The 227153-nt window shown below is 74.0% G+C and carries 199 protein-coding genes, 1 tRNA gene and 5 pseudogenes (2 of these 205 cut by a window edge); 102 read left to right on the top strand and 103 right to left on the bottom strand.

Translation table 11 applies throughout. The features are described 5' to 3' along the window. The 8 genes from J2S46_RS08085 to chvE form a co-directional block, all read right to left on the bottom strand. Positions 1 to 146, bottom strand: the start of a protein-coding gene (locus tag J2S46_RS08085) for a DUF2797 domain-containing protein (protein ID WP_191292039.1). The gene continues 781 nt to the left of window position 1, outside the view; only the first 146 of its 927 coding nucleotides appear in the window; the start codon lies at positions 144 to 146; its stop codon lies off the left edge, out of view. Between the two features lie 56 nt (positions 147 to 202). Then, positions 203 to 328 carry a hypothetical protein gene (locus tag J2S46_RS08080; RefSeq protein WP_268255716.1) on the bottom strand — a complete coding sequence of 42 codons (126 nt, stop codon included), beginning with the start codon at positions 326 to 328 and terminating at the stop codon, positions 203 to 205. Next, positions 328 to 510, bottom strand: a complete 183-nt coding sequence (locus J2S46_RS08075) for a hypothetical protein (protein WP_191292038.1) — start codon at positions 508 to 510, stop codon at positions 328 to 330. The genes J2S46_RS08080 and J2S46_RS08075 overlap by 1 nt, the downstream gene beginning before the upstream one ends. Continuing rightward, complete coding sequence (locus J2S46_RS08070; protein WP_191292037.1) at positions 507 to 1664, bottom strand: hypothetical protein; 1158 nt, start codon at positions 1662 to 1664, stop codon at positions 507 to 509. The genes J2S46_RS08075 and J2S46_RS08070 overlap by 4 nt, the downstream gene beginning before the upstream one ends. Positions 1665 to 1908: 244 nt before the next feature. Next, entirely contained in the window at positions 1909 to 4008 is a 2100-nt protein-coding gene (locus J2S46_RS08065; RefSeq protein ID WP_191292036.1) for a ricin-type beta-trefoil lectin domain protein, read from the bottom strand. Positions 4009 to 4164: 156 nt separating this feature from the next. Further along, entirely contained in the window at positions 4165 to 5409 is a 1245-nt protein-coding gene (mmsB, locus tag J2S46_RS08060; RefSeq protein WP_191292035.1) for a multiple monosaccharide ABC transporter permease, read from the bottom strand. 3 nt (positions 5410 to 5412) lie between these two features. Next, the gene (gene mmsA, locus J2S46_RS08055) at positions 5413 to 6960 is read right to left on the bottom strand and encodes a multiple monosaccharide ABC transporter ATP-binding protein (protein WP_191292034.1); all 1548 of its coding nucleotides are present in this window, start codon (positions 6958 to 6960) and stop codon (positions 5413 to 5415) included. Positions 6961 to 7067: 107 nt separating this feature from the next. After that, positions 7068 to 8180 carry a multiple monosaccharide ABC transporter substrate-binding protein gene (chvE, locus tag J2S46_RS08050; protein ID WP_229913023.1) on the bottom strand — a complete coding sequence of 371 codons (1113 nt, stop codon included), beginning with the start codon at positions 8178 to 8180 and terminating at the stop codon, positions 7068 to 7070. 426 nt (positions 8181 to 8606) lie between these two features. On the opposite strand from chvE, the gene J2S46_RS08045 reads away from it, so the two are divergent. From J2S46_RS08045 to J2S46_RS08015, 7 genes are all read left to right on the top strand, one after another. Further along, on the top strand, positions 8607 to 9590 hold the full coding sequence (locus J2S46_RS08045) for an aldo/keto reductase (protein WP_191292033.1): 984 nt from the start codon (positions 8607 to 8609) through the stop codon (positions 9588 to 9590). A gap of 193 nt (positions 9591 to 9783) precedes the next feature. After that, positions 9784 to 10356: a GNAT family N-acetyltransferase gene (locus J2S46_RS08040; protein WP_191292032.1), complete on the top strand. Its 573-nt coding sequence runs from the start codon at positions 9784 to 9786 to the stop codon at positions 10354 to 10356. Positions 10357 to 10574: 218 nt separating this feature from the next. Beyond that, positions 10575 to 11810, top strand: coding sequence for a cytochrome P450, cyclodipeptide synthase-associated (locus J2S46_RS08035; RefSeq protein ID WP_191292031.1), 1236 nt, complete (start codon positions 10575 to 10577; stop codon positions 11808 to 11810). Between the two features lie 123 nt (positions 11811 to 11933). Then, positions 11934 to 12329 (top strand): nuclear transport factor 2 family protein, encoded by a 396-nt coding sequence (locus tag J2S46_RS08030; RefSeq protein WP_191292030.1) that lies wholly within the window; start codon positions 11934 to 11936, stop codon positions 12327 to 12329. A 376-nt stretch (positions 12330 to 12705) separates the two neighbouring features. Next, positions 12706 to 14709, top strand: coding sequence for an ATP-binding protein (locus J2S46_RS08025; protein ID WP_191292029.1), 2004 nt, complete (start codon positions 12706 to 12708; stop codon positions 14707 to 14709). A 355-nt stretch (positions 14710 to 15064) separates the two neighbouring features. Further along, on the top strand, positions 15065 to 16951 hold the full coding sequence (locus tag J2S46_RS08020; protein ID WP_191292103.1) for an FAD/NAD(P)-binding protein: 1887 nt from the start codon (positions 15065 to 15067) through the stop codon (positions 16949 to 16951). A gap of 51 nt (positions 16952 to 17002) precedes the next feature. After that, positions 17003 to 18175: a putative PEP-binding protein gene (locus J2S46_RS08015; RefSeq protein WP_370882304.1), complete on the top strand. Its 1173-nt coding sequence runs from the start codon at positions 17003 to 17005 to the stop codon at positions 18173 to 18175. Between the two features lie 92 nt (positions 18176 to 18267). On the opposite strand, the gene J2S46_RS08010 is transcribed toward J2S46_RS08015, so the two are convergent. Beyond that, positions 18268 to 19842 carry a carboxyl transferase domain-containing protein gene (locus tag J2S46_RS08010; protein ID WP_191292027.1) on the bottom strand — a complete coding sequence of 525 codons (1575 nt, stop codon included), beginning with the start codon at positions 19840 to 19842 and terminating at the stop codon, positions 18268 to 18270. Positions 19843 to 20283: 441 nt separating this feature from the next. Here J2S46_RS08010 and J2S46_RS08005 point away from each other — a divergent pair, with 441 nt between their 5' ends. The 11 genes from J2S46_RS08005 to J2S46_RS07955 all read left to right on the top strand — a co-directional run bounded on the left by J2S46_RS08005 (position 20284) and on the right by J2S46_RS07955 (position 30844). Next, positions 20284 to 21750 carry an NAD(P)/FAD-dependent oxidoreductase gene (locus J2S46_RS08005; RefSeq protein ID WP_229913021.1) on the top strand — a complete coding sequence of 489 codons (1467 nt, stop codon included), beginning with the start codon at positions 20284 to 20286 and terminating at the stop codon, positions 21748 to 21750. A 215-nt stretch (positions 21751 to 21965) separates the two neighbouring features. Further along, positions 21966 to 22880, top strand: a complete 915-nt coding sequence (locus J2S46_RS08000) for an SDR family oxidoreductase (RefSeq protein WP_191292025.1) — start codon at positions 21966 to 21968, stop codon at positions 22878 to 22880. Between the two features lie 321 nt (positions 22881 to 23201). Continuing rightward, entirely contained in the window at positions 23202 to 23516 is a 315-nt protein-coding gene (locus tag J2S46_RS07995; protein WP_191292024.1) for a tetratricopeptide repeat protein, read from the top strand. A 189-nt stretch (positions 23517 to 23705) separates the two neighbouring features. Beyond that, positions 23706 to 24578 (top strand): class I SAM-dependent methyltransferase, encoded by an 873-nt coding sequence (locus J2S46_RS07990; protein ID WP_229913020.1) that lies wholly within the window; start codon positions 23706 to 23708, stop codon positions 24576 to 24578. Between the two features lie 449 nt (positions 24579 to 25027). Further along, on the top strand, positions 25028 to 25171 hold the full coding sequence (locus J2S46_RS07985; RefSeq protein ID WP_191292023.1) for a hypothetical protein: 144 nt from the start codon (positions 25028 to 25030) through the stop codon (positions 25169 to 25171). Positions 25172 to 25407: 236 nt separating this feature from the next. Further along, the gene (locus tag J2S46_RS07980; protein WP_191292022.1) at positions 25408 to 26430 is read left to right on the top strand and encodes an MBL fold metallo-hydrolase; all 1023 of its coding nucleotides are present in this window, start codon (positions 25408 to 25410) and stop codon (positions 26428 to 26430) included. A 186-nt stretch (positions 26431 to 26616) separates the two neighbouring features. Further along, positions 26617 to 28245 carry an ATP-binding protein gene (locus tag J2S46_RS07975; RefSeq protein WP_191292021.1) on the top strand — a complete coding sequence of 543 codons (1629 nt, stop codon included), beginning with the start codon at positions 26617 to 26619 and terminating at the stop codon, positions 28243 to 28245. Beyond that, entirely contained in the window at positions 28242 to 28670 is a 429-nt protein-coding gene (locus J2S46_RS07970) for a roadblock/LC7 domain-containing protein (protein WP_073927235.1), read from the top strand. The genes J2S46_RS07975 and J2S46_RS07970 overlap by 4 nt, the downstream gene beginning before the upstream one ends. Next, complete coding sequence (locus J2S46_RS07965) at positions 28667 to 29023, top strand: DUF742 domain-containing protein (protein ID WP_073927234.1); 357 nt, start codon at positions 28667 to 28669, stop codon at positions 29021 to 29023. The genes J2S46_RS07970 and J2S46_RS07965 overlap by 4 nt, the downstream gene beginning before the upstream one ends. After that, positions 29001 to 29612 (top strand): GTP-binding protein, encoded by a 612-nt coding sequence (locus tag J2S46_RS07960; RefSeq protein ID WP_191292020.1) that lies wholly within the window; start codon positions 29001 to 29003, stop codon positions 29610 to 29612. The genes J2S46_RS07965 and J2S46_RS07960 overlap by 23 nt, the downstream gene beginning before the upstream one ends. Then, positions 29609 to 30844 carry a cytochrome P450 gene (locus J2S46_RS07955; RefSeq protein WP_191292019.1) on the top strand — a complete coding sequence of 412 codons (1236 nt, stop codon included), beginning with the start codon at positions 29609 to 29611 and terminating at the stop codon, positions 30842 to 30844. Before J2S46_RS07960 ends, J2S46_RS07955 begins: the two co-directional genes overlap by 4 nt. Positions 30845 to 31015: 171 nt before the next feature. On the opposite strand, the gene J2S46_RS07950 is transcribed toward J2S46_RS07955, so the two are convergent. After that, positions 31016 to 31897 (bottom strand): IclR family transcriptional regulator, encoded by an 882-nt coding sequence (locus J2S46_RS07950; protein WP_191292018.1) that lies wholly within the window; start codon positions 31895 to 31897, stop codon positions 31016 to 31018. A 466-nt stretch (positions 31898 to 32363) separates the two neighbouring features. Here J2S46_RS07950 and J2S46_RS07945 point away from each other — a divergent pair, with 466 nt between their 5' ends. From J2S46_RS07945 to J2S46_RS07935, 3 genes are read left to right on the top strand one after another with little or no spacing between them, the layout of a single operon-like run. Then, positions 32364 to 33674: an extracellular solute-binding protein gene (locus J2S46_RS07945; protein ID WP_191292017.1), complete on the top strand. Its 1311-nt coding sequence runs from the start codon at positions 32364 to 32366 to the stop codon at positions 33672 to 33674. 15 nt (positions 33675 to 33689) lie between these two features. Then, positions 33690 to 34667, top strand: coding sequence for a carbohydrate ABC transporter permease (locus J2S46_RS07940; protein ID WP_191292016.1), 978 nt, complete (start codon positions 33690 to 33692; stop codon positions 34665 to 34667). Next, entirely contained in the window at positions 34664 to 35512 is an 849-nt protein-coding gene (locus J2S46_RS07935; RefSeq protein ID WP_229913019.1) for a carbohydrate ABC transporter permease, read from the top strand. Before J2S46_RS07940 ends, J2S46_RS07935 begins: the two co-directional genes overlap by 4 nt. 237 nt (positions 35513 to 35749) lie before the next feature. Here J2S46_RS07935 and J2S46_RS07930 read toward each other — a convergent pair. Next, positions 35750 to 36193, bottom strand: a pseudogene (locus J2S46_RS07930) (carbohydrate-binding protein); the annotation flags it as partial. On the opposite strand from J2S46_RS07930, the gene J2S46_RS40805 reads away from it, so the two are divergent. After that, a complete protein-coding gene (locus tag J2S46_RS40805) occupies positions 36155 to 36538 on the top strand; it encodes a beta-1,3-glucanase family protein (RefSeq protein WP_191292100.1) in 384 nt (127 codons plus the stop codon). The pseudogene J2S46_RS07930 and the gene J2S46_RS40805 sit on opposite strands and share 39 nt — an antisense overlap. A gap of 52 nt (positions 36539 to 36590) precedes the next feature. On the opposite strand, the gene J2S46_RS07925 is transcribed toward J2S46_RS40805, so the two are convergent. After that, positions 36591 to 37595 carry a formylglycine-generating enzyme family protein gene (locus tag J2S46_RS07925; protein WP_191292014.1) on the bottom strand — a complete coding sequence of 335 codons (1005 nt, stop codon included), beginning with the start codon at positions 37593 to 37595 and terminating at the stop codon, positions 36591 to 36593. A 149-nt stretch (positions 37596 to 37744) separates the two neighbouring features. After that, complete coding sequence (locus tag J2S46_RS07920) at positions 37745 to 39157, bottom strand: sulfatase family protein (protein WP_191292013.1); 1413 nt, start codon at positions 39155 to 39157, stop codon at positions 37745 to 37747. Between the two features lie 570 nt (positions 39158 to 39727). Between J2S46_RS07920 and J2S46_RS07915 the strand changes: the two genes are divergently transcribed. Continuing rightward, on the top strand, positions 39728 to 40462 hold the full coding sequence (locus J2S46_RS07915; protein ID WP_191292012.1) for an HAD family hydrolase: 735 nt from the start codon (positions 39728 to 39730) through the stop codon (positions 40460 to 40462). A gap of 401 nt (positions 40463 to 40863) precedes the next feature. Here J2S46_RS07915 and J2S46_RS07910 read toward each other — a convergent pair whose 3' ends face one another. Both J2S46_RS07910 and J2S46_RS07905 read right to left on the bottom strand, forming a co-directional pair. Continuing rightward, entirely contained in the window at positions 40864 to 41466 is a 603-nt protein-coding gene (locus J2S46_RS07910) for an SsgA family sporulation/cell division regulator (protein WP_191292011.1), read from the bottom strand. A 167-nt stretch (positions 41467 to 41633) separates the two neighbouring features. Beyond that, positions 41634 to 41894 carry a GlsB/YeaQ/YmgE family stress response membrane protein gene (locus tag J2S46_RS07905; protein ID WP_073927224.1) on the bottom strand — a complete coding sequence of 87 codons (261 nt, stop codon included), beginning with the start codon at positions 41892 to 41894 and terminating at the stop codon, positions 41634 to 41636. 303 nt (positions 41895 to 42197) lie between these two features. Between J2S46_RS07905 and J2S46_RS07900 the strand changes: the two genes are divergently transcribed. Both J2S46_RS07900 and J2S46_RS07895 read left to right on the top strand, forming a co-directional pair. Next, a complete protein-coding gene (locus J2S46_RS07900) occupies positions 42198 to 43766 on the top strand; it encodes an MFS transporter (protein ID WP_191292010.1) in 1569 nt (522 codons plus the stop codon). Between the two features lie 592 nt (positions 43767 to 44358). Then, entirely contained in the window at positions 44359 to 45441 is a 1083-nt protein-coding gene (locus tag J2S46_RS07895) for a carboxylate-amine ligase (RefSeq protein WP_191292009.1), read from the top strand. Positions 45442 to 45520: 79 nt separating this feature from the next. Here J2S46_RS07895 and adhP read toward each other — a convergent pair whose 3' ends face one another. From adhP to J2S46_RS07875, 4 genes are all read right to left on the bottom strand, one after another. Then, positions 45521 to 46534 carry an alcohol dehydrogenase AdhP gene (gene adhP / locus J2S46_RS07890; protein ID WP_191292008.1) on the bottom strand — a complete coding sequence of 338 codons (1014 nt, stop codon included), beginning with the start codon at positions 46532 to 46534 and terminating at the stop codon, positions 45521 to 45523. 251 nt (positions 46535 to 46785) lie between these two features. Beyond that, a complete protein-coding gene (locus J2S46_RS07885; RefSeq protein ID WP_191292007.1) occupies positions 46786 to 47019 on the bottom strand; it encodes a hypothetical protein in 234 nt (77 codons plus the stop codon). Between the two features lie 216 nt (positions 47020 to 47235). After that, a complete protein-coding gene (locus J2S46_RS07880; protein WP_191292006.1) occupies positions 47236 to 48180 on the bottom strand; it encodes a M56 family metallopeptidase in 945 nt (314 codons plus the stop codon). A gap of 5 nt (positions 48181 to 48185) precedes the next feature. Then, positions 48186 to 48590 (bottom strand): BlaI/MecI/CopY family transcriptional regulator, encoded by a 405-nt coding sequence (locus J2S46_RS07875; RefSeq protein WP_073927218.1) that lies wholly within the window; start codon positions 48588 to 48590, stop codon positions 48186 to 48188. Positions 48591 to 48853: 263 nt separating this feature from the next. Between J2S46_RS07875 and J2S46_RS07870 the strand changes: the two genes are divergently transcribed. Both J2S46_RS07870 and J2S46_RS07865 read left to right on the top strand, forming a co-directional pair. Continuing rightward, positions 48854 to 49429, top strand: a complete 576-nt coding sequence (locus J2S46_RS07870) for a TerD family protein (protein ID WP_191292005.1) — start codon at positions 48854 to 48856, stop codon at positions 49427 to 49429. Between the two features lie 115 nt (positions 49430 to 49544). Beyond that, positions 49545 to 50126: a TerD family protein gene (locus tag J2S46_RS07865; protein WP_073927216.1), complete on the top strand. Its 582-nt coding sequence runs from the start codon at positions 49545 to 49547 to the stop codon at positions 50124 to 50126. A gap of 472 nt (positions 50127 to 50598) precedes the next feature. On the opposite strand, the gene J2S46_RS07860 is transcribed toward J2S46_RS07865, so the two are convergent. Both J2S46_RS07860 and J2S46_RS07855 read right to left on the bottom strand, forming a co-directional pair. Continuing rightward, positions 50599 to 52164: an RNA polymerase sigma factor gene (locus J2S46_RS07860; protein WP_307349240.1), complete on the bottom strand. Its 1566-nt coding sequence runs from the start codon at positions 52162 to 52164 to the stop codon at positions 50599 to 50601. A gap of 219 nt (positions 52165 to 52383) precedes the next feature. Next, positions 52384 to 53130 (bottom strand): FadR/GntR family transcriptional regulator, encoded by a 747-nt coding sequence (locus J2S46_RS07855; protein WP_229912833.1) that lies wholly within the window; start codon positions 53128 to 53130, stop codon positions 52384 to 52386. A gap of 211 nt (positions 53131 to 53341) precedes the next feature. On the opposite strand from J2S46_RS07855, the gene J2S46_RS07850 reads away from it, so the two are divergent. From J2S46_RS07850 to J2S46_RS07830, 5 genes are read left to right on the top strand one after another with little or no spacing between them, the layout of a single operon-like run. Beyond that, a complete protein-coding gene (locus J2S46_RS07850; RefSeq protein ID WP_370882303.1) occupies positions 53342 to 54898 on the top strand; it encodes an amino acid permease in 1557 nt (518 codons plus the stop codon). Beyond that, positions 54895 to 56250 carry a glutamine synthetase family protein gene (locus J2S46_RS07845; RefSeq protein WP_191290737.1) on the top strand — a complete coding sequence of 452 codons (1356 nt, stop codon included), beginning with the start codon at positions 54895 to 54897 and terminating at the stop codon, positions 56248 to 56250. The genes J2S46_RS07850 and J2S46_RS07845 overlap by 4 nt, the downstream gene beginning before the upstream one ends. Next, complete coding sequence (locus J2S46_RS07840) at positions 56247 to 56957, top strand: gamma-glutamyl-gamma-aminobutyrate hydrolase family protein (RefSeq protein ID WP_229912834.1); 711 nt, start codon at positions 56247 to 56249, stop codon at positions 56955 to 56957. The genes J2S46_RS07845 and J2S46_RS07840 overlap by 4 nt, the downstream gene beginning before the upstream one ends. Positions 56958 to 56968: 11 nt before the next feature. Next, positions 56969 to 58345 (top strand): aldehyde dehydrogenase family protein, encoded by a 1377-nt coding sequence (locus tag J2S46_RS07835; RefSeq protein ID WP_191290738.1) that lies wholly within the window; start codon positions 56969 to 56971, stop codon positions 58343 to 58345. Positions 58346 to 58349: 4 nt separating this feature from the next. After that, a complete protein-coding gene (locus J2S46_RS07830) occupies positions 58350 to 59117 on the top strand; it encodes a 3-oxoacyl-ACP reductase (protein WP_073927078.1) in 768 nt (255 codons plus the stop codon). A gap of 53 nt (positions 59118 to 59170) precedes the next feature. On the opposite strand, the gene J2S46_RS07825 is transcribed toward J2S46_RS07830, so the two are convergent. Continuing rightward, positions 59171 to 59887, bottom strand: a complete 717-nt coding sequence (locus J2S46_RS07825) for a TetR/AcrR family transcriptional regulator (RefSeq protein ID WP_191290739.1) — start codon at positions 59885 to 59887, stop codon at positions 59171 to 59173. 183 nt (positions 59888 to 60070) lie between these two features. Here J2S46_RS07825 and J2S46_RS07820 point away from each other — a divergent pair, with 183 nt between their 5' ends. Together J2S46_RS07820 and J2S46_RS07815 are read left to right on the top strand one after the other, a co-directional pair. After that, positions 60071 to 61588: an APC family permease gene (locus J2S46_RS07820; protein WP_191290907.1), complete on the top strand. Its 1518-nt coding sequence runs from the start codon at positions 60071 to 60073 to the stop codon at positions 61586 to 61588. Positions 61589 to 61652: 64 nt separating this feature from the next. Further along, on the top strand, positions 61653 to 63296 hold the full coding sequence (locus J2S46_RS07815; protein ID WP_191290740.1) for an amidohydrolase: 1644 nt from the start codon (positions 61653 to 61655) through the stop codon (positions 63294 to 63296). Positions 63297 to 63398: 102 nt separating this feature from the next. Here J2S46_RS07815 and J2S46_RS07810 read toward each other — a convergent pair whose 3' ends face one another. Beyond that, complete coding sequence (locus J2S46_RS07810) at positions 63399 to 64160, bottom strand: SDR family NAD(P)-dependent oxidoreductase (RefSeq protein ID WP_191290741.1); 762 nt, start codon at positions 64158 to 64160, stop codon at positions 63399 to 63401. A 216-nt stretch (positions 64161 to 64376) separates the two neighbouring features. Beyond that, the gene (locus tag J2S46_RS07805) at positions 64377 to 64958 is read right to left on the bottom strand and encodes a TetR/AcrR family transcriptional regulator (protein ID WP_191290742.1); all 582 of its coding nucleotides are present in this window, start codon (positions 64956 to 64958) and stop codon (positions 64377 to 64379) included. A gap of 121 nt (positions 64959 to 65079) precedes the next feature. Here J2S46_RS07805 and J2S46_RS07800 point away from each other — a divergent pair, with 121 nt between their 5' ends. The 4 genes from J2S46_RS07800 (at position 65080) to J2S46_RS07785 (ending at position 69564) form a co-directional block, all read left to right on the top strand. Further along, positions 65080 to 66051 (top strand): Lrp/AsnC family transcriptional regulator, encoded by a 972-nt coding sequence (locus tag J2S46_RS07800; protein ID WP_191290743.1) that lies wholly within the window; start codon positions 65080 to 65082, stop codon positions 66049 to 66051. A 157-nt stretch (positions 66052 to 66208) separates the two neighbouring features. After that, positions 66209 to 67657 (top strand): APC family permease, encoded by a 1449-nt coding sequence (locus tag J2S46_RS07795; RefSeq protein WP_191290744.1) that lies wholly within the window; start codon positions 66209 to 66211, stop codon positions 67655 to 67657. Then, complete coding sequence (locus tag J2S46_RS07790; RefSeq protein WP_191290745.1) at positions 67654 to 69315, top strand: amidohydrolase; 1662 nt, start codon at positions 67654 to 67656, stop codon at positions 69313 to 69315. The genes J2S46_RS07795 and J2S46_RS07790 overlap by 4 nt, the downstream gene beginning before the upstream one ends. Positions 69316 to 69491: 176 nt before the next feature. Continuing rightward, positions 69492 to 69564, top strand: a tRNA-Glu gene (locus J2S46_RS07785). Between the two features lie 35 nt (positions 69565 to 69599). Here the strand turns inward: J2S46_RS07785 and J2S46_RS07780 are convergent. Then, positions 69600 to 70229 carry an alpha-ketoglutarate-dependent dioxygenase AlkB gene (locus J2S46_RS07780; protein ID WP_191290746.1) on the bottom strand — a complete coding sequence of 210 codons (630 nt, stop codon included), beginning with the start codon at positions 70227 to 70229 and terminating at the stop codon, positions 69600 to 69602. 131 nt (positions 70230 to 70360) lie between these two features. Between J2S46_RS07780 and J2S46_RS07775 the strand changes: the two genes are divergently transcribed. Together J2S46_RS07775 and J2S46_RS07770 are read left to right on the top strand one after the other, a co-directional pair. Then, a complete protein-coding gene (locus J2S46_RS07775) occupies positions 70361 to 70864 on the top strand; it encodes an SRPBCC family protein (RefSeq protein WP_191290747.1) in 504 nt (167 codons plus the stop codon). 82 nt (positions 70865 to 70946) lie between these two features. Further along, a complete protein-coding gene (locus J2S46_RS07770; protein ID WP_191290748.1) occupies positions 70947 to 71480 on the top strand; it encodes a GNAT family N-acetyltransferase in 534 nt (177 codons plus the stop codon). A gap of 75 nt (positions 71481 to 71555) precedes the next feature. Here the strand turns inward: J2S46_RS07770 and J2S46_RS07765 are convergent, their stop codons facing one another. The 3 genes from J2S46_RS07765 to J2S46_RS07755 form a co-directional block, all read right to left on the bottom strand. Then, a complete protein-coding gene (locus J2S46_RS07765) occupies positions 71556 to 72248 on the bottom strand; it encodes an ester cyclase (protein WP_191290749.1) in 693 nt (230 codons plus the stop codon). A gap of 147 nt (positions 72249 to 72395) precedes the next feature. Next, a complete protein-coding gene (locus tag J2S46_RS07760) occupies positions 72396 to 72836 on the bottom strand; it encodes a hypothetical protein (RefSeq protein WP_191290750.1) in 441 nt (146 codons plus the stop codon). 176 nt (positions 72837 to 73012) lie between these two features. Beyond that, positions 73013 to 73465, bottom strand: coding sequence for a hypothetical protein (locus J2S46_RS07755; protein ID WP_191290751.1), 453 nt, complete (start codon positions 73463 to 73465; stop codon positions 73013 to 73015). A gap of 261 nt (positions 73466 to 73726) precedes the next feature. Here J2S46_RS07755 and J2S46_RS07750 point away from each other — a divergent pair, with 261 nt between their 5' ends. Further along, positions 73727 to 75346, top strand: coding sequence for a glutamate synthase subunit beta (locus tag J2S46_RS07750; RefSeq protein ID WP_191290752.1), 1620 nt, complete (start codon positions 73727 to 73729; stop codon positions 75344 to 75346). Between the two features lie 89 nt (positions 75347 to 75435). On the opposite strand, the gene J2S46_RS07745 is transcribed toward J2S46_RS07750, so the two are convergent. Beyond that, positions 75436 to 76431: an NAD-dependent epimerase/dehydratase family protein gene (locus tag J2S46_RS07745; protein WP_191290753.1), complete on the bottom strand. Its 996-nt coding sequence runs from the start codon at positions 76429 to 76431 to the stop codon at positions 75436 to 75438. Positions 76432 to 76745: 314 nt separating this feature from the next. On the opposite strand from J2S46_RS07745, the gene J2S46_RS07740 reads away from it, so the two are divergent. From J2S46_RS07740 to J2S46_RS07715, 6 genes are all read left to right on the top strand, one after another. Then, a complete protein-coding gene (locus J2S46_RS07740; RefSeq protein ID WP_191290755.1) occupies positions 76746 to 77786 on the top strand; it encodes an AEC family transporter in 1041 nt (346 codons plus the stop codon). A gap of 533 nt (positions 77787 to 78319) precedes the next feature. Next, a complete protein-coding gene (locus tag J2S46_RS07735) occupies positions 78320 to 78703 on the top strand; it encodes a roadblock/LC7 domain-containing protein (protein ID WP_073927059.1) in 384 nt (127 codons plus the stop codon). 205 nt (positions 78704 to 78908) lie between these two features. After that, positions 78909 to 79958, top strand: coding sequence for a hypothetical protein (locus J2S46_RS07730; RefSeq protein ID WP_191290756.1), 1050 nt, complete (start codon positions 78909 to 78911; stop codon positions 79956 to 79958). An 82-nt stretch (positions 79959 to 80040) separates the two neighbouring features. Continuing rightward, a complete protein-coding gene (locus tag J2S46_RS07725; protein ID WP_307349227.1) occupies positions 80041 to 80427 on the top strand; it encodes a roadblock/LC7 domain-containing protein in 387 nt (128 codons plus the stop codon). 82 nt (positions 80428 to 80509) lie between these two features. Next, positions 80510 to 80884, top strand: coding sequence for a hypothetical protein (locus J2S46_RS07720; RefSeq protein ID WP_073927057.1), 375 nt, complete (start codon positions 80510 to 80512; stop codon positions 80882 to 80884). 635 nt (positions 80885 to 81519) lie between these two features. Then, positions 81520 to 82299, top strand: coding sequence for an anti-sigma factor antagonist (locus J2S46_RS07715; protein ID WP_191290757.1), 780 nt, complete (start codon positions 81520 to 81522; stop codon positions 82297 to 82299). Between the two features lie 90 nt (positions 82300 to 82389). Here the strand turns inward: J2S46_RS07715 and J2S46_RS07710 are convergent, their stop codons facing one another. Then, complete coding sequence (locus J2S46_RS07710; RefSeq protein ID WP_191290758.1) at positions 82390 to 83355, bottom strand: hypothetical protein; 966 nt, start codon at positions 83353 to 83355, stop codon at positions 82390 to 82392. Further along, positions 83352 to 84470, bottom strand: a complete 1119-nt coding sequence (locus tag J2S46_RS07705) for an SPFH domain-containing protein (protein ID WP_191290759.1) — start codon at positions 84468 to 84470, stop codon at positions 83352 to 83354. The genes J2S46_RS07710 and J2S46_RS07705 overlap by 4 nt, the downstream gene beginning before the upstream one ends. 205 nt (positions 84471 to 84675) lie before the next feature. On the opposite strand from J2S46_RS07705, the gene J2S46_RS07700 reads away from it, so the two are divergent. The 6 genes from J2S46_RS07700 (at position 84676) to J2S46_RS07675 (ending at position 90960) form a co-directional block, all read left to right on the top strand. Beyond that, positions 84676 to 85134: a hypothetical protein gene (locus J2S46_RS07700; protein WP_191290760.1), complete on the top strand. Its 459-nt coding sequence runs from the start codon at positions 84676 to 84678 to the stop codon at positions 85132 to 85134. Between the two features lie 64 nt (positions 85135 to 85198). Continuing rightward, a complete protein-coding gene (locus J2S46_RS07695) occupies positions 85199 to 85852 on the top strand; it encodes a class F sortase (RefSeq protein ID WP_191290761.1) in 654 nt (217 codons plus the stop codon). A gap of 254 nt (positions 85853 to 86106) precedes the next feature. Continuing rightward, positions 86107 to 86940 (top strand): hypothetical protein, encoded by an 834-nt coding sequence (locus tag J2S46_RS07690; protein ID WP_191290762.1) that lies wholly within the window; start codon positions 86107 to 86109, stop codon positions 86938 to 86940. After that, positions 86937 to 87734: a response regulator gene (locus J2S46_RS07685; protein ID WP_191290763.1), complete on the top strand. Its 798-nt coding sequence runs from the start codon at positions 86937 to 86939 to the stop codon at positions 87732 to 87734. The genes J2S46_RS07690 and J2S46_RS07685 overlap by 4 nt, the downstream gene beginning before the upstream one ends. Continuing rightward, a complete protein-coding gene (locus tag J2S46_RS07680; RefSeq protein WP_191290764.1) occupies positions 87731 to 89059 on the top strand; it encodes a sensor histidine kinase in 1329 nt (442 codons plus the stop codon). Before J2S46_RS07685 ends, J2S46_RS07680 begins: the two co-directional genes overlap by 4 nt. Before the next feature lie 182 nt (positions 89060 to 89241). After that, positions 89242 to 90960: a DUF8823 domain-containing protein gene (locus J2S46_RS07675; protein WP_191290765.1), complete on the top strand. Its 1719-nt coding sequence runs from the start codon at positions 89242 to 89244 to the stop codon at positions 90958 to 90960. Positions 90961 to 91011: 51 nt separating this feature from the next. On the opposite strand, the gene J2S46_RS07670 is transcribed toward J2S46_RS07675, so the two are convergent. From J2S46_RS07670 to J2S46_RS07630, 9 genes are all read right to left on the bottom strand, one after another. Beyond that, positions 91012 to 91935 carry a polysaccharide deacetylase family protein gene (locus tag J2S46_RS07670; protein ID WP_268255693.1) on the bottom strand — a complete coding sequence of 308 codons (924 nt, stop codon included), beginning with the start codon at positions 91933 to 91935 and terminating at the stop codon, positions 91012 to 91014. A 184-nt stretch (positions 91936 to 92119) separates the two neighbouring features. Beyond that, positions 92120 to 92509, bottom strand: coding sequence for a DUF6188 family protein (locus tag J2S46_RS07665; RefSeq protein ID WP_191290767.1), 390 nt, complete (start codon positions 92507 to 92509; stop codon positions 92120 to 92122). A gap of 260 nt (positions 92510 to 92769) precedes the next feature. Then, positions 92770 to 93642, bottom strand: a complete 873-nt coding sequence (locus J2S46_RS07660; RefSeq protein WP_229912836.1) for an SGNH/GDSL hydrolase family protein — start codon at positions 93640 to 93642, stop codon at positions 92770 to 92772. 98 nt (positions 93643 to 93740) lie between these two features. Beyond that, positions 93741 to 94982, bottom strand: a complete 1242-nt coding sequence (locus tag J2S46_RS07655) for a glycosyltransferase (RefSeq protein WP_191290769.1) — start codon at positions 94980 to 94982, stop codon at positions 93741 to 93743. Beyond that, the gene (locus J2S46_RS07650; protein WP_191290770.1) at positions 94979 to 96352 is read right to left on the bottom strand and encodes a glycosyltransferase family 4 protein; all 1374 of its coding nucleotides are present in this window, start codon (positions 96350 to 96352) and stop codon (positions 94979 to 94981) included. The genes J2S46_RS07655 and J2S46_RS07650 overlap by 4 nt, the downstream gene beginning before the upstream one ends. A 130-nt stretch (positions 96353 to 96482) precedes the next feature. Further along, positions 96483 to 96674 (bottom strand): YegP family protein, encoded by a 192-nt coding sequence (locus J2S46_RS07645; protein WP_073927045.1) that lies wholly within the window; start codon positions 96672 to 96674, stop codon positions 96483 to 96485. 126 nt (positions 96675 to 96800) lie between these two features. Further along, the gene (gene sph, locus J2S46_RS07640) at positions 96801 to 97787 is read right to left on the bottom strand and encodes a sphingomyelin phosphodiesterase (protein ID WP_191290771.1); all 987 of its coding nucleotides are present in this window, start codon (positions 97785 to 97787) and stop codon (positions 96801 to 96803) included. A 162-nt stretch (positions 97788 to 97949) separates the two neighbouring features. Beyond that, entirely contained in the window at positions 97950 to 100049 is a 2100-nt protein-coding gene (locus J2S46_RS07635; protein ID WP_307349215.1) for an MMPL family transporter, read from the bottom strand. 154 nt (positions 100050 to 100203) lie between these two features. Next, on the bottom strand, positions 100204 to 101136 hold the full coding sequence (locus J2S46_RS07630) for a deoxyribonuclease IV (RefSeq protein ID WP_191290772.1): 933 nt from the start codon (positions 101134 to 101136) through the stop codon (positions 100204 to 100206). 393 nt (positions 101137 to 101529) lie between these two features. On the opposite strand from J2S46_RS07630, the gene J2S46_RS07625 reads away from it, so the two are divergent. Together J2S46_RS07625 and J2S46_RS07620 are read left to right on the top strand one after the other, a co-directional pair. Then, positions 101530 to 102591, top strand: coding sequence for a right-handed parallel beta-helix repeat-containing protein (locus J2S46_RS07625; protein ID WP_191290773.1), 1062 nt, complete (start codon positions 101530 to 101532; stop codon positions 102589 to 102591). A gap of 61 nt (positions 102592 to 102652) precedes the next feature. Continuing rightward, on the top strand, positions 102653 to 103684 hold the full coding sequence (locus J2S46_RS07620; RefSeq protein ID WP_191290774.1) for a methyltransferase: 1032 nt from the start codon (positions 102653 to 102655) through the stop codon (positions 103682 to 103684). Positions 103685 to 103783: 99 nt separating this feature from the next. On the opposite strand, the gene J2S46_RS07615 is transcribed toward J2S46_RS07620, so the two are convergent. The 9 genes from J2S46_RS07615 to J2S46_RS07575 all read right to left on the bottom strand — a co-directional run bounded on the left by J2S46_RS07615 (position 103784) and on the right by J2S46_RS07575 (position 110815). Further along, positions 103784 to 104470: a class F sortase gene (locus J2S46_RS07615; RefSeq protein ID WP_191290775.1), complete on the bottom strand. Its 687-nt coding sequence runs from the start codon at positions 104468 to 104470 to the stop codon at positions 103784 to 103786. Positions 104471 to 104728: 258 nt separating this feature from the next. Continuing rightward, complete coding sequence (locus J2S46_RS07610; protein ID WP_191290776.1) at positions 104729 to 105091, bottom strand: hypothetical protein; 363 nt, start codon at positions 105089 to 105091, stop codon at positions 104729 to 104731. A 441-nt stretch (positions 105092 to 105532) separates the two neighbouring features. Further along, positions 105533 to 105874 (bottom strand): TcmI family type II polyketide cyclase, encoded by a 342-nt coding sequence (locus tag J2S46_RS07605; protein WP_268255694.1) that lies wholly within the window; start codon positions 105872 to 105874, stop codon positions 105533 to 105535. Continuing rightward, positions 105871 to 106326 carry an SRPBCC family protein gene (locus J2S46_RS07600; protein WP_073927037.1) on the bottom strand — a complete coding sequence of 152 codons (456 nt, stop codon included), beginning with the start codon at positions 106324 to 106326 and terminating at the stop codon, positions 105871 to 105873. Before J2S46_RS07600 ends, J2S46_RS07605 begins: the two co-directional genes overlap by 4 nt. A gap of 1 nt (position 106327) precedes the next feature. Further along, positions 106328 to 106591: an acyl carrier protein gene (locus tag J2S46_RS07595; RefSeq protein ID WP_073927036.1), complete on the bottom strand. Its 264-nt coding sequence runs from the start codon at positions 106589 to 106591 to the stop codon at positions 106328 to 106330. 82 nt (positions 106592 to 106673) lie between these two features. Continuing rightward, the gene (locus J2S46_RS07590) at positions 106674 to 107921 is read right to left on the bottom strand and encodes a ketosynthase chain-length factor (RefSeq protein ID WP_191290777.1); all 1248 of its coding nucleotides are present in this window, start codon (positions 107919 to 107921) and stop codon (positions 106674 to 106676) included. A 4-nt stretch (positions 107922 to 107925) separates the two neighbouring features. Then, positions 107926 to 109182 (bottom strand): beta-ketoacyl-[acyl-carrier-protein] synthase family protein, encoded by a 1257-nt coding sequence (locus tag J2S46_RS07585; RefSeq protein WP_073927034.1) that lies wholly within the window; start codon positions 109180 to 109182, stop codon positions 107926 to 107928. Further along, positions 109179 to 109604, bottom strand: coding sequence for a cupin domain-containing protein (locus J2S46_RS07580; protein ID WP_073927033.1), 426 nt, complete (start codon positions 109602 to 109604; stop codon positions 109179 to 109181). Before J2S46_RS07580 ends, J2S46_RS07585 begins: the two co-directional genes overlap by 4 nt. Before the next feature lie 47 nt (positions 109605 to 109651). Further along, positions 109652 to 110815, bottom strand: a complete 1164-nt coding sequence (locus J2S46_RS07575) for a SchA/CurD-like domain-containing protein (RefSeq protein ID WP_191290778.1) — start codon at positions 110813 to 110815, stop codon at positions 109652 to 109654. Between the two features lie 361 nt (positions 110816 to 111176). On the opposite strand from J2S46_RS07575, the gene J2S46_RS07570 reads away from it, so the two are divergent. The 4 genes from J2S46_RS07570 (at position 111177) to J2S46_RS07555 (ending at position 115228) form a co-directional block, all read left to right on the top strand. Further along, positions 111177 to 112805 carry an FAD-dependent oxidoreductase gene (locus J2S46_RS07570; RefSeq protein ID WP_191290779.1) on the top strand — a complete coding sequence of 543 codons (1629 nt, stop codon included), beginning with the start codon at positions 111177 to 111179 and terminating at the stop codon, positions 112803 to 112805. 239 nt (positions 112806 to 113044) lie between these two features. After that, positions 113045 to 114481, top strand: coding sequence for an NADP-dependent phosphogluconate dehydrogenase (gnd, locus tag J2S46_RS07565; RefSeq protein ID WP_191290908.1), 1437 nt, complete (start codon positions 113045 to 113047; stop codon positions 114479 to 114481). A gap of 99 nt (positions 114482 to 114580) precedes the next feature. Beyond that, complete coding sequence (locus tag J2S46_RS07560) at positions 114581 to 114940, top strand: hypothetical protein (RefSeq protein WP_191290780.1); 360 nt, start codon at positions 114581 to 114583, stop codon at positions 114938 to 114940. Positions 114941 to 115006: 66 nt separating this feature from the next. Continuing rightward, positions 115007 to 115228 (top strand): hypothetical protein, encoded by a 222-nt coding sequence (locus J2S46_RS07555; RefSeq protein WP_191290781.1) that lies wholly within the window; start codon positions 115007 to 115009, stop codon positions 115226 to 115228. Between the two features lie 116 nt (positions 115229 to 115344). Here J2S46_RS07555 and J2S46_RS07550 read toward each other — a convergent pair whose 3' ends face one another. Beyond that, positions 115345 to 116700, bottom strand: a complete 1356-nt coding sequence (locus J2S46_RS07550; RefSeq protein WP_191290782.1) for an NAD(P)/FAD-dependent oxidoreductase — start codon at positions 116698 to 116700, stop codon at positions 115345 to 115347. A 442-nt stretch (positions 116701 to 117142) separates the two neighbouring features. Between J2S46_RS07550 and J2S46_RS07545 the strand changes: the two genes are divergently transcribed. Both J2S46_RS07545 and J2S46_RS07540 read left to right on the top strand, forming a co-directional pair. Further along, positions 117143 to 117385, top strand: a complete 243-nt coding sequence (locus J2S46_RS07545) for a chaplin (protein WP_073927026.1) — start codon at positions 117143 to 117145, stop codon at positions 117383 to 117385. A gap of 214 nt (positions 117386 to 117599) precedes the next feature. Next, positions 117600 to 117851: a WhiB family transcriptional regulator gene (locus tag J2S46_RS07540; protein WP_191290783.1), complete on the top strand. Its 252-nt coding sequence runs from the start codon at positions 117600 to 117602 to the stop codon at positions 117849 to 117851. Positions 117852 to 117939: 88 nt separating this feature from the next. On the opposite strand, the gene J2S46_RS07535 is transcribed toward J2S46_RS07540, so the two are convergent. Continuing rightward, the gene (locus J2S46_RS07535; protein WP_191290784.1) at positions 117940 to 119592 is read right to left on the bottom strand and encodes an APC family permease; all 1653 of its coding nucleotides are present in this window, start codon (positions 119590 to 119592) and stop codon (positions 117940 to 117942) included. Between the two features lie 475 nt (positions 119593 to 120067). On the opposite strand from J2S46_RS07535, the gene J2S46_RS07530 reads away from it, so the two are divergent. From J2S46_RS07530 to J2S46_RS07505, 6 genes are all read left to right on the top strand, one after another. Continuing rightward, positions 120068 to 120370, top strand: coding sequence for an urease subunit gamma (locus J2S46_RS07530; RefSeq protein WP_073927023.1), 303 nt, complete (start codon positions 120068 to 120070; stop codon positions 120368 to 120370). Positions 120371 to 120477: 107 nt separating this feature from the next. Further along, a complete protein-coding gene (locus tag J2S46_RS07525) occupies positions 120478 to 120774 on the top strand; it encodes an urease subunit beta (protein ID WP_229912838.1) in 297 nt (98 codons plus the stop codon). After that, entirely contained in the window at positions 120767 to 122491 is a 1725-nt protein-coding gene (locus J2S46_RS07520; protein ID WP_191290786.1) for an urease subunit alpha, read from the top strand. The genes J2S46_RS07525 and J2S46_RS07520 overlap by 8 nt, the downstream gene beginning before the upstream one ends. 13 nt (positions 122492 to 122504) lie before the next feature. Beyond that, positions 122505 to 123170: an urease accessory protein UreF gene (locus tag J2S46_RS07515; protein WP_191290787.1), complete on the top strand. Its 666-nt coding sequence runs from the start codon at positions 122505 to 122507 to the stop codon at positions 123168 to 123170. Then, positions 123160 to 123894 (top strand): urease accessory protein UreG, encoded by a 735-nt coding sequence (ureG, locus tag J2S46_RS07510; RefSeq protein WP_191290788.1) that lies wholly within the window; start codon positions 123160 to 123162, stop codon positions 123892 to 123894. The genes J2S46_RS07515 and ureG overlap by 11 nt, the downstream gene beginning before the upstream one ends. After that, positions 123891 to 124652 carry an urease accessory protein UreD gene (locus J2S46_RS07505; protein ID WP_191290789.1) on the top strand — a complete coding sequence of 254 codons (762 nt, stop codon included), beginning with the start codon at positions 123891 to 123893 and terminating at the stop codon, positions 124650 to 124652. The genes ureG and J2S46_RS07505 overlap by 4 nt, the downstream gene beginning before the upstream one ends. 60 nt (positions 124653 to 124712) lie before the next feature. On the opposite strand, the gene J2S46_RS07500 is transcribed toward J2S46_RS07505, so the two are convergent. Continuing rightward, complete coding sequence (locus tag J2S46_RS07500) at positions 124713 to 125429, bottom strand: SRPBCC family protein (protein WP_191290790.1); 717 nt, start codon at positions 125427 to 125429, stop codon at positions 124713 to 124715. 206 nt (positions 125430 to 125635) lie between these two features. On the opposite strand from J2S46_RS07500, the gene J2S46_RS07495 reads away from it, so the two are divergent. Continuing rightward, positions 125636 to 127072, top strand: a complete 1437-nt coding sequence (locus tag J2S46_RS07495; RefSeq protein WP_191290791.1) for a DUF2254 domain-containing protein — start codon at positions 125636 to 125638, stop codon at positions 127070 to 127072. 107 nt (positions 127073 to 127179) lie between these two features. On the opposite strand, the gene J2S46_RS07490 is transcribed toward J2S46_RS07495, so the two are convergent. Then, the gene (locus J2S46_RS07490) at positions 127180 to 128787 is read right to left on the bottom strand and encodes an MFS transporter (protein ID WP_191290792.1); all 1608 of its coding nucleotides are present in this window, start codon (positions 128785 to 128787) and stop codon (positions 127180 to 127182) included. 85 nt (positions 128788 to 128872) lie between these two features. Here J2S46_RS07490 and J2S46_RS07485 point away from each other — a divergent pair, with 85 nt between their 5' ends. After that, positions 128873 to 129631, top strand: coding sequence for a TetR/AcrR family transcriptional regulator (locus J2S46_RS07485; protein ID WP_191290793.1), 759 nt, complete (start codon positions 128873 to 128875; stop codon positions 129629 to 129631). Positions 129632 to 129665: 34 nt separating this feature from the next. Here the strand turns inward: J2S46_RS07485 and J2S46_RS07480 are convergent, their stop codons facing one another. From J2S46_RS07480 to J2S46_RS07455, 6 genes are all read right to left on the bottom strand, one after another. Further along, positions 129666 to 130895 (bottom strand): serine hydrolase domain-containing protein, encoded by a 1230-nt coding sequence (locus J2S46_RS07480; RefSeq protein ID WP_191290794.1) that lies wholly within the window; start codon positions 130893 to 130895, stop codon positions 129666 to 129668. A 196-nt stretch (positions 130896 to 131091) separates the two neighbouring features. Continuing rightward, positions 131092 to 132921 (bottom strand): flavin monoamine oxidase family protein, encoded by a 1830-nt coding sequence (locus J2S46_RS07475; RefSeq protein WP_191290795.1) that lies wholly within the window; start codon positions 132919 to 132921, stop codon positions 131092 to 131094. Between the two features lie 345 nt (positions 132922 to 133266). Further along, positions 133267 to 133851 (bottom strand): TIGR03086 family metal-binding protein, encoded by a 585-nt coding sequence (locus tag J2S46_RS07470; RefSeq protein ID WP_191290796.1) that lies wholly within the window; start codon positions 133849 to 133851, stop codon positions 133267 to 133269. A 207-nt stretch (positions 133852 to 134058) separates the two neighbouring features. After that, positions 134059 to 134553, bottom strand: a complete 495-nt coding sequence (locus J2S46_RS07465) for a GNAT family N-acetyltransferase (protein ID WP_191290797.1) — start codon at positions 134551 to 134553, stop codon at positions 134059 to 134061. Between the two features lie 113 nt (positions 134554 to 134666). After that, on the bottom strand, positions 134667 to 135680 hold the full coding sequence (locus J2S46_RS07460; protein WP_191290909.1) for a cytochrome c oxidase assembly protein: 1014 nt from the start codon (positions 135678 to 135680) through the stop codon (positions 134667 to 134669). Positions 135681 to 135908: 228 nt separating this feature from the next. Continuing rightward, on the bottom strand, positions 135909 to 136316 hold the full coding sequence (locus tag J2S46_RS07455) for a DUF3224 domain-containing protein (RefSeq protein ID WP_191290798.1): 408 nt from the start codon (positions 136314 to 136316) through the stop codon (positions 135909 to 135911). A gap of 258 nt (positions 136317 to 136574) precedes the next feature. On the opposite strand from J2S46_RS07455, the gene J2S46_RS07450 reads away from it, so the two are divergent. Both J2S46_RS07450 and J2S46_RS07445 read left to right on the top strand, forming a co-directional pair. Then, positions 136575 to 136958: a hypothetical protein gene (locus J2S46_RS07450; protein WP_191290799.1), complete on the top strand. Its 384-nt coding sequence runs from the start codon at positions 136575 to 136577 to the stop codon at positions 136956 to 136958. A 683-nt stretch (positions 136959 to 137641) separates the two neighbouring features. Further along, the gene (locus J2S46_RS07445; RefSeq protein ID WP_191290800.1) at positions 137642 to 138202 is read left to right on the top strand and encodes a site-specific integrase; all 561 of its coding nucleotides are present in this window, start codon (positions 137642 to 137644) and stop codon (positions 138200 to 138202) included. 86 nt (positions 138203 to 138288) lie between these two features. Here J2S46_RS07445 and J2S46_RS07440 read toward each other — a convergent pair whose 3' ends face one another. Then, on the bottom strand, positions 138289 to 139293 hold the full coding sequence (locus J2S46_RS07440; RefSeq protein ID WP_191290801.1) for a 2-hydroxyacid dehydrogenase: 1005 nt from the start codon (positions 139291 to 139293) through the stop codon (positions 138289 to 138291). A gap of 488 nt (positions 139294 to 139781) precedes the next feature. Here J2S46_RS07440 and melC1 point away from each other — a divergent pair, with 488 nt between their 5' ends. After that, positions 139782 to 140174: an apotyrosinase chaperone MelC1 gene (melC1, locus tag J2S46_RS07435; RefSeq protein WP_191290802.1), complete on the top strand. Its 393-nt coding sequence runs from the start codon at positions 139782 to 139784 to the stop codon at positions 140172 to 140174. Between the two features lie 49 nt (positions 140175 to 140223). Then, entirely contained in the window at positions 140224 to 141051 is an 828-nt protein-coding gene (gene melC2, locus J2S46_RS07430) for a tyrosinase MelC2 (RefSeq protein WP_191290803.1), read from the top strand. Between the two features lie 95 nt (positions 141052 to 141146). Here the strand turns inward: melC2 and J2S46_RS07425 are convergent, their stop codons facing one another. From J2S46_RS07425 to J2S46_RS07400, 6 genes are all read right to left on the bottom strand, one after another. Continuing rightward, positions 141147 to 142172 (bottom strand): 6-phosphofructokinase, encoded by a 1026-nt coding sequence (locus J2S46_RS07425; protein ID WP_191290804.1) that lies wholly within the window; start codon positions 142170 to 142172, stop codon positions 141147 to 141149. A gap of 349 nt (positions 142173 to 142521) precedes the next feature. Next, complete coding sequence (locus J2S46_RS07420; RefSeq protein ID WP_073927006.1) at positions 142522 to 143250, bottom strand: type 1 glutamine amidotransferase; 729 nt, start codon at positions 143248 to 143250, stop codon at positions 142522 to 142524. 38 nt (positions 143251 to 143288) lie between these two features. Further along, a complete protein-coding gene (locus tag J2S46_RS07415) occupies positions 143289 to 144551 on the bottom strand; it encodes a MurT ligase domain-containing protein (RefSeq protein ID WP_191290805.1) in 1263 nt (420 codons plus the stop codon). 487 nt (positions 144552 to 145038) lie between these two features. Continuing rightward, a complete protein-coding gene (locus J2S46_RS07410) occupies positions 145039 to 146436 on the bottom strand; it encodes a GNAT family N-acetyltransferase (RefSeq protein WP_191290806.1) in 1398 nt (465 codons plus the stop codon). A 108-nt stretch (positions 146437 to 146544) separates the two neighbouring features. After that, entirely contained in the window at positions 146545 to 148023 is a 1479-nt protein-coding gene (locus J2S46_RS07405; protein ID WP_191290807.1) for a pyridoxal phosphate-dependent decarboxylase family protein, read from the bottom strand. A 164-nt stretch (positions 148024 to 148187) separates the two neighbouring features. Continuing rightward, a complete protein-coding gene (locus J2S46_RS07400) occupies positions 148188 to 149306 on the bottom strand; it encodes a hypothetical protein (RefSeq protein WP_191290808.1) in 1119 nt (372 codons plus the stop codon). 403 nt (positions 149307 to 149709) lie between these two features. Between J2S46_RS07400 and J2S46_RS07395 the strand changes: the two genes are divergently transcribed. The 4 genes from J2S46_RS07395 (at position 149710) to J2S46_RS07380 (ending at position 153676) form a co-directional block, all read left to right on the top strand. After that, positions 149710 to 149985, top strand: coding sequence for a hypothetical protein (locus J2S46_RS07395; RefSeq protein WP_073927001.1), 276 nt, complete (start codon positions 149710 to 149712; stop codon positions 149983 to 149985). A gap of 74 nt (positions 149986 to 150059) precedes the next feature. Next, positions 150060 to 151886, top strand: coding sequence for a glutamine--fructose-6-phosphate transaminase (isomerizing) (gene glmS / locus J2S46_RS07390; RefSeq protein WP_191290809.1), 1827 nt, complete (start codon positions 150060 to 150062; stop codon positions 151884 to 151886). A 189-nt stretch (positions 151887 to 152075) separates the two neighbouring features. Next, a complete protein-coding gene (locus J2S46_RS07385) occupies positions 152076 to 152732 on the top strand; it encodes an NADPH-dependent F420 reductase (RefSeq protein ID WP_191290810.1) in 657 nt (218 codons plus the stop codon). A gap of 197 nt (positions 152733 to 152929) precedes the next feature. Further along, on the top strand, positions 152930 to 153676 hold the full coding sequence (locus tag J2S46_RS07380; protein WP_191290811.1) for a PIG-L deacetylase family protein: 747 nt from the start codon (positions 152930 to 152932) through the stop codon (positions 153674 to 153676). 62 nt (positions 153677 to 153738) lie between these two features. Here J2S46_RS07380 and J2S46_RS07375 read toward each other — a convergent pair whose 3' ends face one another. The 4 genes from J2S46_RS07375 to J2S46_RS07360 all read right to left on the bottom strand — a co-directional run bounded on the left by J2S46_RS07375 (position 153739) and on the right by J2S46_RS07360 (position 156270). Further along, positions 153739 to 154362, bottom strand: coding sequence for a DedA family protein (locus J2S46_RS07375; protein ID WP_191290812.1), 624 nt, complete (start codon positions 154360 to 154362; stop codon positions 153739 to 153741). A gap of 48 nt (positions 154363 to 154410) precedes the next feature. Further along, positions 154411 to 154605, bottom strand: a complete 195-nt coding sequence (locus J2S46_RS07370; RefSeq protein WP_073926996.1) for a DUF1918 domain-containing protein — start codon at positions 154603 to 154605, stop codon at positions 154411 to 154413. Positions 154606 to 154716: 111 nt separating this feature from the next. Next, the gene (locus tag J2S46_RS07365) at positions 154717 to 155454 is read right to left on the bottom strand and encodes a TetR/AcrR family transcriptional regulator (protein ID WP_191290813.1); all 738 of its coding nucleotides are present in this window, start codon (positions 155452 to 155454) and stop codon (positions 154717 to 154719) included. Between the two features lie 204 nt (positions 155455 to 155658). Next, positions 155659 to 156270 carry a TetR/AcrR family transcriptional regulator gene (locus J2S46_RS07360; protein WP_191290814.1) on the bottom strand — a complete coding sequence of 204 codons (612 nt, stop codon included), beginning with the start codon at positions 156268 to 156270 and terminating at the stop codon, positions 155659 to 155661. 148 nt (positions 156271 to 156418) lie between these two features. On the opposite strand from J2S46_RS07360, the gene J2S46_RS07355 reads away from it, so the two are divergent. From J2S46_RS07355 to J2S46_RS07345, 3 genes are all read left to right on the top strand, one after another. Beyond that, positions 156419 to 157930 (top strand): APC family permease, encoded by a 1512-nt coding sequence (locus J2S46_RS07355; RefSeq protein ID WP_229912839.1) that lies wholly within the window; start codon positions 156419 to 156421, stop codon positions 157928 to 157930. A gap of 5 nt (positions 157931 to 157935) precedes the next feature. Then, complete coding sequence (locus J2S46_RS07350) at positions 157936 to 158805, top strand: carbon-nitrogen hydrolase family protein (RefSeq protein WP_191290815.1); 870 nt, start codon at positions 157936 to 157938, stop codon at positions 158803 to 158805. Positions 158806 to 158949: 144 nt separating this feature from the next. Continuing rightward, the gene (locus J2S46_RS07345) at positions 158950 to 159174 is read left to right on the top strand and encodes a hypothetical protein (RefSeq protein WP_073926994.1); all 225 of its coding nucleotides are present in this window, start codon (positions 158950 to 158952) and stop codon (positions 159172 to 159174) included. A gap of 203 nt (positions 159175 to 159377) precedes the next feature. On the opposite strand, the gene J2S46_RS07340 is transcribed toward J2S46_RS07345, so the two are convergent. The 8 genes from J2S46_RS07340 to J2S46_RS07305 all read right to left on the bottom strand — a co-directional run bounded on the left by J2S46_RS07340 (position 159378) and on the right by J2S46_RS07305 (position 170285). Further along, the gene (locus J2S46_RS07340; protein WP_191290816.1) at positions 159378 to 161732 is read right to left on the bottom strand and encodes a chitobiase/beta-hexosaminidase C-terminal domain-containing protein; all 2355 of its coding nucleotides are present in this window, start codon (positions 161730 to 161732) and stop codon (positions 159378 to 159380) included. Positions 161733 to 162851: 1119 nt separating this feature from the next. Beyond that, positions 162852 to 163364 carry an NUDIX domain-containing protein gene (locus J2S46_RS07335; RefSeq protein WP_191290817.1) on the bottom strand — a complete coding sequence of 171 codons (513 nt, stop codon included), beginning with the start codon at positions 163362 to 163364 and terminating at the stop codon, positions 162852 to 162854. A gap of 2 nt (positions 163365 to 163366) precedes the next feature. After that, a complete protein-coding gene (locus J2S46_RS07330) occupies positions 163367 to 163507 on the bottom strand; it encodes a hypothetical protein (protein ID WP_191290818.1) in 141 nt (46 codons plus the stop codon). Continuing rightward, positions 163504 to 164568: an NUDIX domain-containing protein gene (locus J2S46_RS07325; protein ID WP_191290819.1), complete on the bottom strand. Its 1065-nt coding sequence runs from the start codon at positions 164566 to 164568 to the stop codon at positions 163504 to 163506. Before J2S46_RS07325 ends, J2S46_RS07330 begins: the two co-directional genes overlap by 4 nt. Before the next feature lie 305 nt (positions 164569 to 164873). After that, positions 164874 to 166832, bottom strand: a complete 1959-nt coding sequence (locus J2S46_RS07320) for an ABC transporter ATP-binding protein (RefSeq protein WP_229912841.1) — start codon at positions 166830 to 166832, stop codon at positions 164874 to 164876. Between the two features lie 735 nt (positions 166833 to 167567). Further along, positions 167568 to 168494 carry a class A beta-lactamase gene (gene bla, locus J2S46_RS07315; protein WP_191290820.1) on the bottom strand — a complete coding sequence of 309 codons (927 nt, stop codon included), beginning with the start codon at positions 168492 to 168494 and terminating at the stop codon, positions 167568 to 167570. Between the two features lie 201 nt (positions 168495 to 168695). Beyond that, positions 168696 to 169436 carry a class I SAM-dependent methyltransferase gene (locus tag J2S46_RS07310; RefSeq protein ID WP_191290821.1) on the bottom strand — a complete coding sequence of 247 codons (741 nt, stop codon included), beginning with the start codon at positions 169434 to 169436 and terminating at the stop codon, positions 168696 to 168698. 360 nt (positions 169437 to 169796) lie between these two features. Next, on the bottom strand, positions 169797 to 170285 hold the full coding sequence (locus tag J2S46_RS07305; protein ID WP_191290822.1) for an RrF2 family transcriptional regulator: 489 nt from the start codon (positions 170283 to 170285) through the stop codon (positions 169797 to 169799). A gap of 107 nt (positions 170286 to 170392) precedes the next feature. On the opposite strand from J2S46_RS07305, the gene J2S46_RS07300 reads away from it, so the two are divergent. Next, a complete protein-coding gene (locus tag J2S46_RS07300) occupies positions 170393 to 171136 on the top strand; it encodes an SDR family oxidoreductase (RefSeq protein WP_191290823.1) in 744 nt (247 codons plus the stop codon). Positions 171137 to 171275: 139 nt separating this feature from the next. On the opposite strand, the gene J2S46_RS07295 is transcribed toward J2S46_RS07300, so the two are convergent. Next, positions 171276 to 172103 (bottom strand): EamA family transporter, encoded by an 828-nt coding sequence (locus J2S46_RS07295; RefSeq protein WP_307349159.1) that lies wholly within the window; start codon positions 172101 to 172103, stop codon positions 171276 to 171278. Between the two features lie 418 nt (positions 172104 to 172521). On the opposite strand from J2S46_RS07295, the gene J2S46_RS07290 reads away from it, so the two are divergent. Beyond that, on the top strand, positions 172522 to 172908 hold the full coding sequence (locus J2S46_RS07290) for a peptidoglycan-binding domain-containing protein (protein ID WP_191290824.1): 387 nt from the start codon (positions 172522 to 172524) through the stop codon (positions 172906 to 172908). A gap of 252 nt (positions 172909 to 173160) precedes the next feature. Beyond that, positions 173161 to 173931 (top strand): alpha/beta fold hydrolase, encoded by a 771-nt coding sequence (locus J2S46_RS07285; protein WP_307349156.1) that lies wholly within the window; start codon positions 173161 to 173163, stop codon positions 173929 to 173931. A gap of 55 nt (positions 173932 to 173986) precedes the next feature. Here the strand turns inward: J2S46_RS07285 and J2S46_RS07280 are convergent, their stop codons facing one another. After that, complete coding sequence (locus J2S46_RS07280; RefSeq protein WP_191290826.1) at positions 173987 to 174883, bottom strand: SCO6745 family protein; 897 nt, start codon at positions 174881 to 174883, stop codon at positions 173987 to 173989. A 236-nt stretch (positions 174884 to 175119) separates the two neighbouring features. On the opposite strand from J2S46_RS07280, the gene J2S46_RS07275 reads away from it, so the two are divergent. Further along, the gene (locus tag J2S46_RS07275) at positions 175120 to 175812 is read left to right on the top strand and encodes a GntR family transcriptional regulator (protein ID WP_191290827.1); all 693 of its coding nucleotides are present in this window, start codon (positions 175120 to 175122) and stop codon (positions 175810 to 175812) included. Positions 175813 to 175981: 169 nt separating this feature from the next. Here J2S46_RS07275 and J2S46_RS07270 read toward each other — a convergent pair whose 3' ends face one another. Then, the gene (locus J2S46_RS07270) at positions 175982 to 176359 is read right to left on the bottom strand and encodes a winged helix-turn-helix transcriptional regulator (RefSeq protein ID WP_191290828.1); all 378 of its coding nucleotides are present in this window, start codon (positions 176357 to 176359) and stop codon (positions 175982 to 175984) included. A 49-nt stretch (positions 176360 to 176408) separates the two neighbouring features. Here J2S46_RS07270 and J2S46_RS07265 point away from each other — a divergent pair, with 49 nt between their 5' ends. Beyond that, positions 176409 to 177149 carry an alpha/beta fold hydrolase gene (locus J2S46_RS07265; RefSeq protein WP_191290829.1) on the top strand — a complete coding sequence of 247 codons (741 nt, stop codon included), beginning with the start codon at positions 176409 to 176411 and terminating at the stop codon, positions 177147 to 177149. 130 nt (positions 177150 to 177279) lie between these two features. Then, entirely contained in the window at positions 177280 to 178635 is a 1356-nt protein-coding gene (locus J2S46_RS07260; protein WP_191290830.1) for a GH1 family beta-glucosidase, read from the top strand. A 118-nt stretch (positions 178636 to 178753) separates the two neighbouring features. On the opposite strand, the gene J2S46_RS07255 is transcribed toward J2S46_RS07260, so the two are convergent. The 4 genes and pseudogenes from J2S46_RS07255 to J2S46_RS07240 all read right to left on the bottom strand — a co-directional run. Continuing rightward, positions 178754 to 179155, bottom strand: coding sequence for a hypothetical protein (locus tag J2S46_RS07255; RefSeq protein ID WP_191290831.1), 402 nt, complete (start codon positions 179153 to 179155; stop codon positions 178754 to 178756). Between the two features lie 584 nt (positions 179156 to 179739). Next, a pseudogene (locus J2S46_RS07250) lies at positions 179740 to 180308 on the bottom strand (hypothetical protein); the annotation flags it as partial. Between the two features lie 9 nt (positions 180309 to 180317). Next, complete coding sequence (locus tag J2S46_RS07245; protein ID WP_307349143.1) at positions 180318 to 180491, bottom strand: hypothetical protein; 174 nt, start codon at positions 180489 to 180491, stop codon at positions 180318 to 180320. A gap of 477 nt (positions 180492 to 180968) precedes the next feature. Further along, positions 180969 to 181316: pseudogene (locus J2S46_RS07240) on the bottom strand (NAD(P)(+) transhydrogenase (Re/Si-specific) subunit beta); the annotation flags it as partial. Positions 181317 to 181826: 510 nt separating this feature from the next. On the opposite strand from J2S46_RS07240, the gene J2S46_RS07235 reads away from it, so the two are divergent. Further along, a complete protein-coding gene (locus J2S46_RS07235) occupies positions 181827 to 182822 on the top strand; it encodes an aldo/keto reductase (protein WP_191290832.1) in 996 nt (331 codons plus the stop codon). Between the two features lie 453 nt (positions 182823 to 183275). On the opposite strand, the gene J2S46_RS07230 is transcribed toward J2S46_RS07235, so the two are convergent. Continuing rightward, positions 183276 to 183731, bottom strand: a complete 456-nt coding sequence (locus J2S46_RS07230; protein ID WP_229912843.1) for a MarR family winged helix-turn-helix transcriptional regulator — start codon at positions 183729 to 183731, stop codon at positions 183276 to 183278. A 105-nt stretch (positions 183732 to 183836) separates the two neighbouring features. On the opposite strand from J2S46_RS07230, the gene J2S46_RS07225 reads away from it, so the two are divergent. From J2S46_RS07225 to J2S46_RS07215, 3 genes are all read left to right on the top strand, one after another. Beyond that, entirely contained in the window at positions 183837 to 184868 is a 1032-nt protein-coding gene (locus tag J2S46_RS07225) for an aldo/keto reductase (protein ID WP_191290833.1), read from the top strand. Next, positions 184865 to 185005 (top strand): hypothetical protein, encoded by a 141-nt coding sequence (locus J2S46_RS07220; protein ID WP_191290834.1) that lies wholly within the window; start codon positions 184865 to 184867, stop codon positions 185003 to 185005. The genes J2S46_RS07225 and J2S46_RS07220 overlap by 4 nt, the downstream gene beginning before the upstream one ends. Before the next feature lie 174 nt (positions 185006 to 185179). Continuing rightward, on the top strand, positions 185180 to 186301 hold the full coding sequence (locus tag J2S46_RS07215) for a Gfo/Idh/MocA family protein (RefSeq protein WP_191290835.1): 1122 nt from the start codon (positions 185180 to 185182) through the stop codon (positions 186299 to 186301). A 348-nt stretch (positions 186302 to 186649) separates the two neighbouring features. Here J2S46_RS07215 and J2S46_RS07210 read toward each other — a convergent pair whose 3' ends face one another. The 4 genes and pseudogenes from J2S46_RS07210 to J2S46_RS07195 all read right to left on the bottom strand — a co-directional run bounded on the left by J2S46_RS07210 (position 186650) and on the right by J2S46_RS07195 (position 192765). Next, positions 186650 to 188092 (bottom strand): non-reducing end alpha-L-arabinofuranosidase family hydrolase, encoded by a 1443-nt coding sequence (locus J2S46_RS07210; protein ID WP_191290836.1) that lies wholly within the window; start codon positions 188090 to 188092, stop codon positions 186650 to 186652. 294 nt (positions 188093 to 188386) lie between these two features. Further along, positions 188387 to 189799: pseudogene (locus J2S46_RS07205) on the bottom strand (glycoside hydrolase family 10 protein); the annotation flags it as partial. A gap of 949 nt (positions 189800 to 190748) precedes the next feature. After that, entirely contained in the window at positions 190749 to 191714 is a 966-nt protein-coding gene (locus J2S46_RS07200) for a hypothetical protein (protein ID WP_191290838.1), read from the bottom strand. 151 nt (positions 191715 to 191865) lie between these two features. After that, entirely contained in the window at positions 191866 to 192765 is a 900-nt protein-coding gene (locus J2S46_RS07195; protein WP_191290839.1) for a helix-turn-helix domain-containing protein, read from the bottom strand. Between the two features lie 138 nt (positions 192766 to 192903). Between J2S46_RS07195 and J2S46_RS07190 the strand changes: the two genes are divergently transcribed. After that, positions 192904 to 193431 (top strand): SRPBCC family protein, encoded by a 528-nt coding sequence (locus J2S46_RS07190; protein WP_191290840.1) that lies wholly within the window; start codon positions 192904 to 192906, stop codon positions 193429 to 193431. Between the two features lie 132 nt (positions 193432 to 193563). Here J2S46_RS07190 and J2S46_RS07185 read toward each other — a convergent pair. Together J2S46_RS07185 and J2S46_RS07175 are read right to left on the bottom strand one after the other, a co-directional pair. After that, a pseudogene (locus tag J2S46_RS07185) lies at positions 193564 to 193821 on the bottom strand (MBL fold metallo-hydrolase); the annotation flags it as partial. A 280-nt stretch (positions 193822 to 194101) separates the two neighbouring features. After that, a complete protein-coding gene (locus tag J2S46_RS07175; RefSeq protein ID WP_191290841.1) occupies positions 194102 to 195376 on the bottom strand; it encodes a PucR family transcriptional regulator in 1275 nt (424 codons plus the stop codon). Positions 195377 to 196001: 625 nt separating this feature from the next. On the opposite strand from J2S46_RS07175, the gene J2S46_RS07170 reads away from it, so the two are divergent. The 6 genes from J2S46_RS07170 to J2S46_RS07145 all read left to right on the top strand — a co-directional run bounded on the left by J2S46_RS07170 (position 196002) and on the right by J2S46_RS07145 (position 204154). Then, the gene (locus J2S46_RS07170; protein ID WP_191290842.1) at positions 196002 to 197351 is read left to right on the top strand and encodes a lipase family protein; all 1350 of its coding nucleotides are present in this window, start codon (positions 196002 to 196004) and stop codon (positions 197349 to 197351) included. Positions 197352 to 197620: 269 nt separating this feature from the next. Next, complete coding sequence (locus tag J2S46_RS07165) at positions 197621 to 198607, top strand: NAD-dependent epimerase/dehydratase family protein (RefSeq protein WP_191290843.1); 987 nt, start codon at positions 197621 to 197623, stop codon at positions 198605 to 198607. Positions 198608 to 199368: 761 nt separating this feature from the next. Then, on the top strand, positions 199369 to 200388 hold the full coding sequence (locus J2S46_RS07160; RefSeq protein ID WP_191290844.1) for an LLM class flavin-dependent oxidoreductase: 1020 nt from the start codon (positions 199369 to 199371) through the stop codon (positions 200386 to 200388). 581 nt (positions 200389 to 200969) lie between these two features. Then, a complete protein-coding gene (locus tag J2S46_RS07155) occupies positions 200970 to 201824 on the top strand; it encodes a glutathione S-transferase C-terminal domain-containing protein (RefSeq protein ID WP_191290845.1) in 855 nt (284 codons plus the stop codon). A gap of 196 nt (positions 201825 to 202020) precedes the next feature. Next, a complete protein-coding gene (locus tag J2S46_RS07150; RefSeq protein ID WP_191290846.1) occupies positions 202021 to 202206 on the top strand; it encodes a hypothetical protein in 186 nt (61 codons plus the stop codon). A gap of 334 nt (positions 202207 to 202540) precedes the next feature. Continuing rightward, positions 202541 to 204154, top strand: a complete 1614-nt coding sequence (locus J2S46_RS07145) for a serine/threonine protein kinase (RefSeq protein ID WP_191290847.1) — start codon at positions 202541 to 202543, stop codon at positions 204152 to 204154. A 133-nt stretch (positions 204155 to 204287) separates the two neighbouring features. Here the strand turns inward: J2S46_RS07145 and pntB are convergent, their stop codons facing one another. The 7 genes from pntB to J2S46_RS07110 all read right to left on the bottom strand — a co-directional run bounded on the left by pntB (position 204288) and on the right by J2S46_RS07110 (position 216273). Beyond that, positions 204288 to 205745, bottom strand: coding sequence for a Re/Si-specific NAD(P)(+) transhydrogenase subunit beta (gene pntB, locus J2S46_RS07140; RefSeq protein ID WP_191290848.1), 1458 nt, complete (start codon positions 205743 to 205745; stop codon positions 204288 to 204290). Between the two features lie 5 nt (positions 205746 to 205750). After that, a complete protein-coding gene (locus J2S46_RS07135; protein WP_191290849.1) occupies positions 205751 to 207319 on the bottom strand; it encodes a Re/Si-specific NAD(P)(+) transhydrogenase subunit alpha in 1569 nt (522 codons plus the stop codon). Between the two features lie 292 nt (positions 207320 to 207611). Continuing rightward, entirely contained in the window at positions 207612 to 208232 is a 621-nt protein-coding gene (locus J2S46_RS07130) for a YdeI/OmpD-associated family protein (RefSeq protein ID WP_191290850.1), read from the bottom strand. A gap of 136 nt (positions 208233 to 208368) precedes the next feature. Beyond that, positions 208369 to 210075, bottom strand: coding sequence for a methyltransferase (locus J2S46_RS07125; protein ID WP_191290851.1), 1707 nt, complete (start codon positions 210073 to 210075; stop codon positions 208369 to 208371). Positions 210076 to 210198: 123 nt separating this feature from the next. After that, the gene (locus J2S46_RS07120; protein WP_370882172.1) at positions 210199 to 211410 is read right to left on the bottom strand and encodes a 4-hydroxybenzoate 3-monooxygenase; all 1212 of its coding nucleotides are present in this window, start codon (positions 211408 to 211410) and stop codon (positions 210199 to 210201) included. Between the two features lie 382 nt (positions 211411 to 211792). Continuing rightward, positions 211793 to 215173 carry a beta-glucosidase gene (locus tag J2S46_RS07115; RefSeq protein WP_307349117.1) on the bottom strand — a complete coding sequence of 1127 codons (3381 nt, stop codon included), beginning with the start codon at positions 215171 to 215173 and terminating at the stop codon, positions 211793 to 211795. Between the two features lie 689 nt (positions 215174 to 215862). After that, positions 215863 to 216273, bottom strand: coding sequence for a Fur family transcriptional regulator (locus tag J2S46_RS07110; RefSeq protein WP_191290853.1), 411 nt, complete (start codon positions 216271 to 216273; stop codon positions 215863 to 215865). Positions 216274 to 216704: 431 nt separating this feature from the next. Between J2S46_RS07110 and katG the strand changes: the two genes are divergently transcribed. Then, positions 216705 to 218936 carry a catalase/peroxidase HPI gene (gene katG, locus J2S46_RS07105; RefSeq protein WP_191290854.1) on the top strand — a complete coding sequence of 744 codons (2232 nt, stop codon included), beginning with the start codon at positions 216705 to 216707 and terminating at the stop codon, positions 218934 to 218936. Between the two features lie 198 nt (positions 218937 to 219134). Here katG and J2S46_RS07100 read toward each other — a convergent pair whose 3' ends face one another. After that, entirely contained in the window at positions 219135 to 219923 is a 789-nt protein-coding gene (locus J2S46_RS07100; RefSeq protein ID WP_191290855.1) for an alpha/beta hydrolase, read from the bottom strand. Between the two features lie 136 nt (positions 219924 to 220059). Next, the gene (locus J2S46_RS07095) at positions 220060 to 220389 is read right to left on the bottom strand and encodes a DUF6401 family natural product biosynthesis protein (RefSeq protein WP_191290856.1); all 330 of its coding nucleotides are present in this window, start codon (positions 220387 to 220389) and stop codon (positions 220060 to 220062) included. 224 nt (positions 220390 to 220613) lie between these two features. Here J2S46_RS07095 and J2S46_RS07090 point away from each other — a divergent pair, with 224 nt between their 5' ends. The 3 genes from J2S46_RS07090 (at position 220614) to J2S46_RS07080 (ending at position 223239) form a co-directional block, all read left to right on the top strand. Further along, positions 220614 to 221540 carry an LLM class F420-dependent oxidoreductase gene (locus tag J2S46_RS07090; protein WP_191290857.1) on the top strand — a complete coding sequence of 309 codons (927 nt, stop codon included), beginning with the start codon at positions 220614 to 220616 and terminating at the stop codon, positions 221538 to 221540. 232 nt (positions 221541 to 221772) lie between these two features. Then, positions 221773 to 222627 (top strand): S-methyl-5'-thioadenosine phosphorylase, encoded by an 855-nt coding sequence (locus J2S46_RS07085; RefSeq protein ID WP_191290858.1) that lies wholly within the window; start codon positions 221773 to 221775, stop codon positions 222625 to 222627. Positions 222628 to 222678: 51 nt separating this feature from the next. Next, positions 222679 to 223239: a histidine phosphatase family protein gene (locus J2S46_RS07080; protein WP_191290859.1), complete on the top strand. Its 561-nt coding sequence runs from the start codon at positions 222679 to 222681 to the stop codon at positions 223237 to 223239. On the opposite strand, the gene J2S46_RS07075 is transcribed toward J2S46_RS07080, so the two are convergent. Next, entirely contained in the window at positions 223157 to 224209 is a 1053-nt protein-coding gene (locus tag J2S46_RS07075; protein ID WP_191290860.1) for a glycosyltransferase family 2 protein, read from the bottom strand. The genes J2S46_RS07080 and J2S46_RS07075 overlap by 83 nt on opposite strands. A 390-nt stretch (positions 224210 to 224599) precedes the next feature. Then, entirely contained in the window at positions 224600 to 225982 is a 1383-nt protein-coding gene (locus tag J2S46_RS07070; RefSeq protein ID WP_191290861.1) for an MFS transporter, read from the bottom strand. Positions 225983 to 226647: 665 nt separating this feature from the next. Between J2S46_RS07070 and J2S46_RS07065 the strand changes: the two genes are divergently transcribed. Then, positions 226648 to 227153 carry the 5' portion of a sigma-70 family RNA polymerase sigma factor gene (locus J2S46_RS07065; protein ID WP_229912844.1) on the top strand. Its footprint extends 505 nt past the window's final position, so the window shows 506 of its 1011 coding nt (coding positions 1-506); it begins with the start codon at positions 226648 to 226650; its stop codon lies off the right edge, out of view.

The raw sequence follows: 227153 nt of genomic DNA, 5'->3' as shown, positions 1-227153 counted from the left end.
AGCCAGCCCACGCGTGTGCCGCTCGCGACGGCCCGGGCGTGCTCCCGGCCGCCGCTCCGGGCGGTGAGCACCGGGCGGCCGTCCTGCCAGCGCAGGCCGGTGGCCGTCCAGCCGGGGGCGGGCGGTGGCGGGGTGGAAGTGGTCACGGTCGGTGAGCGTACGGCCTGCCACTGACACCGGCGGTCGTGGGGGCCCGGGGCGGTCACCCCCGGGCGGCGGCCGCCACGTGCTCGAGGACGCGGTCGGGGCCCGCCATGGCGCCGAACCAGGTGCTGGCGTCCTGCTCGTCCCCGGGCGTCGCGTCCCGCCAGCAGGCGACGACGTTCATCAGGACGTCCTCGCCCCGCTCCAGCGGGGGCAGCGCCCGGCGCAGGCCCCGCCCGCCAGGTACTCCACGCCCCACTTCACGGGCAACGGCCGGGCGTGGACCTCGTGGAAGTGGTCGGCCCAGCGGGACGGCGGACCGGCGCCGCCCGCCGCCGGACGGTCGCCGCCGTGAGCGGCGGTCACAGCCAGGCGATCAGGCGCGGGGTGAGGGGGTTCACCACTCCCTCGGGGGGCATGCCGATCGACCCCACCACGCTCGGCACGGCGCCCGGGGCGAGGTCGAGCCGGTAGAGGACGGTGTGCTCGTCCTCGCTGGCGAGGTAGGCCAGCGAACGGCCGTCGGGGGCGAGTGCGGCGCTGTCGACCCGGTGGAAGTGTGCGGGCGGCAGGAGCGCCGTCGCGGCTTCGAGCCTCCCGCGGTCGGCGCTGAAGGTGAGCAGGTAGAGGTCGTCGCCGCAGAACAGGGTGACGTCACTGGTCCACCCGATCGGGCTGCAGTACGGGGCATGCTCCGAACCCGGCAGGGCCGCGCGGCCGTTGGCGGCGCGGCCGATCAGCACCGGCTCGACGTACTCGGCCGCGTACGAGGAGGCCGGGTCGGTCCGGTGCCAGAGCGAAGGGCCCGTGCCGACCGCAACCGCCCCGTCGGGGGACACCGCGACCTGGTCGGTCTTGCTCTCCAACGGCCGCCGCAGCCAGGGCCGGTCGCCGGCCAGGACGAAGTCGACCCCCGGTGCCGCTCCGTGCGGGGTCGGGGCCGCTCCCGGCGTGCCCAGGTCACGGCTGGTCACCTGCCGGTCGCCGGTGGCGTACCAGAGGACCGAGGTGCCGGGCTGGAACGCCGGCGCGCTGTCGTTACCGGCGGCAGCCGGCTTCGGGCCGTCCACCGGGGTGCCGCCGGGCACGGTGAAGGCCGTCGCTCCGAGGCCGTCGCCGCCGGGGCGGGGAGCGGTGCCGGCGATCAGGGTGAAGTCCGCGTTGAACAGGGCCCGGTCGGCGGCCGCCGTGGTGCTGCGCGGCTGTCCGCACAGGGTGTCGACCGAGCCGCGCTCCGGCAGGGTGACCATCTGCCGGGCGATCCGGGCCCCGTCCGGCATGGACAGCGCCTCGACGGTGATCACGTGCACCTTGCCGTCGGCCGACACCGGGGAGGGCGCGCCGAACCGCTCGCACCAGGCGACGACCACCCGGTCCTTCCCGGCGATCGCCGGGCCCTGCGGGGTGGCGGGCGGCGGGGCCGCCGAGGGGGTTCCGGACACCGTGCTGCCGGCGCAGGCGGAGAGGGTCAGTGCGGCGGCGACCGCCAGGAGCAGGTGTCTGCGGGCACTGCGAAGCATGGAGATCCCCCGGTTCGTCGGTCGACGATCCGCCAATCTAGCAGCGAAGATCATCCGGCCCGGCCCGGCCCGGCCCGGCCCGGCCCGGCCCGGCCCGGCCCGGCCCGGCCCGGCCCGGCCCGGCGTCCGCGGGCGGCCGTTCCGCCCCGGCCCCGGGAGCCTCCCGGGCCTCCGGGAGTCACGGCCCCGGGCCCGGGGGTACGGCACCCCGGCGGCCCACCCCGCCGACGGTGCGGGTGTCGGGCTAGCGGAGCTCCCACCTCTGGCCGGGCGTCCCGTCGCAGCCCCGCAGGTCCAGCGGGGTGCCCTCGTCGGCGCCGCGGCCGGGGTCGTTCAGGCAGAGGCCGGAGAGGCCGTTGCGGATCGTGCCGTCCGGGCGGAGGGACCAGGTCCGTCCGGGGGCGCCGGTGCAGTCGTGGATGACCACCGGCGTGCCGTCCGTGCGGCCGTCGTCGAGCGCCGCCAGGCAGCGGTTGCCGTAGACCACCAGGTCGCCGCGCGGGCCGGCGGTGAAGGTCTGGTTCTGCCCGCCCGTGCAGCCGGCCGGTACGGCCCGGGTGTCGTCGGCGACGGCGTCGCCGGGCAGTTCGGCGCAGCGGGCGGAGCCGGCCCCGACCAGGGCGGTGCCGGCGGTGCCGGGGAGCGGCCGCAGCAGGACGGCGTCCAGGGCCGGGCCCGGGGCGGACGGGCTGTCGAAGCCGAGCGTGTTGGCCGCGCCCTTGGCGAGCGAGAGCAGCACGGAGACGGTCCCCGGCGTGCTCCAGGAGCCGGTGGGCGGGAACGCCACGACGGTCGGGGCCTGTCCGTTCACCCGCAGGGTCGCGGTGCGTGCCAGCGGGTCGCCGTTGACGTACGCGATCTCGGCGAGCGCGATGCCCGCGGTGGCCGCCCCGACGCCGGTCAGGGTGAGTGCCGCGCCGTCGCCGAGCGGCCCGGCCGCCGCCCCGCCGGAGCAGCTCGGACAGGCGGTGCCGGCGGCGGCGCCGGTGCCGGCCTCGGCCTGGTGGCTGCTGCCGGGCGTCTCGGTACCGGCGACGGTCAGCAGGACGGAGCCGCCGGCCGGGACGTTCGCCGTCCAGCCGGTGGCGGGAGTGCCCCGGTCGGCGGCGGCCCAGACCTCGCGGACGGCGGCGGCCCCGCCGGTGAGGCCCAGGTCGGTCCAGCGGACGGTGAGCGGCGCCGCCGCGGCCGTCCGGTTCAGCAGCAGGACGGCGCGCCGGCCGGTGCCGCTCAGCACCTTGGCGTAGACCTGCTGGCCGGCGGTGTCCTCGGCGACCTTGACGCCCTGCAGGCCGCGGGCGTCCTGGTCGATCGCGATCATCTCGGCGTTGGTGAGGGTGGCCCGGGTGGCTGCGGTCATCCGGGTCAGGTCGTTGCCGGCGAGCAGCGGCGCGCCGGCGATCGCCCACAGGCTCAGCTGGGTGCGGTTCTGGGCGTCGGTGAGGCCGTCCATGCCGGCGGTCAGCATGTCGGGGTCGTTGACGAAGCCGGTGTGCTGGGCGGCCGGGTGCAGGCTCCGGTCGAAGTTCGCCAGCGCGGCCCCGGGCGAGGGCCGTTCGCCCCAGTGGACGATGTCGTAGCCGGTGCGCCACATCGCGGCGGTGCCGGCGGCCCAGTTCCACGGCCGGCCGACGCCCCATTCGCAGACCGAGAGCAGCAGCGGGTGCCCGGTGGCGGCGGTGGCCTGGGCGAGGGCGGCGGCGATGCCGCGGTAGGTGCGCTCCGGGTCGAGGTGCTCGGCGTCGCCGCCGCACCAGTCGACCTTGAGGAAGTCGAAGCCCCAGCGCTGGAACCGCAGGGCGTCCTGGAGCTCGTGGCCCTCCATGCCGGTGCCGGGGGCGGCGGGACGGGTGGTGGGGTAGTAGTAGCCGCAGCCGTCGCGGCCGGCGTCGGTGTAGATGCCGGCCTTGAGCCCCTTGCCGTGGATGTAGTCGGCGACGGCGGCCATCCCGCCGGGCCAGCGGACGGGGTCGACGGTCATCTCGCCGTCGGCGTCGCGGGCGCCCTGCCACCAGCCGTCGTCCAGGTTGACGTACCGGTAGCCGGCCCCGGGCAGTCCGGCCGCGACGAAGGCGTCGACCTGCGCCTTGACGGTGGCGAGGTCGATGCTGCTGGCGAAGCTGTTCCAGCTGGCCCAGCCCATCGGGGGCGGCGCGGCGGCCCGGCCGGTGCCGGCGGTGCCGTCCTGCGGGGCGGGCGGCCGGACTTCGAGGGCGACGGGCCGCGGGGCGGGGCCGGCCGTCGGCGCGCCGAGTGCGACTGGGCCGGCGAGGGCGACGGGGCCGGCGAGGGCGAGGCCGAGCGCCAGGGCCCTGACGACGGTCCGGGTGAGCCAGGGGGTCATGCGCGGCACTCCTGGGTGGGGGAGGTGCGCCGTCCGGGGGCCCGGGCGGGCGTCGCGCGGACCGGCTCCGCCCGGCCCACGGCGGACCGGGACCGGACGGGGCACCGCCGGACCGCCGCGGCGGGCGGTCCGGCGGGTGGTGGGACCGACGGTGGGTCAGGACCCGGCCTTGCGCTTGTTGTAGACGTCGAAGCCGACCGCCGCCAGCAGCACCAGGCCCTTGATGACCTGCTGGTAGTCGGTGCCGACCCCGACCAGCGACATGCCGTTGTTGAGCACGCCGAGCACCAGGCCGCCGATCACGGCGCCCAGCACGGTGCCGACGCCGCCGCTGGCCGAGGCGCCGCCGATGAACGCGGCGGCGATCGCCTCCAACTCGAAGTTGATACCGGCCTGCGGGGTCCCGGCGTTGAGGCGCGCCGCGAAGACCATCCCGGCGAGGGCGGCCAGTACGCCCATGTTGACGAACGCGAGGAACACGACCCGCTTGCTCTTGACACCGGAGAGCTTCGCCGCCGGTTCGTTGCCGCCGATCGCGTAGGTGTGGCGGCCGAGGATGGAGTTGCGCATGAGGTAGCCGAAGCCGACCAGCAGTGCCCCCAGGATCAGCAGCACGACCGGGAACCCGTGGTAGCTCGCCAGCAGCAGGGTGAACACCAGCACCGCGGCGGCGATCGCCCCGAGCTTGGCCAGGAAGAAGCCGGTCGGGAGCAGCTCGATCCCGTACCCGGCGGCCTGCCGGCGGCCGCGGACCTCCTGGAGGACGGCCACCACCAGCACGCCGAGCCCCAGCAGCAGGGTCAGGTTGTGGTAGTTGGTGTGCGGGCCCACCTCCGGCAGGAACCCGCTGCTGATCTTCTGGAAGCCCTTGGGGAAGGGCGCCACCGACTGGCCCTGGAGCAGGATCTGGGTGCCGCCGCGGAACAGCAGCATGCCGGCCAGCGTCACGATGAAGGACGGGATGCCGACGTACGCGATCCAGAAGCCCTGCCAGGCCCCGGCGGCGGCGCCGATCAGCAGCGCGGCGACCAGCGCGAGCGGCCACGGCACGTCGTGCCGGACCATCATCACGGCCGCCGCCGCGCCGACGAAGGCGGCCAGCGAGCCGACCGAGAGGTCGATGTGCCCGGAGATGATGACGATCATCATGCCGATGGCGAGGATCAGGATGTAGCTGTTCTGCTGGATCAGGTTGGTGACGTTCAGCGGCATCAGCAGCGTGCCGTCGGTCCAGATCTGGAACAGCACGACGATCAGCGCCAGCGCCAGCAGCATGCCGTACTGCCGGATGTTGCCGTGCAGCGCGCGGGCCAGCAGGGCGCCGACGCCGCCGCCGCTCTTGCCGGGGGCGGGCTCGGGGGCCGCGCTCGGGGAGGGTTGCGTGGTCTCGGTCTGGGCCATGCCTTACACCTGCTCGTTCTCGGTCGCCGCGCTCACGGTCATGAGGCGCATGAGGGATTCCTGGGTCGCGTCCGCGCGGTCCAGCTCACCGGTGAGCCGGCCCTCGGCCATCGTGTAGATGCGGTCGCACATGCCGAGCAGCTCGGGCAGTTCGGAGGAGATGACCAGCACCGCCTTGCCCTGCGCGGCCAGCCCGGCGATCACCGTGTAGATCTCGGCCTTGGCGCCGACGTCGATGCCGCGGGTGGGTTCGTCGAGGATCAGCACCTCGGGCCCTGAGAAGATCCACTTGCTGAGGACGACCTTCTGCTGGTTGCCGCCGCTGAGCTTGCCGGTCTGCGCGAACACCGAGGGGGTCTTGATGTTCATGCTCCGCCGGAAGCCCTCGGCGATCCGGGTCTCCTCGTGCTCGTCGATCCAGCCGCGCCGCGCGACCTTGCCGAGCGCCCCGAGCGAGATGTTGCGACTGACGCTGTCCGCGAGGTTCAGGCCGAGCTGCTTGCGGTCCTCGGTGACGTACGCGAGGCCGTGGCCGATCGCCTCCGGGACGCTGCGGGTGCGGATCTCCCGGCCGTCCAGCAGCACCCGGCCGCCGGCCCACCGGCCGTACGAGCGGCCGAAGACGCTCATCGCCAGTTCGGTGCGGCCGGCGCCCATCAGGCCGGCGATGCCGACGATCTCGCCGTGCCGGACGTGCAGCGAGACCCCGTCCACGACCTTGCGCTGGTGGTCGATCGGGTGGTGGACGGTCCAGTCCTCGACGGCCAGCGCGACCTCGCCGATCTCCGGGGTGCGCTCGGGGTAGCGGTGTTCCAGGTCGCGGCCGACCATGCCGCGGATGATCCGGTCCTCGGAGATCCCCGCCGCCTTCACGTCGACGGTCTCGATGGTCCGGCCGTCGCGCAGGATGGTGACGGAGTCGGCGACCCGGGCGATCTCGTTGAGCTTGTGCGAGATGATGATGCAGGAGATGCCCTGGGCCTTCAGCTCCAGGATCAGGTCGAGCAGCTTGCGGCTGTCCTCGTCGTTCAGCGCGGCGGTCGGCTCGTCCAGGATCAGCAGCTTGACCTCCTTGGCCAGCGCCTTGGCGATCTCGACCAGTTGCTGCTTGCCCACGCCGATGTCGGCGACCCGGGTGTGCGGGTTCTCGTGCAGGCCCACCCGCTTGAGCAGCGCGGTGGCATGGGTGACGGTCCGGTGCCAGCTGATGATGCCCCGGCGGGCGTGCTCGTTGCCGAGGAAGATGTTCTCGGCGATCGACAGGTAGGGCACCAGGGCGAGTTCCTGATGGATGATCACGATGCCGCGCCGTTCGCTGGCCCGGATGTCCCGGAACTCGCAGGGCTCGCCCTCGAAGCGGATCTCGCCCTCGTAGGAGCCGTGCGGGTGGACCCCGCTGAGCACCTTCATCAGGGTGGACTTGCCGGCGCCGTTCTCGCCGCAGATCGCGTGGACCTCGCCGGGGGCGACGCTCAGGTTGACGTCGGAGAGGGCCTTGACCCCGGGGAAGGACTTGCTGATCGAACGCATCTCAAGGACGGGTCCGGCCATGGTGGTGCATCCGTTCGACGGGGGCGGTACGGGCCGGCGGCTCGGGTGAGCGGCCGCCGGCCCGTGAGCGCCCGGCTCGGCGCGGCCCGGGGGCCCGGGCCGCGGGACTACTTGAGCTGGTCGGCGGTGTACTGCCCGCCGTCCACCAGCACCTGCCGGTAGTTGTCCTTGTCGACACTGACCGGCTGGAGCAGGTAGGCGGGGACGACCTTGACGCCGTTGTCGTACTGCTTCTCGTCGTTCACCTCGGGCTTGCCGCCGGTGAGTACCGCGTCGCCCATCTGCACGGCGACCTTGGCGAGTTCGCGGGTGTCCTTGTAGACGGTCTGGGTCTGCTCACCCGCGATGATCGACTTCACCGAGGCCAGCTCGCCGTCCTGGCCGGTCACCACCGGCATCGCCTTTCCGGCGCCCCCGTAGCCGACGCCCTTGAGGGAGGAGAGGATGCCGATCGAGATGCCGTCGTAGGGGGAGAGCACGGCGTCGACGCCGGCCGAGGTGTACGACTTGCTCAGCAGGTTGTCCATCCGGGACTGCGCGAGGCCGCCGTCCCAGCGCAGGGTGGCGACCTGGTTGAAGTCGCTCTGCCCGCTCTGCACGACCAGCTTCTTGCTGTCGAGGTAGGGCTTGAGGACGCTCATCGCGCCGTTGAAGAAGAACTGCGCGTTGTTGTCGTCCGGCGAGCCGGCGAACAGCTCGACGTTGAACGGGCCCTTCCCGTCCTTGAGCCCGAGCTTGTCGGCGATGTAGGTGCCCTGCAGGACGCCGACCTTGTAGTTGTCGAAGGTCGCGTAGTAGTCGACGTTCTTGGTGCCGCGGATCAGGCGGTCGTAGGAGATCACCGGGATGTGCGCGTCGGCGGCCTTCTGCAGCACGTCGGTGAGGGAGGAGCCGTCGATCGCGGCGACCACCAGGAGCTTGGCCCCCTTGGTGATCATGTTCTCGATCTGCGAGACCTGGTTCTCCACCACGTTGTCGCCGTACTGCAGGTCGGTCTTGTAGCCCTTGGCCTGGAACTGCTTGACCATGTTGCTGCCGTCGTTGATCCAGCGCTCCGAGGACTTCGTCGGCATCGCTATGCCGACCAGGCCGCCCTTGGCGTCGCCGCCGCCGGCTCCGCTCGCGCCGTCGCCGTCGCCGACGCCGTTGGCGCTCTGGCCGCAGGCTGCCAGCGAGAGCGCGAGGCCGGCCCCGGCGAGGCCCGTCAGTACTTTCCGCACAATTCCTCCAGTGGTCTGCCATGTCGGCGCGGCCTCGGTGTGGGCCGGGGCGGGTGGAGCGGGGGCGGGCGGGCCCCGGGCCGGCGGGTTGGGGGTGCCGGCCGGGAGGGGAGCTCCCGGGGCCGTCCGGTGGTGGCCGGACGGGCCGGCGGGAGCCCGCCGTGGGTGTCGCCGCCATGCCGCTCCGGCCTGGCGTTACATGAGTGTTAACGCTCACAGAAACCTCGTCAAGTGGCCCGAGATCACCGTTGGGTCTCGCGGAGGAGAGGATTCGGAGGATGTCGCGCAGGGGCTTGACGGGCTGATTGTTAACGTTAACAATCGGGCGGGCACGGGTCGTGGCCGCCGTCCGCGCCCCGCCGGGTGCCACGGACACGCGGACCCCCGGAGACCGTCGCCGGCGGTCCGAAGTGAGAGGCTCTGGGCATGGAACAGCGCGTACTCGGCAGGACGGGCCGCAAGGCCTCCGTCGTCGGCCTCGGCACCTGGCAGCTCGGCGCGGACTGGGGTGACGTCCGTGAGGAGGACGCCCTCGCCGTCCTCGACGCGGCCGTGGAGTCCGGAGTCACCTTCTTCGACACCGCGGACGTGTACGGCGACGGCCGCAGCGAGCAGCTGATCGGCCGCTACCTGCGCGAACGCCCGGACGCGGGCGTGCTCGTCGCCACCAAGGCGGGCCGCCGCCTGGAACAGCGCCCCGAGCACTACACCCTGGACAACCTGCGGGCCTGGACCGACCGCTCCCGCGCCAACCTCGGTGTCGAGCGGCTCGACCTGGTCCAGCTGCACTGCCCGCCCACCGCCGTCTACTCCCGCGACCAGGTCTTCGACGCGCTCGACACCCTGGTGGCCGAGCAGCGCGTGGCCGCCTACGGCGTCAGCGTCGAGACCTGCGCGGAGGCGCTCACCGCGATCGCCCGCCCGGGCGTGGCCAGCGTCCAGATCATCCTCAACCCGTTCCGGCTGAAGCCGCTGGACGAAGTCCTGCCGGCCGCCGCGGCCGCCGGCGTCGGCATCATCGCCCGCGTCCCGCTCGCCTCCGGCCTGCTCTCCGGCCGCTACACCCGCGACACCGTCTTCCCGAAGGACGACCACCGCACCTACAACCGGGACGGCTCCGCCTTCGACCAGGGCGAGACCTTCTCCGGCGTCGACTTCGCCACCGGCGTCGAGGCGGCCGTCGAATTCGCGGCGCTGGCCCCCGAGGGCGCCACCCCGGCCCAGACCGCCCTGCGCTGGATCGTCCAGCAGCCGGGCGTCAGCACCGTCATCCCCGGTGCCCGCAACCCGGAGCAGGCGCGGGCCAACGCGGCCGCCGCGGCCCTGCCGCCGCTCCCCGGGGCGACCCTGGCCGCGGTCACCGAGCTGTACGACCGGCGGATCCGCGCGACGGTCCACGACCGCTGGTGACCACGGCGGACCAGGGCCGCCGCCGACCGCGGGGCCGGGCGGGCGGGCCGGACGGGCCTGACCGCCCGGCCCGCCCGGCGGTTCCGGCTGTGCCCCGGCCCCCTGGCAGTGCGCGGCCAAAAATCCCGACGGTGCCCGCAGGCCCGTGAGAGGATCCCCGGGCAGTGTGCACCGGGCCGACCGTGGAGAGACCATGTACTCGATATCCCTGGGGGACGACGGCGCCGAGCTGTCCCCGCTCGAACCGTGGCAGGCCGAGGAGTTCCTGGCCCACATCGACCGGGGGCGGGAGTTCATCGGGCAGCACAACGGGCTCCCCGACCTCGTCACCGACCTGGCGTCCAGCCGGGCATTCCTCCAGGCCTACGCGGACAGGACGGCGGCCGACGCCGGGCGGATCCACGGCATCCGGACCGGCGGCACGCTGGTCGGCGCCGTCATCTTCCGCCGGTGGGAGATCGAGCAGGGCACCGCCGAGGCCGGCTGCTGGCTGGAGCCGGCGGCCGTCGGCAAGGGGCTGGTGACCCGGGCCGTGCGGACCATCATCGACTGGGCCGTCGAGGAGCGGGGCATCCACCGGGTGGAGTGGTGGGTGTCCGCCGAGAACGAGCCCAGCATCGCCGTCGCCCGCCGGCTCGGGATGACCAGGGAGGGTGTGCTGCGCGAGAGTTACCTCTACCGGGGCAAGCGGCACGACCAGGAGATCTGGTCGCTGCTCGCACCCGACTGGCGGGCCGGGCGGCAGGCGGCCGCGGCCGGCCGCTGATCCCGCCGCCCGCGGCGGGCGGGGCACGGCACCGGGGCGGCGGGGCCGGCCGCGCCCCGGTCGCCGGTCGCCGGTCGCCGGGCATGCGCGAGCTCAGGAAGCCTTCCTCCGGGCCGAGTTGCCGGGCGGCGTCGGCGACCGGCCATAATGGATCATGCGGCGGGCGGGGCCGAGCGAGTTGTCCCGCCGTGCCCGCCCCCCGAGAGGTCTCCGCCCCCATGGCCGATCCCCGCTTCAGCGTCCTGTCCGCGGACTTCGCCGTCGACCCCTACCGGTACTTCGCTGGGCTGAGAGAGCGGTCGCGGGTGCACCACGAACCCGCGATCGACAGCTACTTCCTCTCCCGGCACCAGGACGTGAAGCGGGTGCTGACCGACCATGAGGGCTTCACCACCCGGCCGTTGCAGGTGCGTGCCGAGCCGGTGATGCGCGGGCCGGTCCTCGCCCGGATGACCGGGGCCGAGCACACCGCCAAGCGAGGGATCGTCGTCCGCGGGTTCACCGGGTCGGCCCTGGAGGGCCAGGTACGCGCCGTCCGCGCCAACGCCGCCGAGCTGGTCGCGCCCTTCCTGCCCCGGGGGCGGCTGGACCTCGTCAACGACTTCGGCAAGCCCTTCGCGGTCCGGGTGACGCTCGACGTGCTCGGCCTGGACAAGCGGGATCACCGGCAGGTGCGCGCCTGGCTCGGCGGCGTCGGCGAGTTCGTCACCAGCCTGGACCTCACACCCGAACGCCGCCGCCACTGCCTGGACTGCGCCGAGCAGTTGGAGGCCTACCTCGTCCCCGTCATCGAGCGGCGGCGCCGCCGGCCCGGCGCCGACCTGATATCGAAGCTGTGCACGGCGGAGTTCGACGGCATCGCCATGAGCGACCGCGAAGTCACCGCGCTGATCATCAACGTGCTGCTCGCGGCCGTCGAGCCCGCCGACAAGACCCTCGCCCTCCTCTTCAAGCACCTGATCGACCACCCCGGACAGCTGGCGCAGGTCCGCGAGGACCCGACCCTGCTGCCCGCCGCGATCGCCGAGACCCTGCGTTTCACGCCGCCCGTCCAGCTGATCCCCCGCCAGGTCGAGCAGGACGCCGAATTCGGGGGCGCGGTCGTCCCGGCCGGTGCCACCGTCTTCTGCATGATCGGCGCGGCGAACCGCGACCCCGAGGCGTTCACCGCCCCGGACGCCTTCGACATCCACAGGCCGGACCTCGGCACCGCCCGCTCCTTCACCGCCGCCGCTCAGCACCTGGCGTTCGGCGCCGGTCTGCACCAGTGCGTCGGCGCGGCCTTCGCCCGCGCCGAGACCGAGACCGTGGCCGCGTTGCTGCTCCCCCTGCTCGACCAGGTCCGCCACGTCCCGGGCGCCCGCTACCGGGAGGCCGGTCTCTACACCCGGGGCCCCGTCGCCCTGCCGCTCGACTTCACCCCCGTCCGGGCGGGCGCCGCCGGCCTCGGCTGAAGCCGGGCCCGGCCCTCCATCCGCAGGGCCGGCGTCCCGCCCGCCCTGCTCCAGGAGCCCGGGTCCGCGCCGCGCCCTCACCACCACCGCGTCCCTCACCACCACACCCTCAGGGAGAAGACCGTGACGACCCCGACCGACATCACCCGGGCCATCAACGACCTGCTGTTCACCCCGGAACTCGACCTCACCGAAGCCCTGGACCGGCACTTCGCCCCCGACTACCGCCAGCGCACCGACGGCGTGTGGAGCGATCGGGACTCCTTCGCGCAGCACATGACCCGGCTCCGCTCGCTGGTCCGCGGCGGGCACATCCAGGTCCACGACGAGCTCCGGGACGGTTCGCGCTACGCGGACCGTCACACCGTCACCGTCGAGCAGCACAACGGCCGCACCTCCCGCACCGAGGTGTACCTCTTCGCCGAACTCGCCCCGGACGGGCGCTTCCTGCGGGTCGAGGAGACCACCCTGCTGGTGGCAGGCCACGCCGACGACCGGGACCTGGCACACATCAGGTGACCGGGACGGGCCATCGGTCGACGCCGCCGCGCGCGGGCTCCCCCGGACCCGCGGGAGCCCGCCGGACCTCGTCCGGTCCGTCCGAATTCCGGAGCCCTGCGAACCGCCCCCCGGTACGGCCGTGCGACGTCCACGAACATCCCCGGCGGTGGTGCCACCGGCGCAGGCGCCCGGCGCCCTGGTTAGGATCGCTACCGCAAAGCCGGACAGGGACCCACCGCGGCGTATGCCCGACGCGGCTCCGGCCGGCCGGAGCAGGCGGCTCGGGGCGGCCGGGCCACCACGGGCCCGCAGTACCGGCGCCGTTCGCCGCCGGGCCCGGCCGGCCGGGCGGTGGGCACCGGTCGTAGCCGGGACATGGGGGAGGGGAACTGCTGTGGCGTCCGTGGGAGAGCGGCTGAGCACCGCGCGCGTCCAGGCCTTCATCGGCCGGGACGCCGAACTCGGGCGCTTCGCCCAGGCGTTGGCGGACGATCCGCAGGCGCCTTTCGCGTTCTACGTGTTCGGGCCGGGCGGGATCGGGAAGTCGACCCTGCTCCGGCGGCTGGCCGACCAGACCCGGGCGGCCGGGCGGCCGCTGCTCGAACTCGACGGCCGCTTCGTCAGCCGCGACCCGGCCGACTTCGAGCGAGCGGCCAGGCCCTTCCTGGACGTCCCCGGCACGGTCCTGTTCGTGGACTCGTTCGAACACTGCCAGTGGCTGGAGAGCTGGCTGTGGCAGCGCTTCCTGCCCCGGGCCGCGGAAGGCGCGCTGATCGTCCTGGGCGGCCGGCTCGCGCCGCAGCCGCAGTGGACCGCCGACCCGGCGTGGGCCGGCCTCCTGCACGTGACCGAACTGGAGCAGTTCTCCGAGGAGCAGGCCCGGAGCCTGCTCGCCGCGGCGCAGATCCGGCCCGAGATGCGGGACCTGGTGCTCCGCTTCGCCGGCGGCAACCCGCTGGCGCTGTCGCTCGCCGCCGCCGCCGGATCGAGCGACTGGAGCGGGACGGAGAGCTGGGCACCCTCGGCCGACGTGCTGCGGACCCTGCTGGCCGGGTTGATCGGGGAGGTGCCGTCACCGGCCCACCGCCGGGCCCTGGAGGTGGCCTCCCAGGCCTCTTCGACCTCGGAGGAACTGCTGGCCGCGGTGCTGCCCGAGGAGGACGCCCACCAGCTCTTCGACTGGCTGCGGGACCTGCCCTTCATGGAGTCCACCCACCGGGGGCTCCACCCGCACGACGCCGCCCGCGAGACGCTCGCCGCCGACCTGCGCTGGCGCGCCCCCAACATCTTCGTGACGATCCGCCGGCGGCTGGCGGAGGAGTACCTGCGGCTGCTGCGGGAGGCACCCGAGGAGCAGGTCTGGACGGTCACCGACGAACTCTTCTACCTGTTCCGGGAGGGCGAGATCGTCGCGCGGCTGCGCACCTGGTCCCGGGAGGACGAGGTGCACGACCGGCCGCTGCAGCCGGACGACCTCGACGTCGTGCTGCGGATGGCCGAGGAGACGGAGGGCCCGGCCTCCGCCGCCCTCGTCCGGTACTGGGTGGAGCGCCAGCCCCGGGCCTTCAGCGTCTACCGGCTGGTGAGCACGGGCCGGATCGTGGCGTTCACGGCCCGGCTCGCCCTGTCGGCCCCGCCCGACGCGGAGGACCTGGCCACCGACCCCGTGGTGGCCGCCGCCTGGGAGTACGCCGCGGCCACCGCGCCGGTCGGCCCCGGCGAGCACATCGGCATCAGCCGCTTCTCGGTCTACCCCGAGCGCTACCAAGTCCCCTCGCGGGTCATCGACCTGAGCAGCTCCCGGGCGCAGGCCGAGTCCGCCCGGGCCCGCGGCCGCGCCTACGGCTTCGCCGTCTGGCGGGACGCCGAGACCTGGGCGGCGCGGGTCAAGGGCAGTCTGGCCGACACCGGCGCGCGGCCCCGGGTCGGCGAGCACACCTACGGGCTGTTCGGCGTCGACTGGCGCAGGGTGCCCGTCGAGACCTGGCTGCGCCACTTCATAGCGGCCACCGAGGTCCCCACCTCCTCCTGCGGGCCGTCGGGCTTCTCCCGCACCGCCTTCGACCAGGCCGTGCGGGAGGCCCTGCCGCACTGGCGGGACCTGGAGGCCTTCGCCGTCTGCGCCCTGACCCGGGCGCGCCTGGTCGCCGACTCCGACCACCCCGCCGAGGATCTGCGGGCCCTGCTGCGCGAGGCCGTCGACGACCTCGCCCGGGACCCGCGGGGCGTCCGGGCCCGTGAGGCCCTGACGGCGAGCTACTTCTCCGGCGCGCCCACCCAGGAGGCCGCCGCCCGGCGTCTGGGCCTTCCGTACGGCACCTACCGGCGGCACCTGCGCCAGGGCCTGGACCTGCTCTGCGAGGCGCTCTGGCAGCGGGAGCTGTACGGGGCCCGGTAGCGGAGCGACCGTCCGGACCGCGGCAGGGGAGGGTGCCGCCGCGGGGCCGGTGCCCGGGATGCCGGCCGCTCGGGGCGCCGGCCGGCCGCGGAATGCGCCCCGGCCATGGTCATCCTGCCCAACCGGCCCTGATTCCGGCGGCATTGCCCCTAGCCTTGGGCACGGATGTTCCGTGTCCGTAGCGCCGATGACCAGTCCCCGGGGAGGACGGATCGCCTCAGTCCGGACGGCACGTCCGCAGGGGGTAGCACCTTGACGGCGCGCCGACCCCCGGGGTGGGGCGGAGCGGATCCGGTCCCCTTCGCCCGAACGGAGAGGCTTCACCATGAGTCGAACAGCCATGAGTCGAACAGGCATCAGTCGGACGGGCGCGAGCCCACGGGTGATCGTGGTGGGGGCGGGCCTGGCCGGCACCGCCACCGCGATCCGGCTGCTCCGCTTCGCGCGCGGCCCGCTGGAGGTCGTCCTGCTGGAGCGGCGCTCCGACTACCGGTCCGCCGGCGTCGCCTACCACCGGGACGGCAACCCCTGGGACCACGTCTTCAACATCCAGGCGGGCCGGATGTCGGCGTTCCGCGAGGACGTGCACGACTTCGTCCGCTGGGCCAACCGCGAGGCCGACCGGCGGGACTGGCCGGCGCCCTGGGCCGGGTTCGAGTTCGTCGAGCAGGGTCCGGCGCCCCGGCGGATCTTCCAGGACTACCTGGTCGACCGGCTGGCGGAGGCTCGGCGGGAGGCCTGTCCGGGCGTCGTCCTGGTCGAGGCGGACGGCGAGGCCGTCGACCTGGAAGTACGTTCCACCGGCGTCGATGTGACGATCCATCGGTTATTCGCCGAGGCCACCGACGAAGACCGGCGGGGCCCGGGGCCGACCGTGCTCTTCGCCGACCACGTGGTGCTCGCGACCGGCCTGGAACTGCGCGATCCGCCCTTCGCCGCCGAGGTGGCCGGGCACGAATCCTTCGTGCGGAACCCGTACTCCGCGGCCGGCGTCGGCAAGTTGGAGGGCCTGCCGCCCGAGGCGACCGTGGCGATCGTCGGGTCCGTGCTCAGCGCCTACGACTCGGCGGGCCTGCTGCTGCGCCGGGGGCACACCGGGCGGATCAGCCTGATCTCCAGGACCGGGACGATCTTCCGGACGTACCCCGGCGGTCACGAGCACGGGGTGGTGCGCCTGCCCTGCCCGGTGTCGCTGCTGGAGCCGTACCGCGGGCGCGAGGAGTTCCTGGCCCGGGTCCGGGGAGAGTGGGAGGCCGCCTGCGAAGTGGTTGTCCGGGACCACCCGGGGATCGATCCGGGGGTGGTTCCCGAGCGGGTGGCCAAGGCCTGGGAGCCTCATCTCCCCAAGGCCCTGGAGCAGATCCCCTCCCCGGACCTGCGGCGCCTGCTGGACGAGTTCGGCACCGCGATCGCCGCGCTGCGGGTCGGCGCGGTGGAGTACACGATGGCGGTCATCGAGCGCGCGCTGCAGTCGGCGGACGGGTCGGTGGAGGTGGTCGTCGGCACCGTGGAGCGGATCACGCCGACGGAGTCGGGGCGCCTCGTCGTCGAGGTCGCGGCCCCGGACGAGAAGCACGCCGTCGAGGCGGACCTGGTGGTGTCCAACTTCGGCCGGGAGTCGGACTACAGCAGGGTCGGCCGGCAGCTCTGGCAGAACCTCCTCCGGCGGGGGATCGCGGTGCCCCACGCCCGGACGGGGCGCGGTCTGGAGGTCGACGAGCGAGGCGTCCTGCTGGGGCACGACGGGCAGCGGGCCGGCGCGATCTCGGCGCTCGGCGTGCTGCGCGAGGGTGACGAGATCGTGCGCAACGGCCGGACCGGCGCATTCACCTTCAATCTCGCCGCCATCAAGAACCAGTCGATCGCCGTCGCCGCGAGTGCGATCGAGCAACTTGAACTGCGGGAGGACGCTTCCGACCGCACTCTGGCCCAATTCCGTGGGCATGTCAGCAATATGGAGGAAGCGGCCCGGGGCGGATTCGAGGAGGCTGTAGGCCTGGAGGTGAGAAGGTTGGCCGCACGTAATCGCAGCGAACGAGAACTGTTCGATTCCCGTTTGGACGAGCGCATCCGGTTCGTCGGCGAACTTGCCTCATTGTCAATGGATGCTCCCCTGCGTGACCGCCTGCTGAGGGTCCTGGTCAACCGGGCCGCCGTCGAACGGCTCACCGACGTCTCGGTGACCCCGCGGCAGTTGCGCCGACAGCTGGGGATAGCGAACGCCGAGGACCTGGAGGATTAGTTGAACGGGCGACGAGTTCAGGGATTCCTGCTGACCGGTGGTACGGAGAGTGTGTTGCGAGGTACTTGTAACCGCACGAGAAGTCCACTGGAGGGGTCCATCCTCGTCGCCCCTTCGCTGGAGGCGGGATTGTACGAAGCGATCGTGGCGGCGCGGGCCGTCGTCTGCGGTGCGGGCGGACTGACCGGCCACATGCAGTCCATCTGCCGGGGCAGGGGGATACCCGTGCTCCGCGTCGACCAGGCCGATCTCGACGACCTGGTCGGCGAGGTGACGCTGTACCTGGAGAGCCAGTCGATCGTGATCGGGGCCGAAAGCGCTGCCGGAGCCCCCGACCCGGGCGCCGGGAGCACGCTGCTGGACAAGCTCGGCGCGGCCTGCGCGGTCATCGCGGACCTCCAGGACATCGAGACCATCAACGCCTGCGGGCCCAACGCGCAGCAGGTCGACACCTTCTTCATCCGGGAGGAGTTCCTCTGCCTCGCCGCGGGCCTGCGTCCGCTCGACTCGCTGGACGGCGGCCACGCCGCCATCGAGCTCTACGGCCGGGCCGTCGCCGGGCGGCTGTGCACCTTCGTGGAAGCGCTGCTGCCCGGCCAGCGGCTGGTCCTCAGGCTGCTCGACCTCCGCTCCGACCACGCCGCCGGCGTCACCGAACTGGCCGCGGTCGCGGTCGAACCGAACCCCGAACTGGGCCTGCACGGCGCGCGCTGGCTGCTCGGGTCGGCCGCCTACCGGGAGGCGCTGCACGCCGTGCTGCGGTCCCTGCGGGAGCGGCTCGGCGAGGAGGCCGACCGGGTGCACCTCTCCGTCCCGTTCGTCAACGACGCGGAGGAGTTCGCCCAGCTCCGGGAACACCTGCGGCTGCCGCCCGAGGTGCCGCTGTCCGCGTTCGTCGAGACGCCCGCGGCCGTGCACGCCACCGCCGCGATCTGCGCCGCCGGAGCCAGTGAGCTGTTCGTCGGCACCAAGGACCTGGTGCAGTTCTACCTGGCCGCGGACCGGAGCAACCACCTGGTGGCCGAGTCCTACCAGACCCGGCACCCGGCCGTGATGGACGGGCTGCGCAGGGTGGTGGAGTCCGCGCAGGTCTCGGGCACCCCGGTGCGGGTGTTCTCGCTGGGGTCGGACCTCGACCACTACCTGGAGCGGCTGCCGACCCCGAACGGCTACATGATGTGCACCGCCGAACTCCAGCAGGTGCTCCTCCAGCCGCAGTTCTGACCCGTCCGGTCGGCGGAGGACCGCCGGCCGGAGTGGGGGCCGGTACGGCAACGCCGGGCGGGCCGCGCCGGTCGGTGGCGCGGCCCGCCCGGTCAGCGGAGGCTGTCGCCGAGCCGCCGGTGGCGCAGCCGGCGGCCGGCCGCCAGGTCCGCCGCGGGGACGGCGGCCAGCTCGGCGAGGGCGGCCCCGACCGCCTGGCCCACCCGGACGCAGAACGCCTCCGACTCCTCGGCCGCGTCCGGGAGTTCGGGAATCACCCGGTCGACCAGGCCGACCGCCGCCAGGTCGTGGGCGCCGATGCCCTGGGCGCGGGCCAGCTCGGCGGCGTGCTCGCCGTCCCGGTGCACGATCGCCGAGGCGCCCTCCGGCGGGAGCGGGGCCAGCCAGGCGTGCCGGGCCGCGATCACCCGGTCGGCGGGCAGCAGGGCGAGCGCCCCGCCGCCGGAGCCCTGGCCGAGCAGCACCGCGAGCACCGGGGTGCGCAGCGCGAGCAGCGTGGTCAGGCAGTGTGCGATCTCCACCGCCACGCCGTCGAGTTCGGCCTGCGCGGAGAGCTCCGCCCCGGCCGTGTCCACCACCGTCACCAGCGGCAGGCCGAGCTGCTCCGCCTGCTGGGCGGTCCGCCGTACGGCCCGCAGGTCGGCCGCGGTGAAGGGCAGTTCCTGCGGGCCGGTCCGGCGCTGCTGCCCGACCACCAGGGCCGGCCGGCCGCCGAACTCGGCGAGGGCCCGGACCAGCGCGCGCTCCGGGCCGTACGGCCCGGCCGGCGACTCCAGCACCACGGGCCGGACGGCCGCGTACCGCAGCAACTCCCGGGCGCCGGGCCGTCGCGGGTCCCGGCTGCGCCGCACGGCGTCCCAGGCGTCGGGCGCGGGGTCTTCGGGCGCTGGGCTGTCGGGCGCGCGGGCGCCCGTAGCGGTGGCGTCCGGTGCCGGCCCGGGGCGGACCCGGCCGGCCGGCCGGCCGCTCGGGCGTGGCCCGGCGGGCCGGTCGCAGAGCAGCGACAGCAACCGGCGCAGCACGTCCCGCAGTTCGCTCGGCGCGACCACGGCGTCCACCAGTCCGCGGCCGGCCAGGGTCTCCGCCGACTGCACGCCGTCCGGCAGCGGGACGCCGCGCAGTTCCTCGTACACGCGCGGCCCGAGGAACCCGAGCCGGGCGCCCGGCTCGGCCAGCACCAGGTGGCCCAGCGTGCCCCAGGAGGCGAAGACCCCGCCCATGGTCGGATTGCGCAGGTAGGTGAGGTACGGCAGGCCGGCGGCCTGGTGGGCCTGGACGGCGGCGGTGACCCGGAGCATGCAGAGGAAGGCGGCGGAACCCTCCTGCATCCGGGTGCCGCCCGAGACCGGCAGCGCGATCAGCGGCAGGCCCTCGGCGGTGGCACGCTCCACGGCCCGGGTGATCCGTTCGGCCGTGGTCACCCCGATCGAGCCGCCCAGGAAGCCGAACTCCGAGGCCACCAGGGCCACCGGCCGCCCGGCCAGCAGGACCCGGCCGGTGGTCACGGCCTCGTCCAGGCCGGTCCGCTCCCGCGCCCGGGCCAGCGAGGCCCGGTAGGCGGGGTCGGCCGCCGGATGGCCTGCCGGCTCGTCCCAGCAGTCGAAGCTGCCCGGGTCGGCCAGCAGGCCGACGAACTGACGGGCCGTCAGGCCGGGTCGGCCGGTCATCGGAGCCCTCCCGTCACGGCGCCGCGCCCGGTACCGCACCCGGTATCCCCCGCGGCGGGACGTACGGCGTCCGGTACGCCGTCCCGTGCGGCGGCCGCGGCAGCACGAACGGCGGTGCGTACGGCCGCCGGGGTCCGCGGTGCGCGTCCGGTCAGGCGTTCGGTCAGGCGTCCGGTCGGTCGGTCCAGCTCCCAGGAATCCACCCGATCACCCTACGCACCGGCCCGGGAACGGACGGGAGTGTCGGGCGGACTGTGAGCAGTCCCACCGCCCGGGCCGGCCCGCCCGTCGCCACGGGCGGGATCAGGCGGCACCCGACGGTCTGTCGTGCCGGCGGCCCGGGAGCTGGCAGCCTGACGGTTGCCCGGGCGTAGGGTCGTGATTAGCGTGCCTGGCATGTCCGGCGTCCCCCCGCCGGCCCGTCCGGAAAGCAGGCTCCCTGTGGGCACCTCCGCCACACCCGCCACCGCCGCCGAGTCCGCCGTCGCGAACGGGGCGGTCTCCTTCTGGTACGCCGAGACCGGACTGCCCGAACCCCGGCCACGGCTGGACGGCCCGGCCGAGGCGGACGTCTGCGTCGTCGGCGGCGGCTTCACCGGCCTGTGGACCGCCTACTACCTGAAGAAGGCCGACCCCTCCCTGCGGGTCACCGTGCTGGAGCGGCGGTTCTGCGGCTACGGCGCCTCCGGCCGCAACGGCGGCTGGCTGTACAGCGGCTTCGCCGGCCGCGGGGTCTTCGCCCGCCGGTACGGCCGGGAGGCGGCGACCGCCATGCAGCGGGCCATGAACGACGCGGTCGACGAGGTGATCCGGGTCGCCGCGGCCGAGGGGATCGAGGCCGACATCGTCAAGGGCGGCGTTCTGGAGGTGGCCCGGAACCCCGCCCAGCTGGCGCGGCTGAAGGCCTTCGTCGCGGAGGAGCACGCCTACGGCCAGCAGGAGCAGGTGCTGCTCGGGGCGGCCGAGTCCGCGGCCAGGATCGGGGTGGCGGGCACCCTGGGCGGCAGCTGGGGGCCGCACGGTGCGCGGATCCAGCCGGTGAAGCTGCTGCGCGGCCTGGCCCGGGTCTGCGAGGAGCTGGGGGTGACCGTCCACGAGGCCACACCCGTCTCCGAGATCCGGCCCGGCCGCGGCACGGCCCCGGCCCGCGCGCTCACCCCGTACGGCGCCGTGTCGGCCCGGTTCGTGCTGCGCGCGACCGAGGGCTTCACGGCCGGGCTGCGCGGGGAGCGGCGGACCTGGCTGCCGATGAACTCCTCGATGATCGTGACCGACCCGCTGCCGCCCGGGTTCTGGGCCGGCGTGGGCTGGGAGGGCCGCGAGACCCTCGGCGACATGGCGCACGCGTACATGTACGCGCAGCGCACCGCCGACGACCGGATCGCGCTCGGCGGACGCGGGGTGCCCTACCGTTTCGGCTCACGGGTCGACGACGACGGGGCCACCCAGCGGCGCACGGTCGAGCAGCTGCGGGACATCCTGCTGCGCTTCTTCCCCTCGGCCGGCGCGTACGTCGGCCCGCACGCCGGCGTGGCGCACGCGTGGTCCGGCGTGCTCGGCGTGCCGCGCGACTGGTGCTCGACCGTGGAGCTCGACCCGGCATCCGGCCTCGGCTGGGCCGGCGGCTACGTGGGCAGCGGCGTCACCACCACCAACCTGGCCGCCCGGACCTTGCGCGACCTGGTGCTGCGCGAGTACGCGGGCCCCGGCGCCGCGGCGGACACCGCCCTCACCGCGCTGCCCTGGGTCGGGCACGCGGTGCGCCGCTGGGAGCCCGAGCCGCTGCGCTGGCTCGGGGTGCACGGGATGTACGCGGCGTACCACGCCGCCGACCGGCAGGAGAGCGGCGGCCGGGCCGGCACCTCGCCGATCGCCCGGATCGCCGACGTGGTCTCCGGGCGGCACTGACCGCCCGGGCCTCCCGGCCGCCGAGGGCCGGTGCGCCGGGCGGCCCGGTAGCCCGGCCGCCCGGCCGCCAAGGGCCGTCGGGGTCGGGTGCCCCGATCGTCGGGCCTGACCGGGCCCGGCGAGCGAGAATCGGAGCGACACCGAGTCCCCCGCGCGGTGGTGGCTCCCGGACGCTTCCGGGCGGCCCCCGCCCGCCCGGAAGCGAAGGACCAGACATGGCAGAGGCACTCGCCGGCAAGGTCGCCCTGGTGGCGGGCGCGACCCGGGGCGCCGGGCGGGCGATCGCCGTCCAGCTCGGCGCCGCCGGCGCGACCGTCTACGTCACCGGCCGCAGCACCGCGGGCCGGCCCTCGGAGTACCACCGGCCGGAGACCGTGGAGGAGACCGCCGCCCTGGTCACGGCCGCGGGCGGGCAGGGCGTCGCGGTGGTCACCGACCACCTGGTGCCGGCCCAGGTCGAGGCCCTGGTCCGGCGGATCGAGGCGGAGCAGGGCCGGCTGGACGTCCTGGTGAACGACATCTGGGGCGGCGAACTGCTCTTCGAGTGGGACAGCACGGTGTGGGAGCACGACCTCGACAACGGCCTGCGGCTACTGCGGCTCGCCGTCGAGACGCACGCCATCACCAGCCACTACGCGCTGCCGCTGCTGCTGCGCAACCCTGGTGGACTGGTGGTCGAGATGACCGACGGCACCGCCGAGTACAACCGGACCAGGTACCGGGTGTCCTTCTTCTACGACATCGCCAAGTCCGCCGTGCTGCGGATGGCGTTCGCGCTCGGCCATGAACTCGGCCCGCGCGGTGCGACCGCCGTCGCGCTCACGCCCGGCTGGCTGCGCTCGGAGATGATGCTCGACCACTTCGGCGTCACCGAGGACAACTGGCGCGACGCACTGGAGAAGGTCCCGCACTTCTGCATCTCCGAGACCCCCGCGTACGTCGGCCGGGCGGTGGTTGCGCTGGCCGCCGATCCGCAGCGGGCCCGCTGGAACGGCGGGTCGCTCTCCAGCGGGCAGCTCGCCCGCGAGTACGGCTTCACCGATCTGGACGGCAGCCGGCCGGACGCCTGGCGCTACATGGTCGAGGTCCAGGACCCGGACCGGCCGGCCGACGCCACCGGCTACCGCTGACCGGCTCCGCCGGTGGCCCGGCGGCGCGGACGGAGGTCATGGTCCGCGCCGCCCGGGTGCCCGCTGCCCGTCGGCGGGCGGCGGCGAAGGTCCGGGTTCGTGCTGTTTCGCGGGAGTGCGTCCGCTCCGCGCCCGAGGTGTGGTTTCGTGGGCCCATGAGGGACGGGACGACGGTTCCGGCCGTCGGGGACAGGCTCCGGATGGAGCGCCCGCTGGGAGCCGGCGGGCAGGGGGTGGCGTGGCTGGCCCACGACGAACGCCTCCAGCGCCGTGTGGTGGGGCGGATCGGCGTTCCTGAGGCGTCGTCGGCCGGTGCCGGCGATGTCCGGGTGGCGCGGGGCCGCGGCGGCGGGTTGGACCCACCACCAGCTGGCCGAACTCGCGGCCGAAGGCGGGGACACCCACCAGGAGAAGGAGCACTACGCGGCCGCCGCGCGGATCGGGTCGGATGCCGGCGACCACGTCCTGGCGGGCTGGAGCCTGTTCAACACGGCCCGGTGCGAGGAGCGCGCCCACGATCTCCGGCAGGCCCGCGAGCGCTATGCGCAGGCGAAGGAGACCGGTCTCCGGATCGCCGACCGATGGATGGTCGAACAGTCCGAGGAGGGGCTCCGGCGGCTCGCAACTCCCGGCTGAGCGACCGGCTCGGCATCGTCGCCCACGGCCGGTCGTCGTTCCTGCCCGGGCCGTCCGGTTTCGTCAATCCGGGCACGACGGCGCCGGGTTTCGCACGTTTCCGGTTGGCTGAATCGAAATCTGACGGTGCTTCCGAAAAATTCTTTTCTGTGGTATTATGTCGCAAATACCCTAGTAGTCTCTCGCGCCATGGTGAACAATGAACAGCCGAGCCGGACGGCTCTCATGTCGGCCGCCGCGCGTGCGGCCCATCTCCTCGTCGACGATGCCCCTCCGATCTTCGCCGACACGCTGGCGCGGCGCCTGCTGGGCGATCAGGCCGATGAACTCCTCGGCTACCACCAGGCCTACGGTGACCACCCCGTCCTGTCCGGGGCGCGGGCGGCGGCCGTCACCCGCAGCCGTTACACCGAGGACCGGCTGGCGGAGCTGGCCGGGCAGGGCGTCGACCAGTACGTGATCCTCGGCGCGGGGCTGGACTCCTTCGCCTTCCGGTCGGAGCCGGCCGGGCGCGTCCGGGTGTTCGAGGTCGACCGGCCGGCGACGCAGCACTGGAAGCAGGCCGTGCTGGCCCGGGCCGGGGTGGCGGTGCCGCCGTCGACGGGCTTCGTCGCGGTGGACTTCGAGCAGCTGTCCGCCCGGACCTTGGCGGACGGGCTCGCGCGGGCGGGCTTCGACCCGGGCCGGCCCGCGCTGGTCAGCTGGCTGGGGGTCACCATGTACCTGAGCCGGGAGGCGATCGGGCGGACCCTGGCCGCCGTCGGCGGCCTCGCGCCCGGCACCGAACTCGTCGTGGAGCACCTCCTCCCGGCCGGGCAGCGGGACGAGGCGGGCCAGGCGTACGCGGAGGTGGTGATGGCGGCTGCGGCCGAGCAGGGCGAGCCCTGGCGGACCTTCCTCACCGCCGGGGAGATGGCCGGTCTGCTGCGCGAGTCCGGGCTCCGGCCGGCCGGGAGCGTCGGGCAGCGGGAGGCCCTCCCGGCCGCGGAATGGGAGCGGACGGACTCGCTCCGGCCGTTCGAACTGTCCGTGCTGACCCGCGCGAGCGTACCCGCGCGCTGAGCGGCCGGCCGCCGGCGCCCCGGCCGACCGTGGGGTGCCGGCGGCGGGTGCCGGGCGGCTCGGGCACCCGTGCTGACCTGGTACTGTTCTTCCTGTCGAGAGAGTGATCTCCCGTCAGGCGTCGGTGGTGCTGGTGGAGCACGTCCTACTTTCAGTAGGAAGAGTCCGTTCGAATCGGGCCCGGCGCTCCATTCTTTTCCGGCGGCCTTCCGCCGGTCCCCTCCCGGCCTCCGGGCCGGCCTGCGGTTCGCTGCCTCCCCGCCGCCGTTCCGGCGATGCGCCGGATGCCGTCCGCCCGGCAGCCCGATCCCGGCAGACGTGGCCCCCGGTGGATCAGCAGCAGGGCCGGATCCCGTCTTCGGCCTGGCCGGCCGGCCTCCCGGCGGGGCAGCACCTCGGCCCGGCGGCCCGCCTCGTACGCCTCGATGCTGCGGAGCGGCACGTCGTGGGTGGCGTCGTCCAAGGCGTACGCCCCGCCCGCGAAGTGGGCCGCCCGCGCGGCCGCGGCCGTCGCGACCGTGCGGGTGCAGGCCTCGGAGTCGGCGAGCACGGCGATGGGGGCGGTGGAGGTCATGCCCCCGTCATGGCGGTGACCTCCGACAACGCGGCCCGGACGCCGGCCGGGGTGGCCGGTCGCCCGTGACGCCCTGTCCGCCCCGGGCGGCCGGTGCTGTCACGGCACGGTGTCCGGTCGGTGGACAGGGCGCGGCGGCGGCTGTCCGCGCTTCGGGTGGTTTCCGCCCTTTTGGGGTGGTCGGGCGGCCGCGGGACTGTGGTGATCGTGTGGGTTCGGAGGCGCGGCCGACCCAACATCGGCATAATCGCGGCCATGACGATCGCGCGTGCGAACATGAGCACGATTGCTGAAGACCTGTACGTATGGCTTCCGCCGAAGCGGGGCTGGGGCCTGGCCAACTGCGGCCTGCTGACCTCCCCGCGCACCGCGGCCTGGATCGACACCCCCTACGACCCCACCCTGGCGGGGGAGTTCCTGGCCGAGAGCCGCAAGCGGCTGGCCGCCGGGGTGTCGGTGGACCGCGTGATCGTCACCCACGCCAACGGGGACCACCTCTGGGGTGCGGGCGTGCTGCCGGACGCCGAGGTGATCGCCACCAGGGAAGCCCTGGAGCACATCCACTACGAGCCCACCCCGCAGCAGCAGCACGCGCTGGTCAAGGGCGCCGATCCGGCCTCGCCGCTGGGCTGGTACCTCGGTGAGCACTTCGGGCAGTTCGACTGGTCGAGCACCGAGCCGGTGCACCCCACCCTGATGTTCCAGGGCGAGCTCGAACTGCGGGTCGGGGACCACCCGGTGCATGTGATCGGCCTGCCGCCGGCGCACACCGACGGTGACCTGATCGTGCACCTGCCCCGGCAGAAGGCGGTCTTCTCCGGCGACATCATCTTCGCCTCGACCGAGGAGTTCCCCGGCGACCACCCGGTGCACTGGGCCGGACCGCTGCAGAACGTGATCGATGCCTGCGGCCGGGTGCTGGACACCGGGGCCGAGATCGTCATACCCGGCCACGGTCCGGTGCTCGACCGGGCCGGGGTCCAGCGGCACATCGCCCACCTCGCGCACGTCCAGGAGCGCGCGCACGCCCTGCACGCGGCCGGCATCCCCGCGCTGGACGCCGCCCGGCGGGTGATCGCCGAGGGGCGTCACCCCGAACTCGGGCTGCCCGAGCGCCTGGTGGTCACCATCGGCTCCGAGTACCGGCACCTGGACGGCTCCGAGCAGCCGGCCATCCTCGACGTGATGAGTCAGGTCGCCACTGTGGCAAAGGAGTTGGAGCCGGTCAGGATCCCCGGCCGGCGGACCGCCGACGGCCGGCCGGTGTTTCCCGCCTGACCCCGGTGCCGCCCGCCCGGCCCCGGCCCGGGCCGCCTGACCCAGGTACCGTCCGCCCGGCCCGGACGACCGCTCCGGGCGGACGGTACCGGCGGCAGCACCCGCCGTACCGGCCGGCCCCACGCGTCCCCACCGTGGCGGTCCGGCCGGATCCCGCCGGATCCCCCCATTCGACCGAGGACTTCGATGACCCAGATCGCGCTGCTCGCCCTGGCGGCCCTCAGTGCCGCCGCCCTGGTGGCAACCGGCGTGCTGGCCCGCGCCCGCCGGCGCGTCACGGCCCGGGCCCGGGCCGCGGAGGAGCGGCTGGCCCGCACCGAGGACCGCGCCCGGGAGGCCGAGGCACGGCTCGCCCGTAGCGAGGAGCAGGCCCGGACCGCCGAGTCCAGGCTCGCCCAGAGCGAGTCGCGCGGTCGGACCGCCGAGGACCGGCTGGCGAGGAGCGAGGAGCGGCTGCGGACCGCCGAGGACGGCACCCGCGCGCTGCTCGCCGAGATCGTCCACCTGGCCGAGGAACGGCTGCCGGCCACCGCGCTCGCCCTGGCCCACCCCATCGCGCCCGTCCCCGGCCCGAAGGCCCCCGGTGTCTGCGGGGAGCAGGCCGAACGCGCCCTGCAGGCCGTCCTGGACGCCTGCGCCGCCGCCGTCACCGGCGAGCGCGACCGGGTGGACGGCGCGGCCCGGGCCACCATGCGCGGAGCCACCTCCAAGATCCAGACGCTGCTGTACCAGATCCAGAGCCTGGTCCAGCAGTTGCAGCACGACAACGACGATCCCCGGCTGCTCGAAGTGGACTTCCGCAACGAGGTCGCGCTGCGCCGGATCCAGACCGTGGCCGTCCTCTGCGAGGCCTGGCCCGGACTGGCCCGGACGGACTCCCCGCTGGCCGAGGTGGTGCTGGGCGCGCTGTCCCGGGTGCCCGGCTACGCCCGGATCAAGGTCGCCAACCACCTGCGGGAGGAGCGGCTGGCCGTGGTCGCCCGGGCCGCCGAGCCGCTCGCCGTCGCGATCGCCGAGCTGCTCGCCAACGCCACCGCCTACTCCCACCCGGAGACCGAGGTGCCGGTGACCGTCCAGCAGGGCGGGCGCGGGGCGCTGGTGGTCATCGACGACAGCGGCATCGGCATGGAGGACGACCAGCTGGGGCGGGCCAAGCGGCTGCTCTCCGGCCCGTCCGAGGTGCCGCTCACCGAGCTGGGGAACCCGCCGAAGGCCGGCTTCGCGGTGGTCGGCAAGCTCGCCCGCCAGTACGGCTTCACCTGCCACATCGAGCCGTCCCCGTACGGCGGGATGCGGACCATCGTGCGGATCCCCGGCGCGCTGCTGACCGTGGTGGACGCCGGGCAGCCGCTCTCCGTGCTGACGCCGCTGCCGGTGGCGGCACCGCTGCCGGCCGTGAACCGCCCGCCGCTGGCGGGGCCGGTCCCGGAACCGGCTCCGGAGCCGGGTACCGCACCCGCCACCGGCCCCGACCTCGAACACCCGCCGGCCGTACCGGCCGTACCGGCCGTACCCGCACCCGCACCCGCACCCGCGCCCGCGCCCGCGCCCGTCGGGACGGGCGCCCTGCCCCCCGTACCGCTCGGCGACGGCAGCGAACTGCCCAGCCGTCGCCGGCGGGCGCCGCTGCCGCAAGCCACCGCCGCGGACCGGGCCACCCCCGAACGGGCCGCCGAACCGGCCCCCGAACGCACCCCCGAGCAGGCCGCCGCGCGCTGGCAGGCCCTGCAGGACGGCACCGGCTCCGGGCGGGCCGCCGTCGCCTCGTCCGAACCCAGCCCCACGTCCGAGACCCCCCAAGGAGCCGACCAGTGAGCACGTCCCGACCTCCCGTCACCGACGAGATCTCCTGGGTGCTGACCCCGCTGCTGGAGCTGCCCGGGGTGCTGCACGCCGTCATCGCCACCGGGGACGGCCTGGTGGAGGGCGCCTCGAAGGACCTCAGCCGGGCCTCCGCCGAGCGGGTCGCCGCGATGACGGCCACCGTGCACGCCGCCGCCCGCGCGTTCACCACCGCGTTCACCGACGTGGAGCAGCCGAAGCTGGCCCAGACCGTGGTGGAGTCCGACCTCGGGTTCGCCGTGGTCGTCCCGGCCGGGCAGAACACCTCGCTGGCGGTCTTCGCCGCGCCGGACGCCCAACTCGGCAACGTCGCCTACCAGATGCAGGTCCAGGTCGCGGCCCTCTCCCGGGCGATGGCCAGCCCGGCCCGGCAACAGGATGCCGTCGCGCGAACATGACCGCCGTCCCCCCGCGCCGCCGCATGGTGCCCGCCTACCTGGCCACCGGCGGCCGTAGCCGGCCCAGCCGCGCCGCCTTCGACCGGCTGACCCTCCTGCACTCCGCGAGCCCTGATCCGCCGCAGGGCCTGGAGGCCGAACACCGGCGCCTGTGGGAGCTGTTGCGCCCCGGCGCGCTGACCCTGGTGGAGGCGGCGGCGCACCTGCGCCTGCCGGTCAGCGCCACCAACTTCCTCGCGGCCGATCTGGTCGACGCGGGCGGCCTGCAGGCCCGCAGCCCGATCCCGCGCGCCCAGCAGATCGACCGCACCCTCGTCGAGAGGCTCCTCGATGGACTCCGCAGCCTCCGCTAGCCGGATCGGCTACCTGCCCGACCGGGACCAGATCCTGATGAAGATGCTGGTCGCCGGCCCGTTCGGGGTCGGCAAGACCACCCTCATCCGGACCTTGTCCGAGATCCCCACCCTGCACACCGAGGAGGTGATGACCGAGACCGGCGCCCCGGTGGACGACGTCGCCGGCCTGCCGGACAAGACCACCACCACCGTCGCGGTCGACTTCGGACGCCTCACCCTGCCCGGCGAGGTGGTGCTGTACCTCTTCGGCACCCCCGGCCAGCGCCGGTTCTTCCCGCTCTGGCAGGACATCGCGCGCGGCGCCCTCGGCGCGCTCGTGCTGGCCGACACCCGCCGGCTGGCCGAGTCCTTCGAGATCATGGACATGGTGGAGGAGCAGGGACTGCCCTACGCGGTCGCCGTCAACTGCTTCCCCGACGCCCCCGCGCACTCCGCCGAGGTGCTGCGCGGGCACCTCGACCTGCACCCCGACACCCCGCTGGTGCTCTGCGACGCCCGCGACCGCGCCACCAGTGTCGAGGCGCTGATCGCCTTGGCCGAACACGTCCTGCACAGCCTGCCCAGCCTGCCCCAGGAGCAGCGGTGACCCAGCCCGGCCCCCGACCCACCGCCCTCTACGGCCCGGCCTTCGCCGCGGACCCGCACGGCCACTACGACCGGCTGCGCGCCCACGGCGCCACCGCGCCGGTCGAGATCGCGCCCGGCGTGGAGGCGCTGCTGGTCACCGACTACCAGGCCGCGCTGGACGTGCTGCGCGACAGCGACACCTTCTCCAAGGACCCGCGCGCCTGGCAGCGCGAGCAGCCCCCGCAGTCGCCGGTCCTGCCGGTGCTCGGCTGGCGGCCGACCGCGCTGTTCAGCGACGGTGAGGTGCACGCGCGCTACCGCCAGGTGATCACGGACGGCCTGGCCCTGATCGAGCCGCACGTGCTGCAGGCCCGGGTGGCCCAGGTCGCGCACGAGCTCGTCCGGCGCTTCGACGGCTCCGGCACGGCCGATCTGATCGCGCAGTACGCCCGCCAGTTGCCGCTGTTCGTGTTCAACACCTGGTTCGGTGTGCCCGAGGAGCACAGCAACCGGCTGGTGGCCGGCATGTCCGGGATGATGGAGTCCACCGAGAAGGCGGCCGCGGCCTACGCCGACTTCGTCGAGGTGGTCGCCGGGATGGTCGCCGACCGGCGGGTCCGCGGCCGGCAGGACCTCACCTCCTGGTTCCTCAACCACCCCGCGGGGCTGGAGAACGACGAGGTGGTCCGGCAGATCACCCTGACCATGAGCGCCGGGCACGAGCCCACCACCAACCTCATCGGCAACGCCCTGCTGCGGATCCTCACCGACGACCGCTACGCCGGTTCGCTGTTCGGCGGCGCGATGACCGCCCACCAGGCGATCGACGAAGTGCTCTGGCACGAGCCGCCGTTGGCCAACCTCTCGGCGCACTACCCGCGGTACGACCTGACCTTCCACGGCCGCCGGATCACCGCCGGCCAGCTCCTGCTGGTCTCCTACGCGGCGGCCAACTCCCAGGCGGCGCCGACCCCGGAGAGCACGCACGTCCGCAGCGGCGAGAGCGCGCACCTGGCCTGGGCGGCCGGCCCGCACGCCTGCCCGGCCCGGGAGCCGGCGCTGCTGATCGCGATCACCGCGATCGAGCAGCTCACCAGCCGGCTGGGGGACTTGGAACTCTCCGTCCCGCAGTCCGAACTGCTGTGGCGGCCCGGCCCGTTCCACCGCGCCCTGGTCCACCTCCCGGTCCGCTTCACACCGGTGGCGGGGGAGTCGGACCGGTCCGCGCGACAGGTGGCCGCGCAGCACTGACGGCCGGGGCGGGCCGGCGCCGTGGCGGCGCTCCTCGCCGGCCGGCGGACGGGTCAGGAACAGGCCGCCCGCCACCCGCAGCCTTCCCGGCCGCTCCGGGCCGGGGCCGGGGTAGGGACGGGGGACGGGGGACGGGGGAGTGGGGCGGACGGTGCCGCGGCCCGCGTCCGCTCACGCCCTGGCAGGGCGCCCGGTGCTCTCCGTGGGCTGGCGGTCCGAGCCCAGTTCGCGGGAGATCCGCAGCCCGACCTGGGCGACCACCGGGCCGAGGTTGCGCACCCGGGCGGCGGTCATCCGGGAGATCAGGCCGGAGACCGACAGGGCCGCCGTGACCTCGCCGGTGTGGTCGAAGATCGGCGCCGCCACGCAGCGGACCTCCGGTTCGTTCTCCCGGTCGTCTATCGAGTAGCCGCGGGCGCGGATCCGGCCCAGGTCGGCGCGCAGCCGTTCGGCGTCCGAGATGGTCCACGCGGTGACCGGCCGCAGCCCGGCGTCGACCACCGCCTCGACCTCGGTGTCGGGCAGCCACGCCAGGATCGCCTTGCCGGTGGCCGTGCAGTAGGCGGGGGCCCGGCTGCCGACCCGGGAGGCCATCCGGACGTTGGTCTCGTCCTCGACCTTGTCGACGTACACGATGCCGGGGCTCTCCCAGACCGTCAGGTGGACGGTCTCGCCGGCCTCCCGCTGCAGCCGGCGCAGGTGTTCGGCGGCGACGCTGCGCAGGTCGAGGGTGGAGAGGTAGGCCTGGCCGAGCCGCAGCGCGCCGTGGCCGAGCCGGAACCAGCCGGTCTCCCGGTCGCGGTCGAGCAGGTGCTCGTCGAGCAGCGGGCCGGTGAGCCGCAGCACGGTGCTCTTGTTGAGGCCGAGCTCCTCCGCGAGCTGGCCGAGCGGTACGCCGCGCCCGCCGTTGGCGTGGTCCCGGACGTGGCCGAGGACGGCGAGCGCGCGGCGCAGCGACGAGGACTGGTTCCGGTCGCCCGGCACCGCCGGCGCCGCCTTGCGCCCGGCCGGTGCCGCCGGGGCCGGTCCGTCGTCGGTGGCTTTCTCCGTCATCGCTGCGTTCCTCTCTGGTGCGCGCGCCACGGGCGCGGGCCGCGTCGGCCGCCGGCGGGCGGGCCGTCCGCCGGGTGGTGCCTGTCCTGCGGCGCGCTGTCGCGACGCCCGTGCTGTCGCGCGCGGGCCGCCGGCGGGGGAGCCGGGCGCTGACCTGCGCCGAGTCGTCCGGGCGTGCCGGGGACGCGCCCCGCGTCCGGTTCAGACGGTACCGCCCCGAGCCCCGGATGCCGATTCTTCGGCATGGTGTTGTGCAATGCAAAACTTCGGCAAGGGTCTCTTGTTGGCCGCGCGAGCCCCCGCTTAACGTCACGGCATCGAGCGGAACCCCGGCACGGTATGCCGGGCGGCCCCGCCCCAACCCCCCCTTCTCTTCACCATCGGCCCCGGTCAGGGCCTGCTCCGGCGCGTCCGCCCCCACGGACCGGCGCCGGAGCAGTCGCTGTCGGGCGGGAGGTCTCCACCCATGCGACTCATCAGATGGACCGCCACGGCCGCCGCACTGACGGTGGGCTGCCTCGCGCTGTCGGCCTGTTCGCCCGGCACCGCCCTGCCCGCCGACGGCAAGGCCGCCGATGACAGGACCGGCACCCTGCAGGTCTGGCTGTACAACGAGGCCGGCAACGCGCCCAAGGAGGCGGTGGTCGCCAAGGCGGTCACCGAGTTCCAGGCGGCCCATCAGGGCGTCACCGTCAACGTGAGTTACATCGACACCGACGCGGCGGCCCGCGCGGCGAAGATGAAGGGCGCCTTCAACGACCCGTCCAGCGCCCCCGACCTGGTCGAGTTCGGCAACACCGACCTCCCCGGCTACGTGGCGGCCGGCGGCCTGGCCGAGATCGGCGCGGAGCTGGACGGCTGGTCCTCGAAGGGCGACCTCGACCCGGCCATCGCCAAGACCGCCGTCCTGGACGGCAAGACCTACGGCCTGCCCTGGTGGGTCGGCGTCCGGGCGCTGTACTACCGCACCGACCTGTTCACCGAGGCCGGGCTGGCCGCCCCCACCTCGTACGACGAACTGGTCGCCGCGACCAAGGCGGTGCACGCCCAGCACCCCGACACCTTCGGCATCGCCGTCGGCGGCAAGTACACCTTCGGCGCCCTGCCGTTCGTCTGGGACGCGGGCGGCGACATCGCCACCAAGAACGGCGACACGTACAAGGCGGCCATCGACTCCGCCGAGTCGCAGGCCGGCGTCAAGCGCTACACCGACCTGTTCGGCGCCGACGGCTGCCCGGCCCAGCAGTGCGCGGACCTCACCGGCGGCAAGACCGTCGACCTGTTCGCGGCCGGCAAGGCCGCGATGGCGATCCTGCCCAACTCCAGCCGCAGCAAGGTCGACGCGGGCCCGGCCAAGGGCAAGTACGCGGTCGTCCCGCTGCCCGGCAGCAAGGCCGGCTCGGTCGCCCCCGCCTTCGCCGGCGGCAACAACCTCGGCGTGATGAAGGCGGCCAAGCACCGCACCCTGGCCGTCGAGTTCGCCGAGCTGCTCGCCGGCCCCGCGAACCAGCAGGCCATGTACGACGCGATGGGCAACCTGCCGACCCTCAAGTCGGTCAACACCGCGGTCGCCGCCAAGGACGCGTTCCTCAAGCCGTTCACCGACACCATCGCGGCCGGCACCCGGTTCGTCCCGATGGACCAGGGCTGGGCGCAGATCGACGCGCAGGCGGTCGTCCCGACCCTGCTCCAGCAGGTCGTCACCGGAAAGGCCGACGTGGCCAAGGCGTCCGGCGACGCGGCGCAGCAGATCAACACCGCCTTCACGGCGCACTGAGAGCAGGTCCCGCCCGTGTCCGCACCCACCACGACCGCCCCGGCGGCGTCCGCTCCCCCCGCGGGGCGCCGCCGGGGCGCCGGCCCGGCCGCGCCCCCGCGCGGCCGGCGCCGCACCCCGCTGCTGCTGCTCCTGCCGGCCGCCGTCATCCTGATCCCGCTGGTCGCGTACCCGATCTACCAGCTGGGCCTGCTCTCGGTGCTCGACTTCGGCCAGGCGCAGGCGTCGGGCGGCGTGCCCACCCGCTTCGTCGGCTTCGACAACTACCGCGGCATCCTGACGGACCAGCAGTTCTGGACGGTGCTGGCGCAGACCGTCGGCTTCGCGGCCTTCTGCGTGGTCGCGACGCTGGTGGTGGGCGCGGCCCTCGCCGTCCTGCTGACCAGGATCGGCCGGACCGCCCGGCTCGTGCTCACCACCGCCTCGATGGCGGCCTGGGCGGCACCGGCCATGACCGGCTCCACGGTGTGGAGCTTCCTGTTCGACACCAACCTCGGCCTGGTCAACGACCTCCTGGTGAAGCTGGGCCTGTCGGGCTTCCACGAGTACAACTGGTTCTACGACAAGTGGACGGCGTTCCTGATCGTCGGCGCGGTGGTCGTCTGGCACTCCTACCCGTTCGTGATGGTCACGCTGTACGCGGGCATCAACGCGATCCCGGCCGAGATCCTGGAGGCCGCCTCGCTGGACGGTGCCAACACCTGGACGACGTTCCGCCGGGTCACCGCCCCGATGCTGCGCCCGATCCTGACCATCGTGGTGATCCAGTCGGTGATCTGGGACTTCAAGGTCTTCACCCAGATCTACGTGATGACCACGGGCGGCGGCATCGCCGGGCAGAACCTGGTGCTCAACGTGTACGCGTACCAGAAGGCCTTCGCCTCCTCGCAGTACGGGCTCGGCGCGGCCATCGGCGTGATCATGCTGTTGATCCTGGTCATCCCGACGGCCCTCTACATCCGCACCCTGCGACGTACGGGGAACGAACTGTGAACACCCGCAGCCGTTGGCGCCTGGCCGCCAACTCCACCGCCTACCTGGTGGCCGTGGTCGCCGCATTCCCGATCTTCTGGATGGTGCTCTCCGCGTTCAAGCCCAAGGGCGAGGTGCAGTCGCTGCACCCCAGGCCCTGGACGACGCACCCCACGCTGGAGAGCTTCCGGCAGGTCCTCGGAGTGGACGGCTTCGGCCGGTACTTCCTCAACAGCGTGGTGATCGCGCTGGCGGTGGTGGTGCTGTCCGGCGTGGTGGTCTTCCTGGCGGCGGTGGCGGTGACCCGGTTCAGGTTCCGGTTCCGGACCACCGTGATGGTGATGTTCCTGATCGCCCAGATGATCCCGGTCGAGGCGCTGACCATCCCGCTGTTCTTCATGTTCCGCGACGCCGGCCGGTTCGCTCCCGGCATCGGGCTGAACACGCTGGCCTCGCTGATCCTGGTGCAGCTGGCCTTCTCGCTGCCGTTCGGGATCTGGATGATGCGGGGCTTCGTCGCGGCCGTTCCGGTCTCCATCGAGGAGGCCGCCCAGATCGACGGCGCGAGCCGCACCCGCATCCTGTGGCGGATCCTGCTGCCACTGGTCGCGCCGGGCCTCGCCGCGACCAGCGTGTTCTCGTTCATCGCGGCCTGGAACGACTTCGTCTTCGCGAAGACCTTCATCATCAGCGCCACCCAGAACCAGACCCTCCCCTCGGCCCTGCTGGTCTTCTTCAAGCCGGACGAGAACGACTGGGGCGGGATCATGGCCGCGTCCACCCTGATGACCCTGCCGGTGCTGGTCTTCTTCGTGGCCGTCCAGCGCAAGCTGGTCTCCGGGCTGGCGGGCGCGGTCAAGGACTGACCCCCATGGACTGACCGCCGACGAGGGCGTGCGGTCAAGGACCGATCGGTGTGGGCCGGTCGGGAAGCGACGGCGGGTGACCGAGGTGCCGTGGGGCGGCCCGGACACCCGCCGTCGGCATGCCGGAACGGCGCGGCCCCGGCGAAGTGGCGGGCGAAGGGGCGAAGGGGCAGGTGGTGCGGGGAGCGGCGCCCGCGGTGGGACGGCCGCCGCTCCCCGCGTTCCGGCTGCGGACGGTCAGTGGCCGAAGGCGAACCAGTTGAGATTGACGAAGTCGGCCGGCCGACCGCTGGTGAACGTCAGGTGGACGTCGTGGGTGCCGGTGACGGCGGCGATGTTGGCGGGCACGGACCGCCGGCTCTGCGAGCCGCCGGTGTCGGCGACGGCGAACGAGCCGACCGGCGCGTTGGTCCGGCTGTCGAGGCGGACCTCGACCAGGCCGCTGACACCGCCGGCGGCGTCGAGGTAGAACCGCACCTGCTCGGGGCTGGTGCCGCGGTCCCACGCCATGCCTTGGGTGTGGAAGCCGCTCTGGCAGGTGCCGGGGCTGCACACCTTCCGGCCGCCGATTCCGCACTTCTCGTCGCAGGGGCCGCCGGGGCCGGTGCCGCAGGGCATCGTGGCCCACTCGTTGTTGATGCCCTGGACGTTCTCCATGATGTCGATCTCGCCGCCGCCCGGTGGCGGCACGCCCCCGCCGGGCGGCCCCGGTACCCTCCCCGTCGTGTTCCGGAACAACACCCGCGGCATCCGGCCCGACAGTCAGGTCTACGTGCTCGTCCTCGGGACGGCCACTGCGCCGCCTTCAACCGGGGCGTCGCGCTCGACACCACCAGGTGGTACGCCCCGGGCGCGTACTACCCGGCCCCCACCGCCAAGAACGACTACGCCGGGTTCTTCCACTGCGTCGGCCTGGGCCACCGGGCCTGCGGGTTCGCCTACGACGACGTCAACGACCAGAGCTCGGTGCGGATCCTGCCCGACGCCGACCCGCCGAGCCGGCTCACCATCGGGATCGGCCGGTGACCGGGCCCGCCGGGGCAGTGCGCCCGGCGCTGCCCCGGCGGGCCGTTGGGCCTCAGCCTCGGGCGGCCGAGGCCACCCGGAAGCCGGTGTTCCCGGTGGAGCTGTCGGGCGTGTTGGAGCTGCGGGCGGCCACCCGGTAGCGGTTGCAGTAGGAGTCGTGGCACATGTGCGAGCCGCCGCGCATCACCCGTGCGCTGCCGCTCGGCGGGCCCGCCGGGTCGGTCCGCGGCCCGGTGCGGTGGAAGTCCGCGCTGAAGTAGTCGGCGCACCACTCCCACACGTTGCCGACCGTGTTGAACAGGCCGAAGCCGTTCGGGCGGTAGGAGCGGACGGGGGCGGTGCCGCGGTGCCGTCCGGTGTTCGAGGTCGGGAAGACACCCTGCCAGATGTTGAGCATCTCCCGCCCGCCCGGGGCCAGTTCGTCGCCCCAGGGGTAGCGCCGCTGCTCCAGGCCGCCGCGCGCGGCGTACTCCCATTCGGCCTCGGTGGGCAGCCGGGTGCCGGACCACGCGCAGTAGGCCCGGGCGTCGTTCCAGGAGACGTGCACCACCGGGTGGTTCTGCCGGGCGGCGAAGCCGGACCCGGGCCCTTCGGGGTGCCGCCAGTCCGCGCCCTCCACCGCGTGCCACCAGGGGGTGCCGACGACCGTGCGGGAGGCGGCCCGCAGCTCCTCGGACAGGAAGCCGCCGAAGACGAAGGAGAAGCCGAAGCGTTCGGCGTCGGTGGTGTGGCCGGTCTCCTTGACGAAGGAGGCGAACTCGGCGTTGGTGACGGTCGTCGGGGCGATCCGGAAGGCGCCGACCCCCACCTCGCGGACCGGTCCCTCGCCGTCGGCGGGGAAGCCCGCGGGGTCGTCGGTGCCCATCAGGAACCGCCCGCCGGGCAGGTCGAGCAGGCCGCGGGCGGCCCGCAGCGCGGCGGGGGACGGCGCCGCGGCCGGGGCCGGCGGCCGGGCGGCCGGGAGTGCGAGGGTGAGCAGCGCCGGGCCGGCCGATCGCCCGCCGCAGGAGGCGTTCTGGCCGAAGGAGGGGTTCTGCGGGGCGCAGCAGGCGAGCATCGGTACGTCCAGGGGTCGTCGGGGTGGCGGGGACGGCCGGCGGGCGGGCCGGAGCGTGGTGCTCCGGCCCGCCCGCCCGGGGCCCGGTGGGGGACGGACCCGGTGGCACGGACCCGCCGGCACGGATCCGGCGGGTCAGGCCGAGCGGGTCAGGCCGAGCGCTCGGCGGCCAGCGCGGCGGCCAGCGCCGGGATGCCGAGCTGCTGCTCCTGCTGCGGGGTGGCCTGGTAGAGCTTGTTGGTCAGCTGGTGCGGGTCGTTGACGAGATCGTAGTACTCGCGGAACAGCACCGATCCGGTGCCGGCGGGCTTGCCGGCCGCGTCGGTGTGGATCTGGTAGTACTCGGTGTACTGCTCGGTGTCGCTGACGTACGAGGACCAGGTGTGCGGGCCGCCCGCCGCGGTGCCGTGCTTCCACCATTCGACGAGCAGGTGGTCGCGGCTGTACCCGGTCAGCAGCGAGTGACCGTCCTGCGGGGTGTCGGGCGTGATGCCGGCCGCGTCCAGGATGGTCGGGGCGATGTCGATGTTGGCCACGATCCGGTTGTCGACGGTGCCGGAGCCGAGCCCGCCGGCCGGCCAGGAGACGTAGAACGGCACCTCGATCGAGGGCCGGTAGGGCACCGACTTCTTCAGCCACCCGTGGTCGGCCCAGGTGTACCCGTTGTCGCCGAGGTAGAAGACCAGGGTGTTCTCCAACTGGCCGAGCGCGGCCAGCTTGTCGTGGAAGGCCTGCACGGCGTCGTCGACCGAGAGCAGGGTGCGGAGCTGGCGGCGGCGCAGCGCCTGCGCGTCGGCCAGGGTGCCGGTGGCGTTCTGGATGAAGTCCGGCTTGTCGCTGCGGTCCGGCTCGGTGACGCCGGGCCGGCCGTTCCACGCGGGGACGGGCGTGTCGGCGTACTTCGCCTCGGGTGTGTTCGGTTCGTGCGAGGCCTTCGGCGCGACGAACGCGAACCACGGCCGGGGGTCGGCGGCGGCCTTGTCGAGGAAGGCGAGGGTGCGGTTCTTGATGACCGTGGTGCTGTAGCCGGGGATGGCCCGCACCGTGCCGTTGTCGTTCCAGGTGCCGTCGTTGTAGACGACCGGGCTCTCCAGCAGCCACTCCTCGAAGTGCGGCGGGTTGTCGGCGGCGTGCCACGCGTTCAGGTACTTGCCGAACAGGCCGGTGCGGTAGCCGGCCTGCTTGAGGTAGCGCTGCACGGTGGTGTGCTGGTCGAGGTTGTACGGCGAGGAGTTGTCGAGCACGCCGTGGTTGTGCGCCTGGCGGCCGGAGAAGATCGACGAGCGGGACGGTGCGCAGAGCGGGGTCGCGACGTGGCCGGCGGTGAACCGTACGCCCTGGTCGGCGAGCCAGGCGACGGTCTTGGGGGTGGCCCACTCGGTCTGCTTGGGCTGGTCGTCGGTGAGGATGACCAGGATGTTGGGGCGCGCGGCGGAGGCGGCGGGTGCGGCCGCCGCCGGGGCCGCGGCGGCCAGGGCGCCCAGGGAGGGTGCGGCGGCGACGGCGGCTGCTCCGGCGAGGAATCCCCGCCGTCCGACGAGGTTCCGGTCGTTCCGGCTCATCAGGCTGTCCCTTTCGTGGACGGGTGGGCGGCCCCGTGCTCCCGAACGGGCACGGCCCGGCCCGCCCGGTGGCTGGGTGCCCCTGGGCCGGTCGGTCGTGCCGGTGCGTGACGGTGCGGCCGCCGGTGGGTGGGCGGGTACGGGTGGCCGGGTGCCGCCCGGCCGGCGCGGTGGCCGGGGGGAGCGATCTCCGGCGGCCTCGGGAGCGACCGTAGGGTCCGCCGGAAGTCGCCCGCAATGCGGTCGGAGCCTTCAACATGTTCATTTCACATGGCTGTTGCGTGGCGTCATGCCAAGGCCGCCGACGTACCGTCAGCGGACGCGGCACGCCGCCCGCCGGGGCATCCCCGGCGGACCGGACCCGCCGCCAGGACCGGCCCGCCCCGGCCCGCCACGGCCCGCCGCCCGGTCGGCCCCGCGCTGTCGGACTGCGTCGGCCCGGACTGCGCCGGGCCGGTGAAGAGGCCCGGTCGCGACCGGCGCCGGGCCACCCCCGGCCGGATAGGGTCGGTGCGTCCGGCGTCCGCCAGCGGGGGCGGTGCGCGGGACGGACCTGGACGGAGCCCTGCCATGCCCCTGCCCGTCGCGGCGCTCTCCTTCGACGGGGACGACACCCTGTGGGACTTCGGATCCGGCTTCGCCCCGGCGATCGCGCACGCCGCCCGACTGCTGTCGGAAGCCTGCGGCGGACGCGCCGTCACCGTCGGCCGGCTGCAGGAGATCCGCGAGGAGGTGGCGCGGCGGATGCCCGGGGCCGGCTTCGGCGAGATCCGCCGGGCGGCCCTCGCGGAGTCCGCCAGGCGCCTCGGGTGCGAGCGCCCCGGTCCGCTCGCCGAGGAGGTGTACCGGGCCTTCCTCGCCGTCCGGGCCGAACGCACCCTGCTCTACCCGGAGACCGGACAGGTGCTGCGCCGGCTGGCCGCCTCGCTGCCGCTCGCGCTCACCACCAACGGCATCACCGACCTCGGTCCGCTCGGCCTGGACACCGTCTTCACCGTGGTCACCAGGGCCGCCGAGTGCGGCGTCCACAAACCCGATCCCGGCATCTACCGGCTCACCGCCGAACGGCTGGGCGTCCCGCCCGCCGCGGTCCTGCACATCGGCGACCACCCGGTGGAGGACGTGGCGGCCGCCCGGGCGGCGGGCATGGCGGCCGTGCTGCTGGACCGGACCGGCCGCACCCCCGGCGCGCTCCGTTCGCTGGAGGGGCTGCCCGCTCTGCTCGCCGATCCCGGCCGGGAGCTTCCGGCCGGTCCGGCGCGGCCGACGGGCCCGGCGAGCCCGGCGGACCTGACGGCCGGGTGACCCAGGGCCGGCAGCATGACCACCTGGCCGGTGAACCTCGGCAGATCCCGCTCCCTCAGCCTCGGCACACGTTCGAGCCGGCGCCAGGACGCGTCGAGGCGCCGGCCGGCGGTGCGGGGGTGCTCGGGCACGACTGCGTCCGGTCCGTCCCCGGCGACGAGGTCCACGACGTCCCCGGCGAACCCGGAGCGCTCACGACCGGGCAGCTCTCCGGGGGCCTGGCCGCACCTGCGGACCTCCTCGCAGTCCTCCCGGGCCGGGCCGTGGGCCGCCACCCGGTCCGGCTGTCCGATCTCCTCCGCGCGGACCGGACAGCGGGGCGCTTGCCGGCCGTCCCACACGCGCACGTGACGCGGGACGACGCGCGTCGTGGCGGGGGACGACGATGGCGCAACGGAATGCTAGGCCCGGTTCGCGTGGCGCAGCAGCGCCTCGACGGTCTCGGGCCAGTCGATCCCGTGGTGCTCCTCGCCGGCCGGCAGCGACTCCTCGGCCTCGGCGAGGAAGGCGGCCAGCCCGGCGGTGTCGGTGTGGACGAGGGCGACGCCGCCGTCCCCGTAGAACTCCAGCCGCGTCAGGCCGGCGCCCGCCGGTCGCAGCCGCAGGTCGCCCAGGCCGGCGGGCTCGTGCACGCCCTCATTCAGCAGCTCCCGGGCGACGGTCCAGACGATGCCGTCCTCGGCCCGGCCGCCGTCCTCGACCTCCAGGCCGTCCGCCAGCAGGGCCGGCGCCGGAAAGCTCAGCGAGACCTCGTACGGCGCCCCGGGGTCGTAGCGGAGCACCATCCGCAGGGTCCGGGGGACGGGGCCGGCCAGGTGTGCGGGGAGCGACCGCTCGACCCGGGTGCCCCGCCGGGGGTGGTCGGGGCCGGTGCCGGCGCCGCCGGTCGCGGGGGTGGCCGCAGGGGGTGCCGGCGTCGCGCCCGGAGCGGTGGAGCGGCCGGTGAACGCGGTGCCGGCCGGGTCGGTGGGCGGTTCGGCGGGCGGGTTCGTGTGGGCGTTCATATGCGCGGCAGCCTCCGGCGGAGTCGTCAGGTGTCCATCGCCTGCCCCTCTTCGCGCCCGGCACTCCTTCGCCGACGGAGAATCTGCCGCCAGGTCAGAATCTCCGCCGGGACGGCCACCGGCCCCGCGGCCCGTGCTGGGCGGCGGGGCCGGCGACAGGAGTCCGGTCAGCTTCGGCGACGGCCCCAGGCCGGGCTGACCACGGTGATCAGCGCGGCGGCCACGCCGATCTGGAGCAGGTGCCGGATCCAGTCGATCCCGCCGGTGTCGCGGACCCCGAGGCCACTGGCGAGGGCGTTGCCGGCCACGGCGCCGACCACTCCGAGCAGGATCGTCAGCCAGATCGGAATCGGTTGCCGGCCCGGCAGCAGCAGCCTCGCGAGCAGGCCGATGATCAGACCGGCGATGATCGCCCACAGAAATGACATGAGGTCTCCTCGTCTCGGTGCTCCCCGGAGCGTCCAGGGCCACGGCACCCGTCTGCCCCGGCCGGGCCGCCTCATGTGTCCTCGGTCCGCCGCCCGCTCCGGGCGGCCCGCGGGAGGGGGTGGGGCCCGGTGCACCCGGCTGGACGAGCCGGGTTCGGCCGTTCGGCCGACACTGGACGGGCGGCGCACGCGCGTTCGGGCTGCGCCGCCTCCTGCGCCGGACGGAGGAACGATGGCGAACCGGGACCGCCGGGCAACCGGCCACACCCGCCACGAGCGCCGGGCGGCAGCGTGCCGGCCGACATGAGCGCCGGGCGTCCCCGCGAGGCCGGTCAGGCCGGTCGAGCAGGTCGGGCCGGGGGACGGGACCACCGCTGGCAGGCGCTGGCGGTCTGCCTGGTCGCGGGGTTCATGACGCTGCTCGACGTCAGCATCGTCAACGTCGCGCTGCCCTCCGTCCGGGCCGGGCTCGGCCTGTCCGAGAGCGGCCTGCAGTGGGTCCTCTCGGGCTACGCGCTGACCTTCGGCCTGGCCCTCGTCCCGGCGGGACGGCTCGGCGACGCACGCAGCCGGCGAGCCGTCTTCATCAGCGGACTGGCCCTCTTCACCCTCACCAGCGCGCTGGCCGGCGCCGCCCAGAACGAGGGCTGGCTGATCGCGGCCAGACTCGTCCAGGGCGTCGCGGGCGGCATCCTCGTCCCCCAGGTCTCCGGCTTCATCCAGGAGCTCTTCCAGGGCACCGAGCGGGGCCGGGCCTTCGGCCTGCTCGGCGCCACCATCGGCGTCTCGACCGCGGTGGGCCCGCTGCTCGGCGGGCTGCTGATCGAGATCTTCGGTACGGCGGACGGCTGGCGCTGGGTGTTCTACGTCAACCTGCCGATCGGGCTGGTCGCGCTGCCCCTGGCCTACCGGCTGCTCCCGCCGCCCTCGGCCCGCGCGGCCCGGGCCGGGCGGGCCACGGGCCGCGACTTCGACCCGGTGGGCGTCCTGCTGCTGGGAGCGGGGACGGTCCTGCTCCTGCTGCCACTGGTCGAGCAGGGGCAGTGGCCGGGCCCGGCCAAGTGGCTGCTGCTGCCGGTGGCCCTCCTGCTGCTGGCCGGGTTCGCCGGCTGGGAGCGCCGGTACGGGCGCCGGCACGAGCCGCTGGTCAGCATGAACCTGTTCCGGGCGCGGTCCTACGCCCTGGGCACCATGCTGTCGCTGGTGTACTTCGCCGGCTTCACGGCGATCTTCTTCATCTTCACGCTGTACCTGCAGAACGGTCTGGGCTACAGCGCGCTGGCGGCGGGACTGTCCATCACGCCCTTCGCCCTCGGCTCCGGTGCCGGGGCCGCCGTCGGAGGCCGGGTGGTGCACCGCTTCGGCCGGCCGCTGGTGACCGTCGGTCTCCTCCTGGTCGCGGTCGGGCTGGCGGTGTCCGGCGGGGTGGTGCACCTGTGGTCGGGCCCGCACGTCGGCTGGCTGACCGCGCCGCCGCTGCTGCTGGCCGGGATCGGCAGCGGGCTGGTGATCTCGCCCAACCAGGTGCTCACCCTCGCCGAGGTGCCGGTGGCCCGGGCGGGCAGTGCGGGCGGCGTGCTGCAGACCGCCCAGCGGATCGGGTCCGCGGCGGGCATCGCCGCCGTCGGCGCGGTCTTCTTCACCAGGCTGGACGGCCACCCGCAGGACTGGGCCGGCGCCTTCCAGCTGGGGCTGGTCGTCGCCATCGGTTTCGTGCTGCTGGCCCTGGCCACCGCGCTCGCGGACGTCCTGGCGGGCGGCACAGGCCGGCCCGCTCCGGACCGCCCGCCCGGGCCGGGGCCGCGGCTGCCCGGGCCGCCGGCGCCCCAGCACGGGCCGCCGGGCCCGCAGACCCCGGCCCCGAAACCGTGAAGCCCGAAACCGTGAAGCCCTGAAACCGTGAAGTCCTGAAACCGTGAGGCTCCGAACCGGGAGGGCCCACAACCGTACGGGCCCGCAATCGTGCGGCCGAGGCAGGTGCCGGCGACCCGCCGGCCCCGCGCGGGCGGTCATGCTTCGGCGGTATCCGGGTAGGCGCGGCTTCGGCGGGTTTCCGGCCGGGACGCCGGCCCGGTCGGACGCCCGCTGCCGCGGAGGGGACGCCGGCCGGGGCGACGACCGCCCCCGGAGCACCGCCACCGCGCACGATCACCGACCCGAGCCACCTGCGGAGGAGCCCCTGATGACCCGCCCGCCCGACCCCGTACCCCCCAACCCCACGCCCGCCCCCGGCCCCGGCGGTCCGGGCCCCGGGCCGCTCCCCGGCCCGTTGCCGGCGCCCGGCGGTCCCGATCCGGTGCCCCCGGCGCCGCCCGCGCCGGGCCCGGACCCCTGGCCGGACGGACCCGCTCCCGACCCCGGGCCCGGTCCCTTCCCGGCGCCCGGCCCGGGCCCCGCGCCGGCACCCGTGACCTGAGCGCGGGTGCGGCGGATTGACCCGGGCCCGGCGGGGTAGCCGCGCGCCATGCTGACCTTCGGAATCGAGGAAGAGTACCTGCTCATCGACGAGGTGAGCGGAGTGCCGGTGCCCCGGGCGGCGGAGGTGCTGGCCGCCGCGGACCTGCTGCCGGACCTGCGCCCGGAGGAGGCCCAGCACGAGCTGCTGCAGGTGCAGGTCGAGGTGGCCACCCCCGTCTGCGAGGATCTCGCCGAGGCGGCGGACCATCTGGTGCGCCTGCGCGACGCGGTCGGCACCGCGGCGCAGAAGTCGGGCTGCCGGATCGGTCCGGTCGGTGCGGCCCCCTTCCAGGGGCTCACCCCGGTGCCGGTCACCGACCACGCCCGCTACCTGACCGCGCGGGCCGACGCCCCGCAGCTGGTGGACGACCTCATGCTGAACGGCATGCACGTGCACGTGGGCGTCCCCGGCCGGGAGAGCGGGGTCGCCGTCCTCAACCGGATCCGGCCCTGGCTCCCCGTCCTGGTCGCGATGGCCGCGAACTCCCCCTTCTGGCAGGGCAAGGAGACCGGCTTCGCGAGCTGGCGGACGATCCACTTCGACCGCTGGCCGGCCAGCGGCCAGCCGCCGGCGTTCCGCGACGCGGCGGACTACGAACGGCGGGTGCGGGCCTTGCAGGACACCGGACTGATCCGGGACCGCGGCGCCCTGTACTGGCACGCGCGGCTCTCCGAGCGGTACCCCACCATCGAGGTCCGGGCCGCCGACGTGCAGCTGCTGCCGCAGGACGCCGAACTCTTCGCCGCCCTGGTCCGGGCCCTGGTGGCGTCGGCCTTGGCGGAGGAGCGCGCCGGCGTGCCGCCGCTGCGCCCGGAGGAGGAGATGCTGCGGGCCGCCACCTGGCAGGCCGCCCACAACGGGCTCGACAGCCGGCTGACCTCGCCCGGTCTCGCGTTCGCCCGCCCGGCGGCCGCCGTCGTCGAGGAGCTCATGGAGTACGCGGCGCCCGGGCTCGCCGAGACGGGCGACGCCGCACGGACCGAGGCCCTGCTGGGCGACTTCCTGGCGGCGGGGACGGGAGCCCAGCGTCAGCGCCGGGCCTGGCGCGAGGGCGGACGGGCCGGGCTGCTGGACCTCATCGTCCGGTAGCCCGGCACGCCGCCGTCCGGCCCTGGCACCCGCCGGTCGCCCGGGCCGCCATGTCCGTCCGCCCCCTCGGCCGCGCCGGTCAGCGCAGGTCGAAGACCAGACGGGCGGTCACCCGGCCCGAGAGGATGTCCTCGAAGCAGCTGTTGACCTCGTCGAGGCGGCGCGACTCGCGGATCACCTTGGTCCGGCCCAGCGCGTGCAGCCGGAACACCTCCGCCAGGTCCTCGCGGGTGCCGACGATGGAGCCGATCACGCTGGTGCCGTTCAGCACCGTGTCGAAGACCGGCAGTTCGAGCCTTCCCTCGGCGGGCAGCGCGACCAGCACCAGCGTGCCGCCCCGCCGGAGCGCCCCGTACGCCGCCTGGAAGGAGGCGTTGTTCACCGCCAGGGCGACGGCCGCGTGCGCGCCGCCGAGCTTCTGGACCTCGGCGGCGACGTCCGCCGTCCGGGCGTCGATCACATGGTCGGCGCCGAGGTCGCGGGCCAGCTGCAGCTTGTCGTCGGTGATGTCGACCGCGATGGTCTCGGCGCCGCTGATCCGGGCGTACTGCAGCGCCAGGTGACCGAGGCCGCCGATGCCCGAGACCAGCACCCGGGTGCCCGGGCGGGCCCCGGAGACCTTCACCGCCTTGTACGTGGTGACGCCCGCGCAGGACAGCGGCGCCGCGTCCAGCGGGTCCAGCCCCTCAGGCACCGGGACGACGTAGTCGCCGTGCGCCAGCGCGTACTCGGCGTACGCGCCGTCCACCGAGTAGCCGCTGTTGTGCTGCTGGAGGCAGAGCGTCTCCCAGCCGGAGACGCACTGGTCGCAGCGGCCGCAGGCGTCCGCGAGCCAGGCGATGGCGACCCGCTCGCCGATCGCCACGTGTCGGACCTGCTCCCCGGCGGCCTCGACGATGCCGACCCCCTCGTGGCCCGGCACGAAGGGCGGTGCGGGCTTCACCGGCCAGTCCCCGTGGGCGGCGTGGATGTCGGTGTGGCACAGCCCGGAGGCCTCGATCCGCACCAGGACCTGGTGCGGGGCCGGCTTCGGCACCGGACGGTTCTCGATCTCCAGCGGGGCGGTGAAGTCCTTGACGACGGCGGCCTTCATGAATGCGACTCCGTTCGGCGGCTGGACGTTCGGGCGTGGGGTTCGTGCGGGGGCTTCGCGCGCGGTGTTCGTGCGCGGCCGTTCGAGCCGGTGCGCCTCCGGGCGCGGCTCCCCTGCAGCCTCACCCTGGCGGCGTAACGGCGCAGGGCGGGCGGGCCGAACGGGTGAGCGCGCGACGGGGCGGCGGGTCGGGCTCGCCGCCCGGCCGCCGCCCGGCCCGCTGCCCGCGCGGGGTCCGCCGCCGGCCGGCCTCAGACCGCCGGGTCGGCGGCGTCGACCTCGGTGGTCCCCAGCCGGGCGTGCACCGCCGGCCGGCGCGCCCGCAGCCGCAGGGCGAGGAGGACTCCGGTCAGGAAGACCACCGGGACGATCGCGATCAGCGGCCGGTCGACCTCCGGCCCGGCGCCGGTGAAGAGGTCCAGCTTCCAGCAGACCAGTGCCGTCGCGCCGCAGAGCAGCACGGTCGAGGCCAGTGGGGCCACCACCGTCCGCAGCCGGCCGGCCGGGAGCGCGCCGACCAGGCCTTCGAGACCGGCCTGCGCGCGATGCTCGCCGGCTACCGGGCGATGCTCCCCCCGGCGGGGCCGGGCGCCGTGGTCTGAGCCGGCCGGCAGCCGGCCGTCGGGCCACCGTCACCCGGGGCCGGCCGGCCGGGAACCCCCGGCCGGGGGCGAACCGCCCGTCCCGGCGCCGGACACGCCCTAGAGCGGCGTCGCGGCCTTCAGCACCAGCAGCAGCGCGACCGCCGCGTTCACCGCGGACAGCGCCGAGGCCGCCGTTCCCGCCGCCGCGACCATCGCCGCCAGACCGGCCGGGCTGTGCGCGGGCGGCCAGCCGTCGGCCGCCGGGACGGGCCCCAGCAGGGCGGCGACCCGGCGCGGGACGGGGCCGGGCGCCGCGAAGGCGGCCAGGCCCGGCGGGGTCGGGTCGCCGCCTGCCCGGTGGAGGAGCAGGGCGGCGTTGGCCACCGCGCGGGCGGTCAGCCGCCGGTCGCCGACCGCCTCGGCGGCCTCCTCGTCGGCCCAGCGTTCGGCGCCGAAGGCGACGGCGGCCTGCAACGGCCGCAGGAACGGGTTGACCCGGCTGGCGAGCCGGGTGGCCAGCAGGATCCGGTGGTGGCGGTAAGTCAGATGGGCCCGCTCGTGCGCCAGCAGGGCCTGGTACTCGTCCGGCGCCAGACCGGTGGCCATCGCACTGGAGGCCACCACCCGCCCCGGGCGCCCGGGCAGCGCGTAGGCGTACGGCGTGCGGTCCGGCAGGACGGCGACGTCCCGCTCGTGCGGGACGGCGGCCAGCGCGTGCCGTAGCCGGCGCCGGACCCGCAGGTGGCGTCCCAGGGTGGCGCCGCAGGCCACCGTGACGGCGCAGAGCAGTGCGATGCTGCCGAAGCCGACCGCCTCGTGGAACGGCACCGCGTCCCGGACCTGCGGGGCGGACCAGCTGTCCGGCAGCGGGTTGCCGGGGATCTGGGCGGTGCCGATCACGCCGAGCAGGCCCAGGCAGAGCGTGCTGCACACGCCCATCACCACGCTGAGCGCGGTCAGCAGCCGGGCGGTCGTGCGGGGGTGCAGGTGCAGTTCGGCCAGCCTGGCGATCGGCAGCGCGGTCAGCGGCAGGACGAGCGGGAGGAAGACGAAGACGCCCACGGGCGTCAGCTTCCGTCGTCGACGGCGCTGTCCAGCAGGGCCCGCAGCAGGTTCTCGTCGTCGGGGAGCAGGGTGCTCACGAAGCTGGCCAGGACGGCGTCCCGGTCGGCCTCGTTGTCGAGCACCCGGCGCATCCGCAGGGCGGCCAGCCCGGCGGTGTCGGAGGCGGCCCGCCAGACGTACGAGCGGCCCGAACGGCTCCGGGAGACGGCCTTCTTGGCGTGCAGTCGGGACAGGATGGTCATCACCGTGGTGTAGGCCAGCCCGTCGCCGAGGTGCTGCTGCACCCAGACCGCGGTCGCCGGGCCGGGCGCCGCCTGGAGCGCGGCCAGGACCTGCGCCTCCAGCTCGCCCTGCCCGCGCCTGCGCACCCGCGGGTGCTCGGCGGGCGCTTGCTGTTCGGTGCCCATGCCGGGCTCTCCCTCCGGTCTCGCCGCCCGGTCCTGCTCGGGCGCGCTGTCCATCCTACTGACCGGTCCGGCCTGGATCTTTGCCGGGCCTTTGCCCGGCTTTTGCCGGAGTCGCGGGCTCCGCCGTCACCGCCGGCACCGGTGCGCACCGATGACGGCCGGACAGATTCTCCTGTTCTCTACAGTGTTGTAGATTTATGATCCCCGAACCACAGAGAGCCGGGCGTTCCGGGCCCGGCACGGGGAATCCCCAGGAGGGCATCATGGGAGTCTCGCTGGCCAAGGGTGGCAACGTCTCGCTGACCAAGGAGGCCCCGGGGCTGACCGCGGTCATCGTGGGCCTCGGCTGGGACGTCCGCTCCACCACCGGGGCCGACTTCGACCTCGACGCCAGCGCCCTGCTGTGCAACGACGCCGGACGGGTGGTCTCCGACCAGCACTTCGTCTTCTTCAACAACCTGCGCAGCCCCGAGGGTTCGGTCGAGCACAGCGGCGACAACCTCACCGGCGGCGGGGACGGCGACGACGAGCAGATCAAGGTCGACCTGGCCAACGTCCCCGCCAACGTCACCAAGGTGGTCTTCCCGGTGTCGATCTACGACGCCGACGCCCGGCTGCAGAACTTCGGCCAGGTCCGCAACGCCTTCATCCGGATCGTCAACCAGGCCAACGGCAGCGAGGTGGCGCGCTACGACCTCAGCGAGGACGCCTCGTCCGAGACCGCGATGGTCTTCGGGGAGCTCTACCGCTACGGCGCCGAGTGGAAGTTCCGGGCGATCGGCCAGGGTTACGCCTCCGGTCTGCGGGGCATCGCCTCCGACTACGGGGTCAACGTCTGACCGGTACCGCGGGCAGCGGCCAGGGCCCGCCGCCGGCGGCCCGGCGCACCGGCGGTCCGAGCCGGTGCACAAGCGCATCGTCCGACCGTCGGCCGACACAAGGAGAGCAGGACTCATGAGCGTCAACCTCGGCAAGGGACAGCGGATCAGCCTGGAGAAGGCCGGCGGAGGGGCGCTCAGCGTGGTGCGGATGGGCCTCGGCTGGAAGGCCTCGCCGCGCAAGGGCTTCCTGGCCAAGCTGCTCCCGAGGGAGATCGACCTGGACGCCTCGGCCGTGCTGTTCGCGGGCAGCAAGCCGGTCGAGGTGGTCTACTTCCAGAAGCTGACCAGCTCGGACGGCTCGGTGCGGCACAGCGGCGACAACCTGACCGGCGGCGCCGGCCAGGGCGCCGACGACGAGTCCATCGTGGTGGACCTGCAGAAGGTGCCGGCGCAGGTCGAGCAGATCGTCTTCACCGTCAACTCGTTCACCGGGCAGACCTTCCAGGAGGTGCAGAACGCCTTCTGCCGCCTGGTGGACGAGAGCAACGGCACCGAGCTCGCCCGCTACACCCTGACCGGCGGCGGCCCGTACACCGCCCAGATCATGGCCAAGGTCCACCGGGCGGGCACCGGCTGGCAGCTGACCGCGATCGGGGAACCGGCCGCCGGCCGCACCTTCAAGGAGCTGCTGCCCGAGATCGCCAAGCACCTCTGACGGCGGGCGGCGGGCCGGCTCCGGTGACGGGCGGCCGAACTCGGCACGGCCGACGGGCGGCTGACGCCCGGCCGGCCGGGGCCGGCCGGTGCCGGAGCACCGCCGCGACCTGGTAGTGTTCTCGGTGTCGGAAGAGAGATCTTCCAGGCAGGCGTCGGAGGTGCTGGTGGAGCACGCCCTACTTTCAGTAGGGAGAGTCCGTTCAAATCGGGCCCGGCGCTCCAATCTTTTCCGGGCCCGGTCCGGACCGCCCCAGGGTGGTCCGGACCGGGCCCGTCGCATGCCCCCCGCCGCGCCTCCTCGGGGCCCCGCCCGGTCCGGCCGCCCGCGGACGGACCTCGCACGGGTCGGCCACTCGCGAGGGTAGGCCTCACGCCGGCTGGACCTCCACGGCTGGACCCCGTGGACGGGCCGCACGCGGACGGGCCCGGCCGGGTGATCCGGCCGGGGCCCGTACGTCCGGGAGGCCCGGTCAGTCCAGGTAGTCGCGCAGCACCTGGGAGCGCGACGGGTGGCGCAGCTTGGACATGGTCTTGGACTCGATCTGGCGGATCCGCTCACGGGTGACCCCGTAGACCTTGCCGATCTCGTCCAGCGTCTTCGGCTGGCCGTCGGTGAGGCCGAAGCGCATCGAGACCACGCCGGCCTCGCGCTCGGCCAGCGTCTCCAGGACGGCCCGCAGCTGCTCCTGGAGCAGCGTGAAGCTGACCGCGTCGGCGGGCTTGACGGCCTCGGTGTCCTCGATCAGGTCACCGAACTCGCTGTCGCCCTCGTCGCCCAGCGGGGTGTGCAGCGAGATCGGCTCGCGCCCGTACCGCTGCACCTCGATCACCCGCTCCGGGGTGAGGTCGAGCTCCTTGCCCAGCTCCTCCGGGGTGGGTTCGCGGCCGAGCGACTGGAGCATCTGGCGCTGCAGGCGGGCCAGCTTGTTGATGACCTCGACCATGTGCACCGGGATGCGGATGGTGCGGGACTGGTCGGCCATCGCGCGGGTGATCGCCTGGCGGATCCACCACGTCGCGTACGTGGAGAACTTGAAGCCCTTGGTGTAGTCGAACTTCTCGACCGCGCGGACCAGACCGAGGTTGCCCTCCTGGATCAGGTCCAGGAACAGCATGCCGCGACCGGTATAGCGCTTGGCCACCGAGACCACCAGGCGGAGGTTGGCCTCCAGCAGGTGGTCCTTGGCGCGGCGGCCGTCCTCGGCGATCAGCTCCAGCTCGCGCCGGAACACCGGGGTGAGGTCCTCGCCGGAGGCGAGCTTCTCCATCGCGAACAGGCCGGCCTCGATCCGCTTGGCCAGCGACACCTCCTGCTCGGCGTTGAGCAGCGAGACCTTGCCGATCTGCTTCAGGTAGTCCTTCACCGCGTCGGCGCTGGCGCCGGGGGTGGTGACCTGCACCTTGGGGGCGTCGTCCTCGTCGTCGTCCGACAGGACGAAGCTGCCGATGCCGGGCGTCTCCGGCTCCTGGCCCGCCTCGCCGGCGGTGGCCTCGTCGAAGAGGTCGTCCTCGGCGGCGGGCTCGGCGGCGGAGGCGTCCTCCGGGCCGGCCTTCGCCGCGGTCTTCTTGGCGGCGGCCGTGGTGGTCTTCTTCGCGGCCGTCTTCTTCACCGCGGCGGCCTTCTTCGCCGGGGCCGCCTTCTTGGCCGCGGCCGCCTTTTTCACCGGTGCGGCGGCCTCCGCGGGCGCCCCGGAGGCCTCGTCGGAGGCCTCCACGGGGGCCGCTGTGATCTTCTTGACAGGGGTAGCGCGCGTGGCTACGGTTTTCTTGACAGAGCGCCGGCTCGGGTCTCCAGCAGCTGGTTTGGCCTCCTGCGCAGGTCGGACCGCCAGGACTACCCCGTCCTCGTCGAGCACCTGGTTCAGGCTCCGGAGGACGACCTTCCACTGGGTGGTCGGAATGTTGTCGGCCTCGAAAGCCTGGCGCACCTCATCGCCGGTGATGTGTCCTGTGGTCCTGCCGCGCTCGATGAGTGCCATCAAGGACGCGGATTCAGCGATCCGATGCGGAAGCGTGCGGGACGGGCTGGGCGACACGAGTGGCCTCTCGGTGCAGTGGGCATGAAACGGCTCCGCCGCGCACGGAGTGTGTGACGGATCAGGGATCCTCCACGCGGCAAGCACCGTTCGACTAATCGTTCCCGGAGTCCGAGGCGTTACGCATCGATGGAGTGACTCGGGTCACTCCGCTGCCGTAGTGGTCGCCGCCGCCGGCCCGGTACGCCCGGCCCGGGCGGTGCCGCCCGGCGCACCCGGTCAGCCCAGGAACCCGCGCAGCAGGGCCGCCGTGGCCTCCAGGTGCTCCTCGGTGGAGCGCCGGGCGCCCTCGGCGTCGCCGGCCAGGATGGTGTCCACCATCGTGCGGTGCTGCTCCGAGGCGTGGTCGATGTTGCGCTCCAGCATCGGTATCGCGTTGAGCAGGTCGTTCAGGCGCATCCGGCTCTCGGCGATGCCGGCCGCCAGCGAGTGCGAGCCGGTGAGCTCGGCGATCGCCAGGTGGAAGCGGGAGTCCAGCTGGCGGTACTCCTCCGGCGCCGCGTTCTCCAGGTCGCCGAGGCGTTCCCGCAGGTAGGCGCGCTGCTCCTCGGTGAGCGGCCGTCTCGCGGCCTGCTCGGCGGCGCCGGTCTCCAGCACCATCCGGTAGGTGAGCGCGTCCTCCAGCTCGGCGCCCATGTCCTGGACGGCCCGGCGCAGGTCGCCGAGGTCGGGCGGCGGCAGCCGGTAGGTGACGAAGGTGCCGCCGTAGCGGCCGCGCCGCGACTCGACGCAGCCGGCGAGCTGCAGGGAGCGGATCGCCTCGCGCAGGGTCTCCCGGCTGACGTTCAGCCGGGCGGCGAGTTCACGCTCCGGCGGGAGGCGGTCACCGTACGCGAGGACGCCCAGCTTGATCGCCTCCAGGAGTCGCTCGACCGTCTCCTCGAAGGTGTTGCCGGTCCGGACGGGGCGGAAGATCGCGCCGCCCCGCCAGTCCATCCGCGCGTCGCGCGCGCCCGCCAGGTCCACTCCGGAATCCTACCGAGGGAGCGGCGGGGAACGAGGTCGGCAGGTCCCCTTGACGGGGTGGAGCCCCAGGGTGAAGCATGCGCATACGCCAATGGTCCGGTTTCAGTCCATTGGCCACCACAGTGCTGTGGCGCACGTTTCGGATCCCCCACCGAACCCCCAAGAAGGGGTGCGCATGTCTCCCGAACCCTCCCCCCTCGACCACCCTGGCATGCCGGTGTTTCCGGCGGACGCCGCCGGGATCACCACCGGCACCGCACCCGCGCTCTCCCCGGACGAGCAGCGGCTGCGCGAACTCGGCTACACCCAGGAACTGGCCCGCTCGATGTCGGGCTTCTCCAACTTCGCGGTCTCCTTCTCGATCGTCTCGATCCTCTCCGGCTGCCTCACCCTCTACGGCTTCGGCCTCAACACCGGCGGCCCGGCGATGATCACCTGGGGCTGGCCGGTGGTCGGCCTGATGACCCTCTGCGTAGCCCTCGCCATGGCCGAGATCTGCTCCTCGTACCCCACCGCCGGGGGCCTCTACTACTGGGCGGCCAAACTCGCCCCCTCGCGCGGACCGGCCTGGGCCTGGTTCACCGGCTGGTTCAACTTCCTCGGCCAGGTCGCGGTCACCGCCGGGGTCGACTACGGCGCGGCCACCTTCGCCAACGCCCTGCTGGAGATGCAGTTCGGCTTCGCGGCCACCCCGGGGCACACCGTCACGGTCTTCGCGGTGATCCTGCTCGTCCACGGCCTGCTCAACACCCGCGGCGTCCGGCTGGTCGCCCTGTTCAACAACGTCAGCGTCTGGTGGCACCTGGCCGGCGTCACGATCATCGTCGGCGCCCTCGTCCTGGTGCCCTCCCACCACGCCTCCGCGTCCTTCGTCCTCACCAGGTTCGTCAACAACACCGGATTCCACAGCTCCTTCTACGTCGCCATGCTCGGCCTGCTGCTCGCCCAGTACACCCTCACCGGCTACGACGCCTCCGCGCACATGACCGAGGAGACCCAGGACGCCGCCCGCTCCGGCCCGCGCGGCATCGTCAACTCCGTCCTCGTCTCGCTGGTCGCCGGCTGGATCCTGCTGCTCGGCCTCACCTTCGCCATCCAGGACTACGACGGCGCGCTCACCAGCTCCACCGGCGTACCGCCCGCCCAGATCTTCATCGACGCCATCGGCGACACCGGCGCCAAGCTGCTGCTGCTCATCGTGATCGGCGCCCAGTTCTTCTGCGGCATGGCCTCCGTCACCGCCAACTCCCGCATGATCTACGCCTTCTCGCGGGACGGCGCACTGCCCGGCTCCCGGCTCTGGCACCGGATCAACCCCCGCACCCAGACACCCACGAGCGCGGTCTGGCTCGCCGCCGGCGGCGCCTTCCTGCTCGGCCTGCCGGCCCTGTGGAACAGCACCGCCTACGCCGCCGTCACCTCCGTCTCGGTGATCGGCCTCTACATCGCCTACGTCATCCCGGTGTTCCTGCGGCTGCGGCAGGGCGAGGCCTTCGCCCGCGGCCCCTGGCACCTCGGCCGGTGGAGCCGGCCGGTCGGCCTGGTGGCCGTCGGCTGGACGGCACTGATCGCGGTGCTGTTCATGCTCCCCACCGTGAGCCCGGTCACCGCCGTCAGCTTCAACTACACGCCCGTCGCGGTGGCGGTCGTCCTCGGCTTCGCCGGCCTCTGGTGGCTGGTCTCGGCCAGGCACTGGTTCACCGGCCCCAAGGTGCACGGCACACCCGAGGAACTCGCCGCCGCCGAAGCCGAACTGGAGATCCGATGAGTCCCCGCCTGACCCTGGAGCAGCTGCGCGCCGGCGTCGCCCGGGGGGCGATCGACACCGTCGTCCTCGCCATGACCGACATGCAGGGCCGCCTGCAGGGAAAGCGGATCGCCGCCGAGTTCTTCCTCTCCGACGTCGTCGCCGACTCCGCCGAGGGCTGCGGCTACCTGCTCGCCGTCGACATCGACATGAACACCGTGGACGGCTACGAGATCTCCTCCTGGGAGAGCGGCTACGGCGACCTCGTCCTCACCCCCGACCTCGCCACCCTGCGCACCGTCCCCTGGCATCCCGCCACCGTGATGGTCCAGTGCGACGTCGCCCACCACGACGGGCGGCCGGTCACCGTCTCGCCCCGGCAGATCCTGCGCCGGCAGCTGGAGCGCCTCGCCGGCCACGGCTGGCACGCCTACGCCGGCACCGAGCTGGAGTTCATCGTCTTCAAGGACACCTACGAGCAGGCCTGGGAGAAGGACTACCACCGGCTCACCCCCGTCAACCAGTACAACGTCGACTACTCCATCCTCGGCACCTCCCGGGTGGAGCCGCTGCTGCGCCGGCTGCGCAACGAGATGGCCGGCGCCGGGCTCACCGTGGAGTCGGCCAAGGGCGAGTGCAACCTGGGCCAGCACGAGATCGCCTTCAAGTACGGCGAGGCGCTGCGGACCTGCGACGACCACGCGGTCTACAAGACCGGCGCCAAGGAGATCGCCGCCCAGGAGGGCGTCAGTCTCACCTTCATGGCCAAGTACGACCAGCGCGAAGGCAACTCCTGCCACATCCACCTCAGCCTGCGCGACGACCAGGGCCGGCCGGTGATGGCGGGGGACGGCCCGCACGGCTTCTCCCCGGTGATGGAGCACTTCCTGGCCGGGCAGCTCGCCTGCCTGTCGGACTTCGCCCTCCTGCTCGCCCCCACCGTCAACTCCTACAAGCGGTACGTGCCGGGCAGCTTCGCCCCGACCGCGATCGCCTGGGGACGCGACAACCGGACCTGCGCGCTGCGGGTGGTCGGCCACGGCGCCTCGCTGCGCTTCGAGAACCGGGTGCCCGGCGGGGACGTCAACCCCTACCTGGCGGTGGCCGCGCTGATCGCCGCCGGCCTGCACGGGATCGAGCAGCAGCTGCCGCTGGAGCCCGAGTTCAGCGGCAACGCGTACGGCTCCGACGCGCCCAGGGTGCCCGCCACGCTGCGCGACGCCGTCGACGCCTTCGAGCAGAGCGAAGCGGCCGCGCTGGCCTTCGGCAAGGACGTCGTACGGCACTACAGCCACGCCGGCCGGGTCGAACTCGCCGCCTACGAAGCGGCGGTGACCGACTGGGAGCGCCGGCGCGGATTCGAGCGGCTGTGACGGGCGGGCCGCTGGTGGGGATCACCAGCTACCTCGACGAGGCCGCCTGGGGCGTCTGGGAGCAGAGCGCGGCCCTGCTGCCGCAGAGCTACGTCGACGCCGTGGTCCGGGCCGGAGCCACACCCGTCCTGCTGCCCCCGCAGGGCGGCGTCCCCGACCGGCTGCTGGACCGGCTGGACGGTCTGCTGCTCTCCGGCGGGCCCGACATCGACCCCGCCAGGTACGGCGAGGCGCCGCACCCGCGCACGGACGATCCCCACCCGCTGCGCGACGGCTGGGAGTTCGGCCTGCTGGCCGGCGCCCTGGAGCGGGACCTGCCGGTGCTCGGCATCTGCCGGGGCATGCAACTGCTGAACGTCGCCCTCGGCGGCAGCCTGGTGCAGCACCTGCCCGACCGGGCCGGAGGACAGGAGCACCGGCTCGCCCCCGCCACCTTCAGCACCCAGGCCGTGATGGTCCGCCCCGCCACCCGGCTCGCCGGGATCCTCGGCCGCACCGCCAAGGTGGCCTGCTACCACCACCAGGCGGTCGACCGCCTCGGCAGCGGGCTGCTGCCCTCGGCCTGGAGCGCCGACGAGACCGTCGAGGCCGTCGAACTGCCCGACCACCGCTTCGCCCTCGGCGTCCAGTGGCACCCCGAGACCGACCCCTCCGACCCGCGCCTCTTCGAGGCGTTCGTCACCGCTGCCACGGCCACCACCCCCTAGGAGACAGCACCGTGAGTTCGGACCAGGACCTCTTCGAGGTGGTCAACCCCGCCACCGAGGAGGTGATCCAGACGGTGGCCATGGCGGGCCTCGCCGAGACCGACGCCGCCGTCGCCCGGGCCAAGGCCGCCTTCGCGAGCTGGCGCAAGGTCGCGCCGGCCGACCGCGCCCGGCTGCTGCGGGCCTTCGCCGCCGCCGTCGACGCCGACCGTGAGCACCTCGCCGCACTCGAGGTGGCGGGCGCCGGCCACACGGTGGGCAACGCCCGGTGGGAGGCCGGCAACGCCCGCGACGTCATCGAGTACTACGCCGCCGCCCCGGAACGCCTGTTCGGGCGCCAGATCCCGGTGGCCGGCGGCCTGGACGTGACCTTCCAGGAACCGCTCGGCGTGGTCGGCGTCATCGTGCCCTGGAACTTCCCGATGCCGATCGCCGCCTGGGGCCTGGCGCCGGCCCTCGCGGCCGGCAACACCGTCGTCCTCAAGCCCGCCGAACTCACCCCGCTGACCGCCCTGCGACTGGCCGAACTGGCCCTGCGGGCAGGCATTCCCGAGGGCGTCCTGCAGGTGCTGCCGGGGCGCGGCGCGGTGGTCGGCCGGCGCTTCGTCACCCACCCCGACGTGGCCAAGGTCGTCTTCACCGGCTCCACCGCCGTCGGCAGGGCCGTCGCGGCCGGCTGCGCCGAGCAGGTCAAGCCGGTCACCCTCGAACTCGGCGGCAAGAGCGCCAACATCGTCTTCGCCGACGCCGACCTCGCCAAGGCCGCCGCCACCGCGCCGTACGCCGTCTTCGACAACGCCGGCCAGGACTGCTGCGCGCGCTCCCGGATCCTCGTCGAGGCCGGCGTGTTCGAGGAGTTCATGGCCCTGCTGGAGCCGGCCGTCCGGGGGGTGCGGGTGGGTGACCCCCGCGACGAGAAGACCGAGATGGGGCCGCTCATCTCGGCCGCGCACCGGGCCCGGGTGGCCTCGTACGTCACCGCGGACACCCCGGTCGCCTTCACCGGCAGCGCCCCGGACGGGCCCGGCTTCTGGTTCCCGCCCACCGTGCTCTCGCCGCTCCGGCAGGACTCCCCGGCCTTCACCGAGGAGATCTTCGGCCCGGTGGTCGCCGTCGTCCCGTTCCGCGACGAGGCGGACGCGGTGCGGATCGCCAACAGCACCGACTACGGCCTGTCCGGCTCGATCTGGACCCGGGACGTGGGCCGGGCGCTGCGGGTGGCCCGCGGGGTGGAGGCGGGCAACCTGTCCGTCAATTCGCACTCCTCGGTGCGGTACTCGACCCCCTTCGGCGGGTTCAAGCAGTCCGGCCTGGGCCGGGAACTGGGCCCCGACGCCCTGCACGCCTTCACCGAAACCAAGAACGTCTTCATCTCCACGGAGGAGTAACGCCATGACCGAGCGACTCGACGGCCGGGTGGCCGTCATCACCGGCGCGGGCAGCGGGATCGGCCTCGCGACCGCCCGGCGGTTCGCCGCCGAAGGGGCCAAGGTGGTCTGCGTGGACATCGACGCGGCGGCCGGCAAGGCCGCCGCCGAGGAGGTCGGCGGCCTGTTCGTGCAGGCCGACGTGACCGACGAGGACGCGGTCCGCGAGATGTACGAGCGGGCCGTCGCCGAGTACGGCCGCCTCGACATCGCCTTCAACAACGCCGGCATCTCGCCGCCCGACGACGACTCCATCCTCACCACCGGCCTGGAGGCCTGGAAGCGGGTCCAGGACGTCAACCTGACCAGCGTCTACCTCTGCTGCAAGTACGCCATCCCGCACATGCAGCGCCAGGGCAAGGGCTCGATCATCAACACCGCCTCCTTCGTCGCGGTGATGGGCGCGGCCACCTCGCAGATCTCCTACAGCGCCTCCAAGGGCGGGGTGCTGGCGATGTCCCGCGAGCTGGGGGTGCAGTTCGCCCGGGAGGGGATCCGGGTCAACGCGCTCTGCCCGGGGCCGGTGAACACCCCGCTGCTGCAGGAGCTGTTCGCCAAGGACCCGGAGCGCGCCGCCCGCCGGCTCGTCCACATCCCGCTCGGCCGGTTCGCCGAGCCCGACGAGATCGCCGCCGCGGTGGCCTTCCTGGCCAGCGACGACTCCTCCTTCATGACCGCCAACACCTTCCTGGTGGACGGCGGCATCTCCGGTGCGTACGTGACCCCGCAGTAGACCCGGACGCCTCGGCGCCCGGACCTGACGGACGGGTCCGGGCGCGCCAACCCTCACGGCGCGGCGCCGCCCGGCCGCTCCAGGCGCGCCGCGGCCGCCTCCAGCAGCAGCTCCAGCGCCGCCGGGTACCCGGAGGTGCGCATCTCGGCCACCAGCAGCGGCGCGGTGGCGGCGATGTGCGGGTGGCTGTCCGCGGGCAGCCGGGCGTACGTCCGGTGCCACACGTCCTCGTCGGCCCGCCGGGCGGCGGACGGGAGGGCCCTCGCCGCCGCGTCGAGGGCCGCGAAGGCCAGGGCCTGGTCGACGAAGGCGTGGTAGATCCGTACCGCCTCGGCGTCGGGGAAGCCGCCGCGTCGCAGCACGCCGAGGATCACCTCGACGGCCCGGATCTCGTGCGCCCGCCCGGTGGTGCGGTAGGCCGCCAGCATGGCCGTCTGCGGATGCCGCTGGTAGGCGTGGTGGATCCGCCGTCCGATCTCCCGCAGGTCGGCCTGCCAGTCCCCGCTCGCCTGCCAGCCGTGCTGGGCACGGGAGATCAGTTCGTCGGCGATGGCGAGCAGCAGGTCGTCGGTGTTGCGGAAGTAGCGGTAGATCGAGCTGGGATCGGACCCGAGGGCGGCGCCCAGCCGGCGGACGGTCAGGGCCTCGGAGCCGTGCTGCCCGATCAGCCTCAGCGCCGTCGCGACGATCGCCTCGGCGGAGAGCACGGTGCCCTGTTTGGTGGGGCGCCTGCGCCGTCGCTCCGGCTCCGGAACCACGCGTTCTCCCATGGGCCCTCCTTCCACCCCCGCGGTCCGGCCGACCGGCCCGCGGGCTGTCGCCCGTTCCGCCCCGCTAATGGTGCCGACACCTTATGACAACGCCATTGACGTGTGAAGTGCGCAGGACGTTTCATTCCTGTCCACGGAGCCGACGGGGCTTCGGCCGATCAAGGTGGTGGTCCGTTGGCATCCATGGCGAACGACGGGGCGAGAGCCCCGCAGGACGACGGAGGGTCCGCGCGGCCCGGTCTGCGCAAGTCACTCGGGGTCGTGGACGGCGTGGTGATCGCCGCCTCCAGCATCGCGGCCACCTCCAGCGTCGGGATCGGCCTCGGCCTGACCGCCGGTGTCGTCGGCCTGCACCTGCCCGCCGTCACCCTGCTCGCCTTCCTGCCGGTGCTCGGCATCGCGAGCGGCTACGCCCGGCTGAACCGGGTGGAGCCGAACGCCGGCAACGCCTACACCTGGGTCGGCGGCATCTTCAACCCCTGGCTCGGGTTCCTCACCGGCTGGGTGAACCTGGTCGGCGGCATCGTCTTCATGGCCTACACCACCACGGTCACCGGCTCGGCGCTGCTCCAACTCCTCGGCGAGGCGGGCCTGCACGGCCTGGCCGGGCTCACCCTGGACCCGGACTCCACCGCCCAGACCACCACGGTCGGCCTGCTGGTCCTGCTGGCCGCCACCCTGGTCGCCGTCCGGGGCGTGGGCCTGGCCGCCCGGCTGCAGAAGTACCTGCTCGTCTTCGAGTACCTGGTGCTGCTCGGCTTCTGCGGGTACGGGCTGTTCGCCGGCGACCAGCCCTTCTCAACGGCCTGGTACAACCCGTTCGCCATCCCCTCGCTCTCCGCGCTCGCCCAGGGCATGGTGCTGATGGTGTTCTGCTACTGGGGGTTCGAGACGGTCTTCAGCGTGGGGGAGGAGGTCCGCGATCCGCGGGACGCCTCCCGGGCCGGCACCCTGGCGCTGGTCTGCGTGCTGGCGGTGTTCCTGCTGGCCGGTACCGCCTTCCAACGCGTACTGCCGATGGACGAGTTGGTGGACAACGGGGCCCAGGGGCTGACCTGGTTCGGGCACCGGCTCGCCCAGCAGCCGCTCGCCGCACTGCCGTTGATCGCCCTGACCTTCTCGGCCGTGGCCTCGCTGCAGGCCGCCGTCATCCCCGCCGCGCGCGGCAACTTCGCGATGGGCCGCGACCGCACGCTCGGCCCGGTGTGGACCCGACTGCACCCGCGGTACGGGACCCCGGCGGCCGGCACCCTGCTGATCGCCGGCATCGCCGCCGCCGTCGCGCTGCTGTGCCTGGTCATCCCCACCGTGACGGACCTGATCGGCGCCGCGGTCAACTCGATCGGCATCGTCGTCGCCTTCTACTACGCCCTCACCGGCACCGCGGCCGCCGTGCGCTTCCGCCACCTGCTGCGCGAGGCCCCGGCGCAGGCCCTGCGGGCGGTGGTGGCGCCCCTGGTCAGCGCGGTCGTCCTGATCGTGCTCGGCGGCTACCTCGCCTGGACGTTCTGGTCCTCCGCCGACCACTTCGAACTCAGCGCCGACAACGGGTGGTTCCAGCTCCTCGGGCCGGTGCTGATGATCGGCACCGGGCTCCCGGCCGCCGCCTGGGCGCGCTGGGTCCGCAAGTCGCCCTACTTCACCACCGGCCGCGGCACGGACGCCGATGTCGCCGACCTGACCCCCGCCCCCGCGGCGTGATCCCGCGGTACGGGCCGGCCGAGCGCCGGCCCGTACCTCCCCACCGAGAGACGGACCGACACCCATGAGCACTGCCGACCACGCCGACCTGGTCCTCACCGGCGGCCCCGTCCACACCGGCGACCCGGCCCGCACCCGGGCCACCGGCCTGGCCGTGTCCGGCGAGCGGATCACCGCCGTCGGACACGACGAGGTGAAGGAGTTGATCGGCCCCAGGACCGAGGTCGTCGACCTGCGGGGGAGGATGCTGATCCCCGGATTCCAGGACGCGCATGTCCACGCCGTCCACGGCGGGGTCGAGCTGGGTCAGTGCGACCTCACCGGCACCACCGGCCGGGCGGAGTACCGGAGCCGGATCGCCGAGTACGCCCGGGCCCACCCCGAGCGGGCGTGGATCACCGGCGGAGGCTGGTCCCTGGAGAGCTTCGCGGGGGGCCTGCCGACCCGCCGGGAACTGGACGAGGTGGTCGCCGACCGGCCCGTCCACCTGCTCAACCGGGACCACCACGGCTCCTGGGTCAACACCCGCGCCCTGGAGCTGGCCGGGATCACCCGCGACACTCCCGACCCCGCCGACGGCCGGATCGAGCGCGAACCGGACGGCACCCCCAGCGGCGTGCTCCAGGAGGGCGCCACCGCCCTGGTCGCCCGGTTCGTCCCGCCGACCGACGCCGCCGAGCGGCTGGCGGGCCTGCTGCGGGCCCAGCGTCTGCTGCACTCGCTCGGCGTCACCGGCTGGCAGGACGCCCTGCTGGGCGTGTTCAACGGTCAGCCGGACCCGTCGGACGCCTACCTCGCGGCCGCCCGCGACGGCAGCCTGACCGCCCGGGTGGCCGGCGCGCTCTGGTGGGACCGCGCCCGCGGCGCCGAGCAGATTCCCGAACTGGTGCAGCGCCGGTCGGAGTTGGAGCAAGGGCGGTTCCGGGCCCGGTCGGTGAAGATCATGCAGGACGGGATCACCGAGAACTTCACCGCCGCGATGACCGGCCCCTACCTGGACGGCTGCGGCTGCGCGACCGCCAACAGCGGCCTGAGCTTCGTCGACCCGGCCGCCCTGTGCGAGCACGTCGCCGCCCTGGACGCGCTCGACTTCCAGGTGCACTTCCACGCGCTGGGCGACCGCGCCGTCCGCGAGGCCCTCGACGCCGTCGAGGCCGCCCGCCGGGCCAACGGTCACCGCGGCACCCGCCACCACCTGGCCCACCTCCAGGTCGTCCACCCCGCCGACGTCCCACGCTTCGCCCGGCTCGGCGCGATCGCCAACATCCAACCGCTCTGGGCGGCCCACGAACCGCAGATGGACGAGCTGACCATTCCCTTCCTGGGTCCTGAGCGCGCCGCCCGGCAGTACCCGTTCGGGGACCTGCTGCGCTCGGGCGCGACCCTGGCGGCCGGCAGCGACTGGCCGGTCAGCAGCCCCGACCCGCTCGCCGGGATCCATGTCGCCGTCAACCGCACCCTGCCGGGGAGCGACCACGAGCGGGTGTTCCTGCCCGAGCAGCGGATCGACCTCGCGACCGCCCTCGCCGCCTACACCGCCGGGTCCGCCCATGTGAACGGCCTGGACGACGCCGGCAGCCTGCGGCCGGGCAATCTCGCCGACCTGGTCGTGCTGGACCGGGACGTCTTCCTGGCGCCGCAGGCCGTCGCCGAGGCGCGGGTCGAACGCACCTATGTCGGCGGGCGGCTGGTGCACGAGGCCTCCTGAGGCCGATCACGGCCCGGACGGGCGGACGGGCGAACGGGCGGCGGGCCGGGCGGGCGGCGGGCCCCCGTTGCGCGGCCCGCCGTCCGGGCCCCGCCGCCCGGGTCAGGCCGAGGCGCCGCCGTCGATCACCAGGTCGGCACCGACCACCGAGGCGGCGTCCGCCGAGGCCAGGTACAGCACGGCGGCGGCGACCTCGCCGGTGGCGGCGACCCGGCCGAGCGGCGACTCGTCCCGCATCCGGGCGGCCCGGCCGGCCGGCGTCTCGCCGGGCAGCAGCGACATCGTGGTGTCGGAGGCGCCGGGGCTGACCGCGTTGATCCGGATGCCGTCCCGGACGTGGTCCAGGGCAGCGCCGCGGGTGAGGGCGCTGACGGCCGCCTTGGAGGCGAGGTAGCCGCCCAGGCCCGGTCGCCGCTGGTGCGCACCGACGTTGGACGAGATGTTGACGATCGACCCGCCGCCGTGGGCCCGCATGTGGGAGATCTCGGCCTGCATCGACAGCAGGACGCCGGTCACGTTGATGTCGAGCAGCGTCTGCCAGTCCGTCTCGGGCAGGTCGGCGATCGGCTGCCCGCCGCGGAAGACTCCGGCGTTGTTGACGGCCACCTCCAGGCCGCCGAACAGCTCCACGGTCTGCCGGACCAGGGCCCGGACCTCGGCGGAGCGGCTGACGTCGGCGGTGAAAGCCGCCGCCGTGCCGCCCTCCTTCTCGATCAGGGCGACGGTCCCGGCCAGCGGGTCGGCGCTCCGGCCGGCGACCGCCACCCGGGCGCCCTCGGCGGCGAAGGCCAGGGCGATGGCCCGGCCGAGTCCGGAACCGGCGCCGGTGACCAGGACGGTGCGGTCGGCGAATCGAGTGCTCATGGCAGGAACTCCTCTTGTTCGGTGGGCTCCGCGGCGCGCGGTGGGCTTCATCGGCCCTTAATAGTGGATTGATCGTTCCAGTATGTGACCGTGCGAAGGCAGGGTTCCGCCCGCCGGCGGCCGGGGTGCGGCGGGGCCGGTGCGGGCGAGGTCCGGAGGGGGCGGGTGGAGCCGGGAGGGGCCGGTGGGGCCGGGGGCGGCGCGGACCGGCCGGTCTCAGTCCAGCAGGGTCAGCGCCTGCTCGGCCGCGTCGTGCACCCGGAGCGGGTCCGAGGCGGCCTTGCCGACCACCCGGATCCCCTGCAGCAGGACGACCAGCATCCGGGCCAGCGCCCGGGGCTCGCGCCCGGGCGGCAGCTCCCCCCGGGCCGCCGCCCGGACCAGTGCCGAGTGCAGCAGGGTCTCCAGGTGGTCCCAGCTGGCCTCGACCCGCCGGGCCGCGTCCCGGTCGTGGGCGGCCAGTTCGGCCGCCGTGTTGGTGACGAAGCAGCCGGCGGTCCGCTGGTCCGAGGCGGCCTCGGCGGCGAACCGGCGGACCAGTGCCCGGACGGCCGGCAGGACCGGGCCGGGCTGGGAGAGCTCGTCGAGCAGCTTGGGGTCGCTGAGCTCCGCGTACCGGTCGAGCGCCTTCAGGTACAGCTCGTGCTTGCTGCCGAAGGTGGCGTAGAGGCTGGCGCGGCCGATCCCGAGGTGCTCCACCAGGTCGCTCATCGAGGTCGCCTCGTAGCCGCGCCGCCAGAACAGCTCCAGGGCTGCCTGCAGTGCCGCGTCCGGATCGAATTCCTTGGTTCTGGCCACGAGAAGGACCCTAGTCGTATCTGGAACGTATGGTCAAGAAAGGCCTGGGGGGCGTGAGTCGGGGCTCGGTACGATCGCCCTGTTCCCGCCCGGCCGGGCGGGGCGGGCCAGGGGAGTGCCGATGAAGCTGGACGCGTTCGACGCCGCGCTCGTCCGTGAACTGCAGCAGGACGGCCGGGTCAGCTACCAGCGGCTGGCGGAGTCGCTGGGCGTCTCCCGGGAGGCGGCCCGGGCCCGGGTGCACCGGCTGCTGGAGTCGGGCACCGTGCGGGTGGTCGGGATCGTCCGGCCCTGGGTGGTGGGCATCGGCGCGGTCGCCCACGTCTCGCTGGACGTCGAGGGGCCGGGCCGCCCGGCCGCCGAGGTGGCCGCGGCCCGGCCGGCCAGCAGCTTCGTGTCCTGCACGGCGGGTGCGCGGGCCGTGGTGGCCGAACTGCGGGTGGCGGACGAAGCCGCGCTGGAGCGGGAGTTCGCGGTGCTGCGGTCGGCGCCCGGGGTGCGGGGGATCGAGGTCTTCCGCTGCACCCGGCTGGTGCGGGACGCCTACTCGCCCGCCACCCATCCGGCGGCCGCCCCCGAGCCCGCCGCCGATGTTCCCCAGGCTCCCGCCCCTTCGTTCCCCGCCGCCCCGGCCGTCGAGCGGCCGCCCGCCGTGGACGAGGTGGACCGCACCCTGCTGGGCCTGCTGCAGGCCGACGGCCGGGCCTCGTTCGCGGCGCTCGCGGAGCGGGTCGGGCTCTCCCAGCCCGCCACCAGGGCCAGGGTGCTGCGGCTGCTGCAGTCCGGTGCCGTCCATGTGACCGGACTGGTCGACTCCCGGGCCGTGGGCGTCCGGGAGGCGGTCGGGGTGGGCCTGACCGTGCGGGGCGGCGCCGCGGCGGCCGCCGCCGCGGCCGCCCGGCTGCCCGGGATCAACTACGTGGCGGCGGGCTACGGCCGCTTCGACGTGGTCTGCGGAGTGGACGCGACCGACCGTCCGGCGCTGCTCGCCACGCTGGACTCGCTGCGCGCCTCGGCGGGCGTGGTCCGGCTGGAGTCCTGGTACCACCTGGAGATCGTCAAGGAGTCCTACGCCTACGATCTGCCGGTCTGAGTGGCAATTCATTCGCCTGAAGGGGCTTCGGCCTACGAAAGGGAGAAATCAGCCTCGCCTGATGGTGAAACGTTAACCAGTAGGCCTTGACGCGATCTTTTTGCCACGCGTTGAATGACGGGCACCCCCACCGTCTTCTACCGAGTCCGGGTGCCTGATGAACGAATCCCCCAAGCCGGATCTCACCGCGCTGCCGCGCTCCCTGGGCGTCTTCGGCGGCGTCCTGCTGACCCTCTCCTGCGTGACACCAGCCTCCTCGCTCTTCATCGTCGTGCCGCCGCTGCTGCAGAGCCAGGGCAGCGGCGCCGTGCTCACCCTGCTGATCGCCGCGGCGCTCTCCCTCGGCGTCGGCTTCTGCTACGCCGAACTCGGCACGCTCGTCCCCAGCGCCGGCGGCGAGTACTCGATCGTCGGGCAGCTGCTCGGACGGCTCGCCGGCTGGCTGGTCTTCGTGATCTCGGTGGTGTCGCTGCTGGTGATCCCGCCGATCATCGCCCTCGGCGCGGCCGGCTACCTCTCCTCCGTCGTCTCCCTGGACCCGGCCGTGGCCGGCGCGCTGGTGATGGCCCTGGCCGTCGCCGTCGGCGTGCTCGACATCAAGTCCAACGCCCTGATCACCGGCATCTTCCTCGGCATCGAGGTGCTCGCCGCGGCCCTGGTCAGCGTGCTCGGCTTCCTGCACGTCCGCCAGCCGGTCTCCACCCTGCTGCACGCCGTGGTGCCCGACGGCCAGGGCGGCACCAGCCCTTTCACCACCGGCCTGCTGATCTCCGGCCTCGCCGTCGCGCTGTTCACCTACAACGGGTTCGGCACGGCCGTGTACCTCTCCGAGGACCTCCGCGACCCGCGCCGCACCGTCGCCCGCACCGTGCTGTGGTCGCTGCTGGCCGGCGTGGTGCTGATCACCGTCCCGGTGGCGGCGATCTGCCTGGGCGTCGACTCGGCCGACCAGCTCGCCGCCGGCGACCTCGTCGCGGTGGTGGACTCCTGGGCAGGCAGCACCGTCGGCACCTTCGTCTCCCTCTGCATCGCCGCGGCCATCCTCAACGCCGTCATCGTGATGGTGCTGCAGAACGGCCGGGTGCTCTACGCCTCCGCCCGCGACCGCACCTGGCCCGACCCGGTCAACCGGGTGCTCGGCAGCCTGCACCCGCGCTGGGGCTCGCCCTGGGCCGCCACCCTCGCCATCGGGGTGCCCGGCATCGTGCTCGCGCTCGCCGTCCCGATCGACGCCCTGCTCGGCTTCACCGGCGTCGTGGTCGCGGTGATCTACCTGCTGCTCGGCTGCGCGGCGCTCACCGCCCGGCGGGCCCGCCACCGCGCCACCCCGGCCTGGCGGATGCCGCTCTGGCCGGTCGTCCCGCTGGTCACCATCGGCGCCCTGGCGTACTCGCTCACCCGGCAGAGCCCGCGCGACCTGCTGATCACCGGCGCGGTGCTGCTGGTCGGCATCGCCTACTGGTTCGGCTACCTGCGCCCGCGCAGCGCCACCCACTGGGTGCTGACCCTGCCCGCCGACCTGGCCGGCCGCCCGGCCGCCGACCCCGCCGCCGCGGCGAACCCCGCCGCCGGTGCCGCCCCCGCGAGCCTTCCGGAGAACGTGTGAACCGCCCCGCCGACCTCGTCCTGCACAACGCCCACATCCACACCGTGGACGACGCCCGGCCGCGCGCCGAGGCGATCGCCGTCCGGGACGGCCGGATCGCCTGGGTGGGCGACGGCGACGGCTGGCGCGAGCTGGCCGGCCCCGGCACCGAGGTGGTGGACGCCCGCGGCCGGCTGGTGCTGCCCGGCTTCGTGGACAGCCACAACCACGTCCGGCTCGGGTCCGACGCCGACTGCGTCCAGCTCGCCGGCGCCGCGAGCCTCGCCGAGATCGGCGCCCGGATCGCCGAGCGGCTGCGCAGCCACCCCGACGCCGAGTGGATCGAGGGCGAGGCCTTCGACTACTCGGCGATCCCCGGCGGCCGGATGCCGACCGCCGCCGACCTGGACCCGTACACCGGCGGCCGGCCCGCCTTCGTGCTCAGCTACGACGTGCACACCGCCTGGCTGAACAGCGCCGCCCTGCGGCGGCTGGGCATCACCCGGGACACCACCGAACTGCCCTACGGCACCGTCCGCAAGGACCCGGCCACCGGCGAGCCCACCGGGTTCCTGACCGACTTCGCGGTGAAGGGCCTCTCCCGCGCGGGCCACCGGGCGCTGCGCGCCGCGGGTGTGCCCTGGGCCGCCCCGGACCGCCAGTACGGGCGGCTGCTCAGCAGCCTGGACATGGCCGCCCGGTACGGGATCACCACCGTGGTGGAGCCGCAGAACTCGCTGGACGACCTGGCCCTGTTCGAACGCGCGGCGGCCGAGGGCAGGCTCCGCTCGCGCCTGGTCGCCGCGCTCTTCCACCCGCGGGGGACCACCGCCGCCGAACTCGCGGAGTTCGCCGAGTTGAGCCGCCGGTACACCTCCGACCGGCTGCGGGTCGGCCCGCTGAAGCTCTACATCGACGACGTGGTGGAGCCGCACACCGCCGCCCTGCTGGAGCCCTACGCCGGGCACCACAGCCACCGCGGCGAGACCTTCTACCCGCCGGAGGAGTTCGCCGAGGTGCTGGCCGGCCTGGACGCGGCCGGCTTCCAGGCCTTCGTGCACGCCACCGGGGACCGCGGCATCCGCACCGTCCTGGACGCCGTGGAGCACGCCCGCCGGGTCAACGGCCCGCGCGACGCCCGGCACCAGGTGGTGCACGTGGAGTGCCTGGACCCGGCGGACGTCCCGCGCTTCGCCGAACTCGGCGTGGTGGCCTGCATGCAGCCCCGGCACTGCTCGCCCGACATCGCCGGCCCCGGCCGGGACTGGGCCCGGGCCGTCGGCGAGCAGCGCTGGACCAAGGCCTGGCCGATGCGCAGCCTCCAGCGGGCGGGCGCCGTGCTGGCCCTCTCCAGCGACTGGAACGTGGCCGAGATGGACCCGCTGGTCGGCCTGTACACCGCCGTCACCCGACGCGGCCTGGCCGGCGGCGACGCCTGGATGCCGCAGGAGACGCTGGACCTCGCCACCGCCGTCCGCGGCTACACGCTGGGCAGCGCGTACGCCAACTTCCTGGACGACGAGCTCGGTTCGCTCGCCCCCGGCAAGCTGGCCGACCTGGTGCTGCTCTCCGACGACCTGTTCGCGCTGGATCCGAAGGCGATCCTGGACGCCCGGGTGGAGCTGTCCGTGGTGGGTGGCGAGGTCGTCCACCGGGCGGACCGAAGCCCGGCTGGCTGAAGCCCGCCGGACTGTAGCCCGCCGGGCCGACCCCGGCCCGGTCTCCCCGCCGCTTCCCGGGCGGGGAGACCGGGCCCGGGGTCCGGGCCGTCGGGCGGTGGATGACCGGCAGGATGATCGGAGCACCCCGATGAGCTGCTAGTATTCATGTCGCCGAGAGATTGATCTTCGGCCACGCGTCGGTGGTGCTGGTGGAGCACGTCCTACTTTCAGTAGGAAGAGTCCGTTCGAATCGGGCCCGGCGCTCCAATCTTTTCCGGCCCGGTGCCCGCTCCCGGAGCCCGTCAGTTCACCCCGCTCGGGCGGAACTGGACGCTGATCCGCGGCCCCACCGGCCGGCTCGTCTTGGGGACGGCATGCTCCCAGGTGCGCTGGCAGGACCCGCCCATGACCAGCAGGTCACCGTGCCCCAGCAGGTGCCGCACGCCGGCACCCCCGCCCGACCGGGGTCGCAGCAGCAGTGCGCGCGGCTCGCCGACCGACACGATCGCGACCATGGTGTCCTCCCGGTCGCCGCGTCCGATCCGGTCCCCGTGCCAGGCCACGCTGTCCCGGCCGTCCCGGTAGTAGCAGAGCCCGGCGCTGACGAACGGCTCCCCGAGCTCGCCGGCGTAGTGCGCGCTCAGCGCCGACCGGGCCTGCGCCAGTACCGGGTGCGGCAGCTCGCGCCCCTCCCGGTAGTAGGCCAGCAGGCGCGGCACGCGGACCACCCGCTCGTACATCTGCCGTTGCTCCGCCTGCCAGGGCACGTCCACGACGAGCTGTTCGAACAGCTCGTCGGCGCCGGTCAGCCAGCCCGGCAGCACGTCGACCCAGGCCCCGGCGCCGAGCTCGGTGCGGCGGACGGCCGTCAGCGGGCGGAGCCCGATCTCGTCCGTCCCGTCGAGAAGGCTGCCCTGCAGCTGGATGGTCATGGATCCACCCTACGCCCGAAATCGAACATATGCACGAACGGCAATCACGGGCCGCTCGCGATGTCCGACCGGTCCGGTAGCTTGCCCCCACCGGCCGCCGTTCGGCGGCGGCGAGGAGCGGAGGCACGGCGATGACCTCGGACGACCTGGTCACCGGCGCCACGACCCGGGTGGCGATGACCATGGACCTGTCGCCGGAGCGGGTCTGGGACCTGATCGGCGACGTCACCCGGATCGGCGAGTGGAGCCCGGAGTGCGTCCGGGCGGACTGGACCTCGCGGGCGGGCGCGGTGCCGCGCGCGGGGGACCGGTTCCGGGCCCGGAACGAGTACCCGGACGGCTTCGTCGCGACGGTCGAGTGCGTGGTGACGGCGGCGGACCGCCCGTCCGTGTTCGCCTGGGTGGTGCTCGACGACCAGCGGGACGTGGACCGGCCCGGGTCGCTCTGGCGCTACGACCTGCGGGCAGCGGGGGAGGGGACGCTGGTCACGCAGACCTTCACGCACGGGCCGGGGCTGACCGGCCTGCGGGAGGGGGCCGGCGACGGCCCGGCGGTGATCGCCGGGCGGCTCGCCCAGCTCCGCCGGAACATGACGGTCACCCTGCGCGCGATGGCCGGGGCCGCCGGGCGCTGACGCCCGCACCGGCGGTCCGCGCCGCGGGGCGGCGTGCACCCGCAGCCGACCGGGTCGGGTGCGGGGGGCACAATGGCGTCGCATGAGGGAGATCGATCCGCCGCCCGCCGGGGAGGCCCGGGTACCTACCGGGGAGGCCCGGCTGCGGCGGGCCACCGCCGAGGACGCCCCCGCGCTGGTCCGCCTGCGCGCGCTGATGCTGGAGGCCATGGACATCCCGGTCGGGCCGGAGCAGGCACCGTGGCGGGCCGACGCCCACGCCTGGTTCGTCGAACGCCTCGGCCGGCCCGAGGAGTTCGCGGCCTTCCTGGTGGAGGACCTCGAACTGGGCGTCGTCAGCTGTGCGGTGGGCAGCTGCGACCGGCACGCCCCCGGGCCGGCCAACCCCAGCGGCCTGCACGGGCACGTCTTCAACGTCAGCACCGACCCGAGCCGGCGGGGGCGCGGCCACGCGCGGGCCTGCCTGGAAGCCCTGCTGGCCTGGTTCACCGAGGACACCGGAGTGAGGGTGGTCAACCTGAACGCCACCGCCGACGGCGCGGGGCTGTACCGCTCGCTGGGCTTCGCGGCCCCGCGCTTCCCCGCCCTCCAGCTGAGGATCGGCACCGGCGGCTGAACGGCACCGCCGGTGCCGCGCCCCCGAGCCTCCGCGCCCGGGCGGCGTCCGCCGTCCGCCCTTCTCCGGCGTTTCTCAGGAGGGCATCATGCCCATCTGACGCATCATCGCCACGGCGTCCCAGCTCCACCAGCCTTCCTTCACCATGCCGTCCTCGAACCGGAAGATCGTCATCCCGGCGCACTCGATGGTCTTGTTGGTGGGAGCCATGCCCATGTACTCGCCGACGTGCGTGCCGCGCCACATCCAGCGGCTGGCCACCTGGTCGCCGTCGGCGATCTGGCTCTGGATGTCGAAGGTGAAGTCGAAGGCCGTGCGGTAGCCCTCGATCATCCGCTTGACGGCGGCCGGGCCGACCGTGTCGCCGTCCGTCGTCGGGTCGTGGTCGCAGTAGTCCGGCGCGAGGAGTTCGTCGAGGACGGTCATGTCACCCGTCGACGGGTCCATCAGCAGACGGCGGGCCGCCTCCTTGTGGAACTGATCGTCGCGGACCAGGTCGAGGTTGGTGAAGGTGGGCGGCTCCTGGCAGAGCGCCACCATCTCGCGGAAGATCCGGTCCGTCTCCGGCAGACCGGAGTTGCGCATCGCCGCCTCGTACGAGGGGAATTCGATGATCTCCACGACGTGCTGGGCGTCGTCCCGGTCCTTCCCCACCATGCTGTGGGTGGCGGTGCGCCTGCCCTGGGTCTGCTCGATCCAGGTGTCCATCAGCCGGTTCAGTTCGTCCGGCTGCTCCGTACGGCACTCGACGATCTGTACAAAGGTCATCGCGGGCCTCCCGATCTCACCCCCTGGCTGCCTCCGTCCGCCGACCGCGCTGTATTCCACTGTCCTCCTCCGGCCCGCCGGGCACCACACGGCGCCCGCTCCCCCGGCCGGGGAGGTCCTGGCCGGGGAACGGGCGCCGCGGGCGGGTCAGCCCGGGAGGCCGCCGGTGGGCCCGGACGGCAGCCGGCCCCGGTTCGCGGTGCCGATCCAGCGGGTCAGGGCGTCCAGCACGGGCTGCTCCAGTTTGGCCAGGTGGCGCAGCGCGTCGACGTCGCCGACGGCGAGCGGGACCAGCGCGTCGTCCAGGGCGTAGGTCAGCTGCGCCCAGCGGTCGGCGTTGGCGATCACCTGGAGGGTGTCCTGGGCGCTGCTGAGGTGGACGGTGTCCTCGGCGCCCGCGAGCGGGCGCCGGCCCGCCGTCGGGCCGGATCCCGCCAGGCCGAACCCGGCTCGGCCGGTGCCGGCCCCGCCGGCGGGCCGGGTCGGGTCGGGCGGACCGTCCGGTGGACGGGCGTCGTAGGGGAGCATGGGCGACCAGGCCTGGCGTCGTCCGGGCCGGCCTTGGTGCTCTCCGGGGCTGCTGCTCACGCCCGCCTCAACGCGACACCCGGGGCCGGGGCTACGCCTCCGGCGTGAGGTTCACCCGCTTGCGCGGTCGCCGGTCGCCGGTCGCCGGTCGGCCGTCGGCCGTCAGCCCCCTGCCGTGGGCCCTCTGTCTTGAGCCGGCCGCCGGGCCCGCAGGCAGGGCGGCCCGGGCGGGCCGGTCAGTGCGGGGTGGTGCAGGTGGTCGACTGCAACGCGGGCTGCAGGGCCGGGCCGCCGGTCGCGCAGACGACGATCGGGCCGAGGGCACTGACCTGCGGGGTGCTGACCCGCACGGACCCGTACTGCAGCCGGGTCGAGGAGGCCACCGTCTCCCACGGGCTGCCCCAGGCCCGCTGGATCTTGACGTCGACCCGGACCAGGGTCAGCTGCCCCGGGTGCTCGGCGGTGACCTGGGCGCTGCCGAGGACGCCGCGCTCGCTCCGCTCCTGCCAGGCGCAGGGCCGGTTCACCTGGGCCGGACACGCGGCGCCGGGCGGGATCGAGGCGGCGGTTGAGGCCGAGGTGCTCGCCGTCGTGATGGTCGACGGGGTCGGGGCGGCCCACGACGGGCCGGCCATGGCCAGGGTCAGTCCTGCCGAAACGACCGTCAGGGCTGCGATCCGAGCGCGCATTTCATCAACTCCCTTGTAAATGAAGGCACTGGATGTGCTTCGGCGAGTATTGCACACCGTGTACATGTCATGACTGTGTGCTGCGTCACACGTGAAGTGATGAACCGACTACCGTATGTATCCACTGATGCCGGCCGTGCCGGGAGGGGGCGTCGGGTACGGCGGGGCCGGATGTCGCCGGAGGGTTCCAGGCTCGGATAAACCGGGCATACCGGGCGTACGGTGGCGATGTCCGGCGCGACCCCTGCGAGGAGGTCTGCGATGCCCGACCCGAAGGGCTTTCTCACCACCGGGCGCCAGACCCGCAGGCGACGCCCGGTCTCCGAGCGGGCCCAGGACTGGGGTGAGGTCTACGAGGGGCACCCGCTGCTGCCCGTCGTCTCCCTGCAGGCCGGACGCTGCATGGACTGCGGGCTCCCGTTCTGCCACAACGCCTGCCCGCTCGGGAACCTGATACCCGAATGGAACGACCTGGTCTTCCACCAGGACTGGGAGGCTGCCGCCGAACGGCTGCACGCCACCAACAACTTCCCCGAGTTCACCGGCCGGCTCTGCCCCGCGCCCTGCGAGAGCTCCTGCGTGCTGGCCATCAACGCCGACCCGGTCACCATCAAGGAGGTGGAGGTCGCGATCGCCGACCGGGCCTGGTCCCGGGGGGAGGTCCGACCGGAGCCCGTGCCGAGGGCGAGCGGTCGCAGCGTCGCGGTGGTCGGCTCGGGCCCGGCCGGCCTTGCCGGTGCCCAGCAACTCACCCGGGCCGGGCACGCGGTGACCGTCTACGAGCGGGCCGACCGGGTCGGAGGCCTGCTCCGCTACGGGATCCCCGACTTCCGGATGGCCAAGCGCTACCTCGACCGCCGGATCGCCCAGATGCGGGCCGAGGGCACCCGCTTCGTCACCGGCACGGCCGTGGGCGCCGCCGTCGACGCCGCCGAACTGCGGGCCCGGCACGACGCCCTGCTGCTCGCCGTCGGTGCCACCGCCTGGCGCGAACTGGCCCTGCCTGGGCGCCGGCTGGAGGGCATCCACCAGGCGATGGAGTACCTGCCGATCGCCAACCGGGTCTGCGTGGGGGACCTGGACGCCCCGACCGTCAGTGCCGAGGGCAAGGACGTGGTCATCGTCGGGGGCGGCGACACCGCGGCCGACTGCCTGGGCACGGCGCTGCGCCAGCACGCCCGGCGGGTGACCCAGCTGGACATCCACCCGCAGCCGCCGGACACCCGTGCCGCGGACCAGCCCTGGCCGATCCATCCGAAGGTCCACCGGCTGACCGCCTCGCACGAGGAGGCCGGCCACCTCTACGGCGAGCAGTACGGCTTCCGTGCGGAGCGGCCGCGCACGGACGGCGCCGGCGCCGGGTGCGCGGGCGGCGAGCGGGACGGGGATCGAGCTCCCGGTCCGGCCACGGCCGTGCCCGGCGCGGCGGGCGGCGCCGGCGGGCCGGCGGGCCCGGACATCCGGACGTACGCGGCCCGCACGGTCCGATTCGACGGTGATGCGGACGGCCGGGTCCGCGGGGTCACCTTCCTGGCCTCCCCCGGGCCGTCCGACGGCCCGCAGGGGGCGATGGTCGAACAGGCCGTCCAGGCCCAACTGGTGCTGCTGGCACTGGGGTTCACCGGCCCCGAGCAGGACAGTCCGCTGATCGGCCAGCTCGGCCTGGACCTCGCCCCCCAGGGCACCTTCGCCCGTGACGCGGACTTCGCCACCGGCCGGGACGGCGTCTTCGTCGCCGGCGACGCGGGCCGCGGCCAGTCGCTGATCGTCTGGGCGATCGCCGAGGGCCGCTCGGCCGCCGCGGCCGTCGACCGCTACCTCGCCGGCTCCACCGCGCTGCCCGCCCCGATCCGCGCCACCCACCGGCCGCTCGTCCTCTGACGGTCGTCCTCCGGCCGCCGGTCCCCGGTGTTCCCGGCCGCCGGCCGCTCGTCCGCTGCCCGTCGGGGCCGTCCGGGCCGTCCGGCGGGTCAGCCCGCCTGGGTGGCCAGTGCGCCGCGGTACCAGGCGAGGGTGGCGTCGAGCGCCGCCGTGAGGGGCGTGGGCCGGACGCCGAACTCCCGCTCGAAGGCCGAGGAGTCCAGGATCTGCGGCTCGGTGTGCTGGTAGAACATCTCGGCGTACTCGGCCATGAAGGTCTCGTCGAAGGGGCCGAACGGCCGGGGCTCGTCCAGCACGAAGGTCTGCAGCGGGCGCCCGACCCGCTCCGCGATCATGCGGTGGATCTGCCGGGTGGTGACGGCCGGCGCGGTCGGCAGGTGCCAGATCCGGCCGTCCGCCCCGGGGTGGTCGGCCAGGGTGGCCAGCCCGGCGGCGACGTCGCCGATGTACGTGTAGCTGTGCGGCAGGTCGATGTCGCCCAGACCGAGCACCTCCCCGCCGGTCAGCGCGGCGGGGAAGACCGCCCCGCCCAGGCTGGAGTTGATCACCGCGGGGCCGAGGAAGTCGGCCGACCGCCCGAGCGTCACCCGGGCCCGGCCCGAGCGGTGGGCGTCGAGGTAGGCCTCGTCGAGCCGGGCCCGCATCCGCCCCTTGCGGCTGGTCGCCCGCCAGGGGGTGGACTCGGTCATCACCTCGCCGCCGGTCTCGCCGTACGGGTAGAGCGTGTCCAGCACGACCAGTCGCGCGCCGGTGTCCGCGACCGCGCCGAGCACGGCCTGCTGGACCCGCGGCAGCACCTCGGCCTGCAGGTGGTAGTCGACGTTGACGCAGTGGTGGACGACGGCGGCGCCCTCGACGGCCCGCCGGACCTCCTCGGGCCGGGTCGCGTCGGCGGCGTACCGCTCGACCGCGGCGGGGCCGGCTCCGTCCGGGCGGGGCCGGGTGGCCGCCGTGACGGCGGGCCCACTGCCCGAGCGGTTCACCAGCCGGACGCGGTGGCCCCGGCCGGCCAGTTCGGCCGCGAGGGCGCTGCCGGCCGGACCGGAACCGAGGACGACGTGCGGCCGGCGCGTGGTGGAGGACATGGCGTTCCCGCTTTCTGCTACGTGCTCTTGCAACTGTTAGAGACTATAACTCTCGCTGGAATGGGACGCAACGGGGCTCGTCCCGCCGCCGAGTCCGGGGGGCGGGCGCCCGTCGTGGCCCGGGCTCCGGGTTATCGACCGGCCGAGGGTGAAACAGGATGGACCGGAATGCGGACGTCTGCGATGCTGCGGCGGTGAACCGCCCGGTCGGCAGGGTGGCGGACGCGGCGGTGCGGGTGTGGCGGACGGCGGGTGCGGGCCGCCGGGTGCCGGACGCCCCGTGCCCGGCCGGCTCCCCGACCGTCTGAGGACCGATGCCCTCCCTGTACCCGCTGCTCTCCGCGTTCGTCCCGATCTGGGTGCTCACCGCCGTCGGCTACCTGCTGGCCCGGACCGGACTGCTGGGGGAGCACGCCGAGGACGTCCTCGGCCGGTTCGTCTTCCATGTGGCCATGCCCGCCGCGTTGTTCGGCATGCTGGCGCGGACCCCGCTCGGCTCCTTCGCCAACGCCTCGATGCTCGCCTTCGCGGCCGGCACGGTGCTGGCGTCGCTGCTCGGCGTCGCGGTCAGCCGCTGGGTCTTCGGCCGCCGGCCGGCCGACCAGGCGATCAGCGCGATGGCCTCCGGCTACGTCAACTCCGCCAACCTGGGCATCCCGGTGGCGGTCCAGGTGCTCGGCGACGCGACCTTCATCGCGCCGGTGCTGCTCTTCCAGGTCCTGCTGGTCACGCCGGTCATCCTGACCACCCTGGAGGCGGGCAGCGCCGGAGCGGAGCGGGCCGGGTCGCTGCGGGCCGGATCGGAGTGCGCGGACGGGGCGGACGGTGACGCCGCCGCCGGGGGGCGCGGGTCGGGGGCCCGCCCGAAATCCGACCGGGCCCGCCGGATGCTGCTGCTGCCCTTGCGCAACCCGGTGATCCTGGCCTCGGGGCTCGGCGGCGCGGTCTCGGCCGTGGGCTGGCACCTGCCGCAGACCCTGGCCCACTCCTGCGAACTGCTCGGCGGCGCGGGCGTGCCGACCGCCCTGGTGGTGCTCGGCATGTCGCTGCACGGCCGCCCGGCCGCCGTCGGGGCCGGCCTGCCGGCCGAGGTCGGGGCGTCCGTGTTGATCAAGACGCTGGTGCAGCCGCTGGCGGCCTTCGCGGTGGGCAGCCTCGTCCTGCGGCTGCCCCCGCACCAGCTGCTCGCGGTGGTGGTCTGTTCCGCGCTGCCGACCGCGCAGAACGTGTTCATCTACGCCCGGCAGTACCAGTTGAGCACCGTGCTGGCCCGCAACTCGGTGCTGTACTCCACCCTGCTGTCGATGGTCACCCTGTCGGGAGCCGCCTGGGTGCTGGGCTCGGCCCCGCACTGACGCCCGCGCGAACCGGGGGCCCTTCGTCGGCGAGCGGGCGGGCGGGCGGGCAGGCGCCGGCGTCCGTGCTCGTGCCGGTGTCCGTACCTGTACCGGTGCCCGTGTCCGTGGTGACACCGGAGTCGTTGTCCGTCCCGGGCGGGAGCAGGCGCACGCGTCGAGCGCCCGCCCGGCGCCCGGCCGACGGTCGAACCCACGTCCGGGCGAAGGTCTTTCCTATCCCATCCGACCGATGCGGACTCGCCAAAACCTCCACGCGGGTGGCGGAATCGGCCAAGGTCCCCACCTGGGACGGAAGGTGACGGTACGTCTACCGAGGGTAGGCCTACCTGCCGGTTCCGGATCCTGGTGGGGCTGACGGCTCACGCCAGAGTGGCCGAAAAGATTCGTCCCACAATCGAATATGCCAATGGAATGTTCGTCATACGGAAACCCTGAGTAGCCTTCCGTGTCGGAACAGCGACTCGACATGGCGGTCCAGGTTGCGCCTGCTCAGCGGCGACCTGCTGCCGAAACCCTCAGAAGGAGCCCGTGTGCCGGGTATCGACGAATGCCTGTCCCAGGCGATGGAGATAGCGGGAGCGCGCGGCGCGAGCCTGATCGACTGGAGCAGCGGACTTGCCCTCGGCGCCGCGGGGGACAGTCCCAACGGGGACCACGAGGCGGTGGCGGCGGAGGCAACTGACCTGCTGCGTGCGGCTGCTGACAGTCCGACATTCGCCGACGAGAACGACGTCAGGATCCCCCTTCAGGACATCATCGTCACGGGTGGCCGAAGCTATCACCTGTTCTGCTTCGTGAGCACCGTCTTCGACAGCAGGCTCGCCCTGCACCTCTGGCTGGACCGCGCCGACGGCAACCTGGCCGGCGCGCGGTACCGCCTGCAGGCGCTCGCCGAGGAGCTGGTCCTGGCATGACCCCCGCCGACCGACCGGCCGGACGCGAGGCCGCAGGCCCGCCCCCCGCCGCTCCGGGCGCCGCCCGCCGGGCCGAATCCGACACCTTTCGGCCACCGCCCCCGGCCCGGGCCGCCCACCCCACGACCGCCCGCCCCGTCGCCGCCCGTCGCGGTTGCGTCCGACGCGCCGCCCTCCGCCACCCCCACACCCGCCGGCGGCCGGCGTGAGCAGGCCACCGGTCCGCTACTGGCAGCCGCCGGGTGAGACGGTCGAGCGGCTGGCCGAGAGCCGTGCCACCGGAGCGCTGCACGGCGAGGCCGGCACCGTCCACCTCTCGGACGGCTGGGTCGTCCACGTCGAGAGCGACCGGACCCCGGGCCTGGCCGGCCTCCTGACGGCCTCCGGGAGGGTCCCGGCCGAGGTCTGGCAGGAGACCGTCCGCACCTCGGGCCCCGACTGCCGGGTCGGCCGGGCGCTGCTGGAGCAGGGCCGGCTCACCCGCGGCGAGCTGGAGATCTGCCACCTGGGGGCGCTGTACGACGCGGCGTTCTTCGTGCTCTGCGCGCGCTCCACGATGACCTGGTTCGAGCCCGGCGCGCGGCACTGGCTCGGGCCGGTGCGCCGGGTGAGCGCCCGCACGCTGCGCCGCGAGAGCGTGCGGCGGCGGGACGTGCTGGAGCGGATCTGGCCCTGGCCGCAGCTGGACAGCTCGCCGGTGGTGCCGGTGCCGGCCGGTCATCGCGGCAGCGGCCGGCACACCCGGGTGCCGGCCCCCAACCGGCGCCAGCGCGAGCTGCTGGCGCACGCCGACGGCCGGCGCACCCCGGGGGACCTCGCCCGGCTGCTGGGCCGCTCCGCCTTCAGCACCACCGTGGACGTCCGGCGGCTCGCCGCGGCCGGCCTGGTGGCGACCCCGTTCGGGGCCGCCCCGGCGCCCGGCCTGGTGGCCAGCCTGGTGACCGGGCCGGGCGCCGGGCCGGGCGCCGGGTCGGGCGCGGAGGGCCCCGGCTCGGCCCGACCCGCCCCGGCGGACCCGAGGCCGGCCTCCGCGCTGGACGCCGACACGGTGGAGCTGACCCTGGCCGGACTGGAACGCCGGGTCCCGGGGGCCGCCCTGGCGGCCGTTCCGGGCGGCCTGGCCGCCGCCCACCGCCGGACCGAGCCCCGGCCGTCCCGCCGACCCACGCACGCAGCGGCCCAGCCGCTGTCCGTCAACGACCCGGACATCGCCCTGCTGCACCGGGTCCGAACCGCCCTGGAGGCCCGACTGTGACCCCCGCTCCGCCCGTCACCCGCCACCCGTGTCCATGAGGCGAGCGCTCAAGCAGCGCGCCGGAAGGAGACAACTGATCGCCTTGGAGACGGACCTGTTGGCCGAACTCCGTGCACTGAGACACCGGGTGCCGCATCTGGCGGGCGGCCTGGTGGCCAGCGTGGACGGTCTGCTGATCGCCCACGACACGCACGGGACCGAGCCGACCGGTCTGGCCGCCCTCACCGCGGCGGCGCTCGGCCTGGCCCAGCGCCTGGCCGACACCACGGGGCAGGGCGACTTCCGGGAGTCGCTGGTCCGCGGCGAGCACGGCTACGTGGCCACGTACGCAGCGGGTTCCGCCTGCGTGCTCACCGTGCTGGCCCACCCGGACGTCAACGTGGGGCGCCTGCACCTGGAGGCGCGCCGCTCCGCCGAGCGCGTCGGCGTCCTCCTGGAGGACTCCCTCGGCCCGAAGGAGGTGGGGTGACGACCCGTCCGAACATCCCCTCCCCGAACTTCCCCCGTACCGCAAGACGCACGAGCACTGACATCACGAATCGGAGAACGACATGACTGACGTAGACGGCACCCTCAAGGCGGCCATGACCACGATCGAGGGGGCCATCGGGGCCGCACTGGTCGACTACAACAGCGGCATGGCCCTCGGCATCCTGGACGGCGCGGGCGGGCTCGACCTCAACGTGGCCGCGGCCGGCAACACCGACGTGGTGCGGGCCAAGATGCGCACGATGGACATGCTGGGCCTCAAGGACGGCATCGAGGACATCCTCATCACGCTGTCCACCCAGTACCACCTGATCCGGCCGCTCGGCGGGCGGACCGGCAAGGGCCTCTTCCTCTACCTGGCGCTGGACCGCGGCCGCGCCAACCTGGCGATGGCCCGCCACCAGCTCACCAAGATCGAGGCCGACCTGGAGGTCTGACCGGGAACGTGCGGGCGGCCGCGCCGCCCCGGTGGGGGCGGGCGGCGGCACGGCGGTGGGTGGTCCTGGCGCGCGGCCGGAGCCACGGTGCGGGCGCCTGCCCGACCGCCTGCCCGACCGCCGGACCGACCGCGACTGCCCGGACGTGCGCGACGAGCCGTCCGGGAGGGGCGGCCGCGCACGTACCGGCCTCGCCCGCACCCGTGAAAGGGAGCGGGCGCCGGAGCCACCGGGGCGGGCCTTCACGGCCCGCCCTCCGCCGTTCCACCCGCCCGCTGTCCGCCTACTGCCCGCCCTGCTGTCCCGCCCCGCGTCCCGGGGTGCGGCCCGCCCGGGCGCCCCCCGCCGCGCCCCGGCTGCTCCGGCCCGGCGCGGCCAAACCGGCCGGGGGCCGGGTTCGCTCGTTCGTGTGGAGCACGTGGTGGTGCCGCCCGGATCCGGCGATCGGTCGGGCACGATGTGTCGCGTCCGCCCGATCCGGCTCACCTCTCACGGGAGGGTCCCGACATGCCCGTCACCAGCGCGCCCGTCGTGGCCGACGGTACCGGCGCCGCCCGGCCCGGCTGCCCCGGGTGCCCGGCGCCGGCGAGCCGCCGCCCGCCGCGGGTGGCCGGCGAGGCCGGCGAGGCCGGCCCATGCAGCTGACAATCGGTCGGGACGACCCCGACCTCGGCCGGGTCGAGGAGGAGATCGGCGGCCTGCTGGCCACTCTGCCGCTCGCCCCCGACGCCCGTCACCAGGTGATCACGGCCGTTCTGGAGGCGGTGTCCAACGCCGTCCGGCACGGCCGGCGGTCCGGCGGGCTCGGATCGGTGCTGCTGGAGGCCGGGGTGGCGGACGGGCACGTGGTGGTGACGGTCACGGACGACGGCCCCGGCTTCGATCCCGGCGCCTGCCCGGACCCGCGTACGCCCGAGCGCCTGCTGATGCCCGGTGGCAGGGGCGTTTTCCTGATGCACCACCTGATGGACGGCGTCGACTTCGCCTTCCCGCCCGCCGGCGGCACCCGGGTCACGCTGCGCAAGTCCATCCTCGCCGCCCACGGAAGCGGTGGCGGGCCCTCGGAAGGAGAACCACCCATGGCTGTCTCGACCCGTACCTCCGGTGATGTCACGATCATCGACTTCAAGGGCAAAATCACCATCGGCGTGGGCGACGTGGCTCTGCGGAGCGCTGTCCACGAGGCGCTCGACAGCGGTGCCACCAAGATCCTGCTCAACCTCGCCGACGTGACCACGATCGACTCCTCGGGAGTCGGCGAGCTGGTCGGCAGCTACACCTCGACGAACAACCGGGGCGCGAAGATCGCGCTGCTCGACCTGCCCCCCAAGGTCCGGGACATTCTCCACATCACCCAGCTCATCTCGGTGTTCAACGTCTACGACACCGAGGACGAGGCCCTCGCGGGTCTCTGACCCGCTCCGGCCGGCCGTCCCCGTCGTCCGCGTGGGCCGTGGGCCGTAGACCGGTGGGGTGCGGACGACGGCCCGCGGGCCCACGGCCCGTCAGGTCAGCAGGCGCAGCTGTTCGGCCGCCACTCCCACCCGGACGGTCTGACCCCAGCTCAGCTGGATCGCGTCCGACTCCACGCCGTCGCCGAAGGCGACCAGCCGGTCGGACTCGACGGTCAGCGAGAGGTGTTCGGCGCCGGTCAGCAGCCCCTGCCCGAGCCGGGTGCCGGTGGTCGGCGACGGCCAGGCCTCCCGGACGAACCAGGCGAGGGCCGGTGCGGTGGGGCCCGGGAGCGGAAGGCTGCTGTGCCGTTCCAGCCAGGCGGACCGGCACCAGCCGGTGGCGCCGGTGCCGGTGCCGATCAGCACCCCGGAGGACGCCTGGGTCTCGGCGTCCGGCGCTGCGCGGCCCCCGTCGGCCTCCGCCCCGGCACCCGCGCCGAGGGCCGGGCCCGGCTCGGCGCCGGGCGGCGCCGAGATCCGGTAACGGGCCGTCTGGTGGGTGCTCCGGCCGAGGTAGATCTCGTTCAGGGCGAGCAGCCGCTGGGTGTCGTCGGCGACGGCCTCGACCATGGTGCGCCCCTCCAGCCGGGTGTCCGCCCCCGGTCCGACGGCGGCCCGCAGCAGCCGGGCGGCGTCCGCGGCCCGGTGGCGCACCAGTACCCCGGGGTTGCGGCCGGGGTCGGTGTCGATGCCGATGACGGGCTGGCCGCCGAGGTACTTCGCGGCGTTGGCCACCAGGCCGTCCTGCCCGACCACGACCACGATGTCGTCCGGCGCGAACAGGAAGCGGTCCAGGTCGGCCCGCTCCACCCGGGTGCGGCGCCAGTCGAGCGGGACGGCGGCGGCGACCTCGGCCAGCGCGGCGAGCGTGCGCCGGTGCGGCCGCTCGGTGTCGTCCAGCGAGCGGCCGCGCGTGGAGAGGAAGAACGCGGCCTGCCCGGCCGAGCCGTGCCGGGCGAGCAACTCCTCGTACTCGGAGCGGCGGTGCACGATCACCACGCGCGGGGCGAGCGTCACCGGGCACCGCCCGCGCCACCGCTGCCACCGGTACCGCCCGTGCCACCGGTACCGCCCGCGCCGCCGCCCGCCCCCGCGCCGTCACCGGCCGGCAGGCCGAGCCGGGCCAGCAGGCCGGTCAGTACGTCGGGAGTCAGGGTGAGGCTGCCGATGCTCGGCAGGTGCTCGGCGAGCCGCATCAGCGCCAAGGCGTGCAGGACGTCCGGGCCGGCCTGCTGGTGGGCCGCCAGCCAGGCCTGTTCGGCGGCGGCCTTCGCCTCGCCGAGGGCACGCTGGGCATCCGCCTGCGCCCCGGCCAGGACCCTGGCGGCCCGGGCCTCCGCCTCGGCGAGCCTGGTCCGGCGGGCGGCCTCCGCCTCGGCCCGGACGCCGTCGGCCGCGGCGGCCTGCTCGGCCTCGCGGTGCGCGTTGGCACCCTGCTGCTCGACCAGCTCCTTCTCCCGGCGGGCCAGTTCGATCCGGCTGGCCAGCTCGTTCTCGGAGATGGCCCGCTCCCGCTCGACGGCCACCGCGCGCCGCTCGTAGGTGGCCCGGTCGGCCTCCTGCTGGACCAGCTCGCGGGCGGGGGTGCGCAGGGCCCGCTCCATCTCGGCCTCGGGCCGCAGCGCGATGACCCGCACCGCGATCACGGCGAGTCCGGTCTCGGTCAGCCGGGTCTCGTCGGCGAGGCCCTCGGTGACGCGCCGTCGGACGGCGCTCACGCCGTCCGCCAGCGCCTCGGCCAGCGGGGTGCGGGCGATCAGGTCGAGCGCGTGCTGCTGGGCGGTCTCGGTGAGCAGGTTGCCGAGCTGGTCCAGCGGCGCGCTGCGCCAGGTGCCGGTGCCGGCGTCGATGCCGAAGTCGATCCGGGTGGCCGCCAGCGCCGGGTCGGTGATCCGGTAGGTGACGGTGGCCTGCACGGTGAGGTCCTGGTAGTCGGCGGTGCGGGCGTGGAAGAGCATGCCCAGCTCGCGGTCGTCGACCGGGACTTCGGAGAGTGCGGCGGTGAGCGGCCGGAACCAGAAGGCGAGGCCGGTGCCGTCGTGGGCGAGGGTGCCGCTGCGCAGGTGGCGGATGTGCGAGGTCGGTGCCGCGCGGAGGTGGCGCAGCCCGAACCGCCTGGTGATGTCGGCCATCGGAGGCCCCCCTTTCTCGTCCCTCTGACGATAATGGTCGGCGCCGCTTATCGTCAAGACGACGAAAATGGATGGACCGGCTGTTACACGTCCGCCCGGCGGCTGTTACACATCCGGCGGAGGTCCGTGCGGAGCGCTTCCTAGCGTGAGCGGTGTCAGCCCCCGGCCAGCAGGGCCGGGAGCGGCCAAACCTGGAGGTTTTTCCATGTCAGGACACCTGACCGGCCGTCCCGCCGGCCTGTCCCGCCGCGCGGTCCGGCTTGCGCTGGTCTGCGCCGGAGCGGCAGTCGCCCTGGCCGGCCCCGCCACCGCGGCCTTCGCCGACGGCACCCCCACGCCGTCGGTGTCCGCCCCCGCGCCCGCGCCCGCCCCCGCCCCCGCCGGCTCGGGCTCGGGCGCGGCCGCCTCGGCCGCCGCCTCGGCGTCCCCCCGGGTGGCTGGCGGCACGGTTCCCTCCGCGGCCCCCACCGCCGCCCCGGCCACCGGGGACCGCGGCGCCGGGGCGCCGCAGGTCACCACCGTCCCCAAGGGCGGTGCCCAGACCGGCGAGGCCGAGACCGGCCGCTCGACCGTCACCGTGGTGGGCGGCTCCGGCCTGGCCGTCGCGGGCGTGGCGGGCATCGGCTTCGCCGTCGCCCGCCGTCGTGCCGGCGCACAGGGCTGACCGCAGCCGTCGTGGCCGGCGCCCCTCGTGGGCGCCGGCCGCGGCGGCCGGCAGCCTGTCCCTGGTGCTCGCGGCGCTGGTCCTCGTCCCGGCGCCGCGGCACGATCCGGTGCGGATCGAGTTCGCCGGCGGGGCCCCCGAGGCACCCGCGACCGCAGGACCGGCGCCGGGCACAGCCCCACCGTCGGGCGCGCCCGTCCCGTCGGGCACACCCGGGGAAGACCCCGGGCCCGCCGCCCCGGCCACCGCGGCGCCGTCCCTGCCCGCCCGCCTGCTGATCCCCCGGATCGGGGTGGACGCCCCGGTGGAGAGCGGCGGCCTCAACCCCGACGGCACCGTCGAGGTGCCGCCGGCCGACCGGCCGGGCCAGGTCGACTGGTACCGCGAGGGGCCGGTCCCCGGCCAGACCGGACCGGCCGTCATCCTCGGCCACTACGACACCCGCAAGGGGCCGGCGGTCTTCCACCGCCTCCCGCAGCTGCGGCCGGGCGACCGGATCGACGTCCGCGGCGGGAACGGCGGCACCGTCACCTTCAAGGTGCGCGAACTGCGGCAGTTTCCCAAGAGCGGGTTCCCGACCGCGACGGTCTACGGCGACACCGCCGGCCCGCAGCTGCGGCTGATCACCTGCGGCGGCCGGGTCGGGGACGACGGCCACTACTCCGACAACATCATCGTGCTGGCGGACTACGTCGGTACGACCGCGCCCGCGGGATGACCGGCCCCGGCCGGACGGACCGTCCCGCCCCGGCCCGGTCGGCCCCCCGGGGGCAGGCCGTCCGGCGACCGCCCTCGAAAGGCGCTGCTCAGGGGTGCTGCCGAAACCGGGCCGTCGGGCTTTCGCGCCCGCCAGGGTGCAACCGGCGCATGTCGTCGCGCGTAATGCAGATGGACATCCGACCGGCGCCCCGACCGCCGCCCCCGACCCGAAAGGCACCCCACGTGAGGACTGTGAGGACATGGCTCGGCCGCGTGGCACCGGGGGCGGGCGTACTCCTCGTGGCCCTGGCCGTCGCGGCCTCGGCCGGCTGCAGCTCGGCCGGGCAGCTCCACGACGCGGGGAAGACCCGTCCGGTCACCGTCCGGCCGAGCCCCCAGCAGCTCTGGCCGGCCGCCGACGTCTCGCCGCTGCCCTCCGCGTCCCCCGCCGGCCAGCCGTCCCCCGCGCCGGTACCCGGCGTCGTCGCGGACGGCGAGAGCATCCGCACCGTGGACGTCCCCGTGCTGCTGGACAAGGACCCGTCCGTCCAGTCCGAGGAGCGGACCGCGCTGACGGGCTGCGCGGGCTGCGCCGTCCGGCCGGCCCAGTACCGGGACCTCACCGGCGACGGCCGCGAGGAACTCCTCACCGCCGTGGTCACCGGCGGGCAGCGGGCCTACCTGCACGTCTACACCCTGCGCGAGCGGCAGGTGCTGCCGGTGCTCGCCCTCCAGGTGCTGACCGGGTTCAGTGCGGACACCGTGGGCCCGGACCTCCTGGTGCACGAGCCGACCAACGAGGTCACCGAGACCAACAGCACGTACCGCTGGAACGGCGTCCGGCTGGCCTTCGACAACCGGCAGATCCGGGCGACCGGCCCGGCCGCCGACGTCCCTGGCTGCCTGCCCACCGGACCGGCCCCCGAACTCAGGGACGTCGGGCCCAGCGCGCAGCCCACCGTCGCGCCCGCCCCGGGCGGCGGTTCCGGCCGCGGGGACTCCGGCCCCGCCGCCGCCCGGCCGTCGGTCGCCGCCGGTGCCCGGCCCACCGCCTCGCCCAGCCCCGTCCCGCAGGCCCCGTCGGCCTCCCCGGTGCGGCGCTCATGACCGGCGGCCCGCTCACGACCGCCCCCGGCGCGCCCGCCGCGCCGCGGATCCTGCTGGTGGAGGACGACGAGGTGATCCGCGAGGCGACCAAGATGGCGCTGGAGCGCTACGGGTTCCCCGTCGACACGGCCGGCGACGGCCTGGAGGGCCTGGAGCGCTTCCGCGCCCAGCCGCCGGACCTGCTGCTGCTCGACGTGATGCTGCCGCTGCTCGACGGTGTCGGCCTCTGCCGGCGGATCCGCGAGGAGAGCCTGCTGCCGATCCTGATGATGTCGGCCCGCACCGAGCCGATCGACGTCATCTCCGGCTTGGAGGCGGGCGCCGACGACTACGTCGTGAAGCCCTTCGAGACGGCCGTCCTGGTCGCCCGGATCCGCACGGTGCTGCGCCGCACCGGCCTGGGCTCCCAGCCGCTGGCGCCGCCCGGCCCGGCCCCGGTCCACCGTCCCGACCCCGGTGCCGGCCCGCCGCCCGGGCCGGCGACGCCCGCCGGGCCGGCCCGTTCCCTGCGGGAGATCGACGGCCTGGAGGTCGACACCGACGCGATGGAGGTACGGGTGGGCGGGCGCCAGGTGCCGCTCACCCCGACCGAACTGCGGCTGCTGCTGGAGTTCACCGCCGCCCCCGGCGTGGTGCTGGAGCGCCAGACCCTGCTGGAGCGCGTCTGGGACTACTCCTGGGGCGCCGACACCCGCGTGGTGGACGTCCACGTCCAGCGTCTGCGGGCCAAGATCGGGGCCGAGCGGATCGAGACCATCCGCGGCTTCGGCTACAAGCTGCGGCGCCTGCGGTGAACCTCCGCCGGCAGATCGCCGTCACGGTCGCCGTGGTGTCCTTCCTGGTCGCGCTCACCCTCGGGCTGCTGGTTCACCAGGCCTCCGTCCGGCAGCACACCGACCAGGCCCGGAGGTCCGCCGAGGCGGCCCTGGACTCGTTGCTCACCGCCTACTCCGGGACGGGAGTGGTGGTGGGGCAGACCGCCGCCGTCGAGGAGGCCGCGGCCGGGGCCCCGCCGCCCGTCACCGGCCTCCCCACCGCCACCGGCCTCCCCGAGGAGCTGCGCCGGCTGGCCGTGCAGGGCCACGAGGGCTCGATGTTCGGGCCGGGTCCGCACGGCACCGCGATGTGGGCCGCCGCCGGCAGCGGCGGGAAGGTGTTCTCCGTCCGCGTCGACTACCGGGAGGACGAACGGGCCGTCGCCGAACTGGACCGGACGATCCTGCTCTCCGCCGCCCTCGCGGTCGCCGTCACCGTGCTCGCCGGCGTGTTCGCCGCCGACCGGATCAGCAGCCGGCTGCGCACCGCGGCCCGGACCGCCCGGACCATCGCCCGGGGCGACCTGGCCGCCCGGATCGGCCCGTTGGGCGGCCCCCGCGACGAGGTCGCCGACCTGGCCGCCGCCGTCGACTCGATGTCGTCGGTGCTCCGCGGCCGGCTGGCCGGCGAGCAGCGGTTCACCGCCGACGTGGCGCACGAGCTGCGCACCCCGCTGACCGGACTGCTGACGGCCGCCGAACTGCTGCCGCCGGGCCGCCCCACCGAACTGGTCCGGGACCGGGTCCGCTTCCTGTGCGGCCTGACGGAGGATCTGCTGGAGGTCTCGCGACTGGACGCCCGGGCGGAACCGGCCGACCTGTCCGTCCTGCCGCTGGGGCCGCTGCTCACCGGCATCACCTCGGCCGGCCCCGCGGTTCTGCTGCGGATCGACGGCGACGCCCCGGTCACCACCGACCCCCGCCGGCTCGACCGGATCGTCTCCAACCTGCTGGCCAACGCCCACCGGCACGGCCTCCCGCCGGTCGAGGTCCGGGTGGCGGGGACGACCGTCCGCATCCGCGACCACGGCCCGGGCTACCCCGACGACGTGCTGCGGGACGGCCCGCAGCGCTTCCGTACGGGGGCGCGCGAGCGCGGCAACGGCCACGGCCTGGGTCTCACCATCGCGCAGGGGCACGCCGAGGCGATCGGCGTGCAGCTGCTGCTCGGCAACCACCCGGAGGGCGGGGCGGTGGCCGAACTGCGCCTGCCGGCCGGGGAGCCCCCGGACGCGGCGGTTCCGGGCGAGGCGGTTCGGGCCGGGGAGCGGGCGGCCTTGGAGCGCCCGGGGGAGGGCACGTGACGGAGGAACAGCCGGCGCGCGTCCCGCCGCGGGCGCACCGCTGACGGCACGCGCCCACGGTCCGCCTCCCGCGCATCCGGGGGCATCCGGCGCCCGGCCCGCCGCCGGGCGGTGCGCCCCGGCGGCGCGGGGCCCGCGGTCTGCTATCTCTGGTGGTCCCGGCACGCACGGAGAGGACCCAGATGAGCGTCACGGGCCCCGCCGGTCCCGCCGTCCTCGGGCGTTGCCGGCCCGCCCCGGTCGCGGCGGCGTGGCGCCACCCGGTGGTCGCGGCCACCGCGCTCGCCCTCCTGCTGCACGGGATCTGGGCGCTCTTCCTGGCCAACGACGCCGGCGACCTGGCGGCCCAGTACGCCTGGACGGACTTCACCCGGCAGCATCCCGCCGCGGCGTACAACCTCTCCTGGTACGGCGGGATGCACACCGCCTCGTACAGCATGGTCTCGCCGTACCTGATGGGCTGGCTGGGCGTCCGTACCGCGGGTGTGCTCGCCGGCACGGTGTCGGCGGCGATCACCGCCCGGCTGCTGATCCGCCCGCAGGTGGCCCGGCCGCTGCTCCCGGCGCTCTGGACGGCGGTGGCGCTCTGGTGCAACGTCGCTTCGGGCCGGGTCACCTTCGCGATCGGCGTGGCCTTCGGGCTGGCGGCCCTCGCCCTGCTCCTCCCGGCCCAGGACCTCGCGGCTCCGGCGGCGCCCGGCGCCGGGCCGGTCGCCCGCCGTCCGGCGGTCCGGGCCGCGGCCGTCCTCGCGCTCGCGACGGCCGCGACCATGGGAAGCCCGCTGGCAGGCCTGTTCCTCGGGGTGGTCGCCGCCGCGCTGCTGCTCACCGGCCGCCGCCGGGACGCCTGCCTGCTCGCCGCCGGGCCGGCCGCGGTGCTGGTGGCGAGCGCGCTGCTCTTCCCCTTCGAGGGGGAGCAGCCCTTCGACTGGTACGTCGCGGTGGTGCTGGTCGCCTCGGCGGCGGCGGTGCGGCTGTGCGCACCGCCGCAGTGGCGGACCGTCCGCGCGGGCGCGCTGGTGTACGCGGCCGGCGTGGCCCTCACCTGGGTGGTTCCCTCGCCGGTCGGCAGCAACGTGGAGCGGCTGACGCTGCTCTTCGCCGGGACGGCCCTGCTGGCCGCCGCCCTGGGGAGCCCGGCGGCGCTCGGCGCCGGGCCCGGCCCCACCGGTGCGCCCCGCCGGGCCCTCGCCGCGGGCGCGGCCTTCCTCGCGGTCGCGGGCTGGCAGCTCGGCAAGCCCGCCGGGGACCTCGCCACCTCCGTACCGGTGTCCGCGACGGCCCGGGACACCGCACCGCTGATCGCCGAGCTGCGCCGGATCGGCGCCGACCGGGGCCGGGTGGAGGTGGTCCCGCTCCGCACCCATCTGGAGGCCTCGGGCTTCGCCCCGTACGTCAACCTCGCCCGGGGCTGGAACCGGCAGGCGGACGTCGCCCGCAACCCGCTGTTCTACACCGGCACCCTGAGCGCGGACGCCTACCACGACTGGCTCCGGCACTGGGGCGTCGGCTACGTGGTGCTGCCGGTGGACCCGCCGGACGACGCGGCGGTCGACGAGGCCCGGATCGTGGCGGCCGGGCACCCGTGGCTCAGCCCGGTCTGGCAGGACGACCGGTGGCGGCTGTTCCGGGTGGCCGGCAGCGCGCCGCTGGCCGATCCGCCCGGGACGGTGCGGGAGGCCGGGCCCGCCGCCCTGACGGTGGACGTCGCGGGCGCCGGCCCGGTGCTGCTGCGCGTCCCCTGGTCGCCCTGGCTGGGCGTGGTGGGCCCGGACGGCGGCGGCCGCGGCTGCCTGGCCCGGGCCGGCGAGTGGACGGTGCTGCACGCACCGGGCCCGGGCACCTACCGGGTGGCCGGCCGGTACGGGCTGCCGCGCGGCAACCGCTGCCCGGCCGCCTGAACCCGGCCGGCCGAAGGCCGCCCGCCCCGCCGGTGGCCGGCCCGGTAGGCACTAGAGGTAGTCCTCCAGCCGGCCCAGCGCGTAGCCCTGGGCGGTCACCGTGTTGAGCACCTGGCGCAGCATGTCGGGCATGGTGCCCTTCCAGAGCGAGGGGCCGCGGAAGTGGGTCAGGATGATGTCGCCCGGGTGCAGCCGCTGGTCGGCGTACCGCCACTCCATGTGGTCCGCGAACGCCTCCTCGTTCCACAGCGCGGCGGCCTCGATGCCGCAGGAGGCGGCGGCCTTCAGGGTGTCCTCGTTGTACTCGCCGTACGGCGGCCGGAAGAGCCTGGGGCGGGTGCCGATCTCGCGCTCGGTCTCGTCCTGCTGCCCGCAGATCTCCTGACGCTGCTGCTCGTACGTCAGTTTCCGCAGGTCGCGGTGGTTGATCGTGTGGTTCTGGATGCTGTCGCCCTGCTCCGCCAGGCCACGGAAGTAGCCGTAGTCCGGGCGGGCCAGGTATCCGCTGACGAAGGCGGTGAAGGGGACGTCGAGTTCACGGGTCATCCGGGCGAACTCCGGGTCCTTCTCGGCGCCGTCGTCCACGGTCAGGAAGACGACCTTCTCGTCCGTCGGGACCCGGGCCACCACCGGCGGCAGCCCCGGGCGGAGGGTCACGCCCTGGACGGCCCGCAGTTCGGGGGCGGTGGCGGGCGGTTCCGGCGCGGGGATCGGCGGGGCGTCGAGCCCCCAGGCGCGGACGGTCGCCAGGGCTTGCCGGGCGGTGGCCTCGCGCAGGGCCGCCGCGTCGGCGCTGTTCCGTTCCTGGCTGCGCGCGGCACCGGGCAGGACGGCCGGTGCGGCGGGCGGCAGGGCGACCCGGTCGGCGGTGCCGCCGGGCGACTGCGGCCCGGCGGGGGAGCGTGGGGCGGCCGCCCGCGGGGGCGTGATCTGGCCGGTGCACCCGGCTATCACGGTCGACAGGCAGAGCAGCACGGCCGTGCGGGAGGAGGATCTGACACTCGGACGGGGCCGATAATATGAAGAATGCCGCATGCGTCCACTGATCCCCCACGCCGCGGTACGGCCAATCCCGCCGTCACCCGACCGGCCGTCCGCCGAACAGGGCACCCCGCTCGGGCACTCCGCCCCCGGCCCCGTCGTCAGGCCGTCGGGGTCGTCAGGCCGTCGGACCGGCCGTCGCCCACACCACCTCGCCGCCCTCCAGCGCGGTGCAGACAGCGCCGTGCGGCGTGAACACGCTCCAGGGAGCCCGGCGGGCATCCGGCGGGACGGACAGCGTGTGGCCCGAGTCGAAGGCCAGTTCCAGGCCCCCGGCCATGGTCACCAGCGCCGCGCCGACGCTGTGCCCGACCAGCTCCAGCAGCGCCTCGGAGGGCTCGAAGGTGAGATCCGGGTAGAAGTGCTCCACCTCGGAGGGCCCGGCGAGGCGGAACTCGTTCTCCACCCGCACGGTGACCGGCCCGTCGAGCGTGATGTCCAGCTGGAACCCGCCCTTGACCGATTCCACCCGGTGGCCGGCCAGGACGTTCGCGATCAAGTTCTGCATGACCCCAGTGTGGACCAGCCGCGCCCCTACGCCCCGCCCGGCGGGCGCAGACCGGCCAACCCGGAAACCCCGCGGCCGGCGGCCCGGGCCGGCCCCCGGCCGCAGCCCGACCGCAGCCCGCCCGCCGTCCGCCGCCCGCCGTCCGCCGCCCGCCGCGCGCCGTCCGCCCTTGCCGGACCCGTCCCGGACCCGTCCCGGACCCGTCCCGGACCCGTCCCGGACCCGTCCCGGACCTCCGCGCCGGGTCCAGGGCCCGTCCGTCACGGCAGTCCCGCCAGGGCCGCCGAGGCCGCCCCGGCCATCTGCTCGTCCAGCCTCGCGGTCGCGCCCCGCAGCCGCCCCCGCGCCTCGGTCACGGCCAGCCCGACCAGTCCGGGGAGCAGGTCGGTGCTGCGCTCGGCGACCCAGCTGGTGCCCCGGGTGGCCATCCACCAGAAGTCCGCCGCCCGGCCCGGCCCCGCCCCGGCGGGAGCGGCTGCGGGGGGCGGGCCCAGCCGGTGGCCCGCCTCGGCGAGCCGGGCGTGGAAGCCATGCGCGATCAGCTGGTGGCCGGCCGCGCTCGGATGCAGGCGGTCCACGCTCAGCAGGTCCCGTTCGGCCGTCCACGGCAGCTCGGCGAGGTGCAGGTGGACGGCCCGGTGACGCGCCGACAACGCGTGCACCACGGTGTTCACCGCCCGCATCCGCCGGGCCAGCGGGCGGGCCAGCGGGCCCGGCAGCCGGAGCAGGGCCCCCGGATCGGGCAGGCAGGCGGTCAGCAGCCGGCTGCCCTCCCCGGCCAGCGCGCCCAGCGCGGTGTCCAGCTCCCGGGCGGTGTGCCGGATGTCGAAACCCGTCCGCAGGGTGTCGTTCCCGCCGACCAGGACGGCGGCAAGCTGCGGGCGCAGCGCCAGCGCGGCGGGCAGCTGCGCCCCCGTCAGGTCGTGGCTGAGCGCGCCGCTACGGGCCAGGTTGTGGAACTCGACACCGTCCGGGGCCTCGGCGAGCGAACCCGCCAGCAGGGCGGCCCAGCCGCGCCAGCCGCCCGGGACCGGGTCCCCCACACCCTCGGTGAGGGAGTCCCCGAGGGCGGCGAACCGCAGCGGCGCGGTCCGCGGCACCGCGGCCGGGCGCCGGTCGTGCGGCACCGCCACCAGGCCCGGCCTCCCCGGCTCCGGCCTCCCCGGATCCGACCGCCCCGGCTCCGACCGCCGTGGCTCCGGCTCCCGGACGGCGACCCTCCGTCCGGGGTTCATCGCGGCCCCCCGGCCGCCCCGACCCCCGTTGCGGCGCCCGGCCCGCCGGCCGTCGTTCCGGCGCCCGGATCACCCGCCGCCCGGACTGCTCCGGCCTCGCCGACCTCGCCGGTCCCGTGCGCCGCGAGGAAGCCGGCGACGGCGGCCGGCCAGCCGTACTCCTCGGCCCGGGCCCGGGCGACGGCCCGCCGCTCGTGCTCCGGCCGGTCGAGCACCTCCCGGACGGCGTCGGCGAAGGCCGCGCCGCTGTCGTCGGCGACGGCGCCCGCCGGGCCGACGATCGAGGGCAGCGCCGAGTGCCGGCTGACCGCGACCGGCGTCCCGCAGGCGAGCGCCTCCAGCGCGGCCAGCCCGAAGGTCTCCACCGGGCCCGGGGCTAGCACCACGTCGGCACAGGCCAGCAGTTCGGCGACCGCGTCCCGACTGCTCAGATGCCCGAGGAAGCGGACCGGCAGCCGCTGCTTGCGGGCCCGCGCGGCCAGTTTCGGCAACAGCGGTCCGGTGCCGGCCACCGTCAGCACGGCGGGCGTGCCGCGCCGCCGCAGCTCCGCGAGCGCGTCCAGGGCGCGCTCCGGCCGCTTCTCCGCCGACAGCCGGGAGCAGAGCACCAGCAGCACCTGCCCGCGACCGGCGTACCGGGCCCTGGACTGCTCCCGCGACAGGGTGAAGCGGTCCGGGTGGAGCCGGGCCAGGTCCACCCCCAGGGGTGCCCGCACCACCCGGGCGGCGCCGATCCGGCGAAACTCGCCGGCCGCCCAGTCCGTGGTGCAGATCACCGTGTCGTAGCCTCGCACCGTACGGGAGTTGAGCCGGTCGGCGAGGGTCCGCGCGACCGGCGCCGGGAGGCCCCACGTCCCCAGCAGGCCGGTCGCGCTCTCGTGCGAGACCATCGCCGAGCGGACCCCGGCGCGCCGCGCCCAGGCGCCGGTCCAGCGCAGCGTGGTGCGGTCCGACACCTCCAGCCGGTCCGGCGCCAGCGAGGTCAAGGCCCGGCCGACGGCCCGCCGGTCGGTCAGCACCCGGTAGCCGCCGCTGCCCGGGAGCACCGGCCCGGGCAGCGTGATCACCAGGCCCTGCTCGGTGTGCTCCTCCCGCCGCCGTGGGCCGGGCACGATCAGCACCGGCTCGTGGCCGGCGGCCAGGTAGCCGGCGCCGAGGTGGCGCAGCGCGGTGCGCAGGCCCCCGGAGACCGGCGTGACGAAGTTGGCCAGCCGGACGATCCGCAGCGGGGTGTTCATGCCGGCTGCCCCTGGACGATCACCGGCGCCGGGGCGGTCGCGCCCTCGCCCGCCGCCGCGGGCAGGTCGGGCAGGTCGGGCAGGTCGGGCAGGTCGGCCGGTGCGGCCGGGAGCGGGCCGGCCGGGGCCGGCACCTCCGCGGCGGGGGCCGGCACGGCCCCGGCGCCGACGGCGAGGCCCGTGCCCGTCCCGTTGACCGTGCCCGCACCCACAGCCGTGCCCGTGCCCGCACCGCGGTGCTCGGCGAGCACCTCCTCGTAGTGCTGGAGCAGCAGGTCCCCGACCGACTCCCAGCTGCGCGCCGTCACATCGGCCCGTCCGGCCCGCCCGTACGCGGCCCGCAGCTCCGGGTCGGCGGCCAGTGCGGCGACCGCCGCCGTCACCGCCCGGCCGTCCCGTGGCGGGACGAGCAGCCCGGTGCGGTGGTGCCCGACCAGGTCCAGCGGACCGCCGGCCGCCGGGCCGACCACCGGGAGGCCGCTGGCCATCGCCTCCTGGATGGTCTGGCAGAAGGTCTCCAGCGGGCCGGTGTGCACGAACAGGTCGAGGCTGGCGAAGCAACGGGCCAGCTCGGCGCCGGTCTTGCGGCCCAGGAACACCGCGCCCGGCATCGCGGCGCGCAGCCCCGGGGCGGACGGGCCGTCGCCGATCACCACCACCCGGACGCCGGGCAGCGCGGACGCCCCGGCGAGCAGGTCGACCCGCTTCTCGGGCGCGAGCCGCCCGACGTACCCGACCAGCACCTCCCCGCCGGGGGCCAGCGCCCGGTGCAGGGCCTCGTCCCGGTGCCGGGGGTGGAAGCGCACCGAGTCGACGCCGCGCGGCCAGAGCCGCACCCGGGGCACGCCGTGCGCGGTGAGGTCCTGGGCGGCGGGGGTGGACGGCGCCAGGGTGCGGGCGGCGGCCCGGTGCACCGTCCTGATCCGGTGCCAGGCGGCCGCCTCGCCGAGCCCCCGGCCGGCCCGGTAGGCGTGCGCGTACCCGGCGAGGTCGGTCTGGTAGACGGCGACGGCCGGCACGCCGAGCGAGCGGGCCGCCTCCATGCCGCGTGCCCCGAGGACGAAGGGGCCGGCCAGGTGGACGAGGTCGGGCCGGTGCCCGGAGATCGCGGCGGCGAGTTGCCGGCTGGGCAGCGCGATCCGTACCTGCGGGTAGCCGGGCAGCGGTAGGGAGGGGATCCGGACGACGGGGATGGGGGTGGCGTCCGGGCCGAAGGAGTGCGGCGGGCAGTGCGCGCCGCGGGCCGGAGCGGGAGTGATGACCAGGGGTTGGTGGCCGCGCCGGACGAGGTGCTCGGCCGTCCGCAGCACGCTGTGGGCAACGCCGTTGACCTCGGGCGGGAAGGATTCGGTGACGATGGCGACACGCATGCCATCGTTCTCTCCGCGCCCGGCGTGCGGGCGGCCAAAGGGATATGTCGAACAGACGAACGCATGTCGGCGAACGTGAGACACCCGGGCCGGCCACCGCGTACGGTGGCCGGCCCGGGCGTGCGCGGGGTCAGGCCGGGGTGGCGGCGCCTTCCTTGAGCTCCGCGTACGGCGCGAGCTTCCGGATCGACTCGATGCTCTTGATGCAGTCGTCCCGCGTCTCGTACGCCTCACCCGTCACGACGACCGACCCGTTGCTCGCCTTGAGCCGGAACCGGTGCATGCCGCTCTCGTCGGTGTAGACCTCGAACTTTCCTGCCATGGGAGTGTTCACCTCTCGTCGGTAGCCCCCCAGCGCAACCTAGGCCGGGCACCGGCGCGCCGCATCCCGGGTTCGGTCGGACGGGTGCCCGGGCGCCGGGCGCCGCCGGCGAGGGCGTCCCGTCGGTCAGCCGGCGCTGAGCGGGTAGTGGTCGGAGAGGTCGGTGTAGGTGTAGCTGGTGCCCCAGCTGCTGACCGTCCAGGGCGAGCTGTGGGTGTGCAGGACTTCGTTGTGCCAGAGGGCGGGCCGGGCGTGGTCGGCGCGGTAGAGGACGTAGTCGAGGTCCTCCTTCGGCTCGCCGGGGTAGCGGTAGGCGGCGATCGAGTTGTCGACGGTGTCGAAGGAGTTGGCCCAGCCGGTCCGGCTGTCGGCGGGCGCCACGCCGGCGTTGCCGAGCAGCGAGGCGTACTCGCTGCCGTGGGAGTCGATGTTGAGGTCGCCGGCGATCAGCACCGGCTCGGCCGCCGGGATGTTCTTCCCGTCGATGAAGGAGCGCATCGCGCGCAGCTGGGCGGCCCGGACGGCGGCCGGCTGGCCGCTGGAGCAGCCGGTGTCGGTGGACTGCAGGTGGGTGCCGATCACGTGGGTGCGCAGGCCGTCGACGTCGAGCACGGCGTAGACGAAGCCCTTGTTCGACCACCAGTCCGACCCGCACGCGTCCTTGAAGACGTACTGTTCCTTGCGCAGGATCGGCCACTTGCTGAGCAGGGTGACCCCGCCGTCCTCGGGTGTGGCGGAGCTGTAGCTGCCGCCGGTGGCGTCCCAGCCGGCGGTCGAGCGGCCGACCACGGGGGTGTGGTACGGGTAGGCCGCCGAGGCCTGGGCGGTCAGCGCGTCGGAGGCGGCGTTGTCGAAGGCCTCCTGGAGCACCACCACGTCGTGGCCCTGGAAGAAGTCGGCCGAGGCGATGGCCTTGGCCCGGTGGTCCTGGCCCCAGTTCGGGTAGAGGTTCTTGCTCATCAGGAAGACGTTGTAGGTCAGCACGTTGAGCGCCGGTACCGGCGCGGGCGCCGCCGCCTGCGCCGGGGCGGCGGTCAGCGGGGCGATCAGGGCGGCGGCGACCGCACAGGCGGCGGCGAGGCGCGGGGTACGACGGAGGGTGGGGAACGGCATCAGTGCTCCGCGAAGAAGTGTCCTGAACCCGTCAATCGGCGGGCTGTCGGGCAGTCTTCGCCCCGAGGGTCACGCCCGGCAAGACATCGGACGATCACCGCGTGAACTCGTCCGAAACTTGTCTGGCCAACCTGTCCCGAGGAGGCGGGCGGCGGCCCGCGCTCAGACGACCTTCGAACGCTGATGGTCCGTCAGTTCCCGGCGCGGCCGGGCGAGCGGGCTCGGCCACCACATGTGCCGGTCGATGTCCATGGTGAGCGCGGTGACCAGCACCGACCGCACCACGAGGGTGTCCAGCAGCACGCCGAGCGCCACCGCGAAGCCGATCTCGGCGAAGCCCACCACCGGCAGGGTGCCCAGCACGGCGAAGGTGCTGGCCAGGATCAGGCCCGCCGAGGTGATCACGCCACCGGTGGCGGCCAGCCCGGCGACCGCCCCCGCCCGGGTGCCGCGATGGACGGCCTCCTCCCGCACCCGGGTCATCAGGAAGATGTTGTAGTCGATGCCGAGCGCGACCAGGAACACGAACACGAACAGCGGGAACGCGTTGTCCTGCCCCTCGAAGTGGAAGACGTGCGTGAAGAAGAACGCACTGATCCCCATCGCCGCCGCGTAGCTCAGCACCACCGTGGCGATCAGCACCAGGGGCGCGGTCACCGCCCGGAGCAGCAGGGCGAGGATCACCAGCACCACGCCGAGCACCAGCGGGATGATCGTCCGGTTGTCGGCCGAGGCGGCCCGTCCGGCGTCCAGGATCACGGCGGTGCTGCCGCCGACCTTGGCGTCGGCCCCCGGCACCGCGTGGACGGAGTCCCGGACCCGGTCCACGGTGTCCTTGGCGGCCTGGCTGTCCGGCGGGTCGGTCAGGGTGGCCTGGAACACCGCCACGTCCCCGTGCGTCACCGGCGGAGTGGTCGAGGCGACGCCGGGGGTGGCCGCGGCCGCCGCCTGGACGGTACCGGCCTCCCCGGCCGAGCTGATCACGGTGAGCGGGGCGCCGGTGCCGCCGGGGAAGTGCTCGACCAGCACCTCCTGGCCCACCACCGAGTCGGGTGTGCCGGTGAACGTCCCGGCGGTGCTCAGGCCGTTGGCGTTCAGCGACACCAGACCGACGCAGCAGGCCGCCAGCGCCAGCGCGGTGCCCACCCAGACCTTCCGCGGCCGCTGCCCGATCCAGCCGCCGACGTGCGCCCAGTTGCCGGTCCTGGTCGGCTCCGCCGTCCCGTACGCCGGGCGCACCGGCCAGAACACCCAGCGGCCGCAGATCACCAGCAGCGCGGGCAGCAGCGTCAGCATCGCCAGCAGCGCGACGGCCACGCCGATCGCGCAGACCGGGCCGAGCCCCCGGGTGGAGTTCATCTCGGCGACCAGCAGGCACAGCATCGAGGCGATCACGGTGGCCGAGCTGGCCAGGATCGCCGGACCGGCCCGGTGCAGGGCGAACGCCATCGCCTCGTGCCGGTCCTCGTGACGCCGCAGCTCCTCCCGGTAACGGGCGGTGATCAGCAGCGCGTAGTCGGTGCCCGCGCCGAGGACCAGGACGATCAGGATGCCCGCGCTCTGCGCGTTGACGGTCAGCCCGGCGTGCTCGGCGAGCAGGTAGATCAGGGCCTGCGAGGCGATCAGCGACACGCCCGCCGAGAGCAGCGGCAGCAGCCACAGGACCGGACTGCGGTAGGTCAGCAGCAGCAGGATGATCACCACGGACACGGTCGCGTACAGCAGGGTGCCGTCGATCCCGGCGAACGCCTCCGCCTGGTCGGCCCCGATGCCGGCCGGGCCGGTGACGTGGGTGGCCATCCCGTTCGCGCCGGCGGCCGCGGTGGCCCGCATGCTGTCGACGGCCGGTTTGAGGTCGTTCCAGCCGTTGGTGCCGATGTCGACCGGCACCACGGTCTGCATCGCCTGACCGTCCTTGGACAGCTGGGGCCCGGTCACCGGGCCGAGCACGTGCGGCGCGGTGGCGAAGGCCTGGGCGTCCTGGGCGGCCTTGGCCTGGTCGGCCGCGGTGATGCCGCTCGGCCGCTCGTAGACCACCACGGCCTGGGCGGTGTCCACCGGCTGGAAGGCCCGCTGCTCCACCAGGACCTGGGTCGACTCGGCGTTGCCCGGCAGCCAGCTGGACGCCTCGTTGTCCTCGGCGCCCATCAGCTTCCCGGCCAGCGGACCGGCGGCGGCCACCAGGACGATCCACAACACCAGGACGACCCATTTGCTGCGTCGTCCACAGGGCAGCGCGGCCAGTCGGCGGGTCGGACTCATCGGTGCCCCCTCGCGGGTGCGGCTGTCTCGGGCGGAAAATCCCCCGTACCACCCTGCCACCGCACGTCCGGGGCGGCAGCTCGGGGCGACCCGGCCCGGATCACCTCCGCGCCGCCCGCCGGCCCACCGGGAGCGGGACGGCAGCGGCCCGCGGTCAGCCGGCGGCGGCCGCCGCCCGCAGCTCCTTCAGCCGGGCGATGTCCGCCGCGTGCCCGGTGCCGTCGCCGCCGTGCTTGCGGTCCGGCGTCTCGATAACCAGCGGCACGCCCAGCGTCGCGGGGTGCTCGAACAGGGCCCGGAACGGCGCCGCGCCGATCCGGCCGGCCCCGATGTTGGCGTGCCGGTCCTTGCGGGCGCCGACCTCGTCCTCGGAGTCGTTGGCGTGGATCAGCCGCAGCCGGCCCGGCCCGGCCGCGGCGACCAGCGCGTCCAGCGTCGCGCCGACCCCGCCCTCGGCGGCCAGGTCGTGCCCGGCCGCGAAGGCGTGGCAGGTGTCGAGGCAGACGCCCACCCGCGGGTGCCCCTCCAGGGCCTCCAGGTACTCCGCGAGGTCCTCCATACGCGAGCAGAGCGAGCGGCCCTGCCCGGCGGTCGGCTCCAGCAGCAGCCAGGGCGCGTCCTCGCCGAGCCCGTCCAGCTCGTCGAGCAGCGGCAGCAGGTCCGCGCGGACCTGCGCCATCGCCTCGGCCCGCCGCGAGCCGCCGTCCGGTGCGGTGCCGACCGCCGAGCCGGTGTGCAGGACGACGCCGAGCGCCCCGATCGCGTGCCCGCGCAGCAGCGAGTGCCGCAGCGAGTCGGCCGAGTGCTCCCGGGTCGCGGCGGTGTCCGAGCCGAAGTTGATCAGGTAGGGCGCGTGCACGTACGCGGCGACGCCCTCCTCGGCGCAGGCCGTCCGGAAGGCCTCGTCCTGCGCCGGGTTGCCCGGGGGAGTGGCCCACCCGCGGGGGTTCGCCACGAACACCTGGACGGCCTCGGCGCCCACCCGCCGGGCGAACGCCAGTCCCGTCCCGGCCAGGCCCTTCGCGGCGACCGGTACGTGTGCCCCGATCGGGTTGCGGGCGGCGGGCGACAGTGGTGCGGCGTTCATGCCGAGAGCCTGTCACGCGCCCCGGCGCCGCCGGTCACCGGCCCCGGCCCCGGGCGGGCCCCGGGTCGTCGGCCCCGGCCCCGGTCCGTCGGCCTCCCCGCGCCCGCCCGCCCCGGAGGCGTCCGGCGGGCGGCGCGCCGGGCCGGACCGAACCCCTGCCGCTCACCCGCGCCCGATGCGCCTGACGCCCCGTTACGACAACCGGCCGACGCCCCGTCAGTCCGGCGGACGCACCCGGTGGCGGGCCCGCCGCATCGCCCATAGCGTCGAACCGGCGGACACGCATGCCGCCCGCGCGCCCCGGCGGAGCAGCGCCCGAGGACGTCGGTCCGACCGGCTGTCACCCACCGCACCGCGCCTCAGAGACCGTGCAAGGAAAGCAGGTTCCGAATCATGCCCACGCGACGGGTCCCCCAGCTCGCGGCGGCCACCGCCACCGCCACGGCCCTGATCACCCTGGGCGCCGCACCCCCGGCGCACGCCTCCGCCCTCCACCTCGTCCAGCCCGGCGAGTCGATCCAGCAGGCGGTGGACGCGGCCGCCCCCGGCGACACCGTCCAGCTGCTGCCCGGCACCTACCGGGGGAGCGTGCGGGTCACCACCTCCGGCCTCACCCTGCGCGGGGCCGGCCCGAACACCGTGATCACGCCGGACCCGGCCGACACCAGCGCCTGCGCCACCGCCGGCCACGGCATCTGCGTCGCCGGCGCCGAGGGCGCGCGGCTGACCGGCGTCCGGGTCGAACTGCTCACCGTCTCCGGCTTCCGCAAGAACGGCCTCAACGCCAGCGAGACCGACGGGATGACCGTCCGGGGCGTCCGCGCGCTGGGCAACGGCCAGCAGGGCATCAGCCAGGAGAAGTCCGTCCGGGGCAGCTTCACCGGCAACGAGGCGGCCGACAACGGCCAGTCCGGCATCTTCCTCGCCAACACCGTGGACAACGAGGGCGGCGCCATCGACACCGAGGGCGCGGTGATCAGCCGGAACATGCTGAGCGGCAACCGGATCGGCGTCACCATCCGCCGCGCCCGCAACCTCAGCATCGACCGCAACATCGTCCACGGGAACTGCGGCGGGGTCTTCGTCGTCGGCGACGAGGGCGTCCCGCGGGCCGGCGCGCTGACGGTCAGCCGCAACACCGTCACCGAGAACAACAAGTACTGCCCGCCGAACCCCCGGCTGGACGCGATCCAGGGCACCGGCATCCTCCTCACCGGCGCCGAGGACACCCTGGTGACCGGCAACACCGTCCGGGACAACGTCGGCGCCTCGTCGATGTCCGGCGGCATCGTGCTCTTCCACAGCGTCGTCGGCGTCCCCAACGCGCGGATCACCGTCAGCGACAACCACGTGGACGGCAACAGCCCCGCCGACCTCGCCGACCGCGACACCGGCACGGCCAACGTCTTCACCCGCAACCACTGCGCGGTCTCCGAACCGGCCGGCCACTGCTGACCCGCCCCCCGGCCCCCGCCCTGCGCCGCTGCTCCCCTCCGACCATCAGAAGGACGGCCCCATGACCACCGCACCCACCACCGACCCGCAGGCCGCCATGCGCCTGCGCGAACTCGTCTTCGGCGCCGCCTGCGCCGCCGCCGTCCGGGCGGCCGCCCGCCTGGGCGTCGCCGACGCGCTGGGCGAGCAGCCGACCACCGTGGACGACCTCGCCTCGGCCCTGGGCACCGAGCCCAAGCCGCTGCGCCGGCTGCTGCGCGCGCTCTCCTGCTACGGCATCTTCGCCGAGACGGACGGGGACCGCTTCGTCCACACCGAGATGTCCCGCCTGCTGCGCGAGGACGCGCCGAACAGCCTGCGTTACATCTCGCTGTGGTGCACCGAGCCGTGGACCTGGGAGGCCTGGCCGCGGCTGGACGAGGCGGTCCGCTCGGGCAGGAACGTCTTCCCCGAGGTGTTCGGCAAGGAGTTCTTCGACTACCTGCACAGCGACGGGCGCGAGTCGGCCAAGGTCTTCGACAAGGCCATGACCACCTCCAGCCGCCAGTCCGCCGCCGACTTCGCCGAGTACCTGGATCTCACCGGCGTCAACTCGGTCGTCGACATCGGCGGCGGCCAGGGCCACGTGCTGGCCAGCCTGCTGGAGAAGCACCCCGGCCTGCACGGCACCCTGCTGGACCTGCCCAAGGTGGTCGCCAACGCCGACCCCCGGCTGCGCGACGGCGGCGCGCTGGCGTCCCGGGCCCGGTTGGTGCCCGGGGACTGCCGGGAGGACATCCCGGTCAAGGCCGACCTCTACATCATCAAGAACATCCTGGAGTGGGACGACGAGAGCACCCGCCGCACGCTGGCGAACGTGGTCGCGGCGGCCGCCCCCGGCGCCCGGGTCGTGGTGGTAGAGAACCTGGTCGACGACAGCCCGTCGATGCGGTTCACCACGGCGATGGACCTGCTGCTGCTGCTCAACGTCGGCGGCGCCAAGCACTCCAAGCAGAGCATGGTCACCCTGATGACCGCGGCCGGCCTGGCGGTGGGCGAGGTCCACCCGGTCAACCCGTACCTGCACGCCTTCGAGAGCACCGTCCGGGCCTGATCCCCGGGACGTACGGAGAGCCGGCACCCCGTGGGTGCCGGCTCTCCGTACGTCCGCCGGCCGTCGCGCCGGCCCGATCAGGTGCGGTCGCGGGCCCGGTCAGGCCTTGTGCGAGGACTCCAGGTGCGCGAAGACCACCACGTTGTCCAGGTAGTCCTTGCGCTTCTTGTCGTAGGTGCCGCCGCAGGTGATCAGGCGCAGCTCGGCGTTGCCGGTGTTGCCGTAGACCTTGGCGTCGGGGAAGGCGTCCTTGGGGAAGGTCTGGACGGAGTCGACCGAGAACACCGCCACGGTGCCGTCCGCGCGGGTCACCTCGACCTTGTTGCCGGGGAGCAGCATCCGCAGCAGCAGGAAGACCGCGGGGCCGGTCCTGGTGTCCACGTGGCCCGCCACGACCGCGCTGCCGCGCTCGCCGGGGGTGGGGCCGCCGCCGTACCAGCCGACCAGGTTCTTGTTGTCCGGGGCCGGCGCGTTGAGCATGCCGGAGGCGTCCAGGGTCAGCTCGGTGAACGGCGCGTTCACGGCGATCTGAGGGATCTTCAGCTTGGTGGGCGCCGAGCGGGCCATCGCGGGGGAGGGCTTGGGCTCCTCCACCGGCGCGGCGGGCTGCGCGGGCGCCGGCGGCGCGGCCACGGCGGTGACCGCGGGGGGTGCGGGCGGCGCCGGGGCCTGGACGGGCGACGCGTCCACCGAGTTGTAGATGAGCAGCGCGCCGATGGCGGCGGCCGCCATGCCCACGCGCAGCAGGGTGGGGACGCCGCTCTTTCCCGCGGCCTGATCACTCATCGCAGGGACCTCGCATTCCGAGCATGTCGAGCAGGTGGAGCCGTTGGAGGGTCCGAGGCCTCCGGCGGGTCCGGAGCCCGCCGAGTCCTCGGGGGCCGGGGCGGGCCGGGGCTGCCCGGTCCGGCCCTTACGGCCGGGTGGGGGCCGGCAGGTCGTTCCCGGTGCCCGCGCCGGCCGGACCGGCGGCCCTCGTACGCCCTGCCGTGGCCGACGCTGGGCGCGGCCACGGCAGGGAGACGTACGGGTCGGTGCTACGCGTCAGATCGCCGCACCGGTGGGCTTGCGGCGGCGCAGCGCGTACGCGCCGATGCCGAGCCCGCCGAGCAGCAGGACCGCACCGGAGGCCACGCCGTTGCCGGAGACGGCCATGCCGCCGCCGCCGGTGTGCACGCCGCCGTGCGGGGCCTTCTCCTCGGAGGAAGCCTCGGGCTTGCCCGTGGCCTGCTTCTCCTCCCAGGTCTTCTGGCCCTCCGGGCTCGCCGCCTTGGCCTGCTTCTCCTCCCAGGTCAGCGTCGTGCCCGCGTCGGGAGAGTCGGCGGCGAAGGCGGCGGCGACGGGGCCGCCGAGGGTGAGGGTGGCGGCGATGGCCGCTCCGGTCAGCAGGGTGCGTGCAGAACGCATGGGGATGGTCCTTCCGGCGCGAGGTGCGACCGCCGACGGGTCGTCGGGCGAGGGAATCGCACGGGGCGTCGTTTTCACGGTCAGTCAGATCCGGTCCGACTGCCAGCGCTGAATGTCACGACACGGTCACGGCCTGGGCCCTTCGGGTGGACTATCGCGATTCTTCACCCGGCTGCCACGCCATACGGTCTGAATAAGCGTCAGCTCTTCGGCCTAACGCCACGGCCCGCCCGGTGGACGGTCGCCGGCCGCCCCGCATCGCGGCGTCCGCCCGTCCGCCCGTCCGCCCGTTCCGACGGCCGTGACCGCCGGTCCGGGAGCGGGCATGCCGAGGGCGCCGGCCGGGTCTCGGGGTGAGACCGGCCGGCGCCCTCGGCGGTTCGGACGGGCGGTTCGGACGTGCGGGGCGGGTGCGGGCGACGCGCCGCGGGCCCGCCGGGCTCAGTTCGCGGAGCCGCGCTCCCAGCGGTAGAACTCCCGGGCCATGGCGTCCTGGGGCCCGCGCCAGGTCTGCGGGTCGTACGCCTGGACGTAGGGCAGCAGCTTCTCGCTGACGTCCTGGAAGGCCGGGTGCTTGGTGTACTGGGCGACCGCCGGGCCGGGCGGCCGGTCCGCCTCCACCAGGTGGATGTACACGTCGCCGAACTGGAACAGGCTGCGGCCGGTCACCCCGATCAGACCGGGCAGTTCACCGGCGTCGGAGCGGGCGAAGACGTCGGCGATGCCGTCGGCGCCGTCGGGCTTCATCCGGGCCACGATCAGGGTGCGGTAGGTCTGGTTCACAGGTCGGCCGCCTGCTTCTCGACCTTCTCGCGGATCAGCTGCATCTGGATGCGCGAGTTGCGGTTGATGTGGTTGGTCATCCCGTTGTCGTCGACCGGCGCGGTCGGCTTCATCGCGAAGTCCTGGATCCAGCGCATCCGGGTGCCGCCCGGGTCCTCGGCGTACTCCCAGCGGATGTCCATGAACTCGAACGGCCCGGGCTCGACCCGGCGGGCCTTCACCGCGAGCGAGGGCCGGTCGGTGGTGCGCTCGGAGACCCAGCTCCAGATCTGGCCGTTCTCGTCGGGGTGCATGGTGAGGCGGAACGTCGTGCTCTCGCCCTCCCGGTTCAGCACCTCGACCGAGGCGTACTCGCTGAACAGCTGCGGCCAGTTCTCCAGGTCGTTGGTGATCTCCCAGACCAGGTCGACGGGGGCGGCGATGACGATCTCGTTGTCCGTGTGTCCGGGCATCTCAGGCACCAGCCTTCGCGGCGAGGGAGGAGTTGACGACGTCGATGAACTCGGCGGGTGTGCGGGACATCTCGGCCCCCGCGGTGATCCGGGTGGCGTGGCGGTTCTCCAGCTCACCTACGATGCCGAGCAGGCCGAGGGAGTCGATGCCGAACTCCTCGAAGGTCGCTTCGGGGCGGCTCTCCATCTCCTGCGGGTCGACGGTGATGCCGGCCCGGTTCTTGATCAGTGAGGCGAGTTCGGTGTGGGTGAGGGCATTGCTCATGAGTCGGTTCTCCTGCTCACAATCGGTGTAGGGCAGTTGGTGCCGGGCCGGCGCCGCCGGACCACGGGCGGGGCCGGCCGGGTCAGCGCAGTTCGCCGCTGCCGCGGCGGAGCACCAGGGCGGCGTTGGAGCCCATCAGCCCGCGGCTCAGCACGAGCGCGGTGCGCAGCTCGGCGGGGCGGGCGTGGCCGGTCACCAGGGCGAGGTCGTGGCAGACGTCGGTGACGTTGGGGGTGGGCGGCAGGATGCCGTCCTCCATGGCGAGCACGGCGGCCGCCACGTCCAGCGGCGGCGCGCCGCAGTAGGCGCGGCCGATGCCGGCCTTGGGGGCCGTCACCGGCACCCGCTCGGCGTAGGTGCCGAGCGCGTCGGCCAGGGCGAGGGCCTCGGCGCGGTCGGCCGCCGGTACGCCCATGGCGTCGGCGAAGACCACGTCGATCTCCTCGGGCGAGCAGCGCGCCTCGTCCAGGGCGGTGCGGATCGCCCGCACCAGCCCCTCGCGGGACTCCTCCCACCGGGAGGCGCCGGTGAAGGTGGCGCCGTGGCCGGCCAGCACGGCCCGGACCTTGGCCCCGCGGCGCAGGGCCGCGGACTCGTCCTCCACCATCAGCATCGCCCCGCCCTCGGCGGGGACGAAGCCGCCGGCCCGGGCCGAGAACGGCAGATAGGCCCGCTCCGGGTCCTCGCCGAGGCTCAGCTCGGGGTAGCCGAGCTGGCAGACCATCGAGTAGGGCGCGAGCGGTGCCTCGGCGGCGCCGACCACCACCGCGTCCGTGCCGCGCCGCACGGCGCGCGCCGCGTGCGCGAGCGCGTCCAGCCCGCCGGCCTCGTCGCTGGCGACGACGCCGCAGGGCCCGCGGAACCCGCCGCGGATCGAGATCTGGCCGGTGCTGGCGGCGTAGAACCAGGCGATCGACTGGTAGGGGCCGACGAACCGCGGCCCCTCGCCCCAGAGCTGCTGCAGTTCGCGCTGGCCGAACTCGCCGCCGCCGGAGCCGGCCGCGGTGACCACGCCCACGCCGAACGGCGCGTTCTCGTCGGGGGTGAACCCGGCGTCGGCCACCGCGAGGTCGGCCGCGGCCATCGCGTAGTGGGTGAAGCGGTCGGTCTGGACGAGGAAGCGACCGTCGATCGCGATGTTCGCGTCGAAGTCGCGGACCTCGCCGGCGACCCGGAGCGGAAGGTGCCCGCAGCCCTCGCGGGAGATCCGGTCCAGGACGCTGACGCCCTGCCGGGTGGCCTTCCAGAAGGCGTCCGCGCCGACGCCGTTGGGGGCCACCACGCCGAGGCCGGTGACCACCGCCCGGCGCCCCTGCTGACGTGCCGTCATGTTCTCACCCCGTCCTGCTCAGCACTACGGCGGACTGGAACCCGCCGAACCCGCTGCCGACCGAGAGGATGTTGCGCAGCGGCAGTTCGCGCGCGGTGCGCGGAACGTAGTCGAGGTCGCACTCCGGGTCCGGCGTCTCGTAGTTGGCGGTCGGCGGCACCACGCCGTGGGCCAGCGCGAGGGTGCAGGCGACGACCTCGATCGCGCCGATCGCGCCCAGCGAGTGGCCGACCATCGACTTGATCGAACTCATCGGCGTGCGGTAGGCGTGCTCGCCGAGCGAGCGCTTCACCGCAGCCGTCTCGTGCCGGTCGTTCTGCTTGGTGCCCGAGCCGTGCGCGTTGACGTAGTCGACGTCGGTGCGCTCGACCCTCGCGTGGGCGAGTGCCTCGTCGATCGCGTGCGACATCTCCAGGCCCTCCTGGGTGAGCCCGGTCATGTGGTACGCGTTGCCGAAGGTCGCGAAGCCGCCGAGCTCGCCGTAGATCCGGGCGCCGCGCCGGCGGGCGTGCTCCAGCTCCTCCAGCACCAGGACGGCGCCGCCCTCGCCGAGCACGAAGCCGTCCCGGTGCGCGTCGAAGGGGCGGGAGGCGTGCGCCGGGTCGTCGTTGCGCTCCGAGGTGGCCTTGATGGCGTCGAAGCAGGCGACGGTGATCGGCGAGATGGGCGAGTCCGAGGCGCCGGCGATGCAGATGTCGGCGCGCCCGTCCTCGACCGCGTGGAAGGCGTAGCCGATCGCGTCCAGGCCGGAGGTGCACCCGGTGGAGACCGTCTGCACGGGCCCCATGGCGCCGGTCTGCTCGGCCACCGCGGAGGCCAGGGTGCTCGGCGCGAAGGCCCGGTGGAGGTGCCGTTCGGCCTTCCGGTGGTCCACGTCCCAGCGAGCGCCGGAGGCGCTCACCAGGGCGTAGTCGTGCTCCAGCCGGGTGGTGCCGCCGACCGCGGTGCCGAGCGAGACGCCGACCCGCCACGGGTCCTCGGCCTGCAGGTCGAGGCCCGAGTCGCGGACCGCCTCGGCGGTCGCGACCAGTGCGAACTGCACGTACCGGTCGGCGCGTTCGACCTGCTCCGGCCCCAGGCCGTGCTCGGCGGGGTCGAAGTCGCACTCGGCGGCGATCCGGGAGCGGAAGCCCTCCGGGTTGAAGAGGGTGATGCCCCTGGTGGCCGTGCGCCCGGAGGTGAGGAGGTCCCAGAAGGCCGGTACGCCGACGCCACCGGGGGCGACCACGCCGATACCGGTGATCGCCACCCGCCGTGTCATGAGGCCACCTTGGCGGGTTCCGGCGGGCCGGCCTCCAGGGTTTCCTCGGTGTCGACGTGGCCGAGCTCGGGACGCGGGGCCAGTGGGCCGCAGTGGAAGACCATCCGGGCCTCGGTGTCACCGACGTTGCGGAACCGGTGGCGCATGTTGATCGGGATCATCAGCCCCTGGTCGGGCTTGAGCGGGTGCGTCACGCCGTCCAGGTCGACCTCCAGGTCACCGGAAACAACGTATACGAACTCCTCGGAGTACGGGTGGTAGTGCTCGCCGATCCGGTCCCCCGGCTGGATGATCGCCAGGCCCATGAACCCGCTGGTGGCACCCGAGACGGTCGGGGTGAGCATGGCGCGGATGTCCCCGCCCCGCCGGCGGTTGGGCGCGGCATCGTCGACGTGCACGATACGTGGGTAATGCGTGGTCATGGCTGTTCCTCCAAGTGGGTTCTACGGTGGGGCCCCGGAAAGGGGGGTCAGACGTCCTGCGAGCGGCGGTCGGTCACCAGGCCCATGTCGCAGGCGGCGAGGAACCGGGCCACACCCGCGGCGCTCCGCAGGTCGCCCTCCGTGCCGAGGTCGAGCAGGCTGCCGAGTACGGTCGCCTCACGCTCGCCGCCGACCCCGAGCGCCGCGGCCGGCTGCGCCCCGGCGTCGGCCCGCAGGTCCACCACGCGGACAACGATGTCCTCGCGCTGGAACACCGTGCTGCCGATCACCGGGTTGCCCGGGTCGACCGCCGCGAGGCCGTCCTGCTCCGCGAGCAGCTTGGCGACGGCCGGGCCGTTGCCCTTCTTGACCGGGTACACGACCGCCTGGCGCTCCACCTCGCCGCGGACCGGCGCGGCCGGCGCGGTGTGGTGCACGGCCGGCAGCGCGGCGCGGGCGAAGAAGGCGCGGGCGGCCTCCGGGTTGCCCAGCTCGCGGTCCTCCTCCAGGTAGGGGTTGATCGCCTCCTCGACGGCGCGGATCTCCGGCTGCATCGCCACGTGGCGCAGCGCCGCACCCAGGTCGCCGACCACCTCGACGGCCCGCACCACCCGGTTGCCGTGCATGAACAGCGAGGTGCGGCGGAGCCGGGTGGTGTCGTCCACGACGGCCTGCGGGGAGGTGTAGCCGGACAGGATCTGCGCCACCTTCTGCTCGCTGCCGGGCTTCACCGTGAAGGTCAGCGCGTGCCGGGTCACGCCGTCCGGGCCGGGGGTGACCTGCGGCATGCCGGGGCCGCCGGCCGCGCGCGGCGAGCCCTCCCGCACCTCCTGCGGCTTACGGGTGCCGGTGGCCCCCTTCGCCGAGGTCTCGCGCAGGATGTTGTAGCGCAGCGAGCGGAACCGGTCGCTGACGCAGCCGTGCATCGGCTTCACCATCTCGCGGTGCGCCGGGCTGTCCACCCAGGCCAGGAACGAGTCGGGGTCGTTCCACTCGCTGGTGATCAGCCACTGGCGCGGGTCGTCGATCGACTGGCAGAGCTGGTCGCTGACGTGCCCGGGCACCGAGGCGACCTTGTGGCGGAGCTTCTCGTACACGTCCAGGAAGCGCTGCTGGGCGCCGTCCTGGATCTCCAGCATCAGCACCACCCGGAGGCGGGATTCGTCGAGCTCGGCGTGCTGCTGCACCTGCGGTTCGGACAGAGTCGTCATGATCCACTTTCTGCGTCGGGCCGCGGCTGCGGCGGGCGGCCGAGCGGCTCGGCCGAGGGAGGGGAGGGGGCGACGGGCCGGGGAGGTCCGGGAGGGGCGGCCCGGACCGGTGGGAGGGACGGTCTCCCCCTCGGCGGCCCCCTTCGGCGGGGCTGCCGAGGAGACCGGGGTCCAGGCCTGATCTCGATCGTGGGGCGCGGCCACGGGCGGCGCGAGATATGCGGTCCATCCGAGCGACGAGCGCGGACAACCAGTCGTCGGCGGGGGACGGTAGAGCGGGGCACCCGCGTCCGGGGCCCTGCCGACGGCCGTCGGCGAACTCTCGCCGACCGCTGAACTCCCGTACAGGCTGGAGCAATTGATGAATCCAAAGGTGGACGACCGGGTGCCGGTCCTGATCGTGGGCGGGTCACTGGTGGGGCTGTCGGCCTCGCTCTTCCTGGGCCGACTGGGTGTCAGACACCTCCTGGTCGAGAAGCACTCGGGCACCTCGCATCACCCGCGTGGACGCGGCAACAACGTCCGGACGATGGAACTGCTGCGGGTCGCCGGCGCGGAGGCGGGCATCCGCGAGGCGGCCTCCGTGCTGGCCGAGAACCACGGCATCCTGCAGGCCGACACCCTCACCGGCACCGAGCAGGAGTGGCTCTTCCGGGAGATCGACCCCGGCGGCGCCCTCGCCAGGTTCAGCCCGTCCTCCTGGTGCCTGTGCAGCCAGAACGACCTGGAGCCCGTCCTGCTGCGCCAGGCCCGCGAGCTCGGCGGCGACCTGCGCTTCAGCACCGAGCTGATCTCCTTCGAGCAGGACGAAGACGGGGTGAGCGCGCTGCTGCGCAGCCGGGAGACCGGCGAGGAGCGGACCGTCCGGGCCGAGTACCTGATCGCCGCCGACGGGCCGCGCAGCCCGGTGCGCGAGCGGCTCGGGATCGGCCAGTCCGGCAAGGGCGAGCTGTTCCACAACGTCAGCATCACCTTCCGGGCGAAGCGGCTCGCCGAGGCCGTGGGCGACCGGCACTTCATCGCCTGCTACCTGACCAACCCTCAGGGTCCCGGCGCGCTGCTGCCGGTGGACAACCACGAGCAGTGGGTCTTCCACGCGCCCTGGCACCCCGAGCACGGGGAGCCGATGGAGGCGTTCACCGACGAGCGCTGCGTCGCGCACATCCGGACCGCGACCGGCGTCCCCGGCCTGGACGTCGAGATCACCGGGAAGGCCCCCTGGCACGCGGCCGAACGGGTCGCCGACCGGTACTCCGCCGGACGGGTGTTCCTCGCCGGCGACTCCGCCCACGAGATGTCCCCGACCGGTGCCTTCGGCTCCAACACCGGCATCCAGGACGCGCACAACCTGGCCTGGAAGCTGGCCGCCGTGCTCGGCGGCTGGGCCGGGCCCGGCCTGCTGGACACCTACACCACCGAGCGCCGCCCGGTCGCCCGGGTCACCGCCGAGCGGGCCTCCGCCCGTTCGGCCGAGCACAGCCACCCCGGCTACGACGCGGTGCCCGGAACCGGCCGGCAGGCCGGCGTGCTGGCGGTCGCGCTCGGCTACCGCTACCCCGAGGGCGCGGTGGCCGGCGGGGACCCCGACCAGCCGGTGGTGCCGGAGGGCTTCCGTCCGACCGGCGAGCCGGGCAGCCGGGCACCGCACCTGTGGCTGCTGCGGGCCGGCGTCCGGCTCTCCTCGCTGGACCTCTACGAGCAGGCGATGGTGCTGCTCACCGGCGCGTCGGGCGGATCCTGGCACGCGGCCGCCCGGCGGGCCGCCGACCGGCTGGCGGTGCCGCTGGACACCTACCGGATCGGCACCGGCGCCGAGGACGACCTGGCCCCCGAGCCCGGCACCGACTGGGCCGAGCTGCACGGGGTCGGCCCGGACGGCGCCGTGCTGGTCCGCCCCGACGGGTTCGTGGCCTGGCGTTCGGCCTCGGTGCCGGCCGACCAGGAGGCCGCCGTCGGCGAGGCCCTGCGGACGGTCCTCGGGCTGGGCTGACCGTCCGGGGGCCCGGCGGGTGCCGCCCCGCACCCGCCGGGCCCCGGTGCGCCGTCCGCCGACTTTCCGTCCATTCGTCCCTCCGTCCGTCCGCCGGTACGTCCGTCCGCCCGTACGTCCGGGTGCGCGGCGGCCGCTTCCCGGGCAGAGTCGGACCGGGCAGGCCGTTCCCGTACGTCCGGTCCCGGCCGGCCGATCTCCCGCCCCTTCCAGGACCGCTTGGAGTACCCGTCATGGCAGTGCAGTCCCAGGCTCAGGTCGGCGTCACCGGACTGGCCGTCATGGGCCGCAACCTGGCCCGGAACTTCGCCCGGCACGGCTACCGCGTCGCCGTGCACAACCGCACCGCGGCCCGGACCACCGCGCTGCTCGAGGAGTTCGGCCACGAGGGTGAATTCCGGCCGGCCCGGACTGCGGAGGAGTTCGTCGCCTCGCTGGAGCGCCCCCGCCGGATCGTGATCATGGTCAAGGCCGGCGGCCCGACCGACGCCGTCATCGACGAACTGGTGCCCCTGCTGGACGCTGGCGACGTGGTGGTGGACGGCGGCAACGCGCACTTCCTGGACACCCGCCGGCGCGAGCAGGCCCTGCGCGCCCACGGGCTGCACTTCGTCGGCAGCGGCATCTCCGGCGGCGAGCAGGGCGCCCTCGAAGGCCCCAGCATCATGCCGGGCGGCACCACGGAGTCCTACCGGGTGCTCGGACCGCTGCTGGAGGACATCGCCGCCAAGGTGGACGGCGCGCCCTGCTGCACCCACATCGGCCCCGACGGGGCCGGCCACTTCGTCAAGATGGTGCACAACGGCATCGAGTACGCCGACATGCAGTTGATCGCCGAGGCCTACGACCTGCTGCGGCACGGCGCCGGCCGCCAGCCCGGCGAGATCGCCGAGATCTTCCGGGGCTGGAACGACGGCCGGCTGGAGTCCTACCTGATCGGCATCACCGCCGAGGTCCTCGCCCACACCGACGCCGCGACCGGCAAGCCCTTCGTCGACGTCGTCCTCGACCAGGCCGAGCAGAAGGGCACCGGCCGCTGGACGGTGCAGACCGCCCTCGAACTCGGCATCCCGGTGAGCGGCATCGCCGAGGCGGTCTTCGCCCGGTCGCTGTCCGGCAGCGCGGAGCTGCGCGCCGCGGCCCACGGACTGCCCGGGCCGACCGAGACCTGGCTGGACAGCGCGGCCTCCGACCGCTTCGCCGAGGACGTCGAACAGGCCCTGTACGCCTCGAAGATGGTCGCCTACGCGCAGGGCTTCAACCAGATCCAGGCCGGCAGCGCCGAGTACGCCTGGGACATCGACCTCGGCGCGACCGCCGCCATCTGGCGCGGCGGCTGCATCATCCGGGCCCGCTTCCTGGACCGGATCACCGCCGCGTACCGCGCAGACGGCCGGTTGCCCACCCTGCTGACCGACGAGCACTTCCGCGAGGCGCTGGCCGGGGCCCAGTCCAGCTGGCGCCGGGTCGTCACCACCGCGGCCCAACTGGGCGTACCCGCACCCGGCTTCGCCACCGCGCTGGCCTACTACGACAGCCTGCGCGCGGAGCGGCTGCCGGCCTCCCTGGTGCAGGGTCAGCGCGACTACTTCGGGGCGCACACCTACCGGCGGACCGACCGGGTCGGGACCTTCCACACCCTCTGGGGCGGGGACCGCGGCGAGGAGGAGCGCTGAGCCGCCCGCCGGGCTTTCCCTCCCGTGCGGGTTTACCTCCGGGCCGAGCGGCAAGGCGACGGGCACCGACAGTTCCGAACACCCGGAAGGCTGGTGCCCATGAACCCCCGAGAAGGCCGCACGCAAGGCGCCCGACCCCTCGCGGACCCGCCGCACGACACGGACTCGCACCTCGCCGTCGGCACACCCGTGCCGGACGACCCGGAACTGCTGCTCGGCGACGTCGAGGCCGCCCGGAGCGCGCTCGGCCTGCCCGACGCGCCGGACCCGGCGGCCCGCCACGAGAGCCACGACCGCAACGGGAACGCGGACGAGCAGGAGGAGCAGGACGACCAGGACGAGCAGGCGGGCCGGTGGAGCCGGGGCGCCGGCCCGGCCCGGGTGCCGTACCTGCTGGTGGCCGGTCTCGTGGCCGGTGGCCTGGCGGCGGTGCTGGTGCTGCGCCGCCGGCGCGGCTGACCGCGGAGCCCCCGCCCGGCCCCGCGGGCCGGTACCGCTCGACCCCACCTCGGCGAGGAGCCCGGCATGACGACCGAACCAGTGGACCCGGAGCAGGTCAGGGAGTACGACCTGCTCCGCGAGATCGACCCGGAGGTGCCCACGGCCGACGCGGCCGAGCAGGCGCGCGAGCTCCTGCCGCACGGCGACGACGACCCGGCCCGCTCCCTGGCGCCGGACGTTCCCGAGGCCGACGCGGCCGAGCAGGCACGACTGGTGGAGACCCCGGAGGAGGACGATCCGCGGTAGGCCTGCCGAGGCCCGCCCGTCCCGGGGCCCGTCGTCCCCGGCCTTTCCGGCCGAACCCCCGTCGGCCCGCACACCCCAGGTGTGCGGGCCGACGGCGCGTCCGGGCGGAGGCCGGGTCAGGCCGGGGGCTGTCCGGACCGGTCGGCCTCCGGCAGGGCCGGCCGCGCGCCGATGCGCTCGAAGTCCTGCAGGGTCGCCGGACGGCCCTCCTGGAACCCCGTCCGGACGAAGTCGTCCCCGGTGGTCGCGTTCAGCGCCCAGTTGGTCAGCACCCGGGCGCGGGCGGTGACGGTGGGCAGGGCCATCACGTGGTACCCGCGGGCCACCAGCTGGGCGGGTACACCAGAGAGCTCCACCCCGAGCGGCTTGGAGACGGCGTCGGTGCCGCCCAGATCGACGACCAGCCCCAGATCGCGGTGGCGGTAGGGCCGCAGCGGGGTACCGCGCAGGGTGGCGACCAGGTTCCGGGCCACCGCCTTGCCCTGGCGCTGCGAGTGCTGGGCGGTCGGCGGGGTGATGGCGTCGCCGCCGACCGCCAGGTCCGGCACCGCGGCGGCGTCGCCGACCGCGAAGACGCCGGGGGAGCCGGGTACGGCCAGCTCGGCCGTGGTCCGCAGCCGGCCGCGCACCGTCGGCCCGTCCAGGGTCCCCACCAGCGGGCTGGCCGCCACCCCGGCCGTCCAGACCAGGGTCCGGGTCGGCAGTACCCGGCCGTCCGTCAGCGTCACCGACTCCGGGGTCACCGCCCGGACCGAGGTGTTCAGGGAGAACCGGACACCGCGCCGGCGCAGCGTCTCCATCGCCTTGGCACCGAGCCGGTCGCCGAGCTCCGGCAGCAGCTTCGGGGCCACGTCGACCAGGTGCCACTCCAGCAGCGCGGGATCGAGCCGGGGGAACCGGGCGGTGGCCGCCGCGGTGAGCCGTTGCAGGCAGGCGGCGGTCTCCACGCCCGCGTAGCCGCCGCCGACCACCACGAAGCGCATCCGGGCGGCGCGCTCCGCCTCGTCCGTGGCGACGGCCGCCAGGTCGAGCTGGGAGATCACGTGGTCGCGCAGGTAGGCCGCCTGGGCGAGGGTCTTCATGCCGAGCGCGTGCTCGGCCAGGCCCGGGATGTCGAAGGTCCGGGTGGTGCTGCCGGCGGCGAGCACCAGGAAGTCGTACGGCAGTCGGGTGACGGCGCCGGCCGAGGTCCGGACCTCGACGCTCCGGGCCGCGGTGTCCACACCGGTCGCACCGCCCGGCACGATCCTGGTGCGGCGCAGCCTGCGGCGCAGCGACACCGCCACCGACTGGGGGGTCAGCACTCCGGCCGCCACGTGCGGCAGGAGCGGCAGGTAGAGCTGGTAGTCCGTCGGGGTGACGAGGGTCAGCTCCGCCTCGGCGGGCCGCAGGGCCCGTTCCAGTCGGTGCAGGCACTCCACTCCGGCGAATCCGCCACCGACGACGAGGATCTTGGGACGGGTCACGGGCATCCTTTCGGTGCGTCGGGCCCGCCGCGCGGGCGGGCGCCTTGCGGTTGGGCGACCGCGGCGATGCTCCCCCGGCGGGCCGCGTCGCGCCCGCCGGGGCCGGGGGCGGCCGGCGCCGCCGGAGCGAGGCGTACGGGCGTGCGGCGCGGTCGCACGAGCGGTCGCCTGCCCGCGCCGTCCGCGCCGAAACCGGGGCGCCCGCCCACTGCCCTCCCTCGCTGATGCTGCTGCCTCCGCCCGGCCGGCACCCAGCCCCCGGCGGGCGCGACGTCCGGGATCGGCCGTCCGGCCCTTGTGTTCACTGCATCGGGTGAACCGGGGCCCCGCAGAGCAGTCCAGAGCCTCCGGGCAGCCGAAGAACTGGTGTCGGCGGGCCGCGGCGTCGCGGCCCAGGACGCTTCGATCCGTATCCACCCAGCATCAGCACCACTATCAGGAGAAGCTCATGACCGCTCTTCGCAAGACTCTCGCCCTGACCGTCGCCGCGGGCGCCCTCGTGCTCGCGGGAGCCGGCGTGGCCGGTGCCAGCGCCGGTGCGCAGGGCGTCGCCGCCGGCTCGCCCGGCGTGCTGTCCGGCAACCTCATCCAGGTGCCGGTGCACGTGCCGGTCAACCTGTGCGGCAACAGCATCGGCGTCGTCAGCATCCTCAACCCGGCGTTCGGCAACGGCTGCGTCAACGCGGGCTGACCTGCCCCCGGCGACACCCGGCCGGCCCCGCTGTCCCGAGCGGGGCCGGCCCCGCGGACGTCCGGCCGGCCCGCAAACTCCGGGCCCGGACAGGCATGGTCCGGCCGGGGGCGGCAAGGCGGGAGGGGAGGGCCGGGAACGCGACGCCCCGCGGGGCCCCGTCCCACGTGGCCCGCCGGCCCGAAGGCATCCACCTCCGGAAGGGAGCATTCCGATGAACTGGCGAGACCGTGCGCGGTGCCGCGACCTGGACCCCGAGCTGTTCTTCCCGCTGGGCAACACCGGCCCGGCGCTGCGGCAGGCCGAGGAGGCCAAGGCGGTCTGCCACACCTGCCCGGTCCGGGAGCGCTGTCTGGCCTGGGCCATGGAGACCGGCCAGGAGGCCGGTGTCTGGGGCGGCACCAGCGAGGACGACCGCCGCGCCCTGAAGCGGCGCGCGGCCCGGCGCCGTTCCTCCGCCACCTGAACCCGCGCGCACCCGGCCGCCCGGCCCGGGAAACGGCGCGGGCCCGCCGGAGTGATCCGGCAGGCCCGACCGCTGGCATGAGGGCGTGTCAGTGGCCGCCCGCGTCCACCACCTCGATGTCCTCGACGTTCCGCTCGATCTCCTCGGCCGGCAGCGCCACCCGGATCGCCCAGAAGTAGACGGCGAGGGCGAAGGCGCTGACAACGGCCATGTCCCACCACATCGGCAGGTTGCCGCGGCCGTCGCCGAAGCCGCCCTGCCAGGAGATCAGGCCCAGACCGACCAGGTAGACCGGCAGCCACTGCGCGGCCCGCCAGTCCAGGCGCGGCGCGTTGGGCAGGCCCTTGCGGATCGCGTACGCGGCGTAGCTGCCGAGCAGCGCGTAGCCGAGCACGATCGCGATGCCGAGCCGCGACAGGGTGTGCCAGCCGGCCCAGTAGATGATCAGGCTGGCGACCACGAAGGCGAGCGGGGAGATCACGCCGCCGGCGGGCAGCCGGTAGGAGCGCTCACGCGCGGGCAGCCGGCGGCGCAGGGCGCCGAAGGCCAGCGGGGCGCCGGCGTACATCAGCACGCTGGCGGAGGTGATGAAGCCGACCAGCTCCTGCCAGCTGGGGAAGGGCAGGAAGCAGACCACGCCGGTGACGAACGACAGGATCAGGCCGAACCACGGCACGCCGCGGCGGTCGAGGCGCTCGAAGGCCTGCGGCGCGTAGCCGTTCTTGCTCAGGCCGTAGGAGATCCGCGAGGTGGAGGTGGTGTAGATCAGGCCGGTGCCGCCGGGGGAGACGATGGCGTCGAAGTAGAGCACCCAGGCGAGCCAGCCGAGGCCGACCAGCGTGGCGAGCCCGGCGAACGGTCCCTCGATGCCGGGGAAGTCCAGCTTGTCCCAGCCGGCGGCGAAGGAGCTGACCGGCAGCGACCCGATGAAGACGACCTGCAGCAGGACGTAGATCAGGGTGCCGATGGCCACCGAGCCGAGCACGGCCCGCGGGATGTCGCGCTTGGGGTTGCGGCTCTCGCCGGAGATCTGGATGGCCTGCTCGAAGCCGAGCAGCGCGAAGATGATGCCGCTGGAGCTGATCGCGCCGAGCACGCCCTTCATGCCGAACGGGGCGAAGCCGTGCGAGGTGAAGTTGCTGCCGTGGAAGTTGGTGACGGCGAGCACGAAGATCGTCAGCAGCGGGACGAAGATCTTCAGCCAGGTGGCGACGCTGTTGGTGTGGGCCAGCACCCGCACACCGAGGAAGTTGACCGCGACGAAGACGCCCATCAGCAGCACCGCGACTATGAAACCGCTGGTGGTGAGGGTGCCGTTGTCGTTCAGGAAGCTCTTGGCGAATTCCCAGTGGCCGGCGTAGCCGATCATGGCCTCGACCTCGATGGGCGCCACGGTGGCCGCCTGCAGCCAGGAGAACCAGCCGAAGGACATGCCCGCCAGGCCGCCGAAGGCGTAGTGCGGGTAGCGCGCGGTCCCGCCGGCGACCGGGAAGAGCCCGCCGAGCTCGGCGTGCACCAGGGCGAGGAGCACGATCGCGACCGCCCCGATGCCCCAGGAGATGAGCGCCGCCGGGCCGGCGACCACCACCGCGTTCTTGGCGCCGAACAGCCAGCCGGAGCCGATGATCGAGCCGACCGACGCCCAGAGGAGGCCGATCAGGCCCACCTCGCGGCGGAGGGAGGACCCGGTGGGGGTGGGTGTGCCGGTACTCGGCGGGGAGAGCTGATCGAGGGATGCCATGCGCCGTCTCTCTGTTGGGTGGGAAGTCGGAGAGTGGCCACACCCTAGGTGTATTCATAGGACTATGCACAGATTTCATTACTGAATATTTACCTTTCACGAGGGACATTTCCGCAGGTAGGTGGCTGCGGGCGAGAGGGATCATTACGTGACTCGTGAGTAGTTCCACGATTTGAGCGGGAATTGAGCTTTCATTTGGCGGCATGGCATTGTGGATGTCCGGTCGGGTTATAGAAATTGCGCCGCCCGCATACCGATGCCAGACGTGTACGGCCAGCCCCCTGACCCGGGGGCCGTTCGTCCGCTACGGTGTCCGACACAGATCAACCTCCCGCGTGCGGGCCGGAGGGCGGTCGCGCCGGGCACCGCTGCCCGCGCATCCCCACCCACCCTCCGCATCCCGCCCGCGCGCCCGAGGCCGCCGCGGCACAGCGCTGTGTCCGCGCCCTCTGAACTCCCCCCGAGGTGCGCGCAGATGAGACTCACCCCGCACGAGCAGGAGCGCCTGCTCATCCATGTCGCCGCCGATGTGGCCCGCTCGCGGCGCGCCCGCGGCCTGCGGCTCAACCACCCCGAGGCGGTCGCGCTGATCACCTCGCACGTGCTGGAGGGCGCCCGGGACGGCCGGACCGTCGCCGAGCTGATGGAGTCCGGCCGGCAGGTGCTGGCGCGCGCCGACGTGATGGACGGCATCCCGGAGATGATCCCGGACGTCCAGGTCGAGGCGACCTTCCCCGACGGCACCAAGCTGGTCACCGTCCACGGGCCGATCCGGTGACCGCCGGCTCCGCCCCAGCCCCAGCCCCCGGCTCGGGCCCAGCCCCCGGCTCCGCCCCCGTCCCCGGCTCGGGCCCGGTCCCCGGCTCGGGCCCGGTCCCCGGTGAAGTGCTGTACGGCGAGGGCGAGATCGGCCTCAATGCCGGCCTGCCCGTGACCCGGCTGATCGCGGTGAACACCGCCGACCGGCCCGTCCAGGTCGGCTCGCACTACCACTTCGCCGAGGCCAACCCCGGGCTGGAGTTCGACCGGCCGGCCGCGCACGGCCGGCGGCTGAACATCCCGGCCGGCACCGCCGTCCGCTTCGAGCCGGGCATCCCGGTGGAGATCCAACTCGTCCCGATCGGCGGCCGGCGCGAGGTCGCCGGGCTGCGCGGTGAGACCGGAGGGCCGCTCGATGCCTGAACCGTACGCGCTGCACGTCGGCCGCGCCCGCTACGCCGACCTCTACGGGCCCACCACCGGGGACCGGATCCGGCTCGGCGACACCAACCTGCTGATCGAGGTCGAGGAGGACCGCGGCGCCGGGGGCGACGAGGCCGTCTTCGGCGGCGGCAAGGTGATCCGCGAGTCGATGGGCCAGGCCCGCACCAGCCGGGCGGAAGGCGCCCCCGACACCGTCATCACCGGCGCGGTGGTGCTCGACCACTGGGGAGTCGTCAAGGCCGACATCGGCATCCGGGACGGCCGGATCACCGCCCTCGGCAAGGCCGGCAACCCGGAGACCATGGACGGCGTCCACCCGGCGCTGGTGATCGGCCCGGAGACCGAGGTGATCTCCGGCAACGGCCGGATCCTGACGGCCGGCGCGATCGACGCCCACGTCCACTTCATCTGCCCCCAACTCGCCGACGAGGCGCTCTCCTCGGGCATCACCACGCTGATCGGCGGCGGCACCGGTCCGGCCGAGGGCACCAAGGCCACCACCATCACCCCCGGCGGCTGGCACCTGGCGCGGATGTTCGCCTCGATGGACGACCTGCCGCTCAACATAGGGCTGCTGGGCAAGGGCAACACCGTCAACACCGTCTCGATGCACGACCAGCTGCGGGCCGGCGCCCTCGGGTTCAAGATCCACGAGGACTGGGGCGCCACCCCGGCCGCGATCGACGCGTGCCTGCGGGTCTGCGAGCAGAGCGGCGCCCAACTCGCCATCCACACAGACACCTTGAACGAGGCAGGGTTCGTCGCCGACACCCTCGCCGCGATCGCCGGCCGGGGCATCCACGCGTACCACACCGAAGGTGCCGGCGGCGGCCACGCACCCGACATCATCACCGTGGTCTCCGAGCTCAACGTCCTGCCCAGCTCGACCAACCCGACCCGGCCGCACACCGTCAACACCGTCGACGAGCACCTCGACATGCTGATGGTCTGCCACCACCTCAATCCGCACGTCCCCGAGGACCTGGCCTTCGCCGAGTCCCGGATCCGCCCCTCCACCATCGCCGCCGAGGACGTGCTGCACGACCTCGGCGCGATCTCCATCATCAGCTCCGACTCGCAGGCGATGGGCCGGATCGGCGAGGTGGTGATGCGCACCTGGCAGACCGCGCACGTGATGAAGGCCCGACGCGGCGCCCTGCCCGGCGACGGGCGGGCCGACAACCTGCGGGCCCGGCGCTACGTCGCCAAGTACACCATCAACCCGGCGGTGGCCCAGGGGCTGGACCACCTGATCGGCTCGGTGGAGCCCGGCAAGCTCGCCGACCTGGTGCTCTGGACGCCCGCCTTCTTCGGGGTCAAGCCCGACCTGGTGGTCAAGGGCGGACAGATCGCCTGGGCCCAGACGGGCGACGCCAACGCCTCCATCCCCACGCCCCAACCGGTGCTGCCCCGGCCGATGTTCGGCGCCAAGGGCCGGGCCCCCGCGCTCAACTCCGTCAACTTCACCGCCCAGGCCGCCCTCGACGACGGCCTCCCCGAACGCCTCGGCCTCGGCAAGGAGTTCACCGCGATCCGGAACACCCGCGGGGTCACCAAGGACCACATGGTCAACAACACCGCCCGCCCGGACGTCAGAGTCGACCCCGACACCTTCACGGTCACCGTGGACGGCGAGGTCATCACCCCCGCACCGGCCACCGAACTACCGCTCGCCCAGCGGTACTTCCTGTTCTGAAAGGCTGCCTCCGATGAGCCTCGCAGCGCTGCTGCTGCTGTCGGACGGCCGCTTCCCGGCCGGCGGCCACGCGCACTCCGGCGGAGCCGAGGCGGCCGTCAAGTCCGGCCGGGTCCACGACAGCACCAGCATGGCGGCCTTCCTCACCGGCCGCCTGCACACCAGCGGCCTCACCGCGGCCGGCCTGGCCGCGGCGGCCGCCACCGGGCAGGGCCACGCCGAACTCGACGAGGCCGCCGACGCGCGCACCCCGGCACCCGCCCTGCGGGCCACCAGCCGGCGCCTGGGCCGCCAACTCCTGCGGGCGGCCCGGGCGGCCTGGCCGCACCCCGACCTCGACCGGCTGGCCGCCGCACACCCGCGCGGTGCCCACCAGCCCGTCGTCCTCGGCGTCGCCGCCCGCGCCGCCGGCCTCACCCCCGGCGGGGCGGCGGCCGTCGCCGCCTACGAGAGCGTCAACGGCCCCGCCACCGCCTGCGTCCGGCTGCTCGGGCTCGACCCGTACGAGGTCGCCGCCGCCCTCGCCCGGCTCGGCCCGCAGCTCGACGCCGTCGCCGCGGCGGCCGTCGAGGCCGCGGGCCACCACGACGTCGACCGGCTGCCCGCCGCCTCCGCCCCCCTGCTCGACCTCTACGCCGAGCAGCACCACTCCTGGAAGGTCCGGCTCTTTGCATCGTGACCACGTCGACCACGTCGACGCCCCCACCCGGCACACCTTCACCGAGCCGAACGGCCCCGGCGTCGTGCACGCGCCCCGCGGCCCCGCCGCCGCCCCGCGCCCCGCCACCCGGCGGGCGCTGCGGATCGGCCTGGGCGGCCCGGTCGGCTCCGGCAAGACCGCCACCGTCGCGGCACTCTGCCGGGCCCTGCGCGAGGAGTTCTCGCTGGCCGTCGTCACCAACGACATCTACACCACCGAGGACGCCGAGTTCCTGCTCCGCAACGCCGTCCTGCCGCCCGAGCGGATCAGCGCCGTCGAGACCGGCTGCTGCCCGCACACCGCCATCCGGGACGACATCTCCGCCAACCTGGAGGCCGTCGAGGAACTGGAGGAGGCCCTCGGCCCGCTCGACCTGGTGCTGGTCGAGTCCGGCGGCGACAACCTCACCGCCACCTTCAGCCGGGGCCTGGTCGACCACCAGATCTTCGTCATCGACGTCTCCGGCGGCGACAAGATCCCCCGCAAGGGCGGCCCCGGCGTCATCAGTTCCGACCTGCTGGTGATCAACAAGACCGACCTCGCGCCGCTGGTCGGCGCCGACCTCGGGGTGATGGCCCGGGACGCCGAGGCCCAGCGCGGCGAGCTGCCCACCGTCTTCTGCGCCCTGACCGCCCCGGACGGAGTCGCGCCCGTCGCCCGGTGGGTCCGGGCCCGGCTGGCCGACTGGGCCGCCGCCAGGTGACCGCCACCGCCCCGCCCGCCGCCGGCGCCCTCACCGCGCGGGCCCGGATCACCGCCGGGCCGGACGGGCGCGGCGGCACCGACCTGCCCGTGCTGGCCGGGGCCGGCCCGCTCGCCCCGCGCCGTACGCGGGGCAGCGGCCCGGCCGCGCACGTGGTGCTGGTCGGCTCGATGGCCGCCCCGCTCGGCGGCGACCGGCTCGGCGTGACGGTCGACGTCCGGGCCGGCGCCGCCATGCGGGTCACCAGCGCCGCGGCCACCATCAGCCTGCCGGGGCCAGGACCCGCCCACTACGACGTCGACCTCACGGTGGGGGAGGGGGCCCGGCTGGAGTGGCTGCCCGAACAGGTCGTCGCCGCCGCCGGCAGCCACCTCGTCCTGCACACCCGGATCACCCTGGCGCCGGGCGCCGGGCTGCGCTACCGCGAGGAGCAGGTCCTCGGCCGCCACCACGACCGGGCCCGCGGCCGGCCGCCCGGACGCCTCACCTCCCGGCTGACCGTCCGGCGGGCCGGCCGGCTGCTGCTCGACCAGCAGACCGACCTCGGCCCCGGCGCTCCCGGCTGGGACGGCCCCGCCGTCCTCGCCGGGCACCGGACGGCCGGGCAACTGCTGCTGGTCGGGCCCGGGAGCGCCCCCGACCCCGCTCCCGCCCCGGCGGAGGGCAGCGCCTGGCTGGCCCTGCCGGGGGCGGACGCGAGCCTGCTCACCGCCGTCGCCCCGGACGCGCTGACGCTGCGCCGGGCCCTGGGCGGGTAGGCGAGCGGGAGCCGGCGGCCCCCGCTGCGAGGCGGGGCGTAGGTGGGGGACCGGCGGGGACTATCCCGCGTACAGGCCGTCCAACCAGGCCTGCCAGGCCTGCCCGGTGCCCGCCCGGTCGGCGTCCTCGCCGAACAGGTGCAGGGTCACGCCGACCGGGGCGCCGAAGGCGTTGCGGCCGAAGAAGCGGTAGAGCCCGTCCTGGGCCCGCAGCCCCAGGAACTGCGGGGTGCGGTAGTCCACCTCGGCGTCCAGCACGCCGATCTCCGGCAGGTCCAGGCTCAGCCGGTCGCCCACCCGGACCTCCTGGTCGAGGTGCAGCTCGTCCAGCAGCAGCTCGAACCCGTCCGCGCCGGCCGAGGCCGCGGGCCCCTGGACGTCGAGGACCACCGCCGGGCGCCCGGCGAAGTGACGCAGGTACTGCCCCAGGGTGTGCAGATGGAGGTCGGTGTGCTTCTCGCAGCTCTCGTACCGGGTGTCGTAGTCCTCCGCGAAGACACCGCCGTGGGTGTACCGCAGCCGGGCGCCGCCCTCGCCGCGCGGCTCGATCAGGTACTCCAGGGCGTCGAACCGGCCGCCCTCGCCCTCGGTGCGGACCGCGAAGCGGCCCGGCGGCTCCCAGGCCGTCACCCCGGGGGCATGCGGCCCCGGGGTGGCACCGGCCTCGTCCGCCACGGGGAACAGCCGGCCGCCGGTGCCGGTCGTGACCGCCTCGAAGACCTGCTCCGGCGTCGCCGGCAGCAGGACCTCGCGCCGGATCTCGAATTCCCTGGCCATGCCCACTCCTCGCTCCCCGCGCGCGGGCCCCTGCGGCCCGGCGGGTGGTGACCGGCGGCTGCCTGCCGCCGGTCACCATTGTCCCGGGGGCGGGGACGGCCGGCGCCCGGCGCCCGCGGTGACCGGGGGCGCCGGTGGCCGGCGCCGTCAGGGGGCGTCCGCGTGCCGCGCCGGGCGAACCGCGTCCGGGCTCCTACCCTGGGCCGATGAGCGACCGCCGGCCCAGCGACCGTGACCCGAGCGACGGTGACCCGAGCGGTCGTGGCCCGGGCGGTCGTGGCCCGGGCGGTCCCGCTCCGGCCGGCAGCCGGCAGGGCGGGCACCGGCCCGGCCGGCTCAGGCTGCGCCGGGCCGGGCCGCGCTACCGGCCGCTGTCACCGCTGCGCGACCACCTGCGCGAGTCCTTCTGGTTCGCCCCGCTGCTCACCTGTGTCGGCGCCGTCCTGCTGGCCGGGCTGACCGCCTGGGCGGACGAGGCGGTCGTCGCCGCCACGATCGCCGAGACCGGCTCGGCGAGCGAGCTGATGCGCTTCGACACCGCCGCCAAGAGCGTGGTCTCCAGCGTCAGTTCGGCGATGCTCACGTTCATCGGCGTGGTCTTCTCGATCTCGTTGGTCGCGCTCCAGATGGCGGCCAGCCAGTTCAGTCCGCGGGTGCTGCGGCTCTACGTCCGCAGCCGGCTGACCAAGGCGACCTTCTCGGTCTGCCTGGCCACCTTCCTGTACGCGCTGCTGGTGCAGCTGAGCTACGACGACGAGACCGATCCGGGCAAGGTCACCTCGGTACCGGTGTTCTCCGGGCTGATGGCGACTCTGCTGGTCGTCCTCAGTCTGGCGTTGTTCGTGCTGTACGTGCAGTCGATGATGCGGCTGCTGCGGGTGCCGCACGTGATCGACCGGGTGGCGACCGAGTCGGTGGCCGTCATCGGACAGTACCGGCTGGTGCCGCCGGACGGGGACCCGCCGGCCGAGCCCGCGAACGCGCTGACGCTGCTCCACGAGGGCCGCTCGGGCGCGCTGCGCGACCTCAACATCCGCCGGCTGGTCCGCCTGGCGCGCAGGCGTGACCTGGTGTTCCACATGGTGCCGAGGATCGGGGACTTCATCACCCCGGGCACCCCGATCGTCCGGGTCTCCGGCGGCTCCCCGCCGCGCCCCTGGCGGATCGCCTCGGCGCTGAACGTCGGCGTCGAACGGACGATGCACCAGGACCTCACCTTCGGGCTCCGGCAACTGGTGGACATCGCGATCCGGGCGCTGTCGCCGGCCGTCAACGACCCGACCACCGCCGTGCAGGCCGTCGACCGGATCCACCAACTGCTCGGCATGCTCGTCCAGGAGAGCTTCGGCGACCTCCAGTTCCGGGACCGCCACGGGGTGGTGCGGCTGGTCGTGCCGGTGCCCGACTGGGAGTGCGTGGTGGACCTCGCGTTCACCGAGATCCGGATCTGCGGGGCCGGACATCCCCAGGTGACGCGCCGGCTGACGGCAGCACTGGACGACCTGCTGCGGATCACCCCGGCCGGTCGGCGATCGCAACTGCTCTCCCAGCGAAGCCTGTTGGAGCGGGCGGTGATCGAGCACGTGGTCGATCCGGAGAACCGGGCCTTCGCCCTGGCCCCGGACCGGCAGGGCATCGGCTGACCGCTCCGATGGCCTGACCGCTCCGATGCCCTGACCGTGCCGAAGCCTGTCGGTCCGGGGCCCGGCCGGCCGGGCCATCCGTCGGCCGGGCCCCGGACCCGACCGGGTCAGCCCCGGGCGCCGGCCGGGGTCCGGTCCGCCCCGGCGACCGCGGGCTGCCCCAGGTCCGGCTGCCCCAGGTCCGGCTGGTCGTCCGCCGAGTGGGCGGCCGGGGCGGTCCGGGCGAACCCGAGCAGGGCGGTGACGGCCCCGACCAGGGTGATCGCGGCGCAGATCCAGGTACCGCCGTGCATCGCGGTGGTGAAGGCCTGGTCGGCCGCGGAGAGCAGCCGGCCGGCCGCCTCGGCGGGCAGGTGCGCGGCGACGATGTGGGCGGAGGTCAGGTCCTCCGCGGCCGGTGCCGGCGCGCCCGGCAGGGCGGACTCCAGGTGGTCCCGGTAGGAGGCCGAGACGACCGTGCCGACCACCGCGATACCCAGCACACCGCCGAGTTCGCGCACCACGCTGTTGATCGAGCCGGCCGTCGGCGCCTTCTCCCGGGGCAGCGAGTTGACCGTCGCCGCACTGGCCGGCGCCATGATCAGGCCCATGCCGGCGCCCACCACGGCCATCGCGGCGGCGATCACGAGGTACGGCGTGCCGGTGCTCACCAGGGACACCCCGGCGAGGCCGAGCGACATCAGGGCGAGACCGCCGGCGATGGTGTGCCGGGTGCCCAGCCGGGCGGCGGTCCTGGCGCTGGTCGCCGCGGTGGCCGCCATCGCCAGGGCGAACGGCACCGCGCCGAGCCCGGCCTTCAAGGGGCTGTAGCCGTGCACCAGTTGCAGGTACTGGGTGAAGACGAAGAGCAGGCCGAACAGGGCGAAGAAGGTGACCGCGAGCAGCACCCCGGCGAGGCTGAAGGCCCGGATCGCGAAGACCCTGATGTCGACCATCGGTTCGGCGGTACGCAGCTCCCAGCCGGCGAAGGCGGCCAGCAGCAGGACGGCGGCCGCGGCCTCGGCCAGCGACGTGGCGGAGAGCCAGCCGCGCTCGGGCCCCTGGACGATCACGTCGACCAGTGCGGCCAGCCCGCTCGCCGACAGCAGCAGGCCGGGGATGTCCAGTCGGCCTCCCGGCCGGCCGGGCATCGGGGGGAGCAGGAGCAGTACGGCGCCGAGCGCGATCGCGACCAGCGGCACGTTGATCCAGAAGACGCTGCTCCAGGAGAAGTGCTCCAGCAGCAGGCCGCCCGCGATCGGGCCGATCACGATGCCGAGCCCGGCCGTCGCGGACCAGAGGGCGATCGCCTTGGGGCGCTCCCGGGGGCCGAAGAGCGTCACGATGGTGGACAGCGTGGCCGGCATGACGAAGGCCGCCCCCAGGCCCATCACCGCCCGGAGTCCGATCAGTTGGCCGGCCGAGCCGGCCGTCGCGGCGACCGCGGATCCGAGGGCGAAGACCGTCAGCCCACCGGTCAGGGCCAGGCGCTGGCCCATCCGCGCGCCGAGGCTGCCGGCGGTGATCAGCATCGCCGCGAAGACCAGTGTGTAGGCGTTGTTGATCCACTGGAGGTCCGCGGTGGAGGCCGGGAGCCCGGTGGCGAGCGCGGGCAGTGCGGTGTTGAGCACCGTGTTGTCGATGGTGACCACCACGAGTGACGTGCAGAGCGCCGCCAGGGCGGCCCAGCGTCGTGGGTGGCCCTGGTCCGGGTCGGTGGTGCTGGCAGAGCCCATGCTTTCCTCACCCCTGTAACCTTACGTGCGTAAGCTTGCGGAGGGAAAGCTACTCCAATCGCCTAACAGGTGTAAAGTTGCCGCCATGCCCAAGCAGCCCTCGGATCCCGCCGCCGCCCCCGACCAGGGCGAACAGGCGCCGACGCGGCACCGCAACCGGCGCGGCGAGGGGCCCCGGCTCCGCGAGGAGATCGTCCGGGCGGCGACCGCGATCATCGTCCGCACCGGCTCCGACCAGGCCGTCACCCTGCGCTCGGTGGCCCGCGAGGTCGGCATCGCGGCTCCGTCGATCTACGCCCACTTCGCCGACCGGGACGCCATCGTCGACGCCGTCGTGGTCGAGTCGCTCACCCAGCTGCGCGAGAGCGTCCTCGGCGCCTCCGACGGGTACCAGGACCCGGTCGAGGCACTGCTCGCGGGCTGCGCCGCCTATGTCGAGTTCGGTACCCGCGAACCCGCCCGCTACCGCCTGCTGTTCGGCTCCCCGCGGGCCGAGCAGAAGGAGTCCCCCTGCGGCCCGGAGGGCTTCGCAGGCATCGGCGGTGCCGGCGGTGCCGGCGGTGCCGGCGGTGCCGGCGCGGACGACTCGGACGACTCGGACGGCGCGAGCCCCGGCGCCTCGCACGGGCTGCTCGCGTTCCAGACCCTGGTCGACAGCCTGGAGGCCTGCGCCCGCGCCGGGCGTTCGGCCGGCGACGACCCCTTCGGCGACGCCGTCGCGCTCTGGACGGCCCTGCACGGTCAGGTCACCTTGCGGGCCGGCCTGCCGAACTTCCCCTGGCCGCCCACCGACACGGTGGAGCAGCTGGTGCGCCGGCTCGGGCGGATCACGCCCGAGGCCTGAGCCGGCGGCGGGCCGGCCGCCGGCTCAGGCCCGGTCAGCCGTTCGGCGTGGCGCCGCCGGTGGGGGCCGACGGGCAGAGCGCGTTCACCAGCAGGCCGAGCACGGCGCGCTGCTGCTCCGCTCCCTTGCTGCGGTCGAACGGGTTGTAGGACAGGGCGATCTGCCGACCGCCGTCCCGGGTGCCGACCAGCGCGGACTGGTAGCCCTCGATGCTCCCGGTGTGTCCGAACAGGGGCCCGCAGGGGGAGTCCATCCGCTGCAGGCCCAGGCCGTAGCCGACGCCCGGGCGGACCTCCGTCGTCCGCTGCATCTCGGCCAGTTCGGCGGGGCGCAGCAGGCGGCCGCCGAGCAGCGCGGCGAGGAAGCGGTCCAGGTCGGCGGCGGTGGAGATGCCGGAGCCGGCGGCCGAGGCGCCCGAGGGGTTCCGCAGCGTGACGTCCACCGGGCCGCCGGACAGGCTGAAGTAGCCGTGCGCGTGCGGCGCCGGGACGAAGGGCGAGGTGCGGGGGAAGGACGTCCCGGTCAGGCCCAGCGGGAGGACGATGCGCCGCCGCACCTCCTCCTCCCAGCTGTGGCCGGTGACCCGCTCGACGGCCATCCCGGCCAGGAGGTAGTTGGTGTTGGAGTAGCTCCAGCCGGTGCCCGGCGGGAACAGCGCCGGGTGCGCCGTCGCGACGTCGACCAGCTCCCGGGGCCGGTAGGTGGTCCAGCGGCCGGTGTCGACCCAGCGCAGGATGTCCGCCTCGTCCTTCATCTCGAACCGCGGGTCCTCGGTGTAGTCGGGTATCCCGCTGGTGTGGTCGAGGAGTTGGCGGAGCGTGATGCCGGTGCCGCCGGGGACGGCGCCCGGCAGCAGGTGCTCCACGGTGTCGTCCAGCCGCAGGCGGCCCTCGCCGACCAGTTGGAGGACGACGGTCGCGACGAAGGTCTTGGTGATGCTGCCGATCCGGAAGTGACCGTCCGCGCGCACCGGGGCGTGGGTCGCCAGGTCCGCGGTGCCGGCCGTGCCGCGCCAGACCGTCCGGCCGCCGTCGTGGACCTCGGCCAGGGCGGCGGTGGAGCCGCCGGCCGCCACGATGTCCGCCAGTGCCTGCCGCAGGGCCGCCTCGTCGGCGCGTGCCGCGGCCGGCCCGGGAGCGACCCCGGCCGCGGTCGCGGCGCCCGCCGTCGGCGCGGTGGCGGCCAGCAGCGCTCCCGCCAGCATGCCGGTGGCCAGTCGGAGCCCCGTCCGGCCTGCCGACGCGAGGAACTGATGAACGGTCATGAGCGGGCCTCCCGTTGGTCCCGGGCGCCCTGCCCGGTACCGGAGACTCTTCCAGCGCGGCCGACCGGGCACCTCCCGCCCGCGATGGGTCCCGCCTCCCTCCCGGGAGGGAGGCGGGCGCGCGGGACCGGGGGCGCCGGGCCGCCGCCCCGGCGGGAGCGGTGGCCCGGCACCCCGGACGTCCGGCTGCCGCGGGTCAGCGCGGGTGGACCTCCAGGAAGGTGCGGACGGCGGACTCCAGCGCACCCTCGATCCAGGCCGGCTTCAGGCTGGTGTGCTCACCCGCGAAGTGCACCCGGCCCTCCACCGTGCGGCTGGCGGGGTGCAGTTCGTGCAGTTGGCCGGGCGTGAAGATGACGGCCTCGCCGAGCGCGTAGCGGGCCCGCGCCCAGGACTGGGTCGCGCCGACCCCGGTGAACTCGCTCCGGACGACCGGACCGAACATCCGCTCCATGTCGTCGAGCGCGAAGGCGTACCGCTCGCCCGGGGTGAGCGAGTCCCAGCGCATCGCGTCGTCCGACCAGCTGTAGGAGGCCAGCACCACGCCGCCGGCCGACCCCTCGGGGGAGTGCGAGGGGAAGTAGGTGAACCGGCTCGCGCTGTCCGAGACGCAGCCGCCGCCGGTGAAGCCGTTCGGCCCCTGCTCCCAGAACCGGGTCTTGAACTCCAACAGCACCTTGGTCGCCGAGTCGTAGTGCAGCTCATTCACGGCGCGGCGCTTCGGGTACGACATCAGCGGCTCGACCGAGCAGAAGCGCAGCGCGCTGAACGGGATGGTGACGATCGCGTAGTCGCCCTCGAAGGACTCCGTGGGGGCGATCGGAGCGCCGTCGAAGGACTCCTCGTCGCCGCTCTCGGCGGTGGTGTCGATCCGGACGCCGGTGTCGGTCTGGACGAGCCGGGTCATCCGCCGGCCCATCCGGATGTCGTTGCGCAGTGGCGCGGCCATCGCCTCGGTCAGCTGGTCGGTGCCGCCCTCCAGCTCCCAGTAGCGGTTGGTGGGCTTGATCGCCGCGTGGTCGATGAGGGTCGGGATGAGCGAGTAGTGCAGCCGGGAGGTGAGGTTCTCCAAGGTGCCGGCCGCCTGGATCTGCGCCAGGTCCCAGCCCGCCTCCTCCACCAGGTAGCGGTGGGTGGAGTGGTCGTCGTACTTCTGGAAGATCCTGGCCCAGGCCTCGATCTGCTCGTTGATGTCGGCCTCGGGGGACACCGTGACCGGCTTCAGTGCCTCGGTGACGGCGTCCGACATCGTGCGGCCGCCCGAGTTCACGCCGAAGGTCTTGTGCAGCTTGTCCGGCGCGTCGGCGTAGGCGTTCCGGCTGGTGGTCATCCCGTTCACCCGGATCAGGCGCTTGCCGTCCAGCTTGGGCGCCTTGAAGGTGAAGTCGTCGGGGCGGTTCGACCAGGTCTCCCCGGTGAAGGACCGGTACACCACCGGCGGCACCGAGCCGGTGGGCTCGGCGCCGGGTGCGACGTCGGCGTTGTAGAACAGCCGGCGCTTGAGTCCGAGCTTGTCGGCCAGGGCGCGGACCAGCGGGTGGAAGTCCGGCAGCCGCATGGCGCCGGCCTCCGCGTACAGCGCCTTGTCCTGGAAGCCGCGGAAGGTCTTGACCCGGCCGCCGACCCGGCTGGCGTTGGCCTCGATGATCACCACCTCGTGCCCGGCCTGCTTGAGCAGGCTCGCGGCGGCCAGCCCGGCGACGCCGGCACCGACGATCAGGACCTTCTTCTGCCGGGCGCGCGCCGGGAGCCGGCCGTCGATCAGGATCCGCAGGTACTCCAGCGTGAGGTCCTCGCCGTTCTCCCCGACCAGCAGCATCTTGCGGGCGAGGTCGTGGCTCAGGTCCGGGTCGATGCCGCGGCCCTTGGGCGCCGTGCGGGGTGCGCCGACGGCCGGGCTGCCGGTGAGGGCGACGCCGCCGGCCACGGCGGCGGCCGCCGCGGCGGACCCGAGGAAGGTACGACGGAAGAGCCCTGGGGAGCCGGTCCGTGCGGAATCGGTCGAATTGTCACGCGGGTTGGGCATCAATGCTCCTGAAACAGAATTCGCATACGTCGGACCCAACGCCAACTGGAGCGAGTTGATCAGGGGCACGCGCCGACCTGCGGGTTCACCCGGCCGAGTGAGCGGCGGGGGCCGCCGTGGACGGACTGGTGAACGGTCGTACCCGCGCAGGGGTGAACAGCCGGGGCACGCAGAGGTGCGCAGCGGCGACCGGAGTCGGGCGGCCCTCGGGACGCCGCGGAACCGATGCGGTCAGGACGCGACCGGCCGCCGCCTGGGGGCCGGCTGTTGGTGAAGGGGCGGTGCCGGTCGGGCCGAACGGCGGGACCGCCCGGGCCCGTCGCCACCGCGCGGGCGCTGCTCGGGTCAGCCTTTCCAGTCGGCCCGGCGGCCGAGGTGGTTGAGCAGCGCGTCGGCCGCGTCCGCGCCGGCGGCCGGTTCGAGCGCCGAGGCGAAGGCGTAGCCGCGGAGCGGCTCGACCACGTCGTCGGCGACCGGTCGCAGGGCCTTCGCCAGCGCCGGCGTCAACGGGGAGCGCAGGCCGCTCGCGACGGCGATGTCCCAGGCGTGCACCGCGGCGTCGAGTGCGGCCGCCTCCACCGCGCGGGCCGCCGTCAGGGTGTACGGCGGGAGCGGGACGGGCACCTCGGCATCGGCGGGGTCGACGGCGCCGAAGGCTTCGGCCGAGGCGGTCAGGGCCGTCTCCAGCAGCTCGGCCGGGCTCCCCGGGATGGTGCCCGACGGCTCGAACGGGTCGTAGTCAGGCCCGGGCCCGCCGGTGAGCCTGGCGGCGTACGCCAGCTGGTCGGCGGCGGCGTGCTGCAGGACCTGCGCGACCGTCCACCGCCCGGCGGGCGTCGGCCGCTGCCAACCGTCGGCGGGGACTTGCGCGACGGCGCTGCGCAGAGCCTGATGGGCCTCGTCGAGGACGGGCCAGCGGAATGCACTCATGGTCGGGAGCGTAGTGCCGGGGCCCCTGCGGGGCAGTGCTTTCCCGCAAGCCAGTGCTTTTCCGCGGGGCAGTGCTTTCCCGCGGGGCAGTGGTTTCCGCGGCGCCGGCCCCGGGACGGACCTGCCGGGCCCGCCCCCACCGACGTCCGGGCCACCGTGCGGGCGCGCACTCCCGGGCCACCGTCCGGGTGCGGACGCCCCGCCGGCTCAGCCGAGTGCGGGCAGGGCGATCCAGTCCGACCAGGAGATGTCCCGGCCGATGTACCGGGGATTCTTCAGCGGCCAGCGTTCGGAGATCCAGGCCGGGACCAGCGCGTCCAGGGCCGCCTCGACCTCGCCGCCCGCCAGCCCGTCCACCACCCACCAGCAGATCTCGGCGTCGGCGCCGGGCTTCTCCGGCGGGTCGATGTAGACGCAGCCCAGCAGCGCGGATTCGGCGGTGTCGAACAGCGCGTAGTTGAAGGACTGATGGGCCTCGATCTCCCGCTCGTGCCGGGCGAGGTCCGCGCGGTCCGCCTCGAAGGACATGGTGGCCGACGGCCACCCCCAGGCCTCCCCGTACAGCGCCCAGAGCCGCTCGCGGGAGCCCATGACGGCGGGGTGGTCGAGGTCGACGTCCGATTCCCTGATCGGACGCAGGTGGTATCCGGGGAGGACCTCGGTGTGGACGGGATGGACGAAATCTTCGGGCAGCCAGCTCATCCCCCGGACGCTACACACCCGTGGCCGCCGCACCCAGCGATTTTTCGGGTGGAGGGGGACGCGCGAGAGCCCCCGCCACGGGGCGGGGGCTCTCGGACGGTCCGGTGCCGCGGTTATTCGGTGACCGGTGCCGGGGTCACCGGCCCGGCCGGGGTGGCCGCCGGGGCGCTGCCCGCCGCGGGCGCGCGACCGCGCCGGTCCAGCGAGGCGAGGTAGTCGTTGTAGGCGTTCAGCTCGGCGTCGCCGTTGCGCTCCTCGGCCCGGTCGCGCCGGCGGGCCTGGCGCTCCTCGGACTTCATCCACTGGAAGACCAGCGCGATCAGCACGATCGCGGTCGGGATCTCGCCGAACGCCCAGGTGATCCCGCCGGCGAGCTTCTGGTCCTCCAGCAGGTCGGTGCCGGGCGGGGCGCCCGCCGCGGTGAAGGTGGTCACCAACGGGTGGCCGGCCATCATCACCGCCACGCCGAAGAAGGCGTGGAAGGGCATCCCCATGAACAGCTCGATGATCCGCAGCACGTGACCCGGCCGGTGCGGCCCCGGGTCCACGCCCATGATCGGCCAGAAGAAGAGCAGGCCGGCCGCCAGGAAGTGCACCATCATGCCGATGTGCCCGAGGCGGTACTGCATCAGGAAGTCGAACAGCGGGGTGAAGTAGAGGCCGTAGAGGCTGGCGATGAACAGCGGGATGGTGAAGGCCGGGTGCGAGATCACCTTGACGTACCGGCTGTGCAGCAGCGCCACCAGCAGCTCGCGCGGCCCGCGCGGTCGGCCCTTGCCGGCCGGGCGCAGGGCGCGCAGGGCGAGCGTGATCGGGGCACCGAGCAGCAGCAGGATCGGGACCAGCATGGAGAGCACCATGTGCTGGATCATGTGGGCGCTGAACAGCACCATGCCGTAGTCGTTCAGGCCGGTGCAGGTCACCAGCACCACCCCGCCGACGCCGGCCAGCCAGCCGACGCTCCGGCCGACCGGCCAGCGGTCGCCGCGCCGGAGCAGCCGGACCACACCCGCGGCGTACAGGGCGACGCCGGTCAGCGCGGCGACCAGGAACACCCAGTCGGGGGACCAGGTGAGCGCCGAGTGGAGCGAGAAGGGATCCAGCACCCCCGTGCCCCCGTGGTGCATCCCTGCCATTCCGTCGTCGCCCATCGGCGGGTCCTGCTTTCCTTCGACGCGGCCCGCACGGGTCCGGTTCGTCCGTTTTGCTTCGGCATACAGCCTAGGCGTGGCTTACACCCGGTCCGCACCCGCCCCCGGTGCGGCGTGCCGGGCGATGGACGGACCGGGCGGGCGGCCCCGATGGACGGCCGGTGGACGACCGGGCCGCACGCCCTGCGGACCGCCCGCGCCGGCTCAGCCGATCTCGTAGTCGAACCAGATCCGGTGGGTGCCGTCGGCCTCCACCGTCAGCCCGCCGCCACCGGTGATCCCGGCCAGCTCGCCGGTGCCGCTGGAGGGGACGAGGACGAAGAACTCGTTGCTGCGGTCGGTGCCGCCGGTGGTGGCCGAGTGGGCGAAGTTGAAGGCGCCGTGCCGGCCGTTCAGCGAGCCCTCGAAGGACTCCATGGCCAGATAGGTGCCGACCCCGGTCGCCTGGTCGAAGGCGGCGGTGAACAGCGTCGCCGAACGGCCGGCTACCTCGCCCTCGAACTGCTTCTCCATCGTCGCGACCCCCACCGGCACGCCGGTCGGGACGGCGGGGGAGGGCACCAGCTCGGTCGGCACGAAGCTCTTCACGGTGAACGTTCCTGAGGCTCTCATGGCGCAGATCGTACGGTCGGGGTCCGACAGCCGGGGCCGTCACCGGGCGCCGGGCCTGCCGCCGCGCCTGCCGCCGGGCGGGTCCGCCGTCCCCGGCGGTCCGGGTCCCGGTGCGGCCGTCCGGATGCGGGCCCCGGCGGTGGGGTGCGAGGCTCGGTCGGGGCGGCCGGTGCCGGCGGCCCCATCCACGCCGGGGACCGGCTCCGAACCAGACGGTGGCCGGTCCGCGGCCGACCGGCCGGAGCCAGGGAGGCCCCAATGAACCGTCCGCTGCTGCGACTCACCGGCGCGGCCACCGCCCTCTACGGCCTCGCCGTGACCCGACGGCCCGCCCTGCTGGCGAGGCCGTCCGGACTGACCGGCCCGGCCGGTGAGGTGCCCCCGGCGGTGGCCGCCTGCGTCCGGCCGCTCGCGTTCCGCGACGCGGCCTGCGGCCTGGCGATGCTGCTGGCCCCCGACGACCGCAGTCTGCGCACCGCGACGCTGATCCGGATCGCCTCCGACTTCGGCGACGCGGCGCTGCTCGCCACCGCCCTGCCCCGGCGCCGGCACCGGGCGATGGCCGTCGTGGTGTCGGTCGGCTGGGGCGCCCTGTCGGTGGCCGGTCTCCTGCGGCCGGACGGCCCCGCCGACCCGTCGTAGCGGGCCGGGCCGGCCGCTGGTCCGGCCGGTGGGACAGCGCCCCGCCCGGCCGGCAGCTGGCGCGGTCCCGGGGACCGCGCCCCGGTGGACGCGATCCATGGACGGCCGGCTGCGCGGGGTGGCAGCAGCGGAAGCGCCGCGGATTCCTGGCGGTCGCCGTCTGTTCGGCGTTCGCGTCGGGTCCGTCGATTCCGGCGAACCTCGGGCCCTTCTCCGAGGCACGTCACGTTTGGCCGATCCGGTGGGACCGGCCAGTCGGACCGGCGGTGCGAGCAGGCCCGTCAGGACGGCTCCGTCATTCTCCGGGGTACGGCCGGGGCCGACGGCGAAGCGGGTTCGTGATCATCGAGGTCGCCGTCACCCGCCGGGACCGTGCAGGTGCTTGCCGTGACGAGGCTGCAGCGATGGTTCCCTCGCGGGGACCCCGGACCCCGGACCCCGGCCCACCCCCACCGTGTCGCCTTGGCCAGCCCCTTCGTCGGTCCGGCCCGCCCACGGCCGGCGCGTCCCGGTCCTCCTCGGCAAGGCCGTCGCATCGCGCATGTCCGGCCGGACGGGGAGTTGGTCCCCTCAGGCGCCGGGCGGGGGTTGAAGGGCCGGTCACCCGTCCCAGGGGTGTGATAAAACGAGTCCAAGCAGCTCCTTCGCGCAGGTGGGGCGGGGGAGCCGGAGGGGAGTGCGACATGAGCGTCGCCCGCTATCCGTTGCCGGTGGTCCCGCCAACGCGGCGACTGCAGGTCGTGCGGCGCCTGGTGGCCGAGGCCGCCGCGGCCGACGCCTGCCGGCACGGGGGCTGGCGCGAGTCCCTGCTGGTCCGCAACGCCGCGATGGTGACCCTGGCGATCACGGCCGGCGCACGGTCCGGTGAAGTGTCGGCGATCGACCTGGCCGACTGGCGTCGTCGGCGCTCCGCGGTCGTCCTGCGCCGCGACCCGGCCGGCCGCGGACCGGGGTTCCAGGAGGAACAACCCCTGGACGACACCACGGCGGCACTCCTGCGGATGTGGCTGCCGCACCGCGCCCGCGTCCTGGCGACCCTCGACGGAGGCCACGTCCCGGCCCTGTTCGTCTCGCTGCGCCCGAATTCCCGCGCCGGCGTGCTCTGGCCGGCCGGGATGCGGCTGCACCGCTACGGAGTCCGCGACGCCTGGCGCCGGACCGCACTGCGCTGGCACACCGACGGCGAACAGTGGAACTGGGTACCGACCCGCCTCGAACAGCTGCGCCGTCCCGAGCAGGGGTGAGCCCTCCGCCGGGATCGCCTGTTCCGGCCGCCCGGTCCGCGCGGCCGGCCCTGGCAGGGCCGGCCGGCTCTGCGGTCCCGCCGGTCTCAGGCCTTCCCGGGAGTCGGCACGAGGGTGTTCTCGCCGGCTCGGCCGGCGGCGAAGTCCTCGACGTTCTGCAGGGTGGCCTCGATGATCTGGCCGACGGCGGTTCGGGTGAAGTACGCCTGGTGCGAGGTGACCAGGACCTGGGGGAAGGTCATCAGCCGGGCCAGGACGTCGTCGTCGATGCCCTCGACCGAACGGTCGAAGAAGAAGACGCCGGTCTCCTCCTCGTAGACGTCCAGGCCGACCCCGGACAGGCGCCCGGAGCGCAGGGTCTCGACCAGGGCGGCGGTGTCGACCAGTCCGCCCCGGCTGGAGTTCACCAGGATGGCGTCGTCCTTCATGACGGCCAGGGCGTCGGCGTCGATCAGGTGGTGGGTGGCGGGGAGCAGCGGCACGTGCAGGCTGATCAGGTCGCTGCGGGCGAGCAGTTCCTCACGTTCGACGTACTGCATCCCGAGGTCCAGGCAGTGCGGGTTGGGGGTGATGTCCCAGCCGAGCAGCCGGGTGCCGAAGCCGTGGGCGATCCGGGTGAAGCATTCGCCGATCTTGCCGGTGCCGACCACGCCTACCGTCATGCCGTGGATGTCGCGCCCCATCAGCCCGTCCAGGCGGAAGTCGAACTCGCGTGAGCGGCCGGCGGCCCGGACCAGGCGGCGGTTGACGGCCAGCGCGAGGGTCCAGGCGTGCTCGGCGACGGCGTACGGGCTGTAGTAGGAGACCCGGGCGACGGTGAGCCCCAGCTTCCCGGCCGCTTCGAGGTCGATGTTGTTGAAGCCGGTGGAGCGCTGGGCGATGAGCTTGGTGCCGCCCGCGGCGAGGACGCCGAGGGTCCGGGCGTCCAGGACGTCGTTGACGCTGCTGCTGACCACCGGGTGGCCGACGGCGAGCGGGGCGGTGTCGTGGTTGAGGAACACGTCGAGGCTGCGCAGGGCGTGGCGGCCCTCGAAGGCGGCGGCCAGCAGCGGCCGCTCGTCGGCCTGCACACCGTAGGCGAGGATCTCCATGGGGGCGTCGCTACCTTCCGGTCGTGGACTGGTGCCACCGGTCACGCTAACGGCCCGCGGTGGCGGGGCGGCCGTGCGGCGCGCGGGCCCGGGCCGCGGCATCGCGCCATCCGTGGCGGGTGAGGGCGGTCACTGCTTCGCGGCTCGACCGGAAGATCTTCACCGGATGATCCTTTCAGTGCAAGATCATCACATCGTCCGGTCGATATGCCGGAAAATCCGAAGAATTTCCCCGGATCGGCATTCGGCCCTTCGGTACCGATTGTCCGGAAAACAGGGCAACCCCCGGTACCCCGCCGATCGGCCGTTCCCCGGCCGCCGGACGGCCTGTGAGGATGTGGACAGGCGGAGCGATCATGAACTCCGCCGGGCGCGGCCCGTCAACCGGGCCGCCGTCGACGGGACCTGACGTTCCGTCGGCCTGTGATCAAGCACGTTCATCGCGCGTGTCCCGCCATCCCTGGGAGCGCGCAAGAGGGGGTCCATCCATGTCCCAGGTCACCCATGCCTCGGAACTGACACGACGACGCATGCTGCAGGGCGCGGCCGTCGCCCTGACGGCGGCGGCCGGCACGGTCGTGCTCGGCGTCACCGGACCTGCCGGGGGGCAGGCCACCGCCGCCGGCCCGGAGGCGTCCGACGAGTTCGACGAGGTCTTCAAGGGCCGCCGGATCCAGGGCCGGCCGGTGCAGGGCGGCGGTCACCACCACACCGCCGGCTACACCGTCCTGGTCGACGGCGAGGAGCTGCACATGATGCGCAACGCCGACGGCACCTGGATCAGCGTCGTCAACCACTACCAGACGTTCCCCACGCCCCGTGCGCTCGCCCGCGCCGCCGTGCAGGAGCTCCAGGGCGCCACGCTCGGCCCGCTCGCCTGACGTCCGCCGCTCCGCATGTCAACGCATCGATTCGTACCGAGGGGGACTCATGGCAGTCCGTAAGAACCAGGCGAGCCTGACGGCCAAGGAGAAGCGGGACTTCGTCAACGCCGTGCTCGCGCTGAAGCGGGCCGGGCGCTACGACGCCTTCGTCAGCACGCACAACTCGTTCATCATCAGCGACACCGACAACGGGGAGCGGGTCGGCCACCGGTCGCCGTCCTTCCTGCCCTGGCACCGCAGGTTCCTGCTGCAGTTCGAGCAGGCCCTGCAGAGCGTGGACCCGAACGTCACCCTGCCGTACTGGGACTGGACGGCCGACCGCACCGCCTCCGCCTCGCTCTGGGACGCCGGGTTCCTGGGCGGCAACGGCCGCAGCAGCGACGGCCAGGTGACCACCGGCCCGTTCGCCTTCGCGGCCGGCGGGTGGACCCTGAACGTGCGCCCGGACAGCCGCAACTACCTGCGGCGCGCGCTGGGCAGTGCGGTCGCCTCGCTGCCGACCCGGGCCGAGGCGGAGTCCGTGCTGGCGATCCAGACCTACGACGCCGCGCCCTGGAACAGCTCCTCGGAGGGCTTCCGCAACAACCTGGAGGGCTGGCGCGGGGTCAACCTGCACAACCGGGTGCACGTGTGGGTGGGCGGTCACATGACCACCGGCATGTCGCCCAACGACCCGGTGTTCTGGCTGCACCACTGCTTCATCGACAAGCTGTGGGCCGAGTGGCAGCGCCGCCACCCCGGGCAGGGCTACCTGCCGGCGGCGGGCACCGCGAACGTGGTGGACCTCGGCGAGACCATGAAGCCGTGGAACGACACCACCCCGGCGGACATGCTCGACCACACCCGCCACTACACCTACGACACCGGCTTCTGACCGGCCTGCCGGGGCGGCGCGCCCCGGCACGGCCGCGGCCCCCCGGGTGGACACCCGGGGGGCCGCGGCGGCGGGGAGGAGAGGGGCGGCGCCCGTCAGATGACGGTCTCGGCCTCCAGGTAGCGCTCCGCCGGTACGGTCTTCAGCTCGGCGACCGCCTCGGCCAGCGGCACCAGGTTGATCGCGGTGCCCTGGAGGGCGGTGATGTGGCCGAAGGCGCCCTTGTGGACGGCCTCGACGGCGTGCCAGCCGAAGCGGGTGGCGAGCACCCGGTCGTAGGCGGTGGGGGTGCCGCCGCGCTGGGTGTGGCCGAGGATGACCGGCTTGGCCTCCTTGCCCAGGCGGTGCTCCAGTTCGCGGGAGAGCTGGTTGGCGACACCGGTGAAGCGCTCGTGGCCGTAGATGTCCTTGACGCCCTCCTCCCAGTGCATGGTGCCGGGCTCGGGCTTGGCGCCCTCGGCGCAGACCACGATCGCGAACTTCTTGTTGCGGTCGAAGCGCTCGCGGACGACCTCGGTCAGCCGGTCGATGTGGAAGGGGCGCTCGGGCACCACGATGGCGTGGGCGCCGGCGGCCATGCCCGCGTGCAGGGCGATCCAGCCGGTGTGCCGGCCCATGAGCTCGACCACCATGACGCGCTGGTGCGACTCGGCGGTGGTCTTCAGCCGGTCGAGGGCGTCGGTGGCGACCGAGACGGCCGTGTCGAAGCCGAAGGTGACGTCGGTGCAGGCGATGTCGTTGTCGATGGTCTTCGGCACGCCGACCACCGGGAGTCCGCCGTCGCTCATCAGCTTGGCGGCCTTGAGGGTGCCCTCGCCGCCGATCGGGATGACCGCGTCGATCCCGAGGTCCTCGCAGTACTTCTTGGCGCGCTCCACGCCGTCGCGCAGGTGGCTGGGCTGGACCCGCGAGGAACCGAGGATCGTCCCGCCCTGGGCGAGGATTCCGCTCACCGAGTCGAGCGTCAGGGGGCGGTGGACACCCTCCAGAAGGCCACGCCAGCCGTCCTGGAAACCGATGATCTCGTCGCCGTGGTCGACCACCCCCCGGTGGACCACTGAGCGGATCACAGCGTTCAGGCCGGGGCAGTCACCGCCGCTGGTCAGCACACCAATACGCATTGCTTTGCAACTCCCGAGCAGAACCGAGGAACGGCCGGACTACCAGGCTGGGACCACGCCGACACCGTAGCGGTCCGCTCCCGCGCCGGGGTGGCGCGGAGATGACCTTCGGGTGAAGCGCTGATCGGATCGAACACTTCTGCTCGGATCCGACCATGAGGTCGAGCATATAGCGGGCCCCTGTGTCCGGCCGGACAGGAACCGACACGGCAGCGGCGCCGTCGGCGCTGCCGTGGAATGCAGCCGGCTGCCGAGGAGGGTGTGCGGCCAGCGTTCCTATTGTCGTACGTATTCGATTATCCGTGGACCGGGTGACCGCGATGCGGGCACCCGGTCCGTGACGGCCGTCTCAGGCGGGCTGGCGGGAGGCCGCGATCCGCTCGGCGCGCAGCGCGTCGTACCAGGTGGTGTCGGCCGGCGGCAGGGCGTTCACGTCCAGTGCCAGCTTGATCAGCATGTCCGCGACGGCGGGGTTGCGGGCCATCACCGGGCCGTGCAGGTAGGTGCCGAAAACGGTGTCCCGCCAGGCACCCTCGGTGCCGTCGCCGGTCCCGTTGCCGCCGCCGACGGTCACCGTCGCCAGCGGCGAGACGCCCTGGCCGAGGTGGGTGATGCCCTGGTGGTTCTCGAAGCCCGTGAGCTGGGGCAGGCCGAGCCGCGGGTCCACGTCGGCGAGCACGTCGCCGACGTTGCGGGCGCCCTCGCCGCGGGTGCTCCAGACGTCGAGCAGGCCGAGGCCCGGCTCGCGCTCGCCGAGGTCGTTGATGAACTCGTGGCCGAGGATCTGGTACCCGGCGCAGACCGAGAAAATGATCGCACCGTTCTCGGAGGCCCGGACCAGCCCGGTGTCCTGGCGCAGCCGCTCGGCGGCCAGCCGCTGCGGGCGGTCCTCGCCGCCGCCGATGAGATAGATGTCACCACTGGTGGGCACCGACTGGTCGGACCGGACGTCGATCCGGGTCACGTTCAGGCCGCGCTGGCGGGCCCGGCGCTCCACGACCAGGGCGTTGCCCCGGTCGCCGTAGGTGCTGAGGAGGTCCGGGTAGACCCAGACCAGCCGCAGGCTGCTCTCACTCATCCTCGAAGACCTTCCGTTGGGCGTTCCTGGAGTCGTCATCAGCCCGCCACGACCTTCCTGAGCTGCTGGAAAGCGGTGTAGTTGGCGATCGCCTCGATCCGCCCGGGGGGAGCCATCCGGACGGCCTGCTCCAGCGAGTCCACCACGTGGAACTGCAGTCCTGCCACCTCCAGACGCACCGCGAGGTCCAGCTTGCGCTGGCCCATCACGAACACCGGGTGCCCGGAGAGCCGCTCGTAGTCCACGTCCCACAGCCACGAGGTGTCGGTGCCGTCGGCGTCCATCGCGTTCACCGAGAGGATCACCGGGGTGGGCGGCCCGTCGATCAGCGAGAAGGTCTCCAGCCAGCCGGCCGGGTTCTTCGCCAGCAGCAGCCGGATGTCCCGGCCCTGGTACTGGACCACGTCGTAGCGGCCGGCCACGGCCGTCACCGACTGCATCCGCTCCAGGGCGACCTGCGGGGCCACCCCGAAGACGGCGGCCACGGCGGCCGAGCTGGTGGCGTTGGCCAGGTTGGCCCGGCCGGGCAGCTGGAGCTGGATCGGCCAGGCTCCGCGCTGCGGGTCCACCACGTGGGTGCCCTGCAGCGCCCAGTGCGGGTTGGGCCGACGGAAGCCGCAGTCCTGGCAGAACCAGTCGTCCCCGGGGCGCTGCATCACGCCGCCGCAGGCGGGGCAGGACCAGGCGTCCTCCTTCCAGGCCTGTCCGGCGGCCACCCAGACCACCTTCTTGCAGGAGGACGCGGCCCAGGTCACCAGCGGGTCGTCCGCGTTCGCGATGATCACGGCCTCGGAGTCCTTGAGGCCCTCGCGCCACTTCTCGGCCATCATCCGGGTCTCGGCCGCGCGGTCGAGCTGGTCGCGGGAGAGGTTGAGCAGCGCGATCGCCTTCGGGCGGGTGTCGCGGGCGACGCCGGCCAGGTACTTCTCGTCGACCTCGATCACGCCGAACCTGGCGTCGGAGCCGCCGGCCAGCGCGGAGGTGATGCCGGCGGGCATGTTGGCGCCGAGCGCGTTGGACACCACCGGGCCGGCGGCCCGCAGGGCCTCGGCGATCAGACGGGTGGTGGTGGTCTTGCCGTTGGTCGCGCTGACCAGGATGACGTCGAGGTGGTCGGCGAGAGTGGCGAGCAGATCGGGGTCGAGCCTGAGGGCGATCTTGCCGCCGATCACCGAACCGCTGCCGCGGCCGGCCTTGCGCGAGACGGCGGCGGCCACTCGGCCGGCGGTGACGGCGATCTTGGCGCGGGCGGGCAGCGAGCCGTCGCGCGCGCCTGTGGCCTCCGTTTCGGTGCCTGCCATGCTCAGTGGTTCCTCCTTGCTGCGGCACCACCCGGGGGCCGGTTAACGGACCGTCGGGCGGCGGGGACGGGGCCAGCCTACCGACTCCGCGCCCCGGGACCGAGTCCCGCACCCCGCGCTGCCTGCCGGGATTGCCGGGGCGGAGCTCTGACGGGCCCTCGGAGGGCCCCGCGCAGGGGCCTCCCGGACGGGCCGTGCACGGACGGCACGCGGAGTTCTTGTCGTACCGCAGGACGGCCGGGGCCGGGCGGCCGGTTCCCCGGCGGGCCTCGCGGGCGTGGGGCGGCCGGTCGCCGCGGGCGGTGATCTGCGTCACCGGGCGGCGGCGGGCGGCGGGGCCGGATGCGGCGCCGCCGCCCCGCTCCCCTGGCGGGGGCGGGGCGGCGGAGGGGCCGTCCGGGTACGGAGCGGTGCTGGAGGGTCGGGAAGGGATGGGGCGGAACCGGATCGGGCCGGACGGGACGGGCTCGGCGGGGCGGGCCCGGTGTCAGCGGCCCGGTCGCCCCGGCCAGGGGACGGGCAGTTCGGCGGTGGCCTCGGCCAGGTGGGCGGTGATCACCAGGGTGCCCTCCTCGACCTGGTAGTCGAGCGGCGCCGCCAGCTTGCGCATGGTGGAGATCAGCCCGGTGTTGGAGGCCTGGGTGATCGCGTAGACGGTGTCGACGCCGGCCTCCAGGGCAAGCGCGGACATCCGCCGAAGCAGGTCGAGCCCGAGCCCGCGGCGCTGCCAGCCGTCCTCCACCAGGACGGCGACCTCGGCACTGTCGTCGTCCCACATCAGGTGCCCGAGTGCGACGATCCGGCCGTCGGCGGCCTCCACCGCGAGGGTCTGGCCGTGCCGGGCGTCCAGCAGGTGGTCCAGATAGCGCTCGGCGTCCCGTACCGGGCCGTGGTAGCGCTTGCGCAGGGTGTCCGTCGAGCAGCGCCCGTGCATGGCCAGGGCCGCCTCGTGGTCGCCGGCGTCGGCCCGGCGCACGGTCAGGTCGGCCCCGGCGGGCAGGGTGAGGTGGGCCTTGACCCGCGGCACCCGCGGCCCGAGCAGGGTGTCCAGCTCCACCAGGGCCTGGGCCCGGGCGAACTCGGTCGGGGTGAACGGCAGGTGCGGTCGGGTCAGCTCGATCAGGTCCCCCGAGGGCGCGGGCAGGCGCATCACGTGCCCCTCCACCCCGGCGGTGGCGCGCTTGCCGGCGCCGGGGAACTGCCGGATGGTGCACTGCCCGAACAGCTGCCGCAGGGCCACCGGCAGCTCGGCGGCGTCCAGCGCGGTGCGGGTCGCCAGGGCCAGTACGTGGGTGGGGACGTCGACCAGGTCGTGCGCGTCGGCCGGGTCGGTCCAGATGTCGTGCCCGCCGGCCGAGGCGACGGTCCGGGTCAGCTCGGCGCGGGTGAGGGAGAGCGGGGCGCGGACGAAGAACTCGTCCACCGTCCCGGCGGGCAGCGGGTGGGACTGCATGGAGATGATGTTGACCCGCTGCTCGGCGAAGGCCGTGCACACCCGGGCCAGGCTGCCGGGGGAGTCCTCGACCGTGGTGCGCACCCGCCAGAGCGTGGTCTGCTCGAAGTCTTCCATCGGCCCGGTCGCGCCGTCCGCCTCGGCGCCGGGCGGCGCGGGGGTGTCCGGCGACGGCGGTCCGTGCAGGTGGCGGTGCGCCCACCAGGTGTGGAACAGCGCCGTGGCGAGCAGGGCGCTCGCCGAGGCGGCGAGCACCAGCGGTCCGTCCGGGCCGTGCACGACGATCTTGGCCACCAGGTCGGCGGCGGTGACCGAGAGGAAGATCGCCGCGAGCTCGACGGTGTCGCGGCGCCAGCGATGGATTCCGGCGCCGCGACGCTGCGCGCGGGAGGTCGTCGGGGGGAGGGAGCGGCCGTTCGTCAGGTGTTCCATGCCATGATGCTGCCGCGCCGGTGTTTCACGATCACGAATCCCCCGTGACCTGTGGGTTAATGTCTCGTCGAACCATTCGTACGCGCATTCCCCCGGTGCCGCCCGGATTCAGCGCCCCGCCGGACGCTCCGTCAGCCCGGCCGCGGCGGACCGGACTTCGGCGAGCAGCAGTTCGAGGTCGGCCTCGGTGGTGGCCGCGTTCAGCAGGCAGGCCCGCAGCATCTCGCGGCCCTCCAGCAGCGCTCCGGTGACGAAGACCCGCCCGCGAAGCTGCACCGCCACCGGCAGCTCCCGGTTGACGGCGTTCACGGCGGCCTCGTCCAGGCCCGCCGCGCGGTGCCGGAAGGCCACGATCGAGGTCTGCACCGGTGCGAGCAGCTCCAGCTCGGGGTCGGCCTCGACCAGCTCGCCGAGCCGGCGGGCCAGTGCGGTGCAGCGGGCGATGTCGTCGGAGATGCCCTGCCGGCCGCGGTGCGCGATGGTCGCCCAGACCTTCAGCGAGCGGAACGGCCGGGTCTGCTCCATGCCGTACTCGGAGAACCAGCCGAGCGAGCCCGCCGCCTCGTCCCGCAGGTAGGAGGGGACCAGGCTGAAGGTGCCGCGCAGCTCGTCGGTGTCGCGCACCAGGGCGCAGCCGCAGTCCACCGGGACGCCCAGCCACTTGTGCGGGTCCAGCGCCAGCGAGTCGGCGCGCTCCAGGCCGGCGTAGCGGTGGGCGACCGCGGGGTCGAGCACGCCGAAGGCGCCGTACGCGCCGTCCACGTGCAGCCAGAGCTCCTGCTCGGCGCAGAGGTCGGCGATCGGGTCGAAGGCGTCCACCGCGCCGGTGCCGACCGTGCCCGCGGAGGCGACCACCAGGAAGGGCAGCAGGCCGTCGGCGCGGTCGCGGGCCACCGCGGCGCGCAGCGCGTCGGTGTCGAGCTGCCCCTCGGGGCCGCTGGGGACGGTCCGCAGGTGCTTGCTGCCCAGGCCCAGCAGCTCGGCGGCCTTGCGGACGCAGGAGTGCGTCTCCCCGGTGGCGTAGGCGACCAGCGGGGGCATGCCGGCCAGGCCGTCCTCGCGGACGTCCCAGCCGGCCCGGCGGGCGGCGCGGCCCCGGGCGGCGGCGAGGCAGACGATGGTCGCCATCGAGGTGCCGGAGGTCAGCAGGCCGCCCCCGGCCGGGTGCGGGAACCCGACCAGCTCGGCGATCCAGCGCACCACGGCCCGCTCCAGGTGGACGTCGGCGTGGTCGCCGCCGGCCGAGCTGGGGTTCATCGCGGAGGCGGCCAGGGTGGCGAGCACGCCGGCGGGGGCGGGTGCGGAGTTCACCCAGCCGAAGAAGCGCGGGTTGCCGTTGCCCATCGGCGCGGGCATCACCCGGGTGCCGACGAAGTCGAGCAGCTCGGCGAGGGGGACGCCGTCCTCGGGCAGCGGGGCCTCCAGCAGCGACGTCCGGTCGGCGGGGTCCATCGGCTGCCAGACCGGGCGGCCGGGCAGCCCGCCGAGGTAGTCGGCGACCAGGTCGGCGGCGGTGTGGGCGGCGGCGCGGAAGTCGTCCACAGGGGTGGGGGACGAGGGCGGCACGGCGGGGGAGGCGGGGCTCATGGTGCGGCTCCAGCAGGTGGGGGGCCTGACGGCGCGGCGTCCTCGGCGCACCTGGATGAGCAGATCCTACGGTGCGTATGCCGAGGGGCCCGCGCCGCCCGGCGTGCGGACGGTGCGGGCCCCGGGTGACGGCGGCGCGGGCCCCTCGGGGGCGGGCGGGGAGGTCAGTCCAGCGTGCTGGAGAGCCCGGCGGCGGACCGGCAGTAGCCCTGGATCTCCTTGTTGGTGATCTTGGCGCAGAGCCGGCCGGCGGCGCCGCCGTCGGTGTAGTTCACGGTGTAGTAGCTGACCAGGCCCTCCGCGCAGGCCTTGCGCTGGGAGGCGTCGGCGGCCGTGGCGCACTGCTGGGCGGCCCAGTCCTCGCGGTCCAGGTTGTACTTCATGGTGCGTGAGCCGACCCCGCGGCTGCAGTCCGTCACCCCGCCGGCGGCCTTGCCGTTGAGGCACCACTTGAGGGCGTCGGCGAAGGCCTCGGGGTGGTTGGCGTAGTCGTGGGAGGAGAGGTAGAAGGTCGGCGCGTAGAAGAAGCACGCGGACTGGAAGAGCGCTGGCTGCTCGGGGCAGGGGTAGAGCGGCTCGGCGGCGATCTTGTCGGCGGGCAGGTTCGCCTTGGCCTTCTCGTCCTCCTCGTCCGGGCCGAAGAGCTGCATGAAGAGGCCCTCCGAGCAGCGGATCTTGTTGGTGTCGCCGGGGAACTTGTTGCACAGCGCGCGGGCCGCCGCGACGTCCTGCTTGGCGACGAACATGGTGCCGTGGCCGACGCCGTGGATGCAGGCGCCCTTGTTGGCGGGCGCGCACAGCTTGAGCAGGTCCACCTCGGGCTGCTTGGAGGCGTTCAGCATCTCCTCGACCGCGCCGTGCAGGTAGCCGGCCGCGCAGGTCTCGTGCGGGAAGGAGATGACCTTCTGGAAGTCCTCGTTGTAGCGCTTGACCGCCGCGTGGCCCAGCTCGTGCGCGATCGGGTGGCAGAACCGCACGGTGTACGGCTTCTCCTTGGTGATCTTGTCGAGGTCCGCCAGGGCGACACCGGGGTCGCTCTGCTCCATCTCCGCCATCACCTTGTTCCGCAGCGTGCTGCGGGTCCACACGGCCGGGTCCCCGGTCGGGGTCGCCGCGGCGGCCGGGGTGCCGGCGGGAGGCGCCGCGCTGCCGGGCGCGGGCGCTCCGGGGGCGCCGGTCGCGGCGGTGGCCGGGGCGGGCGTCCAGTCGGTGACGGCCACCGACCCCAGGCCCAGCACCCCCAGCAGGAAGGCGGTGAGAATCGCGAAGACCCGCGGTTGCATGACGAAGATCCCCCGGTGGATCGAGACGGACGGCTTTCGCTCTCCATCCTGAGGGCACCAGGCCGCTGATCGTGGTTTCTGACCATCATTCGGGAGATGTCGGCGACGCTACCGCACATCGCACCGGGTCAACGACGCGGCTCCGGCCCGGTCACCGCACGGCCTGCGGCCCGGTGCGGGCCCGGGCCGCACGGGTGGCGCGCACTGCTCCGAACGGCCGCATCCCGGCGTTGCGCGCGCACGCGGGGCCGGTGCCGGGCGGGTCCGCGGGCCGGCGGCCCGGTGGTCCGGCGCGCGGTCGCGGCGGCCCCGGGCCGGGTCTCTGGGCTGAATGTCTGAAGATCTGCCCGAATTCGGGCAGGATCTTTGGTTCCGGCGCGGAGGCCGCCTAGGCTCCTCACTCGTGCCCAGCTCGCCACACCCTCACGAGGACCTGCTCGCCCACCTCACCCGCACCAGCCCCCTGGGGCCGCGGGAGGCCGCGCGGGTCGTCGCGGAAGTGCTGGCGTACTTCTCGGAGAGCACCGAGGAGTACGTCCGCCGCCGCCACGGCGAACTCCAGGCACGCGGACTCACCAACGAGAAGATCTTCGCCCGGCTGGCCGACGAACTGCCCGCGCGCCGGGTCGCGGCCCCACAGCTGTCGGCCCGCCAGCTGCGCCGGATCGTCTACGGCTGAGCCGGGCCGCCCGACCCCGTCTGCCCTCGCGCAGACCTCCCGCCACGCAATCACACTGAAGGAGCCGGCGACCCATGTGCGGAATCGTTGCCTACATCGGACCCAAGGACGCGACCCCCTTCCTGCTGGAGGGCCTGCAGCGGCTGGAGTACCGCGGGTACGACTCGGCCGGCGTCGCCGTCAGCGGCCGCACCGGCGGCCTGAAGACCCGCAAGGTCAAGGGCCGGGTCGCCGACCTCGCGGCCGCCGTGCCGGCCCGCTTCAAGGGCACCACCGGCATCGGCCACACCCGCTGGGCCACCCACGGCGTCCCCAGCGACGCCAACGCGCACCCCCACCTGGACAACGCCGAGCGGATCGCCGTCGTCCACAACGGGATCATCGAGAACGCCGACGAGCTGCGCGCCAAACTGGCCGCCGACGGCGCCGTCTTCCTCTCCGAGACCGACACCGAGGTGCTCGCGCACCTGATCGCCGCGCACGCCACCGAGGGCACCGACCTGGAGGACGCCGTCCGCGCCGCCCTCGGCAAGGTCGTCGGCACCTACGGCATCGCCGTCCTGGACGCCGAGCAGCCCGACCGGATCGTGGTCGCCCGCAACGGCAGCCCGATCGTGCTGGGCATCGGCGAGAAGGAGATGTTCGTCGCCTCGGACGTCTCCGCCCTGGTCCGCTACACCCGCCAGGTGGTCCACCTGGAGGACGGCGAGCTCGCCACCGTCCGCGCCGACGGGTTCCGCACCTTCACCGAGGACGCCCGCACCACGCACCGCCAGCCGTCCACCGTCGACTGGGAGATCGACTCCTACGACACGGCCGGCTACGAGCACTTCCTGCTCAAGGAGATCCACGAGCAGTCCGGCTCGGTCGAGCGCACCCTCAGCGGCCGGCTCGACGAGCGCTTCGCCACCGCGCACCTGGGCGGGCTGAACCTGGACGCCCGCGAGCTGCGGGAGATCCGCCGGGTGAAGATCCTCGGCTGCGGCTCCGCCTACTACGCCGGCGAGATGGGCGCCCAGCTGATCGAGGAGCTGTCCCGGATCCCCGCGCACAGCGAGCCGGCCTCCGAGTTCCGCTACCGCAACCCGGTGATCGAGGCCGACACCCTGTACGTCGCGGTCAGCCAGTCCGGCGAGACCTACGACACGCTGGCCGCCGTCCAGGAGATCAAGCGCAAGGGCGGCCGGGTGCTCGGCGTCGTCAACACCGTCGGCAGCGCGATCGCGCGGGAGTGCGACGGCGGCATCTACCTGCACGCCGGGCCGGAGATCTCGGTCGCCTCCACCAAGGCCTTCACCTCCACCGTGGTCGCCTTCGCCCTGCTGGCCCTGCACTTCGGGCGGATCCACGACCTCTCGCCCGCCGACGGCCGCCGGATCGTGGCCGGCCTCAAGGCGCTGCCCGGCCAGATCCGGGAGATCCTGGAGAACGACCAGCAGATCGCCGAGCTGGCCGCCGAGTACGCCCGGTGCGAGGGGATGATGTTCATCGGCCGGGTCCGCGGCTTCCCGGTGGCCCGGGAGGGCGCCCAGAAGCTCAAGGAGATCAGCTACGTCCACGCCGAGGCGTACCCCGCCAGCGAGCTCAAGCACGGCCCGCTCGCGCTGATCAACCCGGAGCTGCCGACCGTCGCCCTCGTGCCCGACGACGAGCTGCTGGACAAGAACCTCACCACCCTCGGCGAGATCAAGGCCCGCTCCGGCCGGGTCCTCGCGATCGCCCACCGCACGCCCGAGACCAAGCTGGCCGACCACTGCGTGCTCGTCCCCAAGAGCGAGCCGGAGCTGGACCCGCTGCTCCTGAACATCCCGCTGCAGCTGTTCGCGTACCACGCGGCGGTCGCCCTCGGACGGGACGTGGACAAGCCGCGCAACCTGGCCAAGAGCGTCACGGTGGAGTAACCGGCGGACCGGTCGCCGAGCCGGCCGCGGGCCCCGGAACCGTCCGGGGGCCGCGGCCGGCCGCCGTCCCGTCGCCTGCCGTCCCGCCCGGGACTCGCGGCCGTCCCGCCGCTTCTGACGGCCCGGCGGCCGGCCCTGACGTATCGTCACCCTGCTGGCAGGGGGCGGTCTACGAACAGGAGAAGTACGGTGAGGATCGGGATCATCGGTACGGGCACGGTCGGGCGCACCCTGGCGGGCAAGCTGGTCTCGCTCGGGCACGAGGTGACCGTCGGCTCGCGGACCAAGGACAACACGGCCGCCACCACCTGGGCCGAGCAGGCCGGGCCGCGCGGCCACGGCGGCACCTTCGCCGACGCCGCCGCCTTCGGCGAGCTGATCGTCAACGCCACCGCCGGCACGGTCTCCGTCAAGGCCCTGCAGGCGGCCGGCGCCGACGCGCTGGCCGGGAAGATCCTGATCGACGTCTCCAACCCGCTGGTCTTCTCGCCCGAGGGCGAGGTCGGGCTGGACCCGGTGGGCACGGACAGCGTCGGCGAGCGGATCCAGCGCGAGTTCCCGCAGGCCAGGGTGGTCAAGGCGCTCAACACGATGAGCGCCCCGGTGATGGTCGAGCCCGGGCGCGTTCCCGGCGAGCACAACGCCTTCGTCGCGGGCGACGACCCGGACGCCAAGGCCGAGGTCGTCGCCCTGCTGGAGCAGTTCGGCTGGCCGGCCGGCTCGGTGCTGGACCTCGGCGACATCAAGGGCGCCCGGGGCATGGAGATGCTGATGCCGTTCTGGCTCCGCCTGATGGGCCACTTCGGCAGCACCGACTTCAACTACTCCCTCCGCTCGGCCGGCTGAAACCGGCGCGGCCCGGCCCGCGGGCCCGCCCGCGCGGCCGGTACGGCGGCCGGCCGGCGCGGGCCGGAGCGCTGCTCGCGGTGCGTTCTCCGGAGCCCGGGGCCCGGGGCAGCGGAATTCGGGGTGACCGGGACGGGGCTCCGGGAGAAGATCGGACCGAGCCCTCCCGCAGGGGACCCGACAGAGGAGCCGTGCCGATGAACGACCAGCAGCCAGCACCGTTCGAGCCGCTGCGCGAGGACTGGCAGACCGCCCTCGCGGTGGTCGCGCACCCGGACGACATGGAGTACGGCGCGGCCGCGGCCGTCGCCCGCTGGACCTCCCAGGGCAAGCGCGTCGTCTACGTGATGGTCACCAGCGGCGAGGCCGGCATCGACTCGATGAGCCCCGAGGAGTGCCGGCCCGTCCGGGAGGCCGAACAGGTGGCCTCGGCCGCGCTGGTCGGCGTCGACGTGGTGGAGTTCCTCGGGCACGCCGACGGCGTCCTGGAGTACGGCCTGACGCTGCGCCGCGACATCGCCCGCACGATCCGGCGCCACCGCCCGGACATCGTCATCACCACCAACTTCCGGGAGACCTACGGCGGTGTCATGCCCAACCAGGCGGACCACATCGCGACCGGCCGCTCGGTGCTGGACGCGGTGCGCGACGCCGCCAACCGCTGGGTGTTCCCCGACCTCCTGGACGAGGGCCACCAGCCGTGGAGCGGCGTCAAGGAGCTCTGGGCGGCCGGCTCGCCCGACGCCCGGCACGCCGTGGACACCACCGACTCCTTCGAGGCGGGCGTCGCCTCGCTGAAGGCGCACCGGGCGTACCTGGCCGGGCTCGGCGGCGACATGGCCAACGCCGCCGACTTCCTGGAGGGCTTCGCCCGCGCCTCCGGCAGCCGGCTGGGCGTCCGCTACGCCTCCTCCTTCGAGGTGCTGCGGCTGTCCTTCGACTGACCCTGTCGCGGGCCGCCCCGCGGGGCGGCCCGGCGTGGCGCCGGGGGCGCGGCGTCCTCCGCTCAGCGCCGGGCCCGCCGGCGCAGCACCTGGTGGACGAGGGCGGCCAGCAGCGCCGCGCCCAGGCCGATCAGCAGCCACAGCTGGTAGCGGACCACCTGCTCGTACACCGTGCCGATGTTCGCGCCGGCCAGGTAGCCGGCCACCGACCAGACGCCGACCCAGAGCACCGCGCCGAGGATGTTGAACACGGTGAAGCGGCGCGCCTCCATCCCGGTGGTCCCCGCGATGATGCCGCTGGTCTGGCGCAGCCCGTCCACGAAGCGGGCCACCGTCACGACCTTGCCGCCGTGCCGCTCGAAGAAGCCGTTCGCGCGCTCCATCCGGGCGGGGGTCAGCATCACGTAACGGCCCCAGCGGTCGACGAAGGCGCGGCCGCCGGTTCGGCCGATCAGGTAGCCGAGGGTGTTGCCGAGGACGGCGGCGGCCGTCGCGACGGCGATCACGCCGGCGAGGCTGAGGTGTCCGGTGCCCGCGTACACGGCGGCCAGCACCAGTACGGTCTGGCCCGGCACCGGGACGCCGCAGTTGTCGAGCAGCACCAGGACGGCCACCGCGAGGTAGCCGTAGTCGTCCAGCAGGGGCGCCAGCGCCGCCAGCGGGCCGGGCAGGGGGGCGGCGGACACGTCAGGGGCCCGCCCCGTGCCGGGCTGGCACGGGACGGACGGAACGCGTCAGCTGTTCTTCTTGCTGTGCTCGACGATGCTGTCGGGGCCCGGGTAGACCAGCCCTTCGTGGCCGTCCTCGAAGCGCACCAGGTACGGCGGCTCGCCGTTCGCGCCGTGTACCTCGGTGATCTCCCCCGTGCGGTCCGCCATCCCCACGGACCTGCTGTGGATGTGGAGCTGGTCACCTACCGCTGCATGCACGATCTGCTCCTTAGCTAGTGACGGCTGTCGTGGTGCCGACAGGCCGGCTGCCGTGCTCCGGGCAGCTGTCCTGTCTCCACTGTGCTTCCGTGCGGGTGGGGCCGCAACGCTTCAGCGGGTCGTGTCGGCGGCCGGCCGCCGGGGGCCGGCCGGGCCGGTCGGGCCGTCCGCGAGATAGCGGCCGAGCAGGCGCTTGCACTCGGCGATCAGCACCGGGTCGCCGTCCGGGTCGGTGCGGAAGGCCAGCTTGAGGACGGCGTCGGCGGCCTCCAGGGCCACCCGCAGGGCCAGCGTGCTGCCGGGACGGCCGGCGTCCGGCGGCCCGGCGGCGTCCCCGTCGGCACCGAAGAGGGCGCCGCCGAGCGCCCGCAGGCGCAGGGCGACGGCCGTGTTGTTGTCCAGGGTGCGGTCGAGCAGGTGCTCCCCGTCGCGGACGCCCGGCGAGGTCCGGTCGACCAGGCCGAAGTCCACCTGCCCGAAGCCGGGCACCGCCCGCCGCATGGCGACGAACTCCTCCACCGCCAGGTCGACGAAGCCCGGTACGCCCCGGGGCGGCGCCGCCTCCAGGCGGCGGGCCAGGCGGTCGAGGTAGCGCTCCAGGTTCCGGGTCGCGAGGGCGCCCAGCAGGCTCTCCTTGCCGGCGAAGAACTGGTAGAGCGTGCCGATCGGCACCCCGGCCCGCTGGGCGACCGCCTTGGTGGTGAGGGCCCCGGCGCCGGCCTCGTCCAGCAGCGCCGCGCAGGCGTCCACCAGGCGCTCGTACCGCTCCTGGCTGCGCTGCTGGACCGGGCGTCGCCGGGCCCCGTCCGCCGGTCCGGCCTCGTTCCGCTGGTCAGCCTGCGCCTTCATGGGGCCCCACTGTGCCGCATCCGGTGGTGCCGGGCGAATCACCGACACGAGGCCGCCCGGCGGACCGACCGCCCGGCGGCCCGTCCGGGCGTGGTCGGCCGGTGTGCCGGGCGGTCAGGATGCGGCCGGTCGGGATGTGGATGGTCAGGATGCGGGCGGTCGGGATGTGGATGGTCAGGATGCGGGCGGTCGGGATACGGGCGGTCAGGATGCGGCCTGGCCGGCCGTCAGGTCGTGGCCGGTGGTGGCGCGGGCGTAGGCCTGGAGCGCGGTGATCACCTCCGTACGGCTGCGGCGGCCGGCCAGGACCTCCATCTGGTAGCCGTCCTCCATGGCGACGATGCTGGCGGCGAGCAGGCGCGGCGGGTCCGTCAGGGTGAAGCTGCCCTGAGCCTGGCCGAGCACCAGGATGCCCTGGTAGAGGGCGATCTGACGCTCGGTCAGAGCGCTGTCCAGGGCTGCGGCCCTCGGGTCGCGCAGGCAGCGCGGCCAGTACTCGAACAGCAGCCGGGTCAGGGCGTCGTCCGGGCCGTCGGCGACTCCCCGTTCGATGCAGGCGCGGAGCTTGCCGGGGGCGTCGGCGAAGGCCTCGGTGGCGGTCTCCCGCTGCTCGCTGTAGCGCTCGATGGCCCGCTGGTAGGTCTCGTGGACCAGGGCGTCGAGGTCGCCGTAGTAGAGCACCGCGGCGGGGGTCACGCCGGCCTCGTCGGCGATGTCGCGAAGGCGCAGGCCTTCCAGTCCGCGGGTCATCAGTGCGCGCTGCACCGCGGCGCCGAGCTCGGCCCGGCGGGCCTGCTGGCCCTTCTTGGCTGCCATGTCGTCCTGTCGGTCCGTTCCGTTTCTGTTTCTTCGTTTAACACTACCAGCCCCGCCCTTGACTGCATCGTGCGGGTGAGTTTTAAATCTGCGTTTAACAAGCTGTGTTCGCCGAGCCAGCCCTCCCTGTCCCTCACCAGGAGCACCCGTGATCACCGAACCACCCGACGCCGAGGCGAGAGCCGAGGCGGCACCCGACGCGCCGCCCACCTCCAAGGGCCTGCGCGGGGGATCCGTCGGACTGCTCGCCGCCGTCGCCCTCGGCCTGTCCTCCGTCGCGCCCGCCTACAGCATCGCCGTCACCCTCGGCTTCGTGACCCTGGTGGCCGGCCACCTGGCCCCCGCCGCGCTGCTGCTCGGCTTCGTGCCGATCCTGCTCACCGCCTTCGCCTTCCGCGAGCTCAACCGGGAGATGCCGGACTGCGGCACCACCTTCGTCTGGACCACCCGCGCCTTCGGCCCCCTGGCGGGCTGGCTCTCCGGCGGCTGGGTCGTCCAGATCGCCACGCTCCTGGCCATGACCGCCCTCGCCCGGGTCGGCGCGGGCTACCTGCTGGCCTTCGCCGGCCTGGAGACGCCGGCCGGCAACACCGCGGCCGTGACCGGGACGGCCGTCCTGCTGCTCGTCGCCGTCACCGCCGTCGCCCGCCGCGGCCTCCAGCTGGCCGCCTCCGTCCAGTACGTCCTGCTGGGCCTGCAACTGCTCGCCCTGCTCGGCTTCGGCATCGCCGCCTTCGCCCGCGAGGGCGCCGCCACCCCCTCCCTGGCCTGGCTCGACCCGCTGGGCTTCGACGGCTTCGGCCCGTTCTCGGAGGCGGTGCTGCTCTGCCTGTACATCTACTGGGGCTGGGACGCGCTGATCACGGTCAACGAGGAGACCCGCGACAGCGGCCGGATCCCCGGCCAGGCGGCCGTCATCTCGACCCTCGTCCTGCTCGCCGCCTACCTCTTCACCGCCTTCGCCACGATCGGCTTCGCGGGCACCGGCGACAGCGGCCTCGGCCTCGGCAACCCCGCCAACGCCGCCGACGTGCTGGCCACCCTCGCGCCCTCGGTGCTGGGCGCCCCCCTGGCCAAGGTCGTCCAGCTCGCCGTCTGCGTCTCGGCCGTCTCCGCGCTGCTGACCTGCGTCGTCGGCAGCTCCCGGGCCACCCTGTCGATGGGCGTCCACGGCGCCCTGCCGGCCGCGTTCGCCCGCATCCACCCCCGGCACAGAACACCCTCCTTCGCCACGGTGTTCTTCGGCGCGGCCGCCGCCGTCCTGCTGGTGCTCCTGAGCCTGGTGTCCGGCGACTTCCTCGGCGACGCCATCCTGTCCGTCGGCCTGCTGATCGCCTGCTACTACGGGGTGACCGCGCTCGCCTGCGTCTGGTACTTCCGGCGCCGGCTGCTCGGCAGCCCGCGGGACCTGCTGCTGCGCGGCGTCCTGCCGCTGCTCGGCGGGCTGATGATGCTGGCCGCCTTCGGCCGCAGCGCCCACGACATGTTCAGCCCGGCCTACGGCAGTACGTCCTTCCACGGCGTCGGCGGGGTGTTCCTGCTCGGCGTCGGCTCGATCGCGGCCGGCGCGGTGGCCATGCTGATCGTCCGCGCCCGCTTCCGCCGCTTCTTCCGCGAGGGCCGCACGGCCGTCGTCCGGCTCACCGTCACCGAGGACTGATCGCCATGCGTACCCTCACCATCGCCGCCCTGCAGACCAGGCCGGTCGCCCACGACCTCGAAGGCAGCTGGCGGCTCTTCGCCGACCAGGTCCGCGCCGCCGCCCAGCTGTTCCCGGGCCTCCAGCTCGTCGTCGTGCCGGAACTGCTGCTCGCCGCCGAGGCGCCGCTGCTCCGGGGCCGCCCCGGCTGGACGGCCGAGGCCGCCGTGCCGGTCCCCGGCCCGCTGACCGACCGGATCTGCGCCCTCGCCGTCGAGACCGGGCTCTGGCTGGTGCCCGGCAGCCTCTTCGAACGCACCGAGGACGGGACCGTCCACAACACCGCGATCGCCGTCTCCCCGGCGGGGGAGATCGTCGCCAGGTACCGCAAGATCTTCCCCTGGCAGCCGTACGAGGACACCGTCCCGGGCGACGAGTTCGTGGTCTTCGACATCCCCGGCGTCGCCCGCGTCGGGCTGGCGATCTGTTACGACGGATCCTTCCCCGAGACCGCGCGCCAGCTGGCCTGGCTGGGCGCCGAGGTGATCCTGCAGCCGACCCTGACCACCACCCGCGACCGGGAGATGGAACTCGTCTGCGCCCGCGCCAACGCCTGGACCAACCAGGTGTACGTCGTCAACGTGAACGCCTCGGACCCGGCCGGCGTCGGCGGCAGCGTCGTCGTCGACCCGGAGGGCATCGTCCGCCAGCAGGCCGGGACGGGCGAGGAGATCCTGGTCGACGTGCTGGACCTGGACACCGTCACCCGGGTCCGCCGCTCGGGCAGCTCCGGCCTGAACCGCCCGTGGGCCCAGCTCGCGCGGTACGGGGAGAAGATCGAACTGCCCATGTACGGCGGCACGTTCCGCACGCCGGACTGGCTGGAGAAGGAATGAGCTTCGCGGGTGCCCGGCACCGGGCACCGGATGCCCGGCGAGGCCGGCGCACCGGCCGACACACCCGCTCGGCGGTAAGTCCCCGAGGTCGGCGGCCCCGGAACCTACTGTCGCGGTGACACCGTCGAGGAAGGGAACACCCCCATGAACCGCACCTCCAAGCTGCTGCTGGTCCTGGCTGCCGCCGCAGGCCTGGCAGGCCTGCCCGGCGTGGCCGTCGCCGACGTCAACTTCGATGCCTCGCCCGGCCCTTGGGCGATCGTCCTCGGTGACGGCAACCAGCTGGCCGGGGACGACATCTTCAACGTCGGCGGCGACAACACGGTCGGTTCGTTCAACGGCGAGGGCAGCGGGGTCCTGGCGGGCTGACCGGCCCCGCCGGGAGTGGACCGTGCCGCCGGAACGCACTCGTTCCGGCGGCACGACCGGTTCCACCACCGGTCGGACCGGCGCCCCGATCTCTCGGGACCGCTCCGGACCGCTCCGGGTCGGTCAGGACCGTTCGGATCCGTCCGCTCGGCAATGATCCGGGTCGGTCAGGATCCCTCGGAGTCGTCCGGCCCGGGCCGGGTTCACGGGTACGAGACCAGGTTGACCGGGCTCGTGCCGGTGGGCGTCACCGCCCCCGTGTCGTTGATGACGTGGGTGATGGTGCCCTGGTAGTTCAGCGAGACGGTCAGCAGTGAATGGAACCTGACGCCGCTGTTGTCGGGCACCTCGAAGGTGTGGTAGTTGGCCACCGCGGGGTTCACGTTGAAGTAGCAGTAGCTGCCCAGCCCCCAGGCCTCGTGGCTGGTGACGTTGGCGCCGACCTTGTAGGCGGCGTAGCCGTTGACCGAGGCCGAACTCTTCCAGGCGGCCTGGTTGGGCACGTCGTAGGGGTTCTCGTTCTGGAAGAAGATGGTGCGTCCGCCCTGGCCGTTCCAGATCACCTCGTACTTCTGGTAGTGCTCGACGAACAGGCCGGTGGCGAGCACGTTGTTGCCGTTGACGATCAGGCCGGTGTCCGCGGTGTTGGTGGTCCAGCCGATCGTCCCGGCGTTGCCGTGGTCGGCCCGCCAGGCCCAGATGTGGTCGATGACGGTGTTGCCGCTGTTGACGACCAGGCTGTTGGTGGCCTTGCCGGCGAGCTGGCCGCCGATCCGGAAGAACACGTCCTGGACGGTGGTCGGGTTGGCGGCGTGGCTCGCGGTCGAACCCGCCGGACCGACGGTCAGCAGCGCCTGGGAGTTGACGGTGCCGGCGTCGAACAGCAGGCCCTTGACCCGGACCCCGTCCACGTCGGCGACCTGCATGGCGTTGACGCCGTTGTCGGGCACGAAGGTCGGGTACCCGATGCCGAGCACCACCGTGTTGGCGCGGCTGACGTTGAGCGTCTGGTTGAGGTGGTAGATGCCCGGGGTGACGAACAGGTTGCAGCCCTGGGCCAGGGCGTTGTTGATGGTGGCGGCGGTGTCACCGGCCTTGACGACGTAGAACTGGCTCATCGGCAGGGAGCTGCCGGGGGTGCTGCCGCTCGCCCAGCTCGGGCCCGACGCGTTGGTGCGCAGGCTCGGCAGGAAGACCCGGTAGCGGTTGGAGCCGTCCACGTAGAGGTACGGGACGTCGCGGGACACCGGGGTGGTGGCGAGCACCGTCTCGGGCGGGGCGGGGAAGGTGTTGGCCGGGGCGCCCTGGACGCCGGAGAAGACCATGTTCCACACGCCGCCGTCCCAGCTGCCGAGGCCGCTGTCCCGGGTGTACCACTGCTGCTGGGAGATCGACGCCATCTGACCGGTGACCCGGCTGTCGGCCACGTAGCCGCCGCTCGCCCAGCCGTAACTGGCCGGGTAGAGCGCGAGGTTGCCGTGCACGTCGATCCGGCGGAACGGGGCTGCCTGCGCCACCGCCCAGCGGTTGGTGCCGCCGCCGGGGTTGATGGTGAGGTTCTCGGCGCTGCGCCAGAAGTTCTGGGTGGCGTTGCCCGCGTCCGAGGCGTTGAAGGCGTCGACCGTGATGTTGCCGTTGATTGTCACCTGGCCGGGCTCCTGGCCCAGGCCCGCCACGGAGGTGTAGAAGCCCACGTTGTCGTTGACGTTGTAGGTGCCCGGCTTGAACAGGTCGGCCACCCGGTTGGAGCTGAACTGCGCCGACAGGGTGTCCTTCATCTGGTCGAAGTGCGAGTCCAGCTGCGCCTGAATGCTGGCGGCGGACATGCTGGGGTCGTAGATGTGCACGTTGGGGCCGAAGTCCGGGGTGTCCGACTGCACCGGGCAGCTGGTCTGGGTGCCGCCGATGGTGAACGTCGCCGAGGCGACCGGGGAGTCGGTGAGCCCCGAGGCCTGGGCGAAGGCCTTCACGGTGCTGCTGGCGGTGACGCTGAACGCGCCGGTGTACACCGGGGAGCCGCTGTTCGGCGTGGATCCGTCACGGGTGTAGCGGATCGTCGCCCCGGCGGTGGCGTCGGAGATGGTCACCGTCTGGGCCGTGGCGAACTGCCCGCCGGCCGGGCTGATGGCCGGCTGCGCCACCTGACCGCCGGTGCTGCCGCCCTGGGTGTAGCTGAAGTGCGGCGTGTCGTACTGCGGCCCGCTCTTCTCGTAGGTGAACCAGTAGTCCAGCACGTTGCCGGTGGCGAGGCCGCTGACGGTGTGCGTCCAGGTGCCGGCGCCGTTCACCATCCGGACGTTCTGCTGGTTGGCGGCGTTGACCAGGTAGTGCACGTCGACGTAGAGCGCCGAGGTGGTCGGGGTGAAGGAGATCTTCGCCTGGGTCGCGCTGGTGGCGCTGACGCTCTGGGTGTAGTCGGGGGACGCGGCGGCGGCCGTGCCCGCCGGTGCCAGGCCGAGCCCGCCGAGCAGGAGCGCCAGGACGGCGAGCAGCAGCGGGAGGCCGCGGGCGCCCCGTCGTGGCCGCGGGGCGCGCGGGAGCGTTCTGTGGTGCGTCATGGGTGGTGGTCCTTCCCTCTTCATCGCGGTGCGGTGGGTGCGACGGCACGGGACGGCACCGGCCGGCCCCCGGCGGGGGTCGGTCGGCGTCCGGGACACACGGGCGAGCGCTGCTCCATGGGTGCGGTCGCGAAGCGGCGGCACGTGCGCGGAGGGAGGGCGCCTCCGGCAGGTGCCGAACTCGGGGCGTGCCTGCCGGGCCCGGCAGGCCGGGCGGGTGCGGCGGCAGCCCCGGTCGGTGGGACGCCGGGGCCTTGCAGGACAAGGCCCGCCGGGGCCTTGCCGGGCAAGGCTCAGGGCGTCGGAGGGCCTCCCGGCGGGCGCCGGTCGCGGCGTACGGGAGGCGGTCCGGTCCTGGCCGAGGTCGCGGTGAAAGAAGGCATGGCCTTCTCCTTAGGGGCGGGCATCGCCACGCCGGACCTGGCGGGGACCCGTGCGGACCGGTGCGGGGTGGGAGGTGGTCCGTCCGGGGAGCGCCGCGGCGACTCCGCGGTCCGTGGCAACGATGGGTGGGGGAGTGGGGGTGGCGCTCAGCGGTACGGGTGGGGGTGCCGGTGCGCGCGGTGCGGGACCGCGTGGTGCTGTGAGAGCGCTCTCAATTCCAGGAAGGTACCAGTCGCCGTCGGGGTCGCCAAGGGGGTGGACGAGAAAGGCGTGGCAGTCTCCCCTCCCGCAACTCGCCTCCCTGTCACGGAGTCTGTAGGAACGTCTGCTTCCGTGGCGATTCCGGGTGCGGTGGGCCGGTCGGTGGGGCTGTTTCGGTCGGGTGGCCCTGGGGCGGTGAGTGGTGGATTCCCTCGGCCCGGGGAGGCAGGACGGGCCGAGGGACGACCTTGCCGAATCGTCGATCAGTCAACTCAACTTCCTTCAAAGATGGTTGAGTGAAATCGCCGGAGTTCGGACATCGGATCCCGCCCCGCCCTCCGCGCCTGGACGGCTGCCCTTGCCGCACCTGGGCAGTCGGCCACGGAGAGAGCGCTTCCAGCCATCGCGGCGTCTCCGACGTAGGAGGGCCGGCGGGCGGCGCACCCTGCCGGCCGTTCGCCCGGGCGACCGGATCCTCGCCGGAGCGGCCCGCAACGCCCTCGCCCGGACGGAGGGGGATTTCCCGTCAGGCCGTCATCCGGGCTCGCCGGGAAGCCGGTCGTGGGTACGGAGGTAGGCGGCGGTGCCGGTGCGCCGGGCGGCGAGCGAGACTCGCAGGGTGTGCAGCCGGCGCGGGCTGACGATGCGGGACCACTCCTCGACGCTGCGTACGGCGTGCCCGCTGTGCTCGGCGGGGTCCAGGGCGATCCGGCCGATCTCCTGGTCGGTGAGCCGGCCGCCGTCGAAGGTCACGCCGATCTTCCACGGCCAGGGCGCCTCGGGCGGCGTGAAGGAGAGCAGCAGGAGGCGGGGTGCGTCGTCGAGCGAGGCGGGGACGAAGCCGATCTCCTCGGCCGTCTCCCGCAGCGCGCACACCCACGGGTCCTCGCCGGCGTCGAGCAGGCCACCGGGGTACTGGTACTCGCCAGGGTGATGGACGGAGGTGAGGAGCAGCGGCCGGTCGTGGCGGTCGGTGCAGAAGACCCCGGCGTAGGAGACGCCGTGCGGCAGGGTCGGGACGAACAGCTCGGGCGGGACGAAGGCCACGGTCAGGCTCCTCGCAGGTCGGGGTGGTGGAGCCGGGCGCGGAGCGCGGCGGCGAGCTGGTCGGCCTGACCCGGGTCCTCGGGCGGGACGCCGGCGCCTTCGGCTGTCAGGGCGTGGAAGTGCTGCTGTTCGGGAGCGGTCATCGGAAGCCTCCCTCGGATGCGGCGGTCAGGTCGGCCAGCAGGGGCAGGTAGTGCCGCATGTAGGGCGGGACCTTGAGGGCGGGCACCTCGCCGAGGGGGACCATGCGCACGGCCAGGCCCTCGTCGCCGAGCCGCAGGTCCGCCTCGGGACCGTCCTGGACGGCGTGCAGGACCGAGGTGAGCCGGTGGACCAGTTCGTGGTGCGGGCCCGGCAGGGGCCGCAGGCCGGTGACCGTGATCCCGGCCTCTTCGAGGACCTCGCGTGCCGCGGTCTCCTGCGGGGTCTCGTGGGCCTCGCGCCAGCCGCCGATCGGGGTCCAGTACCCCGGCCAGGCGATGCCCGGCTTGTCGTCGCGGTGATGCATCAGCAGCCGGCCCTCGCGATCGGTGACGAACACCATGACGCCCTCGAACTCGTCGGCTGCGGCCGGGTGCTCCAGGTACAGGGCGGTACCGGAGCAGTGCGCGCGCAGGATCCGGAGGAGCCGTTGGTAGCCCGCCGGGGACAGCAGCGCGTGCCAGTCGTGAGCGGTTTCGAAGCGCCACTCGGTGTGCCCGGCCGCGGCGGGCCGGATCCGGGCCTGCTGCTCCTCGGTGAAGACCCCGCCGTCGAAGACGTACCGGCTCGCCGGCGCCGGGCCGTGGGCGCCGGCCTGCTCGTGGACGACGGCGACCAGGTGCCGGCGGGCGATCACCTCGGGGTTCTCCGCGGCGAGGTCGAGGCCGAGCTGCTCCCTGGCCTGGCGCAGCGCGGCGGCGAACGGGGACTCGCCGGATCCGACGTCGCCGCCGGGGAATTCCCACCCGGCCGGGTCGGCGGCCGAGCGCATCCCCAGGACCCGCCCGTCCGGGTCGGTGACCAGGAAGCAGCTGTGGGCGGTCAGCCGTACCAGGCCGGGGCGAGGGTCGCCGGCCGGGAGCCGGCCCGGAGCCGCCGGGCGGCCGGTGAGCCGCTCGACCACCTCGCGCTGCCGGTCGGCGGCCGCGGGCAGCCGGTCCGGATCCGCCCACTGAAGGGCGTCGTGGTCCGGGGAGAGGGCAACCGGGGTGCCGTCCGGCACCGCGGTGGTGAAGACGAACTGCCGCAGCCGCCGGCGCGCCGGTCGGTGAGGTCCAGGCTCCGCGCGTACTCCAGCGGCCGACCGGCGAGCCCGGTCCGCTCGGCCAGCACGCGCTCGGCGCCGGCCTCCACGTCCTCGCCGTCGGTGCAGGCGCCCCTCCGGGAACTCCCAACAGTCCGATGTGAGTTCCGGCCCGGCCCGGCGGATCGTCAGGATCCGGCCGCCGGTGTCGCGGACCACCACACCTACGCCGATCCGCTCGATGCCCTCGCGGGCGGCCGACGCGGTCAGCACTCCGAAGTCGATCACAGGTCGCTCCCTTCGCTCCCGTGGCTCCTCTTGCCCTCCTGGCGTTCCGCGGCCGGCGCGTTCCGCTGGGCGGGGACGCCGGTGCGTTCGTTCTGCAGATCCCACAGTTCCCTGAACCGGCCGCCGTCCTCGGCGACCAGCTCGGCGAACGTGCCCTCCTGGAGGACCTTTCCGTCTTCGAGGACGACGATGCGGTCGGCGACGGCCACATTCGTGAGCCGGTGGGTGACCAGGACGACCGCCCGCTGCTGTGCGACGGCCCGCAGGTTCTGGAAGATCCGGTGCTCGGCCCGCGGATCGAGGGCGGCGGTCGGCTCGTCCAGGACGAGGAGTCCGGCCTCCCGGTGGAACGCCCGGGCGATGGCCAGGCGCTGCCACTGCCCGCCGGACAGCTCCTCGCCGCCGAGCCACTCCACCGCCAGCAGCGTCGCGAGGCCCCGGCGGAGCTTGGCGACGACCTCGCCCGCTCCGGAGGCGTCGGCGGCGCGCAGCACGGCCCGGTCGCCCTCGGCGGTCGGCTGGCCCAGCGTGATGTTCTCCCGGCAGGTCAGCGGCCAGCGCGCGTAGTCCTGCGGCACGACCGCGACCTGCCGCCACAGGGCCTGCGGGTCCAGGTCCCGGGTGTCGTGCCCGTCCCACCGCACCGACCCGCCGTCCGGCAGGTAGAGCCCGGCCAGCAGCTTCGAGAGGGTGGTCTTGCCGGAGTCGTTCTCGCCCACCAGGGCCAGGATCTCGCCCCGTTCGACGTGCAGGCTGACCCCGTCGAGGGCGGTGCGGTCGGCGGCGGGGTAGGCGTAGACGAGGTTCTCCACGGCGATCCGGTCGGGCGCCTGCGGCACGCCGGTGCCGCGCCGCGGCCGGTGACCGCCGGCGGTGTCCAGGAAGCTCGACCAGTCGTCCAGATACATGCCGGTGCGGAACAGGTCCGCGCCGTAGCCGACGATGCCGCTCAGACTGGTGCCGACCGCGGCGAGCGCGAACACCGCCGCGCCGCCGCGCGGCAGGCTCATCCGGCCGGTGCTGACCAGCCAGAGCATCGCCGCCCACACCAGGGCCGTGCCGAGGCCGGACGCGGCCGCGCCGGCCACCGACACCCGGGCGCTCTGCATCGCCGCCTGCCGCGAGCCGGCGTCCAGCCGCCGGCCGACCTGCTCGTACTTGTCGAGCAGGAAGTCCCCCATGGTGTCGGAGCGGACCTGGTCGGCGTTGCGCTTGAGGTGGATGTACCAGCGCAGGTTCGCCATGATCCGGCGGTCGCCGATCGCGGCCCGGTTCGCCAGGAACTGCACCCGGGCGGCGCGCACCGACGCGATCCCCTGCGGCAGTGCCGCCAGGACCAGCAGGGGGAGCAGGGCCGGGTGGAGCACGGTCAGCACACCGGCCGCGCCGATCAGGGCGGCGAGCGAGGCGAGCAGGTTCTGCGCCTCCCCGACGATGTCCACGCACACCTCGGCGCCGCGGTCGGCGGCCTCCAGTTCGTCGTTGTAGCCGGCGTGGTCGTAGGCGGTCAGCTCGGCGGCCACGGTGGCGCGCAGCACCGCGGCCTCGGCCTCGCGGGAGATGCGGGGGGACAGCTGGATGGTGATGGTCCGGATCGTGATGCCGAGCAGGGAGCGGGCCCCGGCCGCCGTCGCGATCACGATGATCGAGGGCGCGGCGTGGGCGAGCTTCTCGCCGACCTGGCCCGGGCCGAACAGGGCCGAGATCGTGCCGGTGGTCGCGAACAGGCCGGCCGCGCCGAGCACGGCGGACACGGCCTGGCAGGCCAGGAGCAGCGCGACGGACGAGCGGTCGATGTGCCAGCCGAGACGGAAGGCACGGATCACGAGGGTCGGCAGGCGGCGGGCCATCGCCGTGACGCTGATCGCCTCGATCGCCTCGACGCGCCGGCCGTCGGCGAGCCAGCGCAGTTCCTCGTCGGCCGCTTCGGCCGGGGTGCCTGTCGTGGCGCTCAAGCTTTGGCCTCCTTGCGGACGTCCTGGACCGCGAGGCCCTCACGAGTGGGCCGGATTCCGGCCACCGGGGCGGGGGGATTCACCACAGCTCCTCCAGACACAGACGGTGCGCGAGCATGGGGGATCGCCGGTGGGACAGCCCTGGGATGACCAATTAGGCTTCCAGGGAGCTGAGTTGGGTGGATGGCCCACCGGCCGGGAGGGTCTGATGATGGTGCTGTTCGATCGCGCCGTTCAAGCGGATCACCTCCGGGCGAGCCCGGGTCGAACGGGGGCATTTCGATTACGCGAGGGAGGGTCCGCTCGCTCGTCGGCCGGGCGTGGTCGGCGGTGGCCGGGGGGCCGGATCCCAGTGCGCAGGCGCCCGAGCGTCCGTTCGACGACCGTGGCCCGTGGAGTTCGAGGGGATCCGGCCGGCGGGACGGGCGAGCGGACCATCCGGAGCGCGCTCGTCACCGAATTCACTCGTTCGACTGGTCAGCCGCACAGCAGGTTTCGGGCGGTGGGCAGGCCCGGAGGAGGGGCGGCCAGGAGTCCGGAGGGCGGTGTGGTGCCGGAGCCCGGGCGGGGCCGGACGGCGGGCTTCCAGGACCCTCCCGGGGGAAACGGCAGCGACGCCGGGCAGGGCGAGGCGGGAAGCGAACACCGTCTGGCCCTGGGAGACTTCGCGGGCGCCGCCACCGGTCGGCGCGCCGCCGCCCACCCGGCCGACCTGGTCCCGGTCGGCGCCGCCGCCTACCCGGCCGACCCGGTCCCGGTCAGTTCCGCCGCCAGCAGCGCGGCGGCGCCGGCGACCAGTGGTTCGTCCGCGGGCGCGGCGGAGGCGTCCTTGGTGGACAGGACCGCCAGCACGATCGGGCCCCGGCCGGGCGGCCAGGTGATGCCCACGTCGTTGGTGGTGCCGTGGGCGCCGGTGCCGGTCTTGTCCGCGACGGTCCAGTCCCTGGGCAGCCCCGCCCTGAAGCGGTCGGTGCTGGTGGTGTTGCCCAGCAGCCAACCGGTCAGCCGCTTCGCGTCCCCCGGGCGGAGGGCGCCTCCCCGGGTGAGGCGGGCGTACGTCCGGCCGATCGCGCGGGGGCTCGAAGTGTCGGTCACCCGGCCGGGCTCCGCCGAGTTCAGCTCGGGCTCCCACCGGTCCAGCCGGGTGACCTCGTCCCCGACGGAGCGGCAGAAGCGGGTGACCGCGCCGGGGCCGCCGAGCTCGCGCAGCAGGAGGTTGGCGGCGGTGTTGTCGCTGTGGTCGACGGCGGCCGCGCACAGGTCGGCGACGGTCATGCCGTCGGCGAGGTTCCCGGGCAGGCCGGTGACCGGCGCGTAGCCGGACGCCGTGACGTCCTGCTGCGTGTACCGGATGCGGTGGGCCAGGAACTCGCCGTCCCGGTCGAGGTCCCGCAGGACGGCGGCGACGGCGATCGTCTTGAACGTCGAGCACATCGGGAAGAGTTCGTCCGCGCGGTGCAGCACGGTCCGGCCGGTGACGGTGTCCCACGCGAAGACCCCCAGCCGCGCGGAGTGCGCCCGCTCAAGGGCGTGCAGCCGGGCGGTGGTCCGCCCGCCGTCCGGGCTATGGGCGAAGGCCGTGCCCGCGGTGGGGAGAAGGACGGTGAGGGCTGTCGCGGCGGCTCCGGTCACCACCCCGCGCCGACTCGGACGCATGTCCATGTGCTTTCCTCTGTTCGTGCGGCCAGCTGTCGGTCGGCCGTCCCTCTTTCGGGTGGCCGACCCATTCGTCCCTTATGAGGACATCTCTCATGAGGACGCAGCCCCACACGTGTGCGTTCCCGTCCGCCTTCCGCCGTCCGCCGCCTGGCGGCCCGTCACCGGTCGAGCCGGGGTCGGGCCGCCAGGGGCGAGCAGTCCGGGTCAGGCGCGGCAGCGCAGCATGGCCAGCGGGGGGTTGGCGGTGAAGTCCGCCCAGAACTCCTCGCCGTACGCCCGCAGGCCGGCGTCGGAGATCTCCAGGGGCACCCAGGTGATGTCCTTGAATCCGGCCGCCCGCAGGCTCCGCTCCAGGACCTCGCGGCTCGGCGGGTTCGCGACGAACGAGATCGGCGGGTCGAGGAGTGCGGTGATCCGCACGCGCGGCCCGATCTCGGTCTCCTCGCCGAGCGATTCGCACAGGAAGCCGTACTTGGCCAGCGAGGGCCCGTCGAAGCGGAGGTCCGGGTTCTGCGTGAAGACGAAGAACTCGGCCCCGTCCACGACGCTGCGGTGGACGGCGCGACACATCCGCTCGATGGTGGCGACGTCGTCGGCGTAGTTGAACAGCTGGACCGCGACCGCGATGTCGAAGGGCGGCTCGAAGGCGCGCAGTCGGGCGACGTCGCCGACCTCGTAGTGGACGCCCAGCGGGTCGCCGTCCTCCAGGGCCCGGGCCGCGTCGACCATCGCGGAGGAGATGTCGACGCCGAGGACGTGGGACGCGCCGCGGCGCTTGAACTCCCGGCTGTAGAAGCCGGTTCCCGAGGCCAGGTCGAGGATCGACCGGCCCTTCACGTCGCCGACCAGGGAGAGGAAGCCGGGCACCTCCCCGTAGCGCGCGAGCGGGAGGGTCTTGAAGCCCTCGAACGCCTCACCGATCTCGTCGTACAGCTGACCGCTCATCGTACGGTTCCCCCTCTGCGTCGGCTCCGGCTCTCGGATCGGGCCGCAGCTCCTGGCCGGAAGTCTCCCGCCCGCTGGCGGGGCGTCGTACTGGCGGATGCTCCAAATATGCCGTGCCGAAAGGCCGGTGCAGTCTTCGTGATCGCATCGGACGACTGGTGGGACCACCGGCCCGAATGCCCCGGTGCGCCGAGGATATGACCATCGGTCAATCACCCTCTGCGGTTCGTCCTTCTCCTCCGGGAGGTCGTGCCCCGAAGTCGGCGGGCGACAAGTGGCCCTTCGTGAAGCCGAACTGCCGGTGCGGCCCGGTGGCGACAGGGCCGCCGGTGGTGGCCGTCGCCCGGCGCCGCGGCCCGGTCAGTGCGGGCCGGGTCCGGCGGTCAGCCAGCTGCCGATCCCCGGCAGCGCCTCCGGTCCGCTGTCGCTCTCCACCGAGGCGACCAGGTCGGCGATCGTGATCCCGGCCAGCGCGGCCCGCCAGGCGGCGTCCGCGGTTCCCATCGCCCGGGCGACGGGGCACGGCTTGGTGCACTGCTCGGGCGGCGTGGCGAAGGGGCCTCGCTGGCGTATCTCGGTGCACACGAACGCCGGGCTCGCCCCGTCGACGGCCTGCACCACGTCCAGGAGCGTGATCTCGCCGGCGTCCCGGGTGATCACGTAACCGCCGGTCTTGCCCTGGGTCGAACGCACCAGCCCGGCCCGGGAGAGCGCCTGGAGCTGTTTGGCCATGTAGCTCGGCGAGACGTCGTGCAGTTCGGCCAGCCGGGCGGCCGGCACCGGTTCGGTGGCCGCGGTCAGCACCACACAGCAGTGCAGGGCCCATTCGACGCCGCCCGACAGTTTCACGCCACCTCCCAAATGACTCGGACATATACTATCCGAGTAGTATCCCGGACATTCGATGTCCGAGTTAACGTCCGGGGGAACGCCCGGCTCACGAAGGAAGGCACACCATGAAGATCACCGTCATCGGCACCGGTCTGATCGGATCCCGGCTCGCCGCCGTACTCGAGAAGCGGGGCCACGACGTGACCACGGCGTCCCTGTCCTCCGGCGTCGACCTGCTCACCGGTGCCGGCCTCGAGGCGGCCCTGGCCGGTGCTCACACGGTCGTCAACGTGACCAACTCCCCGACCTTCGACGACCAGTCCCTCGCCTTCTTCCGCACCACCGTGGGCAACCTGCTCGCCGCGGGCGAGAAGGCCGGCGTGCGCCACCAGGTCGTCCTGTCGATCGTCGGGGTCGACCAGGTCCCCCAGCTGGACTACTACCGGGCCAAGCTGCTCCAGGAGGAGCTGCTGCGCGGCGGCCCGACCCCGTACTCGATCGTCCGCGCCACCCAGTTCTTCGAGTTCATGGAGCCCACCATGTCCTGGACCTCGGACGACACCGCCGTCCGGCTGCCGGCCACCCCCGTCCAGCCCATCGCCGCCGACGACGTGGTCGACGCCCTCGCGGACGTGGCCACCGGCGCCCCGCTCGACGGCATCCTCGACGTCGCGGGCCCTGACAGGTTCACCCTGGACGAGGTCGGCCGCATCACCCTGGCCGCCCGGGAGGACGGGCGGCCGGTCGTCACCGACGACCGGGCCGGCCTGTTCGCCGCCGTCCGGGGCGACGTCCTCACCGCCGGCCCGGCCGCCCGGCTGGCCCCCACCCACTACCGGGACTGGCTGCGGACCACTCGCAACGGTTGACCGGCCCCGGCTGCGCCGGGCCCGCCGCGGGCCGGCCCCACCCCTCGGACCGGCTCCGCCGGGGCCGCGTCGCCCGTGCGGGTCGGTCGGTGTCGTCGTCGCGCGGCGCGGCCGGCCCGGGGCGGCGGGGGGCACCGGGTCAGCCGTGGGCGAGTTCCAGGACGGCGATGCCGGTGAGCACGGTGGCGCTGGCGGCCAGGCGGACATGGCCGAGGCGTTCGCGCAGGAAGAGGACGCCGATGAGCGCGGCGAGCACGATGCTGGTCTCGCGCAGGGCCGCGATGGTGGCCAGGTCGCCGGCGGTCTGCGCCCAGACGACCAGGCCGTAGGCCGTCAGCGAGATGAGCCCGCCGGTCAGCCCGGCCACCCGTCCCTGCCGGAGCTGGCCGGGCAGGGCGCGGCCGCGCAGCAGCACGGCCACCGTGAGCACGGCCGCGCCCTGGGTGAGGAACATCCACGCGATGTAGCCGTCCGCGGCGCCGGACCGGCGGACCCCGATGCCGTCCACCACGGTGTACGCCGCGATCAGCGCACCGGTGGTGAGCGCCGCGCCCAGCGCGGGCAGCTGCTCACGGCCCGGCAGTCCGCCGGCGAACGCGAGGCCGGCCAGTCCGAGCGAGATCACCAGGATGCCCAGCAGCCGGGTGCCGTGCAGCGGGTCCCCCAGGACGGTCGCCGCGACCAGGGCCACGACCATCGGCGAGGTGCCCCGGGCGAGCGGGTACATCTGCCCGAAGTCGCCGAGGCGGTAGGCCCGCAGGAGCTGGAGCTGGTAGCAGACCTGGAGCGCCGCGGAGGCGGCGAGGCACGGCCAGGCCGAGCGGTCGGGCAGCGGCGCCGGCCAGGTCATCGCCGCGCCGACGGCGAGGAAAACCGTGTTCATCAGGGCGAACCCCGCGAGCTTGTCCGCCATTCCGTGGGCGAGTGCGTTCCAGACGGCGTGCAGCAAGGCTGCGACCAGGACCACGCACGGTACTGCTTCCGGACTCACCGGCGTCCCCTCGAACGGAAAAGTTGTACATACAACGTCTATCGTTCTGGGGCGGTGCCGTCAACCGGCGAGCCCCCGCGGCCGGGCGAGCGGTGCGCCGGCATTCCTGGCTGGCGCCGGCCAGGCACGGGCTGACGGGGCTGACGGGGCGGACCGGGCGGTGGCGGACCGGGCGGGCGGGGAGCGCGCCGGTTGGTGGTGTGTTGGCGATCCGTTGGCACGGTGCTGCACCGTCACCGGTAGAACGGGTGATCCCCGGGCGGTACGGGCGGGCGCCGCGACAGGGTCGTCGACGTCCTGCGGATCAGGACGCGTACGGGACTGCTCGCGGAGTCCGGGTGCGAGGTGCCCCGGCGCCGTCCGCGGGTCACCGACGTACAGAAAGGATCTGAGCATGAGGCAGAAGGTGAAGTCCGCGCTGCGCGGCGCGACGGTGGCGTTCAGCGCGGCCCTGCTGGTCGCGGCCGGGACCGCTTCGGCGAGCGCGAAGGTCGGCGCGCCGTACATCCGCTACGGGAACTCCGGCTTCAACGTCCAGTGCGTGCAGTACGCGCTGAACCACTGGAACTCGGTGCAGGGCGGCGGCAGCAGCCACCTCATCAGCGTGGACGGGCAGTTCGGCAACAACACGCTCACCGAGGTCAAGCGCTACCAGAGCGCCTTCGGCCTGGACCCCGACGGCGTGGTGGGCCCCGCGACCGGCGGGCGCATGTACTGGGCCTGGATCGCCGGCGACCTCGACGGCCCGGCCTGCTACCAGGTCATGCCGACGCAGTCCTGACGGACGGCAACGGGTTCGCGCCGACTCCGGCAAGGGCTGCCCAGGGCGGGCGGGTTGACCCAGGGCCGGACGGGCCCTGGGTCAACCCGCCCGCGTGGAGCAGGACGTGTACAGGTTCGCCGGCAGCCGTCCGCGCCCGCCCGGGATCACGGTGTCCATGGGCAGGAGGCCACCCGGGTTACCACGTGCCCCGTCCGTCCGGTTCGGTCTCCGGCGCCGTCCGTGTCGGTGGCGGTGCCTAGCATGACCGGCATGCGTGAGTTCTTCATGGTGCACGGGCGGCGGCTGTCCTACCTGGACTTCGGCGGCCCGGGTGTTCCCCTGCTGGCCTTCCACGGGCACTACAACGAGGCCTCGGCCTTCGGGCCGCTGGGCGAGGCGTTGGCGCCGCGGTGGCGGGTGATCGCGCTCGATCAGCGCGGGCACGGTGAGTCCGACCGGGCCACGGGGTACGAACGGGGCGACTACGTGGCCGACATCGCGGCGTTCCACCGACATCTGGGCCTCGGTCCGGTGGCGGTCGTGGGTCACTCGCTGGGCGGCCTGAACGCCTACCAGTACGCCGCGAGGCATCCGGGCCGGGTCACCGCGCTGATCGTCGAGGACATCGGCGCGGTGGTGGACTGCGACTGGTCGTTCACCGAGCGGCTCCTGCGGGGTGCCGCGTCCCGACCGGAGCTGATCGCGGCACTCGGCGCGGCCGCACCCTATCTGGAGTGTTCGGTACGGCGGTCCGGGGACGGTTGGGGATTCTCCTTCGACCTTGAGGACACCGTGCGCTCCCAGAAGGCGCTCAACGGCGACCACTGGGGGGACTGGACGGGCGTCAGCTGCCCGACGCTGCTGGTGCGTGGCACGCGCAGCGACGAACTGGCCGCCGACCACGCCCGCGCCATGGTGACCCGCCGGCGCGGCCGGGCCGAGCTGGTCGAGCTGCCCGCCGGGCACGTCGTGCACCACGATGCGCCCGCCGAATTCGCCGATGCCGTCCGTGACTTCTTGGTCAGGAGCACCGCGTCCTGAGCGGGAGGTGCTGCTGGCTGTCCGTCGGCCGCTCGACGCTCCGGGAGCGGGCCGTCTACCCGACATCCTGCAGTCCGCGAGCAGCCTGACGCGTGTCGGCCGCGGTGAACGCCTCGCTGATCGGCGCGATGAGCGAGGCGAAGCGGCGGGCACCCAGGGCGCCGACCGGCTCCCACAGTGCGGCGCAGTGCTGGTCCGTCTCCACCTCGATGCGCTCGCGTGCCGCGCTGCCGGCCGCCGTGATCACGGCGTCGGAGTCGAGCCAGCCGCGCGCCACCAGACGCGAGGTCGCCGCGGTCCACTCCTCGTCGTCCCAGCGGCGGGTCGCCCGCACGAGCGCTGCCGGGAGCCGGCCCGTGGCGGTGTGCAGAACGAGACAGTCGCACGGCCCGAGGCCGTTGTCGGCGAGCACGACGAGGTGGGCGTCGCCGCGCCATTCTCGCGCCACCGTGATCTGCTGCCACAGCGCGACGAGGGGATCGCCCGGAAGCGCGACCGAGGCGTTCGCGGCGGCGAGCACCTTGCCGGCGTAGTCGGCACCGGCGACGACCGGGTCGATCAGTGAGCGCGCCTCGGCGAGGTGGTCGTCCGTCAGCTGCGTGTCGACGCGCCGCATCGCCTGTCCGGCGGCCCGGAAGCGGGCGGCCTGCCACCGCTCGGGCGGCGCGGCGTCCCACACGCCGGCCATGGCCCGCACCGCCCGCGGGCTGAAGTTGTAGAAGGCCGCGAGCGTGACCTGCCACGGAACCGCGCCCATGGCGGCCGACCGGAAGGCCAGATAGGCCGCCCCGCGGTCGGTCACGCCGAGTTCGGCCGCCGCCTGGGCGCTCTCGGGGGCGAGATAGATGAACAGGTGGGCGGCGCTGACGGCACGGCTGACCTCGCGGACGGCGCTCAGGTCCGTCGGGCCGTCGCCGGGGCGGGCGGAGCCGGGAAGTTCGTCGAGCTGCATCGCGGATCTTCCTCCGGGGAGTCTGGCGGCGCTGTGGGTTCGGGCGGTGGGACCGACGCCGCGCGTTCGAGGGCGGGAGCGGCCATGGTGGAGCCGAGGACGGCAGGGAGAGGGGCACGGCCGGTCGTCGCGCCGCACGGCGACGGAACGGTGCCTTCGTCGATCGCTCTCCTCCGCTGATGAATCGACAGTAGCAGCAATAATCGATTATCAAGCGGATCGTCTAAGCTTGCGCCATGACTGGCACGCCTCACAGCCCCGCTCCCTCCGGGAAGCAGATGCTCTCCGAGCAGGTCCACGCACACCTGCGGGACGCGATCATGCGCGGTGACCACGCCCCTGGTGACGCCCTCAAGCCGCAGGACCTCGCCAGGCAACAGGGCGTGAGCCTGGCCGTCACGCGCGAGGCGCTGGTGCGGCTGGTCGGCGAGGGGCTCGCCGACCGGCTGCCCAACCGCGGATTCGCGGTCCCGCCCTACTCCGACCACCGCTGGCAGGAGATCGCGGAAGCCCGCCGGACCATCGAACCGGTCGTCCTGCGCATGTCCGTCGAGCGGGGCGACATCGACTGGGAGTCCCGCGTGCGGGCCGCCCACCATCGCCTGGCCCGCACCCCGGCGTACGCGCCGACGGAAGGCGAGCACTACACCGCCGCTTGGGCCGAGGCGCACCGGGTCTTCCACCGCACGTTGCTGGAGGCGTGCGGCAACCGCGCACTGCTGGAGACCTTCGACCGGCTGTGGACCGCGAGCGAACTGGCCCGCCGCTGGTCGGCGCACCGCAACCCCGACCGGGACGGCGCCGAGGAGCACCGCAGGCTGGAGGAGGCGGCGCTGGCCCGCGACGCCGACACCGCGGCCGCGCTCTTGGCTCAGCACCTCACGCTGACCGCGGCTGCGCTGACCGACGGTTCAGGTCGAGCCACCTGACGACCTGCCGCATCATCGAGGCGGCGGCCCGATCGCCTGCATCGGTCGGGTGGCGGCTGCGCGGTCGCCGAGCGGGCCGGGATCTCGATGCTGTCCGGTCGCGGTGCGACGCCCTCGGCCCGAACGGTGGGTGAAGACGTCCGCCCGAGCCGGAGCCGCGCCCGGGCTGTCAGCTGCCGGACGCGGACTCCTCCTCCGCCGCCTCCTGGAAGCTGACGACGGCACCACCGTAGGACCTCGCCCAGTCGGTCAGCACGGCGATGGGCCCGACGAGGGTCCGGCCGAGGTCGGTCAGGTGGTACTCGACCCGCGGAGGCGCTTCGGGAAAGCTGCGGCGTTCGACCAGGCCGTAGCCCTGGAGCCTGCGCAGCGTCTGGGTGAGCACCTTGCGCGAGATGCCGCCGACGAGATCCACGAGTTCGCCGTGCCGACACGGCCCGCGACTGAGCGCGAACAGGACGACCACCGCCCACTTGTTGGTGATGATCTCGATGGCCAGCCGGGCGGGGCAGTCGGCGAGGAAGACGCTTCCCGCTGAGTCGTCCATGCGCCGAAGGTTACCAAGAGGTTCCTGTCGGCTCACTAGCGTCTTTTCCATGAGCACACCGCGCACGAAGAACTACGTCCTTGTCCACGGCGCCTGGCACAGCGGGCGCGTCTGGGACCGGGTGGTCCCCCTGCTGGCCCGGGCCGGGCACCGGGTTCTCGCCCCCTCGCTGACCGGTCACGGCGAGAAGGAGCACCTGCTCGGTCCGGACGTCGGCCTCGACACCCATGTCGCCGACGTCGTCGCCGCCTTGACGGAGAACCAACTCGGCGACGTGATACTGGTCGGGCACAGCTACGCCGGGATGGTCGTCTCCGCCGTGGCCGATCAAGTCCCGGACCGGATAGCGGGGTTGGTCTACCTCGACGCGATGGTCCCGGCCGATGGCGAGAGCGTCCTCGACGTCGTGCCGATGACCGGGCACCTGATCGAGGCCGTCGCCGCTTCCGACACGCCCTGGCGTATCCCGCCCATGCCGGAGCAGCCGGCGCCCGTCGGTCTGTTCGGGGTGACCGACCCCGCGGACACGGACTGGCTGCGCACGATGCTCTCGGACGAGTCGGTCCGCTGCTTCCAGCAGCCCGTCCGGCTCGACAACCCGGCTCTGGACGCGATTCCCCGGACCCACATCCACTGCGTCGGCAGTACGCCGGCGGGTGTCACCCGCCGCCCCGTTCCCCCGGTGCAGCCCAACGGTGCTCCGTCGCAGGTGTGGGAGTTGCGAAGCGGCCACGACTGCATGGTCACCGTACCGGGCGAACTCACCGAGCTGCTGCTGAAGGCCGGTTGACCGACTCGCGGGCCGGGAGGTCGGTCGGAGGCGCTGACAGAGCTGGTGTTTCGGTGGCGGCGCACTAACATGAGCACTCCTCGTGTTTTTGTGCTCTCATCGATCGCCATCGTGAGCAGGGAGTCAGACCATGCCGAACCGACTCGACCTCCCGTCCGACTTCCGCTGGGGCGTGTCCACCGCCTCCTACCAGATCGAGGGGGCGGTGGACGAGGACGGCCGCGGCCCCTCCGTCTGGGACACCTTCGCCGCGCGCCCCGGCGCCGTCCGCGACGGCCACACCGGCGCCGTGGCCTGCGACCACTACCACCGCTACGCCGAGGACGTCGCCCTGATGCAGGGCCTCGGGCTGGACGGCTACCGGTTCTCGATCGCCTGGCCCCGCATCCGACCCACCGGCGCCGGGCCCGCCAACCCCGCCGGCCTCGACTTCTACGACCGCCTGGTGGACGCCCTGCTCGCCGCCGGGATCACCCCGCTGCCCACCCTCTTCCACTGGGACCTCCCGCAGGCCCTCGAAGACGCCGGCGGCTGGCTGAACCGCGACACCGCCTACCGCTTCGCCGAGTACACGGCCCTGGTGGCCGACCGCCTCGGCGATCGCGTCCCGGCCTGGATCACCCTCAACGAGCCCTTCGTGCACATGGTCTACGGCTACGCCATGGGTATCCACGCCCCCGGCCGCGCCCTGATGCTCGACGCCCTGCCCGCCGCCCACCACCAGTTGCTGGGGCACGGCCTCGCGGCGGCCCTGCTGCGCGAGCGCGGGCTCGACGTGATGATCGCCAACAACCTCACCCCCGTCCGCCCGGCGAGTTCCTCGGCAGCCGACGAGGCTGCCGCGGCGGCCTACGACGCCCTGCACAACCGCCTGTTCACCGACCCGATCCTGCTCGGGAGCTACCCCGACCTGTCGGCCTTCGGCGTCGGCCCCGAGCTCGGCGGCAGCGTCCGTGACGGTGACCTCAAACTCATCGCCGGCACGTCGCTCGACGGCCTCGGCGTCAACTACTACAACCCGACCCGCATCGCCGCCCCCACCGACCCCGGCCTGCCCTTCGCCGAGGCCCCGATCGAGGGCGTCCCCCGTACGGCCTTCGGCTGGCCCGTCGTCCCCGACGGCCTGCGCGAACTCCTCACCGGCCTCCGCGACCGCTACGGCGCCGCCCTCCCGCCGATCACCATCACCGAGAACGGCTGCTCCGTCGCCGACGAACCCGCAGCAGACGGGACGGTCTCGGACCCGGACCGGATCGACTACCTGGCCGGCCACCTGGAGGCACTGGCCGCAGCCGTCGCCGAAGGGGTGGACGTCCGCGGCTACTTCACCTGGTCACTGCTGGACAACTTCGAATGGGCGGAGGGCTACCACCAGCGCTTCGGCCTGGTCCACGTCGACTTCGAGACGCAGCGGCGCACGCCGAAGGCCTCGTACGCCTGGTACCGGGACATGATCGCGGCGCATCGGGCGCGGCGAGCGGGGTAGACCGTCGAGGTAGGACCGGGTGCGAGGGGGTCCCGCCCCCGTGGGTGTGGGGAGCGGGACGCGGTGCGGGCTCAGGGCCCACGGGGGTGGCGGGCCGTGTCACCTCACGGCCGGTGGCTCAGTACCAGAGGTCGGGGCTGAGCTGGTAGTCGTAGCCGCTGCCGGGCTGCCCGTAGAAGCGGGCCTCGGCCTTGTAGTCGTGGCCCGGGGTCGGGTTGGTGAGGGTGTAGGTGTAGGAGTACTGGCCGGAGCGGCAGGGGAACGAGGTGGCGAGCGCCTGGCCGCCGGTGGTGTAGTCCCAGATGATGATCTGCTCGGTACGGTTGTTGCTGGCGAAGTTGGTGGTCACCTGCGCCGACACCTGGCCGCCGCCGGCGCTGATGCAGGTCTGCTTCCAGCCCGGGCCGCCGAAGCCGCCGCCAATCGCTGCCGAAGCCGCCCCGGCGCCGGTCAGGGCGATCCCGCCGGCGAGCGCGGTGGTGGCCAGGCCGAGGACGGCCCGGACATGATTGCGGCGCATCGGGTCCAGCACGAGAGCCGGGGGCCGGTGCCTGGATGAGCAGTACCCTTTTACCTCGCAGTCGAGTTCGCCATCGGCATCGGAGCGACCGGCACGGGCGTCGACCGCCTGGAGAAGCAGGGATGGGCCGTCCGGCAGCCCGGACCTGGCCGAACCGCCGGTCCTCACGGCCGGCCCTGACCGACGACGGCACGCGGCTCGTCGACGCGGCGGAGGGAACATTCGCCGCGGGACTGGCCGAACTGATCGTGGCACGAACGACAGTGACTCGGCGTCGGCCGCCGCCCTCGCCTTCGTGGAGCCGCTCGGCACTCGAACGCAACCAGATGGGCACGCCCACAGGCCGTGCCGGACGCCGAACCAGGGCGCGGCGGTGGACGTGGTCTCCGAGGGCGTCTCGATCATGCTCTGCCCGTTCACCGGACACTTCACTCCGTCCAGGTCACCATCTCGTTCCGTGCCAGGGCTCGTCGGACAGTTCCCGCCGGGCGCGCGACGTCGGGAGTGCGGCTGCCGTGCAGGCCGGGGCGGGGAGACGGCTCACCTGCTCGGCGGCGGACGGCTTCGCCCAGGTCGTCGAGGCGGACTTCCCGGAGGAGGCCCCAGCTGAACTCCGCGGTGCACGGGCGCGGCCGCCCGGTCGCGTCGGGAGCGGTGAAATCGAGTTCCCATCGGGTCGGCGCACTGCCTTCATGTGGCATGGCCGGCGGGAAGGCCGCTGCGACGTCCGCGACGACGCAGCTCCACGGGGTCAAGTCTGCGAGGAGCCGCGGCGTCGGCGTCGGTAACCCGGCCGGCGGACCAGCCACTCGTTCAGCGGCGCGGTCGGTCCGCCGGCCGGCCCGAGCAGGATCTCGAAGCGCAGACCGGTGCGGAGCGGGAGTGCCCAGTGCTGGGCCGCGCAGTCGAGGTCGCCGAGGCGGCGGGGGATGACCGCCTCGGGCGGACCGAGGGCCGCCGCGTAGCGGCGGGCGCCGTGCGGGAGGCGGCTCGAACGGATCAGCGCCTGCCGGCGCTTGTTCGCCTCCCGCAGGTCGGAGCGGGTGGCTCCCAGCCGGCGTACGGCCTGCCCCACCAGATCCGGGTGGAAGTCGGCCATCCGGCGGAGCAGCACCAGCTGGAACTCGGTGGTCGCGAAGTCATTGGTCGCCATGACTGCGGGTCAGGGCTCGGCGATCGACGAATACTCGGTGTCGGGCAGCTGGCACGCCGGGCACAGTTCGTGGCGGCCGTCCGGGGTGATCACGGTTCCCCAACTGCGGCAGTCCGCGCAGTCGCGGGCCTGATCGATGTTCGCACGAGGTGCCGGAGTATTCGGGTGGGCTCCGTGAGTCATGGGTGATGTTCCTCGGTAGAGCGGTATCACGTGGGCCGATCGTGTCGTGATGTGGAGGGCGATCGGCGTGCGATGGGTTGCACCGGGTGGCGCCGATCCGGCTTCCCGCGGTCGGCCGGCGACGGCGGGGGTGTCCTGGGCCCGGCCGGTGCTGGCAGGCGACGGGGGACTCCTCCCGGGTCGGCACCGAACACACTGTGCCTCGCGCGGTTGCCGGGCGGAGCCAGCCGGGTCGGTCGCCCGGATCCGGTTCCGCCGGAGGGGTGGGACGTCGGCGTCCCGAATCCCAGTGTGCACGAAATCCGCAGCGATTCCCCCTCACCCATCGCGTAGCGAGAGCTCAACGGCTGCCCCGAATGCCATCTGACCTGGTCAAATGGAAAGTTCTCGGAAAACTCGGAATCCGTCGCGACAGTGCCGGCCGGACGGCCGTGAACGCCGAACGGACCGCCCGGGCGTCGTGCTCAGGCGGTCCGTTCAGGGCCGGGTGCGGGTGCGGGTGCTGGCCGGCCGCGGTTGGCCGGCGGACGGCGGGGGTGCCTGGGCCCGGCCGGTGCGGGCCTGGAGGATCGCGTCCACGCTCTGCTGGGCGTCCCCGAAGAGCATGCTGCTGTTCTCGCGGAAGAACAGCGGGTTCTGCACCCCGGCGTAGCCGGACGCCATCGAGCGCTTGAAGACGATCATCCGCTCCGCCTCCCACACCCGCAGCACCGGCATCCCGGCGACGGGGCTGGACGGATCGTCCATGGCGGCCGGGTGGACGGTGTCGTCGGCGCCGATGACCAGGACGACGGAGGTCTCGGTGAAGTCGTCGTTGATCTCGTCACCGGCCGCACCGCCGGCACGGGGTACCGCCGCACGGTCGCCGCCATCGACGCCGTGGGGAAGGCGGGCACCCGGTCCGCTGCGGTCACCGTGACCACCGTCACCGGAGGCGGTGGCGGCACCGACTGCCCGGCCGCCCGGAGCTCCGGCAGGTCCTACGTGCCCGGCGACACGGTCGCACACGCGGGGAACGAGTACACCGCCACCTGCTACTCCACCGGCGTCGTGCCGAACGCCCGTGCTCCTGGGCCGTCTGGCGCGACGGCGGCACCTGCTGAAGGGGTGCCTCGCCGCGGGGCCGCCGCTCGGGGCGAGATGGTCCAGGGCGACAGGGGGGTGAACCTGAGCGCGTCGCCGGATCGGGCGGCCTTTGGGCGGTGGGAGCCGGGCGGCGGGTGACTCCATGGGGGCGGCGATCAGGTTGTCGGTGGTGACGAGGGCGGCGGATAGGGTCGGACACGGACGGGGTGCGCTGCCCCGTCGGCCAGAACGATCGAAGGGAGCTCCGCCATGGCGACCGCAGCCGCCTCCGCCCCCGCCGTCGGACCGTCGCTCGCCCGCTTCGGCCTCGGCACCGCCGCCGTCGGCCGGCCCGGCTACATCACGCTCGGTCGTGACCTCGACCTGCCGTCCGAGCGGAGCGTCGAGGCGCTGCGAGCGCGCACGCGCGCGCTGCTCGACGCCGCCTATGCCGCCGGGGTTCGGTACTTCGACACGGCTCGGTCGTACGGCCGGGCCGAGGAGTTCGTCGGCAGCTGGTTGGCCGCCCGGCCTGAGGCGGCGGCCGACGTGGTGGTGGGGAGCAAGTGGGGTTACACCTACACCGCCGACTGGCAGGCCTCGGGCGTGCCCGTGCACGAGGTCAAGGAGCATTCGACGGCGGTGTTCGACCGGCAGATCCGGGAGAGCCGAGCCTTGCTGGGTCCGCGGCTGGACGTCTACCTGGTGCACTCCGTCACACCGGACAGCCCGGTCTTGACCGACCGCTCGCTGCACGCGCGGCTGGCCGAGCTGGCCGCAGAAGGCGTCCGAGTGGGCCTGTCCACCAGCGGCCCGGCGCAGGGCGAGACCGTCCGGGCGGCGCTGGATGTGCAGGTGGCGGGCCGTCCGCTGTTCGAAGCCGTCCAGTCGACCTGGAACCTGCTGGAGCCGTCCGCCGGACCGGCGCTGGCCGAGGCCCGTGAGGCCGGCATGCTGGTGGTGGTGAAGGAGGGCATGGCCAACGGCCGCCTCGCTGACCGCAACGCCACCGGCCCCGACACGACAGTACTGCGCGCTCTCGCCGCCAGGACCGGCGAGTCCTGTGACGCCATCGCGTTGGCCGCGGTCGCGGCCCAGCCCTGGGCGGACATCGTGCTCTCCGGCGCGGCCACCCCGGCACAGTTGGCTTCGAACCTCACCGCTGCACGGCTCGACCTCGCGCCAGGTGAGCTCGCCCGCCTGGCGGCGCTCGCCGAGCCCGCCGAGCTCTACTGGAGGAACCGCGCCTCGCTGCCGTGGGCGTGAGGTGATCGTGCGTCGAAGGAGCCCGGGTCGCCGCCACGCGAAGGTGGCGGCCCGGCGGCGGTTCCACGGCCCGGGCCCTGCTTGCCGCCCTGGTCGTTGCTGCGAGGTTCCTGCCGGCCAGGGCCGGTACCGCCGGCGCGAACTGTCCTGATTGAAGGGCACCCTGTACCGGGACACCGCCGCCCGAGCGGCTTGCCGTGGCTTTGCGCCGCCTCGGTGCGTAGGGGCGGACGGTACTCCTGATCACCGCCTGCTGTCTGCGGCGCGCCTGGCCGGGCTCACCATCGTCCGTCTGCTCGGCCGCGCTCGGCTGTACGACCGCCGGCCGGGCCGGCGCCCGATGTCCGGCGGGGTCCTGGAATTCGGGATCTCCTCGACGGGGGTAGAGCCCACCGGCTTGCGGCACTTCGTCTGCCCCCGGCCGGAGTTGGTGTGCCGGGTCGGCTCCGGCGCCTACAGCCGGCGGAACACGGAGGTCAGCGTTTCGATCTCCTGTGCGGAGAGCTTGTCGGTGAGGTGGCGGCGTACCGCGGTGTCCAGGCCGGGGTGTGCGGCGGTGATGGCCGCGCGCCCGGCGTCGGTGAGGGCGACGGTGACACCGCCGGCGCGTTCGCGGGTGACGAGTCCGCGCTTGCCCATGCGGGTGAGCTGGTGGGAGATGCGTGTGCGGTCCCACCCGAGTGCCGCGGCGAGTTCGCTCTGCCGCAGGCTGCCGCCCGCCTTGTTGAGGTTGGCGAGGATCGTCAGGTCCGGTTCGGACAGGCCCGCCGCCTCGGCGGTGTCCGCGATCACGCGGGCTCGGACGACCTCGTGGGCGCGCTTGAAGGCGCTCCAGAAATCGACGGGCTCGTTCGAGGCGCCGGTCATGGCCCCGCCCGGCGCGGCGGCCCCCTCGTTCAGTGTTGACATATCAACGCGCCTCTTCTTAGTGTTGAGATGTCAACGCTAACAGGTGGCTGCGCCCTCGGCAGCCCCTGTCGGCCGCGTCCCCCTTCCCGCCCCGCAGGAGACACCGTGCAAACGCGACCCCTTGGAACCGGCGGCCCGCAGGTCCCCCCTCTCGCACTGGGCTGCGCCGGCATGTCCGACCACACTTCCCCCGCCGACGAGGCCGACGCGATCGCCACGATCCACGCGGCCCTCGACGCCGGCGTCACCCTCCTCGACACCGCCGATTTCTACGGCATGGGCCACAACGAGGACCTCATCCGCCGCGCCCTGCGCACCGGTGGTCGCGAAAGAGCGCTGCTGAGCGTCAAGTTCGGCGGTCTGCGCGGCCCCGACGGTTCCTTCGTCGGCATCGAGGGCCGCCCTGCCCACGTGAAGAACGCGCTCGCCTACTCGCTGCGCCGTCTCGGCACCGACCACGTCGACATCTACCGCTCCGCCCGCCTGGACCCGGACACCCCGGTCGAGGACACGATCGGCGCCGTCTCCGAGCTGGTCCAGGCCGGCTACGTGCGGCACATCGGGCTCTCCGAAGTGGGGCCCGAGACCATCCGCCGCGCCCACGCCGTGCACCCGATCTGCGATGTGCAGGTCGAATACTCCCTGTTCAGCCGTGATCCCGAGGCCAACGGCATCCTGGCCACCTGCCGCGAGCTGGGGATCGGCGTCACCGCCTACGGGATCCTCGCCCACGGCCTGCTCAGCGGCAGCTACCGGCGGCCCGCCGGAGGTGACCCGCGCGCCCGCTGGCTGCCGCGCTTCCACCCCGACAACCTCGCCACCAACCTCACCCTCGTCGAACGGCTGCGGCCGCTTGCCGACGCGCGCGGCATCAGCGTCGCGCAACTCGCCACCGCCTGGGTCATCGCCCGGAGCCGTGGGTGCGGCACCGTCGTGGCCGTCCTGGGCACCCGCCGGCCCCAACGCGTCGCGGAGGCCCTGGCCGCGGCCGACGTCACCCTGTCCGACGCGGACCTCCGCACGATCGACGAGGCAGTCCCGGCCGATGCCGTGGCCGGAACCCGCTACGCCGCACCCCTCATGACCCTGCTGGACAGCGAGCGCGGACCGAATCCGGCTGTCGGCGCCAGGAGTTGACCGCCGACGGCCGGCCGCACCTCGCGGCCTCCACCGCCATGGTCCGCGCCGGCATGCCCGGTGAAGCCGGGCCGGAGTTCCGCGACACCTGCGACAGCACCGCGTGCTTCACACCCGTCTGCGGCATCGCCCGCTGACCCGCACGCCCCGATCCCGCCCACCGGGCGCGGATCTCCCGTGCCGGCGCCTGCTCGACACCTGGCCCTGCTTGCCACGACGGGGCCCTTTGGCCGGTCACTCCCCCCTCACCGGGTCCGTGGCCACTGCGAGCGACGCCGGTGCCCGTCCACAGAGAGAACAGGCCGCGAATCGTGAACACATCCGAGTCACCGCTCAGCGCGCTGGTCCGGTCCGGGAAGCCGATCGGAGTAGGGATCATCGGACTCGGGGCGCACGGCAGCTGGGCCGAGCGCTCCCACCTGCCGGCCCTGCGCGCCGTCCCGGGTTACGAACTGAGGGCCCTGAGCACGAGTTCGAAAGAGTCGGCGGAGCGCTCCGGAGCGAAGCACGGTGTCGCCCGAACCTTCGGGACGGCGGCCGAACTGACCTCCTGCGAAGAAGTGGACCTGGTGGTCGTGGCGGTGAAGGTGCCGCACCACCGGGAGTTGGTGCGGACGGCGCTGAGCGCCGGCAAGAGCGTGCTGTGCGAGTGGCCGCTGGGCAACGGGCTCGCGGAGGCCGAGGACATGGCGCAGCTGGCGCGCAGCCACGCCGTGCCGACCGTCGTCGGACTCCAGGCGCGGTCGCATCCGGCCCTCGCCCACGTACGGGATCTCGTGGCCGACGGCTACGTGGGGGAGGTGCTGTCCACGACGGTGGTCGGCTCCGGCGGTGCCTGGGGCGCCACCGTCGGCCCCGGCGATCACTACGTGCTCGACGCCGCCAACGGCGCGACGCTGCTGACCATCCCCTTCAGCCACACCCTCGACGGACTCGCGTCCGTCCTCGGAGAGCCCGAGGATCTGCGGATCCGACTGGCGTCGCGGCGTACGTCGGCCGTGGACACCGGGAGCGGACTGCCCGTGCCCATGACCGCCGCGGACCAGGTGGTGGCCTCGGGACGGCTGCCGGGCGGTGCGGTGGCCACCTTCCACTACCGCGGAGGCATGTCCCGGGGCACCAACTTCCGCTGGGAGATCAACGGAACCGAGGGCGACCTCGTTCTCACCGCCCCGGTCGGCCATCTCCAGCTCAGCCCGGTCACCCTGGAAGGCAGCCGCGGAACGTCCCCCGGACTCGCTCCCCTGACGGTGCCGGAATCGTACGTCCGTGTCCCGCGACTGGACCCCCGGGCCGACGCACCGCTCTACGCGGTCGCTCACGCCTACCAGCAGTTCCTGGACGACCTGCGCGAGGGCACGTCGGCGGTACCCGATTTCGCGCACGGCGCCGCCCGGCACCGCAGCATCGAATCCGCCATGACGACGGCCTGACCGGACGGGCCGGCCTCGGCCCGCACCTACCGGTGGACCGCCGCACGAAGGGAGTGGCCGGGGAACACCCGACACCCTTCACGAACACCGCGATGCGGCTTGTCGGCAGAGCGGCGGCGTCCGGCCGGCACGACCGCACGGCCGACGAGCGAGACCAGCGTTGGCGCCGTTGCACTTGGGCGCGTACCGCGACGGGGTCCGCCGAACAGGGGGAGCCCCGGCCGACGCACGGCTGGGGCTCCCCGAGGCGGTGAGGGTCGGTCGGCGGAGGGGACTACCCTCGCCGTGGACCGCTCGTCCACGTCCGGGCGGACTTCACCCGATCGTGGTCACCCGCGATCGGACGGGTCAGTGCTGCAGGGTGAGGACGCCCGGCCGGTACGGCAGTTGGTCGTAGGGGCCGCTCGCGGTGGGGGACTTGCCCTGGTAGAGGAACTGCAGGTTGCAGGGGTCGATGGTCATGGTCTGGTCGGGGTTGTTGCGGACCAGGTCGCCGTGGCTGATGTCGTTGGTCCAGCCGGCACCGCTGTTGGCCTTGCCCGCGAAGGGGTTGCTCTCACCGGTGGCCTGCGGGGTCCAGGAACCGTTCAGGCTGGAGGCAGTGAACGAGCGGAAGTAGCGCCCGTTCGCACCCTGCGCCTCGACGATCATGAGGTACTGGTTCTGGTCCTTGACCTTGTAGACCTGCGGCGCCTCGAACAGGTTGGCCGGCGTGTCGCTCATGACCGTCGTGTACGACGAGCCGAAGCTGCCCGGGAAGTTCCCGATCGGCATGCTCGCCCGGTAGATGCTGCCGTTGTCACCGGCGAAGAACAGGTACATGTTCTGGCCGTCGGCGATCAGGGTCTGGTCGATCGGACCGGTGCCGGAGTTGGGGATGCTGCCGGTGAACAGCGGTTGCGGCGAGGACCAGCCGTTCGGGTTGGTGGGGTCGCTCGACGTGCGGTAGATGAAGGGCCACGCACCCCACTGGTACGCCAGCACCCAGATGTTCTTGGGTGCGAAGTAGAACAGCGTGGGCGCCACCGCGGCCTGGCTCATCCCGCTCTGGCCGGCCGACGCCATGTCCGACCAGTTCGTGAACGGGCTGAACATCATCGAGCCGTACGACGATCCCGACACGTTCGACGCGTAGACCAGGTGCTTGCCGTTGTACACCACGTCGGTGAAGTCCTTCACCGACGCCCATCCGTTCGCCGGCTGCGCCAGTGCGCCGGTCGACGTCCACCGGTACGTCGACGGAAGCGCACACGTGCCGCCCGTCGGCGGGGGCGTGGTCGGTGTCGTCGTACCGGACAGGCCCGTCCACTTCTGGTTGCTGGCGCCGTTGCACGTCCAGATCCCCACCGCCGTGCCGTTGGCGGTGCCGGCGCCCGTGACGTCCAGACACAGCCCGGACTCCACGCCGACGATCGTGCCGTCGGAGTTCACCCGCCACTGCTGGTTCGCACCGCCGCTGCAGGTCCAGATCTGCACCCGGGTACCGGCCGTGGTGGCGTGTCCCGGAACATCCAGGCACTTGTTGCCGTACACGGTCAGCTGGTTGCCGGACGTCAACGTCCACAGCTGATTGGTGCCGTTCGAGCAGTCGTAGATCTGCAGGTACGTGCCGTCGGTCTGGGCGGCGTTCTGCACGTCGAGGCACCGGCTGGACCCCGCGCCGCGCAAGGCGCCGCTGGTGGCCGCCTGGGCCGGGTCGGCGACGAGCATCGCCGCCAATGCCGCCACGAACGCGACCGCGGCGGTGAGCACCACGGACAGATGCCTGCGGCTGGAACGTCGTCTGCGCATGAAGACCTCCATGGTGACGGATGGAGCTGCCATCCGGCTTTGTCATCGTTAACATGAGCGTGCCGCCGAGGCTGCACGCATCAGGAGTCGTCGATCGGCCGGCGCAGGAGTCCTCGCCTCGCCGGCGGGACTTCAAGAGTCCCGAATCCGTGCTGACCTGCCTGCTGCCGGGCCGCCGCGATCTTCGTCAGGCCGCGTCGCGGTACCGGGCGTGTGACAACCCGGCGGCTCGCGGCGGCTCTCCCGGCAGCGGCTCAGGGATCCGGCGCAGGCACACGCCCCCGGATCGGCTCACCTGAAGATCCAGTGCTGGTTGGCGGCGCCGTTGGAGTCCCAGATCTGGACGGGAGCGCCGTTGCCGGTCTGACCACCGGGGATCTCCAGCGCCCGGCCGCTGGCGACGTTGGTCAGCGTGTAGGAGCCGTCGCTGTTCTGGCCGGCCCGCCAGTGCTGGTTGGCGCCGCCGTTGGCGTCCCAGACCTGCATCCTCGTCCCGTTGCCGGTCTGGTTGCCCGGCTCGTCCAGTGCCCGGCCGCTGGCGACGTTGGTCAGCGTGTAGGAGCCGTCGCTGTTCTGGCCGGCCCGCCACTGCTGGTTGGAGGCACCGCTGGCGTCCCATACCTGGAGCTGGGTGCCGTTGCCGTTCTGTCCTGCGGGCTCGTCGAGCACGCGTCCGGCGGCCACGTCGGAGAGCGTGTAGACGGTGCCGGAGACGATGCCCCCGCCCGGCGTGCCGCCGCTGCCGCCCCCGCCCAGGGCGGTGAGTACCGCACTGTAGGCGGGCTTCTTGTTGCCGCTGTTGTCGAACAGCAGCGGGTTCTCGCCGGTGCGCCAGGAATCGCTGTCCCGGATGCCCCATGCCGTGATGCCCGTGCAACGAGCGACGTTGAGGCAGGCCTTGACGGTGTTGCCGTAAGCGGTGGCGGACGCCTGGGCGATGTCGAGTTCGGTGATCTGGACGTCCACACCGAGTGCGGCGAAGTTGGACAGGGTGGTCTGGAAGCTGGCCGGCGGCCCGCCGGTGCCGAAGTGGCTCTGGAAGCCGACACAGTCGATGGGCACGCCTCGGGACTTGAAGTCCTTGACCATGCTGTAGACGCCCTGGGTCTTGGCGTCGGACCAGTTCTCGATGTTGTAGTCGTTGTAACAGAGCTTGGCCGAGGAGTCGACGGTCCGGGCGGTACGGAAGGCCTCCTCGATGAAGCCGTTGCCCAGCACGTTCTGGAACACCGAGCTGCGGTGCTGGGTGCTCCCGTCGGCGAAGGCCTCGTTGACCACGTCCCAGGCGTAGATCTTGCCCTTGTAGTGGGTCATCTCCTGGGTGATGTGGTTGTTCATCACGCTGCGCAGCGTGGTTGCGTCGGTGATGGAGCTGACCCAGTTGGGCAGTTGGGAGTGCCATACCAGGGTGTGGCCGCGCATCTTCTGGCCGTGGGCGGAGGCGTGGTTGACGATCGAGTCTCCGGCGGCGAAGTTGAACGACCCGCGGGAGGGTTCCACGGCGTCCCACTTCATCTCGTTCTCCGGGGTGACCATGTTGAACTCCCGGTCGAGAACGGTGGAGTACGTCGAGTCCCCGAGCTTGCCCGAGGCCACTGCGGTGCCGAAGTAGCGGCCGCTGCCGGCCGCTGCCGCACCCAGCGTGGTTGCCCCGGCGGCATGAGCCGCAGGGCTCGCGGTCACGGCCGTTACCGAGCTGACGACCATGCATGCGGCCGCCGTCAGGGCCTTACGGAGACGGGGGTTCTTGTCGAGCCATGGCATGACGGATCGTTCTCCTTGGGTGGGGGATGCCTGCGCACCGGTCGCGGACCGGCGTCACGTCCTGACGGTTGTGCGAGCGCGTACTCGGCCGAGCCGTTCCTGTCGGCCAGGGCGGCCAGGGCGGCCGGGGTGTGTCGGGGAGGCGATGCCTGGTCCCGCCCACGTACGGGGCGGGCCGGTTGACACGCCGCGCACACCGTTGCGGGTTCGGCCGACGGGAGGGGCGGGACCGGCTGTACGACTATCTGTTAGCGCTAACAATTTGCGGTGAGTGCGCCCGCCGTGTGCAGGCAAATCTCTGACAGGCCAGGCGCGTTGTCAATACTTTGTGCGGCGGTGGACCGTCAGCTGGCGCTGCAGGGGACCTTCGGCCGGGTGGTGCCGCCGTGGGCGGCCGTTGCTGCGGTTCCTGGGGTGGGAAAGCTCACTGGAGTGATCCGTCCTGCCGACGAATGGGGTGGGGGAGGGTACTGCTCTGCGCCGCCGCTGACCGCGAAGGGATGGATCGGCCGGACGGCGGCGCGCGGCGGTGCACGTGGCCGACTTGTCATCAACATCGTTACGCCCGGGACCGATTGGCGAATGCACCTCGGCTCCGATCCCGTTCGGACTTGTCGACGGCGACAAGGTTGGTCCGCGCCCGGCGGGCTGTCAAGACTTTCGGTTGCAAGCTCGAAAGTATCGCCCCGGCTTTGCTCGGCAAGGCGCTGGTCAGAGGCTCAATGGCCGATGCAGGCCCAAGAACTTGACCAGCGCCTGGTCGATTCCCCGTGTCCACCCTGCCTCGCCGGCACAACTCGGGCAGCACGTTCTCGAAAGTTTCGGAAGCCCCGACGCCGTTCTGGCCCTCGCTGCGGGACGGAATGACGGGACGACGATGACGGAGCAGCCCTCAGCGGTGGTGGCCGGGAAGGCGGGCAAGCAGGAGGTTCGGGTCCTCGGCCGTGATGTAGGCGGCGCTGAGGACGTACACCTCTTTGCCGCGCAGTGCGACGGAGGTGGGGTTCTGGAGTCCGTCGTCGGTGTCCAGAAAGGTGGTGCTGGTGCCGTCGGGCCGGATGAGCACGACCTTGCCGGGGGCGTTGAGTGCGGCGAGCACCTCGTTGCCACGTCCGGTGAAGGCGAAGTCGTCGATGCCGGCCAGTCCGGTTGCCCGCACCTGCGGCACTCCCGCCGTGTTGCCGTGACGGATCGGGATGCGCACGAGCGTGCCCTTGTCGAGGTTGGTCACCCAGAGCGCGCCGTCGTGGACCTTCGCGCCGTTGGCGCCGAGGAAGCCGGTCGAAGCGAGCTCCGAGGCCCTCGACCAGGCGGTGGGCCGGCCCCCGGAGAGGGGGACGGTCCACACGGTGCCGAGCACCGAGTCGGTGATGTAGAACTGCTCACTGTGCGGGTCCAGTGCCAGACCGTTGGGCAGGCCGTCCGGGGGCAGTGCGGCGATGCGCTCCGGTGCCTTGCCGGGGGCCAGCCGCCACAGGCCCGTCAGGTCGGCGGTGCCGGTCGCGTACAGCGCGTACGTCCTTCCGTCCTCGGCCTGGACGATGCCGGTGGTCAGGGGGAAGCCGAGAGCAGGGGTCCCGGTACCGCCGTCGGCGGGTGCGGGCAGGGTCGCCAGGACCCGGGTGCTGCCCCCGGGGGTGATCTGGGCGATCTGGCGGCTGCCGGCGAAGGTGACGTTGGCCGTGCCGTCGGGCAGCAGGGCGATGTTCTCCGGCATCTGGCCTGCTGCCAGGTCGAAGTGATTGGCGATCCGAATGTGACTCAGGGGCTTCTGCGTCACCGGGGTGGCCTCGGCAGGGAGGGCCACGGCGACGGCCGTCGCGGCGACGGTGGCGACCAGGCTGATTCGCTTGAGCATGGGTTCCTTCTCTGTTGTCCGGCATGCGGGCAGGCCGCAGCCGGGGGAGTGCCGGAGGCATGCGAAGGCCGACCGGCGGAGGTGGACGCGGCGCCGTGGACCTATGGGCGTCCTCGACCGCGGAAGGGGCCCGGAGAGGGGCCCTCCCGGGTCAGGAGGGACGGGGTTCGGCGCCCCTGCGGGGCCGGACCGCCTCGCTCGCGCCGCCGGCCCGGCCCAGGAGGCTGAGGGCCGCCGCGGACGCGGACCCCGGGGCGGCCGTGGCGATCACCACGGCAGGGCCGGTTCCCTGCGGACTCTGGAGCGTCTGCTGGGTGACGGTCAAGGTCCCGACCGTGGGGTGGTGCATCTCGTAGTCGGCGACGTCGCAGGCCAGGATCCGGTGGTCGGCCCACATGGCCGCGAACTCCGGGCTCCGCACGGTCAGTTCACCGACGAGCCCGGCCAGCAGCGGATCCTGCGGATACCGGCCGGCGGTCAGGCGCAGGTTGCCGACCACGGCCCGGGCCTTGGCAGGCCAATCGGTGTAAAGGTCCCGGGTGTGAGCGTCGAGGAACACCAGCTTCGCCATGTTCGGCCGACGACCCGGTTCAGCGGGGCTGCCCCGGTCGAAGTGGCCGGCGAACAACGCGTGACCCTGCGCGTTCCAGGCCAGCACGTCAGCACGGCGGCCCATGACGACGGTGGGGGTGCCCTCGAGAGCTGCCAGCAACGCGCCGGTGGCCGGGGTGACCCGCTCGGGACGGGGACGGAGTGCGGCTCTGCCCCGCTCCGGCGCACGGGCGAGCTCGTGCAGATGCGCCCGCTCGGACTCGTCCAGGTGCAGGGCAGTCGCGATGGCATCGAGCACCTCACGCGAGGCGTTGCGCGACCGGCCCTGCTCGAGCCGGGCGTAGTAGGGCGCGCTGATGCCGGCGAGCATCGCCAGCTCCTCCCGCCGCAATCCCGGCACCCGGCGCCGCTCGCCGTAGGTCCGCAACCCGACATCCTCGGGACGCAGAAGGCCCCGGCGTGCCTGGAGGAAGTCGGCGAGCTGCCCGTGCTGGTTCATGGCACCGAGTATGCGCAGCGCCACCGAGCCGTGCCGCACCCTGCGGGGGTGCGGATCGGCTGGGTCTGGCTCCTTCCCGCACCGGCCTCCACGATGAGCCGCATCACCCCTGTGCCGTCTTCACCCTCGGGAGAACCCATGAGCACCACAACGTCCCGGAGCGCCGCTGCCGGTCCGCGAAATCCGCTGATCGGCCTGGATCTGACGCCCTTCACATTCACCAGGCGGTGCTGGGTCGACCTGGTGCCGGACTCCGTGTATCCCCTGATCAGCGACGTGTCCCTGATCGAGACGTGGAGCCCGAGCGCCAGCGCCGTGAACTACGAGCCGGGAGGCGGCCCATGGGTCGGCGCATGGTTCAGCGGCCGCAACCGTCGCGACGGGCGTGAATGGGTCACGCGCTCCGAGGTGGTGCGGGCCGATCCGGGTTCCGCGTTCGCGTTCGTCGTCGGCGGAGCCGAGCAAGGCATCGTGCGCTGGGACTGGCACCTCTACGAGCAGGGCACCGGCACCATCGTCCGGCAGACCTGGCGACTGCTGCGCGCCGACCCGGTCCTGGGCGACACCCCCGAGGCTCTCCACGCCCTGCGGGACCATATGGCGAACAGCGCCGAGGCCACCCTGCTCTCCCTGGCGGAGTGGATCGCGGGCCGCCGCGTTCGGTGACCTTCCAGGCCGGAGAAATGCCGCCCGCCGAGTTCTCTGCCCCCGCACTGTCCTCGGCACACCGGTTCGGTCGGTTCGCGGCCGGGGACGCTCGTGCTGTTCAGGGCGGCGCCCGTAGTGGGTGACCGCTCGTCAGCGAGGGGCTGAGCCGGCGGGGAACGGCGCGCCGTGACCGGGGACGATGACGTCCGCGCCGGCCAGCACCCGCAGCCGGGAGGCGTGAAGTTGGGTGGGATCGGGCGCGACCGGGTCGACCACGGGGCCGTTCGGCCGCCACCACAGGTCGCCGACGAACGCGACCACGCCCTCAGCCGTCCCGGCGAGCAGGGTGATGTCCTCGGCGCTGTGCCAGGGGGTCCGGATGAGCCTCAGTGACGGGCTGAGCACCCCGCACGCCTGGCTGCTGAACCAGCGCCTCGGCCGCGCCGAGGAACTGCTGGAGACCACCGATCTGCCGGTCGAGGAGGTGCCCGCCGGGTCGGTTACGGCAGCGCGGCGGTCCTGCGCGAACAGTTCGTCCGGCGCCGTGGTGTCCCGCCGAAGGCCTACCGCCGCACCTTCGCCCGGACCATACGGTCCGGCTGACCCGGCTGACCCGGCTGACCCGGCTGACCCGGCCGACCCCGCCGGCCCGGTCGGCCCGGTCGACCGGAGTGCCGCCCGGGCGGTGTCAGCCGAGGTCGGGTCCGTCGTGCCGGGTGGTGTCGTGGGCGGCCAGCGCGGCGCGCAGGGTCAGCTGGTCGGCGCCCCGGGCGGCGTCCAGGCCGGTGAGTTCGGTGGCCCTGCGCAGGCGGTAGTCGACGGTGTTGGGGTGCACCTGGAGCCGGGCGGCCGCCCGGCGGCGGTCGAGGCCGCAGGCCAGGAAGGTGCGCAGTGTGTCGAGCAGTTCGGGGCGGTGGGCCAGCGGGGTGAGCAGTGCGGCGAGTCCGGCCCTGGCCGGGCTCGGGCGGCTCAGCTGGTACTCCAGCAGGACGTCGTCGAGGAGGTACAGCCCGGGGCCGCGGCCGGACGCCCGGGCCACCTCCCGTACCTCGCCGACCAGCCGGGCGGCGGCCGCCACGCCGTCCGGTGCGGCGGCCGCCGCGGCCACCAGCAGTTCGGCGCCGCAGGCCCGGGCTAGGTGGTCGACCAGCCGGGAGAGCCGGTCCCGGTCCGTGCTGCCGAAGTCGGCCGGCGGGGTCTCGGAGGGGATCAGCACCAGTCCGCCGTTCCCGGACAGCACGGACAGCGGGACGCCCGCGCTCTGGCGCTGCAGTTCGTTGCGCAGCCGCCGGAGTTTGCGGCGGGCGGCGACGCCGTGGTTCACGCCGGGTGACAGCTCGTCGGGGTGCGCTCCCATGGTGATGCCCAGGACCAGGTAGCAGGGCGGCAGCGGGAGGCCGGCGCGGTCGGCCGCGGTCCGCGGGTCGCCGCCCTCCAGCAGCCTGGAGAGCAGTGCCTGCCGGGCGACCTGTTCGTCACCCAGCGCGGCCTGCCGCTCCTGGACGTACCCGGACGCGACCGCGCAGCTCACCAGCCGGAGGTAGCCGAGCAGCTGCTGCTGGACGAGCAGCACGTCCGGCAGGTCGCCCGGTCCGGCGGCGCCGAGGACCTGGGCCGCGCACTCCTGCGCGGCGAAGTGGTACGCCCCGACGACGGCCTCCAGCGGTACGCCCTCGTCCGCGCGCCGGGCCGATGATTCGCTGATCCTGGCGAGTTCGTCCGCTCCGGGCAGTTCCCCGGTGCGCAGCACGGCGGTGAAGGCCCGGATCCCGCGGTCCACCGCCCGGGTGATCTCGCCGCGGAGCTGTTCGGAGGGGAGCGCGCCGTAGGCGGGGAGCTGCTCGACGAGCCGGGCCATCACCGCGGGAGCCAGGGCGGGCGCGGCGGCCCTCAGCCGCTCGTGGACGGGTATGCCGTCGAGCTGCGGGGCAACGTCGCGTTCCGCCGCCTTGGACGCGGTCACAATCCACCTCGCGAATCTCTGGTGCACGGCCCGGGGACACGGCGCCGTACCGCCGGCATCATGGTTTCCGGGAAGTTACTTACCAGTTGGTAACACGCCTGCCGGTGGACCACCAGAGGTGCGCAGAGCCCGAACGCGCCGTCCACCGGACCCTCACACCCCCATGCACGCCACACCCCCATGCACGCCACACCCCCATGCACGCCACACCCCCCACCCGTACCGGAGGACCGCCTTGCCCGCGCGAAAGGCCGCCGTGCCCCCACCCGCCGCCGTACCGATGCGCTGACCGGCGCCGTCCGGACGGCCGGTCCGCCGCCCGCGCGCCCGCGCCCGCCACCCTCCGCCCGGAGCTGCCCGGCGGCACCCTGAACACCCCGCGACCGGGCCGGCGCCACCGGAGCGCCACGCCGTCCAGGTCCACGGACCGGATGCCCGACCACCCGTCAGGCCCCGGACAGGGCCGGGCGACGAGCGCGAAGCCGGCGCCGCCGCCCTGCCCTGCCGCACCGCCGTACGGCGGTGTCGCTTCCGTACGGCGGCGCCGCCCTCGGTGGCCTGCACCGCACCGGATGCCGAAGAACCCCAAGACCACGAAATTCCCGTCCCACGAACCGGGGGAGTCATGCGCAAGAACCTGTCTCGGCTGCTCGCCGTCGCCGTCACCGCCGCCCTGGCCGCAACGCCCGTTGCCGCCGTCGCGAGCCCGGCCGCGGCAGCCGCACCGTCGGCCGCCGCCGCGAGCGACCCGTTCTACACCTACGACGGCAGCGCGCCGCTGGCCTCGCTCGCGCCGGGCACCGTCCTGAAGACCCGGACCCTGCAGTACCACCTCCTGGGACTGCCCACCCCGGTCAAGGCGATCCAGCTGCTCTACCGCACCACCGACGCCCAGGGCCGACCCGCCGCCAACGTCACCACCGTGGTGCGAAGCCTGACGGGCGACGGCGGCAAGGCGGTCTCCTACCAGTCGTTCTACGACTCCCTCGACCCGCAGGACAGCCCCTCCCGAGCCGTCGCCGGCGACCTCACCCTCGGCGGGCTGCTCCCGAACGTCGAGGCGCTCTTCCTGGTGCCGCTCCTCGCGCAGGGCTACAACCTCGTCATCCCGGACACCGAGGGGCAGAGCGCCGACTTCGCGGCCGGCCCCGAGTACGCGACCAACACCCTGGACTCGATCCGTGCCGCGACCAGATCCGCGGCCACCGGGATGAACGGCGACACCACCTTCGGCCTGATGGGCTACTCGGGCGGTGCCATCGCGACCGACTGGGCGGCCGCACTCGCACCGGGCTACGCGCCGGACGTCAACAGCAGGCTGGTCGGCTTCACCGAGGGCGGCCTGCTGGTGGACCCGGCACACAACCTCAAGTACGTCGACGGCTCCCTGGTGTGGAGCGGGGTCATCCCGATGGCGGTCATCGGGGTCTCGCGCTCCTTCGGCATCGACCTCAAGCCCTACCTGAGCGACTACGGCCTGACGGTGTACCAGCAGCTGGAGCACGGGTCGATCGTCGACGCGCTGGGCCACTTCCCGGGGTTGACCTGGAAGAAGATGGCGAAGCCGCAGTACGCCGACCCGAACTCGGTACCGGCCTTCCTCGCCGCGGTGAACAGGATCAACCTCGGCTCGGCCCCCACCCCGACCGTCCCCGGCTACATCGCGCAGGGCAACGGGGGTGTGCTGGAAGGGACCTTCGGCAACCCCGCCGGCATCGGGACCGGCGACGGGGTCATGGTGGCCGGCGACGTCCGGGCCCTCGCCCGGCAGTACTGCGCCACCGGCGACGGCCGGATCAAGTTCCAGCAGTTCGACCTGCTGAGCCACGTGGGTGTCCCCGTGGTCTGGGCGCCGCTCGCCATCGGCTGGCTGGGCGACCGGTTCGCGGGCCGGACCGCCCCCTCCGACTGCGGTCACATCCCGGCCGGGAACTCCCTGGCCCCGGAGCAGGCGGCGCCGGCCTCCCGACCGTGAACCCGGCCGGAGCACGCGCCCGCGCGCGAGCCCGGTCGCTGTAGCGGCGACGACCGGACCTGTGGTCGGTTCGACCTGCCGACCACAGGTCCGGCACCCGGGGCGGGTTCGTCCTCGGCCCGCCGCGGCCGCGCGGCCGTGCCCGACGGGGCGTCAGTCGTTGCGCTCCGCCGCCGGAACACGTTCTCCGTCGGATTCAGCTGACGGCGATTCCGCTGGCGGCGGATGGGGGTGGACCGACCGGCACATCGCTGACCAGAGTGTTCGGCATGCGACTTCTCATGCTCGGTGGATCCGGTTTCGTCGGACGCGCCATAGTCAACGAAGCCTTGTCCCGCGACTGGGACGTGACCCTTCTTCATCGCGGCAATCGCCGCCCGCCGTCCGGGGCGACCGTCCTCCGGGGGGACCGGACCGCCCCCGACGGACTGGCCGCGCTCGGTGCCGGCGCATGGGACCTGGTGGTGGACACCTGGTCCGCGCGCCCCTCGGCCGTACGTGACGCCGCGGACGCCCTCGCGAAGCGCGCCGACCGGTACGTGTACATCTCCAGCGGCTCCGTCTACGCCGACCCGGTCGACCACAAGGCCGCCGAGAGCGGCGTCCTGCTGGACGGCTCGCCCGACGACGGCGACGTGCCCTACCCGCGGGCCAAGCGTGGCGGGGAACTCGCCGTCACCGGCGCCTTCGGCGAGGAGCGCTCCCTGCTGCTGCGCGCCGGACTGATCCTCGGCCCGGGCGAGGACGTGGGCCGCCTCACCTGGTGGCTGGACCGGATCGCCCGTGGCGGCCCGGTGCTCGCCCCCGGCCCGCGCGACCTGCCGCTCCAGTACATCGACACGCGTGACCTCGCCGTCTGGGCCCTGGAAGCCGCCGTGCGTGGGCTGTCCGGCCCGTACAACCTGGTGAGCAGGCCCGGTCACGCCACCATGGGTGAGCTGCTGGAGTCGTGCGTGGCGGCGACCGGATCGGACGCGGAGCTGCGCTGGACCGACCCCGGGCGGATCGCCGCCGCCGGGATCGCACCGTGGACGGAGCTGCCGATCTGGGCACCGCCGGGCGAGCTGCACGAGTTCCTGTACGGCGCCGAGACGTCCAAGGCGTTCGCGGACGGGCTGCGCTGCCGGCCGGTCGCCGAGACCGTCGCCGACACCTGGGCGTGGCTGAAGGAGCTGGGCGGGGTCTCGCCGCAACGTCCCGACCGCCCGGTCCTCGGGCTGTCCCCGGAGGCCGAGAGCGCCGCACTGCGCGGCTGACGGCTGCTGCCCGCCGCTGCCCGCTGCGGGCCGAGGGGCCGTAGGCCGGCACCGTCCCGGAGACGGGACGCTGCTCCCCGGTGAGCGCCCGGCCCGGCCGGCGCCGCCCCGTCCGCGACGACCTGTCCGCGGGCGTCCCTCGGCGCCGGGCACCGCTTCAACTCCACGACGAAACCTGCCTCCTGCTGGGATCACCACCGTCCCGGCGGCGGCGGAGGTCTTCGGATCGGCGGGAGCCTTCGACCCGGACGCCACCCGGGCGGCCCTCGACCGCGCTCGACCTACCCGTCCTGGTCCTCGCGGGGGAGTGCGACCAGGCCTCGACGCCGCAGGTCCTGGCCCGCTTCGCCGCGCTGTCCCCGCGCGCCGGGTCCGTCCTCCAGCCGGGCGTGGGCCGCCACCCCTGGCTGGACGACGCGGACGGCTTGGTGTCGACCACGGCGCGGTTCCCGAACCGAGGTGGCCGGTCCGGCCGTCCGGCAGCCGGGACGGCCGGGTGGGCGGTGGCCCGGGCATGGCGGGGGTAGGCGATGCCGGAGGCCCGGGCGGCTCCGAGCACGGCCCCGTCCGAGGTGACGCAGGCCGCATCCCGCGCCGGGACATGGCGGGAGTGTTGCCCCGGATGGCGTTTCCGTGAAGCGCTTGAGTGCCGTTGATCGGTGTGTGAGTGTGGGGACGGAAGTCCGGTGATCGGAATCCGGACCGTGCAAGTCGAACCGCGCCGCTCGGCGGCGGGCCTGTCGCGGAGGACGGAGGAACCGGTGCCGGCGCACTCGCAGCCCCTTCAGCGGCTGGGATTCCTGACCATCGGACTGTTCGACCCGGCCGACCCCGGCCAGGGCCACGAGTCCACGCTGCGGATCATCGAGCTCGGCGAGCAGCTGGGATTCGACAGCGCGTGGGTGCGTCACCGGCACCTGCAGTACGGGATCTCCTCGCCCGTCGCGGTGCTGGCGGCGGCCACCCAGCGGACCAGTCGCATCGAACTGGGCACCGCGGTCATCCCGTTGGGGTGGGAGAACCCGCTGCGACTGGCCGAGGACCTGGCGACCGTCGACCTGCTGTCCGGCGGCAGGCTCAATCCCGGCATCAGCGTCGGGCGCCCCGGGCAGTACGACCGGATCGCGTCCGCGCTCTACCCCGACACCGCCGAGGCCGAGGACTTCAGCTACGAGCGGGTACGGCGCCTGCTGGACTTCGTCCGCGGCAAGCCGGCCACCGACTTCAGCGGGGTCGAGGGCATCGAGGTGTACTCCGACCGGGTCCAGCCGGTCGCGCCCGGCCTGGCGGACCGGATCTGGTACGGCGGCGGCAGTCTGCGCTCGGCCCGGTGGGCGGGCGAGCAGGGACTGAGCCTGCTGACCAGCAACGTGCTGCAGGCCGAGGAGTCGGAGGACTTCGCCGAGACCCAGCGCTCGCAGATCGCCGCCTTCCGGGCCCGTCACCCCGAAGGCGCGCGCGCCCGGGTTTCCCAGGGGCTGGTGGTCATCCCCACCGACGGCGCGTCGGCGCGACAGCGGGCCAAGTACCAGGAGTACGTGCGGAGCCGGACCGCGCGCACCGCCGAGCCGCAGGGGCCGGCCCGGACGATGTTCGCGCGGGACCTGATCGGGACGTCCGCCGAGATCGCCGAACAGCTGTACGCGCACGCCGGGTTCAGGGAGGTCGACGAAGTCGTCTTCGCACTGCCGTTCTCCTTCGACCACGAGGACTACGTGCAGATCCTGACCGACATCGCCACCGGTCTCGGGCCCGCGCTCGGGTGGCGGCCCGCTCCCTGAGGCCTTCCCGGCACGGTCAGGAGCGCCCCGGCGGAGTCCGGGGCGCTCCTGACGTCTTCCGGGAGCCGGCCACCGGCCGGTCCTGGGCGGCGCCGGTCGGCTCGGCCCTCGAACTCGGTTCCGCCGCCCGGGTCTTCCGCCCCTCCGTGGCGCCGCCGACCCGCCGCGTCCGGCGTCCGCCGACCGGCGCGGGGCCGACCGGACCGCGGGTGCGAGAGGCGCGTCCCACCATGCGGGACGGTCGGGTCTCCCTTGCCGAGACCCTTGACGTGGCGCGGATGCGGGTCGAGACTCCGAAGCAGGAATCGTCGAACGTAGGCGGGAGAACCGTGAGGCATGCGGAGCCGGTGATCGATGGCGTGGCTCACGCCGTCCGGTTGCTCCCGATGCTGACCTGCCGTCGCCACATCGACCTGCAACGGGTGTGCAGCAGCATGGCAGGGGCGCCTGCCCCCGACAGCCCGGCAGCCGTTCTCCTCTGACCCCGCTGCGGGCAGTCGCATGTCCTGAGCTGCGACCTTCTCTCCCCCCACCCTCCTCGCCGTACGCGTGTCCGCGTACCGCCGACTCCTGGGAGACCCATGTCCGCCTCGTCCCCGTTCTCCGCAGGCGCCCTCCGCGGCCGCATCGGCCATGACGCCCGCAGCGGCTACTACCCCGTACCGCACCGCTACCGGCTCCACCTCACCCTCGCCTGTCCGCACTGTCTGCAGATCGCCGTCACCCACAGCCTGCTCGGCCTCGACGACATCCTGCCGGTGACCCTGCTGCCCGCGCTGCCGGACGACGGCGACGACGGGTACCTGGCCCTGCGGCCGCTGTACGAGGCGACCTCGCACCAGCACCCCGGACCGGCCGCGGCGCCCGTGCTCAGCGACGACTGGAGCGGCCGGATCGTCAGCACCGACCCGGCCGAGATCCTCCTCGACCTGGCCGGGCGGTTCCCCGGCCCGGACCTCCACCCGCGCGGCGCCGGTCCGGCGATCGCGGCGGTCCGGCAGCTGTGCGAGCTGAGCATCAACACCCCTGCTCAGCGCGCGGGTCAGGCCGACGCCACCCCCGCCGAGCGCGCCGGGGCGCTGGAGGTCCTGCTCGACGGGCTGGCCGCGATCGAGCGCCGTCTGGACTTCCAGCCGTACCTGCTGGGCGAGGAGCTGACCCTCGCGGACGTGGAGCTCTGGGTGACCCTCGTCCGGCTGGACACCGTGCACCGCTGGCACCTGGACGCCGCCGCCGTCCAGGACATCGCCGGGCACTCCCAGGTGTGGGCGTACGCCGGCCGGCTGGCCGGACATCCCGCCTTCGGCCGCCACCTCGACCTGGACGGCATCGCGCGCCGTCACCACAGGCGCTGCCTGGGTCAGGAGGCCGCCGGAGCGGCGATCCAGATCGTGGACTGGGCCGAGCACGCGCAGCGGCGGGTGTACTCCGGCTGAGTGCGGCAGGGCACGGCCGGCCGGGCCCGTGGCGAGGCCGGCGGGAGGGTCAGGCGTCGGCGGCGAAGGCGAGGAAGCGGCAGAGGCTGGTAGAACAGGGCTGTGCGGTACGGCAGTTCGAGTGAGCGGTGGACCCGCCGGGGCGGACCGGTCGACCGGTGGGTGAGGCCCCGCACCGCCCCTGATGGGAGAGTGCATGGCCGTCGTCGCACCGCGGATTCCGGATCCGCGCGCGGAGGGGAGCCGGCTGGCGTACCGCGATCCGACCTACGCGGAGATCGAGGGCTTCCGGCCGCTGCTGCTGGACCTGTTCGTGCCGGCGGGGGCACCGGACCCGGTGCCCCCGCCGGTATGGATCCACGGCGGGCCCTGGCTGGGGTGATCACCCCGGGTCTCTGCGCCGTCAACCTCGTCCGGGACCGGGGCAACGCCACAGCGCCACCCATCGCCTGGCCGCCGGCGGTGACCGCTTGTTCAGGTAGCGGCGGCCCGCGGCGCCGTACCGCTCCACGTCCCGCGGGCCGCCGACCTCGCGCAGCCCGTGGCCGGGCCGCCGGCCGCCCGGTGCGAACCGTCCCCTCTGCTTCGCAACAGCTCCCCCCGCAACAGGCTTGAGGAATCATCAGCTTCGTCGACCCGCCTTCGCGGGCGGGCGGCAGCTGGAAGAATCACCTGGGCAGCCATCGGTGTCTCGGGATTCGGCAGGGCCGTTGTTCATGGAACCCCTCAAGGTCGGCGATCCGCGACAGGTGGGCCAGTACCACCTGCTGGGGCGGCTCGGTCGCGGCGGGATGGGCCAGGTGTACGTGGGCCGGTCGCGCGGTGGCCGGGCGGTCGCGGTGAAGGTGGTCCACCCCGAGATCGCCGGCGACGCGCGGTTCCGCCGCCGGTTCGCCCAGGAGGTCGCCGCCGCGCGACGGGTCGGTGGCTTCTACACCGCCCAGGTGGTGGACGCGGATCCCGGTGCCGACCCGCCCTGGCTGGTCACCGCCTACGTCCCCGGCCCGTCGTTGCAGCAGGCGGTCGACGCGCACGGGCCGTTGCCCGCCGAGGCCGTCGGCGCCCTGGGGGCCGGACTGGCGGAGGCGCTGACCGCGATCCACGGCGCGGGCCTGGTGCACCGTGACCTCAAGCCCGGCAACATCATCCTCGCCGGCGACGGCCCCCGGGTGATCGACTTCGGCATCTCCCGGGTCATGGACGCGACGCACGTCTCGACCAGCATCGTGGGAACTCCCGGATTCCTCTCCCCCGAGCAGGCGAAGGGGCTGGACGTCGGGCCGCCCGGCGACGTGTTCGCCCTGGGCGCGGTGCTGATGTTCGCCGCGACCGGACGCGGCCCCTTCGGTGCGGGGTCGATCGAATCGGTCGTGTACCGGATCGTGCACGGCGACCCCGACCTGACCGGGCTCCCGGCGCCCCTCACCGAGCTGGTCGGGGCGTGCCTGGCCAAGGACCCGGCAGCACGGCCCGCCCTGGCCGACGTCCTGCACCAGCTGGCCGGGCCCGCCGCGACGACGGGCCGGTGGGTCCCGTCCGCCGTCAGCACCATGATCGTCGATCGCGAGAGCGAGCTGTCGGACCAGCTGGGCACGCTCTCGATGACGGTCACCGCGCCCGACCCGTCGGCCGCGCGCACCACGTCGCTGGGGCACGTCCCCCCGTTCGGTCCGCCGGTGCCGCACCGGCCGCGCCGCACCGCGCTGCGGGCCTTGACCGCGGTGTGCGCCGTGGTGCTCGCCGCCGGCGGCGCGATGGGCATCAGGGCCGCGCTGGCCGGCATCGGAGACCGGGCGCAGGGCGCGGCTCCGTCCCAGCGGCAGGGCACCACGCCGCTGCCGACCGCTCCCGCCGGCAGCCGGGGGCTGCCGTCGGCCCCGGCGCCGAGCAGCCCGGCGCCGTTGCCGGCGCTCCCGGTGAAGAGCCCCGCCGCACCGTCGGCGTCCGCGCCGGGCCGGGTCACCAACACCTCCAGCGGACTGTGCGTCGACACCGAAGGCCCGCAGCGGGCCGACGTGACCCTGCGCATCAGCGACTGCGGATACTTCAGCGGCCAGATCTGGAGCTACGGCGGGTCCGGCCACTCCGTCGTCAACCCGCCCAGCGGGCTGTGCCTCGACACCGCGGGACCGCCGGTCGCCGGACTCGACGTGGTGCTCAGGCCGTGCGGGAACTTCACCGGACAGCTGTGGGAGTACGACCCCCTCACCTACCGGTTCACCAATCTGCCCAGCGGCCTGTGCCTGGACACGGCCGGCCCTCCGGCCGACTACGTCAAGCTGGTGCTCAACACCTGCGGGGACTTCACCGGCCAGAGCTGGCGGATGTGAGGGGGCGACGGCCCGGCCGGAGGTCACGTACGCCCGCCGGCCGGGCCCCGGGAGCGGACCGACCGGGCCGTCGTGCCCGGTCGGTCCGCTCGGGGGCGGTGCGGGGCCTGGGGCCCGTCCGCCGGACCGGGCCCTAGCCGGCCGCCGTCGGCTGACGGGTGGCGAGGGCGTCCTGGGGCCGGCCGGGCAGGGCCTGGAGGATCGCGTCCACGCTCTGCTTGGCGTCGCCGAAGAGCATGCCGCTGTTCTCGCGGAAGAACAGCGGGTTCTGGACGCCCGCGTAGCCGGACGCCATCGAGCGCTTGAAGACGATCACCTGCTCCGCCTCCCACACCCGCAGCACCGGCATCCCGGCGATGGGGCTGGACGGGTCGTCGAGGGCGGCCGGGTTGACGGTGTCGTTGGCGCCGATGACGAGGACGACGGAGGTGTCGGAGAAGTCGTCGTTGATCTCGTCCATCTCCAGGACGATGTCGTACGGCACCTTCGCCTCCGCCAGCAGCACGTTCATGTGCCCCGGCAGGCGTCCGGCCACCGGGTGCACGCCGAAGCGCACCTCGACGCCGCGCTCGCGCAACCGGCGCGTCAGCTCCGCCACCGGGTGCTGTGCCTGGGCCACCGCCATCCCGTAGCCGGGCGTGATGATCACGGACCGGGCCCGGGCGAGCAGCTCGGCGGTCTCCTCGGCGCGGATCTCGCGGTGCTCCCCCTGCTCCTCGTCCCCGCCCGCGGGGGCCTCGACGCCGAACCCGCCGGCGATGACCGAGAGGAAGGAGCGGTTCATCGCCCGGCACATGATGTACGACAGGTAGGCGCCGGAGGAGCCGACCAGGGCCCCGGTGACGATCAGCAGGTTGTTGTCGAGCAGGAAGCCCGCGGCGGCGGCGGCCCAGCCCGAGTAGCTGTTCAGCATCGAGACCACGACGGGCATGTCGCCGCCGCCGATCGAGGCGACCAGGTGCCAGCCGAGGGCCAGGGCCAGGACGGTCACCGCGATCATCAGGCCCAGGTTCGGACCCGCGGTGAACCAGGCCGTCAGCCCCGCGAACGCGGCCAGCGCGCCCAGGTTGAGGATGTTCTTGCCGGGCAGCGTCAGCGGGCGCGAGGCGATCCGGGCGGACAGCTTCAGGAAGGCCACGACGGAGCCGGTGAAGGTGACCCCGCCGATGAAGATGCCGATGAAGACCTCGGCGTGGTGGATGCCCAGCAGGTCGCCGGTGACCAGCGTCTGGGCGGTGCCGTGCGCCTCGACCTCCAGGTAGCCGTTCCAGCCGACCAGGACGGCGGCGAGACCGACGAAGCTGTGCAGCACGGCGATGAGTTCGGGCATCTGCGTCATCTCGACCCGCCGCGCCCGCCAGAGTCCTGCCGCGCCGCCGAGCACCATCGCGACGACGATCAGGGCGACCGCGCCCGCGGTGATGCTCTGCGCCGCGAGCACGACGGTGGCGACCAGCGCGAGGGCCATGCCGGCGATGCCGTAGACGACGCCGGCGCGCGAGGTCCGGTGCTGCGACAGCCCGGCCAGGCTGAGGATGAACAGCAGGGCGGCGACCAGGTCCGCGGCGTGCGAGGCCGTGGTGGATGTCATCGGGCTCAGCGCCTTTCGGGGGCGGTCGAGAACATGTTCAGCATGCGGCGGGTGACGGCGAAGCCGCCGAAGATGTTCACGCTCGTCAGCAGGATCGCCACGGCCGACAGCGTGGTGACGACCCAGCTCTCGTGCCCGATCTGCACCAGGGCGCCGATCACCACGATCCCGGAGATCGCGTTGGTCACCGACATCAGCGGGGTGTGCAGGGCGTGGTGGACCTTGCCGATGACGTAGTAGCCGATCACCACCGCCAGCGCGAACACCGTGAAGTTCTCCGCGAGTTGGGCCGGCGCGAAGGCGATCAGCAGGAAGACCGCCAGCATCCCCAGGCCGAGCAGGCCGAACCGCACCGCAGGGGTGAGCCGGGACTGCTTCGGCTCCGCCGGCGCGGCCGGGGCCGAGGGTGCGGCGCCGGGCGCCGCCGACACGGCCACCGGCGGTGGCGGCCAGGTGACCTCGCCCTCCCGGACCACCGTCACGGCCCGCTGGACCACGTCGTCGAAGTCGACGACCAGCCGGCCGTCCTTGCCGGGGGTCAGCAGCTTCAGCAGGTTCACCAGGTTGGTGGCGAACAGCTGTGACGCCTGGGTGGCCAGCCGTCCGGCCAGGTCGGTGTAGCCGATGATGGTGACACCGTTGCCGGTGACCACCGCCCGGCCGGGCACGGTGCCCTCGACGTTGCCGCCCTGCGCGGCCGCCATGTCGACGATCACACTGCCCGGCTTCATCGCGGCCACGTCCTCGGCCGTGACCAGCCGCGGGGCGGGACGGCCGGGGATCAGCGCGGTCGTGACGATGATGTCCACGTCCTTGGCCTGCTCGTGGTAGAGCGCGGCGGCGGCGCGGTCGTAGTCCTCCGAGGTCGCCCGGGCGTAGCCGTCCGTGCCGGACTCCTGGGCGACGTCCACGGGCAGGTACTCACCGCCCAGCGAGCGCACCTGGTCCGCGACCTCCGGCCGCGGATCGGTGGCGCGGACGATCGCGCCCAGACTGGACGCCGCGCCGATGGCGGCGAGCCCGGCCACGCCGACGCCCGCCACGAGCACCTTGGCCGCCGGGACCTTGCCCGCGGCGGTGACCTGGCCGGTGAAGAAGCGTCCGAACACGTGGGCCGCCTCGATCACCGCCCGGTACCCCGCGATGTTCGCCATCGAGCTGAGCACGTCCATCGACTGCGCCCGCGAGATCCGCGGGACGGCGTCCAGCGCCAGCGCCGTGACGCCGCGCGACGACAGCTCCCGCACCAGCTCGGGGCGCTGCGCCGGAGCGAGCAGGCCGACGAGGGTGGTGCCGGCGCGCAGCCGGGCCGTCTCGTCGTCCGACGGCGCGTTGACCTTGAGGACCACCTCGGCGGCCCAGGCGTCGCCGATGCTCGCGCCGGCCTCGGTGTAGGCCTCGTCGGTGAATCCGGAGGCGGTGCCCGCCTGCGACTCGACGACGACCTGGTAGCCGAGGCCGAGCAACTGCCGCACCGTCGCGGGCGTCGCCGCGACGCGGGTCTCCCCGGGTGTCGACTCGGCGACCACGCCGATGCGCTGGGGTGGGTGGTGGGTCGGGACCTGTGCAGACATGTCTGGTGTCTCTCTCGTCGGAGGCGCTGCTGACCGGGCATCTGCGACAGCGGAGGACTGATTCACCCGCTGGCGCAGGAACGTACACCTACCCGGCGCCCGGACCGATACCGTGAGGCAGTGATTAGCCTCACTGCGTGAACGGAGGCGGCGGACGGGTGGTCCCCACCCAGGTCAGCGGCCCGGGCCGGAGGGATTCGCCGGGCGGTTCGACCGGCGTCGGGTGAACTCGACCAGGCGTCGGACGAGTTGTACGGCCGGCACTCCACCGTTCGGGCCGTGCCACCGGTACCTACGTCACCGCGCCGCCGGTCGCCTCCTTCTCCTTGTCGCCGCGTCCGTCCGCGGCGAGGCGGAGGACCGTGCGCTCCAGCCTGGCCCGGCGTACCTCGGGCGTGGGTGCCTGGAGGAGGGGGAGGGCGGTGAGGTAGCGGCCGGTGCGGTCGAGGGCCTGGAAGGCGCGGTCGGCGGCGGGGTCGGCCGCGAGCGCGGCGGCGAGGTCCTCGGGGACGGCGGCCGTGCGCTGGGACCGGTAGGCGCGTGCCCACCGGCCGTCGGCCTGGGCGCGGCGGACCTCGGCGAGGCCCGGTTCGCGCATCCGGCCCTCGGCGGTGAGGACCGCCACCTTCTCGACGTTGACCTGCGACCAGAGGCTGCCCGGCCGCCGGGGGACGTACTTCTGCAGGTAGTGCCGCTCGTCCAGGCCGCGTCGCAGGCCGGAGATCCAGCCGTAGCACAGGCCCACGTCCACCGCCTGGTCGCTGGTGAGCGACGGGATCCCGGAGCCCTTCTTCGCCAGCTTCAACCAGACTCCCTCGTGGCGGGTGTGATGGCTGCTCAGCCAGCGCGTGAACGCCTCCTCGTCGGCGAAGGGCAGGATCTCGACCCCGTCGAGCTTCTCCGTGTTCTCCATCCGGTCAGGCTAGTCGGGCGGGGTGCCGGCGCGGCGCCCACCGGCCGGCCTCCCGGGTCGGGTTCGCCCGGGAGGCCGATGGGACGGGAGGCGCGGGAAGGGGAGGCCGACAGGACGGGACGGCGACGGGCCGCCGCTACCGGCCGTCGGGGTGGGGCGCGCCTGCCCGCCGGGCGTGCAGCACGTTCCCCTCCAGGGGGAGCGGCGACCGGCCGACGAGGGTGAGCCCCGCGTCGGCGAGGAGCCGGGCGTAGTGGTCGGTGCGGCGTTCGCGGCCTCCGACGTTGCACCGCATGTGGAGGTCCCAGGCGGTGGCCAGCGAGGCCGAGTCGTCGAGGGGCAGCACGCGTTCGACGATGAGCAGGTCGGCGTGGGCGGGCATGGCGCGGGCGCAGTGGCGCAGGATCTCGCGGCACCGCTCGTCGTCCCAGTCGTGCAGGATGCGGGACAGGACGTAGATGTCGCCGTCCGGCGGTACGTCCGCGAAGTCGCCCGGCCGGAAGGCGCAGCGCCCGTCCAGGCCGGCGGCCTCCATGGCGCGGCGCGCGGCGTCCAGGACGTGCGGGCGTTCGAGCAGGACGCCGTCGAGGCGAGGGTGGGCGGTGAGGACGCGGCCGAGCAGGGCCCCGTTGCCGCCGGCGATGTCGACGACGGTCCGCCGGCCGGGGGCGTTGCTCGCGGCCGTGACGACGGGGTGCTCGGTGAGCGGGGCGAACATCCGCGAGGCGGCGGCCATCGAGTGGTCGAAGAGTTCGGCGAGTTCCGGGTGCCGGGCGAAGTGGTCGAAGTGGTTCTCGCCGAAGAGGTGGTCGAAGGCGACCTCCCCGGTCCGCACCGTGTGGCCGAGCGCTCCGAACGACCGGTAGAACGGGCCGCCGTACATCAGGGCCAGCGGCCGCACGGAGTCCGGGGCGTCGGTGCGCAGCAGCGCGCCGAGTCCGGTGAGACGGAAGCCGTCGCGCTCGCTCGCCACCAGGCCGTGCATGGCGAGGTAGCGCAGCAGCGTCCCCAGACTCTCCGGGTCCGCGCCGACCGCCCGCGCCAGCGTCCGGGCGGGGGTGCCCTCGTCGGTGTGCATGGCGTCGGGGACCCGCAGGTCGGCGAAGACGGCCAGCGCCTGGGTGGTCCAGGCCCCGGTCATCAGGCGCAGGAGCGTTTCGGCAGAGTGCCGTGCGCGGTGGGCGTCGAGGTGGGCGGCGAGCACGTCCCGGTGGTCGCCGGGTGCGTAGAGCTCCACCCGCCGGTAGCCGGACTTGGTGTCGGCGGGCGCGGTGAAGTAGAACACCGTGCCGTCCTCGTGCGGGTTGTACCCGCCGCCGTCGGCCGTCGCGCCGTGCCGCGCGAAGATCGCGCACATGCCGCGCAGGACCAGCGGGTCCGGGCGCTCGATGTCGAAGGCCAGGTGCGCCTCGTGCTCCCGGGCGCGTTCCGTCTCGGCGATGCCGGCGAGGTCGGAGCCGGGCGGCACGGCCAGGGTGAACACCTCGACCGTCCGGCTCGTCCCGTCCGGGCCGGCCACGGGCGGGCGGAGGATCCGCACGTCCAGGTCGGCCGGGTCGCGACGGTGCCGGGCGGCGAGCCGCTCCCGGACGACCACGCTGGGCTGCGCGGGCACGTCGGTGGACAGCCCGCAGCCGGCCAGGACGCCGTGCAGCGCCTCACGGGCCGGCGGGAAGATCAGGAGCGCCGCGTGCGAGAACCGGCAGCGGTCCACCAGCGCCCGTAGTTCCAGGGCGTCCAGGCCGGGGAGGAGCAGCGGCAGCAGGGTGGCGGCGTCCTGCTGCCGGACGAAGTCGACCGTCTCGGCCAAACGGTCGGTGTCGGTCGTGAACGTCGTGGGCATGGCGGAGCGTCCTCATTTCGGTACTGGGCGGATGTCGGTACTCGGGTGGATGCCGGTCCGGGTCCGGGCTCCGGCACGGGGAAGCGGCGCGGGGACGCGGTCCGGTGCTCGGGTGAGGGGCGCTCAGACGCCGACGTAGTGTTCGGCGAACCAGTCCTGGCAGCTGCGTGAGCTGCCCAGGGACGCGAGGCGGGAGCGGCGCAGGGCGTCCTGGAACATCGACGCGCCGCCGGGGCCGGGGGCGCCGTGCAGCAGCCGCACCATCCACCCGGAGAACTCCTGCGCGCGCCAGATGTGCTCCAGGCACCGCGCCGAGTAGCGGTCGAGCCCCGCGGGATCGCCGTGGCCGAGGTCGTCGATCAGGGCGAGGGCGAGGATCTCGGCCTCCAGCACCGCGAGGTTGGCGCCCTTGGCCGCGGAGGGACTGAGCAGGCTCGCGGCGTCGCCCGCGAGGAGGAGCGAGCCGTGCCGCAGTGGTTCGAGCACGTCGGACTCGAGGTCGATCACGGCGCGGTGGACGACCGGGCCGCGGTGCAGCGGGCCGTAGTCCGCGGCGCGCAGCCGGAGCGACAGCTCGTCCCAGATCCGGTCCCCGGACCAGGAGTCGGGCGAGGTGCCGCGCTCGCACTGCAGGTAGTAGCGGGTGACCTCGGGCGTGCGGGCCATGTGCCCGGCGAAGCCGCGGGGGTGCACCGCGTAGCCCACCGCGTCCAGGCTCGGTGGCGCCTCGGCGAGCAGGCCGAGCCAGGAGACGCCGTGGTCGAGGTGGTGGCGGCGGACCGCGCCGGGCGGGAGCGAGCGCCGCGCGGCGCCGTGCCGGCCGTCGCAGCCGGCCACGTACCGGCCCCGCCAGCTGCCGGTGCGGCCCTCGGCATCCCGTACGGTGACGGTCGGTCGGGTGCTGTCCGCGTCCCGCACGGTGAGCGCCTCGGTTCCGAAACGCACCTGGCCGCCGGTGTCCAGGAACCGCGTCAGCAGATCCGTCACGAGTGCGTGCTGCGGGTACACGGTGTGCCGCTCGCCCCGGCCGAGGGTGGCGTAGTCAAGGCTGAACCGGCCGTCCTCGGTGCGGAACTCGCAGGTGGCGTGCTCGCGGCCGCGCCGGTGGAGGTCCTCGGCCAGGCCGTGCCGGTCCAGGATCCGCACGGTGTTCGCGGCGAGGAAGCCGGCCCGGGACCGGGCCTGGACCTCCGCGCGGGTGGCGCGTTCCAGCACGACGCAGTCGATCCCGCTCGTCTGCAGCAGGTTCCCGAGCACCAGGCCGGCCGGCCCGGCGCCGAGGACGACCACGTCGGCCTTGTCGCGTAATGCTCCGCTGTTCTGACTGTCCGTCACGGAAAAGGATCATAGACAGTGACAAACATCGCGAACGGGCGAATTCACCCGTACGGCCCCGGTGGACCTGCGACGGGCGATCGTCGGTACCCGCACCGCCGGGTCGTCACGGTGCGGCCCTCTCGGTGCGGCTGCGCCGTTCGGCCGTCGCCGTTCGGCGCGACCGTTCGGCCGGCGGTGCTGCGCACGGCGCCTGCCGCGTACCGGGCGCCGCCGACGAGGTCCAGCTGCTGCGCAAACGGCGCTACCGCTCGCGGTGCGGTCGGCTCCGACCGTGGACGGGCCCGCCGGCGTCCTCGCCCCGGGCCCGCGGCGGCCGACGGGCGTGAGGGCGGTCTCACGGTCCGGGGCCGCCGCGACTGTCGCGGCGGCCCCGGCGCGTTCACCCGTACGCGTTGAACTCGCTGACGGACCACCAGGAGGTGGAGGTGCCGGTCTGGACGACCTTCACGTAGCGGGCGTTCTGTGCGGGGAAGTCCGTGGTCACCAGGGGGCCGGTGCCGTTGCCGGTTGCCACCGCGGATCCCCAGGAGACGCCGTCGGGGGAGAGGAACACCTGGTAGCCCCGGGCGTAGTCGGCCGCGCTGCCGCCGGAGTCCATGGTGATCCGCGCCAGCGACCGTACGGCGCCGGTGTCCACCCTCACGGACTGCCCGGACGTCATCGGTACGCCCGAGGACCAGCGCGAGGCCGCGTTCCCGTCCAGCATGTTCGCCGGCACGTCACCGCCACCGGTGGACGAGGCCGAGGCCGTCCACCCCGTGCGCGGCAGCACGGACGGCCCGCCGCCCGAACCACCGCCGGTGGTGTACGCGTTGAACTCGCTGACGGACCACCAGGAGGTGGAGGTGCCGGTCTGGACGACCTTCACGTAGCGGGCGTTCTGTGCGGGGAAGTCCGTGGTCACCAGGGGGCCGGTGCCGTTGCCGGTTGCCACCGCGGATCCCCAGGAGACGCCGTCGGGGGAGAGGAACACCTGGTAGCCCCGGGCGTAGTCGGCCGCGCTGCCGCCGGAGTCCATGGTGATCCGCGCCAGCGACCGTACGGCGCCGGTGTCCACCGTCACGGACTGCCCGGACGTCATCGGTACGCCCGAGGACCAGCGCGAGGCCGCGTTCCCGTCCAGCATGTTCGCCGGCACGTCACCGCCACCGGTGGACGAGGCCGAGGCCGTCCACCCCGTGCGCGGCAGCAGGGTCAGGCCGCCGCCCGTACCGCCACCGCCGGTGACGGTGGTCTGGCCGGTGAGGCGGAGGTCGCGCGAGGAGGAGCCGACCGAGACGGTGTGGGTGCCGGCGGCCGTCGTCCAGGAGCCCGACCAGTACTGGAAGCTGCGGGCGTCGAGGGTGAGCGAGACGTGCTTGGTCTGCCCCGGGTCGAGGGCGACCTTCTGGAAGCCCCGCAGGTTCTTCGGCGGTTCGCCGGCGGCGGCCGGCTGGCCGACGTAGACCTGCGCGACCTCCGCGCCGGCCCTGGTACCGGTGTTGCTGACGTCGAAGCCGACCGCCACGTTGCCGGCGGCGTCGGGGGCGGAGACCGTCAGGCCCGAGTAGCCGAAGGTGGTGTACGAGAGGCCGTACCCGAAGGGGTAGAGCGGCTCCTTGTTCCTGGCGTCGTACCAGCGGTACCCGACGTTCACGCCCTCCGAGTACTGCACGGTGCCGTTCTGCCCGGGCCACTGGGCGGTGGTCGAGGCGGGCACGTCGGCCAGCGACTTCGGGAAGGTGACGGGCAGCTTGCCGGAGAAGTTGACGTCGCCGTAGAGCAGCGAGGCGATCGCGTTGCCGGCCTCCTGCCCCGGGTACCAGTTGGCGACGATGCCCTGCACCGATCCCGCCCACGGCATGGTGACCGCGGAGCCGCTGTTGACCACCACGACGGTGCGCGGGTTGGCGGCGGCGACGTCGGCGACGAGCTGGTTCTGCTCCGCCGACAGGTCGATGTCGCGCAGGTCGGAGCCCTCGGACTGGAAGTCGCTGACGAAGACCACGGCGAGTTCGGCGGCGCGGGCGGCCGTCACGGCCTGGTCGTGGGCGCTCTGCCCGGGGACCTGCCAGCCGAGCGAGGCGCTGCTGCCGCCGCCCGCCTGGTAGTAGTCGACCTCGATGCTGACGGGCTGCCCGGCGGTGAGCGTGACGCTGCCGGTGCGGGTCGTCGGGCCCTGGTTGTACCAGTTGTTGATGACCTGCTGGCCGCCGACGATCAGCCGGCTGCCGTCGTCGCTGTTGAGCGAGAACTGGTAGCTGCCGGTGGTGGGCGGGGTCAGCGTGCCGGTCCACTTCACCGACCAGTTGGTGGTGTTGACGCCGGCGGCGGGCGACTGCCCGCCCCAGACGGTGTCGACGGCCGGGTCGACCCGGCTCGCCACCACCGCGCCGGAGAGGTCGGTGCTGTTGTGGTACTCACCGTACAGGCCGGTGCCGGTGCCCGTGGACGGCCTGAGCGCGGAGGTCGGCACCGGTGGCAGGGAGCCGTCCGCGGACGGCACGCCCTGCGCGAAGGTGACCGTCGTACCGGCGCCGGCACGGGACTTGATGCCCTGGTAGGGCGTCACCACGTGCGGGGCGTTGACGGCGGCGCTGCCGCCGCCCTGGGACATGACGCCGGCCCCGGCGTCGTCGCCGATCACGGCGATCGAGCGGACGGTGGGCGCCACCGGCAGCACCGAGGCGGTGTTCTTCAGCAGGACGCTGCCCTCCTGCGCGACCTTCTGCGAGACGGCGGCGTTCGCGGCGGAGGTGACGACGGCGTCCCGGTTGCCGGTCTGGGTGCGGTCGAAGAGCCCGCGGCGGAACATCGAGGTCAGCACCCGGCGGGTGTGGTCGTCGATCGTCGCCTGCGGGACCTGGCCGGCGTTGACGGCGTTGGTGAGCGCGGTGCCGTAGTAGTCGCTGCCCGGCATCTCCACGTCGAGGCCGTTGTTGGCCGAGGCGACGGTGGAGTGGGTGGCTCCCCAGTCGGCGGTGACGAAGCCCTTGAAGCCGAGGTCGCCCTTGAGCACGCCGTTCTGGAGCGGTCCGTTCTCACAGGCGAAGGCGCCGTTGACGGCCGAGTACGAGCACATCGCGGAGTCGACGCCCTGCTTGACCGCGGCCTCGAACGCCGGCAGGTAGATCTCGCGCTCCGCGCGGTCGGAGACCACGGCGTTGTCGGCGATGCTGTTGCGGTTGGTCTCCTGGTTGTAGACCGCGAAGTGCTTGACCTGCGCCATCGGGCCCTGGCTCTGGATGCCCGCGACGTCGGCCGCGCCGATCTGCCCGGCCAGGTACGGGTCCTCGCCGAAGGACTCGAAGGCCCGGCCCCAACGGGGGTCGCGGACGATGTTGACCGTCGGCGCGAGCACGACGTTGGTGCCCTTGCCCCACTGCTCGCCGCCGAGCACCTGCCCGTACTCGCGCATCAGGGCCGGGTCCCAGCTGGCCGCACCGGCGACGGGGGCCGCCAGCTGCGTCACGCCGGTCAGGCCGTCGCCGGCGCCCACCGGGCCGTCCTGGAAGTGCAGTGCGGGGATGCCGAGCCGGGTGTTGGCCGGGATGCAGCCCGCGTAGCCGCAGGACGGGCCGCCGTGCAGCATCGTCAGCTTCTCGGCCTGGGTCATCGCGGCGAGCAGCTCGTCGGCCCGTTGCTCGGGGGTCTGGGCCGCGTTGGTCCACGGCTGGTCGGCGGCCTGGGCCACCGGTCCGCCGAAGGCGGCGAGGGCACCGGCCACCAGCAGGGCGGCGAGTGGCCCGGCGAGGGCGGATCGTGGTTTCGGACGGGGCACGACGGCTCCTGACGGCGGGGGCGGCTCAGGGCCCGCGGCACGGTGGGGAGCGTGCCGCGGGCCCCGCAGGGGGTGGGGGCGTGCGGGAGCCCCGCAGGGGGTGGCGGGGTGGGCGGAGCCGGTGGCGCGGCGGGGCGGGCGCCGACGGCACCCGCCGTGCGGCGGGCCGGCGGTGCGTGAGCGCGGCAGGTGCGTGCCGACCGGTCGTCGCGGGGTGGCCGAGGCTGCGGTGGCTGTCTGAGAGAGCGCTCTCCCGAAGTCTCGGGGGCTCTCCCTGGACCTGTCAAGGCATCAGGTCGGGCCACTTGCCCGAGCCGTGCCGGTGCGTCGACGACCGATCGCCGGTGCGGGGTTCTCGGGGGCCGGGCCGGGCGGGCCGCCGGGACGATTCCGGCCGGTTCGGCTGCAGGGGACGCTCGGGCGCGGGGCCCGCCGAACACCTCGGTGGCTCGGAGCCCGCGTCCGGGGCGTCATCGGTGGGCAGCGGTATCCCGGCGGACAGGGGCCGGCGGGCCGGCGGGCTGGCGGGCTGGCGGGCTGGCGGGCTGGCGGGCAGCGGGCGACCGGCCCTCCGGCGGCAGGCGCTCGCGGGGTCGCCCGGGGCGCGGGTCGGTCAGGTCAGGGGGCCGGTTCGGGGGCCTGACGAGCCCGGGGCCCCGACGTGTCAGGGCGCCCCGGTCATCGTCCCGTCAGGCGCAGGAGGGGCAGAGTCCCCGGTAGGTGACCTCGGCGCGGGAGACCGTGAAGCCGAAGCGCTCGTCCGCCGGGAGGTCGGCCAGCGGGTCGCGGGCCGGATGCACGTCGCGGACGGTGCCGCAGCCGGAGCAGACCAGGTGCTGGTGCGGGTGGTGGGCGTTGGGGTCGTAGCGCTTGGCGCGGCCGTCGGTGGTGACCTCTATGACCTCGCCGAGGGCGACCAGTTCGCCGAGGGTGTTGTAGACGGTCGCCCGGGAGATCTCGGGCAGCCGCTGGGCCGCGCGGACGTGCACCTCGTCGGCGGTGAAGTGCACGTGGTCACCGTCGAGGACCTCCGCAACGACACGCCGCTGGGAAGTCATCCGCCAGCCGCGTCCTCGCAGTCGCTCCAGCAGGTCGCTCATATTGGTCCGCCTATTCGGGCTCATGGGATGGCTGGATTTTATCAGTGGGCTTTCGGCACGGATCGGACGGGAGGCTGATGTTCTTCTTGACTTAGAACCTGTCCATCGTAGGATCGGTTCTGGTGACAGCCAAGAGGTGGGAAGACCCCGGTACGGCAGGAGGCAGGGTGTGACGGCCACCGCCGGGAAGCGACGCGGTCCCGGCCTTCGCAGGACGGGCACCCGCGCCGTGCGGCGTGAGCCCGCGCGGAGCGGCGACCGCCCCGCTGCCGGGGTTCCCGGCCCCGAGGCGCGCGGTCGTGCCGGTGCCGCCCGCCGCCTCGCCGGAGCCGGTACCCGCCCGCTCACCGGCGCCGAGCCGTCACCCCCGGTCCCCAGCACGTTCGTCCAGTCCCCCTGCACCGTCATTTGCCAGCTCCGGAGGAATTCCCATGTCCGAGAACCATGACGCGATCGTCGTAGATGCGAAGTCGGAGGCGGAGGGCGGCTGCCCGGTCGCGCACGGACGCGCCCCGCACCCGACCCAGGGCGGTGGCAACCGCCAGTGGTGGCCGGAGCGGCTCAACCTGAAGATCCTTGCCAAGAACCCCGCGGTGGCCAACCCGCTCGGGGAGGACTTCGACTACGCCGCGGCGTTCCAGGGCCTCGACCTCCCCGCCGTGAAGCGGGACATCGCCGAGGTGCTGACCACCTCGCAGGACTGGTGGCCGGCGGACTTCGGCCACTACGGCCCGTTCATGATCCGGATGGCCTGGCACAGTGCCGGCACCTACCGGATCAGCGACGGCCGCGGCGGTGCCGGCGCCGGCCAGCAGCGCTTCGCCCCCCTCAACAGCTGGCCGGACAACGGCAACCTGGACAAGGCCCGCCGGCTGCTCTGGCCGGTGAAGAAGAAGTACGGCCGGAGCCTCTCCTGGGCCGACCTGATGATCCTCGCCGGCAACGTCGCCCTGGAGACGATGGGCTTCGACACCTTCGGCTTCGGCGGCGGCCGCGCGGACGTCTGGGAGCCCGACGAGGACGTCTACTGGGGCCCCGAGACCACCTGGCTCGGCGACGAGCGCTACACCGGTGACCGGGAGCTGGAGAGCCCCCTCGGCGCCGTCCAGATGGGTCTGATCTACGTCAACCCCGAGGGCCCCAACGGCACCCCGGACCCGCTGGCGGCGGCCCGCGACATCCGCGAGACCTTCCGCCGGATGGCGATGAACGACGAGGAGACCGTCGCCCTGATCGCGGGCGGCCACACCTTCGGCAAGACCCACGGCGCCGGCCCGGCGGACAACGTCGGCGACGACCCCGAGGCCGCCCCGCTCGAGCAGCAGGGCCTGGGCTGGAAGAACTCCTTCGGCACCGGCAAGGGCGGCGACACGATCACCAGCGGCCTTGAGGGCATCTGGACCAACACCCCGGTCACCTGGGACAACACCTTCTTCGACATCCTGTTCGGCTACGAGTGGGAGCTCTTCCAGAGCCCCGCCGGCGCCAACCAGTGGCGGCCGAAGGACGGCGCCGGCGCCGGGACGGTGCCGGACGCCCACGACGCGTCGAAGAGCCACGCCCCGACGATGCTCACCACCGACCTCTCGCTGCGGTTCGACCCGGCCTACGAGCGGATCTCGCGCCGCTTCCACGAGGACCCGGCCGCGTTCGCGGACGCCTTCGCCCGCGCCTGGTTCAAGCTGACCCACCGCGACATGGGCCCGGTCGTGCGCTACCTCGGCCCGGAGGTCCCCTCCGAGACGCTGCTCTGGCAGGACCCGCTGCCGGAGGCGACGTACGGGCTCATCGGTGCCGCCGCCGTCGCCGCACTCAAGGAGCAGGTCCTCGCCTCGGGCCTGTCGGTCTCCCAGCTCGTCTCCACGGCCTGGGCCTCGGCCTCGTCCTTCCGCGGCAGCGACAAGCGCGGCGGCGCCAACGGCGCGCGCATCCGCCTGCAGCCGCAGGCCGGCTGGGACGCCAACGACCCCGACCAGCTGGCGACCGTGCTGAGCGCGCTGGAGAGCATCAAGGAGTCCTTCAACGCCGCCCGGACCGACGGCACGCAGGTCTCGCTCGCCGACCTGATCGTGATCGCCGGCGCCGCCGCGGTCGAGAAGGCCGCCAAGGACGCCGGCTTCGACGTGGCGGTGCCGTTCACGCCGGGCCGGGTCGACGCCTCGCAGGAGCAGACCGACGTGGAGTCCTTCGCCGCCCTGGAGCCTGCCGCCGACGGATTCCGCAACTACCTCGGCAAGGGCAACCGCCTGCCGGCCGAGTACCTGCTGATCGACCGGGCGAACCTGCTCAACCTGAGCGCCCCCGAGCTGACCGTCCTGGTCGGCGGCCTCCGGGTGCTGGGCGCCAACCACCAGCAGTCGCCGCTCGGCGTCCTCACGGCCAACCCCGGCTCGCTGACGAACGACTTCTTCGTCAACCTGCTCGACCTGGGCACGACCTGGACGGCGACGTCCGCGGACGCGAACACCTTCGAGGGCCGCGACGCCGAGACCGGCGAGGTCAAGTGGACCGGTAGCCGCGCCGACCTGGTCTTCGGGTCGAACTCCGAGCTGCGCGCGGTCGCCGAGGTCTACGCGAGCGACGACGCCAAGGAGAAGTTCGTCAAGGACTTCGTGGCGGCGTGGGACAAGGTCATGAACCTCGACCGGTTCGACCTGGTCTGACCGTACGGCGTCCGGGCCGGCCGACTCTTCCGTCGGCCGGCCCGGACGTGTGTTCCGGACCCTCCCGGTACGCACCGGTGAGTGCGGTCTCCCGCCACCGGGCCCGCGTCGGGTGCGCCTGGGGGTGGTACTGCGCGGGCGGGCCTGCGGGGGTGTTCCTGTGGGGGTGTGCCTGCGCCGGTCGGCCCGCTGCGCGGGTCAGCTCTCCGTACGCACCGGCGGCGTGGGCCGGCCGGCGGCCGGCCCGGTACGCGGGAGCGGCAGCAGCGGCAGTTCGAGTCCGTCCGGGGCGTCGCCGTCCAGGGCCAGCGCGGCGGCCGCCTCGGCGGGCAGCGGGCGCAGGCCGAGCAGGCCCGCGGTGAGCCGGGCAGCGGCCCGGTGCCAGTCGCCGGATCGCCTCAGCAGGGTGTGGCCGCTGCCGGTCACCGTGTAGCCGCAGACCCGCGCGCCCGCCGCCCTGGCCCGGGCGGCCAGCAACCGGGTGTCTCCGGGCTTGGTGACCCGGTCGCGGTCGCCGTGCAGCATCACCACGTCCCGGCCGTCCAGCTGGGCGCAGGGATCGTCCTGGGGGCACCAGGGGGCCAGCGCCACGACACCGGTGACGTTGGGGTGACCGGCCGAGCGGAGTGCCGCCCGGCCGCCCATGGAGTGCCCGACCAGGACGGTCGGCACGTGGCCGAGCTCCTCGGCGAGGTCGTTGAGGGCGGCCGCGGTGTCCCGGGCGGCGTCCGCCCGCTCGCCGTTCCAGCCCCGGTGCCGGTAGCGCACCACGCCGATCGCGACGCCGGCGGCGGCCGTCTCGCGCTTGATCGCCCGGACGAAACCCTGCATCCGCAGGCCCGGCAGGTTCAGCGGGCCGGGCTTGGCGAGGCCGTGCTCCTGCCCGCCGTGCAGTACCAGCACCGCCGCGGACGGCTGCTCCGGCAGGACCCGCCACACCAACGCCTGGTGGCCCGCCACCCCGCCCTTGCACACCTGCGTGTTCACCCTGACCGTTCCCGCCGTCGATCGCTTCGTGGACCGCCACTGTACGCGTCGGCCCGGTCGCGGCAGCCGGTTTCCGGCCGATCGGCCGACCGGGGGAGAGCGCCACGGGGCGTGTGCCGCCCGGCCCGCGCCCGGTTCAGGCGTCGAGCAGTCCGTTCTGGTGCACCAGCCAGCAGATCGCCGTCAGCCGGTCGACCGCGTAGTCGTACCCGACCGGCTGGTCCCAGCCGACCTCGGCCAGCGCGTCGAGGAAGCCGAGCGCGTAGTCGGTCAGTTCCGCCCGCCGCAGCGGCCGGGGCATCAGTTCCGGGCCCTGGGCGAACAGCCGTTCGCGGATCTCGGCGGCGTGCTGGTCGACGGCCGCGACGAAGCCCGGCTCGGCGGCGAACGCGGCCAGGCGCGGAGTGTAGGAAGCCACGATGCCGGGGAGGGGGCAGCCGGCTGCTTCGTCGGGAAAGGCGATCACCCGTCGAGGGTAGGCGAGCGGACGGCCCGGCACGGCGGGGTCCGGCGAACGGGTGGTGAGACCTTGGCCACCCGCCGGGGCGCACGCCCTGCCGGGGAGGCCGGGCCGGAGCAGGACCGGAGCCGGTTCCGGGCCGGTCGCCGGCCGGTCGGGGAGGCGCCAGTATTCGCCGGACCGGACGGGTCTGCTTCGCCATCGCTACGTACTGTACAAGAATGGGCGGCATGGATCTTCGCATCTTCACCGAACCGCAGCAGGGTGCCTCCTACGACACGCTGCTGCGCGTCGCCCGGGCGACCGAGGAACTGGGCGCCTTCAGCGCCTTCTTCCGCTCCGACCACTACCTGAAGATGGGCGACGTGGACGGCCTGCCCGGCCCCACCGACGCCTGGATCACGCTGGCCGGCCTCGCCCGCGAGACCAGCACCATCCGGCTCGGCACCCTGATGACCGCGGCGACCTTCCGGCTGCCCGGCGTGCTGGCCCTCCAGGTCGCGCAGGTGGACGCGATGAGCAACGGCCGGGTGGAGCTCGGGCTCGGGGCCGGCTGGTACGCCGAGGAGCACGCGGCGTACGGCATCCCCTTCCCGAAGGAGCGCTTCGGCCGGCTGGAGGAGCAGCTCGCCGTCGTCACCGGGCTCTGGGAGACCAAGCTCGGCGACACCTTCGACTTCGCGGGTAAGTACTACCAGCTGTCCGACTCGCCGGCGCTGCCGAAGCCCGTGCAGGACCGGATCCCCGTCCTGGTCGGCGGCAAGGGCCTGCACCGCACGCCCGCGCTGGCCGCCCGGTACGCCGACGAGTTCAACCTGCCGTTCGTCTCCACGGGGGAGAGCCGGGAGCAGTTCGGCCGGGTCCGCGCCGCCGTGGAGCAGGCCGGGCGCCGCGGCGACGACCTGGTGTACTCCAACCTCCTGGTGGCCTGCGTCGGCAAGGACGACGCCGAGGTGGCCCGGCGGGCCGCCGCGATCGGCCGCGACGTCGCCGAGCTGAAGGCGCACGGCCTGGCCGGCACGCCGGACGAGGTGGTGGAGACCATCGGCCGCTACGCGGCGGCCGGCTCCCAGCGCTGCTACCTGCAGATCCTCGACCTGCACGACCTGGACCACCTGGCGCTGATCGCCGACCGGGTCGCGCCGCAGCTGGGCTGACCGGTCCGGCGGCGGTGCGGGCGGTGCGGGGCCGGGGCTCCTGCCCGCCCGCACCGTTCCTCCCGGCTGCCCGCCCGCCCCGCCCGCCCCGGCCGTTCGCGGCGTTCGCGATTCGTAAGACCGCGACCGGCGCGGTGCCGGCGGGTCGCGACCTAGGGTGGACGAAGGGCGCTCGCCGCCCCCGGGGCCCGTCCGGGCCCCTCCGCCCGGACGTGACCGAAAGGCTGACGCCATGTCAGGAACCACCGGCCCCGCGCGCGCCGAACTCGGCGTGATCGGCGGCTCCGGCCTGTACGCCCTGCTCGACGACGTGACCGAGGTCGCCGTCGACACCCCGTACGGGCCGCCGAGCGACGTGCTGTTCGTCGGCGAGGCGGCCGGCCGGCGGGTCGCCTTCCTGCCCAGGCACGGCCGCGGCCACCGGCTGCCGCCGCACCGCATCAACTACCGCGCCAACCTGTGGGCCCTGCAGTCCCTCGGGGTCCGGCAGGTGCTCGCCCCCTGCGCGGTCGGCGGGCTGCGCCCCGAGTACGGGCCCGGCACGCTGCTCGTCCCCGACCAGTTCGTGGACCGCACCTCCGGCCGGGTGCAGACCTTCTACGACGGGCGGCCGCTGCCCGACGGCACCGTCCCCGAGGTCGTGCACGTGTCGGCGGCCGACCCGTACTGCCCCGACGGCCGGCTCTCCGCCCTCGCCGCCGCCCGCGACGCCGCCTGGGAGCCCGTCGACGGCGGCACCCTGGTGGTGATCGAGGGCCCGCGGTTCTCCACCCGCGCCGAATCCCGCTGGTTCACCGGCAACGGCTGGTCGGTGGTCGGCATGACCGGGCACCCGGAGGCCGTGCTGGCCCGCGAACTCGGCCTCTGCTACACCTCGCTGGCCCTGGTGACCGACCTGGACGCGGGTGTGGAGAGCGGCGAGGGAGTCACCCACGCCGAGGTGCTCGCGGTCTTCGCCCGCAACGTCGAGCGGCTGCGCACCGTCCTGTTCAAGGCCCTGGAGGGGCTGCCGGTCACCCGGGACTGTGTCTGCTCGCACGCCCTGGACGGGCTCGCCACGGGGCTGCCGGGCGTCCCCTCGCCCTGACCGTGCCGATGGCCCCGGCCATGGCCGGCCCGGACGCGGCAGCCCCGGGCGGTGGAGCTGGGCGAGCGCCGGCGCGACGGCGGTTTCGCGGCGGTGTTCGTCTCCGACCTGCAACGGGCGGTCGAGACCGCCCGGCCGGCCTTTCCCGACGGCCGCCCGCCCGTCCACCAGGACGTGCGGCCGCGCGAGTGCCACTACGGCGAACTGGACGGCGGCCCGGCGGCCCGGGTCGCCGCGCAGCGGGCCCGGCACCTCGACGAGCCGTTCTCCGGCGGTGGGCAGAGCTACCGTCAAGTCCTCATCGCCACGCCCCATTTCCTGCGTGATCCGGCCGCCGGGCGGGGCGGGACGCGCGTCCTGGTGATCGCCCACTCGGCGAACCGGTGGGCGCTGGACTGCCTGCTCGTCGGGGGCCGGCCGGAGGACCTGGCGGTGGTCCCGCCCGCCTGGCGTCCGGGCTGCTACTACACGCTCACCGCCGACGGCCCGAGGGCACCGGGCGACGGGCGACGGGTGAGACGGCCCTGGCTCAGGCGCTCGGGGCGGGCGTCCGGCCCAGGCGCAGCAGCTGCGCGCGCCGCCGGTACAGCCGGTGCATCCGCTGCAGGGTGACGAACTCGTTCATCCGGTTCGCCAGCGTCAGGCGGTACTTGACCCGCAGGGGGGCGCCCAGGGCGTTGATCTGCTCGACGCCGATCGTCCGGAGCAGCCGGCTGACGTGCTGCTGGTAGGCCTCGCGGTACCCCCGGTCGCCGTCCGGCACCGACCAGAAGAACATCGGGAGCTCCTCGACCAGGGTGTTCCGGTCGTACGAGCGCAGGTACTCGCGGAACTTCGGCTCCGGCTGGGCGATCAGCCACTCGCGGACCAGCTCGATCGAACGGACGCGGTCGATCAGACCCTTGGGGTCGGTCTTCATCTGCGTGATGGACATGTCGCCCGCGTCGCGCACCCGCCAGTGGTAGATCGGCTCGGAGAGCACGTCCACGCTGCCGGCCAGGAAGTGGTGCGGCACGCTGACCGGGGCGTCCTCGTACAGGATGCCCTCGGGGTAGAGGATGCCGGCGGTGTCGAAGAAGCTGCGGCGGTAGACCTTGTTCCAGGCCGTGCGGTCGGTGACCAGCGACGGGATCTCGGTGACATGGCTCTTCAGCCGCGTCTCGCGGAACGGCCGGCGGTGCGCGTGCGACTGGTAGTGCTCGGTGGTGCGGAAGCGCAGGGCGTTGCCGGCGGCGAAGTCCGACCCGGTCTCGTCCAGGGTGGCGACCATCAGCTCGTAGGCGCCGGGCGGCAGCGTGTCGTCGCTGTCCATGAAGGCCAGGTACTCGGTGCCCCCGCCGAGGTGCCGAAGACCGGTGTTGCGAGCCGCGCCGAGGCCCTTGTTCTTCTGCTGGACCAGCCGGAACCGGCTGTCAGCCTCGGCGTAGGCCTTGGCGATGACCGCGCTGCCGTCGGTCGAGCCGTCGTCGACCATCACGCACTCGAACGCCTCGAAGGTCTGCGCCGCGATCGAGTCGAGGCACTCCTCCAGGTAGCGCTCGACGTTGTAGATCGGGACGACGACGGAGAGTCGGGGTGCCATCGGCTCCGCGGGCCTTTCGGTCAGGGGCATGTGACCGGCGCTGCGACCGGATCACGGGTGATCGGTCGGAGGTTAACGCCGGACCCGGAGTGATCCGTGACCGCTACGTCGCCAGGACATGAACTCTTGGTGTCGGCAGGGAATCCGGCTCGACCGAGCAGGACATCAATGCCCTGACCGCCGATATTAGTTGAAACACATGAGTTGGCGTCAAGCGGTGGCAAAGCCGGAGAAGCCGGGCCCGAACGGCCCCCGGCCGGGGTCCCGGAGTGCCCAGCCCGGCCGCCGAGCAGCCGCCGCCCGGCCGCCGTCCGGCCCCCGGGCGGACCGGGGCCGGACGGCGCCTCACCTCGGTTGTTCCGGACCGAGCCCCGGGTCCGGTGGCGGGGATCAGAGGTCGGAGGGGGCCACGGGTCCGGGCGCCACGGCGGCCCGCACACCCGTACCCGTACCGGCCCCGGGCCGGGTGCCGCCCGGTGCGCCCGGGCCGCGCCGGCGGGCCACCGCCGCCGCGATCGCCAGGTAGGGCACCGCGGACAGCGCGAACAGGGTGGCGTGCGAGCTGTGGCCGGAGGCCGCGCCGTACGCGGTGTACACCAGCAGGGTGGCCAGGCTGGTGCCGAGGCCGCCCAGTGAGGTCACGGTGGCCCGGCTCGGGCCGGTGACCGCCTCCTGGAGCCGGGCGTCGGTGACGACGTCGGCCGCCTGGAACACCGCGAAGGCCAGCCCCAGCAGCACGGATCCGCCGGGGATCCCCCACAGCGCGCCCGCCGCGAGCGCCCCGGACGCCACCGCCACCGCGGCGCCCGACGCGCGGCCGGACAGCCGGCCGGCCGTACCGGCCAGCAGGCCGCCGGCCGTCACGCCGGCCCACACCAGCAGGGAGAGCAGCGGGACCTCGGCGGTGGTGGCGCCGGCCTCGGCGGCCAGCAGCGGCACGTACTCGTCCAGCGCGCCCCAGACGCTGGTGACCGCCACCGCCAGCAGCAGGGCGTTGCGCACCGCGGAGCTCCGGCGGACCTCGGCAAGGCCGTCCCGCAGGGTGCGGAGGTAGCCGCGTGAGGAGCCGGCGAGGCCCGGAGCAGGGTGCTCCGGGGGCCGGTCGGCCGGGGCGTCCTCGGCCGGAGCCCCGTCGGCGGGAGCCCGGCCCACCGCCCCCTGCCGGTGCTCGGGGAACCTGGTGGCGGCGAAGGCGCAGAGCAGGCAGGCGGCCACACTGGCCGCGCCCAGGGCGGGGTAGCCGGCCAGCGCGAAGACGGGAGCGGCGAGCCCGGAGGCGGTCACGGTGGCGGCCGTGCCGACCGCGCCGGCCCGGCCCATCAGGCGCGGATAGCGGGAGCCGGCGCCGTGGCGCGCCAGCTCCTCGTAGACGAGCGCCTCCAGCGCGCCGGAGCGCAGCGCGCCGCCCGCCCCCCACAGGACGAAGCCGGCGGCGAACGCCGGGAAGGACGGCAGGGTGACCCAGAGGCCGAAGCCGGCCGCCGACAGCAGCGGGCCGGTGACCAGCAGCAACCGCCGGGAGACCAGGTCCGCCCAGACCCCGGACGGTACTTCGAGCAGCACGCCGGTCAGTGACCAGATGCCGAACAGGACGGAGATCTCGGCGGTGCTCAGGCCGTGCTCGGCGAACAGCAGCGCGTACACGGGGTACAGCAGGACGAAGTCCTCGAACCCGGAGTAGCACAGCAGGGCGCGTTCGAGCCGGCGCACCTCGCGGACGGGCCGGACGGGCCGGTCGGTCCGTGGGAACGGGCGGACGGAGGGGAAGGACATGGAGGATCCTCTGCGGAGGGGACGGGCGGGCGGCGGTCGCACCTCGCACCCGGCGGCCCTCGGCAGCCTCTTCCCCCCGGATCTTCGGCGGGGGATCCGGCAGGGGATCAATGTCGTCGTCGGCTCATGGCACCCAGTCTACGAACGGGCCGCCCCCGGCTCACCGGCTTTTCCCGGCGCAGCCCGGCGATCCGGGAGCGCCCGGCCCGCACTCACCCTCCCGCCCTCCGCCCTCCGCCCGCCCTCCTCTCTCCCCCCTCCTGCCTGAGCCCGGGCCGCCGGCGATCTCGGCGGCCGCGCCACGTCCCGCGCGGGAGCCCGTGCACGGCTCGGGTCAGCACGGTGATCTCCTCGTCGCGCCCGGGTAACGCCGAATCCGTCGGCCCGCTCACCCCCTCTCCGGCCTTCTCCCGGGCCTCCTCGGCAAACTGGTGATCTTCCCAACCGGTGCCGCGAGGGCCGCTCCGGTGGCCGGGGGAGGGTGTGGGGACGTTCGGCCCGTCGTCGGCGCGACGTTGCCGCACCCGGTGCCGGCGGCTCCTGCCCCGGTCGGCGCATCGAGCGGACCGGGGAGGGGGATTGACGCCCCCTCGGAATCCGTCGGCCAGGGTTGTCGCCACCCGCGGCTAGGGTGGCCCCGGCACTGGCGGAGAAGGGGCGTGGCGGTGACGGCAGGGGAAGAAGGCTTCGATCGCGCGGCCGAACCGTTCCGGACGGAGCTGCTGGCGTACTGCTACCGGATGCTCGGCTCGGCCCACGACGCCGAGGACCTGGTCCAGGACACCTACCTGAGGGCGTGGCGGGCGAGGGAGCGGTACGACGCCACGCGCAGTTCCCTGCGCACCTGGCTCTACCGGATCGCGACGAACGTCTGCCTGACCGCCCTGGAGGCCCGCGGCCGCCGGCCGCTGCCGTCGGGGCTGGTGGCCGCGTCGGACCCGCTCGCCCCGTTCGTCCCTGGGGAGCAGGCCGCCTGGCTCCAGCCCCTGCCCGACTCGCTGCTGGACGCGGGCGATCCCGCGGGGGTGGTGATCGACCGCAGCAGCCTGCGGCTGGCGTTCGCCGCCGCCCTGCAGCACCTGTCGGCGCGTCAGCGCGGAGCGCTGGTCCTGCGGGACGTGCTCGGCTTCTCCGCCGCCGAGGCGGCGGACATCCTCGGCACGACCGTCGT

This window comes from Kitasatospora herbaricolor (assembly GCF_030813695.1).
Lineage (GTDB): Bacteria > Actinomycetota > Actinomycetes > Streptomycetales > Streptomycetaceae > Kitasatospora > Kitasatospora herbaricolor.
The sequence above is the reverse complement of the archived record's forward strand: the minus strand, read 5'-3'. Positions and strand labels throughout refer to the sequence as shown.

Excerpts from the sequence above, each read along its gene's own strand:
- J2S46_RS08080 (WP_268255716.1), bottom strand. The coding sequence starts at position 328 with ATGAACGTCGTCGCCTGCTGGCGGGACGCGACGCCCGGGGACGAGCAG.
- J2S46_RS08070 (WP_191292037.1), bottom strand. The coding sequence starts at position 1,664 with ATGCTTCGCAGTGCCCGCAGACACCTGCTCCTGGCGGTCGCCGCCGCA.
- J2S46_RS08065 (WP_191292036.1), bottom strand. The coding sequence starts at position 4,008 with ATGACCCCCTGGCTCACCCGGACCGTCGTCAGGGCCCTGGCGCTCGGC.
- mmsB (WP_191292035.1), bottom strand. The coding sequence starts at position 5,409 with ATGGCCCAGACCGAGACCACGCAACCCTCCCCGAGCGCGGCCCCCGAG.
- mmsA (WP_191292034.1), bottom strand. The coding sequence starts at position 6,960 with ATGGCCGGACCCGTCCTTGAGATGCGTTCGATCAGCAAGTCCTTCCCC.
- J2S46_RS08045 (WP_191292033.1), top strand. The coding sequence starts at position 8,607 with ATGGAACAGCGCGTACTCGGCAGGACGGGCCGCAAGGCCTCCGTCGTC.
- J2S46_RS08040 (WP_191292032.1), top strand. The coding sequence starts at position 9,784 with ATGTACTCGATATCCCTGGGGGACGACGGCGCCGAGCTGTCCCCGCTC.
- J2S46_RS08035 (WP_191292031.1), top strand. The coding sequence starts at position 10,575 with ATGGCCGATCCCCGCTTCAGCGTCCTGTCCGCGGACTTCGCCGTCGAC.
- J2S46_RS08010 (WP_191292027.1), bottom strand. The coding sequence starts at position 19,842 with ATGACCGGCCGACCCGGCCTGACGGCCCGTCAGTTCGTCGGCCTGCTG.
- J2S46_RS08000 (WP_191292025.1), top strand. The coding sequence starts at position 21,966 with ATGGCAGAGGCACTCGCCGGCAAGGTCGCCCTGGTGGCGGGCGCGACC.
- J2S46_RS07995 (WP_191292024.1), top strand. The coding sequence starts at position 23,202 with ATGTCCGGGTGGCGCGGGGCCGCGGCGGCGGGTTGGACCCACCACCAG.
- J2S46_RS07990 (WP_229913020.1), top strand. The coding sequence starts at position 23,706 with ATGGTGAACAATGAACAGCCGAGCCGGACGGCTCTCATGTCGGCCGCC.
- J2S46_RS07980 (WP_191292022.1), top strand. The coding sequence starts at position 25,408 with ATGACGATCGCGCGTGCGAACATGAGCACGATTGCTGAAGACCTGTAC.
- J2S46_RS07975 (WP_191292021.1), top strand. The coding sequence starts at position 26,617 with ATGACCCAGATCGCGCTGCTCGCCCTGGCGGCCCTCAGTGCCGCCGCC.
- J2S46_RS07965 (WP_073927234.1), top strand. The coding sequence starts at position 28,667 with ATGACCGCCGTCCCCCCGCGCCGCCGCATGGTGCCCGCCTACCTGGCC.
- J2S46_RS07960 (WP_191292020.1), top strand. The coding sequence starts at position 29,001 with ATGGACTCCGCAGCCTCCGCTAGCCGGATCGGCTACCTGCCCGACCGG.
- J2S46_RS07950 (WP_191292018.1), bottom strand. The coding sequence starts at position 31,897 with ATGACGGAGAAAGCCACCGACGACGGACCGGCCCCGGCGGCACCGGCC.
- J2S46_RS07945 (WP_191292017.1), top strand. The coding sequence starts at position 32,364 with ATGCGACTCATCAGATGGACCGCCACGGCCGCCGCACTGACGGTGGGC.
- J2S46_RS07925 (WP_191292014.1), bottom strand. The coding sequence starts at position 37,595 with ATGCTCGCCTGCTGCGCCCCGCAGAACCCCTCCTTCGGCCAGAACGCC.
- J2S46_RS07920 (WP_191292013.1), bottom strand. The coding sequence starts at position 39,157 with ATGAGCCGGAACGACCGGAACCTCGTCGGACGGCGGGGATTCCTCGCC.
- J2S46_RS07915 (WP_191292012.1), top strand. The coding sequence starts at position 39,728 with ATGCCCCTGCCCGTCGCGGCGCTCTCCTTCGACGGGGACGACACCCTG.
- J2S46_RS07910 (WP_191292011.1), bottom strand. The coding sequence starts at position 41,466 with ATGAACGCCCACACGAACCCGCCCGCCGAACCGCCCACCGACCCGGCC.
- J2S46_RS07905 (WP_073927224.1), bottom strand. The coding sequence starts at position 41,894 with ATGTCATTTCTGTGGGCGATCATCGCCGGTCTGATCATCGGCCTGCTC.
- J2S46_RS07900 (WP_191292010.1), top strand. The coding sequence starts at position 42,198 with ATGAGCGCCGGGCGTCCCCGCGAGGCCGGTCAGGCCGGTCGAGCAGGT.
- J2S46_RS07895 (WP_191292009.1), top strand. The coding sequence starts at position 44,359 with ATGCTGACCTTCGGAATCGAGGAAGAGTACCTGCTCATCGACGAGGTG.
- adhP (WP_191292008.1), bottom strand. The coding sequence starts at position 46,534 with ATGAAGGCCGCCGTCGTCAAGGACTTCACCGCCCCGCTGGAGATCGAG.
- J2S46_RS07875 (WP_073927218.1), bottom strand. The coding sequence starts at position 48,590 with ATGGGCACCGAACAGCAAGCGCCCGCCGAGCACCCGCGGGTGCGCAGG.
- J2S46_RS07870 (WP_191292005.1), top strand. The coding sequence starts at position 48,854 with ATGGGAGTCTCGCTGGCCAAGGGTGGCAACGTCTCGCTGACCAAGGAG.
- J2S46_RS07865 (WP_073927216.1), top strand. The coding sequence starts at position 49,545 with ATGAGCGTCAACCTCGGCAAGGGACAGCGGATCAGCCTGGAGAAGGCC.
- J2S46_RS07850 (WP_370882303.1), top strand. The coding sequence starts at position 53,342 with ATGCCGGTGTTTCCGGCGGACGCCGCCGGGATCACCACCGGCACCGCA.
- J2S46_RS07845 (WP_191290737.1), top strand. The coding sequence starts at position 54,895 with ATGAGTCCCCGCCTGACCCTGGAGCAGCTGCGCGCCGGCGTCGCCCGG.
- J2S46_RS07830 (WP_073927078.1), top strand. The coding sequence starts at position 58,350 with ATGACCGAGCGACTCGACGGCCGGGTGGCCGTCATCACCGGCGCGGGC.
- J2S46_RS07825 (WP_191290739.1), bottom strand. The coding sequence starts at position 59,887 with ATGGGAGAACGCGTGGTTCCGGAGCCGGAGCGACGGCGCAGGCGCCCC.
- J2S46_RS07820 (WP_191290907.1), top strand. The coding sequence starts at position 60,071 with ATGGCGAACGACGGGGCGAGAGCCCCGCAGGACGACGGAGGGTCCGCG.
- J2S46_RS07815 (WP_191290740.1), top strand. The coding sequence starts at position 61,653 with ATGAGCACTGCCGACCACGCCGACCTGGTCCTCACCGGCGGCCCCGTC.
- J2S46_RS07810 (WP_191290741.1), bottom strand. The coding sequence starts at position 64,160 with ATGAGCACTCGATTCGCCGACCGCACCGTCCTGGTCACCGGCGCCGGT.
- J2S46_RS07800 (WP_191290743.1), top strand. The coding sequence starts at position 65,080 with ATGAAGCTGGACGCGTTCGACGCCGCGCTCGTCCGTGAACTGCAGCAG.
- J2S46_RS07795 (WP_191290744.1), top strand. The coding sequence starts at position 66,209 with ATGAACGAATCCCCCAAGCCGGATCTCACCGCGCTGCCGCGCTCCCTG.
- J2S46_RS07780 (WP_191290746.1), bottom strand. The coding sequence starts at position 70,229 with ATGACCATCCAGCTGCAGGGCAGCCTTCTCGACGGGACGGACGAGATC.
- J2S46_RS07775 (WP_191290747.1), top strand. The coding sequence starts at position 70,361 with ATGACCTCGGACGACCTGGTCACCGGCGCCACGACCCGGGTGGCGATG.
- J2S46_RS07770 (WP_191290748.1), top strand. The coding sequence starts at position 70,947 with ATGAGGGAGATCGATCCGCCGCCCGCCGGGGAGGCCCGGGTACCTACC.
- J2S46_RS07765 (WP_191290749.1), bottom strand. The coding sequence starts at position 72,248 with ATGACCTTTGTACAGATCGTCGAGTGCCGTACGGAGCAGCCGGACGAA.
- J2S46_RS07755 (WP_191290751.1), bottom strand. The coding sequence starts at position 73,465 with ATGCGCGCTCGGATCGCAGCCCTGACGGTCGTTTCGGCAGGACTGACC.
- J2S46_RS07750 (WP_191290752.1), top strand. The coding sequence starts at position 73,727 with ATGCCCGACCCGAAGGGCTTTCTCACCACCGGGCGCCAGACCCGCAGG.
- J2S46_RS07745 (WP_191290753.1), bottom strand. The coding sequence starts at position 76,431 with ATGTCCTCCACCACGCGCCGGCCGCACGTCGTCCTCGGTTCCGGTCCG.
- J2S46_RS07740 (WP_191290755.1), top strand. The coding sequence starts at position 76,746 with ATGCCCTCCCTGTACCCGCTGCTCTCCGCGTTCGTCCCGATCTGGGTG.
- J2S46_RS07720 (WP_073927057.1), top strand. The coding sequence starts at position 80,510 with ATGACTGACGTAGACGGCACCCTCAAGGCGGCCATGACCACGATCGAG.
- J2S46_RS07715 (WP_191290757.1), top strand. The coding sequence starts at position 81,520 with ATGCAGCTGACAATCGGTCGGGACGACCCCGACCTCGGCCGGGTCGAG.
- J2S46_RS07705 (WP_191290759.1), bottom strand. The coding sequence starts at position 84,470 with ATGGCCGACATCACCAGGCGGTTCGGGCTGCGCCACCTCCGCGCGGCA.
- J2S46_RS07700 (WP_191290760.1), top strand. The coding sequence starts at position 84,676 with ATGTCAGGACACCTGACCGGCCGTCCCGCCGGCCTGTCCCGCCGCGCG.
- J2S46_RS07685 (WP_191290763.1), top strand. The coding sequence starts at position 86,937 with ATGACCGGCGGCCCGCTCACGACCGCCCCCGGCGCGCCCGCCGCGCCG.
- J2S46_RS07675 (WP_191290765.1), top strand. The coding sequence starts at position 89,242 with ATGAGCGTCACGGGCCCCGCCGGTCCCGCCGTCCTCGGGCGTTGCCGG.
- J2S46_RS07665 (WP_191290767.1), bottom strand. The coding sequence starts at position 92,509 with ATGCAGAACTTGATCGCGAACGTCCTGGCCGGCCACCGGGTGGAATCG.
- J2S46_RS07655 (WP_191290769.1), bottom strand. The coding sequence starts at position 94,982 with ATGAACACCCCGCTGCGGATCGTCCGGCTGGCCAACTTCGTCACGCCG.
- J2S46_RS07650 (WP_191290770.1), bottom strand. The coding sequence starts at position 96,352 with ATGCGTGTCGCCATCGTCACCGAATCCTTCCCGCCCGAGGTCAACGGC.
- J2S46_RS07645 (WP_073927045.1), bottom strand. The coding sequence starts at position 96,674 with ATGGCAGGAAAGTTCGAGGTCTACACCGACGAGAGCGGCATGCACCGG.
- sph (WP_191290771.1), bottom strand. The coding sequence starts at position 97,787 with ATGCCGTTCCCCACCCTCCGTCGTACCCCGCGCCTCGCCGCCGCCTGT.
- J2S46_RS07635 (WP_307349215.1), bottom strand. The coding sequence starts at position 100,049 with ATGAGTCCGACCCGCCGACTGGCCGCGCTGCCCTGTGGACGACGCAGC.
- J2S46_RS07630 (WP_191290772.1), bottom strand. The coding sequence starts at position 101,136 with ATGAACGCCGCACCACTGTCGCCCGCCGCCCGCAACCCGATCGGGGCA.
- J2S46_RS07625 (WP_191290773.1), top strand. The coding sequence starts at position 101,530 with ATGCCCACGCGACGGGTCCCCCAGCTCGCGGCGGCCACCGCCACCGCC.
- J2S46_RS07620 (WP_191290774.1), top strand. The coding sequence starts at position 102,653 with ATGACCACCGCACCCACCACCGACCCGCAGGCCGCCATGCGCCTGCGC.
- J2S46_RS07615 (WP_191290775.1), bottom strand. The coding sequence starts at position 104,470 with ATGAGTGATCAGGCCGCGGGAAAGAGCGGCGTCCCCACCCTGCTGCGC.
- J2S46_RS07610 (WP_191290776.1), bottom strand. The coding sequence starts at position 105,091 with ATGCGTTCTGCACGCACCCTGCTGACCGGAGCGGCCATCGCCGCCACC.
- J2S46_RS07600 (WP_073927037.1), bottom strand. The coding sequence starts at position 106,326 with ATGCCCGGACACACGGACAACGAGATCGTCATCGCCGCCCCCGTCGAC.
- J2S46_RS07595 (WP_073927036.1), bottom strand. The coding sequence starts at position 106,591 with ATGAGCAATGCCCTCACCCACACCGAACTCGCCTCACTGATCAAGAAC.
- J2S46_RS07590 (WP_191290777.1), bottom strand. The coding sequence starts at position 107,921 with ATGACGGCACGTCAGCAGGGGCGCCGGGCGGTGGTCACCGGCCTCGGC.
- J2S46_RS07585 (WP_073927034.1), bottom strand. The coding sequence starts at position 109,182 with ATGACACGGCGGGTGGCGATCACCGGTATCGGCGTGGTCGCCCCCGGT.
- J2S46_RS07580 (WP_073927033.1), bottom strand. The coding sequence starts at position 109,604 with ATGACCACGCATTACCCACGTATCGTGCACGTCGACGATGCCGCGCCC.
- J2S46_RS07575 (WP_191290778.1), bottom strand. The coding sequence starts at position 110,815 with ATGACGACTCTGTCCGAACCGCAGGTGCAGCAGCACGCCGAGCTCGAC.
- J2S46_RS07570 (WP_191290779.1), top strand. The coding sequence starts at position 111,177 with ATGAATCCAAAGGTGGACGACCGGGTGCCGGTCCTGATCGTGGGCGGG.
- J2S46_RS07560 (WP_191290780.1), top strand. The coding sequence starts at position 114,581 with ATGAACCCCCGAGAAGGCCGCACGCAAGGCGCCCGACCCCTCGCGGAC.
- J2S46_RS07555 (WP_191290781.1), top strand. The coding sequence starts at position 115,007 with ATGACGACCGAACCAGTGGACCCGGAGCAGGTCAGGGAGTACGACCTG.
- J2S46_RS07550 (WP_191290782.1), bottom strand. The coding sequence starts at position 116,700 with ATGCCCGTGACCCGTCCCAAGATCCTCGTCGTCGGTGGCGGATTCGCC.
- J2S46_RS07545 (WP_073927026.1), top strand. The coding sequence starts at position 117,143 with ATGACCGCTCTTCGCAAGACTCTCGCCCTGACCGTCGCCGCGGGCGCC.
- J2S46_RS07540 (WP_191290783.1), top strand. The coding sequence starts at position 117,600 with ATGAACTGGCGAGACCGTGCGCGGTGCCGCGACCTGGACCCCGAGCTG.
- J2S46_RS07535 (WP_191290784.1), bottom strand. The coding sequence starts at position 119,592 with ATGGCATCCCTCGATCAGCTCTCCCCGCCGAGTACCGGCACACCCACC.
- J2S46_RS07530 (WP_073927023.1), top strand. The coding sequence starts at position 120,068 with ATGAGACTCACCCCGCACGAGCAGGAGCGCCTGCTCATCCATGTCGCC.
- J2S46_RS07520 (WP_191290786.1), top strand. The coding sequence starts at position 120,767 with ATGCCTGAACCGTACGCGCTGCACGTCGGCCGCGCCCGCTACGCCGAC.
- J2S46_RS07515 (WP_191290787.1), top strand. The coding sequence starts at position 122,505 with ATGAGCCTCGCAGCGCTGCTGCTGCTGTCGGACGGCCGCTTCCCGGCC.
- J2S46_RS07500 (WP_191290790.1), bottom strand. The coding sequence starts at position 125,429 with ATGGCCAGGGAATTCGAGATCCGGCGCGAGGTCCTGCTGCCGGCGACG.
- J2S46_RS07495 (WP_191290791.1), top strand. The coding sequence starts at position 125,636 with ATGAGCGACCGCCGGCCCAGCGACCGTGACCCGAGCGACGGTGACCCG.
- J2S46_RS07490 (WP_191290792.1), bottom strand. The coding sequence starts at position 128,787 with ATGGGCTCTGCCAGCACCACCGACCCGGACCAGGGCCACCCACGACGC.
- J2S46_RS07485 (WP_191290793.1), top strand. The coding sequence starts at position 128,873 with ATGCCCAAGCAGCCCTCGGATCCCGCCGCCGCCCCCGACCAGGGCGAA.
- J2S46_RS07480 (WP_191290794.1), bottom strand. The coding sequence starts at position 130,895 with ATGACCGTTCATCAGTTCCTCGCGTCGGCAGGCCGGACGGGGCTCCGA.
- J2S46_RS07475 (WP_191290795.1), bottom strand. The coding sequence starts at position 132,921 with ATGCCCAACCCGCGTGACAATTCGACCGATTCCGCACGGACCGGCTCC.
- J2S46_RS07470 (WP_191290796.1), bottom strand. The coding sequence starts at position 133,851 with ATGAGTGCATTCCGCTGGCCCGTCCTCGACGAGGCCCATCAGGCTCTG.
- J2S46_RS07465 (WP_191290797.1), bottom strand. The coding sequence starts at position 134,553 with ATGAGCTGGCTGCCCGAAGATTTCGTCCATCCCGTCCACACCGAGGTC.
- J2S46_RS07460 (WP_191290909.1), bottom strand. The coding sequence starts at position 135,680 with ATGCACCACGGGGGCACGGGGGTGCTGGATCCCTTCTCGCTCCACTCG.
- J2S46_RS07455 (WP_191290798.1), bottom strand. The coding sequence starts at position 136,316 with ATGAGAGCCTCAGGAACGTTCACCGTGAAGAGCTTCGTGCCGACCGAG.
- J2S46_RS07450 (WP_191290799.1), top strand. The coding sequence starts at position 136,575 with ATGAACCGTCCGCTGCTGCGACTCACCGGCGCGGCCACCGCCCTCTAC.
- J2S46_RS07445 (WP_191290800.1), top strand. The coding sequence starts at position 137,642 with ATGAGCGTCGCCCGCTATCCGTTGCCGGTGGTCCCGCCAACGCGGCGA.
- J2S46_RS07440 (WP_191290801.1), bottom strand. The coding sequence starts at position 139,293 with ATGGAGATCCTCGCCTACGGTGTGCAGGCCGACGAGCGGCCGCTGCTG.
- melC1 (WP_191290802.1), top strand. The coding sequence starts at position 139,782 with ATGTCCCAGGTCACCCATGCCTCGGAACTGACACGACGACGCATGCTG.
- melC2 (WP_191290803.1), top strand. The coding sequence starts at position 140,224 with ATGGCAGTCCGTAAGAACCAGGCGAGCCTGACGGCCAAGGAGAAGCGG.
- J2S46_RS07425 (WP_191290804.1), bottom strand. The coding sequence starts at position 142,172 with ATGCGTATTGGTGTGCTGACCAGCGGCGGTGACTGCCCCGGCCTGAAC.
- J2S46_RS07420 (WP_073927006.1), bottom strand. The coding sequence starts at position 143,250 with ATGAGTGAGAGCAGCCTGCGGCTGGTCTGGGTCTACCCGGACCTCCTC.
- J2S46_RS07415 (WP_191290805.1), bottom strand. The coding sequence starts at position 144,551 with ATGGCAGGCACCGAAACGGAGGCCACAGGCGCGCGCGACGGCTCGCTG.
- J2S46_RS07410 (WP_191290806.1), bottom strand. The coding sequence starts at position 146,436 with ATGGAACACCTGACGAACGGCCGCTCCCTCCCCCCGACGACCTCCCGC.
- J2S46_RS07405 (WP_191290807.1), bottom strand. The coding sequence starts at position 148,023 with ATGAGCCCCGCCTCCCCCGCCGTGCCGCCCTCGTCCCCCACCCCTGTG.
- J2S46_RS07400 (WP_191290808.1), bottom strand. The coding sequence starts at position 149,306 with ATGCAACCGCGGGTCTTCGCGATTCTCACCGCCTTCCTGCTGGGGGTG.
- glmS (WP_191290809.1), top strand. The coding sequence starts at position 150,060 with ATGTGCGGAATCGTTGCCTACATCGGACCCAAGGACGCGACCCCCTTC.
- J2S46_RS07380 (WP_191290811.1), top strand. The coding sequence starts at position 152,930 with ATGAACGACCAGCAGCCAGCACCGTTCGAGCCGCTGCGCGAGGACTGG.
- J2S46_RS07365 (WP_191290813.1), bottom strand. The coding sequence starts at position 155,454 with ATGAAGGCGCAGGCTGACCAGCGGAACGAGGCCGGACCGGCGGACGGG.
- J2S46_RS07360 (WP_191290814.1), bottom strand. The coding sequence starts at position 156,270 with ATGGCAGCCAAGAAGGGCCAGCAGGCCCGCCGGGCCGAGCTCGGCGCC.
- J2S46_RS07350 (WP_191290815.1), top strand. The coding sequence starts at position 157,936 with ATGCGTACCCTCACCATCGCCGCCCTGCAGACCAGGCCGGTCGCCCAC.
- J2S46_RS07345 (WP_073926994.1), top strand. The coding sequence starts at position 158,950 with ATGAACCGCACCTCCAAGCTGCTGCTGGTCCTGGCTGCCGCCGCAGGC.
- J2S46_RS07340 (WP_191290816.1), bottom strand. The coding sequence starts at position 161,732 with ATGACGCACCACAGAACGCTCCCGCGCGCCCCGCGGCCACGACGGGGC.
- J2S46_RS07330 (WP_191290818.1), bottom strand. The coding sequence starts at position 163,507 with ATGACCGCTCCCGAACAGCAGCACTTCCACGCCCTGACAGCCGAAGGC.
- bla (WP_191290820.1), bottom strand. The coding sequence starts at position 168,494 with ATGGACATGCGTCCGAGTCGGCGCGGGGTGGTGACCGGAGCCGCCGCG.
- J2S46_RS07310 (WP_191290821.1), bottom strand. The coding sequence starts at position 169,436 with ATGAGCGGTCAGCTGTACGACGAGATCGGTGAGGCGTTCGAGGGCTTC.
- J2S46_RS07300 (WP_191290823.1), top strand. The coding sequence starts at position 170,393 with ATGAAGATCACCGTCATCGGCACCGGTCTGATCGGATCCCGGCTCGCC.
- J2S46_RS07290 (WP_191290824.1), top strand. The coding sequence starts at position 172,522 with ATGAGGCAGAAGGTGAAGTCCGCGCTGCGCGGCGCGACGGTGGCGTTC.
- J2S46_RS07285 (WP_307349156.1), top strand. The coding sequence starts at position 173,161 with ATGCGTGAGTTCTTCATGGTGCACGGGCGGCGGCTGTCCTACCTGGAC.
- J2S46_RS07280 (WP_191290826.1), bottom strand. The coding sequence starts at position 174,883 with ATGCAGCTCGACGAACTTCCCGGCTCCGCCCGCCCCGGCGACGGCCCG.
- J2S46_RS07275 (WP_191290827.1), top strand. The coding sequence starts at position 175,120 with ATGACTGGCACGCCTCACAGCCCCGCTCCCTCCGGGAAGCAGATGCTC.
- J2S46_RS07270 (WP_191290828.1), bottom strand. The coding sequence starts at position 176,359 with ATGGACGACTCAGCGGGAAGCGTCTTCCTCGCCGACTGCCCCGCCCGG.
- J2S46_RS07265 (WP_191290829.1), top strand. The coding sequence starts at position 176,409 with ATGAGCACACCGCGCACGAAGAACTACGTCCTTGTCCACGGCGCCTGG.
- J2S46_RS07260 (WP_191290830.1), top strand. The coding sequence starts at position 177,280 with ATGCCGAACCGACTCGACCTCCCGTCCGACTTCCGCTGGGGCGTGTCC.
- J2S46_RS07255 (WP_191290831.1), bottom strand. The coding sequence starts at position 179,155 with ATGCGCCGCAATCATGTCCGGGCCGTCCTCGGCCTGGCCACCACCGCG.
- J2S46_RS07245 (WP_307349143.1), bottom strand. The coding sequence starts at position 180,491 with ATGACTCACGGAGCCCACCCGAATACTCCGGCACCTCGTGCGAACATC.
- J2S46_RS07235 (WP_191290832.1), top strand. The coding sequence starts at position 181,827 with ATGGCGACCGCAGCCGCCTCCGCCCCCGCCGTCGGACCGTCGCTCGCC.
- J2S46_RS07230 (WP_229912843.1), bottom strand. The coding sequence starts at position 183,731 with ATGTCAACACTGAACGAGGGGGCCGCCGCGCCGGGCGGGGCCATGACC.
- J2S46_RS07210 (WP_191290836.1), bottom strand. The coding sequence starts at position 188,092 with ATGCGCAGACGACGTTCCAGCCGCAGGCATCTGTCCGTGGTGCTCACC.
- J2S46_RS07200 (WP_191290838.1), bottom strand. The coding sequence starts at position 191,714 with ATGCTCAAGCGAATCAGCCTGGTCGCCACCGTCGCCGCGACGGCCGTC.
- J2S46_RS07195 (WP_191290839.1), bottom strand. The coding sequence starts at position 192,765 with ATGAACCAGCACGGGCAGCTCGCCGACTTCCTCCAGGCACGCCGGGGC.
- J2S46_RS07190 (WP_191290840.1), top strand. The coding sequence starts at position 192,904 with ATGAGCACCACAACGTCCCGGAGCGCCGCTGCCGGTCCGCGAAATCCG.
- J2S46_RS07170 (WP_191290842.1), top strand. The coding sequence starts at position 196,002 with ATGCGCAAGAACCTGTCTCGGCTGCTCGCCGTCGCCGTCACCGCCGCC.
- J2S46_RS07165 (WP_191290843.1), top strand. The coding sequence starts at position 197,621 with ATGCGACTTCTCATGCTCGGTGGATCCGGTTTCGTCGGACGCGCCATA.
- J2S46_RS07155 (WP_191290845.1), top strand. The coding sequence starts at position 200,970 with ATGTCCGCCTCGTCCCCGTTCTCCGCAGGCGCCCTCCGCGGCCGCATC.
- J2S46_RS07150 (WP_191290846.1), top strand. The coding sequence starts at position 202,021 with ATGGCCGTCGTCGCACCGCGGATTCCGGATCCGCGCGCGGAGGGGAGC.
- J2S46_RS07145 (WP_191290847.1), top strand. The coding sequence starts at position 202,541 with ATGGAACCCCTCAAGGTCGGCGATCCGCGACAGGTGGGCCAGTACCAC.
- pntB (WP_191290848.1), bottom strand. The coding sequence starts at position 205,745 with ATGACATCCACCACGGCCTCGCACGCCGCGGACCTGGTCGCCGCCCTG.
- J2S46_RS07135 (WP_191290849.1), bottom strand. The coding sequence starts at position 207,319 with ATGTCTGCACAGGTCCCGACCCACCACCCACCCCAGCGCATCGGCGTG.
- J2S46_RS07130 (WP_191290850.1), bottom strand. The coding sequence starts at position 208,232 with ATGGAGAACACGGAGAAGCTCGACGGGGTCGAGATCCTGCCCTTCGCC.
- J2S46_RS07125 (WP_191290851.1), bottom strand. The coding sequence starts at position 210,075 with ATGCCCACGACGTTCACGACCGACACCGACCGTTTGGCCGAGACGGTC.
- J2S46_RS07110 (WP_191290853.1), bottom strand. The coding sequence starts at position 216,273 with ATGAGCGACCTGCTGGAGCGACTGCGAGGACGCGGCTGGCGGATGACT.
- katG (WP_191290854.1), top strand. The coding sequence starts at position 216,705 with ATGTCCGAGAACCATGACGCGATCGTCGTAGATGCGAAGTCGGAGGCG.
- J2S46_RS07090 (WP_191290857.1), top strand. The coding sequence starts at position 220,614 with ATGGATCTTCGCATCTTCACCGAACCGCAGCAGGGTGCCTCCTACGAC.
- J2S46_RS07085 (WP_191290858.1), top strand. The coding sequence starts at position 221,773 with ATGTCAGGAACCACCGGCCCCGCGCGCGCCGAACTCGGCGTGATCGGC.
- J2S46_RS07075 (WP_191290860.1), bottom strand. The coding sequence starts at position 224,209 with ATGGCACCCCGACTCTCCGTCGTCGTCCCGATCTACAACGTCGAGCGC.
- J2S46_RS07070 (WP_191290861.1), bottom strand. The coding sequence starts at position 225,982 with ATGTCCTTCCCCTCCGTCCGCCCGTTCCCACGGACCGACCGGCCCGTC.